Source organism: Alteraurantiacibacter aestuarii (assembly GCF_039523595.1).
In the GTDB taxonomy this organism is placed as follows: Bacteria; Pseudomonadota; Alphaproteobacteria; order Sphingomonadales; family Sphingomonadaceae; genus Alteraurantiacibacter; species Alteraurantiacibacter aestuarii.
This window is the reverse complement of sequence record NZ_BAAAFP010000002.1, coordinates 1,067,010-1,294,135: the sequence shown is the minus strand read 5'-3', so window position 1 is coordinate 1,294,135 and position 227,126 is coordinate 1,067,010. Positions and strand designations below refer to the sequence as shown.

The 227,126-nt window shown below is 62.2% G+C and carries 214 protein-coding genes, 6 tRNA genes and 1 pseudogene (2 of these 221 cut by a window edge); 111 read left to right on the top strand and 110 right to left on the bottom strand.

The window, feature by feature from the left end; translation table 11 throughout:
* The 5 genes from ABDZ98_RS09835 to ABDZ98_RS09815 all read left to right on the top strand — a co-directional run.
* A protein-coding gene (locus ABDZ98_RS09835) for a hypothetical protein (RefSeq protein WP_343807070.1) crosses the window boundary here: on the top strand, positions 1-7 show its 3' end. The gene continues 500 nt to the left of window position 1, outside the view; the window shows 7 of its 507 coding nt (coding positions 501-507); the start codon falls outside the window, past its left edge; its stop codon occupies positions 5-7.
* A gap of 6 nt (positions 8-13) precedes the next feature.
* On the top strand, positions 14-484 hold the full coding sequence (locus tag ABDZ98_RS09830; protein ID WP_343807067.1) for a phage holin family protein: 471 nt from the start codon (positions 14-16) through the stop codon (positions 482-484).
* A gap of 2 nt (positions 485-486) precedes the next feature.
* Complete coding sequence (locus ABDZ98_RS09825) at positions 487-873, top strand: hypothetical protein (protein ID WP_343807065.1); 387 nt, start codon at positions 487-489, stop codon at positions 871-873.
* Positions 870-1,376, top strand: a complete 507-nt coding sequence (locus ABDZ98_RS09820) for a hypothetical protein (RefSeq protein WP_343807062.1) — start codon at positions 870-872, stop codon at positions 1,374-1,376. The genes ABDZ98_RS09825 and ABDZ98_RS09820 overlap by 4 nt, the downstream gene beginning before the upstream one ends.
* 100 nt (positions 1,377-1,476) lie before the next feature.
* On the top strand, positions 1,477-1,704 hold the full coding sequence (locus tag ABDZ98_RS09815) for a DUF4170 domain-containing protein (RefSeq protein ID WP_343807058.1): 228 nt from the start codon (positions 1,477-1,479) through the stop codon (positions 1,702-1,704).
* A gap of 83 nt (positions 1,705-1,787) precedes the next feature.
* On the opposite strand, the gene ABDZ98_RS09810 is transcribed toward ABDZ98_RS09815, so the two are convergent.
* The 9 genes from ABDZ98_RS09810 to carA all read right to left on the bottom strand — a co-directional run bounded on the left by ABDZ98_RS09810 (position 1,788) and on the right by carA (position 12,920).
* Positions 1,788-2,807, bottom strand: a complete 1,020-nt coding sequence (locus ABDZ98_RS09810; protein WP_343807055.1) for an ABC transporter ATP-binding protein — start codon at positions 2,805-2,807, stop codon at positions 1,788-1,790.
* Positions 2,804-3,850 carry an ABC transporter ATP-binding protein gene (locus tag ABDZ98_RS09805; protein WP_343807052.1) on the bottom strand — a complete coding sequence of 349 codons (1,047 nt, stop codon included), beginning with the start codon at positions 3,848-3,850 and terminating at the stop codon, positions 2,804-2,806. Before ABDZ98_RS09805 ends, ABDZ98_RS09810 begins: the two co-directional genes overlap by 4 nt.
* A gap of 5 nt (positions 3,851-3,855) precedes the next feature.
* On the bottom strand, positions 3,856-4,764 hold the full coding sequence (locus ABDZ98_RS09800; RefSeq protein ID WP_343807049.1) for an ABC transporter permease: 909 nt from the start codon (positions 4,762-4,764) through the stop codon (positions 3,856-3,858).
* Positions 4,757-5,674 (bottom strand): ABC transporter permease, encoded by a 918-nt coding sequence (locus ABDZ98_RS09795; RefSeq protein ID WP_343807046.1) that lies wholly within the window; start codon positions 5,672-5,674, stop codon positions 4,757-4,759. Before ABDZ98_RS09795 ends, ABDZ98_RS09800 begins: the two co-directional genes overlap by 8 nt.
* Before the next feature lie 36 nt (positions 5,675-5,710).
* The gene (locus tag ABDZ98_RS09790) at positions 5,711-7,342 is read right to left on the bottom strand and encodes a peptide ABC transporter substrate-binding protein (RefSeq protein WP_343807043.1); all 1,632 of its coding nucleotides are present in this window, start codon (positions 7,340-7,342) and stop codon (positions 5,711-5,713) included.
* Positions 7,343-7,478: 136 nt separating this feature from the next.
* Entirely contained in the window at positions 7,479-7,946 is a 468-nt protein-coding gene (greA, locus tag ABDZ98_RS09785) for a transcription elongation factor GreA (protein ID WP_343808927.1), read from the bottom strand.
* A 99-nt stretch (positions 7,947-8,045) separates the two neighbouring features.
* Complete coding sequence (gene carB / locus ABDZ98_RS09780; protein WP_343807040.1) at positions 8,046-11,372, bottom strand: carbamoyl-phosphate synthase large subunit; 3,327 nt, start codon at positions 11,370-11,372, stop codon at positions 8,046-8,048.
* Entirely contained in the window at positions 11,356-11,673 is a 318-nt protein-coding gene (locus tag ABDZ98_RS09775) for a hypothetical protein (RefSeq protein ID WP_343807037.1), read from the bottom strand. Before ABDZ98_RS09775 ends, carB begins: the two co-directional genes overlap by 17 nt.
* A 65-nt stretch (positions 11,674-11,738) precedes the next feature.
* Positions 11,739-12,920, bottom strand: coding sequence for a glutamine-hydrolyzing carbamoyl-phosphate synthase small subunit (carA, locus tag ABDZ98_RS09770; RefSeq protein ID WP_343807034.1), 1,182 nt, complete (start codon positions 12,918-12,920; stop codon positions 11,739-11,741).
* Positions 12,921-13,074: 154 nt separating this feature from the next.
* On the opposite strand from carA, the gene ABDZ98_RS09765 reads away from it, so the two are divergent.
* Positions 13,075-13,527 (top strand): GatB/YqeY domain-containing protein, encoded by a 453-nt coding sequence (locus tag ABDZ98_RS09765; protein WP_343807031.1) that lies wholly within the window; start codon positions 13,075-13,077, stop codon positions 13,525-13,527.
* Between the two features lie 11 nt (positions 13,528-13,538).
* On the opposite strand, the gene ABDZ98_RS09760 is transcribed toward ABDZ98_RS09765, so the two are convergent.
* Together ABDZ98_RS09760 and ABDZ98_RS09755 are read right to left on the bottom strand one after the other, a co-directional pair.
* On the bottom strand, positions 13,539-13,961 hold the full coding sequence (locus ABDZ98_RS09760; protein ID WP_343807028.1) for a response regulator: 423 nt from the start codon (positions 13,959-13,961) through the stop codon (positions 13,539-13,541).
* Positions 13,946-16,216, bottom strand: coding sequence for an ATP-binding protein (locus ABDZ98_RS09755; RefSeq protein WP_343807025.1), 2,271 nt, complete (start codon positions 16,214-16,216; stop codon positions 13,946-13,948). Before ABDZ98_RS09755 ends, ABDZ98_RS09760 begins: the two co-directional genes overlap by 16 nt.
* 293 nt (positions 16,217-16,509) lie before the next feature.
* On the opposite strand from ABDZ98_RS09755, the gene dnaG reads away from it, so the two are divergent.
* The 17 genes from dnaG to rpsD all read left to right on the top strand — a co-directional run bounded on the left by dnaG (position 16,510) and on the right by rpsD (position 36,363).
* Complete coding sequence (dnaG, locus tag ABDZ98_RS09750; protein WP_343807023.1) at positions 16,510-18,453, top strand: DNA primase; 1,944 nt, start codon at positions 16,510-16,512, stop codon at positions 18,451-18,453.
* Positions 18,443-20,479 (top strand): RNA polymerase sigma factor RpoD, encoded by a 2,037-nt coding sequence (gene rpoD, locus ABDZ98_RS09745; protein WP_343807020.1) that lies wholly within the window; start codon positions 18,443-18,445, stop codon positions 20,477-20,479. The genes dnaG and rpoD overlap by 11 nt, the downstream gene beginning before the upstream one ends.
* Before the next feature lie 37 nt (positions 20,480-20,516).
* Entirely contained in the window at positions 20,517-22,160 is a 1,644-nt protein-coding gene (locus ABDZ98_RS09740) for a GMC family oxidoreductase (RefSeq protein ID WP_343807016.1), read from the top strand.
* Between the two features lie 175 nt (positions 22,161-22,335).
* The gene (locus ABDZ98_RS09735) at positions 22,336-23,208 is read left to right on the top strand and encodes a radical SAM protein (RefSeq protein ID WP_343807013.1); all 873 of its coding nucleotides are present in this window, start codon (positions 22,336-22,338) and stop codon (positions 23,206-23,208) included.
* Positions 23,192-23,890, top strand: a complete 699-nt coding sequence (locus tag ABDZ98_RS09730) for an iron-containing redox enzyme family protein (protein ID WP_343807010.1) — start codon at positions 23,192-23,194, stop codon at positions 23,888-23,890. The genes ABDZ98_RS09735 and ABDZ98_RS09730 overlap by 17 nt, the downstream gene beginning before the upstream one ends.
* A 22-nt stretch (positions 23,891-23,912) precedes the next feature.
* Complete coding sequence (locus ABDZ98_RS09725; protein ID WP_343807007.1) at positions 23,913-25,391, top strand: MBOAT family O-acyltransferase; 1,479 nt, start codon at positions 23,913-23,915, stop codon at positions 25,389-25,391.
* Positions 25,378-26,406: a hypothetical protein gene (locus ABDZ98_RS09720; RefSeq protein WP_343807004.1), complete on the top strand. Its 1,029-nt coding sequence runs from the start codon at positions 25,378-25,380 to the stop codon at positions 26,404-26,406. The genes ABDZ98_RS09725 and ABDZ98_RS09720 overlap by 14 nt, the downstream gene beginning before the upstream one ends.
* 91 nt (positions 26,407-26,497) lie before the next feature.
* A complete protein-coding gene (locus ABDZ98_RS09715; protein WP_343807001.1) occupies positions 26,498-27,727 on the top strand; it encodes an MFS transporter in 1,230 nt (409 codons plus the stop codon).
* 93 nt (positions 27,728-27,820) lie between these two features.
* Positions 27,821-29,740 carry an outer membrane protein assembly factor BamB family protein gene (locus tag ABDZ98_RS09710; RefSeq protein WP_343806998.1) on the top strand — a complete coding sequence of 640 codons (1,920 nt, stop codon included), beginning with the start codon at positions 27,821-27,823 and terminating at the stop codon, positions 29,738-29,740.
* 213 nt (positions 29,741-29,953) lie between these two features.
* Complete coding sequence (locus ABDZ98_RS09705) at positions 29,954-31,813, top strand: DEAD/DEAH box helicase (RefSeq protein ID WP_343808925.1); 1,860 nt, start codon at positions 29,954-29,956, stop codon at positions 31,811-31,813.
* A 114-nt stretch (positions 31,814-31,927) separates the two neighbouring features.
* Positions 31,928-32,389 carry a ribose 5-phosphate isomerase B gene (gene rpiB / locus ABDZ98_RS09700; RefSeq protein ID WP_343806995.1) on the top strand — a complete coding sequence of 154 codons (462 nt, stop codon included), beginning with the start codon at positions 31,928-31,930 and terminating at the stop codon, positions 32,387-32,389.
* Positions 32,389-33,696 carry a serine hydroxymethyltransferase gene (glyA, locus tag ABDZ98_RS09695; RefSeq protein WP_343806992.1) on the top strand — a complete coding sequence of 436 codons (1,308 nt, stop codon included), beginning with the start codon at positions 32,389-32,391 and terminating at the stop codon, positions 33,694-33,696. Before rpiB ends, glyA begins: the two co-directional genes overlap by 1 nt.
* 5 nt (positions 33,697-33,701) lie before the next feature.
* Positions 33,702-33,926, top strand: coding sequence for a hypothetical protein (locus ABDZ98_RS09690; protein WP_343806989.1), 225 nt, complete (start codon positions 33,702-33,704; stop codon positions 33,924-33,926).
* Between the two features lie 3 nt (positions 33,927-33,929).
* A complete protein-coding gene (gene nrdR, locus ABDZ98_RS09685) occupies positions 33,930-34,391 on the top strand; it encodes a transcriptional regulator NrdR (protein WP_343806987.1) in 462 nt (153 codons plus the stop codon).
* On the top strand, positions 34,375-35,097 hold the full coding sequence (locus ABDZ98_RS09680) for an RNA methyltransferase (RefSeq protein WP_343806984.1): 723 nt from the start codon (positions 34,375-34,377) through the stop codon (positions 35,095-35,097). The genes nrdR and ABDZ98_RS09680 overlap by 17 nt, the downstream gene beginning before the upstream one ends.
* 57 nt (positions 35,098-35,154) lie before the next feature.
* Positions 35,155-35,505 (top strand): hypothetical protein, encoded by a 351-nt coding sequence (locus ABDZ98_RS09675; protein WP_343806981.1) that lies wholly within the window; start codon positions 35,155-35,157, stop codon positions 35,503-35,505.
* 243 nt (positions 35,506-35,748) lie between these two features.
* Complete coding sequence (rpsD, locus tag ABDZ98_RS09670; RefSeq protein ID WP_343806978.1) at positions 35,749-36,363, top strand: 30S ribosomal protein S4; 615 nt, start codon at positions 35,749-35,751, stop codon at positions 36,361-36,363.
* A gap of 72 nt (positions 36,364-36,435) precedes the next feature.
* Here the strand turns inward: rpsD and ABDZ98_RS09665 are convergent, their stop codons facing one another.
* A complete protein-coding gene (locus ABDZ98_RS09665) occupies positions 36,436-37,431 on the bottom strand; it encodes a Rieske 2Fe-2S domain-containing protein (protein WP_343806975.1) in 996 nt (331 codons plus the stop codon).
* 197 nt (positions 37,432-37,628) lie between these two features.
* Here ABDZ98_RS09665 and ABDZ98_RS09660 point away from each other — a divergent pair, with 197 nt between their 5' ends.
* On the top strand, positions 37,629-39,599 hold the full coding sequence (locus ABDZ98_RS09660) for an outer membrane protein assembly factor BamB family protein (protein WP_343806972.1): 1,971 nt from the start codon (positions 37,629-37,631) through the stop codon (positions 39,597-39,599).
* A 9-nt stretch (positions 39,600-39,608) separates the two neighbouring features.
* On the opposite strand, the gene ABDZ98_RS09655 is transcribed toward ABDZ98_RS09660, so the two are convergent.
* The 6 genes from ABDZ98_RS09655 to ABDZ98_RS09630 all read right to left on the bottom strand — a co-directional run bounded on the left by ABDZ98_RS09655 (position 39,609) and on the right by ABDZ98_RS09630 (position 46,587).
* The gene (locus tag ABDZ98_RS09655) at positions 39,609-40,592 is read right to left on the bottom strand and encodes a c-type cytochrome (RefSeq protein ID WP_343806969.1); all 984 of its coding nucleotides are present in this window, start codon (positions 40,590-40,592) and stop codon (positions 39,609-39,611) included.
* A gap of 114 nt (positions 40,593-40,706) precedes the next feature.
* Positions 40,707-42,662, bottom strand: coding sequence for an alpha/beta hydrolase family protein (locus tag ABDZ98_RS09650; protein ID WP_343806966.1), 1,956 nt, complete (start codon positions 42,660-42,662; stop codon positions 40,707-40,709).
* Positions 42,663-42,765: 103 nt separating this feature from the next.
* On the bottom strand, positions 42,766-43,905 hold the full coding sequence (gene tgt / locus ABDZ98_RS09645) for a tRNA guanosine(34) transglycosylase Tgt (protein WP_343806963.1): 1,140 nt from the start codon (positions 43,903-43,905) through the stop codon (positions 42,766-42,768).
* Positions 43,895-44,845 (bottom strand): DUF481 domain-containing protein, encoded by a 951-nt coding sequence (locus ABDZ98_RS09640; RefSeq protein WP_343806960.1) that lies wholly within the window; start codon positions 44,843-44,845, stop codon positions 43,895-43,897. Before ABDZ98_RS09640 ends, tgt begins: the two co-directional genes overlap by 11 nt.
* Before the next feature lie 18 nt (positions 44,846-44,863).
* A complete protein-coding gene (locus ABDZ98_RS09635) occupies positions 44,864-45,640 on the bottom strand; it encodes an ABC transporter permease (RefSeq protein WP_343806957.1) in 777 nt (258 codons plus the stop codon).
* Positions 45,637-46,587, bottom strand: coding sequence for an ABC transporter ATP-binding protein (locus tag ABDZ98_RS09630; RefSeq protein ID WP_343806954.1), 951 nt, complete (start codon positions 46,585-46,587; stop codon positions 45,637-45,639). Before ABDZ98_RS09630 ends, ABDZ98_RS09635 begins: the two co-directional genes overlap by 4 nt.
* 96 nt (positions 46,588-46,683) lie before the next feature.
* Here ABDZ98_RS09630 and ABDZ98_RS09625 point away from each other — a divergent pair, with 96 nt between their 5' ends.
* Positions 46,684-47,805, top strand: coding sequence for a hypothetical protein (locus ABDZ98_RS09625; protein WP_343806951.1), 1,122 nt, complete (start codon positions 46,684-46,686; stop codon positions 47,803-47,805).
* Here the strand turns inward: ABDZ98_RS09625 and queA are convergent, their stop codons facing one another.
* From queA to ABDZ98_RS09600, 5 genes are all read right to left on the bottom strand, one after another.
* Complete coding sequence (gene queA / locus ABDZ98_RS09620; RefSeq protein WP_343806948.1) at positions 47,806-48,834, bottom strand: tRNA preQ1(34) S-adenosylmethionine ribosyltransferase-isomerase QueA; 1,029 nt, start codon at positions 48,832-48,834, stop codon at positions 47,806-47,808.
* 44 nt (positions 48,835-48,878) lie between these two features.
* A complete protein-coding gene (locus tag ABDZ98_RS09615) occupies positions 48,879-49,568 on the bottom strand; it encodes a peptidylprolyl isomerase (protein WP_425543035.1) in 690 nt (229 codons plus the stop codon).
* Between the two features lie 107 nt (positions 49,569-49,675).
* Positions 49,676-50,188 (bottom strand): pantetheine-phosphate adenylyltransferase, encoded by a 513-nt coding sequence (coaD, locus tag ABDZ98_RS09610; RefSeq protein WP_343806945.1) that lies wholly within the window; start codon positions 50,186-50,188, stop codon positions 49,676-49,678.
* Positions 50,189-50,198: 10 nt separating this feature from the next.
* The gene (locus ABDZ98_RS09605) at positions 50,199-51,104 is read right to left on the bottom strand and encodes a polyprenyl synthetase family protein (protein WP_343806942.1); all 906 of its coding nucleotides are present in this window, start codon (positions 51,102-51,104) and stop codon (positions 50,199-50,201) included.
* Positions 51,105-51,109: 5 nt separating this feature from the next.
* The gene (locus tag ABDZ98_RS09600) at positions 51,110-51,358 is read right to left on the bottom strand and encodes an exodeoxyribonuclease VII small subunit (RefSeq protein ID WP_343806939.1); all 249 of its coding nucleotides are present in this window, start codon (positions 51,356-51,358) and stop codon (positions 51,110-51,112) included.
* 84 nt (positions 51,359-51,442) lie between these two features.
* On the opposite strand from ABDZ98_RS09600, the gene purL reads away from it, so the two are divergent.
* On the top strand, positions 51,443-53,689 hold the full coding sequence (purL, locus tag ABDZ98_RS09595) for a phosphoribosylformylglycinamidine synthase subunit PurL (RefSeq protein WP_343806936.1): 2,247 nt from the start codon (positions 51,443-51,445) through the stop codon (positions 53,687-53,689).
* A gap of 149 nt (positions 53,690-53,838) precedes the next feature.
* On the opposite strand, the gene serB is transcribed toward purL, so the two are convergent.
* Positions 53,839-54,717, bottom strand: a complete 879-nt coding sequence (gene serB / locus ABDZ98_RS09590) for a phosphoserine phosphatase SerB (protein ID WP_343806933.1) — start codon at positions 54,715-54,717, stop codon at positions 53,839-53,841.
* Between serB and miaA the strand changes: the two genes are divergently transcribed.
* The 6 genes from miaA (at position 54,710) to leuA (ending at position 61,935) form a co-directional block, all read left to right on the top strand.
* Positions 54,710-55,657: a tRNA (adenosine(37)-N6)-dimethylallyltransferase MiaA gene (gene miaA / locus ABDZ98_RS09585; RefSeq protein WP_343806930.1), complete on the top strand. Its 948-nt coding sequence runs from the start codon at positions 54,710-54,712 to the stop codon at positions 55,655-55,657. The two genes, serB and miaA, sit on opposite strands and share 8 nt — an antisense overlap.
* 135 nt (positions 55,658-55,792) lie before the next feature.
* On the top strand, positions 55,793-57,535 hold the full coding sequence (gene ilvB / locus ABDZ98_RS09580) for a biosynthetic-type acetolactate synthase large subunit (protein ID WP_343806927.1): 1,743 nt from the start codon (positions 55,793-55,795) through the stop codon (positions 57,533-57,535).
* Positions 57,535-58,050 (top strand): acetolactate synthase small subunit, encoded by a 516-nt coding sequence (gene ilvN / locus ABDZ98_RS09575; RefSeq protein WP_343806923.1) that lies wholly within the window; start codon positions 57,535-57,537, stop codon positions 58,048-58,050. Before ilvB ends, ilvN begins: the two co-directional genes overlap by 1 nt.
* Before the next feature lie 153 nt (positions 58,051-58,203).
* Complete coding sequence (ilvC, locus tag ABDZ98_RS09570; RefSeq protein ID WP_343806920.1) at positions 58,204-59,223, top strand: ketol-acid reductoisomerase; 1,020 nt, start codon at positions 58,204-58,206, stop codon at positions 59,221-59,223.
* Between the two features lie 88 nt (positions 59,224-59,311).
* Entirely contained in the window at positions 59,312-59,965 is a 654-nt protein-coding gene (locus ABDZ98_RS09565; protein WP_343806917.1) for a YceI family protein, read from the top strand.
* A gap of 284 nt (positions 59,966-60,249) precedes the next feature.
* Positions 60,250-61,935, top strand: a complete 1,686-nt coding sequence (gene leuA / locus ABDZ98_RS09560; protein ID WP_343806914.1) for a 2-isopropylmalate synthase — start codon at positions 60,250-60,252, stop codon at positions 61,933-61,935.
* Positions 61,936-62,024: 89 nt separating this feature from the next.
* Here the strand turns inward: leuA and ABDZ98_RS09555 are convergent, their stop codons facing one another.
* The gene (locus tag ABDZ98_RS09555) at positions 62,025-62,531 is read right to left on the bottom strand and encodes an AHH domain-containing protein (protein WP_343808921.1); all 507 of its coding nucleotides are present in this window, start codon (positions 62,529-62,531) and stop codon (positions 62,025-62,027) included.
* Between the two features lie 56 nt (positions 62,532-62,587).
* Positions 62,588-63,259: a hypothetical protein gene (locus ABDZ98_RS09550; protein WP_343806911.1), complete on the bottom strand. Its 672-nt coding sequence runs from the start codon at positions 63,257-63,259 to the stop codon at positions 62,588-62,590.
* Positions 63,260-63,558: 299 nt separating this feature from the next.
* On the opposite strand from ABDZ98_RS09550, the gene recJ reads away from it, so the two are divergent.
* The 12 genes from recJ (at position 63,559) to ABDZ98_RS09490 (ending at position 74,905) form a co-directional block, all read left to right on the top strand.
* Complete coding sequence (recJ, locus tag ABDZ98_RS09545) at positions 63,559-65,340, top strand: single-stranded-DNA-specific exonuclease RecJ (protein ID WP_343806908.1); 1,782 nt, start codon at positions 63,559-63,561, stop codon at positions 65,338-65,340.
* Positions 65,341-65,420: 80 nt separating this feature from the next.
* Positions 65,421-65,495: transfer RNA gene (locus tag ABDZ98_RS09540), tRNA-Glu, on the top strand.
* Between the two features lie 52 nt (positions 65,496-65,547).
* Positions 65,548-65,622: transfer RNA gene (locus ABDZ98_RS09535), tRNA-Glu, on the top strand.
* A 74-nt stretch (positions 65,623-65,696) separates the two neighbouring features.
* Entirely contained in the window at positions 65,697-66,878 is a 1,182-nt protein-coding gene (locus ABDZ98_RS09530) for a sensor histidine kinase (RefSeq protein ID WP_343806905.1), read from the top strand.
* Between the two features lie 133 nt (positions 66,879-67,011).
* Positions 67,012-68,376 carry a porin gene (locus ABDZ98_RS09525; RefSeq protein ID WP_343806902.1) on the top strand — a complete coding sequence of 455 codons (1,365 nt, stop codon included), beginning with the start codon at positions 67,012-67,014 and terminating at the stop codon, positions 68,374-68,376.
* 158 nt (positions 68,377-68,534) lie between these two features.
* On the top strand, positions 68,535-69,581 hold the full coding sequence (locus tag ABDZ98_RS09520) for a substrate-binding domain-containing protein (RefSeq protein ID WP_343806899.1): 1,047 nt from the start codon (positions 68,535-68,537) through the stop codon (positions 69,579-69,581).
* 18 nt (positions 69,582-69,599) lie between these two features.
* Positions 69,600-70,985 (top strand): phosphate ABC transporter permease subunit PstC, encoded by a 1,386-nt coding sequence (pstC, locus tag ABDZ98_RS09515; protein ID WP_343806896.1) that lies wholly within the window; start codon positions 69,600-69,602, stop codon positions 70,983-70,985.
* Positions 70,978-72,222 (top strand): phosphate ABC transporter permease PstA, encoded by a 1,245-nt coding sequence (gene pstA / locus ABDZ98_RS09510; RefSeq protein ID WP_343806892.1) that lies wholly within the window; start codon positions 70,978-70,980, stop codon positions 72,220-72,222. The genes pstC and pstA overlap by 8 nt, the downstream gene beginning before the upstream one ends.
* Entirely contained in the window at positions 72,219-73,025 is an 807-nt protein-coding gene (gene pstB / locus ABDZ98_RS09505; protein WP_425543034.1) for a phosphate ABC transporter ATP-binding protein PstB, read from the top strand. The genes pstA and pstB overlap by 4 nt, the downstream gene beginning before the upstream one ends.
* Positions 73,025-73,693 (top strand): phosphate signaling complex protein PhoU, encoded by a 669-nt coding sequence (gene phoU, locus ABDZ98_RS09500; RefSeq protein ID WP_343806889.1) that lies wholly within the window; start codon positions 73,025-73,027, stop codon positions 73,691-73,693. The genes pstB and phoU overlap by 1 nt, the downstream gene beginning before the upstream one ends.
* 92 nt (positions 73,694-73,785) lie before the next feature.
* Positions 73,786-74,475: a phosphate regulon transcriptional regulator PhoB gene (phoB, locus tag ABDZ98_RS09495; RefSeq protein ID WP_343806886.1), complete on the top strand. Its 690-nt coding sequence runs from the start codon at positions 73,786-73,788 to the stop codon at positions 74,473-74,475.
* A 181-nt stretch (positions 74,476-74,656) separates the two neighbouring features.
* Positions 74,657-74,905, top strand: coding sequence for a hypothetical protein (locus ABDZ98_RS09490; RefSeq protein ID WP_343806883.1), 249 nt, complete (start codon positions 74,657-74,659; stop codon positions 74,903-74,905).
* A 111-nt stretch (positions 74,906-75,016) separates the two neighbouring features.
* Here the strand turns inward: ABDZ98_RS09490 and ABDZ98_RS09485 are convergent, their stop codons facing one another.
* From ABDZ98_RS09485 to ABDZ98_RS09475, 3 genes are read right to left on the bottom strand one after another with little or no spacing between them, the layout of a single operon-like run.
* Positions 75,017-78,571: an error-prone DNA polymerase gene (locus ABDZ98_RS09485; protein ID WP_343806880.1), complete on the bottom strand. Its 3,555-nt coding sequence runs from the start codon at positions 78,569-78,571 to the stop codon at positions 75,017-75,019.
* Between the two features lies 1 nt (position 78,572).
* The gene (locus ABDZ98_RS09480; RefSeq protein WP_343806876.1) at positions 78,573-80,171 is read right to left on the bottom strand and encodes a DUF6504 family protein; all 1,599 of its coding nucleotides are present in this window, start codon (positions 80,169-80,171) and stop codon (positions 78,573-78,575) included.
* Positions 80,062-80,817 (bottom strand): hypothetical protein, encoded by a 756-nt coding sequence (locus tag ABDZ98_RS09475; RefSeq protein WP_343806873.1) that lies wholly within the window; start codon positions 80,815-80,817, stop codon positions 80,062-80,064. Before ABDZ98_RS09475 ends, ABDZ98_RS09480 begins: the two co-directional genes overlap by 110 nt.
* Before the next feature lie 135 nt (positions 80,818-80,952).
* Here ABDZ98_RS09475 and ABDZ98_RS09470 point away from each other — a divergent pair, with 135 nt between their 5' ends.
* A complete protein-coding gene (locus tag ABDZ98_RS09470) occupies positions 80,953-81,435 on the top strand; it encodes a pyridoxamine 5'-phosphate oxidase family protein (RefSeq protein WP_343806870.1) in 483 nt (160 codons plus the stop codon).
* Positions 81,436-81,495: 60 nt separating this feature from the next.
* Here the strand turns inward: ABDZ98_RS09470 and ABDZ98_RS09465 are convergent, their stop codons facing one another.
* Positions 81,496-82,929: a sodium-dependent transporter gene (locus tag ABDZ98_RS09465; protein ID WP_343806867.1), complete on the bottom strand. Its 1,434-nt coding sequence runs from the start codon at positions 82,927-82,929 to the stop codon at positions 81,496-81,498.
* 155 nt (positions 82,930-83,084) lie between these two features.
* On the opposite strand from ABDZ98_RS09465, the gene panB reads away from it, so the two are divergent.
* Positions 83,085-83,954: a 3-methyl-2-oxobutanoate hydroxymethyltransferase gene (panB, locus tag ABDZ98_RS09460; protein ID WP_343806865.1), complete on the top strand. Its 870-nt coding sequence runs from the start codon at positions 83,085-83,087 to the stop codon at positions 83,952-83,954.
* A 66-nt stretch (positions 83,955-84,020) separates the two neighbouring features.
* Positions 84,021-85,094, top strand: a complete 1,074-nt coding sequence (locus ABDZ98_RS09455) for a DUF475 domain-containing protein (RefSeq protein WP_343806863.1) — start codon at positions 84,021-84,023, stop codon at positions 85,092-85,094.
* Here ABDZ98_RS09455 and ABDZ98_RS09450 read toward each other — a convergent pair.
* From ABDZ98_RS09450 to ABDZ98_RS09430, 5 genes are read right to left on the bottom strand one after another with little or no spacing between them, the layout of a single operon-like run.
* Positions 85,072-86,043: a bile acid:sodium symporter gene (locus ABDZ98_RS09450; protein WP_343806860.1), complete on the bottom strand. Its 972-nt coding sequence runs from the start codon at positions 86,041-86,043 to the stop codon at positions 85,072-85,074. The genes ABDZ98_RS09455 and ABDZ98_RS09450 overlap by 23 nt on opposite strands.
* Before the next feature lie 42 nt (positions 86,044-86,085).
* Entirely contained in the window at positions 86,086-87,807 is a 1,722-nt protein-coding gene (locus tag ABDZ98_RS09445; RefSeq protein ID WP_343806857.1) for a tetratricopeptide repeat protein, read from the bottom strand.
* A gap of 28 nt (positions 87,808-87,835) precedes the next feature.
* Entirely contained in the window at positions 87,836-89,200 is a 1,365-nt protein-coding gene (prsR, locus tag ABDZ98_RS09440; RefSeq protein WP_343806854.1) for a PEP-CTERM-box response regulator transcription factor, read from the bottom strand.
* Positions 89,193-91,319, bottom strand: coding sequence for an XrtA/PEP-CTERM system histidine kinase PrsK (gene prsK, locus ABDZ98_RS09435; protein WP_343806851.1), 2,127 nt, complete (start codon positions 91,317-91,319; stop codon positions 89,193-89,195). The genes prsR and prsK overlap by 8 nt, the downstream gene beginning before the upstream one ends.
* Complete coding sequence (locus ABDZ98_RS09430) at positions 91,319-92,704, bottom strand: TIGR03013 family XrtA/PEP-CTERM system glycosyltransferase (protein WP_343806848.1); 1,386 nt, start codon at positions 92,702-92,704, stop codon at positions 91,319-91,321. The genes prsK and ABDZ98_RS09430 overlap by 1 nt, the downstream gene beginning before the upstream one ends.
* Before the next feature lie 222 nt (positions 92,705-92,926).
* Between ABDZ98_RS09430 and ABDZ98_RS09425 the strand changes: the two genes are divergently transcribed.
* On the top strand, positions 92,927-93,448 hold the full coding sequence (locus ABDZ98_RS09425) for a hypothetical protein (RefSeq protein WP_343806845.1): 522 nt from the start codon (positions 92,927-92,929) through the stop codon (positions 93,446-93,448).
* 60 nt (positions 93,449-93,508) lie between these two features.
* On the opposite strand, the gene ABDZ98_RS09420 is transcribed toward ABDZ98_RS09425, so the two are convergent.
* The 4 genes from ABDZ98_RS09420 to efp all read right to left on the bottom strand — a co-directional run bounded on the left by ABDZ98_RS09420 (position 93,509) and on the right by efp (position 96,903).
* Entirely contained in the window at positions 93,509-95,305 is a 1,797-nt protein-coding gene (locus tag ABDZ98_RS09420) for an SLC13 family permease (RefSeq protein ID WP_343806842.1), read from the bottom strand.
* A 59-nt stretch (positions 95,306-95,364) separates the two neighbouring features.
* Positions 95,365-95,449 (bottom strand) — tRNA-Leu (locus ABDZ98_RS09415).
* A gap of 62 nt (positions 95,450-95,511) precedes the next feature.
* Positions 95,512-96,333, bottom strand: coding sequence for an inositol monophosphatase family protein (locus ABDZ98_RS09410; protein WP_343806839.1), 822 nt, complete (start codon positions 96,331-96,333; stop codon positions 95,512-95,514).
* A 6-nt stretch (positions 96,334-96,339) separates the two neighbouring features.
* Entirely contained in the window at positions 96,340-96,903 is a 564-nt protein-coding gene (gene efp, locus ABDZ98_RS09405; RefSeq protein WP_343806836.1) for an elongation factor P, read from the bottom strand.
* Positions 96,904-97,052: 149 nt separating this feature from the next.
* Here efp and ABDZ98_RS09400 point away from each other — a divergent pair, with 149 nt between their 5' ends.
* A complete protein-coding gene (locus ABDZ98_RS09400) occupies positions 97,053-97,418 on the top strand; it encodes an elongation factor P (RefSeq protein ID WP_343806833.1) in 366 nt (121 codons plus the stop codon).
* On the opposite strand, the gene thiE is transcribed toward ABDZ98_RS09400, so the two are convergent.
* On the bottom strand, positions 97,415-98,035 hold the full coding sequence (gene thiE, locus ABDZ98_RS09395) for a thiamine phosphate synthase (protein ID WP_343806830.1): 621 nt from the start codon (positions 98,033-98,035) through the stop codon (positions 97,415-97,417). The two genes, ABDZ98_RS09400 and thiE, sit on opposite strands and share 4 nt — an antisense overlap.
* Before the next feature lie 104 nt (positions 98,036-98,139).
* Between thiE and ABDZ98_RS09390 the strand changes: the two genes are divergently transcribed.
* On the top strand, positions 98,140-98,547 hold the full coding sequence (locus ABDZ98_RS09390) for a hypothetical protein (protein WP_343806827.1): 408 nt from the start codon (positions 98,140-98,142) through the stop codon (positions 98,545-98,547).
* A 6-nt stretch (positions 98,548-98,553) separates the two neighbouring features.
* Here ABDZ98_RS09390 and ABDZ98_RS09385 read toward each other — a convergent pair whose 3' ends face one another.
* From ABDZ98_RS09385 to tkt, 3 genes are read right to left on the bottom strand one after another with little or no spacing between them, the layout of a single operon-like run.
* Complete coding sequence (locus ABDZ98_RS09385; protein WP_343806824.1) at positions 98,554-99,753, bottom strand: phosphoglycerate kinase; 1,200 nt, start codon at positions 99,751-99,753, stop codon at positions 98,554-98,556.
* Positions 99,754-99,763: 10 nt separating this feature from the next.
* Positions 99,764-100,771 carry a type I glyceraldehyde-3-phosphate dehydrogenase gene (gap, locus tag ABDZ98_RS09380; protein ID WP_343806821.1) on the bottom strand — a complete coding sequence of 336 codons (1,008 nt, stop codon included), beginning with the start codon at positions 100,769-100,771 and terminating at the stop codon, positions 99,764-99,766.
* A gap of 16 nt (positions 100,772-100,787) precedes the next feature.
* Entirely contained in the window at positions 100,788-102,791 is a 2,004-nt protein-coding gene (gene tkt, locus ABDZ98_RS09375) for a transketolase (RefSeq protein WP_343806818.1), read from the bottom strand.
* A 187-nt stretch (positions 102,792-102,978) separates the two neighbouring features.
* Between tkt and ABDZ98_RS09370 the strand changes: the two genes are divergently transcribed.
* The 4 genes from ABDZ98_RS09370 (at position 102,979) to ABDZ98_RS09355 (ending at position 104,494) form a co-directional block, all read left to right on the top strand.
* Positions 102,979-103,170 carry a hypothetical protein gene (locus ABDZ98_RS09370; RefSeq protein WP_343806815.1) on the top strand — a complete coding sequence of 64 codons (192 nt, stop codon included), beginning with the start codon at positions 102,979-102,981 and terminating at the stop codon, positions 103,168-103,170.
* Between the two features lie 10 nt (positions 103,171-103,180).
* Complete coding sequence (gene zapA / locus ABDZ98_RS09365; RefSeq protein ID WP_343806812.1) at positions 103,181-103,489, top strand: cell division protein ZapA; 309 nt, start codon at positions 103,181-103,183, stop codon at positions 103,487-103,489.
* Positions 103,490-103,694: 205 nt separating this feature from the next.
* A complete protein-coding gene (locus ABDZ98_RS09360) occupies positions 103,695-104,282 on the top strand; it encodes a 5-formyltetrahydrofolate cyclo-ligase (protein ID WP_343806809.1) in 588 nt (195 codons plus the stop codon).
* Positions 104,282-104,494: a DUF2842 domain-containing protein gene (locus ABDZ98_RS09355; protein ID WP_343806806.1), complete on the top strand. Its 213-nt coding sequence runs from the start codon at positions 104,282-104,284 to the stop codon at positions 104,492-104,494. Before ABDZ98_RS09360 ends, ABDZ98_RS09355 begins: the two co-directional genes overlap by 1 nt.
* A 54-nt stretch (positions 104,495-104,548) precedes the next feature.
* Here the strand turns inward: ABDZ98_RS09355 and ABDZ98_RS09350 are convergent.
* A tRNA-Asp gene (locus ABDZ98_RS09350) sits at positions 104,549-104,625 on the bottom strand.
* 157 nt (positions 104,626-104,782) lie between these two features.
* Here ABDZ98_RS09350 and ABDZ98_RS09345 point away from each other — a divergent pair.
* Positions 104,783-105,361 (top strand): hypothetical protein, encoded by a 579-nt coding sequence (locus tag ABDZ98_RS09345; RefSeq protein ID WP_343806803.1) that lies wholly within the window; start codon positions 104,783-104,785, stop codon positions 105,359-105,361.
* On the opposite strand, the gene ABDZ98_RS09340 is transcribed toward ABDZ98_RS09345, so the two are convergent.
* The 4 genes from ABDZ98_RS09340 to thyA form a co-directional block, all read right to left on the bottom strand.
* Complete coding sequence (locus tag ABDZ98_RS09340) at positions 105,318-106,628, bottom strand: dihydrolipoamide acetyltransferase family protein (protein WP_343806800.1); 1,311 nt, start codon at positions 106,626-106,628, stop codon at positions 105,318-105,320. The genes ABDZ98_RS09345 and ABDZ98_RS09340 overlap by 44 nt on opposite strands.
* 4 nt (positions 106,629-106,632) lie before the next feature.
* Positions 106,633-107,685, bottom strand: a complete 1,053-nt coding sequence (locus ABDZ98_RS09335) for an alpha-ketoacid dehydrogenase subunit beta (RefSeq protein WP_343806797.1) — start codon at positions 107,683-107,685, stop codon at positions 106,633-106,635.
* Positions 107,686-107,690: 5 nt separating this feature from the next.
* A complete protein-coding gene (locus tag ABDZ98_RS09330) occupies positions 107,691-108,974 on the bottom strand; it encodes a 3-methyl-2-oxobutanoate dehydrogenase (2-methylpropanoyl-transferring) subunit alpha (protein ID WP_343806795.1) in 1,284 nt (427 codons plus the stop codon).
* A 91-nt stretch (positions 108,975-109,065) separates the two neighbouring features.
* On the bottom strand, positions 109,066-110,022 hold the full coding sequence (thyA, locus tag ABDZ98_RS09325) for a thymidylate synthase (protein ID WP_343806792.1): 957 nt from the start codon (positions 110,020-110,022) through the stop codon (positions 109,066-109,068).
* Between the two features lie 180 nt (positions 110,023-110,202).
* Between thyA and ABDZ98_RS09320 the strand changes: the two genes are divergently transcribed.
* The 10 genes from ABDZ98_RS09320 to ABDZ98_RS09275 all read left to right on the top strand — a co-directional run bounded on the left by ABDZ98_RS09320 (position 110,203) and on the right by ABDZ98_RS09275 (position 120,893).
* Positions 110,203-111,555: a hypothetical protein gene (locus tag ABDZ98_RS09320; protein WP_343806789.1), complete on the top strand. Its 1,353-nt coding sequence runs from the start codon at positions 110,203-110,205 to the stop codon at positions 111,553-111,555.
* Complete coding sequence (locus tag ABDZ98_RS09315; RefSeq protein WP_343806786.1) at positions 111,552-112,901, top strand: lipopolysaccharide biosynthesis protein; 1,350 nt, start codon at positions 111,552-111,554, stop codon at positions 112,899-112,901. The genes ABDZ98_RS09320 and ABDZ98_RS09315 overlap by 4 nt, the downstream gene beginning before the upstream one ends.
* A complete protein-coding gene (locus ABDZ98_RS09310) occupies positions 112,901-114,178 on the top strand; it encodes a glycosyltransferase family 4 protein (RefSeq protein ID WP_343806783.1) in 1,278 nt (425 codons plus the stop codon). Before ABDZ98_RS09315 ends, ABDZ98_RS09310 begins: the two co-directional genes overlap by 1 nt.
* Before the next feature lie 2 nt (positions 114,179-114,180).
* The gene (locus ABDZ98_RS09305) at positions 114,181-115,296 is read left to right on the top strand and encodes a glycosyltransferase family 4 protein (RefSeq protein WP_343806780.1); all 1,116 of its coding nucleotides are present in this window, start codon (positions 114,181-114,183) and stop codon (positions 115,294-115,296) included.
* A complete protein-coding gene (locus ABDZ98_RS09300; RefSeq protein WP_343806777.1) occupies positions 115,293-116,381 on the top strand; it encodes a glycosyltransferase family protein in 1,089 nt (362 codons plus the stop codon). Before ABDZ98_RS09305 ends, ABDZ98_RS09300 begins: the two co-directional genes overlap by 4 nt.
* 87 nt (positions 116,382-116,468) lie before the next feature.
* Positions 116,469-117,071 (top strand): class I SAM-dependent methyltransferase, encoded by a 603-nt coding sequence (locus tag ABDZ98_RS09295; RefSeq protein WP_343806774.1) that lies wholly within the window; start codon positions 116,469-116,471, stop codon positions 117,069-117,071.
* Between the two features lie 40 nt (positions 117,072-117,111).
* A complete protein-coding gene (locus ABDZ98_RS09290) occupies positions 117,112-118,329 on the top strand; it encodes a glycosyltransferase (RefSeq protein ID WP_343806771.1) in 1,218 nt (405 codons plus the stop codon).
* On the top strand, positions 118,319-119,512 hold the full coding sequence (locus ABDZ98_RS09285) for a glycosyltransferase (RefSeq protein WP_343806768.1): 1,194 nt from the start codon (positions 118,319-118,321) through the stop codon (positions 119,510-119,512). Before ABDZ98_RS09290 ends, ABDZ98_RS09285 begins: the two co-directional genes overlap by 11 nt.
* Positions 119,509-120,057 (top strand): LbetaH domain-containing protein, encoded by a 549-nt coding sequence (locus ABDZ98_RS09280; protein ID WP_343806765.1) that lies wholly within the window; start codon positions 119,509-119,511, stop codon positions 120,055-120,057. Before ABDZ98_RS09285 ends, ABDZ98_RS09280 begins: the two co-directional genes overlap by 4 nt.
* Positions 120,054-120,893: a glycosyltransferase family 2 protein gene (locus tag ABDZ98_RS09275; protein WP_343806762.1), complete on the top strand. Its 840-nt coding sequence runs from the start codon at positions 120,054-120,056 to the stop codon at positions 120,891-120,893. Before ABDZ98_RS09280 ends, ABDZ98_RS09275 begins: the two co-directional genes overlap by 4 nt.
* On the opposite strand, the gene ABDZ98_RS09270 is transcribed toward ABDZ98_RS09275, so the two are convergent.
* The 5 genes from ABDZ98_RS09270 to ABDZ98_RS09250 all read right to left on the bottom strand — a co-directional run bounded on the left by ABDZ98_RS09270 (position 120,862) and on the right by ABDZ98_RS09250 (position 127,430).
* Positions 120,862-122,142 carry a glycosyltransferase family 4 protein gene (locus ABDZ98_RS09270; RefSeq protein ID WP_343806759.1) on the bottom strand — a complete coding sequence of 427 codons (1,281 nt, stop codon included), beginning with the start codon at positions 122,140-122,142 and terminating at the stop codon, positions 120,862-120,864. The genes ABDZ98_RS09275 and ABDZ98_RS09270 overlap by 32 nt on opposite strands.
* Before the next feature lies 1 nt (position 122,143).
* Positions 122,144-123,283 carry a hypothetical protein gene (locus ABDZ98_RS09265; protein ID WP_343806756.1) on the bottom strand — a complete coding sequence of 380 codons (1,140 nt, stop codon included), beginning with the start codon at positions 123,281-123,283 and terminating at the stop codon, positions 122,144-122,146.
* Positions 123,280-125,469: a GumC family protein gene (locus ABDZ98_RS09260; RefSeq protein ID WP_343806753.1), complete on the bottom strand. Its 2,190-nt coding sequence runs from the start codon at positions 125,467-125,469 to the stop codon at positions 123,280-123,282. Before ABDZ98_RS09260 ends, ABDZ98_RS09265 begins: the two co-directional genes overlap by 4 nt.
* Before the next feature lie 4 nt (positions 125,470-125,473).
* Positions 125,474-126,103 (bottom strand): polysaccharide biosynthesis/export family protein, encoded by a 630-nt coding sequence (locus ABDZ98_RS09255; RefSeq protein WP_343806750.1) that lies wholly within the window; start codon positions 126,101-126,103, stop codon positions 125,474-125,476.
* 184 nt (positions 126,104-126,287) lie between these two features.
* On the bottom strand, positions 126,288-127,430 hold the full coding sequence (locus ABDZ98_RS09250) for an O-antigen ligase family protein (RefSeq protein WP_343806748.1): 1,143 nt from the start codon (positions 127,428-127,430) through the stop codon (positions 126,288-126,290).
* 570 nt (positions 127,431-128,000) lie between these two features.
* On the opposite strand from ABDZ98_RS09250, the gene ABDZ98_RS09245 reads away from it, so the two are divergent.
* A tRNA-Pro gene (locus tag ABDZ98_RS09245) sits at positions 128,001-128,077 on the top strand.
* 34 nt (positions 128,078-128,111) lie between these two features.
* On the opposite strand, the gene ABDZ98_RS09240 is transcribed toward ABDZ98_RS09245, so the two are convergent.
* A complete protein-coding gene (locus ABDZ98_RS09240; RefSeq protein ID WP_343806745.1) occupies positions 128,112-129,296 on the bottom strand; it encodes a sugar transferase in 1,185 nt (394 codons plus the stop codon).
* 396 nt (positions 129,297-129,692) lie between these two features.
* On the opposite strand from ABDZ98_RS09240, the gene purF reads away from it, so the two are divergent.
* The 3 genes from purF to ABDZ98_RS09225 all read left to right on the top strand — a co-directional run bounded on the left by purF (position 129,693) and on the right by ABDZ98_RS09225 (position 132,332).
* Entirely contained in the window at positions 129,693-131,168 is a 1,476-nt protein-coding gene (gene purF / locus ABDZ98_RS09235; protein ID WP_343806742.1) for an amidophosphoribosyltransferase, read from the top strand.
* Complete coding sequence (locus tag ABDZ98_RS09230; protein WP_343806739.1) at positions 131,168-131,887, top strand: SDR family NAD(P)-dependent oxidoreductase; 720 nt, start codon at positions 131,168-131,170, stop codon at positions 131,885-131,887. Before purF ends, ABDZ98_RS09230 begins: the two co-directional genes overlap by 1 nt.
* A gap of 97 nt (positions 131,888-131,984) precedes the next feature.
* Positions 131,985-132,332 (top strand): PilZ domain-containing protein, encoded by a 348-nt coding sequence (locus ABDZ98_RS09225; protein WP_343806736.1) that lies wholly within the window; start codon positions 131,985-131,987, stop codon positions 132,330-132,332.
* A 6-nt stretch (positions 132,333-132,338) separates the two neighbouring features.
* Here ABDZ98_RS09225 and ABDZ98_RS09220 read toward each other — a convergent pair whose 3' ends face one another.
* The 7 genes from ABDZ98_RS09220 to ABDZ98_RS09190 all read right to left on the bottom strand — a co-directional run bounded on the left by ABDZ98_RS09220 (position 132,339) and on the right by ABDZ98_RS09190 (position 140,615).
* Complete coding sequence (locus ABDZ98_RS09220) at positions 132,339-133,568, bottom strand: class I SAM-dependent methyltransferase (protein ID WP_343806733.1); 1,230 nt, start codon at positions 133,566-133,568, stop codon at positions 132,339-132,341.
* Positions 133,569-133,615: 47 nt separating this feature from the next.
* Positions 133,616-134,998 (bottom strand): cryptochrome/photolyase family protein, encoded by a 1,383-nt coding sequence (locus ABDZ98_RS09215; RefSeq protein ID WP_343806730.1) that lies wholly within the window; start codon positions 134,996-134,998, stop codon positions 133,616-133,618.
* Between the two features lie 90 nt (positions 134,999-135,088).
* Positions 135,089-136,069 carry a metal-dependent hydrolase gene (locus ABDZ98_RS09210; protein ID WP_343806728.1) on the bottom strand — a complete coding sequence of 327 codons (981 nt, stop codon included), beginning with the start codon at positions 136,067-136,069 and terminating at the stop codon, positions 135,089-135,091.
* Between the two features lie 9 nt (positions 136,070-136,078).
* A complete protein-coding gene (locus ABDZ98_RS09205; protein WP_343806725.1) occupies positions 136,079-136,615 on the bottom strand; it encodes a hypothetical protein in 537 nt (178 codons plus the stop codon).
* A 4-nt stretch (positions 136,616-136,619) separates the two neighbouring features.
* Positions 136,620-137,576 carry a UDP-glucuronic acid decarboxylase family protein gene (locus ABDZ98_RS09200; RefSeq protein WP_343806722.1) on the bottom strand — a complete coding sequence of 319 codons (957 nt, stop codon included), beginning with the start codon at positions 137,574-137,576 and terminating at the stop codon, positions 136,620-136,622.
* Between the two features lie 88 nt (positions 137,577-137,664).
* The gene (locus tag ABDZ98_RS09195) at positions 137,665-138,711 is read right to left on the bottom strand and encodes a 2-oxoacid:ferredoxin oxidoreductase subunit beta (RefSeq protein ID WP_343806719.1); all 1,047 of its coding nucleotides are present in this window, start codon (positions 138,709-138,711) and stop codon (positions 137,665-137,667) included.
* A 5-nt stretch (positions 138,712-138,716) separates the two neighbouring features.
* The gene (locus ABDZ98_RS09190; RefSeq protein ID WP_343808917.1) at positions 138,717-140,615 is read right to left on the bottom strand and encodes a 2-oxoacid:acceptor oxidoreductase subunit alpha; all 1,899 of its coding nucleotides are present in this window, start codon (positions 140,613-140,615) and stop codon (positions 138,717-138,719) included.
* A 152-nt stretch (positions 140,616-140,767) separates the two neighbouring features.
* Here ABDZ98_RS09190 and ABDZ98_RS09185 point away from each other — a divergent pair, with 152 nt between their 5' ends.
* On the top strand, positions 140,768-141,250 hold the full coding sequence (locus tag ABDZ98_RS09185; protein WP_425543033.1) for an RNA pyrophosphohydrolase: 483 nt from the start codon (positions 140,768-140,770) through the stop codon (positions 141,248-141,250).
* Positions 141,251-141,253: 3 nt separating this feature from the next.
* On the opposite strand, the gene ABDZ98_RS09180 is transcribed toward ABDZ98_RS09185, so the two are convergent.
* From ABDZ98_RS09180 to guaB, 4 genes are all read right to left on the bottom strand, one after another.
* Complete coding sequence (locus ABDZ98_RS09180; RefSeq protein ID WP_343806713.1) at positions 141,254-141,442, bottom strand: hypothetical protein; 189 nt, start codon at positions 141,440-141,442, stop codon at positions 141,254-141,256.
* A gap of 77 nt (positions 141,443-141,519) precedes the next feature.
* Positions 141,520-142,023 (bottom strand): tetratricopeptide repeat protein, encoded by a 504-nt coding sequence (locus ABDZ98_RS09175; RefSeq protein WP_343806710.1) that lies wholly within the window; start codon positions 142,021-142,023, stop codon positions 141,520-141,522.
* 62 nt (positions 142,024-142,085) lie between these two features.
* The gene (locus tag ABDZ98_RS09170; protein WP_343806707.1) at positions 142,086-143,264 is read right to left on the bottom strand and encodes an RsmB/NOP family class I SAM-dependent RNA methyltransferase; all 1,179 of its coding nucleotides are present in this window, start codon (positions 143,262-143,264) and stop codon (positions 142,086-142,088) included.
* Positions 143,265-143,267: 3 nt separating this feature from the next.
* Positions 143,268-144,719 (bottom strand): IMP dehydrogenase, encoded by a 1,452-nt coding sequence (gene guaB / locus ABDZ98_RS09165; RefSeq protein WP_343806703.1) that lies wholly within the window; start codon positions 144,717-144,719, stop codon positions 143,268-143,270.
* Positions 144,720-144,945: 226 nt separating this feature from the next.
* Here guaB and ABDZ98_RS09160 point away from each other — a divergent pair, with 226 nt between their 5' ends.
* On the top strand, positions 144,946-145,287 hold the full coding sequence (locus tag ABDZ98_RS09160; RefSeq protein WP_343806700.1) for a hypothetical protein: 342 nt from the start codon (positions 144,946-144,948) through the stop codon (positions 145,285-145,287).
* A 32-nt stretch (positions 145,288-145,319) separates the two neighbouring features.
* Here the strand turns inward: ABDZ98_RS09160 and ABDZ98_RS09155 are convergent, their stop codons facing one another.
* Positions 145,320-146,075, bottom strand: coding sequence for a 3-hydroxybutyrate dehydrogenase (locus ABDZ98_RS09155; RefSeq protein ID WP_343806697.1), 756 nt, complete (start codon positions 146,073-146,075; stop codon positions 145,320-145,322).
* Positions 146,076-146,172: 97 nt separating this feature from the next.
* On the opposite strand from ABDZ98_RS09155, the gene ypfJ reads away from it, so the two are divergent.
* Both ypfJ and ABDZ98_RS09145 read left to right on the top strand, forming a co-directional pair.
* Entirely contained in the window at positions 146,173-147,048 is an 876-nt protein-coding gene (gene ypfJ / locus ABDZ98_RS09150) for a KPN_02809 family neutral zinc metallopeptidase (RefSeq protein WP_343806694.1), read from the top strand.
* A 31-nt stretch (positions 147,049-147,079) separates the two neighbouring features.
* Positions 147,080-147,652 carry a hypothetical protein gene (locus ABDZ98_RS09145; protein ID WP_343806691.1) on the top strand — a complete coding sequence of 191 codons (573 nt, stop codon included), beginning with the start codon at positions 147,080-147,082 and terminating at the stop codon, positions 147,650-147,652.
* 85 nt (positions 147,653-147,737) lie between these two features.
* On the opposite strand, the gene ABDZ98_RS09140 is transcribed toward ABDZ98_RS09145, so the two are convergent.
* On the bottom strand, positions 147,738-149,408 hold the full coding sequence (locus tag ABDZ98_RS09140; RefSeq protein ID WP_343806688.1) for a M56 family metallopeptidase: 1,671 nt from the start codon (positions 149,406-149,408) through the stop codon (positions 147,738-147,740).
* Entirely contained in the window at positions 149,405-149,809 is a 405-nt protein-coding gene (locus ABDZ98_RS09135) for a BlaI/MecI/CopY family transcriptional regulator (protein WP_343806685.1), read from the bottom strand. Before ABDZ98_RS09135 ends, ABDZ98_RS09140 begins: the two co-directional genes overlap by 4 nt.
* Before the next feature lie 180 nt (positions 149,810-149,989).
* On the opposite strand from ABDZ98_RS09135, the gene ABDZ98_RS09130 reads away from it, so the two are divergent.
* The 4 genes from ABDZ98_RS09130 (at position 149,990) to ABDZ98_RS09115 (ending at position 155,569) form a co-directional block, all read left to right on the top strand.
* Positions 149,990-150,511, top strand: coding sequence for a sigma-70 family RNA polymerase sigma factor (locus ABDZ98_RS09130; RefSeq protein WP_343806682.1), 522 nt, complete (start codon positions 149,990-149,992; stop codon positions 150,509-150,511).
* Positions 150,508-151,134, top strand: coding sequence for an NrsF family protein (locus ABDZ98_RS09125; RefSeq protein WP_343806679.1), 627 nt, complete (start codon positions 150,508-150,510; stop codon positions 151,132-151,134). The genes ABDZ98_RS09130 and ABDZ98_RS09125 overlap by 4 nt, the downstream gene beginning before the upstream one ends.
* 30 nt (positions 151,135-151,164) lie before the next feature.
* Entirely contained in the window at positions 151,165-152,340 is a 1,176-nt protein-coding gene (locus ABDZ98_RS09120) for an alpha-hydroxy acid oxidase (RefSeq protein WP_343806676.1), read from the top strand.
* Positions 152,341-152,839: 499 nt separating this feature from the next.
* Entirely contained in the window at positions 152,840-155,569 is a 2,730-nt protein-coding gene (locus ABDZ98_RS09115) for a G8 domain-containing protein (protein ID WP_343806673.1), read from the top strand.
* 2 nt (positions 155,570-155,571) lie between these two features.
* Here ABDZ98_RS09115 and ABDZ98_RS09110 read toward each other — a convergent pair.
* The 3 genes and pseudogenes from ABDZ98_RS09110 to creD form a co-directional block, all read right to left on the bottom strand.
* A pseudogene (locus tag ABDZ98_RS09110) lies at positions 155,572-155,670 on the bottom strand (integrase); the annotation flags it as partial.
* Between the two features lie 24 nt (positions 155,671-155,694).
* Positions 155,695-157,134 (bottom strand): serine hydrolase domain-containing protein, encoded by a 1,440-nt coding sequence (locus ABDZ98_RS09105; RefSeq protein WP_202385914.1) that lies wholly within the window; start codon positions 157,132-157,134, stop codon positions 155,695-155,697.
* A gap of 154 nt (positions 157,135-157,288) precedes the next feature.
* On the bottom strand, positions 157,289-158,707 hold the full coding sequence (gene creD, locus ABDZ98_RS09100; RefSeq protein ID WP_160589592.1) for a cell envelope integrity protein CreD: 1,419 nt from the start codon (positions 158,705-158,707) through the stop codon (positions 157,289-157,291).
* A 114-nt stretch (positions 158,708-158,821) separates the two neighbouring features.
* Between creD and ABDZ98_RS09095 the strand changes: the two genes are divergently transcribed.
* Complete coding sequence (locus ABDZ98_RS09095) at positions 158,822-159,466, top strand: peptidylprolyl isomerase (RefSeq protein WP_160589593.1); 645 nt, start codon at positions 158,822-158,824, stop codon at positions 159,464-159,466.
* On the opposite strand, the gene ABDZ98_RS09090 is transcribed toward ABDZ98_RS09095, so the two are convergent.
* Together ABDZ98_RS09090 and ABDZ98_RS09085 are read right to left on the bottom strand one after the other, a co-directional pair.
* A complete protein-coding gene (locus tag ABDZ98_RS09090; RefSeq protein WP_160589594.1) occupies positions 159,463-159,777 on the bottom strand; it encodes a TehB-like domain-containing protein in 315 nt (104 codons plus the stop codon). The two genes, ABDZ98_RS09095 and ABDZ98_RS09090, sit on opposite strands and share 4 nt — an antisense overlap.
* Positions 159,770-160,258: a group III truncated hemoglobin gene (locus tag ABDZ98_RS09085; protein ID WP_160589595.1), complete on the bottom strand. Its 489-nt coding sequence runs from the start codon at positions 160,256-160,258 to the stop codon at positions 159,770-159,772. The genes ABDZ98_RS09090 and ABDZ98_RS09085 overlap by 8 nt, the downstream gene beginning before the upstream one ends.
* Positions 160,259-160,338: 80 nt before the next feature.
* Here ABDZ98_RS09085 and ABDZ98_RS09080 point away from each other — a divergent pair, with 80 nt between their 5' ends.
* Positions 160,339-160,764, top strand: a complete 426-nt coding sequence (locus ABDZ98_RS09080) for an RrF2 family transcriptional regulator (RefSeq protein ID WP_160589596.1) — start codon at positions 160,339-160,341, stop codon at positions 160,762-160,764.
* Between the two features lie 24 nt (positions 160,765-160,788).
* Here ABDZ98_RS09080 and sdhA read toward each other — a convergent pair whose 3' ends face one another.
* Genes sdhA through sdhC form a run of 3 tightly spaced genes read right to left on the bottom strand, consistent with a single transcriptional unit; the run spans position 160,789 to position 163,400 of the window.
* Positions 160,789-162,612: a succinate dehydrogenase flavoprotein subunit gene (gene sdhA / locus ABDZ98_RS09075; protein WP_160589597.1), complete on the bottom strand. Its 1,824-nt coding sequence runs from the start codon at positions 162,610-162,612 to the stop codon at positions 160,789-160,791.
* Complete coding sequence (gene sdhD, locus ABDZ98_RS09070) at positions 162,612-162,998, bottom strand: succinate dehydrogenase, hydrophobic membrane anchor protein (RefSeq protein WP_160589598.1); 387 nt, start codon at positions 162,996-162,998, stop codon at positions 162,612-162,614. The genes sdhA and sdhD overlap by 1 nt, the downstream gene beginning before the upstream one ends.
* A gap of 21 nt (positions 162,999-163,019) precedes the next feature.
* A complete protein-coding gene (sdhC, locus tag ABDZ98_RS09065) occupies positions 163,020-163,400 on the bottom strand; it encodes a succinate dehydrogenase, cytochrome b556 subunit (protein WP_237437352.1) in 381 nt (126 codons plus the stop codon).
* Between the two features lie 143 nt (positions 163,401-163,543).
* On the opposite strand from sdhC, the gene ABDZ98_RS09060 reads away from it, so the two are divergent.
* The 5 genes from ABDZ98_RS09060 to ABDZ98_RS09040 are packed head-to-tail and all read left to right on the top strand — an operon-like array spanning position 163,544 to position 168,056.
* Positions 163,544-164,254 carry an SDR family NAD(P)-dependent oxidoreductase gene (locus ABDZ98_RS09060; protein ID WP_160589600.1) on the top strand — a complete coding sequence of 237 codons (711 nt, stop codon included), beginning with the start codon at positions 163,544-163,546 and terminating at the stop codon, positions 164,252-164,254.
* Positions 164,244-165,158, top strand: coding sequence for a subclass B3 metallo-beta-lactamase (gene bla, locus ABDZ98_RS09055; RefSeq protein ID WP_160589601.1), 915 nt, complete (start codon positions 164,244-164,246; stop codon positions 165,156-165,158). Before ABDZ98_RS09060 ends, bla begins: the two co-directional genes overlap by 11 nt.
* A complete protein-coding gene (locus ABDZ98_RS09050) occupies positions 165,155-166,060 on the top strand; it encodes a 50S ribosomal protein L11 methyltransferase (protein WP_160589602.1) in 906 nt (301 codons plus the stop codon). Before bla ends, ABDZ98_RS09050 begins: the two co-directional genes overlap by 4 nt.
* Positions 166,033-166,749 (top strand): DUF2459 domain-containing protein, encoded by a 717-nt coding sequence (locus ABDZ98_RS09045; RefSeq protein WP_237437353.1) that lies wholly within the window; start codon positions 166,033-166,035, stop codon positions 166,747-166,749. Before ABDZ98_RS09050 ends, ABDZ98_RS09045 begins: the two co-directional genes overlap by 28 nt.
* Positions 166,722-168,056 carry a glucuronyl esterase domain-containing protein gene (locus ABDZ98_RS09040; RefSeq protein ID WP_160589603.1) on the top strand — a complete coding sequence of 445 codons (1,335 nt, stop codon included), beginning with the start codon at positions 166,722-166,724 and terminating at the stop codon, positions 168,054-168,056. Before ABDZ98_RS09045 ends, ABDZ98_RS09040 begins: the two co-directional genes overlap by 28 nt.
* A 12-nt stretch (positions 168,057-168,068) precedes the next feature.
* Here ABDZ98_RS09040 and ABDZ98_RS09035 read toward each other — a convergent pair whose 3' ends face one another.
* The 5 genes from ABDZ98_RS09035 to ABDZ98_RS09015 form a co-directional block, all read right to left on the bottom strand.
* Positions 168,069-169,073: a copper resistance protein B gene (locus ABDZ98_RS09035; RefSeq protein WP_160589604.1), complete on the bottom strand. Its 1,005-nt coding sequence runs from the start codon at positions 169,071-169,073 to the stop codon at positions 168,069-168,071.
* Entirely contained in the window at positions 169,070-170,782 is a 1,713-nt protein-coding gene (locus ABDZ98_RS09030) for a copper resistance system multicopper oxidase (RefSeq protein WP_419866755.1), read from the bottom strand. The genes ABDZ98_RS09035 and ABDZ98_RS09030 overlap by 4 nt, the downstream gene beginning before the upstream one ends.
* Before the next feature lie 106 nt (positions 170,783-170,888).
* Positions 170,889-173,015 carry a TonB-dependent receptor domain-containing protein gene (locus tag ABDZ98_RS09025; protein ID WP_160590194.1) on the bottom strand — a complete coding sequence of 709 codons (2,127 nt, stop codon included), beginning with the start codon at positions 173,013-173,015 and terminating at the stop codon, positions 170,889-170,891.
* A gap of 82 nt (positions 173,016-173,097) precedes the next feature.
* Positions 173,098-173,481: a DUF2946 family protein gene (locus ABDZ98_RS09020; protein WP_160589606.1), complete on the bottom strand. Its 384-nt coding sequence runs from the start codon at positions 173,479-173,481 to the stop codon at positions 173,098-173,100.
* Positions 173,481-174,863, bottom strand: coding sequence for an MFS transporter (locus tag ABDZ98_RS09015; RefSeq protein ID WP_160589607.1), 1,383 nt, complete (start codon positions 174,861-174,863; stop codon positions 173,481-173,483). The genes ABDZ98_RS09020 and ABDZ98_RS09015 overlap by 1 nt, the downstream gene beginning before the upstream one ends.
* Positions 174,864-174,948: 85 nt before the next feature.
* Between ABDZ98_RS09015 and ABDZ98_RS09010 the strand changes: the two genes are divergently transcribed.
* The 3 genes from ABDZ98_RS09010 to ABDZ98_RS09000 all read left to right on the top strand — a co-directional run bounded on the left by ABDZ98_RS09010 (position 174,949) and on the right by ABDZ98_RS09000 (position 175,934).
* Positions 174,949-175,197: a hypothetical protein gene (locus tag ABDZ98_RS09010; RefSeq protein WP_343806651.1), complete on the top strand. Its 249-nt coding sequence runs from the start codon at positions 174,949-174,951 to the stop codon at positions 175,195-175,197.
* Positions 175,198-175,284: 87 nt separating this feature from the next.
* Positions 175,285-175,734 (top strand): hypothetical protein, encoded by a 450-nt coding sequence (locus ABDZ98_RS09005; protein ID WP_160589609.1) that lies wholly within the window; start codon positions 175,285-175,287, stop codon positions 175,732-175,734.
* Complete coding sequence (locus tag ABDZ98_RS09000; protein WP_160589610.1) at positions 175,731-175,934, top strand: helix-turn-helix domain-containing protein; 204 nt, start codon at positions 175,731-175,733, stop codon at positions 175,932-175,934. Before ABDZ98_RS09005 ends, ABDZ98_RS09000 begins: the two co-directional genes overlap by 4 nt.
* A gap of 13 nt (positions 175,935-175,947) precedes the next feature.
* Here ABDZ98_RS09000 and ligA read toward each other — a convergent pair whose 3' ends face one another.
* Positions 175,948-178,005 (bottom strand): NAD-dependent DNA ligase LigA, encoded by a 2,058-nt coding sequence (gene ligA, locus ABDZ98_RS08995; RefSeq protein ID WP_160589611.1) that lies wholly within the window; start codon positions 178,003-178,005, stop codon positions 175,948-175,950.
* 37 nt (positions 178,006-178,042) lie between these two features.
* On the opposite strand from ligA, the gene ABDZ98_RS08990 reads away from it, so the two are divergent.
* Entirely contained in the window at positions 178,043-178,558 is a 516-nt protein-coding gene (locus ABDZ98_RS08990) for a DUF2165 family protein (RefSeq protein ID WP_343806647.1), read from the top strand.
* Here ABDZ98_RS08990 and ABDZ98_RS08985 read toward each other — a convergent pair.
* On the bottom strand, positions 178,555-179,061 hold the full coding sequence (locus ABDZ98_RS08985; RefSeq protein WP_160589613.1) for a hypothetical protein: 507 nt from the start codon (positions 179,059-179,061) through the stop codon (positions 178,555-178,557). The two genes, ABDZ98_RS08990 and ABDZ98_RS08985, sit on opposite strands and share 4 nt — an antisense overlap.
* Positions 179,061-180,737 carry a DNA repair protein RecN gene (gene recN, locus ABDZ98_RS08980; RefSeq protein WP_160589614.1) on the bottom strand — a complete coding sequence of 559 codons (1,677 nt, stop codon included), beginning with the start codon at positions 180,735-180,737 and terminating at the stop codon, positions 179,061-179,063. Before recN ends, ABDZ98_RS08985 begins: the two co-directional genes overlap by 1 nt.
* 147 nt (positions 180,738-180,884) lie before the next feature.
* Here recN and ABDZ98_RS08975 point away from each other — a divergent pair, with 147 nt between their 5' ends.
* Positions 180,885-181,214, top strand: coding sequence for a PilZ domain-containing protein (locus ABDZ98_RS08975; RefSeq protein ID WP_160589615.1), 330 nt, complete (start codon positions 180,885-180,887; stop codon positions 181,212-181,214).
* 22 nt (positions 181,215-181,236) lie between these two features.
* Here ABDZ98_RS08975 and ABDZ98_RS08970 read toward each other — a convergent pair whose 3' ends face one another.
* On the bottom strand, positions 181,237-182,031 hold the full coding sequence (locus ABDZ98_RS08970) for an outer membrane protein assembly factor BamD (protein WP_160589616.1): 795 nt from the start codon (positions 182,029-182,031) through the stop codon (positions 181,237-181,239).
* 194 nt (positions 182,032-182,225) lie between these two features.
* Here ABDZ98_RS08970 and ABDZ98_RS08965 point away from each other — a divergent pair, with 194 nt between their 5' ends.
* Positions 182,226-183,554: an MFS transporter gene (locus ABDZ98_RS08965; protein WP_160589617.1), complete on the top strand. Its 1,329-nt coding sequence runs from the start codon at positions 182,226-182,228 to the stop codon at positions 183,552-183,554.
* 62 nt (positions 183,555-183,616) lie between these two features.
* Here ABDZ98_RS08965 and ABDZ98_RS08960 read toward each other — a convergent pair whose 3' ends face one another.
* Positions 183,617-184,525 carry a CmcJ/NvfI family oxidoreductase gene (locus ABDZ98_RS08960; RefSeq protein WP_160589618.1) on the bottom strand — a complete coding sequence of 303 codons (909 nt, stop codon included), beginning with the start codon at positions 184,523-184,525 and terminating at the stop codon, positions 183,617-183,619.
* Between the two features lie 159 nt (positions 184,526-184,684).
* On the opposite strand from ABDZ98_RS08960, the gene ABDZ98_RS08955 reads away from it, so the two are divergent.
* The 4 genes from ABDZ98_RS08955 (at position 184,685) to ABDZ98_RS08940 (ending at position 188,792) form a co-directional block, all read left to right on the top strand.
* A complete protein-coding gene (locus ABDZ98_RS08955) occupies positions 184,685-185,662 on the top strand; it encodes a methyltransferase (RefSeq protein ID WP_160589619.1) in 978 nt (325 codons plus the stop codon).
* 178 nt (positions 185,663-185,840) lie between these two features.
* On the top strand, positions 185,841-186,053 hold the full coding sequence (locus ABDZ98_RS08950; protein ID WP_160589620.1) for a Flp family type IVb pilin: 213 nt from the start codon (positions 185,841-185,843) through the stop codon (positions 186,051-186,053).
* 210 nt (positions 186,054-186,263) lie between these two features.
* Positions 186,264-186,449, top strand: a complete 186-nt coding sequence (locus ABDZ98_RS08945; RefSeq protein WP_237437355.1) for a Flp family type IVb pilin — start codon at positions 186,264-186,266, stop codon at positions 186,447-186,449.
* A 264-nt stretch (positions 186,450-186,713) separates the two neighbouring features.
* On the top strand, positions 186,714-188,792 hold the full coding sequence (locus ABDZ98_RS08940) for a hypothetical protein (protein ID WP_160589621.1): 2,079 nt from the start codon (positions 186,714-186,716) through the stop codon (positions 188,790-188,792).
* A gap of 55 nt (positions 188,793-188,847) precedes the next feature.
* Here the strand turns inward: ABDZ98_RS08940 and ABDZ98_RS08935 are convergent, their stop codons facing one another.
* The 6 genes from ABDZ98_RS08935 to ABDZ98_RS08910 form a co-directional block, all read right to left on the bottom strand.
* Positions 188,848-189,504, bottom strand: a complete 657-nt coding sequence (locus ABDZ98_RS08935; RefSeq protein WP_160589622.1) for a hypothetical protein — start codon at positions 189,502-189,504, stop codon at positions 188,848-188,850.
* Between the two features lie 317 nt (positions 189,505-189,821).
* Positions 189,822-190,715, bottom strand: coding sequence for an HNH endonuclease (locus tag ABDZ98_RS08930; RefSeq protein WP_160589623.1), 894 nt, complete (start codon positions 190,713-190,715; stop codon positions 189,822-189,824).
* Between the two features lie 66 nt (positions 190,716-190,781).
* Positions 190,782-191,093 (bottom strand): DUF6481 family protein, encoded by a 312-nt coding sequence (locus tag ABDZ98_RS08925; protein WP_160589624.1) that lies wholly within the window; start codon positions 191,091-191,093, stop codon positions 190,782-190,784.
* Positions 191,094-191,168: 75 nt separating this feature from the next.
* Positions 191,169-192,989, bottom strand: coding sequence for a translation elongation factor 4 (gene lepA, locus ABDZ98_RS08920; protein WP_160589625.1), 1,821 nt, complete (start codon positions 192,987-192,989; stop codon positions 191,169-191,171).
* A 61-nt stretch (positions 192,990-193,050) separates the two neighbouring features.
* The gene (locus ABDZ98_RS08915) at positions 193,051-195,237 is read right to left on the bottom strand and encodes an EAL domain-containing protein (RefSeq protein ID WP_343806634.1); all 2,187 of its coding nucleotides are present in this window, start codon (positions 195,235-195,237) and stop codon (positions 193,051-193,053) included.
* A gap of 130 nt (positions 195,238-195,367) precedes the next feature.
* The gene (locus tag ABDZ98_RS08910; RefSeq protein ID WP_337190140.1) at positions 195,368-198,139 is read right to left on the bottom strand and encodes an EAL domain-containing protein; all 2,772 of its coding nucleotides are present in this window, start codon (positions 198,137-198,139) and stop codon (positions 195,368-195,370) included.
* A gap of 213 nt (positions 198,140-198,352) precedes the next feature.
* On the opposite strand from ABDZ98_RS08910, the gene ABDZ98_RS08905 reads away from it, so the two are divergent.
* Entirely contained in the window at positions 198,353-199,669 is a 1,317-nt protein-coding gene (locus ABDZ98_RS08905; protein ID WP_160590200.1) for an FAD-dependent oxidoreductase, read from the top strand.
* A gap of 22 nt (positions 199,670-199,691) precedes the next feature.
* On the opposite strand, the gene ABDZ98_RS08900 is transcribed toward ABDZ98_RS08905, so the two are convergent.
* Both ABDZ98_RS08900 and dnaN read right to left on the bottom strand, forming a co-directional pair.
* Positions 199,692-200,072, bottom strand: a complete 381-nt coding sequence (locus ABDZ98_RS08900) for a hypothetical protein (protein WP_160589627.1) — start codon at positions 200,070-200,072, stop codon at positions 199,692-199,694.
* Entirely contained in the window at positions 200,072-201,199 is a 1,128-nt protein-coding gene (dnaN, locus tag ABDZ98_RS08895; protein ID WP_160589628.1) for a DNA polymerase III subunit beta, read from the bottom strand. Before dnaN ends, ABDZ98_RS08900 begins: the two co-directional genes overlap by 1 nt.
* Positions 201,200-201,444: 245 nt before the next feature.
* Between dnaN and ABDZ98_RS08890 the strand changes: the two genes are divergently transcribed.
* From ABDZ98_RS08890 to arsH, 3 genes are read left to right on the top strand one after another with little or no spacing between them, the layout of a single operon-like run.
* On the top strand, positions 201,445-201,789 hold the full coding sequence (locus ABDZ98_RS08890) for an ArsR/SmtB family transcription factor (protein ID WP_160589629.1): 345 nt from the start codon (positions 201,445-201,447) through the stop codon (positions 201,787-201,789).
* The gene (gene arsC / locus ABDZ98_RS08885) at positions 201,786-202,190 is read left to right on the top strand and encodes an arsenate reductase (glutaredoxin) (RefSeq protein ID WP_160589630.1); all 405 of its coding nucleotides are present in this window, start codon (positions 201,786-201,788) and stop codon (positions 202,188-202,190) included. The genes ABDZ98_RS08890 and arsC overlap by 4 nt, the downstream gene beginning before the upstream one ends.
* 8 nt (positions 202,191-202,198) lie before the next feature.
* The gene (arsH, locus tag ABDZ98_RS08880; RefSeq protein WP_419866756.1) at positions 202,199-202,903 is read left to right on the top strand and encodes an arsenical resistance protein ArsH; all 705 of its coding nucleotides are present in this window, start codon (positions 202,199-202,201) and stop codon (positions 202,901-202,903) included.
* On the opposite strand, the gene fabG is transcribed toward arsH, so the two are convergent.
* From fabG to ABDZ98_RS08865, 3 genes are read right to left on the bottom strand one after another with little or no spacing between them, the layout of a single operon-like run.
* The gene (fabG, locus tag ABDZ98_RS08875; protein ID WP_160589632.1) at positions 202,900-203,661 is read right to left on the bottom strand and encodes a 3-oxoacyl-[acyl-carrier-protein] reductase; all 762 of its coding nucleotides are present in this window, start codon (positions 203,659-203,661) and stop codon (positions 202,900-202,902) included. The two genes, arsH and fabG, sit on opposite strands and share 4 nt — an antisense overlap.
* A 16-nt stretch (positions 203,662-203,677) precedes the next feature.
* Positions 203,678-204,613 carry an ACP S-malonyltransferase gene (fabD, locus tag ABDZ98_RS08870; RefSeq protein ID WP_160589633.1) on the bottom strand — a complete coding sequence of 312 codons (936 nt, stop codon included), beginning with the start codon at positions 204,611-204,613 and terminating at the stop codon, positions 203,678-203,680.
* 43 nt (positions 204,614-204,656) lie between these two features.
* Positions 204,657-205,469, bottom strand: a complete 813-nt coding sequence (locus tag ABDZ98_RS08865; protein WP_160589634.1) for an LD-carboxypeptidase — start codon at positions 205,467-205,469, stop codon at positions 204,657-204,659.
* 57 nt (positions 205,470-205,526) lie between these two features.
* Here ABDZ98_RS08865 and ABDZ98_RS08860 point away from each other — a divergent pair, with 57 nt between their 5' ends.
* From ABDZ98_RS08860 to ABDZ98_RS08850, 3 genes are all read left to right on the top strand, one after another.
* The gene (locus tag ABDZ98_RS08860) at positions 205,527-206,951 is read left to right on the top strand and encodes a glutamate ligase domain-containing protein (RefSeq protein WP_160589635.1); all 1,425 of its coding nucleotides are present in this window, start codon (positions 205,527-205,529) and stop codon (positions 206,949-206,951) included.
* 74 nt (positions 206,952-207,025) lie between these two features.
* Complete coding sequence (locus tag ABDZ98_RS08855) at positions 207,026-207,349, top strand: hypothetical protein (protein ID WP_160589636.1); 324 nt, start codon at positions 207,026-207,028, stop codon at positions 207,347-207,349.
* Between the two features lie 80 nt (positions 207,350-207,429).
* A complete protein-coding gene (locus tag ABDZ98_RS08850; RefSeq protein ID WP_160589637.1) occupies positions 207,430-207,729 on the top strand; it encodes a hypothetical protein in 300 nt (99 codons plus the stop codon).
* Between the two features lie 10 nt (positions 207,730-207,739).
* On the opposite strand, the gene ABDZ98_RS08845 is transcribed toward ABDZ98_RS08850, so the two are convergent.
* Both ABDZ98_RS08845 and ABDZ98_RS08840 read right to left on the bottom strand, forming a co-directional pair.
* On the bottom strand, positions 207,740-208,678 hold the full coding sequence (locus tag ABDZ98_RS08845) for a DUF808 domain-containing protein (protein ID WP_160589638.1): 939 nt from the start codon (positions 208,676-208,678) through the stop codon (positions 207,740-207,742).
* Positions 208,679-208,791: 113 nt separating this feature from the next.
* Positions 208,792-209,319, bottom strand: coding sequence for a DUF3237 family protein (locus ABDZ98_RS08840; RefSeq protein ID WP_160589639.1), 528 nt, complete (start codon positions 209,317-209,319; stop codon positions 208,792-208,794).
* A gap of 201 nt (positions 209,320-209,520) precedes the next feature.
* Here ABDZ98_RS08840 and rpsF point away from each other — a divergent pair, with 201 nt between their 5' ends.
* Genes rpsF through rplI form a run of 3 tightly spaced genes read left to right on the top strand, consistent with a single transcriptional unit; the run spans position 209,521 to position 210,756 of the window.
* A complete protein-coding gene (rpsF, locus tag ABDZ98_RS08835; protein ID WP_160589640.1) occupies positions 209,521-209,886 on the top strand; it encodes a 30S ribosomal protein S6 in 366 nt (121 codons plus the stop codon).
* Entirely contained in the window at positions 209,886-210,110 is a 225-nt protein-coding gene (gene rpsR / locus ABDZ98_RS08830) for a 30S ribosomal protein S18 (RefSeq protein ID WP_160589641.1), read from the top strand. Before rpsF ends, rpsR begins: the two co-directional genes overlap by 1 nt.
* A 13-nt stretch (positions 210,111-210,123) precedes the next feature.
* Positions 210,124-210,756 carry a 50S ribosomal protein L9 gene (gene rplI / locus ABDZ98_RS08825; RefSeq protein WP_160589642.1) on the top strand — a complete coding sequence of 211 codons (633 nt, stop codon included), beginning with the start codon at positions 210,124-210,126 and terminating at the stop codon, positions 210,754-210,756.
* 88 nt (positions 210,757-210,844) lie between these two features.
* On the opposite strand, the gene ABDZ98_RS08820 is transcribed toward rplI, so the two are convergent.
* Positions 210,845-211,825 (bottom strand): Vgb family protein, encoded by a 981-nt coding sequence (locus ABDZ98_RS08820; RefSeq protein WP_237437356.1) that lies wholly within the window; start codon positions 211,823-211,825, stop codon positions 210,845-210,847.
* A 125-nt stretch (positions 211,826-211,950) separates the two neighbouring features.
* Positions 211,951-212,718 carry an alpha/beta fold hydrolase gene (locus ABDZ98_RS08815; protein ID WP_160589643.1) on the bottom strand — a complete coding sequence of 256 codons (768 nt, stop codon included), beginning with the start codon at positions 212,716-212,718 and terminating at the stop codon, positions 211,951-211,953.
* An 83-nt stretch (positions 212,719-212,801) separates the two neighbouring features.
* On the opposite strand from ABDZ98_RS08815, the gene ABDZ98_RS08810 reads away from it, so the two are divergent.
* A complete protein-coding gene (locus ABDZ98_RS08810; protein WP_160589644.1) occupies positions 212,802-213,872 on the top strand; it encodes an HlyD family secretion protein in 1,071 nt (356 codons plus the stop codon).
* Between the two features lie 2 nt (positions 213,873-213,874).
* Positions 213,875-215,452 (top strand): MDR family MFS transporter, encoded by a 1,578-nt coding sequence (locus ABDZ98_RS08805; protein WP_160589645.1) that lies wholly within the window; start codon positions 213,875-213,877, stop codon positions 215,450-215,452.
* Between the two features lie 48 nt (positions 215,453-215,500).
* On the opposite strand, the gene ABDZ98_RS08800 is transcribed toward ABDZ98_RS08805, so the two are convergent.
* The 8 genes from ABDZ98_RS08800 to ABDZ98_RS08765 form a co-directional block, all read right to left on the bottom strand.
* On the bottom strand, positions 215,501-216,526 hold the full coding sequence (locus ABDZ98_RS08800; RefSeq protein WP_160589646.1) for an aspartate-semialdehyde dehydrogenase: 1,026 nt from the start codon (positions 216,524-216,526) through the stop codon (positions 215,501-215,503).
* A 267-nt stretch (positions 216,527-216,793) separates the two neighbouring features.
* Complete coding sequence (gene rplS / locus ABDZ98_RS08795; RefSeq protein ID WP_160589647.1) at positions 216,794-217,165, bottom strand: 50S ribosomal protein L19; 372 nt, start codon at positions 217,163-217,165, stop codon at positions 216,794-216,796.
* A 4-nt stretch (positions 217,166-217,169) separates the two neighbouring features.
* Positions 217,170-217,907, bottom strand: a complete 738-nt coding sequence (trmD, locus tag ABDZ98_RS08790; RefSeq protein WP_160589648.1) for a tRNA (guanosine(37)-N1)-methyltransferase TrmD — start codon at positions 217,905-217,907, stop codon at positions 217,170-217,172.
* Complete coding sequence (rimM, locus tag ABDZ98_RS08785; protein WP_160589649.1) at positions 217,904-218,410, bottom strand: ribosome maturation factor RimM; 507 nt, start codon at positions 218,408-218,410, stop codon at positions 217,904-217,906. The genes trmD and rimM overlap by 4 nt, the downstream gene beginning before the upstream one ends.
* 6 nt (positions 218,411-218,416) lie before the next feature.
* A complete protein-coding gene (rpsP, locus tag ABDZ98_RS08780; RefSeq protein WP_160589650.1) occupies positions 218,417-218,953 on the bottom strand; it encodes a 30S ribosomal protein S16 in 537 nt (178 codons plus the stop codon).
* A 33-nt stretch (positions 218,954-218,986) separates the two neighbouring features.
* Positions 218,987-220,459 (bottom strand): signal recognition particle protein, encoded by a 1,473-nt coding sequence (ffh, locus tag ABDZ98_RS08775; protein WP_160589651.1) that lies wholly within the window; start codon positions 220,457-220,459, stop codon positions 218,987-218,989.
* A gap of 110 nt (positions 220,460-220,569) precedes the next feature.
* Positions 220,570-220,645 (bottom strand) — tRNA-Ala (locus ABDZ98_RS08770).
* A 349-nt stretch (positions 220,646-220,994) separates the two neighbouring features.
* Complete coding sequence (locus ABDZ98_RS08765) at positions 220,995-221,318, bottom strand: TIGR02300 family protein (RefSeq protein WP_160589652.1); 324 nt, start codon at positions 221,316-221,318, stop codon at positions 220,995-220,997.
* A gap of 188 nt (positions 221,319-221,506) precedes the next feature.
* Here ABDZ98_RS08765 and aroA point away from each other — a divergent pair, with 188 nt between their 5' ends.
* The 3 genes from aroA to ABDZ98_RS08750 are packed head-to-tail and all read left to right on the top strand — an operon-like array spanning position 221,507 to position 223,751.
* Positions 221,507-222,862, top strand: coding sequence for a 3-phosphoshikimate 1-carboxyvinyltransferase (gene aroA / locus ABDZ98_RS08760; RefSeq protein WP_160589653.1), 1,356 nt, complete (start codon positions 221,507-221,509; stop codon positions 222,860-222,862).
* Positions 222,859-223,119: a CBU_0592 family membrane protein gene (locus ABDZ98_RS08755; RefSeq protein WP_160589654.1), complete on the top strand. Its 261-nt coding sequence runs from the start codon at positions 222,859-222,861 to the stop codon at positions 223,117-223,119. Before aroA ends, ABDZ98_RS08755 begins: the two co-directional genes overlap by 4 nt.
* On the top strand, positions 223,116-223,751 hold the full coding sequence (locus ABDZ98_RS08750; protein WP_160589655.1) for a (d)CMP kinase: 636 nt from the start codon (positions 223,116-223,118) through the stop codon (positions 223,749-223,751). The genes ABDZ98_RS08755 and ABDZ98_RS08750 overlap by 4 nt, the downstream gene beginning before the upstream one ends.
* Before the next feature lie 25 nt (positions 223,752-223,776).
* On the opposite strand, the gene ABDZ98_RS08745 is transcribed toward ABDZ98_RS08750, so the two are convergent.
* Positions 223,777-224,769: an acyltransferase family protein gene (locus tag ABDZ98_RS08745; protein WP_343806605.1), complete on the bottom strand. Its 993-nt coding sequence runs from the start codon at positions 224,767-224,769 to the stop codon at positions 223,777-223,779.
* 275 nt (positions 224,770-225,044) lie between these two features.
* Here ABDZ98_RS08745 and ABDZ98_RS08740 point away from each other — a divergent pair, with 275 nt between their 5' ends.
* Positions 225,045-225,710 (top strand): peroxiredoxin, encoded by a 666-nt coding sequence (locus tag ABDZ98_RS08740; protein ID WP_160589657.1) that lies wholly within the window; start codon positions 225,045-225,047, stop codon positions 225,708-225,710.
* Positions 225,711-226,113: 403 nt separating this feature from the next.
* Positions 226,114-227,126: the 5' portion of a 30S ribosomal protein S1 gene (gene rpsA / locus ABDZ98_RS08735; RefSeq protein WP_160589658.1), read on the top strand. Its footprint extends 694 nt past the window's final position; 1,013 of the gene's 1,707 nt are visible here — the first part of the coding sequence; its start codon is at positions 226,114-226,116; the stop codon falls past the right edge of the window.

The following is a 227,126-nucleotide window of genomic DNA, read 5'->3' as shown; positions in this document are numbered from 1 at the left end:
CAGGTAAGCAGTCTTGACCCCCGCCAGGGAGGATGGGCCCGCTATCCTGCCCGATAGCGGCGAGTTAACGCTGCCCGATCCGCCGGAGGACCACGCCCCGCAGGATAACTCCTCGGGTGCGCCTTCCGGCGGGGCGCGTTCAATAATCGACGATGTCGCAGACCTGGTGCTCGACGCCAGGACCTATCTCGATGCCGAGCTTTCCTATCAGAAAACCCGCGCGAGCTTTGTTGGCGACAGGGTGAAGCGGACGATAGGATATGTCCTTATTGCCGCGATACTTGGGCTGGTGGCACTGATCGGTCTGGTAATGGGCCTGATCATCGCGCTGACCCCGCTGATAACCGCATGGGGCGCAACCGCCGTGGTAATCGGCATCATGACCGTGATCATTTTCATCCTGTTGCGCGGCGCAGGCAGCGCCTGGGGAGAGATGATGGACGCGGTCAACGAAGGCAGAAGCGAAGAAAACGGGGATAGCTGACCATGGCCGATCTGAAGCAGCGCCTGGCACAGGACCGGGCCAATCGCGATGCCGCGCGCACACTCGTTACCCATGATGTCGATTTCCTGAAGGATGGCGTGCGCGAAAAGGGCTTTGGCCTGCGCATGCTGGATTTTGGCCGGGACAATGCCCGCATCGCCACCGATGGCGCAAGGGACCTGGCCCAGAACAACCGCGGCATCGTTGCAGGCGGCCTCGCCCTCGCTTTGGCAGGCGTGGCCGCGTGGATTTATCGCAAGCCGATCATGGAAGCGGGCCGTTCGCTGCTGGCGGACATGCAGGCCGAGACGGAAAAACTGCTCGGGGAACCCGATGAATCGGCAAACATTGCCAATACAGACACAAATTTTGATGGAGCCCCCAAATGACCGAGACCAAGGACGCCAAGCGCCAGGAAATCAAGGAGCGGATTGAAGCCGCTCAGGCCCGCAATGAAGAGCGCGGCGGCAACAACCTGATGGAACGCGTCAGCGAAAAGGCCGTCGAGGCGAAGGACGGCTTCACCTCCTTTGCCAAGGAACACCCGGTGGCAACCGTTGCTGGCGGCCTCGCCATAGGTGTGCTGATCAGCGCCATGTTCAAGAACTCTCCCACCCGCCGTGCCGGCCGCGCCGCCGGAGCCAAGGCCGCCGGCCTTGCCGCACTGGGCAGCGAAATCGCCGTGGCATTGGCACAGCAGGTGATGGAAGCCTCTGCCGAAGCAAAGCAGGCGGGTGCCGAAAGGCTGGAAGACCTGAGTGACAGTCTTGGTGACACGGCCCGCCGGGTGAAGCGTGAAGCAAGCTACCGTGCAGGCGGGGCGAGCGATACAGCCCGCGCAACCGCTCGCGACGTAGGCAAGACGCTTGCCCGCACAATCCGCCGCCGCTGATCGGTCGCCGTTGATCAGCCGCATTCTTCGCACTTGCAGCAAGCGCCCGTTCGCGTAAGTAGCCACTGAAACCGGATTACGAAAACGAAAGGGTCACATCATGGAAAAACAGCTCCTCCATCTGGTCATGGGCGGACGGGTCACTGACCCGCGCAGCACCGAATTCCAGGATTTGAAGGATATCCATGTGGTCGGCTTCTACGCCAGCTATGCCGAGGCCGAAGAAGCCTGGCGCGGCTGGGCACAGCGCACGGTGGACGATGCGGAGATGAAGTACGTCATCGTCCATCTCCACCGCCTGCTGGAACCCGACCTTCCCGGCGAGTGATCGCGCGGCTAAAAATCTGAAATAACGGCAAGCGGCGGGATTATCCCGCCGTTTGTTTTATGCTGCCGGTCTGTAGGTCCGGTCTATGCTGCGGTTGAAACGCAGAACGGACAGTTGGACGCGAAATGGCCGGGTGTGATCTCCGCCAGAACCGGTTCCTCGGTCTTCATCCGCTCATCATGTTCAACCGGGCTGCGTGGCCAGAAGTTGCAGCCGCTTGGCGGGTTGAGCGGAGACGGCTGGTCACCCTTGAGGATGATCCGGTGACGCGAGCGCTCGGCCTTGGGGTCAGGCACGGGAATCGCGCTCATCAGCGCCTTGGTATAGATGTGCAGCGGGTGATCGACGATCTCTTCCGCATCGCCCAGTTCGATGATCCGTCCCAGATACATCACCGCAATCCTGTCAGCGATATAGCGCACGACCGAAAGATCGTGCGAGATGAAGATCATCGTCAGATCCATCTCACGCGTCAGCCGCTTGAGCAGGTTGAGGATCTGCGACTGGATCGAAACGTCGAGCGCGGACACCGGCTCATCCGCGATGATCAGCTTGGGTTCGGGCGCCAGGGCACGGGCAATGGCCACTCGCTGGCGCTGACCGCCGGAAAATTCGTGCGGATAGCGCTTCATCTGCACCGGGTTGAGGCCAACGGTGCGCAGCAGTTCAGCCACGCGTTCACGCAAGGCCTCCCCCTTCGCATCAGGATGGCGGGTCCGGATCGCCTCGGACAGCGTATCCATCACCGTCATGCGCGGATTGAGCGAGGCGTAGGGATCCTGAAAGATCATCTGGAAGTTGATGCGCACTTCGCGCAGGTCATTATCCGACAGCGCGCTGAGTTCCTGCCCTTCCAGCCATATCCGGCCTGATGTCGGACGGATCAGCTGCATGATCGTGCGGCTGAGCGTGGATTTGCCGCAGCCGGATTCGCCCACCAGTCCCAGAATTTCTCCCTTGCGGACCTTCAGTGAAACGCCATCGACCGCCTTGACCACGCCCTTGCTTTCGCGCGTGAAAAAATTGCGACCAAGATCGAAATGCGTGTGCACATCGTCCAGGACGAGGAAGTCTTCGGGCAAATAGGATGCAGGATCGCTCACGCGGCCCCTCCTGATTCTGGCCTGATGTCGTCCACAATGTCTCCTGCAGCCAGCACGCTTTCAATCGGCCCGCTGGAATCGCACAGGCGGCAATCGGCGTAGCAATGGCCGCTTTCCAGCTCCACCAGTCCCGGCCGGTCACCCGAAGGGCTGGCCAGCTTGGGATAGGGGCAGCGCGGATAGAAAGCGCATCCGTCGATCTGCTTGCCAAGGTCTGGCGGAAGTCCGGGGATGGTATAAAGCTGCTCACCCTTCACCTGCAGCGATGGGATCGTCTTCTGCAAGGCGCGCATGTACGGATGGCGCGGGGTGTAGAACACCTGCTCCGCCGTGCCGCTTTCCATCACCCTGCCCGCGTACATCACGATCACCTTGTCACAGGTGCCGGCCACCACGCCCAGATCATGGGTGACCAGGATCACGGCGGTGCCCATCTTTTCCTGCCGCTGCTTGATGATATCGAGGATCTGCGCCTGCACCGTCACGTCCAGCGCGGTGGTCGGCTCATCCGCGATCAGCAGGTCAGGCTCTGTAATCAGGGCCATGGCGATCATCACGCGCTGGCGCATGCCGCCGGAAAATTCGTGCGGATAGGATTTTACCCGCTTGGAGGCTTCGGGAATGCCCACTTCCTCCAGCGCAGCGGTGGCCCGCTTCAGGGCCTCGCGATCGTCCACATCATGATGCGTCTGCAAGGCTTCCATCAACTGCGTGGAAATGCGCAGATACGGATTGAGCGAAGTCATCGGGTCCTGGAAGATCATGCTGATCCGGTTGCCGCGAATCTTGCGAAGGCTCTCCTTGCCCATCTGCAGCAGGTCTTGCCCGTCGAACATGGCAGTGCCGCGTTCGATCCTGCCGGGAGGCTCCGGAATCAGCCGCATCAGCGAATAGCAGGTGACCGACTTGCCCGATCCGGATTCGCCGACAATGCCCAGCGTCTCACCGCGATCGACGGAGAAGCTCACCCCGTCGACGGCGCGCACCACGGCATCGCGCGTATGGAAATAGGTGGTCAGGTCTTTGACGTCGAGCAGTGCCATCGGTCTCAGTCCTTCGCGCTCTTGGGGTCGAGCGCATCGCGCAGTCCGTCACCCAGGAAATTGAGGCAGAACAGCGTCAGCGCGAAAAAGAACGCCGGGAAGATCAGCAGCCACGGGAAGATTTCCATGTTCTGCTGTCCTTCGTTGATCAGCACGCCCCAGCTGGCGTTTGGCGGTTGCACACCCAGCCCCAGAAAGCTGAGGAAGGCTTCGAGCAGCATCACCGAAGGCACGGTGAGCGTGGAGATCACGATCACCGGACCCAGCACGTTGGGGATCAGGTGGCGCAGGATAATGCGCTTGTGGCTGTAGCCCAGCGACACCGCCGCCTCGACGAATTCCTGCTTCTTCAGGCCGATCACGCCGGAACGCACGATGCGCGCCATCGTCAGCCATTCCACGCAGCCAATGGCCACGAACATCAGCCACATGGAGCGGCCAAAGGCGACCATCAGCAGAATCACGAAAATGGTGAAAGGCAGCGCGTAGAGCAGATCGACAAAGCGCATCATGCCGGCATCGGTCTTGCCGCCCAGATAGCCTGCGGTGGCGCCGTAGATCACTCCGATCAGCAGCGAAACGGTGGTTGCCACGAGGCCCACCAGCAGCGAAATGCGGCCGCCTTCCATGACCCGGACCATCATGTCACGGCCCAGCGTGTCCGTGCCCATCCAGTGCTCGAATGACGGGGGATTGGCGCCTGCGAACAGGTCCTGCGTCTGGCTGTCGTAAGGAGAGAACCACGGGCCGGCCACGCAGAACACGCAGATCGCGATGAACAGGAACAGGCTGCCCAGGGCCAGCCTGTTCTTGCGCAGGCGCGCCCAGGCATCGCTCCACAGGGAGGAACCTTCCTCCAGATGCGCGTCGGCGATGTCTGCCGCCGTGATGGCGGTCGGCGATGGATTATTCATATTTCAGCCGTGGGTTGAGAGCGACCTGGGCGATGTCGACCAGCAGGTTCATCACCACGATCAGCGAGGCGAACAATGTCGTCAGCCCCAGAATCAGGAAATCGTCACGGTTCAGCGCCCCGCGCACGAACCACTGGCCAAGCCCGGGGACCTGGAAGATCGTTTCCACCACGAAGGAGCCGGAGATAATGCCTGCCAGTGCCGGGCCGAGGAAGGTGATGGCCGGGATCAGCCCGCCCTTGAGGCAGTGCTTCCAGATGATGGTGGTTTCCGGCACGCCCTTGGCGCGCGCCGTGCGTACCCAATCCTGATTGAGCATTTCCAGCATGCCGCCGCGCGTCAGCCGCGCAAAATAGGCAGCATAGACCAGCCCCAGCGTCAGCGATGGCAGCACCCAGAATTCAGGGCCGAACCAGCCAGCCACGGGCAGCCAGCGCAGCAATATGCCAAATACCAGCGCCAGCAGCGGCCCCATCACGAAGGTGGGCAGGCAGATGCCCGCCATGGCCGCCGACATCGGTACGTAATCGAGCCAGGTGTTGCGCTTCACCGCGGCGAGGATTCCGGCGGGAATGCCCAGCACGAGCGCCATCACCAGTGACATGGAACCAAGCAGCAGCGAAACCGGGAAGGATTCGCTGATGATATCCGTCACCGTGCGATTGGCATAGACCGCACTGGGGCCAAATTCCCCGTGCAGGACGTTGGTAAGCGAGGTCCAGAAGCGCTCCAGCACCGGCTTGTCATAGCCGTAGAAGGCTTCGATCTGGGCGAGGATCTCCGGCCGGATCGCACGTTCCGAACTGAACGGACTGCCCGGCGTCGCCGCCACCAGAAAGAACGTCACCGCATAAATGGCGAGCAGGACGAATATGCCCTGCAGCAGCCTGAGTCCGATAAATTTCAGCACGTAACAGTCATCCTGCGCACACCCTTCGACGGATCATCAGTTAGTTGCAAGAGAAACATGCTTGAAGGGATGGTCATCCAGCAATTTCGGGTCCCAGCCACGCACACGCGGGTCTTTCAGATATACTCTGGTGTACCAGTAGATCGGGATGATCGGCATTTCGTCCAGCAGCACCCCTTCTGCCTGATGCAGCAGATCGAGCCGTTGCTGATCACTGCCGGCCACACGGGCCCGAGCGATCAGCGCGTCATATTGCGCATTGCTCCAGCCAGTATCGTTGTTGCCATTGCCCGATGTGAAGATGTCCAGGAAGGACACTGGCGACACGTAATCGCCGATCCAGCCAGCGCGCGAAATGTCGTAATCCAGGCTGGACTGGCTATCGAGATAGACCTTCCATTCCTGATTATAGATGCCGACATCGATCCCCAGATTGTCTTTCCACATGGCCTGCATGGCCTGGGCAATCTTGCGATGCGATTCGCTGGTGTTGATGAGGATTTCCGCCATCGGGAAGCCGCGCCCGCCTGGATAGCCGGCTTCGGCCAGCAGCCTGCGCCCTTCTTCGGGATCATACTGCACGGTTTCGAACGCCGCATATCCCGGAATGCCCGATGGGGTGAAGCCGGTGGCAGGCGCCTGCCCGCCCTGCGTAACGCGGTCAACCAGCAGTTGCTTGTCAAACGAGATCGCCAGCGCGCGCCGGACCCGCGGATCATCGAATGGCGGACGGGTTACGTTGATGCGGTAGAAATAGGCCCCGAGATAGGGCTGGATCATCATTTGATCGGGCATTTCCTCCAGGAACAGGGGGATCTTGTCCGATGAGACCGTGTTGGTCAGATGCAGCCGCGCATTGCGGTACATCGATTCTTCCGTGCTGACATTGTCGATCGGGAAGAAGTGAATTTCATTCAGCTTTACCGTGTCTGCGTCCCAGTAATCCGGATTGCGCTCGACCTCGATTATCTGGTTGGTGACCCAGCTCTTGAGCTTGAACGGCCCGTTGCCGACGTAATTCTCCAGCGTTGACCAGCCACTCTGGCGATCGAGCATGCCACCATGCTCCTCAACCGCGCGCGGATTGACCGGGTAGAAGCTGGTGTGGGTCAACATGCCAAGGAATTGCGGGGTCGGCCCTTCGAGCGTCACCTGGAACGTGTGATCGTCGATCGCCTTTGCGCCAACCTGCTCAAAATCGGTGATTTCACCCCGGTGGAATGCCCCACCGTTCTTGAGGACGTACATCATCTCGGCATATTCGGAGCCCAGCGAGGGGCTGAGGATTCGCTGCCAGGAATAGACGAAGTCACTGGCCTTCACATCATCGCCATTGGTCCATTTCGCATCACGCAGATGGAAGGTCCAGACGGTGAAGTCCGCGTTGCTTTCCCAGCTTTCCGCCATTCCCGGATCGACGGCGGAACTGTCTGACTGGGTCGGCGTGACCAGGCCTTCCAGCAGTGTCCGGACAATGGTGCCTTCGGGCACGCCGGTAATCAGATGCGGATCGAGCCCCTTGGGCTCAGACCCGTTGCCGATCAGCAAGATGCCCTGCTCGGCAGCAATATCCGTGGCGCGCTCTCCCCCGCCGCATGCCGTCAGCAGGCCAGCGACAAGGGTAAGGCAGAAAAGGCGAAGAGATTTTGTAAGGGGGGTTTTCGTCATTGTCAGATCATGGTCAAAATACGTGCCCATAACAATGGGCAAATTTTTCATGCCCACACCACGCTCCCCAAAGCACGGATGCAGACTGCTGCAATTCAGGCCTGCACAAGGGGTTACCCTCGCGCAGAGCCGGCGATCAGATGAATTCGATCTTCTCGACCAGATAGAAGCGTTCGCCCGAGGGGACGGTCACTTCAACCTCATCACCCACAGACTTGCCGATCAGCGCACGGCCGAGCGGTGAATCATAGGAAATGCGGCCTTTCTTGGCGTCGCTCTCCGCCTGCCCCACAATCTGGTAGCGGCACGGCTTGTCATCTTCATCCAGCACGGTGACGGTAGCGCCAAAGACGATGCGATCGCCCGATAGCGTTGTGGGATCGATGATCTGCGCGCGCGAAACACGGTCCTCGATCTCGGAAATCTGTGCTTCGACCTGGCCCTGACGCTCCTTGGCGGCGTGATATTCGGCATTTTCCGAAAGATCGCCATGCGCGCGCGCTTCCTCGATCGCGTCAACGATCAGCGGGCGCTCCTTGCGTAAAGCCTTGAGGTCGGCGGTCAGCATTTCATAGCCTTCCGCCAGCATCGGCACTTTTTCCATCATCTTCCCTGTCTTCTCAGGCAAACCCGTCAAAACTGCTCTGTTCGCCCACATCAGGGCGACACGAACAGTCCTAAATGTCGGGAAAGCGCGTTTTGATTAAAGGCTATAATAGTCCTGCAACGACCTGACTTCAAGATCAGCCGCTTTTACGGACAATATCGCCAGCGCAGTCGCCATGGAAGCCGCTGCCGTGGTGTAATACGGAACCTTGTTTTGCAGGGCCGATGCACGGATGGACTGGCTGTCCTTGTGGCTTTGCCAACCCTCCGTCGTGTTGAAGATCAGGGCAATTTCGCCATCGATGATCTTGTCCACGATATGCGGGCGACCTTCGGCAACCTTGTTCACCCGCTCCACCGCAACGCCGGCATCCTCCAGGTACTTCTGCGTGCCGCCCGTGGCCACAACCGTAAAGCCGCGCGCCACCAGATCGCGCACTGCGCCCAGTATCTGCGGCTTGTCGCTGTCCTTTACAGAAACGAACAGCGTGCCGCTTTCTGGCAGCCTGGTGCCTTCGGCGATCTGTGACTTGGTGAAGGCCGTGGCAAAATCACGATCAATTCCCATCACTTCGCCGGTAGACTTCATTTCCGGTGTCAACACCGGGTCCGATCCGGGGAAGCGGGCGAAGGGGAACACCGCCTCCTTCACCGCCATATAGGGGAAGCTGCGCTTGAACGGCGGGAAGGTGGACAGCATCTCGCCCGCCATCACCCGCGCTGCGATCTTGGCAACCGGCTGGCCGATAGCCTTGGCAACGAATGGCACGGTGCGGCTGGCGCGCGGGTTGACCTCGATCAGGTAGACTTCGCCATCCTTGACCGCGAACTGCACGTTCATCAGACCGCGCACGCCCAGCGCCATCGCCAGCGCCTGAGCCTGACGCTCCATCTCGTCGACGATTTCCTGCGGCAGGCTGTAGGGCGGCAGAGTGCAGGCACTGTCGCCTGAATGGACACCCGCTTCCTCGATATGCTGCATGACTGCGGCAACCACCACCTGCTCGCCGTCGCAGATCGCATCGACATCACATTCAATCGCATCGCGCAGATACTGATCGACCAGCACGGGGCTGTCCCCCGACACATTCACCGCCGTGGCGATGTAATTGTCCAGCTGCGCTTCGCTGTCGACGATCTCCATCGCGCGGCCGCCCAGCACGTAGGACGGGCGCAGCAACACCGGATAGCCGATGCGCGCGGCCACTGCGGCGGCCTCGTCACGGCTCTTGGCAATGCCGTTTTCGGGCTGCTTGAGGTCCAGCCTGTCGACCAGCTTGGCAAAGCGTTCGCGGTCTTCGGCCAGATCGATGGCGTCGGGGCTGGTGCCCAGGATGGGAATGCCAGCCTCTTCCAGCGCTCCCGCCAGCTTGAGCGGTGTCTGCCCGCCGAACTGCACGATCACGCCCAGCAAATCACCCTTCGACATTTCCACGCGCAGGATTTCCAGCACGTCCTCTGCCGTCAGCGGTTCAAAATACAGGCGGTCCGAGGTGTCATAATCGGTGGAGACCGTTTCCGGGTTGCAGTTGACCATGATGGTTTCAAACCCGGCCTCGGCCAGGGCGAAGCAGGCATGGACGCAGCAATAATCGAATTCGATGCCCTGCCCGATGCGGTTTGGTCCGCCGCCCAGGATCACTACCTTGCGACGGTCCGTGGGATTGGATTCGCATTCCGCCACGCCGAAGCTGGGCGCTTCATATGTTGAATACATGTAAGGCGTGATCGCCTCGAACTCGGCCGCGCAGCTGTCGATCCGCTTGAACACGGGGAACACACCCAGGCGGTGGCGCAGTTCGCGCACTTCGTCTTCGGACGTGGCCCCGGCCATCGCGCGCAAGGCATCGTGCAGCAGGCCGGAACGCTTGGCCTGCGTTTCCGCCAGACCGCCCGCCACACCCACGGATCGCACAGCCAGCGTGGCCAGCCGCTTGTCCGAAAAGCCCATCGCCTTCAGTCGGCGCAGGCCCGCCGCATCGCCGGGCAGCCCGTCATGGCTGATGGCGTGTTCTTCGCGGATGATCTCTTCGATATGACGCAGGAACCAGGGATCGTAATGGGTGATCGCCTGCACTTCCTCCACGCTGAAGCCTTCGCGGAACGCCTGCCCCACTTTCAGCAGCCGGTCGGGCGTGGCGCGGGAGAGTTCAGCGGTGATCTCGTCACGCGTCTTGCCTTCCAGCTCAACCACGCGGTTGAAGCCGTCCAGACCGGTTTCCAGGCCGCGCAATGCCTTTTGCAGGCTTTCCTTGAAGCTGCGGCCAATGGCCATAACCTCGCCCACCGATTTCATCGATGTGGACAGGTCATCCTTCGCGCCCTTGAACTTTTCGAAGGCGAAGCGCGGGATCTTGGTGACGACGTAATCGATGGTCGGTTCAAAACTGGCGGGCGTGGCGCCGGTGATCTCATTGGTGATCTCGTCCAGCGTATAGCCCACCGCCAGCTTGGCGGCGACGCGGGCGATGGGAAAGCCGGTGGCCTTGGACGCCAGCGCGGATGATCGCGACACGCGCGGGTTCATCTCGATCACGATCAGGCGGCCATCCCTGGGATTGACCGCGAACTGCACGTTCGACCCGCCCGTCTCCACGCCAATCTCGCGCAGGCACGCGATGCTGGCGTTGCGCATGATCTGGTATTCCTTGTCGGTCAGCGTCAGCGCCGGGGCGACAGTGATCGAATCGCCGGTGTGCACGCCCATCGGATCGACGTTCTCGATCGAACAGATGATGATGCAATTGTCGTGCTTGTCGCGCACGACCTCCATCTCATATTCCTTCCAGCCCAGCAGCGATTCCTCGATCAGAACCTCCGTGGTGGGGCTGGCATCGAGGCCGGAGCGCACGATGGCCTCAAATTCGGACTTGTTATAGGCAATGCCGCCGCCGGTGCCGCCCATGGTGAAGCTGGGGCGGATGATCGATGGCAGGCCGGTGCGTTCGAGCACTTCATACGCCTCGTCCACCGTGTGCGCGGTGCCGCTGCGGGCGCTTTCAAGGCCGATCTTGTCCATCGCATCGCGGAACCGCATGCGGTTTTCGGCCTTGTCGATCACATCGGCCTTGGCACCGATCATCTCAACGCCGTATTTCTCCAGCGTGCCATCGGCATCCAGCGCCAGCGCGCAGTTGAGCGCGGTCTGTCCGCCCATTGTGGGCAGCAGCGCATCGGGCCGCTCCTTGGCGATAATCTTGGCGACGATATCGGGAGTGATCGGTTCGATATAAGTCGCGTCCGCCATGTCCGGATCGGTCATGATCGTGGCGGGGTTGCTGTTCACCAGAATGACCCGGTAGCCCTCCTCGCGCAGAGCCTTGATCGCCTGCGTTCCGGAATAGTCAAACTCGCACGCCTGCCCGATGATGATGGGGCCAGCGCCGATGACGAGGATGGAGGAGATGTCAGTACGTTTGGGCATTTGTCGCCTTACGGAAAATGATGTTTGTCTGAATCGAGTCTTGGCTCGCAGCGGCTACAATGCAGTCAATTGCTTCTGCGTTCTCGGGAATGATCGCAATTTCCATTGTCGGACTGTGGTCTTCGTAAAGGAACGTCGTCTCGAAGAATTTTGCGCCACACATGCGGGCAAGTTCCCCGGTAACGTTTGCGATCATATCTTCGTCACGAATTTCTTCACCTGCACCACGCAATACGAAAGGCTCTGTCAACTCGAGAAAAGGAAGGGTCGGAGTTGGCTCGCGCGGGGCAAGAAACATCATCGAAATCACGGTCGCAAGAAGTGAAGTTCCAGCTCCAAGAGCAAACCAGATGAGACGGGTCCGCCTCACCCCAACATCCCCACGAACTTCTCGAACAGATAGAAGCTGTCCTGCGGCCCCGGTGATGCCTCCGGGTGATATTGCACCCCGAACGCCTTCTTGCCCGTGATCGCGATCCCGCAATTGCTGCCGTCGAACAGCGATACATGCGTCTGCTCCACGCCTGCGGGCAGAGTGTCACCATCGACCGCAAAACCGTGGTTCATGCTGGTGATCTCCACCAGTCCCTCGGTCTCGCCCCAATGGCCGCCCACGCGCTGAACCGGGTGGTTGGCGCCGCGGTGGCCCTGGTGCATCTTGGTGGTCTTGGCGCCTGCCGCAATGGCGAGCATCTGGTGGCCCAGGCAAATGCCGAAGATCGGCATATCCATATCCAGCAGCGCCCTGATCACCGGCACGGCATATTCGCCCGTTGCGGCGGGATCGCCGGGGCCGTTGGACAGGAACACGCCGTCGGGCTTGTGCGCCAGAATTTCTTCCACGGTTGCCTTCGCAGGAAGCACGGTCACGCGCGCACCGGCCTTCACCAGATTGCGGAAGATATTGTCTTTGGAGCCATAGTCTATCGCCACCACATGCGGCTTGCTGTCGCGTGCAGAGCGGCCATAGCCCTTGCCCAGCGTCCAGCTGCCGCCTTCCCAATCCTGCTGCTTCTCGCGTGAAACGCGCTGTGCCAGGTCCATGCCTTCCAGACCCGGCCATTCCTGCGCGCGCTGGACCAGCGCCTCCAGGTCAAACTTGCCATCGGGCGCATGGGCGATCACCGCATTGGGCGCGCCGGTCATGCGGATGCGGCGGGTGAGCGCGCGCGTATCCACGCCGGACAGGCCGATCTTGCCGTGTTTCACCAGCCAGTCGCCAAATTCGCTGGTGGAGCGGAAGTTGGAGGAGTGCGTCACTTCCTCGCGCACGATGCAGCCAACCGCGCCTTCGACGGCGCTTTCCACGTCTTCGTCATTGGTCCCGACATTGCCGATATGGGGGAAGGTGAAGGTGACGATCTGCGCCGCATAGGAGGGATCGGTCATCACCTCCTGATAGCCGGTCATCGCGGTGTTGAAGCACACTTCACCCACCGCACTGCCGGTGGCGCCGAAGCCTTTTCCCCACACCACAGTCCCATCGGCCAATACCAATACCCCCGTCGCGTCTTTAGGTTGCGCAGACGAAGAGGCGGAAAAGGCCATGATTGGCTCCCGTGATAAATAGACCGGCGATGTTGCTAAGATGTGGCGGCTAGAGACCGCACGGGGCCTCGTCAAGGCGCGTTTCGCACAATGTTTGACTAAGACGCGCGTTTCCCTATCCCAGCCGCAAAACATCCACAGGAAAGTGCCCGAAATGCTCCGCGAGACCATTCAGAAAGAAACGATTGCCGCGATGAAGGGCGGCGACAAGCCGCGCACCGCCGCGCTCAGGCTGATCCAGGCCAAGATCAAGGACCGCGATATCGAGCTGCGCACCGGCAAGGCCCCGGAAAATGACGACGATCTGGTGATCGACGTGTTGCAGAAGATGGCCAAGCAGCGCCGCGAATCGATTCAGATGTACGAAGAAGGCGGCCGCCAGGAACTGGCCGAACAGGAAAAGGGCGAGCTGGCGGTGATCGAGGCGTTCCTGCCCACGCAAATGTCCGCGGAAGAGACCAGCGTCGCAATTGAGCAGGTGAAGGCCGATCTGGGCGCTGACAGCCTGAAGGACATGGGCCGCGTGATGGCGGAACTCAAAACCCGCCACGGCGCGTTGCTGGATATGTCGAAGGCCAGCGGGTTGGTGAAGGCGAGCCTTTCCTGATCCGCACCGCCTCAGCCCGCCGGCTGATTACCCGCGAGCTGCGTGCAATGCGTAGCGGCGGCCCACAAGTCCTGCAGCTTGTCTGACAATGCCCGCGGATCGAATGGCTTGGAAATCACTCCGCAGGCGCCGGCCTTGAGGTAGGATTCGCATTCATGGGTCTGCACCTTTGCGCTCATGAACACGGCGGGCGTGTGGGCGATGTCGGGCATTGCGCGCAGCCTGCGCAAAGTTTCCATCCCATCCATGTTCGGCATCATGACATCGAGCAGGATCAGATCCGGGCTGAACTGCGACACAGCTTCCAGGGCCTCTGGTCCTGAACTGCAATGCAGCACGGTCAGATCGGCGAAGTCTTCCATCGTCATGATCGCCAGCTCTGCGATCAGGCTGTCATCCTCCACATAGAGGACTTTTTTCAGGCCGCCTGACATTCGGGCTCTCCTTCTTCAAAGGGCGCCGCTTTTTCCAGTGGCGCCGCGCAAACCGGCAGGGTGATGATGAATGTTGCCCCCTCGCCCTCCACGCTTTCAAAATGGATGGTGCCATTGAACGCCTGGATGATCGACTGGGTGATGTTGAGGCCGAGGCCGGACCCGCCCTTGGTCCGGGTTGCCGAACTGTCGGCCTGGGCAAAGCGCTGGAAAATCTTTTCGCGGAACGCCGCCGGAATGCCCGGACCTTCATCGGTCACCGCAATTCTGACCGTGCCATCGCCAAGCATCGACAAATCGATGTTGACCGATTTTCCCGGTGGCGAGAATTTGGCTGCGTTGGACAACAGATTGACCAGCGCCTGATTGAAGCGCGACGAATCGATCCGGCAATACTGCTCGGCAAAACCGATATGCAGATTGAACTCGATGTTATTGATTTCGGCCAGGCTGTTGTGCCGATCCACAATCGAGCGGACGAGCGGGCCGATGTTACATTCATCCAGATAGAAATCCATCTTGCCGGCGGCGATCTTCTCCAGATCGAGGATGTCGTTCACCAGCCGTCCCAGCCGCTCGCAGCCGAGCAGCGAGATGTTGACGAGGTGTTCGGACTTGTCGTCGAGCTTGCCCGCCAACCGGCGTTGCAGGATGCCCAGCGAAGCGCGGATGGATGTCAGCGGTGTTCGCAGTTCATGGTTCACCGTGGAGACAAATTCAGTCTGCATCACTTCCATGCGCTTGCGTTCGGTAATGTCGCGGATGATCCAGGTGAACATGTAAGACCCGTCACTTAGATCGACCCGGCTTACAGACAGTTCCATGGGAAACAGCGTGCCGTCCTTGCGCCGCGCCTGAAGCTCGCGCGTGATCCCCTCTTCGTCCCGCTCGCCAGCGCTGCGATCGCTCTGCTGGTCGTCATCTTCAGCCTCGGCAATCGCGAGAGGCATCAGGAGGCTGATATTGCGCCCGATGACTTCCTCCGGGCCATAACCGAATATGCGTTCGGAAGCGGGATTATAGGCCAGCACCGTGCCGCAATCATCAAGCGAAATGATCGCATCGACCACATTGTCGATCACCGCATTGACGCGCGCATCGTGTTCATTGCGGGAGTCGATCAGTTCCTGGAAAGCATTCGCCAGCTTGCCCACTTCATCCGTGCGCGCCCTGGCCAGGCTGAGCTTGCCCCCGCCATGCATGGCCAGTTGGATCGTGCGGGTCATATCCGTCAGCGGCTTCATCATCCTCGTCGCCAGATATACGGTAATGCAAAGTATGGCGATTATCAGCAGACCAGACAGCAGGAGGCCTTCCGTCAAGGATTTGCGGGCCGTGGCGTAAAGCTCGTCAAAAGGCACTCTGACTGTCACCACATTATGGGCATCGTCCAGACTGCGCTTGATCGGAACCCGAACGGAATAGGCCATTGATGTCGCATTGGTGGTGACCCATTCATCCTGATAAAGGTCTGATGGCCGTATCAGCAAACCGCCAAGAGCGTGCTCTTTCCCGGTGTGAAAATAGAACGGGGATACTGTGCCATCGGCATGGCGAATCATGTAGTCCCCCGCCTCATTGGTGACGACGATTTCCCGGTCGACCCTCAGTTCCTGAAAATAGCTGGTCAGCATTGCGCGGTAATCGGCGTTGATCACGATCATGCCGTAGAGAGACCCGCCGTCAGAAAAGACCGGCACGACAACGCGGATCGTGGGCACCAGCTGGTCATCGATCCTGCCAAACTCCCGGTTGAAGCTGACCGCGGAGAAATAGACCTCATCGCGCGCCAATGTGCGCGCCCGCTGGAAATATTGTTCCTGGCCCTTTTGTTGCAGATCCTGCAGCGGGACCGGTGCAATGCCGTCCTGTGTCCGGTTGACCCGGGTCAGTTCCCGCCCGCCATCGGCCAGACCGATAAAGCGGATCTGGGTGTAGTTGGGACGCTCCACCATGATGGACGTGAAGATTCGCTCCAGCCGCGAGCGCCATTGCCGGGTTGTGGAATCCTCGTTCGGATCGATGCCGCCGTTGCGCCTGCTTCTGATGATGCCCTCTATCGGCGGCGTCCTTGAGATAACGAAAGCGTCATTCTCAAGCTCGTCATAGGCGCCTTTGAATTGCTGCGCGATCAGGCGGGTTTCATGCGCCACATTGCCCTCGGCGAACTCGCTCACCAGGCTCTCCGTGCGGACTGAAGCGGCAGCGCCAATGATAATGGCGGTGATCAGGGATATGCTGCAGGCAAGAAGCATGATCTTGTTCCGCAAGCCGTGCTCGCGAAACTTCTGGCGCCTGGACTGCGCATTGATCAGCATCCGCATGGCAAAGTTATCCTGTGTTCATCCGTTTTGCCCGTGGTGAAGTTCGTTAATTTCCGGCCCGATTATGTTTACACCTTTGGCCACTAACCCAAGGGCAAGGCCGCCATGCGTAGTTCCCCTGAGCAGCGGGAGCAGGGTTGGCGGCGCTGGTCCGGCCTTCGCCATGCACAGACTGACTGACGCTGCACCTTGAACATCGCGCGATGGCCGCGCATTGATCGGATATGGCGCTTTCACCGCAATGGCTGGACGAACTGAGGTCTCGCGTCACGCTTTCCAGCGTGATCATGCGCACGACCAAGCTTCAGCGCGCAGGGCGCGAATGGAAGGCGTGCTGCCCGTTCCACGATGAGAAATCGCCCAGCTTCACGGTCAATGACCAGAAGGGCTTTTACCACTGCTTTGGCTGCCAGGCGCATGGCGACATCATCAGCTGGATGACCGACCAGCGCGGCCTGTCGTTCATGGATGCGGTCAAGGAACTGGCGGCCGAAGCGGGCATGGAAGTCCCCCGCCCCGATCCGCGAGAGGCTGAGCGGGCACAGGTGCGCGCGGGGCTGCATGATGTGATGCAGGCCGCGCAGGACTGGTTCGTGGCGCAGCTGCGCAGCCCGGCAGGGGCGTCGGCGCGCGAATATCTGCAACGGCGGGGTTTCAGCGACTACACCATCGATCGCTTCGGCTTCGGCTTTGCGCCCGATGACAGGATGGCGCTGAAACAGGCGTTATCCCGGTTTGAGGAGGGGATGCTGATCGAATGCGGCATGCTGATCGCTGTCGAAGACAAGCAACCCTACAGCCGCTTTCGCGGACGGCTGATGCTGCCGATACAGGATGCGCGCGAGCGAGTGATCGCCTTTGGCGGGCGGATACTGGAGGACCGTGCCAGTGAATCTGGTGCAAGCGCGCCCAAATATCTCAATTCGCCCGACACGCCGTTGTTCGACAAGGGCCGCACGCTATACAACATCCACCGCGCTGCGGCCGCCAGCCGCAAGACCGGCAGGCTGATCGCGGTTGAAGGCTATATGGACGTGATCGCGCTGGCCGCCGCCGGATTCGAGGATGCGGTGGCACCGATGGGCACCGCGCTCACCGAGACTCAAATCGAGCTTGCGTGGCGCATGGTGGACAAGCCGGTGCTGTGTTTCGATGGCGACAGCGCCGGGCAGCGTGCGGCGATGAAGGCGATAGAGCGCGCCCTCCCATTGCTGCGCCCGGGTCATTCGCTGCAGATCGTGCAATTGCCCGGCGGGCTCGATCCCGATGACCTGATCAGGCGCAGCGGGCCTGCGGCGATGGAAAAGCTGCTGGCACAGCCCAAGGCAATGCTGGAGCTGATCTGGGAGCATGAGCGCGATGCCCAGCCACTCTCCTCACCAGAGGACAAGGCGGGCCTGAAGGAGCGCTTGATGGCCCACGTCGATGCGATCCAGCACCCGGACATACGCTCGCTCTATCGGCGCGATCTGCTCGATCTGTATTCAGCCTTCGCCTTTCCCAGGCGCGAATTTCAACGCGGCGCCCAGCGCGCACCCTGGAAGCGCGGCAAAAGGGACCAGATGCAGCGGGAACCGGCCACTCCGCAGATGACCGACCGGCTCCGTCGCGGTGCAAACGGGGTGTTTCGGGACACTCTGGCGCAGGCCGTTCTGGCCGGACTGGCGCGCTATCCGGACCAGGTGGACACGCATGCAGAGCAGTTGATGCGGCTGGCCACAGCCATTCCAGAAGCCGCTCCGGCGGTCGATTATCTGCTGCAACATGCAGAAAGACATAATGACGGACTTGAAGACGGTGAAAATTCGCCCATATTCAAGGCGGGCATCCTGCCGCCGCCGCCGGATAAAAACCGTTTCTCCTTCCTGATGGAAGGCTGTGATCCGGACGACGCGAGGGAGGACCTGGCTGAGGCTATCGCCCTTCTGGTTGAAAGGCCAGAGTTGGAGGCAGCTATTGTCGCGGCTACCGCTCGCTTCGACACCGACCCGGAGGCAGCTTTCGCCGAGCAGCAGAGGCTGCGCAAACGAAAGCTGGAAATCGAGTCGCGTCTGGGGCAAATGGCACGCAAACGCGCTGCTTCGGCAGCACCGGAACAGAATTCAGCCGAAAGCGTGACCAGCGCTCACGGCGAACAGGAAACGGATAGAGACCTTCATGGCGACTGATGCCAAGACCAAACAAAGTGAAGATGCACCCCTGATCGACCTCAATGAGGCATCGATCAAGAAGCTCATCGCAAAGGCCAAGCGCAAGGGCTACATCACTTATGATGAGCTGAACGATGCGCTGCCCCAGGGTGAGATGTCATCGGACCAGATCGAGGATATCCAGTCGGCCATTTCCGAAATGGGTGTGCAGATCGTCGAGAATGACGAAGATGCGCAGGATGAAGACGGTGACGGTCCCGAAGAAATTGCGCCGACCGGTTCCGACGACGACGCCGATTCCGAAGAGAACAAGAACGTCCCCGAAAAGAAGAAGCCCACCAACACCGGGGAGCGTACCGATGATCCGGTGCGCATGTACCTGCGTGAAATGGGCGCGGTCGAACTGCTCAGCCGCGAGGGCGAGATTGCCATCGCCAAGCGGATCGAAGCGGGACGCGACACCATGATCATGGGCCTGTGCGAAAGCCCGATCACCTTCCACGCCATCATCATGTGGTCCGAAGCCCTCAACAATGAGGAAATGCAGCTGCGCGAGATCCTCGATCTCGATGCCATGCTGTCAAAGGAGCCTCCCGTCGAAAAGATGGAGGAAGGCAGCGAAGATGACGACGACGGCGAAATCTCGGAAGAGACCGCCGGCCCCTCCATCCGCGATGATGACGAGGATGACGACGACGACGACAGCGAAGATGAAGATGGTGAGGAAGGCGAAGGCCGCTCCACCCGTGATCGCGATGACGATGACGAGGAAGACAACACCATGTCGCTGGCGCAGATGGAAGCGGCGCTCAAGCCAGACGCGCTGGAACGTTTCGCCCGCATCACCGACCTGTTCAAGAAGTTCGAGAAGCTTCAGGGCGAGCGCGTGGATGTTCTGGGCCGCGGCGAGGAATTCCCCGCTGCCAAGGAAAACCGGTACGAAAAGCTTCGCGAGGAGCTGACCGCCGAAGTCGAAAGCGTGCAGTTCCACGCCACCAAGATCGAATATCTGGTGGACAATCTCTATGCCTTCAACCGCCGCCTCACCGCGCTGGGCGGGCAGATGCTGCGCCTGGCCGAACGGCACAAGGTGAAGCGCAAGGACTTCCTCGACAATTACGTTGGCCAGGAACTGGATGACGGCTGGATGCAGACCATGTCCAAGAAGGACAAGAAATGGGCTGCCTTCGCCGAGAAGGAAGCCGAAGCGGTAGAACGCATCCGCGCCGAAATCGCCGACATTGCCGCCAACACCGGCATGAGCCTGAACGAATTCCGCCGCATCGTGAACATGGTGCAGAAAGGTGAGCGCGAGGCGCGCATCGCCAAGAAGGAAATGGTCGAGGCGAACCTTCGTCTGGTGATCTCCATCGCCAAGAAATACACCAATCGCGGCCTGCAATTCCTGGATCTGATCCAGGAAGGCAACATTGGCCTGATGAAGGCGGTCGACAAGTTCGAATACCGCCGCGGTTACAAGTTCAGCACTTACGCCACGTGGTGGATCAGGCAGGCGATCACCCGCTCCATTGCCGATCAGGCGCGCACCATCCGCATTCCGGTGCACATGATCGAAACGATCAACAAGCTGGTGCGCACCAGCCGCCAGTTCCTGCACGAGCAGGGCCGCGAACCCACTCCGGAGGAAATGGCCGAGCGCCTTTCCATGCCGCTGGAAAAGGTTCGCAAGGTGATGAAGATCGCCAAGGAGCCGATCTCCCTCGAAACGCCGATCGGCGATGAGGAAGATTCGCATCTGGGCGATTTCATCGAGGACAAGAACGCCGTCATCCCGGTGGACGCTGCCATTCAGGCCAATCTGAAGGAAACCGTCACCCGCGTGCTCGCCAGCCTTACTCCGCGTGAGGAACGTGTGCTGCGGATGCGCTTTGGCATCGGCATGAACACCGATCACACGCTGGAGGAAGTCGGCCAGCAGTTCAGCGTGACGCGCGAACGCATCCGCCAGATCGAGGCCAAGGCGCTGAGGAAACTCAAGCACCCCAGCCGCAGCCGCAAGATGCGCAGCTTCCTCGACCAATAACAGCTGAAAGGCCCCGCTCCGGCGGGGCTTTTCTTTGGTGGACGCGCCTGCCGCAAGCGGGCAGATTGCCATGATGGGAGCGGGTTTCGATTATATCGTTATCGGCGCAGGTTCGTCCGGCGCCGTCGTTGCATCGCGATTGAGCGAGGACCCGGCCTGCCGGGTGCTGCTGCTGGAGGCAGGCCCGCCCAACCGCCATCCGCTGCAATTGATGCCGCTCGCCTTCCCGCGCGTGGCGCTGGGCAAGATCGGCACGTGGCAATTCGAATCAGAACCCGAACCGGCACTGGGCGGCAGGCGTCTGGGCATACCGCGCGGGCGCACGCTGGGCGGCACCTCCTCCATCAACGCCATGATCGCGGTGCGCGGCAACCGCCGCGATTACGACGACTGGGCGGCGCAAGGTCTGGAAGGATGGAGCTTTGACGAGGTCCTGCCCTATTTCCGCAAGCTGGAAAGCCATTGGCGCGGGGCGAGTGAATGGCACGGCGGCAGCGGCCCCGTCGGCATTAGCCGGATGGAGGGGCCGGACCTGTTGTGGGACGCGCATCTGGCTGCCGCGCAGGCTGCCGGAATAGCTTATTGTGACGATCCCAACAGCGCCGAACAGGACGGCATCAGCCGGATGGAATCGACCGTTGCCGGCGGACGGCGCTCCAGCAGCGCGCGCGCCTATCTGAAACCCGCGCTGGGTCGCCCCAACCTGACCGTGGTCACCAATGCGCTCGTCACCCGCATCGTGCTCAAGGGCGGCCGGGCGACCGGGGTGGACTATGTTCAGGGCGGACGCGACCAGCACGCCCAGGCCTCGGGCGAAATCATCCTGTCGGCAGGCGCCTATGGCTCACCCCATCTGCTGATGCTTTCGGGAATTGGCGATGCTGGCGAATTGCAACAGTCCGGCGTGTCACCGCTGCATGACCTGCCCGGCGTTGGCCGCGATCTGGCCGATCACCCGGTCATCATCAACGAATATGAGCTGATCGGCGATGAAGGCCTTACCCGTCACCTGCGGCTGGACCGCGCGGCGATTGCGGCGGCGCGCTGGTTTGCCAATGGCGGCGGTCCCTTCGGGATGACCGGCACGCTGGCCAATATCTTCACCCGGTCGAGCGAGAGCATTGACCGTCCCGATATCCAGATGATGTGCCTGCCGATGAGCGGCGATGCGCGGCTGTGGATGCCGGGGCTTCAGCGCAGGCCGGTCTCCCACCTGTCCGTGCGCACGGGATACCTGCCGCTCAAGTCGCGCGGATGGGTGAAGCTGCGATCATCCGATCCGCGCGATGCCCCGCGCATCTTCCTCAACATGTTTGCCGAGCCCGGTGACATGGATGGCATGGTCAGATCGATGCACATCACCAGAAATGTCTATGCGCAGCAGCCGCTGGCCAGCTTGATCCGGCGTGAGAATCTTCCGGGGGCCGATTGTCGCACCGATGCCCAGATTGCCGATTTCATTCGTCAGAACGCCACCCACCGCGCCCATCCCGCAGGATCGTGCCGGATGGGCGTTGATGAGCATGCCGTGGTCGACAATCAGCTGCGCGTGCGCGGCATAGACGGGCTGCGCATTGCCGATGCATCGATCATGCCATCGCTTCCACGCGGCAACCCCAATCTGGCTTGCATGATGATAGGTGAAAAGGCTGCCGACCTTGTCCGTCAGGCCACGAAATAGCTGGTAGCCAGCCACTGACCCAGGGCCATGCGTCCCATGCCCTGCCAAAGCCATGAAAAACATGAATATGGCATAGACAGAAGCGGCCCTTTTGCATCACACCCTAAAATGATAGGTCTTGGTCTAGCAAGCTTGGAGGGTTAGGTTTTTGGTTAATCATGCGACAGTTCAGACGGTGGAAGAACAGCCAGCGCCAGACATCAGTCTTCTCGCGGAAAGATATAATCCGCTGGAACAGCGGTTCAGGCCGGAAGATTCGCCTTTTACCACGCTGTTCGCGGACATCACCCATCGCTGCAACATGGCCTGCCGCAACTGCTATATCCCGGTGCGCGACTTGCCCGATCTGCCGGTGGACTGGCTGTATGATATCCTTGCCCGCCTGCCGCACCGCACCCGCATCCGCCTGGTCGGGGCAGAGCCGACTATGCGCGAAGACCTCCCGGAGATCATCGCAAAAGTGCGCGAAATGGGACACCTGCCGGTGGTGCTGTCAAACGGCCTCAAGCTGGGCCGCGCCAGCTATGTCGCCAGGCTGAAGGAAGCCGGCCTTGGCACGTGTTACCTGTCACTCAACGGCGGGCTGCGTGATGATCTTTATCTGGAAATTGATGAGCTGGCCTGCGCCGATCGCAAGCTGAAGGCGCTCGACAATCTGCTCGCCGCGAGAATCCACGTGACCACCGGCACAATCATCGTCCCCGGCGTGAATGACGCGCATTTGCCCGAGTTCCTCGAATTCCTGGTCGCCAAAGGCGTGCGCGACATCCACCTGCGCTCGGTCGGTGAAGTGGGCAATTACATGCAGGGCAAGTCCTTGCGGCTCGACGCTCTGGAAGAGATATTCCGAGCCTCTCTGCCCGCCAGCCTTCCCCAGCCCGAACTGATCGGTGAATATGGCTCGAGCCGCGATTTCAGGGCAGGCCGCGTAAGTATCCAGCTGACCGAGTGGCCTGAACTCGGCAGCCTCGAACGCGGGCGCATCACGCCCGATGGCTGGCTGGAACCGATGTTTGAAAGCATTGTGGCAAATGCTGGCCACTACTGAGCAGCGCCCGCTGGAGCGGGAAGAATTCCGCCAGGCAATGGTGGATGCGATTAACGCCATGCGTGCGGAAGACTCGCGCTTTTACCGGCTGCTCAAATCGGGCCGTTGCCCCAAGGCCATCATCCGCCAATACGCCGAAGCAACAGTGCATTCGGCCGAACGGTTCTGCGCCTTCGTCTCGCAACTGGCGCAGCAGGCACCCGATCCGGTTTCACGCCTGAACCTGATTGAGAACCTGCTGGAGGAAGAAGGCGTCTCGCTGGTGACCAGCGGACTTCTGCACCGGCCCGAAACCGCTCACCCTGCCCTTGCCCGCCGGTTTGCCCGTGCGGTGGGTGCCAATGAAAACCCGCAAGTTGCCAGGCACGCCGTCGCCGAAGGGTGGAAAATGCTGGAGAATGGCGAGTGGGTGGAAGCTGTCGCGCATCTGCTGGTGGGTCAGGAGCTGCATTTTGCTGATGCGGCGCCGGCCATTGCAGAGGCACTGGAAGCTGCCGGTATCGCCAGGCATGACGTGGCATTCTTCTGGGTTCACAAGACAGCCGATCGCGAACACGGGGAACAGGCGCTCGACATCGTCTTGCGCCATGCGACCACCCGCGACCAGCAGGAGCGCTGCATTGCCGAAGCCCGCCGGGGAGCCGAGGCGTGGATGGAGGCCCATGGCGGCCGGGTGAATTGATCGGTTCAGACCGGGCGCAGCTGTGAATTTTGCCAGCGCCCCTTTCCTGCTGATATTCCTGCCGCTGGTGCTGGTGGTATTCCATGCCATCAGGGGAGAGCGTGCAGGCGAATGGCGGATGGCCTTCCTGACGCTGGCATCGGCGCTATTCTACGTCAGTTCGGGCTGGCAGAATGCGCTCGTGCTCGGCTCCTCCATCGCGGTCAATTTTGGCTGTGCGAAAATGATGATGGCGGCCAACGAAGGCCATGTGAAACGGCGCAAGGCGATCATGTGGCTGGCGGTGATCTTCAATGTCGGCCTGCTGCTGACTTTCAAGCTGACGATCCTTGCCGCCGATTCTCCCGATGGTTTCAATGCTGCGGAAGATGTGCTGCTGCCGCTGGCGCTGTCTTTCGTCACTTTTCAGCAGATCGGTTTCATCACCTCGGTCCAGAAGCGGACGATCACGCAGATCACGCTGCGGCGCTATCTGTTCTTCGTGCTGTTTTTCCCGCAGCTGGTGCTGGGGCCAATCATCCGTTTCGAGGATGTGAAGCAGCAACTCGACGATGGCGCACTGGTGCATGTCGATCCGCGCTGGGTGGCAACCGGACTGGCGATTTTCAGCCTGGCGCTGTTCAAGAAGCTGGCCCTGGCCGATCCGCTGGGGCGCGCGGCCACAAGGGTCTTCGACGCCACGCTCACCGGGCCGGTTCCGCTGGGCGATGCATGGTTTGCGATCACCACTTTTCAGTTCCAGCTATTCTTCGATTTCACCGCCTATGCGGAAATGGCCATCGGGCTGGCGATGATGCACGGCATGCGTGTGCCGCTGAACTTTGACCGTCCACTCTTCGCCCGTGACCGGGCAGACCTGTGGCGGCGCTGGCACATCAGCTTTACCACCTTCATGCGCGGCAATGTGTTCCTGCCGCTGGTCAGGCGCTGGAAGTGGCCCGTCTGGGCGGCGCTGGCGATGACCGGCATATTGTCCGGCCTGTGGCACGGTCTGGGCGCGACGTTCGTCATCTGGGGGCTGTTGCAGACCGCGATCCTGCTGTGGCTGCATGCGCGCGCGACAAGCAGGAGGGCATCGGGCCGCAGGCCGCTGCCAATACCATTGGCCATTGCCCTGACTTTCCTGACCACCTGCCTGATAGGGGCACTGTTCCGCGCTCCCGACATCATCGCTGCGCAGCACATCTACACCAGCTTGCTGGGCGCGGGTGGATGGCATGGCGGCCAGTCACTTGTCACTCTGAGCCAGCTTGCCATGGCCATAATGGCCGCGCTGTTGATCTGGGCCGCGCCGGACTTTGGCCAGCTGTTCCGCAACCATTGGCAATATACGGAATTGCGCCCCACTGCGGCCAAACCACCACGTCATTGGATCGAGGGCGTTCTGCCCTTCCGGCTTAACCGGGCGTGGGGCGTTATCTGCGCGCTGGCGGTGGTAATCGCACTGACACTGCTGGCCCGGCAGGTAGGCGCGACGAGGTTCGTCTATGTCCAGTTCTAACGCCAGTCCCAACCCGCGCGGCTTTCTGGCTGCATTTGCCTGCACGCTGGCGCTGCTGGGAGCCGCTCTGGTTGCCGCGCTGGTTATCGTCGATCCGCTGGGCGCGGGTCATGGCAATGCGCTGTGTCCAGCCGGGGCGAAATCCAGATTGCCGGACTACTTCAAATTCATCATCCCGCAGACTCAGAACGCGCAATCGGCCATCCTTGGCACCTCACGGGTCCATTTCGGCTTCGATAGTGCGCTGCTGGAAGAAACTGGCGGGACCGGTACGGTAAACTTGGGCGTTTCAGCCGCCCTCAATGCCGATTTCGATGTGCTGGCAGAGGAGATGCTTGCCGTCGGTCCTGCGCCATCGCTCTTTGTCGGCACCGATTTCAACCTTACTCACCAGGAACGGGGCGAAGAACCGCCGGGACGCAATGAACGCGCAAGCGGCAATGTCTTGTCCCGCTTGCGCGCATATTATTTCAACCGCGGAGCAATGATCCAGCTGCCGAAGTCCATTCCCGATTGCACGGCAAGAAACCATGCCGACGGCTCGCCCATTCTGTTCGATTCAGAAACCCCGTTCAGCCTGGCGCGGATACCCCGCGATTCAGAGATACTGGTCGAACGATTTCGCGCGGTGGATTCGCAGAGACTCGCCAATCAGCGTCTGGCTCAGCTCCAGGCGCAGCTTCGATCCTGGAAGGCGCGTGGGGCAAATGTGGTGATTTTTGCCGCGCCTTACAGTGATGATTTTCGGGCTGTGGTGGAGGATGCAGGCATGACCGATGCGTTCGAAGCCTATCATCGCGCCCTCGCCCGGATTTCCGCGCAAGAGGGCGTACCGTTCCTCGATTTCCACGGACCCCGGCAATTTGCCGCGCTGGACATGCAGCCGTGCCCCGGCGGCGGAATCCAGTGCCATTATTACGACCTGACGCATTACGACCGCAGCGTAGCGCAGGCGATGGCACCTTTTCTGCGCCGGGCAATGGACCGCACCGTTCGCAGTCAGGAGCACAACTGAAGGCACATTTTATTCGTGCAGCACATTTTCCAAAAACTGATACGCTGGGCCACCGCGCAAAGACGCGGGGCACCCACGGGGGAGACGGGGGATGGCATCAACAGACGCTGAACAGGGCGGGACCACACCTGCCTATCAGACCATGATGGTCGTGCTGCTGGGCGTGAACATGGGCGTGGTGTTCCTCGACAGGAACGCCTTTGGCCTGCTCGCCCCGATGATCCAGCCGGAGTTCAATCTCACCAACACGCAGATCGGGATGATCACCGGCGTGCTGGCGGTGACATGGGCTTTTTCCAGCTACGGCCTGACACGGCTGGCAGACATCACCGGGCGCACCAAGGCGCTGCTGATCTTCGGCACGGTGATCTTCTCCATCGCCTCCATCAGTTCAGGCATGGCCATCGGCTTTCTGACCCTGCTGGCGGCAAGAGCGCTGATGGGCATAGCAGAGGGCGGATTGCCGCCGCTCAGCACGCATATCGTTACCACCGAAGTCGCTCCGGAACGGCGCGGTCTGGCCATTGGCACGCTCTCGACGCTGGGCATCAATGCCATTCCGCTGCTGGGGCCGCTGGTGATCGTGGGCATTGGCACGGTGTACGGATGGCGCGAAGCCTTCTGGATTGCCGGCATTCCGGGGCTGATCATGGCCGCGCTGATCTGGTTCCTGGTCCGCAATCCTCCGCGCGAGACATTCAAGGATGCCCCGGTTGGCGGTATCCGGCCCTTGCTGCGAACGTACAATATTCGCATCTCCATGGTGCTGGCCACGCTCAACATGGCCTTTTTCGCGTCACTGCTGGGCTTCTTCCCGCTCTATCTCGTCAACGTGCACGGCTTCAGCAATGCCATGATGGGCGTGGTGCTGACGGTGATCGGGGGTGCCTCGGTATTCTATGGTTTCGTGGTCCCCATGCTGTCTGACAAATACGGGCGCAAGGCGGCGCTGATGGGCAGCTATGCCATCGCCGTAACGGGGCTTCCGCTGATGATCTTCAGCGGCGGATCGATGCCGATGCTTTTTGCAGGCGGTATGCTGGCGGTGGCGGGTGCGGCCGGGTCCGGCATATTGATCATGAATGTGATCCCGGGAGAATCCGCACCCCCCAACCTCAGGGCAACGGCGATGGGCTTTAATGCCGCAGTGGGAGAAATGCTGGGCGCAGGCGCGATGCCGGTGGTGATCGGCATGGTGGCGGACCGGTTCGGCCTTTCAACCCTGCCGTGGATACTGGCAGTGCTGGCCGCCGCGATCTGCGCGGTCACGCTGGCCTTGCAAGAAACCGCGCCCAGGCTGGTTGCGGCCCGGTCGGCCTGAGCGGTCTAGCTGACCGGTCCATTCCGCCAGCCGATTGACAAGACCACGCAAAACCCGCCACTCCCTTGCCCAACAGGGGACGGGGACGCGCAAATGATTCAGCTGACAAACACAGGCAATCGCGCAGGTGCGGTCCGGCTTGCGCTGGCAGGCGCGGCACTGATGCTGCTGACTGGCTGTGCAACGCCGCAGGCAGAACAGCCTTTGCAGGGCGAAGCTGCCGCACCCGACCCGCTCAATCCTCAGCTGCGCGCAGCCGGAACCGCCGTTTATCAGGCATCATGCGCCGCCTGCCATGATGGCGGTCTGGGCCATGCGCCCAATCGCTCCGCACTGGCGCTGCTCAGCCCGGAGGATATTCTCCAATCGCTCACCAGCGGCGTGATGCAGGAACAGGGCTCCACACTTTCCACCGAAGAGAAGATGGCGGTGGCGCAGGTCGTCGCCAACCGTCCGCTGGGCAATGTTCAGACGGCGAATGACGTACTGATGTGTTCGGGCGAGGCAGCGCGCTTTGACTGGTCCGCCCCGCCGGTATTCCAAGGCTGGGGCCTTGATGCCGGCAATGCGCATTTCATCGACACGCAAACCGCCGGGCTTGGCCGCAAGGATGTGGCGCGCTTGCGGCTGAAGTGGGCCTTCGCCTTTCCCGGCGCCATCGATGCAAGATCGCAGCCCGCACTGGCTGGCGGTTCGATCTTCGTCGGCGGGGCAAACGGCACATTCTATGCGCTGGACGAGGATACCGGCTGCGCCCGCTGGAGCTTTGAGGCTGCATCGGGCGTGCGCACGGGCGCGGTTGTCAGCAGCTGGGAGGCAGGCGACGATCAGGCCACTCCGCTGGTCTATTTCGGAGACAACACCGGCAATCTTTACGCCGTGGAAGCGGCCACCGGCACGCCCGTGTGGCAACGCCGCGCCGATGCGCACCCGCAAACCCTGCTGACCGGCACGCCAGCGCTGCATGGTGATACGCTCTACGTGCCCGTTTCATCGGGAGAGGAAGGCCCGGCAGCGCTGCCCACCTATGAATGCTGCACTTTCCGCGGATCGCTGCTGGCGGTGAACAGCCGCACAGGAGAGGATCGCTGGCGGCAATATATGGTCGATGAGCCTGTGCCGCAGGGCGAGAACAGCGAAGGCACCATCCGGCGCGGCCCGTCGGGCGTGGCGATCTGGTCCGCGCCGCTGATCGATGCCGAACGCGGGCTGGTCTATGTGGCCACGGGTGACAATTACTCGCAGCCCGCCACCGATCTGAGCGATGCGATCGTGGCGATGGACATGACCAGCGGCACCATCCGCTGGTCCAGTCAGGTGACGCAGGGCGATAGCTGGAACGTCGCCTGCTGGGCGGGCGCTTCGGGGCCCAATTGTCCTGAAGATGCCGGACCGGATTTCGATTTCGGTTCCGCTCCGGTGATAGCCGAGGGATCGGACGGGAAGACCTATCTGCTGGCAGGCCAGAAATCGGGCATCGCCTATGCGTTCGATCCCGATACCGGCGAGCAGCTGTGGCAGAACCAGGTTGGCCGCGGCGGGGAACTGGGCGGAATCCACTTCGGCATCGCCGCTGGCAACGGGCGGCTATATGTCCCTGTCAGCGATCTTGAAAACGGCGCGGTCTATGATGAGCCGGGCCGCCCCGGTCTCTATGCCATTGATATCGCCAGCGGTGACTTGCTGTGGAGCGCGCCCGCCCCCAACCCGTGCGGGGACAAGCAATTCTGCCAGCCCGCCTATTCATCGGCGATCACCGTCACGCCTGAACTGGTTGTGGCAGGCAACACCGACGGCCATTTGCGCATTCTGGATACCCGCAGCGGAGCGCTTCTGTGGGACATGGATACAGACATTCCCTTCCTCACCGTGAATGGCACCATGGGGCATGGCGGATCGATGAGCGGCGGCACGGCGCCAATCGTGCGCAATGGCACGATCATCGTGAATTCGGGCTATGCCTTCCTGGGCAAGCTGCCTGGTAATGTGCTGCTGGTATTCGAAGCGGAATAGGTCTGCGAGGGGTCAGACTGCGATCACCGCAAGCGGCCATTGCATGAATAACCTGTCTTTATGTGAATAAAGCGCCTATGGGGCCAATCGCGCTTCATTCCCGCCCCACCCATTCGCTTGTCTGAAATCGACATACAGGCAGGGACGGACGCAGCCACCCATCTTCCCCAGCCACCGGTCGCGATTGCCGACGGCATGTCTTTTGTGAGCGCAATGTCCTTTCCCAATCTCTCGCCCCATCTTGCCGATACGATCACCGAACGCGGCTATACAGAGCTGACCCCGGTGCAGGCCGCCGTGCTTGAACCCGATGCCCTTGGCCGCGACCTGCTCGTTTCCGCACAGACCGGCTCTGGCAAGACCGTCGCCTTTGGCCTGGCCATGGCAGAGCAGATGATTGGTGGCTCCGGCTTTGTGGAACCGTCCGACGGTCCGCTCGCCCTGATTATCGCCCCCACGCGTGAACTGGCACTACAGGTCAGCCGTGAGCTGAGCTGGCTTTATGCCAAGGCCGGCGCACGCATCGCCACCTGTGTTGGCGGCATGGATGCCTCCAAGGAACGCCGCAATCTGGCGCGCGGAGTGCAGATCGTTGTCGGCACTCCGGGCCGCCTGCGCGATCACCTGGAACGCGGCGCCTTGCAGCTTGCCAATTTGAAAGTGGCCGTGCTCGATGAAGCCGACGAGATGCTCGACATGGGCTTTCGTGATGAGCTGGAAGGCATTCTGGACGCAACGCCAGATGACCGCCGCACCATGCTGTTTTCGGCCACATTGCCCAACCAGATCGTCAACCTCGCCAAGCGCTACCAGAAGGATGCCAAGCGCATCTCTACGGTGGGCGATGATCGCGGGCACGGCGATATCACCTATCAGGCAGTGACCGTCTCCCCTTCGGAAATCGAGAACGCGGTGGTCAACCTGCTGCGCTATCATGAAGCGGATACGGCCATGCTGTTTTGCGCCACGCGCGACAATGTCCGCCATTTGCATGCCACATTGCAGGAACGCGGCTTTGCCGTGGTGGCACTTTCGGGCGAGCACACGCAGACGGAGCGCAACCAGGCGATGCAGGCGCTGCGCGATCGCCGCGCACGCGTATGCGTGGCCACCGATGTCGCCTCTCGCGGGATCGACCTGCCCAGCCTGAGCCTTGTCGTTCATGTCGAAATTCCGCGCGATGCAGAGACCCTGCAGCACCGTTCGGGCCGTACCGGACGCGCCGGCAAGAAGGGCACGGCGGTCATCATGGTCCCCTACCCGCGCCGTCGCCGGGTCGAATCGATGCTGCGCGGCGCCAAGATCCAGGCCGACTGGATTGAAGCACCGACCGCCAAGATGATCCGCGCTCAGGATCACGAGCGTCTGCTCGCCGCCCTGCTGGCTCCGGTCGAATTCGACGAGGAAGACCACAAGCTGGCCGAACGCCTGATGGCCGAACGCACCCCTCAGGATATCGCCGCAGCGCTGGTACACGCGCATCGCGCCCTGATGCCGCAGCCCGAAGAGCTGGTGGAAAACACGCCCGAGGCGCGCGACGCTGCGCAGAAGGAGCGCCATCGTCCCGGGTTCGAGGACGTGGCATGGTTCCGCATGGACATTGGCCGTTCGCGCAACGCCGAAGCGCGCTGGCTGCTGCCGCTGATCTGTCGCCGCGGCCATATCACCCGCAATGAGATCGGCGCGATTCGCATCGGTCCCGATGAGACCTATTTCCAGATCCCCACCGCCATCGCCGCCAAGTTCTACGATGCGGTGGAACGTACCGCTGCTGCGGAAATGGTCGCCGGGGAAGAGACGATTGCGATCCTGAAATCGGACAGCGGCCCGCGCGAAGTGGCGCGCACCAATCGCCGCCATGGCCGCAAGGACAATTCGGGCGGGAATGATTTCGATCCCAACAAGCCGCGCGTGTTCCGCAAGGGCAGCCCGCACAAGAGTGGCGGCCAGGGTGGTGGCAAGCCCGGATTCAAGAGCGCTTCGGGCGGCAAGTTCCAGGATGGTGGCAAGCCCAAGTTCAAGCCGAAGAACAAGGGCAAGCCCAAGTTCGCCGCCAAGAAGCACCGCGACTAGGGCACGCCTTTCACTCCCGCAACTGGTGCAACAGCGCCACTTGTGGGGGACAAAGCCCTTTTGCGGTAGCATGCGCGGCTTCCAGTCACTATGTGGCCAGCCATGAAGCCAAAGATGAAAGTAGCCATCGCATCGGACCATGCGGCTTTCGACCTGAAGGTCGATCTGGCACAGCTGCTGCGCGACTGGGGGCATGAGGTTATCGACCTTGGCCCGCACAGCGCGGACCGCGTGGATTATCCCGATTTCGGATACCGGATTGCCGAGGCGATTGCCGCCGGTGAGGCGGAACGCGGCGTGGCGCTGTGCGGATCGGGCATCGGCATTTCCATCGCGGTCAATCGGCATCCGGCGGCGCGCTGCGCCCTGGTCAATGATCCATATTCCGCTGCGCTCGCGCGGGAGCATAATGACGCCAATGTCATCGCCATGGGGGCAAGGTTGATCGGGCCGGATATGGCGCGCACCTGTCTCCAGACATTTCTTGTCGCCGAGTTTGCCGGTGGCCGCCATGAAGGGCGCGTTGCCAAGCTTACCCAGCCCCTGATTTCTTCGAACACGCAGGACCTCGCCTGATGAGCACCAACCCCGCCCCGCACAATGCCCTGACCCGCTTCTGGCAGGATGATCTGGCCGATGCCGATCCTGAAGTCGCCGCCATCATCGGCCGCGAACTTGGCCGCCAGCGCGACCGGATCGAACTGATCGCCAGCGAGAACATCGCCAGTCCCGCAGTGTTGCAGGCCACCGGCAGCGTGTTCACCAACAAATATGCCGAGGGCTATCCGGGCAAGCGCTATTACGGCGGCTGCGATTATGCCGATGAGGTGGAAACGCTGGCGATAGAGCGCGCCAAGCAGCTGTTCGGTGCCAATTTCGCCAATGTGCAGCCCAATTCCGGCAGCCAGATGAACCAGGCGGTGTTTCTCGCCCTGCTCAATCCCGGTGACACATTCATGGGCCTCGATCTCGCATCGGGCGGGCATCTGACGCATGGCTCACCGGTCAATATGAGCGGCAAGTGGTTCAACGCCGTGCCTTATGGCGTGCGCCGCGAAGACAGCCTGATCGACATGGACGAGGTGCGCAGGCTTGCCCATGAGCACAAGCCCAAGCTGATCATCTCCGGCGCAACAGCCTATCCGCGCACCTGGGACTTTGCCGCCTTCCGCGAAATCGCCGATGAAGTGGGCGCTTACCTGCTGGCCGACATGTCGCATTTCAGCGGCCTGGTGGCAGGCGGCGCGCATCCCAATCCCTTCCCCCATGCGCATATCGTCACCAGCACCACGCACAAAAGCCTGCGCGGTCCGCGTTCGGGCATCATCATGTGGAATGACGAAGCGTTGACCAAGCCTATCAACATGGCGGTGTTCCCCGGCATGCAGGGCGGCCCGCTGGTGCATGTCATCGCCGCCAAGGCCGTGGCCTTCGGTGAGGCGCTGCGCCCTGAATTCAAGGCCTATGCCGCCTCCATCGTGGAAAATGCCAAGGCGCTGGCCTCCAGCCTGGAGGAAAGCGGCCTCAACATCGTGTCGGGCGGCACGGATAACCATCTGATGCTGGTTGACCTCACACCCAAGGACGTGACCGGCAAGGCAGCGGAAAAGGGCCTCGATCGCGCGTTCCTGACCTGCAACAAGAACGGCATTCCCTTCGATACCAGATCGCCCTTCGTCACATCGGGCGTGCGTCTGGGCACACCTGCGGGAACCACGCGCGGCTTTGGCCCGGCGGAATTCCGCAAGATTGGCGCGATGATCGCCGATGTCGTGGACGGCATGAGCCGCAATGGCGACGAAGGCGACGCGCAGGTTGAAGAGCGCATTCGCCGCCAGGTGGCGGAATTGTGCGAGGCTTTCCCCGTCTATCCTGGGAGGTAACTGCTATGACCGGTCCCGAAGAACCACGCAGGGGCGAAGATATCGTCGAGGATGCAAGGGCAGAAATTGCCGCAATGGCCAAGGAAGGCCTGCGCCATCCCTCGACCAAACCGGTTTTGACAGGCGCTGCCGCCGGTGCGGTTGCCGGCGCGCTGCTGCCTGTGGTCAGCCTGCCGCTTGGCCTGATCATCGGTGCCGGCTTCATGTTCTACAAGCGCCTGCGCCCCTGACCCATGCGCTGCCCGTTTTGCGCCCATGATGACAGCCAGGTAAAGGATTCCCGGCCGACCGAGGACAACACCTCGATCCGCCGCCGTCGCCAGTGTGAAAGCTGCGGCGCGCGCTTCACCACCTTCGAACGTGTGCAGTTGCGCGATATTTTCGTGATCAAGACCGATGGCAAGCGGCAGAGCTTCGACCGCGCCAAGATCGAACAATCGGTCAGTCTGGCCTGTCGCAAGCGCGGGATAGATCAGGAACGCATCGACCAGCTCGTCTCCGGCATCCAGCGGCAGGTAGAAACCGCCGGTGAAAGCGAAGTGCCTTCCGCGCGCATCGGAGAGATGGTGATGGACGGCCTGCGCCAGATCGATTCGGTCGCCTATATCCGCTTCGCCAGCGTCTATCGCGATTTCAGCGAAGCCAAGGATTTTGAGGATTTTGCCAGCCAGGTTCGTGATGTCGGCGCAGAATAGAGCGCCGGTTATCGTCCTTGTCCGCCCGCAACTGGGTGAGAATATCGGCAAGGCGGCCCGCGCCATGCTCAATTTCGGACTGACGGAGTTGCGGCTGGTCACGCCGCGCGATGGCTGGCCCAATCCTTCCGCAGGTCCCGCAGCCGCCGGTGCCGACCAGGTGCTGGAACAGGCGCAGGTCTTCGCAACCACCGCAGATGCCGTTGCCGATTGTTCGCATGTCTATGCCACCACCGTGCGCAAGCGCGGGGTGACCAAGCCGGTCGTCACGCCCGATCAGGCCGCGCGGGAGATCGCCACCCAGGACGGGCGCAGCGCGATCCTGTTCGGGGCCGAAAGATCGGGGCTTGATTCAGAGGACGTGGCGCTCGCCCGGTCGATCCTGACAGTGCCGATCAATCCGCAATTCTCGTCCCTCAATCTGGCGCAGGCGGTGATCCTGTGCGCCTATGAATGGTCAAAGCACTGCGATCTGGCCATGCCGACCACCGAGGAAATTCTCCCGCCTGCGCCGCAGGAGGAACTTGAGGGCCTGATCGTCCATCTCGATACCATGCTGGATGCAAAGGGATATTACCGCCCGGCCGTGCGTGCCGAAGTGTCCCGCAAGACGCTGCGCACCTTGCTGACCAAGCCAGGCTGGAACCACCTCGAAGTGCGCACCCTGCGCGGCGTGCTGAGCTATCTCGCCCGCAAGGAGCGCTAAAACCCTTTCCAAACCCGTATGCTTTTGGCTACCCTGCCCGCAATTGGAGGAGAGACCATGAACAAGCTTCTTTTGAGCGCCAGCCTTGGCCTGATCTGCATCGGGTCGGCGGCGATGGCCCAGAGTGACCGCGACGATCGCGGCGACCAGCGGGACCAGGCAGCAACACAGTCACAAGCCAATGCCCAGCAGCAGGCTGAGGAAGAAGCCGAAGTTGATCCGCGCCAGGCCGAAGTGGTCTGCCGCTCCACCCCGGTTCTGGGATCGCGCACCCGCGTCAACCGCGTGTGCATGACGCGCGCCGAATGGGCCGATGCCAGCCGCCGCACCGGTGAAGGCGTTGCCGATATGCAGCGCAATGCCGCTGGCGGCCTGCAGTGCGGCAATGATCCCGCGGGCGGCTGCTGATTACGCGCCGATAACAAGCGCCGGGAACAGGCGCTATCCAGGCGACCCCGACGCAAAACTTGACAGCCTGTGCGCCCAGCGTCATAGGCCCGCCTTCACTTCGACGGTCCGCCCTTTGCGGCGTGCTTTCGATTGGTCCCGCATCCCGGTGAAGCGGTGGCCGCGTTACGGAAATCTGCCGTAACGGTGCGATGCCGGGTTTGAAGGCGGGCACAAGGCCCGTCCAGCAGATTGGAAAGACCTATGACGAAGCGCACAAGCGCCAAGCACAAACTCGACCGCCGGATGGGTGAAAACATCTGGGGTCGTCCGAATTCCCCGGTTAACAAGCGTTCGTACGGCCCCGGCCAGCACGGTCAGCGCCGCAAGAGCAAGATCTCTGACTTCGGCCTGCAGCTGCGCGCCAAGCAGAAGCTGAAGGGCTATTACGGTGACGTAACCGAGAAGCAGTTCCGCCGCACCTACAAGGAAGCGGCTGCCATGAAGGGCGATACCGGCCAGAACCTGATTGGTCTGCTGGAACGCCGCCTGGACATGATCGTCTATCGCGCCAAGTTCGCTCCGACCGTGTTTTCCGCGCGTCAGATCGTTTCGCACGGTCACATCCGCGTGAACGGCGTAAAGTGCAACATTGCCAGCCGCCGCGTCGACGTTGGCGATGTGATCTCGCTGGGTGACAAGGCCAAGGAAATGGCTCTGGTTATCGAAGCGCAGAGCCTGCCTGAGCGTGAAATTCCCGATTATGTCGTGCCCGATGGCACCGACAAGGTGACTTACAACCGCGTTCCCACGCTGGATGAAGTTCCCTATCCGGTGACGATGGAACCGAACCTGGTTGTCGAGTTCTACTCGCGCTGATCGGTTAGACCATTACAAGGAAATCTGGGCGGTCCTGCGGGGCCGCCCTTTTTCTTTGTGCGCCCCCTGCCGTCAGGGCGTGGCGCTGCTGCCCTTGATCTGATCGAAGTAGATCTTGCGGAAAGCCAGCGTGGGCATATCCGTGCGCACGGATTTCTCCTTCGAAGCTGGTGGAATCTCGGCGGGAGAGGACGATTCGAGGATCTGCTGATCCTCGCCTGCAATCTTGCGGGTGGAAAAACGGAACAGCGGGTCGAGCAAGGACCACCGCGCGAAATTGCGCATGGTCACGATAATCAGCGAAGTGTGCCCGCTTTGCTGCGGCAGGCAGATCGCCAGCATGCGGAATATCCGGCCCGGGGGATCGATGAACAGCTCCATCGCATTGGGATAACGATAGTCCAGCCGCCCCTTGCTTTCCTTACCCTCCACATGATTGCCGATGCGCGCGCCATATTCTTCCACCGACCAGGTCAGGTCCATCCGCTGATGCCTCAGCGTGCGCATCCCCCGGCCAATGGTGGCCTTGTGCACAAATGGCAGGTGCGGCGTATCCAGCATGTTTTCCATCGCCCGCGTCCAATGCGCCGCCCATGGGAAGGCCTGCGCCGAAAGCACGATCCCCGGTAGCGACAGCGTTTCACTGGGCACAGGCTCACTCTCGGGCGCGAAGCCGGTGTAGATCCAGATCAATCCGCCCACCTCGCGGATGGGAACGGGCTGCGCGTGCAGCTGGTCCAGCTTGGCATCGGGGTTCCACGGCACTCCGCGATTGGCTCCGCTGCCATCGAAGCGCCAGCCGTGGAACGGGCATTCCACTATCCCGTCACACAGCGTGCCGAGCGAAAGCGCCACTCCCCTGTGCGGACAGCGATCGATCAGCGCTGCCGGCTGGTTATCGGCGCCGCGAAACATCACGATCCTCTCCCCGCCCACAACAATGGGATGCAGCTTGCGCGGCTTGAGATCGGCCGCGATGCCGACAATGGTCCACAGATTGGCGAAGTCCTCGAACACCGGATTGCTCTCCCGCTTATATGCGGCACTTGTCCTATGCGCGCTCGCCATGCGCAAGGCCGGAAAAAGGCGGTAGGCACGGCAAAATTCCGCACGCAGGACGGGCCCAGCCATTTCCCATATTGACCGTATCAAACACGCGCCTAGGCTGAATTTCAGTCAGGCTGGATGGCCACGCAATGTGCGCATCCGCCAGGGATAAATCTGCCAGCGTGCTGCGGCACCTGCGCCACCGGGGGATAGGAATAATGAACACCGCGCCACAAGGTAACTGCAAGCCCAACCGTTCGCACCGCGCCGGCCTGCTGGCAGCATGTGCAATGGCGCTGGCCGTTTCCACTTTCAGCACACAGGTCAATGCGCAGGCCAATGCGCAGGCTGCACCCACCTCTGCCACCGCCGTGCCGGCAGGCGATTATGATTTCGTTGGCTGGGACGCTTATCTCGGCGGTCTGGACAGCTCGCAATATTCCTCGCTCGACCAGATCAACAAGGGCAATGTGGCGCAGCTGGAAGTCGCCTGGAGCTATGCCGCAGGCGAAGGGACCGCGCCGCAGTTCAACCCGGTAATCGCCAATGGCCGGATGTATGTGCAGGCCGCAGATGGCCGCATCGCGGCGCTGAACCCGGCCACCGGCGCGGAATTGTGGAAGAGCGCGACGACCGGCCGCATCAGTGCTCGCGGCATCAATTACTGGCAGAGCAGCGATGGCAGCGATCGCCGGCTGGTGTTCCTGAATGACGGGCTGCTGCGCGCCATCAATGCCGATACCGGCGAATATATCCCCGGCTTCAGCGTGGACCTGCGCGATGCCCTGCCTGAAGGCCACGCCGAAACGCCAAATCCGCTGATGACCAACAACCCGGGTCGCATCTTCGAAGATACCATCATCGTCTCGCTTCCGGCGGGATCGGGCTATGCCTCGCACCCTGCCGATATCCAGGCCTATGATATCCGCACCGGCGCGCTGAAATGGGTGTTCAACGTGGTGCCGCGCGTAGGCCAGTTCGGGTCCGACACGTGGCCGGAGGAGGACCGCGAGCTGTTTGGCGGCGTCCACAACTGGTCTGAATCCACCATCGATCCCGAACTGGGCATCGCCTTCATACCCACCGGCACGGCGCGTTCCGATTTCTACGGCGGCAACCGTCCGGGTGACAATCTGTTCGGCAACAGCCTGCTGGCGCTGGACGTGCGCACGGGCGAACGGCTGTGGCATTTTCAGACGGTCCACCATGACCTGTGGGACTTCGACCTTCCCAATGCGCCCAAGCTGATGACCATCACCAGGGATGGTGAGCAAATTCCGGTGGTGATCCAGGCGGCCAAGCACGGCTTCGTGTTCGTGTTCAACCGCCTGACGGGAGAGCCGGTCTGGCCGATCGAGGAACGCGCTGTACCGGCATCGGACGTGCCGGGCGAACATGCCTCCCCCACGCAGCCCTTCCCCACCTGGCCGCAGCCTTTCGCCCGGCAGGATTTCACCGTGGACGACATCAATCCCTATATTCCGGCTGAAGATCAGGCGGCGCTGCGCGAAAACATGACCAATGTCTGGCGCAATGAGGGGCTGTTCACACCCCCCAGCCTGCGGGGATCGATCTCCCTGCCGGGCCATAATGGCGGTGTGAACTGGGGCAATAGCGCGGTCGATCCGGTCAACCAGCGCTTCTTCGTGGTCAGCCGCGAGATACCCGTTCTCAACCAGCTGATCCCCAACAGCCGGGCAGAAGCGGCGGCGGCCATGCCCAATGGCGGACCGGACGTGCAGCCTTACGGCGCGGGCTATAACTTCCTGATGCAGAGCAACGGGATGGTGGCAATCAAGCCGCCGTTCTCCTTCCTCACCGCCTATGACATGAATACCGGCAACATCCTCTACCGCATTCCCAATGGCGAAAGCGCGGCTCTTCTGGCGCAGGGGATCACCGGCACCGGATCACAGGCACCGCGCGGCGGGCCTGTGGCAACGGGCGGCGGCCTGCTGTTCGTGGGTACGGCGGGAGACCGGATGTTCCGCGCCCGCGATGCCGCCACGGGTGAAGTGCTGTGGGAATACCAGCTTGATGCCGCGACCGAGGGTGTGCCCGCTGTCTATCAAGTGGATGGACGCGAATATGTGACCATTCCCGTGGGCGGAGATGGCCTGTTCGCGCAGCAGGGCAATCCGGAGCCGGGACCCAACCGCTACCTCACCTTCGCCCTGCCCGCACGCTGAGAATTTGACCTATGGGGCGACGGATACCACTCCGTCGCCCAGCAGGTCTCCGCGGATGACCTGACCGTAATAATCGCCCGATGCGTGGTGGCGCTGGCGGGTATCCTCAATGGTGGTGCCGGTCTGGCGCGGGTCACGCGGGCGCTCCTGCGCGTCAACATAGGCTGCCACATCCCAGGCATCCTGATCGCTCAGGCTCATGCCTGAACCGAACGGCATGTTGGCCTTTATGAAACCGGCAGCATTGGCAATGCGGGACATGCCCGCGCCCCAGTTATACGAATGATCGCCCCATAACGGCGGAAAGTCATACGTGCCGTCATCCCGGCGCTGGCCCAGCCCGTCTTCACCGTGACAGACGGAGCATTGCTCCTGATAGACCAGCTCTCCGCGATCGGGATCATAGGCATTGGCCGGCGGGTCGAGCGTGAGGAAGCCCCTGCCCTCCATTTCCACGCCAACAGGTGCACCGGTCGCCAGCCAGGCGAAATAGGATTCAAGGTCGCGGTAGATATCATGGCCAGCGGGCGGTGGCATACCGGCAGGAGAGGCAGAAGCGTTCATCGAATAGACGAAACAGCCCATGATCCGGTCTTCCATCGTGTTGATCCGGTCATTCTTTGCCCGATAGGCGGGATACATGCCCCAAGCCGCCCACATCGGCGAGGAGTTGGCCTGCCTGCCGCCATCGAGGTGGCAATTGCTGCATTGCAGGCCGCTGCCGACAAATTGCGCGGCATAGGTCTGCGTCTGGGTGAAATATTGCTCACCCCGGCGTATCGAATCTCCCATCGGTCCTTCGGGAATGGAATCGGCAGCAGGCGGGGTAAAGCCGGCGGCCGAGGGAGGCGCAGCGGCGGGCTGCGCAGGTCCGCGCTGGTCTGCAGCATGCATCATGCCCACCGCGACCCACACGATGACAATGACGGCGAGCGTGCCCAGCATGGCGGCTACCGACAATATTGCCCTGCGATCAGAGTTCGGTTCAGTCATCCTGCACACCTTTCCATCTGCCTTTCTAACAGATTTGAACCGGGCGGTGTTTGCGGACGATCAAAGCAGTTGAACAGCGCCAGGGCCGATAACCGCGCAAGGACCTGGGCCTTTTCAGCGAGTGCCGCCAGCTCCCAGATTTTCCTCCAGGAAGGACCCCGCCGCTGCCAGCATCCGTGCCCTCGCGCCCGAATCGCGAATGGAATGGTCGAGGTCCGGAAAGCTCACGAACGTCACGGACTTGCCCGCATCCTCCAGCGCGTCCTGCATGATCTCGGAATGCCTGTACGGCACGTTCTCGTCATATTCGGCATGCACCAGCAGCACCGGAGCCTGAATCCGATCCGCATTGCGCGCCGGTGATGCTTCCTGAATCAGCGAACCCCCGCCCAGAAAATCCGAGACTGCGGGATAATTGACGAAATCACGCGCATCGTCGCGCAGCACGCCCAGATCGGTGACCGGGGCAATGGCGACGATGGCCGCAAACAGATCAGGCTCCGTCGTGCCCAGTTGCAGCGCGGCATAGCCGCCATAGGACCAGCCCACCACCGCAAGCTGGTCCGAATTGGCAATCCCCTCGCTCACCATCCAGCGCGCGGCATCGGCCACATCGCCCATCGCCGTGCGCCAGGACTGGAAGCCGTTTTCCATCTCCCACGCGCTGCCATAGCCGGTTGAACCGCGATAATTGGGCTGCAACACGGCATAGCCCTGCTGCGCAAAATATTGCGCCAGCCAGTCAAACCCCCACACATCGCGCGAAGAAGGCCCGCCGTGCGGCATGACGATTGCAGGCAGACCCTTGCCGTCAGAGCCGGGCGGCAAGGTCAGATATCCGGGAATCTCCACCCCGTCTCTCGCCGCAAAGCGTACGGAGCGCACAGAGGATAACGGGAGGCCTTCCAGTTCGCGGCGCAGAGGCAGGATCTCATCCATCTGGTTGGTGTTGCGATCCAGCAGATAGATAACGCCGGGATCGACATCGCTGTGCGCCAGAACCAGCAGGCGGCGCTCATCCTCGCTGGCATCGATGATCTCCACCAGCGGAGAGCCCGGCAAGGCCTGCGTCAAATCCTGCGACAATTGCCGCAGATCCTCGTCAAAATATTCGAACTGGCGCCTGTCAGTGGCGAATGTGGCGCCAACCACGCGGCGCTGGCGGCCAATCGTCACCACATTATCGATATCATAGCCTTCCTGCGCCAGCAGGCGGGTGGTCTGGCCCGATCCATCCAGCCGGATGGAATAAAGCGCCCTGTAGCCATCCTCCTCGCCCAGCGCATAGGCAATCTCGCGGCCGGTATCGACGCCGATGATGTCGAGTTCATTCAGGTCCCGCTGAGGGGCCAGCGTCCGCCAGTTGGAGCTGCCAACGGGCATGTAGGAGAATTCCAAATCATCATCGCGCATGTAGCCGTCCGCACGGCGCGCCCTTGTGGCCATCACGCGGATGTCACCGTTCTCATCGGTCAGATATCCGGCGGAAACCTCTCGCGGGCGCATCACCTGCGTCGATCGCAGCGTTTCCAGATCAATCTCGTTCACCGTTGCGCCGCTGTCCCCGCTGTAAACCCGCGTGCCGCCCCAGCGCGTGCCGGTGACCTGCTGGACCAGAATGGCATTGTCCTTGCCCTCTATGTCCAGAGACAGGATGCCACCGCCATATTGGGCAGGGCCATAGGTGCGGCTGTCCCTGCCATCCCCCATTTCGCGCACGCCGCTGCCATCGGCCGACACCACCAGCAGGCGGCTGTAGCCGATGAACATATCGCCGAACTTGCTGGTGCCGCGAAAATTGCACAGCAGATATTGCTCATTCGCCCAGTCGCAATTGGTGAGGAAACCGTTGGGGTTGGAATCGACGGCAATCGGGCGCTGCACGCCGCCAGGGCGCAGGTCGATCAGATAGACCATTTCCTCCAGCGGGCCGCCGGGCATGATAAAGGCAATCTGCTGCCCGGATGGCGAGAGGCTGATATCGAGGATGGTGCCGCGCGATCCGAAACGTTCGGCCAGGCTGGCTTCCTGCGCGGCCACCGGCGCAGGCAAAGCTGCCAGTGCAGCCAATCCTGCAATAGCTGTAAATACCGCGAACCTGATGCCAGTTTTCATCCTTACCCCTCCTCCAACCATTAAAAAGGTCGCGAAGAAAGGTCATGGAGTCAAGGCTCTAGGTCTGTTTTAGGTAGTCTTGCCGAAATTGCGAGGCAAAGGCGGCAAATCTACTTTCAGCAATTGCATCGCGCATGGCCTGCATCAGTTGCTGGTAGAAGGAAAGATTGTGTTCGGTCACCAGCATTGCGCCCAAAATCTCGCCCGACTTCACCAGATGATTTAGATAGGCCCGCGAATAGGAGGTGCAGGTGGGGCACGGACATCTTTCATCCAGCGGGCCGGTATCCTCCGCATGGACCGCATTGCGCAGATTGACCGCGCCGGACCAGGTGAAGGCCTGTCCGTTGCGGCCGGAGCGTGTGGGCAGAACGCAGTCGAACATGTCCACACCGCGCTCCACCGCGCCCACAAGGTCATCGGGCTTGCCCACACCCATCAGGTAACGCGGCGCATCATGGGGCAGCATGGCAGGCGCATAATCCAGCGTGGCGAACATCGCCTCCTGCCCCTCGCCCACGGCCAGCCCGCCAATGGCATAACCATCAAAGCCGATTTCGGTGAGTGCCTGCGCGCTGTGCTGGCGCAAATCCTTGTCCAGCGCGCCTTGCTGGATGCCGAACAGCGCCGATCTTTCCGCATGTTCGCGCCCGCTGTCAAAACCATCGCGGCTACGCTTTGCCCAGCGCATGGAAAGCTCCATGCTGGCGGCGATTTCATCACGCGGGCGATCGGCGCGCGGGCATTCGTCAAACGCCATCACGATGTCCGATCCCAGCAGGCGCTGGATTTCCATCGACCGTTCGGGGCTGAGCATGTGGCGCGACCCGTCGAGGTGGCTCTTGAATTCCACCCCGGTCTCGGTCAGCTTCCTCAGGTCAGACAGGCTCATCACCTGATAGCCGCCGCTGTCTGTCAGGATAGGGCGCTTCCAGTTCATGAACTTGTGCAGGCCGCCCAGCCTTGCCACCCGCTCTGCCCCCGGGCGCAGCATCAGGTGATAGGTGTTGCCAAGGATGATGTCCGCACCCAGCGCGCGCACGCTTTCGGGCTTCATCGCCTTGACCGTGGCGGCGGTGCCCACGGGCATGAAGGCAGGCGTGCGGATCGTGCCGCGGCGCATGGCGATTTCACCCGTGCGCGCGGCCCCGTCCGTGGCCTTTATGGTGAAGGCGAAGCGGGGTTTTTCAGAAGCCATAGATCAACGTGAAACGGGTGAGCGTATCGGTGGAGACGGCACCGGCGGGCGGATTGCTGTCATATTCCACCGTGTAGGACAGGCGCGCGGTCAGCGATTCACTGATCCCCGCTTCAAGGCCGGTCACGAAATTGAGGCTGGTGTTCTTGGAATCGATGATCGCCAGCGCGCTGCCGCCTGCTTCGGCCACGGCGTTGACGTCCTGCGTCAGCGTGAGCCGATCCGCGATGGTCCAGCCAAAATCGATGCCCGCAAGTGCAGCCAGCGTGTTCTCGCTCGCCCCGGTGATGAGCTGCGTGCGGCGGAAGGCAGGTCCGGCCTTGATCGCCAGCTTCAACGAACCATTATCCACCACCTGATAGCCAAGCCCGCCAGAGGCGACATAGCGCGCCGAATATCCCTGAAACCGGTCCCGCTCAAACTGCGCGAGGCCGAACAGGAACATGTCATCGCCAATCTGATATTGCGGCTCATAGGCAAGCAGCAGCTGTTCGCGCGAGGTCTGGCCATTGTTGCGCCGGTAATCGACCGCGGCGCGCAGCTTGTGCGTCCAGTCCAGCCCCTCACGCTCGAGGTCGAGCTTGGCGGTCAGGCCCACGCTGCTGGTATTGCCGGAGGACTGGAATCCACCGATCTGGCCCTCGCCGCTCCAGTTATCGAGCAGGCTTGCCTCGCGGATGGCCACCTCCTCCGCCTGCGCCTGTGCTGCGGCCAGTTCGCGCTGCCCGGCGCGGAAGTCCGCCAGCATTGCATCGATCTCGGCTCCGTCACCGGGATTGGTGCTGCGCGCGACGCCCGCCACCGCATCGATCGTTGCAGTATCGCCGGTGGCAATCGCGGCCTCGATCATGGCGCGGACCGGCTGTGGCAGTTCTGCATGGGCAGGCGTTGCAGCCAGCGCCGCCACGCCCAGCGGGAACAGGAAAGTGCGTGTCTTCATGCCGGCCCAGCTAGCGGCTCATTCGCGCAACCGCCACCCTGTCTTGAAGATGTAGGCGATAATGGCGATGCAGATGGCCAGAAAGCCAAGGGTGAAACCAAAGGACACGGCAATCGGAAAGTCGCTCTCGCCCAGGAAGGTCCAGCGCAGGCCATTGACCAGATAGACGATGGGATTGACCATCGTCACCGTCTTCCACGGCTCCGGCAGAACGCTGACGGGATAGAAGGTGCCGCCAAGGAATGTCAGCGGCGTGAGGATCAGCAGCGGCACGATCTGGAGCTTTTCAAACCCGTCCGCCCATATGCCAAGGATAAAGCCGAACAGCGAGAAGCTGGCCGCCACCAGCATAATGTACCCCAGCGCCAGGATCGGGTGGGCAATCGAATAATCGACAATCAGCGCCGCGGTTACCAGAATGATCGCGGCCAGGATCAGCGATTTGGCAACAGCCGCGCCGACAAAGCCGATCAGCGTTTCGGCCACGCCAACGGGCGCAGACAGCAGCTCGTAAATCGCGCCGGTGAACTTGGGCATGTAAATGCCGAAACTGGCATTGCTGGTGCTTTCCGAAAGCAGCGTGAGCATCAGCAGGCCGGGCACGATGAAGGCGCCGTAATTGCTCGCCCCCAGTCCCGGCATGCGGTCCGCCATCGCCGCCCCGAATACTACCAGGTAAAGCGAAGTGGTGATCACCGGGGAGAGGATCGAGCCGAAGATGGTGCGGAAGGCGCGCATCAGCTCGTTCTTGAAAATGGCGAATGCGCCGCGAAGGTTCAGGCCGGTAAAACTCATGATGCCAGCTCCTTCTCGCCGTTTTCGACAAGGCCGACGAAGATATCCTCCAGCGTCGATTCGGTCGTTTCCATACCGGTAAAGCCGATGTTGTTGCGGGTGAGGTCCTGCGCCAGCTGTGCCACTTCACGCTTGCCCTTGCCGGTGCCGTCACCGCCGCGATAGACCAGCCTGCTGCCGCCATCCTCCAGCGTTACCGGGTACACGCAGATGCAGTCGGGCACGGCGCTCAGCGGCGCTTCCAGCGTGAAATGCGCTTCGGTGCGGCCAAGGCGGCCCATGATCGCGGTCTTGTCATCGGTCAGCAGGATCTTGCCCTTGTTGATCACCCCCACGCGGTCGGCCATTTCCTCGGCCTCCTCGATATAATGGGTGGTCAGGATGATGGTGGTGCCGCGTTCGCGCAGCTCGCCGATCTGGCGCCACATGTCGCGGCGCAGTTCCACGTCCACGCCCGCCGTCGGCTCATCCAGGAACAGCAGTTCGGGATCATGCGCCAGCGCCTTGGCGATCATCACCCGGCGCTTCATTCCGCCAGACAGCTTGCGGATAGGCTCATCGCGCTTGTCCCACAGGCTGAGCGATCGGAGCACTTCCTCGATCCGCGCTTCATCGGGCGCACAGCCGAACATGCCGCGCGAATAGCGGACCTGGCGGATCACCTTGTCGAACATGTCGAAGCTGAGTTCCTGCGGCACCAGCCCGATCTTGCGGCGCACTTCGCGCCAGTGGCGGCTCACATCCTTGCCGAATGCCTCAATCGTGCCGCCGGTGGGGTTCACCAGCCCGCAGACAGCCCCGATCAGCGTGGTCTTGCCCGCGCCATTTGGCCCCAGCAGCGCGAAAATCTCTCCGCGCCGGATATGCAGATCCACCCCGCCCAGAGCGGTGGGACCGTTCTTGTAGGTCTTTTCAAGGCCGCGAATATCGAGAATGGTGTCGGTCATCGGGCTTAGATGGCAGATCGCAACTCATATGCAAGCTGCCTTGAGGTCCATCCCTGAAAGCCTAAGGTACAGCGCAGGGCAAGCGGGGGAAATTCGATGATATTGAGAAAACTGGGCGCGATCGCCATGGCGGCCGCCATTCTGGCTCCGATGCCTGCGGGCGCCTACAAGATCGGCTCCACCGTACCAACGCAATCCTTTGACGACCTGCACGAAACGATGACGCGCCTCGCGCTCGAATGCTTCGACGCAGCCGAGGGCGGCGCCATTGATTGCCGCGCCCTGCTGGGCCGCATCGCAACCGACTCGCAGCGACGCCGCGGCAGCCCCGCCGACGGCCTGAGCTATGCCACACGCTGGCCCGACGATCCCAGCCGAATGCTCGATAATGACCGCACGCTGCCCAAGTTCGGCGTGTTGCTGGCGCGCAAGTGCAGTCCCTACACGGGCGAAGGCCAGCGCATCAATACAGCAGGCCTGCTGTGCTCATCGCATTTCGGACGGCTCAGCTTCCTGCACGCCATGCGCAATCCGGGTGAGGAGCAAAGCTTCGACGAGGTGCGCGAACTGATGCTGGCAGGCGCGCTGTTCGCCTTTGACACGGCGACGGACAAGGATTTTCGCGAGGGCGACTTCTGCGATACGGTGCAGAAGCTTGGCAATGCGCAATTGCAGGACGCGCTGACTTTCTCGGCCGATACGTTCTGCCACCGCCGACGCAAACATGTCCTCTTTGTCATTCCCGATGGCTGGTACGAAGCGTGGAAGGTGCAGACGTTTTTCGCACTCGAATGCGGCAACTCGCTGCGTTCGCTGACATGCAACGAACTGGGCGGCGATGTTGCACAGGCGGCGGCGACCGGGGCGATCCTGCACATGATCCAGGACAGCTTTTCACAGGCCCATGTCTATCGCAGCGACACCGATGTCGATGGCCAGGGGGCGCTGCCTGTGGGCCCCTATATCCCGCGCATCACCTGCGAAATTCCCCGTGCGGTCTATGATTACGAGGCCCAGACCGCAGCAGGGGCCGACATTCATGACGCAGCCGACCACGATCCCATGCATATCGACGCTTCCTGCACCGATCAGGACCGCAAGGTGGACGATCCGCTGACCGCAAGCGCCAGGGTCATCGCCTTCATCCGCAGTCCACAACCCGACCGTGCGGCTTTTGAACGCTATCTGCGTTCGCAATACTTCCCGCAGGAGGGCTGATTACGGCAGCAGCAGGCTGGAATCGCCATAGCTGTAGAAGCGGTATTCGCTGGCGATGGCGTGGGCGTAGGCGGTCTGCATCGTCTCCAGCCCCATCAATGCGCTGACCAGCATGAACAATGTGGACTTGGGCAGGTGAAAATTGGTCATCAGTCCGTCAACCGCGCGGAATTTGTAGCCCGGGGTGATGAAGATGGCGGTGTCGCCTTCGAACGGGTGGATCACGCCCGCTTCATCGGCAGCGCTTTCCAGCAGGCGCAGCGCGGTGGTTCCCGCAGCGATGATCCGCCCGCCCGCAGCGCGCGCTGCATTGAGCGCTGCGGCGGTTTCGGCATCGATGCGGCCCCATTCGGCGTGCATGGCGTGCTCGGTGGTGTCATCCGCCTTCACCGGCAGGAAAGTGCCCGCCCCCACATGCAGGGTCAGCGTCTTGCGGATCACGCCCGCCTTATCCAGCGCTTCCAGCAATTCGGGCGTGAAGTGGAGCGATCCGGTGGGTGCTGCCACTGCGCCATCCTTGCGGGCGAACACCGTCTGGTAATCGGCCTTGTCATCATCATCGAGCTCGCGCTTGCTGGCGATATAGGGGGGCAGCGGCATGCGCCCCGCCCGCTCCAGCAGCACTTCAACCGGCTCATCGCCCTCAAACATCAACGTAAAGCTGCCGTCTTCATGGCGCTGTTCGGCAATGGCGGTGACATCGGCGCCAAATTCCACCCGGTCACACGGTTTCAGCCGCTTGGCATTGCGGATGAAGGCCTGCCAGCGCCGCAGGTCCATGCGCTTGTGCAGCGTGGCACCAATGCGCGCCTCGCCGCGCCTGCCTTCCAGCTGGGCGGGGATCACACGGGTATCGTTGAACACCAGCACATCGCCGGGAGCCAGCAGGCCGGGCAGATCGCGCACTACGCAATCCCGGAATGGTCCCTGCCCCTGCACCACCAGCATGCGAGCGGAATCGCGCGGACGCACCGGACGCAAGGCTATGCGTTCAGGGGGAAGATCGAAATCAAACAGGTCAACGCGCATGGCATGCCCCTAGCCCCGCCGGAGTGCGGCGTGAATGGCTGCGCTCAGTCGCTCTGCGAATTGTTCAGCATGTCCAGCGTGATCACCTGCTGCTGTTGCTGCGGACGCGCTTCCTGCGGCATCAGCTGCGGAAGGCCGTCAGAGGCAATGCTCGCCTGCAATATGCGCGTGGGATTGGCAGGCGGTTCACCCCGGGCAATCGCATCGACACCGGCCATACCGGAAATCACGCGGCCGAAATTGGTGTAGTTGCGATCGAGCGAGAAGCGCGGATAGAACACGATGAAGAACTGGCTGTTGGCGCTGTCCTCATCCTGCGCGCGGGCCATGGAAACGGTGCCGCGCACATGGGGCAGCATGTTGAATTCTTCCTCAAGGTCGGGAAGCGTGGAGCCGCCCTGCCCGGTGCCGGTGGGATCACCGGTCTGCGCCATGAAGCCATCCACCACGCGGTGGAAGAGGATGCCATTGTAAAAGCCATCGCGCGCCAGCGTCTTGATCCGCTCAACATGGTTGGGCGCCCATTCGGGAACCAGGCGGATGGCCACGCGCGTGCCGTTCGACAGATCGAGATAGAGGATATTGTCGAGATCCTCCGTCAGGTTGAAGTTGACGCTGATCGGCATCCTTGCGGCGACGGCCTCACCTTCGGGCGCGGCATCCTGCGCCGCAGCGGGCATGGCCAGGGCGAAGCTGGCGATCAGGGCGCAGAATATGGCTGAAATCTTGTTCATAGTGTCTATCGGATCGTCCTGAATATAATCTGGCAACAGCCCCTAGGCGTTGCGCGCTGACAGTTCAATGAACACGCCCACATATCGTGGTGGAGCTGTCCATGCTCCTAAAGATCGCCCTTGCGACCAATTTCATTCACCCGCGCTTCCATCCGGCGGCAAACGTCCGGGCTGACAAAGCGAGCGACATCGCCGCCATAGAGCGCGATTTCCTTCACCAGCTTGGAGGCGATGGGCTGCAGCGAGATATCCGCCATCAGGAAGACCGTCTCGATCCCGGCGTTCAGTTGCTGGTTCATGCCCGCCATCTGGAACTCATATTCGAAATCCGCGACCGCGCGCAGGCCGCGCACGATCAGGCTGGCGCCCTTGCGTTCGGCAAAGCCCATCAGCAGCGCATCGAAGCCGACGATCTCCACGTTGGTGATGCCCAGCCGCGCCACTTCGGATGCGGCCATGTCCATCCGCTCTTCGGGTGAGAACATCGGGTTCTTGGAAGGATTGGTGGTGACCCCCACGATCAGAGTGTCCACCAGCTTGGCCCCGCGCCGCATGATATCGGCATGGCCCAGGGTGAACGGATCGAACGTGCCGGGATAAAGGCCGATGCGCTTGCTCATGTACTGGTCTTCACCCTTCCCGCTCAACGATAAAGCGCGCAAGATCGCGCAGCAGGTCTGCTTCCTTGCCGTGACTGACAAGGTGGCCATTGGCCTGATCGGCCAGTGCGCGGGCCTGTTCACGGGCCTTGTCTGCCCCCATCAGCGATACGAAAGTGGCCTTGCCCTGCCCTTCATCCTTGCGCAGCGCCTTGCCGGCCTTTTCCTCGTCACCTTCATGATCGAGCAGGTCGTCGGCAATCTGGAAAGCCAGGCCAATATCGCGGGCATAGGCGCGCAGATGGGCGCGCGCCTCTTCGGGCACCTTGCCCAGGATTGCGCCCATTTCCACCGATGCCGCCAGCAGAGCGCCGGTCTTGAGCTGTTGCAGGCGCGTAACGCCGTGCAGATCGAACTGTTCGTGATCGGCGGCCATGTCCATCACCTGACCGCCGGCCATGCCATTGTGGCCGCTGGCGCTGGCCAGTGCCGCCACCAGCTCTGCCCGGATGAACGGATCGGCGCTGATTTCCTGCGCGGTGAGAAGTTCAAACGCCAGCGCGTGCAGCGAATCGCCCGCCAGCACGGCAATCGCCTCGTCATAGGCCTTGTGCAAAGTGGGCTTGCCGTGGCGCATGTCGTCATCGTCCATGCACGGCAGATCATCGTGGATCAGCGAATAGACATGGATCGCCTCTATCGCGCAGCCTGCGCGGACTGCTGCCTGGCGCGATGCGCCATACATTTCCGCCACCGTCACCAGCAGGAATGGCCGCACGCGCTTGCCCCCGCCGATGGCGGCATAGCGCATCGCCTCTACCAGCGGAGCGCGGGCATCGCCGGGAACGGGCAGGATGGCATCGAAAGCATCGTCTATCTCGCGCTGAACGCGCTGCAGGCCGCGGCCCAGCACATCATCTGCAAGTACCAGCCCCACCGCCGTCAATCCGCGTCGAACGGCACGGTAGAGGCAGGCTTGCCGTCCGGCCCCGCCACGATCTTTTCGATTCGCGCCTGCGCCGCATCAAGCCGCGCCTGACAATGGCGGCGCAAGGCCTCCCCGCGTTCGTAAAGCGCAATCGATTCGTCCAGCGGCACTTCGCCGCTCTCCAGCTTGCGCACCACGTCTTCCAGCGCGCGCAAGGCGTCTTCGAAGCTCAATTCGTCGATTTTGGCAGGCTTTTGGTCCATGCGGCACGGTTTGACGGGGACAGTGGCCTTGGTCAAGCACGGTAGGGCTGGCGATGCGGATCGTCCCCCGCTAAGGGCGCAGACATGCCAAAGAACACTGATGAAATCACTCCCGAAGTCGTTGAGGCGCACGGCCTGAGCAAAGACGAGTTTGGGATAATCGTAAAACGGCTGAACCGGCCGCCCAATCTGGTGGAATTGGGCATCTTCTCGGTCATGTGGTCGGAGCATTGCTCGTACAAGAGTTCGCGCTTTCACCTCAAGAAGCTGCCGACGCAGGCACCCTGGGTGATCTGCGGCCCCGGTGAGAATGCCGGCGTGATCGATATCGGCGACAACCAGGCCTGCATCTTCAAGATGGAGAGCCACAACCACCCCAGTTACATTGAGCCTTATCAGGGCGCAGCCACCGGCGTTGGCGGCATTTTGCGCGACGTGTTCACCATGGGCGCACGGCCTGTGGCCAACCTCAATGCGCTGCGTTTCGGCAATCCCGACCACCCCAAGATGAAGCATCTGGTGCAAGGCGTGGTCGCGGGCATTGGCGGATATGGCAATTGCGTGGGCGTGCCCACTGTCGGCGGCGAGACCAATTTCCACCCGGCCTATGACGGCAATATCCTGGTCAATGCGATGACCGTGGGCGTGGCCGATCAGGACAAGATCTTCTATTCCGCCGCCACCGGCGTGGGCAATCCGATCGTCTATGTCGGCAGCAAGACCGGGCGCGACGGCATTCACGGGGCCACCATGGCCAGCGCCGATTTCGGCGAAGATGCCGAAGCCAAGCGCCCCACCGTGCAGGTGGGCGATCCGTTTACCGAAAAGCTGCTGATCGAAGCCTGTCTGGAACTGATGGCCACCGATGCCATTGTCGCCATTCAGGATATGGGCGCTGCGGGCCTGACCTCCAGTTCGGTTGAAATGGCCACCAATGGCGAGACGGGTATCCGCCTCGACATGAACATGGTGCCCTGCCGCGAGGAGGGCATGACGCCCTATGAAATGATGCTGAGCGAAAGCCAGGAGCGCATGCTGATGGTGCTCAAGCCGGGCAAGGAAGCCATGGCTGAAGCCATCTTCAAGAAGTGGGAGCTGGATTTCGCCATCATCGGCGAAGTAACGGACACGCGCCACATGGTGCTGGAATTCGATGGCGAAGTGGTGTGCGATATCCCGCTCGGCCCGCTCGCCGCCGATGCGCCGGAATATGAGCGGCCCTATATTTCTCAGGCGGAATACAAGGCCTGGGCCGGTATCAAGCCGATGACCGACGTGGCCGAAAGCGCTGACATCGGTGCGGACCTGCTGGCGCTGATGGCCAGCCCCGATCTTGCCAGCCGCAAGTGGATTTCCGAGCAATATGACAGCCAGGTGATGGGTGACACGTTGCAGACCGGCGGCGATGCGGCGGTTGTGCGGCTTCACGGCACCGGCAAGGCGCTGGCGATCAGCACCGATTGCACGCCGCGCTATTGCTATGCCGATCCCTATGAAGGCGGCAAGCAGGCGATTGCCGAGGCTTATCGCAACATCTGCGCCGTGGGCGGCAAGCCCCTCGCCGTCACCAATTGCCTCAACTTCGCCAATCCGCAGCGGCCCGAAATCATGGCGCAATTCGTCGGCTGTCTGGAAGGCATGGGCCAGGCCTGCCGCGTGCTCGATTTCCCGATCGTGAGCGGCAATGTCTCGCTTTATAATGAAAGCAAGGCGACCGGCGGCGGATCAGCCATCCTGCCGACACCCGCAATCGGCGGCGTGGGCCTGCTGGAAGATTACACCAAACAGGCGACCATCGGCTTCAAGGCTGCGGGAGAGGCGATTTACCTGATCGGCTCCGAACCGTGGGCTACCCCGCACCACCAGCGCGGCCATCTGGGCCAGTCGCTGTGGCTGCGGGAAATCCACGGCCGCGAAGAAGGCCTGCCCCCACATGTCGACCTGACGCTGGAGAAGAAATCGGGCGAATTCGTGCGCGAACTGATCGCAGCCGGCCTTGTCAGCGCGGTGCATGATGTGTCCGACGGCGGCATGGCCGTTGCGCTTGCCGAAATGGCATTGGCAGGCGGCATGGGTGCCGATGTCTCCGGTCATGAGCAATATTCGCAGGCCGCATGGTGGTTTGGCGAAGACCAGGGCCGCTATCTGATCACCGTGCCCGACGTGGACGCCTTCCAGAGGCAGCTCGCCAAGGGCACCGAGAATGAAGACACCGCCGCATCAGGCGTGCGCAGGATCGGCGTAGTCGGCGGGGACAGCCTGTTCGGCGTGACGCTGGCCGACATGCGCGAAGCCCACGCCAGCTTCTTCCGCGACTGGATGGAGGTCTGAGGCCGGGAGTTTCTAAGATTGGATGGAGGCGGCCGCGATCGCGGCTATTGTTCGTGGATGGCGAGGTGCATCATCCGTTGTTTTTATCGCCAAGAAGACGGTTAGCCACCACTAATCGAACCGCATCCACCTCTTAACCCGCCACAAGCTCACACCCATTCTGTCTGCGGAATATCGAGCAGCTTGAGCAGCGCGGTCAGGTCTCCGCGGTCGATCCAGCCGTTGGCGGCCTCGCGCGCTTTGGGCTTGGCGTAATAGGCCACGCCATAGGTTGCCGCCTGCAGCATGGGGATATCATTGGCCCCGTCGCCCGCCGCGATGCTGACGGCGTTTTCGCCCAGCTTTGCCAGTTCTTCCTCCAGCACCTGCTTCTTCGCGCCGCTGCCGCAGACTGCGCCCACGAGGCCGCCGGTCATCTTGCCGCCGGCCACTTCCAGACGGTTGCCCATCACCCGCTCAAAGCCGATCTGATCGGCCACGTCGTCGGCAAAATGGTGGAATCCGCCGGTGACCAGCACGGTGCGGCAACCGCGTGACTTGAGCGTTTCCACCAGCACGCGCGCGCCGGGATTGAGGCGGATGCGTTCCTCCAGGCAGCGCTGGATCGCGCCCTCTTCCAGCCCGGCAAGCAGGCCGACGCGTTCGCGCAGCGCGCTTTCGAAATCGAGCTCGCCCTGCATGGCGCGTTCTGTGATGGCGGCGATCTTGTCCTTGATGCCGGCGTAATCGGCCAGCTCATCGATGCATTCCTGCCCGATCATGGTCGAATCCATGTCCGACACGAACACGTGCGGCAGGCGAATGGGCTCCCGCGCAATGATCGCATCGCTGGGCGCGAAATGCTCGTCGATCACACGGCGCAGCGTGGCCGCATCATCGCCGGGCAGTTCCAGCTCCAGCACATCACCGCAGAAATCGAGCAATTGCGCCTCTGCCAGCGGCAGGCCAGCAGCAGACAAAGCGGCTGTGGCGGCATCGAGACGTGTTTCAAGCGTGGCGGGGTCTGCTATCAGACGGGCAATGAGCAAAGGGAAAACTCCTGACAAACCAGTGGTCGCGCTAATTGCAGGGCCGACCGCCAGCGGCAAGAGCGATCTGGCGGTGAGGCTGGCTTTGGCCTTGCGAGAGGCCGGAAAAGACGCGGTCGTGATCAATGCGGACAGCGCGCAGGTCTATGCCGATCTGGCGATTGTCAGCGCCCGGCCCACAGACGCGGAAATGCGCGGCGTGCCGCACCGCCTGTTCGGCGTATGGAGCGGTGAGGAAGGCTGCTCGGCGGCCAAGTGGGCGGCACAGGCGCGGCGCGAGATTGCCGAGGCCCACGCCGCAGGGATCGTTCCGATCCTGGTTGGCGGGACCGGCCTTTATATCCGCACCTTGCTGGACGGGATTTCTCCCATGCCCGAGATCGATCCGGCAGTGCGGGAAGCCGTGCGCGCCCTGCCCGTGGACCAGGCCTATGCCGCATTGCAGGCAGAGGACGCACCGCGCGCCGCCATGCTGGCCCCGGCAGACAGCCAGCGCATCGCCCGCGCGCTGGAAGTGGTCCGCTCCACCGGCAGGCCGCTGGCGAGCTGGCAACAACAGCGGATCGGCGGGATCGGAGATGCCATCGAACTGGTGCCGCTGGTGCTGCTGCCTGACCGTGAAGCCCTGTATGCCCGCTGCGATGCGCGCTTTGCCGCCATGCTGGAAAGCGGCGCGCTGGAGGAAGTGGCGGCACTACTGGCCAGACATATCGATCCGGCGATGCCCGTCATGCGCGCCATCGGCGTGCCCGACATTACCGCCTATCTTCGCGGTGAATGCCCGCTGGATGAAGCGATCGCCAGAGGCCAGCAGGCGACACGAAATTACGCCAAACGCCAGCTGACATGGCTGCGCCACCAGCTGCCGCAAGAATGGCCGCGCACCGCGCCAGAAAATGTCGAATTACGGTCACAGTTTGAAATATTATTCTCCAAATAGGGGTTGACAAGACATTTCCTGTCGCATACTTGCCCCTCCATATCGAGTTTTCCAGTTGGGGAGGAGCGGCCCGGCGCGAGCAATCGCGCCGGGTCATTCAATTCTGAACCGGACGATTTCAGGAAGGATGGAATTGTGACTGAGGAACGCAGCGGCGCTGCGATATTGTGCGAGACACTGGTGCGCCAGGGCGTCGAATTCGTGTTCGGCTATCCCGGCGGAGCGGTGCTGCCCATTTATGATGAGCTGTTCACGGACCAGCGCATCCGCCACATTCTGGTGCGGCACGAAGCCGGCGCTGCCCATGCGGCGGAAGGCTATGCCCGCTCCACCGGCAAGCCCGGCGTGGTGCTCGTCACCTCCGGCCCCGGCGCGACCAATGCCATCACCGGCATTGCCGATGCCTTCATGGATTCGATCCCGATGGTGGTCATCACCGGACAGGTCGCCACCAATCTGATCGGCACCGATGCCTTTCAGGAAGCCGATACCGTTGGCCTGACGCGCCACTGCACCAAGCACAACTATCTGGTGAAGGACCCGTCGGAACTGGCCGCCACGATCGAGGAAGCGTTCGAAATCGCCACCACCGGCAGGCCCGGCCCGGTGGTGATCGACATTCCCAAGAATGTGCAGGTCGCCACCGCCCCGCTCGGCGAAGGTGCCGTGCAGCGTCACAAGCGCTACAACCCGCGCACCGTTGCCGCGGCGGATGAGATTGCCGAGGCTATCGATCTGATCGCCAATGCCCAGCGGCCGATTTTCTACACCGGCGGCGGGGTGATCAATTCCGGCCCGCGCGCGTCTGAACTGCTGCGCCAGTTGCAGCAGCTGACCGGTGCACCGCTCACCTCCACGCTGATGGGCCTTGGCGCCTTCCCCCATGACCACGCCGATTGGCTGGGCATGCTGGGCATGCACGGCACGCTGGAAGCCAATATGGCGATGAACCAGTGCGACGTGATGGTGTGTATCGGCGCGCGTTTTGATGACCGGGTGACCGGCCGCCTTGATGCGTTCTCTCCCGATTCCACCAAGATCCACATCGATATCGACCGCGCCTCCATCAACAAGGTGGTGCCGGTCGATCTGGGCATTGTCGGCGATTGCGCCACCGTGCTGGAACAGCTGATAGAGGCATGGGGCAAGCGCAAGCCGCAGGACATTTCCGAATGGAAGGCGCGCATCACCGGCTGGCGGGCTCGCAACAGCCTGGATTATCCGGCGAGCGAGAGCTCCATCATGCCGCAACTTGCGGTGGAACGCCTGTTCGCGCTGACAAAAGACGTGGACCCGATCATCACCACCGAAGTGGGCCAGCACCAGATGTGGGCGGCACAGTACTTCGGCTTCACGGGGCCGAACAAGTGGCTCACCAGCGGCGGACTTGGTACGATGGGCTATGGCCTGCCGGCTGCCATCGGCGCGCAACTGGGCAATCCGGATTCGCTGGTGATCGACATTGCCGGTGAGGCATCGATCCAGATGAACATTCAGGAACTGGGCACCGCCAGCCAGTTCCGCCTGCCGGTGAAGGTGTTCATCCTCAACAATGAATATATGGGCATGGTCCGCCAGTGGCAGGAACTGACCTATGAAAGCCGCTATTCGAACTCCTATTCGGACAGCCTGCCCGATTTCGTCGCGCTGGCCGAGGCCTATGGCTGGAAAGGCATACGCATCACGCAGGAAAGCGAGCTGGACGCAGGCATCAAGGCGATGATGGAGCATGACGGGCCGGTGATGGTCGATTGCATGGTGTCCAAGGACGCCAACTGCTTCCCGATGATCCCGTCGGGCGCGGCCCATACAGAAATGCTCCTCTACGGCGATCAGGTTGCCGGTACGATGGAAGACGAAGCAAAGGCTCTGGTGTGATGAAGATCCAGCATCGCGAATCCGAACGTCACGTTCTGACGATCACCGTCGACAATGAGGCGGGTATTCTGGCCAAGATCGCCGGACTGTTCACCGCGCGCGGCTATAATATCGACAGCCTGACGGTGGCCGATATTTCGGAAGATCACGCACTCAGCCGCATCACCATCGTCACCAACGGTCCGCCGCATGTGATCGACCAGATCGAGGCGCAGCTGGAACGGCTGGTGCCCGTGCACCGCGTTGTCGACCTGACGCAGGCGGGCCCGCATGTTGAGCGCGAACTGGCGCTGATCAAGGTATCCGGCCGCGGCGAAGACCGGGTGGAGGCCTTGCGCCTTGCCGATGTGTTCCGCGCCAGCGTGGTCGACACCACCACCTCCAGCTTCATTTTCGAACTGACCGGAACGCCGGACAAGATCGACAGCTTCATCGCCCTGATGCGGGAACTGGGGCTGGTCGAAGTGGGCCGCACCGGCATCGTGGGCATGATGCGCGGGGCCGAAGCGGCCTGAGGGATGGCCTGAGGGACAGATTGAGCGGCGGCGGCTTGACGCAGCCAAAGGAATTTTTCGTAGCCCCGGACGCCATCGGGGCGTAACGGCACCACCACACAGATAGAGAAAGAGAGCCACGCAACGCTGTTTGCCGGCTGCATGAGGGAAAAGATGAAAGTTTATTACGACGCTGATTGCGACCTGAACCTGATCACTGACAAGAACATCGCCGTGCTCGGCTATGGTTCGCAGGGCCATGCCCATGCGCAGAACCTGCGCGACAGCGGCGTGAAGAATGTCGCCATCGCCCTGCGCCCCGGTTCGGGCAGCGCGAAGAAGGCCGAAGGCGCAGGCTTCAAGGTCCTGTCCAACAAGGATGCCGCCGCATGGGCCGATATCCTGATGATCCTCGCTCCTGACGAGCATCAGGCCGCGATCTGGGCCGACGATATCAAGGGCAACATGAAGCCGGGTGCCGCGCTCGCCTTCGCCCACGGCCTGAACATTCACTTCGGCCTGATCGAAGTGCCCGGCGATATTGACGTGATCATGATCGCCCCCAAGGGCCCCGGCCACACGGTGCGCGGCGAATATCAGAAGGGCGGCGGCGTGCCCTGCCTGATCGCGGTCCACCAGGATGCCAGCGGCAATGCGCACGACATCTCGCTGGCCTATGCCAGCGGCGTTGGCGGTGGCCGTTCGGGCATTATCGAGACCAATTTCAAGGAAGAATGCGAAACCGATCTGTTCGGTGAGCAGGCCGTGCTGTGCGGTGGCATCACCCATCTGATCCAGGCCGGTTTCGAAACGCTGGTAGAAGCCGGTTACGCCCCGGAAATGGCTTATTTCGAGTGCCTGCATGAAACCAAGCTGATCGTCGATCTGCTGTATGAAGGCGGCATCGCCAACATGCGTTATTCGATCTCCAACACCGCCGAATATGGTGACATCACCACCGGCCCGCGCATCATCACCGCCGACACCAAGGCCGAGATGAAGCGCGTCCTGGCAGACATCACCAGCGGTCGTTTCGTGAAGAACTTCGTGCTCGACAACCGCGCCGGCCAGCCTGAGCTGAAGGCCGCCCGCAAGGCTGCCGAAGCGCATCCGATCGAAAAGACCGGTGCCCAGCTGCGCGCAATGATGCCGTGGATCGGCGCCAACAAGCTGGTGGATCAGGAAAAGAACTAATAGGGCCGGTACAAGCTAATCCCAGTGGACTTTGTCAAATAGGCGCGCCACATTGCGCACCTGACAATTCCACTGGGAGACCTTTACCATGCGTAAGACAGTTCTTGCCCTCGCCTGCACCGCAGGCATTGCAGCCGTATCCTTCGGTGCCCTGCATGCCCAGGGCGGCCCGCCCCAGCTTCCCGGCGCAATGGACGCAAGCCGCGTCGAAGCCGGCAGCTACAAGACCGATCCCGGCCACTCGCTGGTCGGCTGGCGCGTCAACCACTTCGGTTTCACCGATTATTTCGGCATTTTCGGCAATGTAGCCGGCACGCTGGAACTGGACCCGGCCAATATTGGCGCGTCCAAGGTTGATGTGACCATTCCGATCGCTTCTGTCACCACCGCCAGCGCCGGGCTGACCGATCACCTGCTGCGCGCTGCCGGTGAAGGCGCGGCTGCTCCCGATTTCTTCGGCCCGGCCCCGGCTCCCGCACATTTCGTATCGACGATGGTTCACTCCACCGGTGACCACACTGCGCACATCACTGGCGATCTGACCATGAACGGCGTCACCAAGCCGGTGACGGTTCAGGCGCAGTTCGTGGGCGCAGGTGCCAATCCCTTCAGCCAGGCAAAGACCATCGGCTTTGAAGGCACCACCACCATCAAGCGTTCGGACTGGGGCCTTGCCGGCTTCATCCCGCTGGTGGGTGACGAGGTTGAGCTCGACATCACGATTGCTTTCGAAAAGCAGTAATCACAAACCATCTCAGGCGAATTTTCGCCACACAGGAGCGTGCGATCCCACCGGGTCGCGCGCTCCTTTTGTTTGCGGCACTAGACATTTGGTAACCACGACCGCATATGATGAGGCATGACCTGTCGTGGGCTCCTATCGCTGCTTCGACTTACACGCCCTTAGGCGTGCCCCCGCCCCTGCGCGCAATGCAGGTGCACACCGCCTAAGGGCTTTTCAAATCCACAGTTGAAAAAATACGCCGCCCCTTGCCGCGCGGCGCATAAGCGATAAGGCCTTTTTCCATGCCCATGCTCAAAGATCCGAGCCGAAAATATTCGCCATTCCCGCAGGTCAATCTGCCTGACCGGCAATGGCCCTCGCGCACAATAACCGCGCCGCCGCGCTGGCTTTCCACCGATCTGCGCGATGGCAACCAGTCGATCATCGATCCGATGGATGCGGTGAAGAAGAACCGTTTCTTCGACCTGCTGCTGGAAGTGGGCGTGAAGGAGATTGAGGTCGGCTTCCCCGCTGCGGGCGCGACCGAGTTCGATTTCATTTCCGGCCTCGTCAAATCCGGCCGCATCCCGGACGATGTCACCGTTCAGGTGCTGACGCAGGCCCGCGCGGACCTGATCGCGCGCAGCTTTGAAAGCCTGGAGGGCGCAAAGCAGGCCATCGTCCACCTGTATAATGCGGTCAGCCCGGCATGGCGCGAAATCGTCTTCAAGATGAGCCAGGATGAAGTGCGCGAAATCGCCATCACCGGCGCCAAGCTGCTGCGTGACGAGGCCGCCAAGCGCCCCGATACCGACTGGCAGTTTGAATATTCGCCCGAGACATTCTCGACTGCGGAGCTGGATTTCAGCATCTCTGTCTGCGAAGCGGTGATGGACGTGCTGCGGCCCACGCCGGAGCGTCCGCTGATCCTCAACCTGCCCGCCACGGTGGAGGCAGCGACGCCCAACATCTACGCCGACCAGATCGAGTATTTCTGCCGCAATTTGCCGAACCGCGAAGCCGCGATCATCAGCCTGCACACGCATAATGATCGCGGAACAGGCGTGGCCGCGGCGGAGTTGGGCCTGATGGCAGGCGCGGACCGGGTTGAAGGCTGCCTGTTCGGCAATGGCGAGCGGACGGGCAATTGCTGCCTGGTGACCATCGCCATGAACATGTACACGCAGGGCATTAATCCGGGGCTGGATTTCAGCGATATCGACAAGGTCATCGAGACGGTCGAATATTGCAACCAGCTGCCGGTCCATCCGCGCCATCCCTATGGCGGCGAGCTGGTCTTCACCGCCTTTTCCGGCAGCCACCAGGATGCCATCAAGAAAGGCTTCGAAGCGCAGGCCATGCGCAATGACGAGCATTGGCGCGTGCCTTACCTGCCGATCGATCCGGCCGATCTGGGGCGCAATTACGAAGCCGTCATCCGGGTCAATTCGCAGAGCGGAAAGGGCGGCTTCGCCTGGGTTCTGGAACAGGACCAGGGCCTGAAACTGCCCAAGAAGCTGCAGGCGGACTTCTCCAGGCATGTGCAGAAGATGGCCGATGAACTGGGCCGGGAGCTGAACGCCGCCGATATCTGGCAGTGTTTCCGCGAAGCCTATTTCGTCAAGGTGGAAAAGCGCCGCTTCCGCCTGATCGACTATGAAGAATCCAAGGCTGGCGACGGTGCGCGCATCTTCACCGGTACGATCGAGGTCGATGGCGTGAAACAGCGTGTTTCAGGGCGCGGCAAAGGCCTGCTCTCCACCGTTCTGACCACCATGAAGGACAGCTTCGATCTCGACTTCGAAGTGCTCGACTATGTCGAACATGCACTGGGATCGGGCGTTGATGCCAAGGCCGCAGCCTATATCGAATGCGCCCTGCCCGATGGCCGTTCCGGCTGGGGCGTGGGCATAGACGATGACGTGGCAACCGCCAGCGTACGCGCAATCCTGAGTGCCGCAAACGGGGCCTACGCCAGCTCCAGATAAGGCCTTTTTGCCAGGCCCACAGTCAAGCCTGTGTTTCGCGGCGTGTGGCACCAGCCGCGCCGCGAAACACAGACTGGCAGGTGGTGGGCCTAGGCCGGAGCGGAGGGGACTTCGGTCTCCTCCCACAAGGCCTCGGCCATTGCGTCCAGCGCGCTGAAGTCGATGCCCTGGCCCACCGGGTCTTTGCTGTTCAGCGTCAACCTGTGACGCCGCGGGGCGAGCAGGCGCCGGCGCAATGCACTCTGCAACAGGCCGAGCCTCATGATGGCCTGACCGGCCGCCAGATCTGACGAAAAGGCGCGCGCCTTTGCCCAGCCCGCCTCGATCTGGTGGATGCGTTCCGCCACCACTTCATTGTAGGCCCGGTGCGGTCCCCGGTGCAGGGGCATGCCCAACCGTAAAGATGTCAGTTCGATAGCTGGCAGCAGCAATCCGTTGCGGCGAAAATCATCAAAACCTATGCGGTCCTGGCCCAGAACACCGAACAATTTCTTGAATTTGCCTTGCGACAGCAACTGTTTGGGCAGCAGGTGATGGCGCTGCATTCCGGGCTGATAGCCAGCTTGCCCCGGTCGGTTAACCGACCGGAACGGCATTTTCAGGCGAATACCTGCCCTCTTGCCCGTGACCTTTTGGTCTGCGCGCAAGGATTCTATCGCGAACCTCTCCACACGTTCACAATGCCTTGTTCGTGAACAGGCTCAAGCACTAATGTTTCACCGCTTGGTCCGGTTAGTGACATGGTTTGTTCAATGCGGCCGTTCTCCACCAGCCAGTGTATTAACCGCAATGCCACTTTTGCGCCTTGCGGCTTGTCGCTTGCCAGTTCGCGATCAAGGCGCAGTTCCTGACCGGTAAATAATGTCAGCCCCTCACTGATCATGGCCCCATCGGGTTGCGGAACCAGTGCTGTCAGGCCGAAACCGGGAAAGGGGCCGCCACTGATCCAGCGCATGACCGATTCGTGGAAATAGGCAGGTTCACAGGTCGTCCGCGCGGCATTCCAGACAATCGCCTTGAGACCCGGCAGGCCTGACATCTGGGCGGCCAGCCACGCCAGACACCGTATGACAGGGATCATCACACCGCCGCTGGTCAGATGCGGCCCCGGCCTGATCGACAGGGCTTCCAGGTCGCTGTTGTCAAAATCGCTCTCAAAGCCGAATTTGTGGCCCTGACGGTTGAAATCATGCGGTGTGCCAGGTGCAAGGCCCGAAAGATCGAATGTCAGACCATTGGCCAGAAGCTCGATCCACTTGAAATCGCCCTTGCCCATCTCCTCGTCTATGCTGACGGTGAACTTCTCCTCGCGCCTCGAGAGCAACGATACAGCACGCGCATCCGGACGTGCTCCCGCTTCAAATAACAGGGAGACCGCATAATCAAGACGATGATCATCCAGGCGTTGCGCGAAGGTTATAGTGCCTAATCCCTTTGCCGCAGTCTAACAGTGTCACCGAGGAACAGTGACCTCATTGAGCCTTAAGGTCGAGTCCTACAAGAAGCGACGGGTTCAAAATGAACGCTTCAGTTCGGCACGTTTCAAAATGCCACGATTAACCGCCTGTCGAAAGGAGGTGATGCCTGCTTCCCCCCCATCGCGCGATTGGCTAATCAATTCCCATGCAAAAAACCGCAGCCGTTTTAGGTATCGAACGTTCGATCTCGGGCAAGTCCTGGCATTGGCTTGGTGGAAATATGGAGCTGACGATAGACCATATCGGGCTTGATCACGATATAATCAGTCAATTGCTGATGGCACGCGGCGTTGCGCGTGATGATCTGGACCGGCACCGCGATCCCAATCTGCGCGGATTCCTGCCTGATCCATCCGAATTTCGGGACATGGACCGCGCGGCCCAGAGGATTGCCGAGGCGATCATCGCCCGTGAATCAACCACGATTTACGGCGATTATGACGTTGATGGCGCGACCAGTTCCGCCCTGTTGATCCGTTTGATGCGCATGCTTGGCCATGATGCGGATCACTATATCCCGGACAGGTTGCTTGAAGGTTACGGCCCATCGGGAGAGGCGCTGGTCAAGATCGGGCGCGCAGGGTCCAGCCTGATCGTCACCGTCGATTGCGGGGCCATGGCGCATGAAGCGCTGGCCAGCGCCCACGATGCCGGGATCGATGTGATCGTGGTGGATCACCACAAATGCTCTCCAGAGCTTCCGCGCACATACGCGCTGGTCAATCCCAACCGGCTTGATGAAAACGACCTTGCCGCATCGCATGGCCATTTGGCCGCCGTCGGCGTTGCCTTCCTGCTGGCGGTGGCAATCGTGAGAACATTGCGAGAGCGCGGCTTCTTTGCGGACCGGGCCGAGCCGGACCTGTTCTCGCTGCTCGATCTGGTGGCGCTGGGCACGGTTGCCGATGTCGCGGCCATTCGCGGGCTCAACCGGGCATTTGTGGCGCAAGGCCTCAAGGTCATGGCTCACCGCCGCAATATCGGCATGGCAGCGCTGATCGACGCATCGCGCCTGACCCGATCCCCCAGTTGCAGCGATTGCGGCTTTGCCCTTGGCCCGCGCATCAACGCCGGTGGCCGGGTGGGTGAGGCGACGCTGGGCGTGCGGCTGCTGACCACCAATGATCCGGAGGAAGCACGCGTCATTGCCGAGCAATTGTCTGTCCTGAACGAGGAACGCCGCGGGATCGAAGCCGCCGTGCAGGAGGCGGCGGAGGAACAGCTGGCATCGCAGCACAACCGCGCCGTGCACCTGATTGCCGGCAAAGGCTGGCACCCGGGCGTGATTGGCATCGTTGCCGGGCGGATCAAGGAAAAGACCGGCAAGCCCTCCATCGTCATCGCGCTGGATGAGGAGAATGGTCAGGGCAAGGGATCGGGCCGCTCGATCAGCGGCGTGGATCTGGGCGCGGCGATCATTGGCGCGCGCGAATCGGGCCTGCTGGTGGCGGGCGGCGGACATGCGATGGCCGCTGGACTGACCATCGAGGCCGACCAGCTGGACGCTTTTGGCGACTGGCTGGATGAACGGCTGGCCGGTGCGGTGGCCAAGGCGACGGCATCGCGGTCATTGCTGCTCGACCTGTCGATCGCGCCGCGCGGGCTGACACCCGATCTTGTCGAAACGCTCGATATGGCCGGGCCGTTCGGCGTTGGCTGGCCCGGACCGCGCGTGGCGGTTGGCCCGGTGCGGCTGGTCAAGGCCGATATCGTGGGCACCGATCATGTCCGGCTGATCGCTTCGGGCGATGATGGCGGCTCTTTCAAGGCGATCGCTTTCCGCGCGGCAGAGAGCGAGCTGGGCCAGTCCCTGCTGCACGGTGCAAGGGGGCGCAAGCTGTGGCTGGCCGGCCGCGCGAAGATTGACGATTGGGGCGCGCGGCCCGCTGCAGAGCTGCATCTGGAAGACGCCGCATGGGCTGATTGAAGCGTTTGACCGCATTCCGGCTCAAGCAGGGCTTGACCATGTCGCGTCACCCCCCTAAGTGCGCCGCTCGCACCGCTCACGGCCCCTTCGTCTAGCGGTTAGGACGCGGCCCTTTCACGGCTGAAACACGGGTTCGATTCCCGTAGGGGTCACCAGCGGTGCGGATTTTCGCAAATGATCCGGAAAGACATTTGCCCGGCCCTTACCGGCCCCTTCGTCTAGCGGTTAGGACGCGGCCCTCTCACGGCTGAAACACGAGTTCGATTCTCGTAGGGGTCACCAGGTTGTCCAATCATCACAAGTTGCTCCTTTCGCGCTAGCCCCGTGCCCTGCGAGCGGTTAAGGCACTGCTCGTCATGGAGGGGCGCTCAATACCAACAGCCGGACTGGCCATTGCCCTGATTACAGGCGTCGTCCTGCTGTTTGCGCAGATTGACCTGATGATCGTGATCGCCATCGTGCTGGTCTGGTGCGCATCCTTCTGGCTGGCCACGCCGCCACCCAGCGATGCCCCCGCCGCCCCAACCGAAGGCGTGCAGCTGACCCGTTCGGGCATGCGCGACCTGATCGAACATTCCGGCCTCCCCGTATTGATGCTGGACAGCAACCGCATCATCGAAGCCAATGCCGCTGCCAGGGAAGCCATTGGCGCGCATATCGTGGGCCAGGACGCGCGCGTGGCCTTTCGCCATCCGGTGGCGGTGGACCTGCTTGGCAGGCCCGGCGGGGGCAGCGTGAATGTGCAGGGATTGACCGGCCCGCGCAGCAATTGGCAGATGACGCGCCAGCCGATCGACGGGCGTTATTGCCTGATAGAACTGATCAACCGCACCTCCGAAGCCGATGTCAGCCGCGCGCATACCGATTTCGTGGCCAATGCCAGCCATGAACTGCGCACGCCGCTGGCCTCCATCATCGGCTATATGGAAACGCTCGCCGATGAAGGTGAGGCCATGCCGCCCAAGCAGGTGGCAAAGTTCTACGCCACCGTGCTGCGCGAGGCGCGCCGGTTGCAGACGCTGGTGGACGATCTGATGTCGCTTTCGCGGGTGGAAGCGGAAAAGCACGACCAGCCGCGTGAACGAATCGATTTTGGCAGTATCATCCGGCTGGCGGCGGGCGATGGCGCCGGGCCGGACCGGCAGGACCGGCTCGAACTGGTCATGCCCGATGACCCCATGATGATCCGCGGAGACCAGAAGCAGCTTGAACAGCTGGTGCGCAATCTGGTCGACAATGCGCTGAAATACGGCAGTCCGCAGGAAAATGTGACCGTCACCCTCTCTCAGGGAGAGCGGGCCATGGCGGTGCTGACCGTGCAGGATCGCGGCGAAGGGATTGCACCCGAACATCTGCCGCATCTGACCAGGCGATTCTATCGCACCGATCCCAGTCGCAGCAGGGCGGCAGGCGGAACGGGCCTGGGCCTGGCCATCGTCAAACATATTGTCGAACGCCATCGCGGAAGACTCGATATCAGCAGCAGGCAGGGACAGGGCACGGTCGTCACTGTGCGTATTCCACTGCTCGAAGACTGATATTTCCCCTGCGAATTCAACAAACGTGGCAGTTTGATGAACTGTTCTGTGGATAGTGTCACAAAACTGTAAACACATGGTCATACCGGGGCCACGCACATGTCACATATTGGACTGAAATGGAGTCCCGGCCTTGATTAAGAAATACGCCCTCCCCCTGCTCGCCAGCACTTTCCTCATCGCGCCTGCCGCTCACGCACAGGATAGCGAGATTGAAAGCCTGCGCGCCCAGGTTTCCGCCATGCAGGCGCAGATTCAGGAACTGTCACAGCGACTGGACCAGTATCAGCATGCCGCCCCCACTGCGCCGCAAGCGCCAGCCGTTGCCGCCACGCCCGCAAGCGCGCCGGTTGCAGCACCTGCGCCTGCCGCGAATGACGGCATCGAAATCAGCTTTGCCGGCGCCCCTGAAATCGAAGGCGCAGGAGGCTGGAGCTTCAAGCCGTTTGGCCGGATCATGGTGGATACCGGTTTCACCAGCCTGCCCGCCGGACTGGCCGCCAGCGACGGCTTTGGCAGCGAAATTCGCCGTGCACGCCTTGGCATGTCGGGCGATATCCCCGGCGGCTTTGGCTATAAGTTCGAAGTGGATTTCGCCGGCAATTCCGCCGAGCTGACCGATGCCATCATTACCTATGAGGATGGCGGGCTGGAACTGACCGCCGGCCAGCACAACAACTTCCAGGGTCTGGAAGAACTGACCAGCAGCCGCTTCTCCTCCTTCATTGAGCGGGCCGCCTTTACCGATGCCTTCGGTTTCGAGCGCCGCCTTGGCCTTTCCGCCCAATACAAGACCGGCGACCTGCTGCTGCAGGGCGGTGTGTTCTCGGACAATATTGACGATCTGCCGGGCAAGAACTGGAGCCTGGATGGCCGTGCGGTCTATTCTCCCAAGCTGGGCGATACCCAGCTGCATCTGGGCGGATCGCTGCATCTGGCACAGCTCGAATCGGGCAATACCGTGCGCTATCGCCAGCGCCCGCTTGTGCATTTCACCTCCGAAAGGCTGATCAATACCGGCAATCTGGCCGCTGACAGCGAATTTGGTGCCGGGCTTGAAGCGGCGGTAATCGCAGGGCCTTTCCATGCCGCAGGCGAGGCCTACTGGCAGAATGTCGACAGGCCGGCCGGCATGACCGATCCGACTTTCTTCGGCGGCTATGCCGAGGTCGGATACTACCTCACCGGCGGTGACAGCCGCGGTTACAAGGGCAGCAAGTTCGACCGCACCCGCCCGAATTCACCGATTGATGAAGGCGGCATCGGCGCGATCGAGGTGAACCTGCGCTACGATTATCTCGACCTTGCCGACGGGACGATCATCGGCGGGCAGCAGAACGGCTATCTCGCATCGCTGATCTGGGTGCCCACCGATTACACCAGGCTTTCGTTCAACTACGGCCACCTTGAGTATGATGACGCGGTCATCGCCCTGCCGTCCGGCAGCCGATCGTACAGCGCAGATGTTGCCGGTGTGCGGGCCCAGGTCGATTTCTGATCCTGAAATCTGATCCTGAAATTTGACCCCCAAATTTGACCCCGGGATTTCGACCTGACAGAGCAAATGACGTATGTGACAACCACATGTCAAAAATCTGTCGTCGTTCCGTAATACAGCACATCTAACGCCACTTTGAATGTGAAATGGAACCCATGATGAAAATGAAATTGCATATCGCCGCCCTCACCCTTAGCGCACTGGCCCTGGCCGCCTGTGGCAGCCAGTCCGGCTCCACCAGCACGCGTGACAGCCTGCGCATTGTCGGCTCGTCCACCGTCTATCCCTTTGCCAAGGTGGTGTCGGAAACCTTCTCGCGCTCTTTCCCGGAATATGGTTCGCCAGTGCTCGAATCGACCGGAACGGGTGGCGGCATGAACCTGTTCTGCCAGGGCGTCGGCCCCGATTCGCCCGACATGGTCAATGCATCGCGCCGCATGAAGGCCAGCGAATTTGCCGAATGTCAGGCCAATGGCGTTGAGAACATCACCGAGCTTCAGGTCGGCCTGGACGGGATCGCCTTTGCTTCGGCACAGGGCGGCATCGACATGAACCTGACCCCGGAAATCGTCTACCGCGCGCTGGCTGCCAACCCTTATGGTGAAGCGCAGACGGCCGTGAACTGGAACGATGTCGATCCCTCGCTCCCCGATCTTCCGATCCTGGTCTATGGTCCTCCGTCAACCTCCGGCACGCGTGACGCGCTGAAGGAACTGATCCTCGAAGCGGGCTGCAAGGCCGACCCGGCGATGGAAGCCATCAAGGACGAGGACAAGGACCGCTATGACCAGATCTGCACCGAAGTGCGTTCTGACGGCGCCTATGTCGATCAGGGTGAGCAGGACAATCTGATCGTCCAGAAGATCGGCGGCAACCCCAACTCGATCGGCGTGTTCGGTTATTCCTATCTGGAAGAAAATGCCGACCGCGTTCACGGTCTGCGGATGAACGGTGTCGAACCGACATATGCCAATATCTCGACCTTCGTGTATCCCGGCGCCCGTCCGCTGTTCGTCTATGTGAAGAATGATCACATCGGCGCCATTCCCGGAATCGAGGAATTTCTTGGCGTATGGGCGGAAAGTTGGGGAGTGGGCGGTCCGCTCGCCTCTGTCGGACTTGTCGCAAATCCTGATGACGTTATGGCGCGCATGAACGCAGCAATCACCGAACTTCCCGTGCTAACCGCCGCGGACTTCGAATAAGGTCAGAATGACTCGATAATGTCACCAGCTATTCCGCTTCTCCTGGCCATCGGGCTTGGGCTTGCCGGATGGCTGGTGGCCCGTTCGCGTGCATGGGCTTTCAGGCGGGCTGCTCCCAAGGGGCGGCTCGCTTCCCTGCCCAACTACCACGGCTGGTATGCGGCGCTGTGGATCTCCGTGCCGATGCTGATCTTCCTGGCGGTGTGGGATTCGATCTCCGCCAATCTGGTGATCCAGCATGTGATGGCCAGTCCGGCTGCGGATCAGCTGCCCGCCTTCGGTATGCAGCGTGACACCATACTTGGTGAAGCGCACGCCTTCGCCACCGGTCAGACAGACCGTGTGTTCACCGACGAGGCGCGTGCGCTGGTGGAACCCTTCAAGGAAGGGATTGCCCGTTACAACCTGATCGGCCTGCTGGTTTCGCTGCTGCTGGCCTTTGCCGGCGCGGCCTGGGCATTCCTGCGCCTGAAGCCCGATTTTGCCGCCCGCACCCGCGTTGAACGCGCGGTCCTGCTGGTGCTGCTGCTGGCATCGCTGGTCGCCATTCTCACCACGCTGGGTATTTTCATAACGCTGGTGTTCGAGACGTTCCGCTTTTTCGGCATGGTCTCTCCGGTGGATTTCCTGTTCGGCACCCATTGGGGCCCGGACCCGATGAGCTCCGCCGACAGTCCCGACGGCAGCCGCTATGGCGCGATCCCGCTGTTCTGGGGCACGATCTTCATCGGCGCGATCATTGCCATGATCGTGGCCATCCCGCTGGGATTGATGAGCGCCATCTACCTCACCCAATATGCCGATCCCCGCGTGCGCAGCTGGCTCAAGCCCGCGCTGGAGATTCTCGCCGGTGTTCCCACCGTGGTCTATGGCTATTTCGCCGCGCTGACGGTGGCCCCGGCCATTCGCGATGTGGCCATGTCTGTCGGCATCACCAATGCATCCAGCGAAAGTGCGCTGGCCGCCGGCCTGGTGATGGGAGTGATGATCATTCCCTTCGTCTCCTCAATGGCCGACGATTCGATCGCCGCCGTGCCGCAGGCCATGCGCGATGGTTCGCTGGCGATGGGCGCGACCACCAATGAAACGATCCGCCGCGTGCTGGTGCCCGCCGCCCTGCCCGGCATCGTGGCCGGCATCATGCTCGCCGTCAGCCGCGCCATTGGTGAAACCATGATCGTGGTGATGGCAGCAGGCGCTGCGGCCAATCTCACCGCCAATCCGCTGGAGGCGATGACCACGGTCACTTTCCAGATCGTGGCCATGCTGACGGGTGAAGGCAGTTTCGACCATCCCGCGACGCTCAGCGCATTTGCGCTCGGCTTCGTGCTGTTCATGGTCACCTTGCTGCTCAATTTCATCGCCCTGCGCGTGGTGAAGAGGTTCCGCGAAGCCTATGAGTGATGTTGCCCCCACCAGGACCCCGGCTTTCGAGGTGCGGATGAAACAGCGCTACGCGGCGGAGAAGCGTTTCAAGCTGGCTGGCCTTTCCGCGGTGCTGTTCTCCGTGGCGGTGCTGTTCTTCCTGCTGGTCACCATGCTGATGAACGGCATAGGCGGTTTCCAGCGCACCGTGATGGACGTGCAGGTGGATTTTGCGCAGTCCGCGCTCAGCATCTCACCCGGCCTGGCTGAAGCCGATGCCTTGCGCTCGCTCCAGACGCAGGGCCTGCCCGAAGTCGTCCAGTATGCCGCCGAGCAATCGCTGGGCGCGCAGGGGGCAGCGCATGTAAACAGCGAAGCCTGGCGCGATGTGGCGAGCGCATTGCTCGCCGACCCGTCATTGCTGACAACGCAGGTGGAATTTGCCCTGCCCACCAGTGAGGACATGGCGTCTGCCTATGCCGGTGACGGACAGGCGGATCTTCAGCCTCTGGCCCGCGAGCTGGCCGATCGCGGCGTGCTGCACGATTCGTTCGATACCGGCTTCCTGGCCCGGTCCGATGCCACCGATCCGCAACTTGCGGGTGTTTGGGGGGCGCTGAAGGGTTCGATCCTGACCATGATCGTCACCTTGCTGCTGGCATTCCCGGTGGGCGTGATGGCAGCGCTTTATCTTGAGGAATATGCCCCGCGCAATCGCTGGACGGACCTGATCGAGGTCTCGATCAACAATCTGGCAGCGGTCCCATCGATCATCTTTGGCCTGCTGGGTCTGGCGGTGTTCCTGTGGCTGTTCCCCAGCTACCGCTCTGCGCCGCTGATCGGCGGGATGACGCTGGCACTGATGACCATGCCGGTAATCGTGATTTCGGGCCGCAATGCGATCAAGGCGGTTCCGCCTTCGATCCGTGACGGCGCGCTGGCCATCGGTGCCTCCCCGGTGCAGGTGGTGTTCCACCACGTGCTGCCGCTGGCGCTGCCCGGTATCCTGACAGGCACCATCATCGGCATGGCGCGCGCGCTGGGTGAAACCGCGCCGCTGCTGCTGATCGGGATGCGCGCCTTCGTGGCCACGCCGCCATCGGGTTTTACCGACAACGCCACTGTCCTGCCGATGCAGATATTCCTGTGGTCTGATGAAATTGATCGCGGTTTCGTTGAACGCACCAGCGCGGCGATTATCGTGCTATTGATCTTCCTCCTGCTGATGAATGGCCTGGCCATCTATCTGCGCAACCGTTTCGAGAAAAAATGGTGACCAATAAAAGCGACCCCGCCAGCCTCCAGTCCACCGACAATCCGGCGGATGCGAAGATCCGTGCGCGCAACGTATCGGTCTTCTACGGAGACAAGATGGCGATCGACGACGTCTCCATCGACATCCATACCGAACATGTGACTGCCTTCATCGGCCCGTCGGGTTGCGGCAAGTCCACCTTCCTGCGCTCGCTCAATCGCATGAATGACACGATCCCTTCGGCCCGCGTCGAAGGTGTGATCGAACTGGATGGAGAGGATATCTACCATTCAGGCATGGACGTGGTGCAGCTGCGCGCGCGCGTGGGCATGGTGTTCCAGAAGCCCAATCCGTTCCCCAAGTCGATCTTCGAGAACATCGCCTATGGGCCCCGGATCCACGGCCTGGCCCAGTCCAAGGCGGACCTTGAGGCGATTGTGGAAAAGAGCCTGCGCCGCGCCGGCCTGTGGGAAGAGGCGAAGGACCGGCTGGAGGATTCAGGAACGGCCCTGTCCGGCGGTCAGCAGCAGCGCCTTTGTATCGCCCGCGCCATTGCCGTGGACCCCGAAGTCATCCTGATGGATGAGCCGTGCAGCGCACTCGATCCGATCGCCACGGCCAAGATCGAGGAACTGATTGACGAATTGCGGGGCCGCTATGCCATCGTGATCGTTACCCATTCGATGCAGCAGGCCGCGCGTGTGTCCCAGAGGACGGCCTTTTTCCACCTTGGTGATCTGGTCGAGTATGGACACACATCGGACATTTTCACTAATCCGCGGGAGCGACGCACCCAGGATTATATCACAGGTCGGTACGGGTAATGGCAGAACATACAGTCAAGGCATTCGATGAAGACATCACCCGCCTGCGCGGCCTGATTGCCGAAATGGGCGGCCTGGCCGAACTGGCCATCCATGAGGCGCTGGAAGCCATCGTCACCGGCGATGAGGAACTGGCGCTCAAGGTGGTGGAGCGTGACGTCAAGCTCGATGCGCTGGAATATGAAGTGGATGCCATGGCCGTGCGCATGCTGGCCCTGCGCGCACCGATGGCTGACGATCTGCGAGAGATCATCGCCGCGCTGAAGATCGCCGGCGTGATTGAACGGATCGGCGATTATTCCAAGAACATCGCCAAGCGCACCGGCCGCATCGAAGGACGCGCCCGGTTCGAACCGCTAACCCTGCTGCCCGCCATGGGCGAAGTGGCGGCGGAAATGGTGCATGACGTGCTGACCGCCTATGCCGCGCGCGATCCCATCGTGGCGCGCGAGGTGATCGCCCGCGATGAGAAGGTCGATGCCTTCTATGACAGTATTTTCCGCAATCTTGTCAGCTACATGGTTGAAAATCCGGCCACCATCAGCAGCGCCGCGCAATTGCTGTTCGTGGCGCGGAATATTGAACGGATTGGCGACCACGCCACCAATGTGGCCGAGATGGTACATTTTGCAGCAGTCGGATCTTATCCCAGCGATATTGACCGCTGAAACATAACTGTCACTTGTCTGACATATTGGGGTCACCAGCCCCCAGGCCGATTCGTTGCGCCCCAGGGGGCTGATAAACGGAGGTCAGGAATATGTCCGCGCCCAAGCTGCTGCTCGTCGAAGACGATCTCGCCCTTGCGGAATTGCTCGAATACCGCTTTGAAAGCGAGGGCTATGACGTGCGCGTCACCGCCGATGGTGAGGAAGCCATGGTGCTCGCCCTGGAAGAGGCGCCCGATCTGGTTATCCTCGACTGGATGGTGGAGGGCATCAGCGGCATCGAAGTGTGCCGCCGCCTGCGCCGCGAAAAGACCACTGCGCATGTCCCGATCATCATGCTGACCGCGCGTGAGGGAGAAGATGACCGGGTGCGCGGCCTGGAAACGGGCGCCGATGACTATGTCACCAAACCGTTCAGCCCGCGCGAACTGCTCGCCCGCGTGGCCGCCGTCCTGCGCCGCGTGCGCCCGGCACTGGCCGGAGAGACGATCGAGGCGGGAGACATCAAGCTCGATCCGGTGGCGCACCGGGTGGAGCGGCGTGGCCGGCAGTTGCAGATCGGCCCGACCGAATACCGGCTGATCAAGTTCTTCATGGAGCATCCGCGACGGGTGTTTTCGCGCAGCCAGCTGCTTGATGCAGTGTGGGGTACGGGAAGCGAAATTGAAGAACGCACGGTTGATGTGCATATTCGCCGCCTGCGCAAGGCCATAGCGGTGGAAAATGTCCGCGACCCCATTCGCACGGTGCGTTCCGCCGGTTATGCGCTGGAACCGGTGTGATTTTGCCAATCGGCGAGATTTTCCACCATATTCATGGTGTTGGTTTTTTGCCGCAGTGCCCGAAGATAGTGAACGACAAGGCAGATTATGCATTTTTGGGGACGGTTGGAACTTGACGTGCCTTTGTGCATTGCACTAGACGCAAGACAACGAAATTCTTTATTAGAGTGAGTGAGGTAGGATGTTGAAGAAAATTATCGCATGCAGTGTCGCCGGTGGCCTAGCTTTTTCTTCGGTTGTTGCATCTGCTGCTCCGATCGCGTTTGCAGGACCTAACCGTACTGCTTCATCGGTTTCGACCGCTGAAGAAACGGGTGGCGGTTCAGACATGCTTGTTGCGCTGATCGCGTTGCTCGCAGGTATCGGCATCATCGTCGTGATCGAAAGCGGCGAAGGTGGCAGCGTTCCGGATCTTCCTGCCAGCCCGTAACAGGCAGTTGCCTACAGAATTTTAAAAACCCTCGCTTCGGCGGGGGTTTTTTATTGCCTGCGGTGCCTCACCCGTCCGGGGCGCTTTCCCCATTGATGCCGTCAGATGCCGTCAGTGGAAGTCACGCGATTTGGGAATGATCCGCACATTGCGCGGATGACCATGCGTATTGGGCGCCAGCTCATCAATCAGGTCTCGCGGGCGAATCGCCTGCTGCTGCTCCGGTACAGTTTCGTGCCCGGATTTCCGGCCAACCTCACGCAGACCGTTCTTCCCCGCCACCGGATTGTTGCAGATATCGGCGCGCGCGATCGGAGGTTGCAGCAAGTCATCCGACAGGCGGTGCAGATCCTGCGTGGCATCATGCAGGTGATGGGCGATGACGTGGATGACCTCGTCATCATATTCCACCCGCCCGCGCACCTCCATCAGCCGCGATCCCATCACCACCTTGCGCTGCTTCTCCATCAGGTCCGGCCAGATGACGAGGTTGATGACGCCGGTCTCATCCTCCAGCGTGATGAAGCACACACCCTTGGCGCTGCCGGGCCGCTGGCGAATCAGCACCACGCCGGCCACCTGCACCATGCTGCGCAGCTTGCGCTCCCGCAGATCACAGGCGCGCACAAAGCCGCGTTCCCCCAGCGATGCCCGCAGGAAGGCCATCGGGTGCGCCTTCAGGCTCAGCCGGGTGGTCTGGTAATCGGCCACCACCTCTTCCGACAAAGGCATGTGCGGCAGCACCGCCCTGCCCTTTTCCGCCCCCTCGCCGCGCGTCTGCGCATGGCGGAACAGCGGCAGGTCCGGCCCGCCCACCAGGCTGCGCGCATCCCACAAGGCCTCGCGCCGGGTGAGGCTGATCGAGCCGAAGCAATCGGCGCTGGCAAGCCGCTCTATATGCGCCGGAGAAAGCCGCGCCCGGTCACGCAGATCGCCGACATCGCGAAAAGCCCCGCCCGCCTGCCGCGCGGCCACCAATTGCGCGGCGACATGTTCATGCAGCCCATCCACCTGCCGCAGGCCAAGCCGCAGGGCGATGTGGCGGTCCTGCCGTCCTGTGTCAGCCGCACACCCGGCACCGGCACCTTCCAGAGTGCAATCCCACTCGCTGTGGTTCACATCTGCCGCCAGCACCTCCACCCCGTGCTCGCGCGCATCGCGCACGATCTGTGCGGGGGCATAAAACCCCATCGGCTGAGAGTTGAGCAACGCGCAGGCAAAGGCGCCGGGGAAGTGGCATTTCAGCCAGCTGGAGACATAGACCAGATGGGCAAAGCTGGCGGCGTGGCTTTCGGGGAAGCCATATTCGCCAAAGCCGCGGATCTGGTTGAAGCAGCGCTGGGCGAAATCGCGGTCGTAACCGCGCGTCACCATGCGCTCGACCATCATGTCCTGCAATTCATCCACCCGACCGCGGCTGCGGAAGGTGGCCATGGCCTTGCGCAGGCGGTTCGCCTCCGCACCGGAGAATTTGGCGGCATCGAGCGCGATCTTCATCGCCTGCTCCTGAAAGATCGGTACGCCCAGTGTCCGCGCCAGAATCGATGAAAGCTCATCGGGCGGGCCGTGCCCGGGGCCTGGAGCGGGAATCTGCACCTTCTCCTCTCCCCGGCGGCGCTTGAGATAGGGATGCACCATGTCGCCCTGAATCGGGCCGGGCCGGACAATCGCCACCTGGATCACCAGATCATAGAATTCACGCGGGCGCAGGCGCGGCAGCATGTTCATCTGCGCGCGGCTTTCCACTTGGAACACGCCCAGCGAATCGCCCTTGCGCAACATGGCATAGGTCTCCGGATCCTCCCGCGGCACGCTGGCCAGCGTCAGCCGGCGATCATGGTGATCCTCCAGCAAGTCGAGGCACTTGCGGATGCAGGTGAGCATGCCCAGCGCCAGCACATCCACTTTCAGAATGCCCAGCGCCTCAATATCGTCCTTGTCCCATTCGATGAAGCTCCTGTCCGGCATAGCGCCATTGCCGATCGGCACCGTTTGCGTCAGGGCGCTCTGGGTGAGGATGAAACCACCGACATGCTGGGACAAATGCCGTGGCATACCAATCATTTGTTCGGTCAGTTTCAGAACGCGGCGCAAATGCGGATCGGACAGGTCCATGCCGCTTTCGGTCACGTGTTTCTCGCCAATCTCCTTGCCCCAACCGCCCCACACGGTGCGCGACAGGGCGGCGGTGACATCGGCGGAAAGTCCCATCGCCTTGCCCACATCGCGGATTGCCATGCGCGGGCGATAATGGATGACGGTGGCGCACAGGCCGGCGCGATGGCGGCCATATTTGCTGTAGATATGCTGGATCACCTCCTCGCGCCGCTCATGCTCGAAATCGACATCGATATCGGGCGGTTCCTTGCGATCTTCAGAGATAAAGCGGTCGAACAGCAGCGCATGCCGGGCCGGATCGACGCTGGTGATCTCCAGACAATAGCACACCGCAGAATTGGCCGCGCTGCCGCGCCCCTGGCACAGGATCGGCGGCTGCTGCGCGCGCGCGAAATCGACAATATCCTTGATGGTGAGGAAATAGCGGGCCAGGTCCAGCTTGCCGATCAACGCCAGTTCTCGTTCAAGTGTTTCCTTCACAGATTCCGGTAAACCATTGGTATAGCGTGCTTTTGCTCCCTCCCACGTCTGCTGCATCAGATATTGCTGCGGACTCATGTCATCCGGATAAATCTCCTCGGGATATTCATAGCGCAGCTCATCCAGGCTGAACTGGCAGGCATCGGCCACCGTCCGTGCGGCGGTGATCGCATGCGGCCAGCGGGCAAACAGCTTCAGCATCTCCTCAGGGCTTTTCAGGTGACGTTCTGCATTGGCGTGGAGCAGGTGTCCCGCCGCCGCCACCGTGGTCTTGTGGCGGATCGCCGTCATCACGTCCTGCAGGGGCCGCCGTTCGGGCGCGTGGTAATGCACATCATTGGTGGCCAGGATTGACAGGCCATTGGCCCGCGCCAGCGCATCGAGCCGCTCAATCCGGGCGATATCGTCCCCGCGATAGAGGTATGATGCCGCCATATGGCGCATGGTGGGAAGCTTGCGGGCCAGATGCGGCAATATCCCGGTCAGACTGGCGGTCATCTCCCGCTCTGGCGCACAGTCATCCGTATCGGCCGTATCGCCCGCAGGAAAGCGGATGACGTTGTCCTCCACCGCAATGGTGAAGCGCTGCTCCAGATCATCGGGCGGGATCAGCACGAGCTGCACATCTGCGGCATGATCGGCCAGCATCGCCAGGCTGATGTCGCAGGCGCCCTTGTCCTGCCATTCGCCGTCCAGCTTGCGCATCTGCCCGGCCGAAAGCAGGCTGCACAAGCGGCCATAGCTCGCCCGGTCACGCGGATAGGCGAGGAAGGACAGACCTTCCACCATTTCTATCCTGCATCCGATAAGTGGCTTTATCTTAAGAGTATTTGCCTCCACATGCACCCGCACCACGCCGGCCATGCTGTTGGCATCGGCAATGCCCAGCGCATCATAGCCCAGCGACCTTGCGCGCATCACCAGATCCACCGCATCGGACGATCCGCGCAGGAAGGTGAAACAGCTCGCCACCCCCAGCTCCACAAAGGGCGCACGCGGCGGCGGCGCGATCTGCGCAGGGTCGATCTCGATATGGCGCTTGTCAGGCGTAAGCGGAGCGTCGGGCATATCAGGCGAAAAAGCCCTGCAGGAACCAGTCGGGCATGCCGCCGCGCCCGTCATCTGCCAGGCCGGCGCGGTAGATCCAGTAGCGGCGGCCCTGCTCGTCCTCGATCCGGTAATAGTCGCGCAGGCGAGCAGAGCCCTTCTCCCGCCACCATTCGGGCGCGATCCGTTCAGGCCCTTCCACGCGCGTCACCTCATGCACGCCGCCGCGCCAGCGGAACCGCCGGGGATAGCCATCAGGGCTGGCGTAAAGCACGGAAATCTTCTCCGCCATTCCCAGTATTTTCAATGGTCTGGAATGGAAAGCCAACTCCTCTTGCGAAGATGGCTGCGGGTCCAGCGGAGCCTGCCAGCCCTGCGCCCGTTCGGGAATATGGCTGCCCTTTGGCACCGGGCGGCGCACCGCCTGTTCGCCTAGCCTCACCACCAGCCTGTCAATACAGGCAGCCAGCGAAGTGCCATGCTGCTGCGCTGCTGCATCGAGATCGGCCTGCGCAAGGTCCAGCGGCTCTGACCAGGCGGCGCGCAGCCGCACCATCTCTATCCCGAAGCCCGCCTCCACATCATCGAGCCGGGCAGCGAACAGGCGGCAGATATGCGCGGCCTCGCGCGTGGCGGCGGCCAGTTCCAGCTTGCGAACCGCCACCTCGCCATCAACCCGCCACAGCCCCAGCTCGAGGCGGCGCGCGCCCTCCCCCCGCGCTTCGAGAGCGCGGACCATGTCGGCGGCAAGGTCTGCCACCACCTGGTCCAGCAAGGGACGGTGGCGGATCGGTTCCAGCAGGCGGCGCTGCACCAGTGGCGTTTCCACCGCCACCACCGGCAGCAAGGGTTCCGGCACGCGGCCGAGCAGCTGGTCCATTCGCACCAGCGGATTGGCAGCGGGTGAGCGGCGATTGCGAAAACGTCGCTGCACCGCATCGCGTCCCAACTCTGCCAGATCGCCGAGCCGCTTGAGGCCAAGCCGCCGCAGCACCAGCAACACGTCCGCATCCAGCCGCAATGCCGCCACCGGCAGGGTGGAGAGCCGCGCCGCGCCATCCTCATCGGCTGCCAGTATCGTGCCTTGCGGGCCGCCATAATGCGCCAGCGCCCATGCCGCCCCGGCAGTGGGGGCAATGGCCGCGCGCACGGCAAGCCTTTGCGCCGCAAAGCGCGCCAGCACATCGTCCAGCAGCCTGCGCTCCCCGCCGAACAGATGGGCCACGGCGGTCACATCCACCAGCAGGCCGTCCGGTGCGTCCAGCGCGGACCACGGACCCCAGCGCTGCGCCCAGATGGCCAGCCGTTCGAGGAAAGCCAGATCGCCCGCCGGATCGCTGGGCACGGCCTGCAATTGCGGACACAAGGTGCGCGCATCGGCCAGCATCATGCCCGGCGCGGCACCTGCCGCCAGCCCGGCATCATTGGCGGCATCGATGCGCGGACCATGCGCGGTTTCGGTAATCAGCGCGGTCGGCAGGGCATCTGCCCCCTCGCCGCCCTGACATGCTTCAGAGTGCCGCCAGCGATCCAGCGCCAGCCGCGCCAGCCAGATCGCCATGATCCGGCGAGCGGGTTTGACCGGGGTCCGGATGTTCGGCGGCGAGTGACGTCCCGTCATCGCGCAATATCCATTGAGAGGGAGGATGGGCACGGGCGCGGAACAATTGCGCATGCCAGCTGGGCACGCCGGGTGCATCGCCATTCCAGCGCGGAGGCGCGGAGGCGGCCGAGCGGACCTGCCAGCGCATCCGTGCTGAGCTGAGATCGCGCGCGGCATCATGGCGGATCAGGAACAGCGGCACGCCATGCTTTTCCGCCGCCAGGCTGAGACGGCGCGAGGCGGTGAGCCCCAGCGCCCGCGGATTGCCCGCAATCTCTCCGATCACGAAGGCCAGGTCACGGCAGCGCATCCCCTCCTCCAGCGCGAAAAGCGTATCCTGCGCGCCGCGTGCGGCAACATGGATCACACGGTGGCGAAGCTGGGCCGGAAGGCCGGGGCGATAGGGATATCCGCTGCGCTTGCGCGATGCCTCGTCCTGCACCCACAGCACGGGTTTTTCCTCCAGCGCGGGCGAAGCGCAGGCGCGCATATCGTCCAGCGCCAGCGCCAGGGCGCAGGCCACCCCGCCCGCCTCATCACCAGAGGCGAAAATCTCGCTATGCAGCGCGCGGTGCCCCATCCGCGCCAGGCCGGGGCGCCAACGCGGTGCGCATTCCCCCAGCGAGACCAGCTGGGCAGCTTTGGGCAAGGCAGACATGTCCATCGAATCGACTCCAATGTTCTATTTATGTTCTCATTGGATGAGCTTGGCAATGCCTCGTCCCGCTTATCGCACGGCTTGTGGAAACTGCGGAACATCCTCCCCGCCTGCCACGTTCAAAGCGCAAAGGAGACAAAAATGAGCAACATCACAGACCTCAAGCCAGACCTTAAGAACACCTTCTGGCAGGCACTGGCGGACAGCCCGTTCCTGTTCCTGCAACTGGACAGCGATCCGCACACAGCGGTGCCGATGACCGCGCAGCTGGACAAGGATGCCAACGGCACGATCTGGTTTTTCACCGCGAAGGATCACACGCTGGCCAGGGGCGGCAGGGCCACCGCCACATTCTCGGGCAAGGACAACCAGATCTTCGCCCGCTTCACCGGCATACTGACGCCGGAAACAAGCCGCGAAAGGCTGGACAAGCAATGGTCCAGAGTGGTCGAGGCATGGTTCCCCGGCGGCAAGGATGATCCCAGGCTGCTGATGCTGCGGATGGATCTGGGCAAGGCCGAGATCTGGAACAGCGACCTTGGCTTTATCGACAATGCCAAGATGCTGATGGGCTTCGACATGCGCGAGGAAGCGCGCGAAGAACACACCGAAACAATGCTCTGATTGAGCACATCTGTTGAAAGGAGTCGCTGCCCCTGAGCAAGGGCGGCGGCTCTTTTGGGGTCAGGCGAGCAGGGAAGGCACCAGGCCGAACAGCAGGATCAGGAACACCATTACCGGGGCGAGCCAGGCCACCAGCGCATGCCAGATCAGGAACATGCCCCTCGACATGTCCAGCTCTGCCTCCACCAGCCGCCGACTGGCGCGCCAGCCCGTGAATATGGCAACACCAAGCCCGGCCAGCGGCAGGCCGATCTTGCCGGTGATATCGTCAATCGAATCGAGAATATCGGCATCGGCGAAAGTCGGCCAGAACCACAACGGGCGGACATCGGACAGTACGTTATAGCCCAGCGCGCAGGCCACACCGATCAGGAAGGCGGCCAGCGCCACCAGCGATGCAGCCAGCCTGCGGCCAATGCGGAAGCGGCGGATTACAAAGGCGACCGGCGCCTCCAGCAGGGCGATCGAGCTGGACAGGGCGGCAAAGAAGATCAGGATGAAGAAGGCAAACCCCACCAGCGCGCCCGCAGGCATCTGCTGGAACGCCACCGGTAATGTCTGGAAGATCAGGCCCGGACCGCCCGCGGGATCGAGCCCGGCGCTGAACACGATCGGGAAGATCATCAGTCCGGCCATTATCGCCACGCCGGTATCGACTGCGGCGATCATCACCGCCGTGGGGCCGAGCCGCACGTGCCGGGGGACATAGGAGCCATAGGTGATCAGGATCGCACCACCCACGCTGAGCGAGAAGCAGGCCTGCCCCAGCGCATCATTGATGACAGCGGGGCTGAGCTTGGAGAAATCCGGCGTGAACAGGAAGGACATGGCCGCGCCGAAATCGCCGGTAAAGGCACTGTATATGGTGATCAGGATCAGCAGGCCGAAAAACCCCGGCATCATCCACTTGGCCGCACGCTCGATCCCGCCGGTCACACCCACGGCAACAATCGCCAGCGTCAACCCCATGAAGATCGCGTGCTGCAGGATCAGCTGGAACGGATTGGCGAACAGCTCGCCCATCATGCCGGTCACCTGATCCTGCGACATGCCGGTGAACGCGCCTGCCAGCGGATTGCCTGCCATCAGCGAGCCAAGGAAATCAGCCGCCGACAGCCAGACGTAATACAGCACCCAGCCGGCCACGACCGAATAGAAGGACAGGATCAGGAAGATCGTGACAAGGCCGATCCCGCCAAAGATCGACCATGATTTGCTGCGCCCGGACAGTTCGGCAACTTCGGCAATCGAACCCACAGAATCTGCATTGTGGCCACCAGCCCTGCCGATCAGCGTCTCTGCCAGCAGCAGCGGCAGGCCGATCAGCGCGACGCACAGTACATAGATCAGCACAAAGGCTCCGCCGCCGCTCTCTCCGGCCAGCGTTGGAAAGCGCCAGATATTGCCAAGGCCGACCGCAGCACCCACCGCAGCGAGCAAAAAGGCCGTGCGGGAGGACCATTGTTCGCCAACGCCCTGACTGCCTGCCGCCATGTTTGCACTCCCCTGCTTGCCGATAGTCTGTTCTGCCCCAAGACTTGTCCCGAAGCCTTACCCCAGGACTTTCCCCGAAGCCCTGTTGTGCAAGGAAACGCCGCTTGCGTCGAGTGTGCTTTGCGCCTCGTCCCCAAACCGCTAGGAGGGTGTCCATGTCCACGACCTTCAACCTCGATACATCGACCAGCCGCGCCAATCCCACGCCGCAGCCCATGCGCAGGCTGACCGTGCCCGCCATTCGCGACCGCAAGCAGGATGGGGTGACGGCAGAGCCAATCGTGATGCTGACGGCCTATACCGCCCGTCAGGCGCAGCTGCTGGACGCGCACTGCGACATGCTGCTGGTGGGCGATTCGCTGGGACAGGTGATCTACGGCCTGCCCTCCACCATTCCGGTGACGCTGGAGATGATGGCCAACCATGCCGCTGCGGTGGTGCGCGGCAGCTATCACTCGGTGGTGGTGGTGGACATGCCCTTCGGCTCCTACGAAACCTCGCCGCAGGACGCCTTCGACAGCGCGGCGTTCCTGCTCAAGGAAAGCGGCGCGGCGGCGGTGAAGCTGGAAGGCGGCGAAGCCATGGCCGAAACGGTCGAATTCCTGGTCAAGCGCGGCATTCCGGTGATGGGCCATGTCGGCCTGACCCCGCAGGCGGTAAACGTGCTGGGCGGATATAACGCGCGCGGACGCAGTGATGCGGAGGCGGAGAAGATCGTCGGCGATGCCGTGGCCCTGTGCGAAGCGGGCGCCTTTGCCATTGTGGTGGAAGGCGTGGTCGAACCCATCGCCATTGCCGCCACGCAGGAAACCGATTGCCCGATCATCGGCATTGGCGCTTCTGCGCAGTGCGACGGGCAGGTGCTGGTTACCGAAGACATGCTGGGCATGTTCGAACGCGTGCCCCGCTTCGTGAAGCGATATGCCGATATTGCGGATACGATTGCCGGTGCGGCGGAAACCTATTCTGCCGAAGTGCGTTCCCGTAACTTCCCCGGCGAAGAGCAGACTTACCAACCCAAGTAACTACGCTTGCACCAGACAGACCGCTGTCTTAGCGGGCTCATCAAGCAATACAGGATAGGCCACGGCATGGACACGCTGCTGCGTTTCTACAAATTCTCGCTCATATTCACCGTCATCTGCCTTGGCCTTGGCGCCTGGTATGGCTGGTCCAGTACGGGCAACCTTGCCGGCACTGCCTCCATCCTTTGGATCATCATCGTCCTCTCGGTGCTGGAGATATCGCTCAGCTTCGATAATGCCGTGGTCAATGCCTCGGTGCTGAAGGACATGGACGAGGTCTGGCAAAAGCGTTTTCTGACATGGGGCATTGCCTTCGCCGTATTCGGCATGCGCATTGTCTTCCCGCTGGCCATCGTTGCCATTGCAGCGAGTATCAGCCCTTGGGAAGCCGTCGACCTGTCACTCAACAATCCGCAGGAATATGAGCGACTGGTTTCCAGCGCCCATGTCGGTATCGCCGGATTTGGCGGTGCCTTTCTGGCCATGGTCGGCCTGAAATTCTTCTTCGATGCAGAAAAGGACATTCACTGGATCGAAGCGGTTGAGGAATTCCTTTCCAAGTTCTCGGCCCTGCCGGCAGCCGAAATTGCCCTGCTGCTACTCTCCTTGTGGGGCATTTCAACGCTGCTCGATCCGGCAGATGCGCACACGTTCCTTGTTGCAGGCATCCTTGGCCTGGTCACTTTCATCGCGGTGGAAGGTATCAGCCATATGCTGGAAATGAAGGAAGAAGCCGCTCGCATGAAGGGCGCAGTCGTTCGCAGCGGACTTGGTGGGTTTCTCTACCTCAATATCCTGGACGCCAGCTTCAGCTTCGATGGCGTGATCGGTGCTTTTGCCCTGTCAAACAACATGGTAGTGATTGCCTTGGGCCTTTCCATCGGCGCGATGTTCGTGCGTTCGATGACCATTCATCTGGTCAAGAAGGGCACGCTGGCACAATATCGCTATCTTGAGCATGGTGCCTTCTGGGCTATCATCGTGCTGGGTGCGATCATGTTGCTAAGCGCGAAATTCCACATCCCCGAAACCATTACCGGCCTGATTGGCGCGGCCCTGATCGGCCTCTCGCTCTTGTGGTCCATTCGCCATCAGAAGCGTGTAGCCAATGGCCAGATCAAGGACCCGGCTGCGGATTGAGCCTGTTCGCCAGCGGTGCGGACAGCATCAGTTGCAGCAGGTGATAGACCAGCACCGGCAGCAATAGCAGCCCGGCCACTGCGGGCGGGAACAGCACGCTGGCCAGCGGCGCACCCAGCGCGATGCTCTTTTGCGCCCCGGCAAACAGGAAGGCGATCCGGTCGCCCCGGTCCAGCCGCAGCATTCCGCCGCACAGCCACGCGCCGCCAAAGCCGATTGCCAGAAACACGGCCACCAGGCCCAGCAGGGCGGCCCAAGCCAATGCGTCAACGCGCGTCCACAGGCCTTGCTCAACCGCGCCGGAGAAGGCGACATAGACGGCAATGGCGATGGCCGTACGATCCGCCCAGCTGACGAGCACCCTGTTCGATCGCACCCATCCCCCGGCCCAGCCCTGCGCCAGCTGGCCGATCACGAACGGCAGCAGCAGGATCGTCGCGATCCGCTCCAGCCCGCCGATATCGATGCCCACCGCCTCTGTCCCGGCGAGCAGCGCCAGCAGCGGCGCGGTGATGAACACGCCCAGCACATTAAGCACCGCCGCCGCGACGACGGAGGCCGCCACATTCCCTCCGGCGAGCGAGGAATAGGCCGTGGCCGATTGCACGGTGGATGGCAGGATTCCCAGGAACAGCAGGCCCAGTGCTACCTGAGCTGGCAGGACGGCGCTGCCGATCTGCCACAGCATCCAGCCCGCCGCACCCATAGCCAGAAAGCACCAGGCGACCAGCGGCAGCAGGAAGCGGGCGTTGCGAAGGCCCGCCAGCACGTCCCCGCGCGGCAGGCGCAGGCCATTGAGCAGGAACAGCAGGAAGATCGCCCCGTCGGAAACGATGCGGGCAATCGCCCTGCCATCGCCCGTGACGGGCACAATCGTTGCCAGAAATATGGTGATCAGCAACAGGCGCACCAGCGGATCGATACCGCCAAGAATTCGAGTCCAGCCCATATCGCCGCCCTGCCGCGCAGCGCGCCGCCTGTCCAGTGGGCTTTAGGGGTTGGCCTTGTCCATCAGCACCTGCGCAATCCGTTCCTGCCCGGCGCGCATATCATAGACCCGCGCCAGAGCCGCCGCGACCCGCCGGTTGCCCCGTTGAAGGCGGTGCGCGGCCTGCGCGTGCAATTGCGCCTGCGCCTGATCGCCGACAACCAGCTCCAGCTCCGCCAGATCGGACAGCAGCAGCGGGTCGAGCGATCCGGGCGCGGACGCGGCGGCATGGCGCAGCAGCAGTGCCGCACGCGCCGGATTGGCGGCATCGCGCTGCATCGTACCCAGCAGGGCAGCGGCCGCGCTGTCACGGGGATTTTGCGCCAGATATCCGGCCAGCACACGGCGAGCCTGAATGTGCTCACCCTGTTGCACCAGCGCCGCCACCATGCGCTGCACCAGTGGCCAGTTGTTGCGCACCTGCGCCGCATGGCGATAGCGGACCAGAGCCGTGCCCGGATCACCGGCGAGCAGGCTCACATCGCCCGACAGCAGCCCCAGATCAATCGAGCCGGGGAACCTCTCCAGCAGCGCTGCGGATGCCTGTTGCGCCTCGGCCATGCGGCCTTCATCAATCGACTGGCGGATGCGTATCACCGGATTGGCGCCATCGCGCGCACGCCCCGATGGGTCGCGCTCCAGATAGGTCGGCCGGGGCGCCAGCGAAGGCCGAACCATGCGCGCGGCGCGATCGAGATAGACCGCCGCCTGGTCCCGCTGGCCCAGCTGTTCATGCGCGCGGGCAATCAGCGTGAGGAGGTAGTTGGATGCATCGGGCCTGTCCGCCCGCGCCGCCAGCATGGCGATGACTTCGTTCGCCTCGCCATTGGCCAGCAAGGCGCGGGCGAACATTAGCCGTGCGGTATCGTTGACGGGCTGCAGGCGCACCAGCTGGTCAAAATTCTCCGCCGCCAGCGCGTAATTGCCCGATCTGTATTCGAGGATGGCAGTCAGCATGATTGCCGCCGGCACCATCTGCTGCTCCGGCGCAAGGTGCCACATCAGGCTGCGCGCCAGATCATTCTGACCGGCCCGCGCCGCCAGCACCGCCTGCATGAAGAAGGCATTGGAATCGCGGCCATCGATTTCGAGCATCTTGCGGGCAACACGCAGCATTTCGCCGTGCTGCCCTGCATCGCCCAGCGTTGCGGCATATTGGCCGAGCAGGCCCATGTCCTCAGGCGCGATCTGCAAGGCATCATGAAACAGCGGCAGGGCTGCGTTCAAACCCTGCCCATCGCGCACCAGAAGAGCGAAAAACTCCAGCGCGCGCGGTTCCTGCCGGTCGAGCCGCACTGCCCTGCGCGCCGCCTCAAGGGCGCCGTGATGCTCGCCCGCGAGATAGCGCATGCGTCCGATATCGACCCATACAAGGGCGTCAGCCGGGCCGGATTGCAGCAGGCGGTCGAAGGCCTGCGCGGCGGCCGGCAGGTCACCCTGTGCCAGTTCCAGCCGCGCCAGCGCATGCAGGCCGCGCTTGCGAGTGCGCGCGTCGAAATCGGCATCCTCCAGCCAGTCGCGCGCGTCATAGAGCTGGCCCTGAAGCAGTTCGCCCTCACCGATATAGGCCGCCACCTGATCGCGGCTGGCACCTTCTTCCAGCGCGCGCCTGCCGGCCATTTCGGCACCAAGCCCATCGCCTTTTTCTATCGCGGCTTCGGCTTCGGCAATGGCATCCTGCCCCGGCGCGGCAGCAATTGCCCCACCGCCCAGCGCCAGCAACACCGCCGCAAGAACGGCAAGGATTCTGCTGTCAGGTCTGCAAGTCATACTGCTTGAGCAGATCATACAGCGTCGGGCGGCTGATCCCCAGCATCTTGGCGGTGCTGGAGATATTGCCCTCGCTGCGAGCCAGCGCATGACGAATGACCTTGCGGTCGGATTTCTCGCGCGCGCTTTTCAGGTTCAGCACCTGCGCGGCCTGTTCCTCTTCATCGGCCATATCCAGATCGCCCGCGCTCACCAGCTTGGCATCGGACATTATGACCGCGCGCTTGACGCGGTTTTCCAGCTCCCTGACATTGCCCGGCCACGGCCAGCCATCGATGGCCGCCAGCGCATCGGGCGCAAAGCCGGTGACCTGCGGGTTCATTTCGGCGGCAAAGCGCTTGAGGAATACCTTGGCCAGCAAGGTGGCATCGCCGGGACGTTCCGCCAGCGAGGGGATTTTCACCACCACTTCGGCCAGTCGGTAGAACAGGTCCTCACGAAAGGTCCCTTCGCCGATCATCTTTTCCAGATCCTGGTGCGTGGCGCAGACAATACGCGTATCGACCGCGATATTCTGCCGTCCGCCGATCCGTTCAATTGTGCGTTCCTGCAAAAAGCGCAGCAGTTTGACCTGCAATGGCAGCGGAATATCGCCCACTTCGTCCAGGAAGAGCGTGCCGCCACTGGCCTGTTCGATCTTGCCCTCGGTGGTTTTCACCGCACCGGTGAAGGCGCCCTTTTCATGCCCGAACAACTCGCTTTCCAGCAGGTTTTCCGGAATTGCCGCGCAGTTGATGGCCACAAAGCTTCCGTCGCGGCGGTTGCTGGCATCGTGCAGGCCGCGCGCCAGCAATTCCTTGCCCGTGCCGCTGGCGCCCAGCAGCATGACGGAGACATTGGTGTTGGCCACGCGCTCGATTGTCCGCGCCACCTTCACCATTTCCGGGGCCGAGGTAATCATCCGGCCGAGCACCTTGTTGCCCTCACCCGCCTTCTGCGCCAGCGCGCGGTTCTCGGCCTCGATCTGGTGCAGGTTGAATGCCCGCCGCACGATCAGGCCAAGCTGTTCGATATCAACGGGCTTCTGGTAGAAATCATAAGCCCCGCGCTCGATAGCGTTCAGGGCGCTTTCGCGCGCGCCGTGGCCGGAAGCCACGATCACCTTGGTATCGGGCTTGAGCGCCATGATCTCGTCCAGCACGGCAAAGCCTTCGGTGGTGCCATCGGGATCTGGTGGCAGGCCAAGGTCGAGCGTGACGACGCCGGGTTCTTCCGCGCGCAAGGCCGCAATGGCGCTTTCGCGGTCACCGACGATCACGACATCGAAATCGTCATAGGCCCATTTGAGCTGAGCCTGCAGGCCTTCGTCATCCTCGACTATCAGCAGTTTCGGCTTGAAATCAGCCATTTGCTCTCTCCACATCACTATTCTGTTCACTACGCGGGAGCGACTGCATCATCCCGCTTGTCCGGGCGAGCGGGAAGCGCAGCAGGAAGCGCGTGCCCATGCCTTCGCGCGATTCCACATCCAGACGCCCGCCCATGGCGCGAACCAGCTCGCGCGCTTCAAATGCCCCGATGCCGAAGCCGCCCTGCTTGGACGAATGGAACGGCTTGAACAGCTTGGTGCGAACGAACTCAGGGCTCATCCCGCAGCCCGAATCGACCACTTCGACAATCACATTGGTGCCGTCCTGCCTCAGGTCCAGGAACACCGGAGTGCCCGCGTTGCTGGCTTCGATCGCATTATGCACCAGATGGACCAGCGCCTGTTCCAGCGCCTCTGCATCGCCCATCACATGGCAGGCGCTGCGTTCAACGGCGACCAGCTCATGCTTGCCCTTATATTGCCCGACCACGCGCTGAATCACCTGGTTGAGGTCGATCTGCACATTCGCGCCGCCACCTTGCCCGCCATAACGGCCAAGACGTGCCAGCAGCGCCTGAAGCTTGTCGGTGGAATTGCGCAGGGTGAGCAGCATGTCGGCCCGGAATTCAGGCTTTTCGGCATGTTTTTCGGCATTGCGGGCAAGCAGGGAAAGCTGGCTCGCCAGGTTCTTGATGTCATGCATGACAAAGGCGATGCGGCGGTTGAACTCGTCAAATCGCTGCGCCTCGCCCAGCGCATCCTGGCTGGACTGCTCGGCCAGATAGCTCGCCAGCTGGCGACCGATCACCCGCAGAAGATCAAAATCCTCCCAATCCAGCATGCGCGCCGCCGGCGCCCGTGAAAGGACGACAATGCCCACCAGCCGCTCAAAATGCAGCAAGGGCACAAGTGCCCATGCCTCCTGATCGTCCAGCAGCCATTGCGGAGAGGCCGCAGCGGGAATGCCCTGTGCGCGCCCGCTGCGAAGATCGTCCAGATCGAGGATGAACTGGCTCTCTTCGAAAAAGCGCACGCCGTCGGCTTCCATCGCCAGTGCGGGCACGGCGATATCCGGCCACTGCCAGCGTGCATCCACCGCCATGCCGCCATCTTCGCGCGGCGTCAGCAGCAGGCCGCACGGACTGTCCGTCACGTCGGCCACGGCCTGCACCGCACGTTCCCGCAGCGGCGCGGACTGCGAACCGGCGCGGCCAATCGTGTCGGTAAATCGCAGCCATTCGGCGCGGTAGTCATAGCGATGCTGGAACAGGTGTTTGGCGATGGTCACGCGCAGCAGGCTGCGCATCTTGCGAGACGGCAGCAGGGTCAGCGCAATCGCACTGGCCAGGACCACGAAGCCGATTTGCAGGAAGCGTCCGAAATCGCTGCCAGCATAGGCCAGTCCCTGCGCGATCATCACCATGATGACCAGATAGGACCCGATAATCAGCAGGGAGAAGGACCGGAAGGCAAAGCTGCGCGAAGGCTGGAAGCGCATTTCACGCTCGCTGCGCATGGTTCCGAACGCCAGCAAGCCCACCGCCACCACCAGCGCCAGCGTGCGCAGTTCGAACAGCACTTCAGGCGTATCGGCGCTCAGATATGCAATCGTGTAGAGGTTGAGATCATACAGCCACAAGGTGGCCATCGCCGCAGCGGCCCAGCGCAGGTTCTGCCGGGCAGCCGGTGATGCTCCGGCGTAAAGATTGTGAACCAGCACCAGCGCGCCGGTGCAGAACAGCAGGCGGAACATGATGGCGAAAGGCAGGATCAGCTCCTGCGCTTCGGGTTCGCCGGAATAGTGCAGGCGCGCCGCCGTCAGCGCGATTTGCAGCAATTCCACAAAGGCGAGCGCAGCGGCCACAGGTCGTACCGGGCCAACGCTCTTGTCCCGCTCATCCGTAGCGAACAGGCTGTAGAGCATTCCAAGCCACGCCAGATAGCTGAAGCTGACGAGGAATTGCCCCAGTTCGCTTTCGGGTCCCGGACCGCTGGTGGCAATTGCCCAGACTGCGCTGAAGCCCAGCGCCAGGCTGGCGCAGATGATCGGCGGCTGCGAGGAATTGCGCTGCGATGCCAGCCACAAGGCCAGCACAATCGCGCCGCAGGCCGCAGCCACATGCAGCACATAAACAGAGATGGACCACAGCGCACCCATCAGCGCGCACCGTCTGACCACAGGATCACGCGCAGAGTCTGCAGCAGGATCAGCAGATCCAGGAACGGGGTGTAGTTCTTGGCGTAATAGAGATCATATTCGAGCTTGTGGCGCGAATCCTCGATCGATGCGCCATAGGGGTAGTTGATCTGTGCCCAGCCGGTAATGCCCGGCTTCACCATGTGCCGTTCGGCATAATATGGCAGCTTTTCTTCCAGATCGTTGACGAATTGCGGCACTTCGGGCCGCGGTCCGACAAAGCTCATCTGGCCTTTCAGGACAGTCCACACCTGCGGCAGTTCATCGATGCGCAGCTTGCGGATCAGCCCACCCACGCGGGTGATGCGCGGATCGCTTTTCTGCGCCCACTGCGCCCCGTCCTTTTCCGCATCGGTGCGCATGGAACGCAATTTCACCATGGTGAATTTCTGGCCGTATAGCCCCACGCGCGTCTGGCGGAAGAATGCAGGTCCCTTGCTGTCGAGCTTCACCAGCAGCGCGAACAGCAGGATGACCGGCAGGCTGACAACCAGCAGGGCGCAGCTCGCCAATATGTCGAACAGGCGCTTGGCCGCGCTGGAGATGACCCGGCCTGACGAGAACCCGTCCGAGAATATCAGCCAGCTCGGATTGAGCGTGTCGAGATCGACGCGGCCAGTCTCCCGCTCCAGAAAGCTGGAGAAGTCGTTCACATGCACGCCCAGCGTCTTGATCCGCAGCAGGTCCTTGAGCGGCAGCGAATTGCGCCGCTCTTCCAGCGCCAGCACCACTTCGCTTGCCCCAAGATCGGCCACATGGCGCGAAAGGTCATCGACCGCGGAACGCCGAATGGCTTCCTCAACGCTGATATTGCCTTCGCCCATCGCCACGTAACCAACGATGGTGAAGCCGCTTTCAGGCCGCTGCGACAATAGCTTGAGGCGCAAGGCACGCGGTCCCGCCCCCAGCACCATCAGCCGCCGACGGAATGCGGACGCGCCAAGGATGCCGCCCACGATCAGGCGGTTGAGCATCAGGAAAAGAATTGAGAGCCCCATCGCGTACAGCAGGATGGAGCGCCAGTACGTCTGCCCCGGTAGCAGAAAATCGAGGAAAGCCAGGCCAAGGATGGCCAGGCTCTCTGCAACCAGAAGTCGCGCGCCGGCATAGCGCAGCGACCGCAATGCCTCCGCGCCGAATACGCCCACCGCAATCATCGCCGTCAGCGTGACCGCCGAAATCAGGCCTATCGTTGGCAGACGGGCCGAAAACAGACCTGGCTCCATCCCGATCTGCGATGCACGAAATGTCCACGCCAGATTATTCGCCGCAATAAGCAGGATGAAATCAATCAGGCCAAGCAGCAGAACTGCATGGGGAACATAATGTTTGAATAGACGAATCATCGCTCCAGCCGATCTGTTCTGCCGCCTCAAGCGGCGAACGAGACTGCGAATAGAAGAGAGAGGTGAAATGTCGGTAAATTTTACACATTAAATCGAACCACGGTCACCGCGCTCCGGTTCTGCCTCGAAAGCTGGTGTTAACCACAGCTGGCAGCGCGATGGTTAATCTCTGTTCGCTATGCCGCAAGTCCTATGGCCCAGCTCAGCATGCCTCCCATTCCGATGAAGATATATCGGCATTTCGCGATCACGACGGTCTTGCTGACTGCCGCGCTGGCGATGTTTGCCAATGGCGAAAACAAGGAGCTGGAAGACCAGGAGGTTCAGACCACGCAGCCTGCCGCGCAACCGGCACAACCATCGCGGGAGACAGCTCCCGCTTCTGCACCTGCCGCCCCCGATAGCGGGCAGCCGGCCTATGGCGAGGCGCGGCTCAGAACCCGGACAATCGTGAACGGCACCTTCGATGACTCGCGCTATCAGGAATTCGATTCCACCTATGGCAAACCCACGGGCATGCGATCGGGCACCGGCACGAATTCGGCGTATGATCCATATGCGCAGACCGCATCCTATGGATATTCAAAGGCCTATCTGGATTCGCTGTCTCCCGAAGAGCGTGAATTGCTGATGGAGCAGATGCGCGCCGCCAGTGACGTTTCTCCGGAAGAGAGGGAGCGCCAGGCAGCAAGTCTTACCGCTGCATCGCGCCGCCGAAGCGGAACGGCGACCACATACGATTGAAGTGATGCGCCAAGTCGGAATGAAACCGGCTGAGCCTTGCCCTGCAAGCAGGGCCTTGCGCTACATCTGGTAAGTCATCGCCAGCAATATGCTGAGCGTGGTGACCATGATCAGGACCAGCGGCACGCCAGTGCGCAAGTAATCAGCAAAGCGGTAATTGCCCTCAGCCATGATCAGCATGTTGGTCTGATAGGCGATTGGCGTTGCGTAACACAGATTGCACCCGAACAGCACGGCAAGGATCAGCGGCTCTTCTGGCAGGCCGAGCGTGGACGCGATGTTGAAGGCAATCGGCGTGCCCACCGTGGCTGCCGTGGCGTTGGATGCAAAGTTGGTCAGCAAGGTCACGAACAGCATGATCGCGGCCAGCACCCCTGCGGGCGGCAGGAATTGCAGGCCCAGAGAGAGCAGTACCCCCAGCCACTCCGCCGCACCGCTATCGAGGATGATGCGGCCGATGGCGATGCTGGCGGCCACCAGCACGATGACCTTGGCAGACAGCGCCCTGCCCACCCGGTCAAACTTCACGCAGCCGGTCAGGAACATCAGGATCGCACCGCCCAGCGCCGCAATGGCAATCGGGAACAGGCCCATGGAAGCCGTGAAGATGGAGCCGAACATGATGCCCGCGGCCAGCAGCGCCTTGGACCGGCGCGGCATGACCTTGCCACCTTCCAGCTGCAACAGGCTGTCACCCGCGGCAAAATCCTGGATCCCTTCGGGCAGGCCCATCACCAGCAGCACATCGCCTTCTGCAAGCCGGATTTCCTTGCCGTGATCGGCCGGCCGGTTGTGCATGAAGCGTTCGGGCTTGTGGATGCCCAGTACCGCCACGCCATAATTGTCCGCGATACCCGAAGTGGCGAGCGTGCGGCCAATGATGCGCGAATCGGCGGTGACCACCATCTCCACCACCTGAATATCTTCCTTGTCGGAAGCCGAATGGCGGCGGATGCGGTCCAGCACCCAGGCAGGCGCCACCTGACCCTTGAGGATGCGGTTGGCATCTTCCAGCGCATCATGCGTACCCGATATCAGCAGTCGATTGCCAGCCGAGAACACCCCTTCGGGTCGCTCCTCAAAGCGGAAGTCCTTGGGCAGCCGCTCCATCACCTCGTCAAAATGCTTGCCCACCAGTTCACTGTCGGGCGGCACGCGCATGCGGGTGTAGAACCGGCGCACGGCCTGAATTTCGTCCGGGCTGTTGTCCGGCAACAGGCGCGGCATGACCAGCCACAGATAGGGCAAGGCGACCACGGCAGCCGCCAGCACGATGGGCGTAAAATGGAACACCGACATTTGCGGCATGCCCAGATCGCTGGCGATGCCGACCACCAGCAGGTTGGTGGACGTGCCGATGGTTGTCGCCATGCCGCCGATCAGCACTGCGGCGTTGAGCGGAATCAGCGTCTTGGATGCCGGCATCGCGCCGCGCTGCGCCAGCGCCACGAAGATCGGCAACAGCAGAACCAGCACAGGCGTATCGTTGACGATCATCGACAGGACCATCGCCAGCAGAAGCGATACCAGCAGGCCAACCTGAAGGTTGAACTTCCACACCTGCTCCAGCAGGCGAGCTGCCGGTTCCAGCGCACCTGTCACCACCAGTCCCCGGCCCATGATCATCAGCGCGCAGATCGTGATCAGCGCGTAATGACCAAAGCCCCCGAAGGCGAGCGTCAGGCCATCTGTGCGGGTGGTGTGCGGCAGCGGATAGAAATACAGCCCCACCGCGATCAGGGCGATGGTCAGCAGCGATACGATCTCTGTCGAAAGTTTGCCGCGCGCAAAGCCGATGAACATGCCCAACGTCAACACCATTGCGGCAATGGCGTGAAAGGACGGGACTTCGATCATGCGGTGATTTTCATGTTGCGAAGATCATAATTGGGCGGTTCCTGACCACGCCTGGCGCGTGGTACCCCTGGCCGGACTCGAACCGGCACTTCGTGAGAAACTCGATTTTGAGTCGAGCGCGTCTACCAATTCCGCCACAGGGGCTCCTGTCATGCCTCGCGATTAGCTATCTGCGCGCGAAGGTTCAAGGAAATGCGCGATTTTCTTTAGCGCTTCAACGCCTCCGCAACGAGCTTGTGCAGGCGCGAATGGATCGGATCGCTGCCGGCAATGACCTGCGCATCACAGATCGGCTGGGAGCGGCCGCGATAATCGGTCACGAAGCCGCCCGCCTCACGCACCAGCAGGCAGCCAGCGGCGGTATCCCAAGCGGACAAATCGCTTTCCCAGAATCCATCATACCGGCCCGCAGCCACCCAGGCCAGATCGAGCGCGGCAGAGCCATAGCGGCGGATACCGGCAACCTGCGGGCCAACTGCGGCATAGATCTTCATCCATTCGCCAAAATCGCCATGCGCCTGATACGGCATGCCGGTGGCGATCAGCGCTTCGGACATCTGCCGACGGCCCGATACGCGCAGGCGGCCATCGTGCAGCCATGCACCGCGGGTCTTTTCCGCCCAGAAGCTCTCATCGGTGATCGGCTGGTAGACCAGTCCCGAAGTCACCTCACCCCATCCGCCGCCGCCCAGCTTGGGTTCCTGCACGGCGATGGAAATGGCGAAATGCGGCAGGCCATGCAGGAAGTTGCTGGTCCCATCGAGCGGATCGACGATCCAGCGCGGCTTGTCCGGATCGCCTTCGATGATGCCCGCTTCTTCCAGCACAAAGCCCCAGTCGGGGCGTGCCTGTAGCAGCTCATCATAGATGATGCGTTCAGCGGCCTGATCCGCCTTGGAAACGAAATCGGAAGGTCCCTTGCGGCTGACCTGAAGATGCTCGACTTCGCCGAAATCACGCCGCAGACGGCCACCCGCCTTGCGAGCGGCCTTTTCCATAACGCGAATAATACCAGATAGAACTGCCATGTCGGATCAGCTCACCTTGCCGACATAGGACTGCGCATAGACGTCCACGATGATGCGCGTTCCGGCACCGATATGCGGCGGCACCATCACGCGCACGCCATTTTCCAGGATCGCGGGCTTGAAGCTGGATGAAGCGGTCTGCCCCTTCACCACCGCATCTGCCTCCACGATCAGCGCCTCTACCTGCTCGGGAAGGGCCACGCTGATGGGCTTTTCTTCCCACAGTTCCAGCGTCACCGTCATCCCGTCCTGCAGGAAGGGACGGGCATCACCCAGCAGGTCTGTCGGCAGGTTGATCTGTTCGAACGTGTCACCATCCATGAACACCAGGAATTCGCCGTCCTCATACAGGAACTGGAAATCCTTGGTATCAAGGCGTACCTTTTCCACCGTGTCGGCGCTGCGGAAGCGCACGTTGGTTTTGCGGCCATCCTGCAGGTTCTTCATCTCGACCTGCATGTAGGCGCCGCCCTTGCCGGGCTGGGTGTGCTGAATCTTGGCGACCTTCCAGATGCCGCCTTCATATTCGATGATGTTGCCGGGACGAATGTCCACGCCGCTGATTTTCATGAAACCTGGCCTTCGCAAAGGTTGGATTGGAGATTGCGCGCGCCCTAGCCCCTCCCTGCCTGCGGGGCAAGGTGAAGCATACTTCGTGCCTGTTTGCATCATTCGCATCATTCATGGCGTTGCAAGCCCAAGGTGCTATGGACCCCGGCATGAATAGGTTTGCCATCCCTGCACTGGCGGCGCTGATGATCGCCGTTCCCGCCGCCATCCCGGCCCCTGCCCTTGCGCAAGGCCAGATCGGCACGATCGAGCGCGGCAATTATGTCTGCGAATTACCGGGCGATGCTGCGGGCGATGTGGGTATCGAACAGCCGGAAGAGAACTTCCGCATCGCCAGCGCCTCACGCTATGTCGTGCCCGAAGGATCGGGCACTTATCTGCGGCGCGGCAACAAGCTCAACTTCACCAGCGGTCCGCGCAACGGCAACAGCTATGCGGTGATTTCCGATGGCTTCCTGCGCAAGATGGAAAATGGCGAGCCGGGGCGGCTGCGCTGCGTCCGCCGCTCTCGCTAGCCGCTGGCGTTCAGAACCTCTGCAAAGGCGCGAACAGCCGCCACTTCATCGCCATCCCACACCGCTCCCGATACGGCGAGGAAGTCCGCGCCCGCATCGATCAGCGGCTGGCAATTGTCAGGCGTGATCCCGCCAATGGCAACGCAGGGAATTTCGAACAGTTTTGACCACCACTCGATGATCTCAGGTTCAGGCCGGTGATCGCTGGATTTAGTCTGGCTGGGGAAGAATGCCCCGAAAGCGACATAGTCCGCCCCGGCATCGCCTGCGTCCATGGCCAGGTGGCGACTGGCATGAGATGTCACGCCGATCTGCGCATCACGGCCCAGGATTTCGCGTGCTTCCTGCGGTGATCCGTCCTGCTGGCCCAGATGCACACCATCGGCCTTGATCCGCTTGGCCAGCGCCACGTCATCATTGACGATGAAGGCAACGTCGCGTTCCGCGCAGATGGCCTGCAACGGCTCCGCCAGGCGGGCTGCTTCGTGCTGGTCCAGCCCTTTCACGCGGAACTGGAAAGCGGCGACGGGCGCAGCATCCAGCGCGCGGGCGAGCCGTTCAGGGAAGTTCCCGCCCACGTCGAGCGGTGAAATGAGATAGAGCTGACAATCAGACATGGCAGCGCCTTTAGCCCGAAGTTTGCTGTGCGCCAATGTGCTGGTTGGGGAATTGCCCGCGTGCGTTCAGCGGAACGAAATGACCAATGGGGTTTTTGCGCAATATGAGAACGATTTACGCAAGCCTTTTCCCGCTGTTGCTGCTGGGCGCATGCGCCACCATCGCCGATGCGCCGATTGTGGATGGCGGCCCGGTCCAGCCCGAAGGCAGCATCGTGGCAATTGGCGAGCCGGTGGCGCTGGGTGAACTTGTCCTCACACCCATGCGGGTTACGCAGGATTCACGCTGCCCCATCAACGCCCGCTGCGTATGGGCGGGGGAAATCACGGTGGAGACGCGGATCGACGGTGCCGGATGGCGCGAAACCCTGCCTCTAACTCTGGGTGAAGCGCAGACCGTGCGCGGCCATGCGATTTCGCTGGTTTCGGCAGAGCCTGGCCAGATGGCCGGAAGCGATCCGGTCAGGCCCGGCGAATACCGTTTTGCCTTTGAAATGTCCGCGTCGGACTGACGCCGGTCAGGCCATCAACGCAGCAACGCCGGGCAAGGTCTTGCCTTCCATCCATTCCAGGAATGCCCCGCCAGCAGTCGAGACGTAGGTGAAATCATCCGCCACGCCCGCATGGTTGAGCGCGGCGACCGTGTCACCCCCTCCCGCCACGGATACCAACGATCCCTCCTTGGTCAGAGCCGCCGCCGTGCGCGCCAGCGCCACGGTCGCAGTATCGAAAGGCGGCGTTTCGAACGCCCCCAGTGGGCCGTTCCACACCAGCGTGCGGCAGGTCTTGAGCACGTCCGCCAGCGCTTCCACGGCCTGCGGTCCAACGTCGAGGATCATCTCGTCCGCGGCCACTTCATGCACATTGCAGATGCGCAGGCTGGCGGGATTGGCAGCAAATTCAGTCGCCACCGCCACATCATAGGGCAAATGGACCGTACAGCCCGATGCATCGGCTGCATCCATGATCGCTTCAACCTTCGATGTCAGCTCATGCTCGCACAGCGATTTGCCGACATCGACCCCGCGCGCGGCGAGGAACGTGTTGGCCATGCCGCCGCCGATGATCAGGTGCTGGACCTTGCCGACAAGGTGCTCCAGCACCGCCAGCTTGGTGGAAACCTTCGCCCCGCCGACCACTGCGGCCACCGGTGTCTGCGGCTTGCCCAGCGCGGCATCGAGCGCTTCAAGCTCCTTCTGCATGGACCGGCCCGCATAGGCCGGGAGCAGATGCGCCAGCGCTTCCGTGCTGGCATGCGCGCGGTGCGCGGCGGAGAAGGCATCATTGACGTAGAAATCGGCATTGGCGGCAATGGCGCGGGCAAATTCCACGTCATTGGATTCCTCTCCAGGCCAGAAGCGCGTGTTCTCCAGCATGCCGATATCGCCGGGGCGCAGGATATCGATGGCCTGCGCGCGCACTGGCCCCGCGATTTCGGGAATGAACATGATCTCGCGGTCCAGCACGCCTTCGACAGCGCCCTGCACCCAGCTGAGCGACATGGTGGAGTTGCGCTGCCCCTTGGGGCGGCCGAAATGGGCGAGCAGCAGGACCTTGGCCCCCTTGTCCGCCAGCTCCAGAATGGTTGGCGCCACAGCCCGCGCGCGGGTCAGGTCGGTTGCCAGACCATCGGCCATGGGCAGGTTAAGGTCGACGCGAACCAGCGCAACCTTGCCCTGTACATCACCCAGATCGTCGAGAGTCTTGAAGTCAGCCATCATGCCCTCCTCAGAGCAGGCCGGCCATCACTCCGGCAGTGTCGATCATGCGGTTGGAGAAACCCCATTCGTTATCATACCACGATACCACACGGGCCAGCTTGCCTTCCATGACCGAAGTTTCAAGACTGTCGATGGTGGAACTGGCGGGATAGTGGTTGAAGTCCGACGATACCAAAGGCTGGTCGGTATAGTCGAGTACGCCCTTCATCGGACCTTCGGCAGCCGCCTTCAGCGCGGCGTTGAGTTCTTCCTTGCTGGTATCGCGGCCCGGCACGAACACCAGATCCACCAGGCTGACATTGGGCGTGGGAACGCGAACGGACGAGCCATCCAGCTTGCCTGCCAGTTCGGGCAGCACCAAGCCCACAGCACGCGCCGCACCGGTGGTGGTGGGGATCATGTTCTGCGCCCCGCCGCGCGCCCGGCGCATGTCGGAATGCATCTGGTCCAGCATCCGCTGGTCATTGGTGTAGGAATGGATGGTGGTCATGAAACCACGCTCAATCCCCACCAGATCGTTCAGGATCTTGGCAACCGGCGACAGGCAGTTGGTGGTGCAGCTGGCGTTGGAGACGATCACATCGTCTGCCGTCAGGATCTGGTGGTTCACGCCATATACGATGGTGGCCGATACGCCGCCCGCCGGGGCAGAGATCAGCACGCGCTTGGCGCCGGCATCCAGATGCGGCTTGGCGGCATCGTGCGACTGGAAGAAGCCCGTGCATTCCAGCACGATATCCACGCCCATTGCGGCATGCGGCAAATCACCCGGATTGCGCTCTGACGTCACGGCAATGGCCTTGCCGTTGACGATCAGGTTCTTGCCATCGGTGGTGACAGTGCCGGGAAAGCGGCCGTGGGTGGAGTCATAAGCAAACAGCAGTGCGTTGGCCTTGGCATCGGCGAGATCGTTGATCGCCACCAGCTCCAGGTCATGATCGCTGCGCTCCAGGATGGCCCGTGCAACAAGACGTCCGATACGTCCGAACCCGTTGATCGCTACTTTGGTCGCCATGGACTTCTTGCTCCTGTCAGTTTCCGAGTTTCTCGAGGATTTGCGGTACGATCTTCTCTGCCGAGAAGCCGAAATGGTCAAACAGCACTTCAGCAGGTGCCGATGCGCCGAAGCGGTCGAGGCCGATGTTCAGCCCGCCATTGCCGGTATAGCGCTCCCAGCCCTGCGTTACGCCGGCCTCAATCGAAACGCGCAGCACATCGCTGTCACTGCCCAGAATATCGTTGCGGTAGTCTTCGATCTGCTGCTGGAACAATTCCATGCAGGGAACCGAGACAACATCTGCGCCGATGCCCTGTTCTTCCAGCTTTGCCGCCGTATCGAGCGCCACGGCCACTTCCGATCCGGTTGCCATCAGCACCACGCTGCGCGGGCCGGAGGCTTCCTTCAGGCGGTAAGCGCCCTTGGCACAGCGATTGGACGATGCCGTCCAGTTCTCATCCCCATCGCCGCGCACCGGCGGAAGGTTCTGGCGAGACAGCGCCAGTACCGATGGCGTGGCAGGTGTGGCCAGTGCCAGCGCCCAGCATTCAGCCGTCTCGATCGCATCGGCCGGGCGATAGACATTGAGGTTGGGAATCAGTCGCAGGCTCATCACCTGCTCCACCGGCTGGTGGGTCGGACCGTCTTCACCAAGGCCGATCGAATCATGCGTCATCACATAGACAACACCGGTTTTCTGCAACGCGGACAGGCGAATGGCATTGCGAGCATAGTCGCTGAAGATCAGGAACGTGCCGCCATAAGGCACCACGCCGCCATGCAGCGACATGCCGTTCATGGCACTGGCCATGCCGAATTCGCGAATGCCGTAATAAAGATAGCGGCCTGAATAATCGTCCGCCGTGAACGGTCCGGTCGATCCGGTCTTGGTGTTGTTCGATCCGGTGAGGTCGGCAGAACCGCCCATCAGCTGCGGCAATGTGGCCGTCAGCGGGCCAAGCGCCATTTCCGATGCCTTGCGGCTGGCGACCTTCGGCGGGTCCTTGGCGAGCCCGGCGATATGGTCTTCGAGCGCAGGGGCCGCGCGGTCGGCGATGCTCTTGAAGCGGTCGGCAAAATCGGCCTTGCGGTCGCTGGCGTTCAGGCGGGCCTGCCAGGCAGAGTTCGCCTGTGCACCGCGGGCACCCAGCGCGCGCCAGTCTGCCATGATATCATCGGGCACCACGAAGGGTTCGTATTCCCAGCCCAGTTCCACACGCGCGGCGGCAATCTCGTCCGCGCCCAGCGGTGATCCATGTACGCCCGACGTGCCCTGCTTGTTGGGCGCGCCCTTGCCGATAATCGTGTGGCAGGCGACGAGCGAGGGACGCGGATCGGCCACGGCTTCATCCAGAGCGCGGCGGATATCGGCCGGATCATGGCCATCACACTCAACAACATGCCAGTTGGTGGCGCGGTAGCGGGCGGGCACATCCTCGCTGGAGGACAGCGACACGGCGCCGTCGATGGTGATCTTGTTGTCGTCCCAAAGCACAATCAGATTGCCCAGCTTGAGATGCCCGGCAAGACCGATAGCTTCGTGGTTGAGGCCTTCCATCAGGCAGCCATCGCCAGCAACAACCCAGGTCTTGTGGTCAACGATGTCGTCACCGAATTCGGCATTCAGGTGACGCTCGGCAATTGCCATGCCCACGCCCATGGCCAGGCCCTGACCCAGCGGACCGGTGGTGCATTCCACGCCATCAAGCAGGAAATTCTCCGGATGGCCGGCGCACGGGCTGCCCAGCTGGCGGAAATTGCGGATGTCATCCATCGTCGGCCGGGCATAGCCCGTCAGGTGCAGCAGCGCGTAAAGCAGCATGGAGCCATGGCCGGCGGACAGCACGAACCGGTCACGGTCGGGCCAGTGCGGATCGGCAGGATCGAAAGCCAGATAATCGGACCACAGCACGGTTGCCACATCGGCCATGCCCATCGGCATGCCGGGATGGCCGATATTGGCGGCCTGCACCGCATCCATGGAAAGCGCCCGGATGGCATTGGCCATCGGTTGGAAGCTGGAGGCGTCTTGGCTCATGGGATCTTCTCCGCTCAGGGTATTTCGGGTCACGATTCGATTGCGCGCTCATTGGGGAGCCTCGCCTCCCTCGTCAAGCGCAGCGCGGGATCGGTGGCCATTGCAGAATGTGACATGGCGAGGCTTATTCACAACTTCGCATGCCAAGGCTTTGCCGCAATTGCAGGATTCAGCTAGATGATGTGACATGGAGGAGGAACGGATCGCAAGGGCACTTGCCCGGATCGAAGCAGCGGCCAATCGCATTGAAGCCGCGGCATCCCGTCCCATCGCGCCCCCTGCCGATCCCGAACTCGTCAACCGTCATGCCAGCCTTCGCCGTGAAGCCTGGGCTGCTCTGGCCGAACTCGACGGCCTGATAGAAACGCTGGAAGCATGAGCGCCCGGTCATGAGCAATGTCACAGTCGAAATAGCCGGACGCCGCTACACCATCGCCTGCGCGCAGGGTGAGGAAGCGCATATCGAGATGCTGGGCAGGACGATCAGCACCAAGCTGGCCGCCGTTCCATCTATCACCGCGCAATCCGAACCGCGCACATTGCTGTTTGCCGCGCTGCTGCTGGCAGATGAATTGCATGAGGCGCAAAAGCCACAAACGGCGGATTCCGGCGCGAAAATGGCCGAACCTCTCGAAAACATGGCAGAAAAGCTCGAAACCCTGGCAACGCGACTTGAGCAGGGGCAGACGAGCGCCTAAATAGGGGCTGGCGGGACTGCCCGGTACGAGCCGTTTGGAACATCCCTGAGGCTATAAGCAATCCATGGGAGCTGTCCCTGTTCCGGTCCACGGGTTCGTCCTGGGGGCCATTACATACGGCGCCCACCTGACGTCGAGGCGTCGGGCGATTTCCCGGAAAACGACCCATGGTGGTTCCGCCACTCACCACAGGGAGGAGCCAGAGGTGACCGACAATATTGCCGCGCGCAAAGCCGCTCTGCGCAAGGAATTGCGCCAGAAGCGCCGCGAGCATGCTGCGGCGCTCCCGAAACAGGTCAGCGCGCTGGTGTTCAATCGCCCTCCCGGACCGGTTCTGGAACTGGTGCCCGAAGGCGCCACCATCGGCCTCTATCGCGCCGATGCGGGTGAGGCCCCGGCCTTTGCCTATACCAAATTCTTTTTCGAACGCGGGCACCCCATTGCCCTCCCCCGGATCACCACGCTGAAGAACCCGATGGTCTTTCACGCGCATTCCGATCCCTATGAGGAAAGTGACCTGGAGGACGGGCCGATGGGCCTGCACCAGCCTTCGGGCGATTTGCCCGAAGTGATTCCCGATGTGCTGTTCATGCCGCTGGTGGGGTTCACCACGTCGGGTGAGCGGCTTGGCCAGGGTGGTGGATTCTACGATCGCTGGCTGGCAGCACACCCGGCAACGACGGCCATCGGCATGGCTTGGGATATCCAGCAGGTCGACGACTTGCCGATAGAGGACCACGACATGCCGCTGAGCGCCATCATCACCCCCACACGCATTCTGGGGCCGTTCTGATGCGCGACAAGCCCACTCTGCGCATTCCGCTGGGAATCCTCGGCCTGATCGCTGGGCTGGCCGTCTATGCGCTTGGTGTGATGTGGCTGAGCCAGTGGATCGAGCAGCTGCACATCCTGTTGCAGACAGTTGTCTATCTGGTGCTGGGCGTGATCTGGCTGCTGCCGCTGAAGCGGTTCCTGATCTGGATGGAAACCGGCCGCCGGGGCTGATTATCTTTCAACCATCGTTTTTCAGCGAATAATCAGCCAAGAAAAAGTCCCAAGTGGCGCGAGTGACGAGACTTGAACTCGCGACCTCCGGCGTGACAGGCCGGCGCTCTAACCAACTGAGCTACACCCGCGTATAAGGCGTTGCACCGCTTGGGAAGCGCGCCTCTAGGGCAGGTGCGATAGGCTGTCAACCGGCCTGCGACACCACCCGGCAAAACCCTTGATTTCCCAAGCCGAAACAGGCGCTCTACAGTGCATTTTCGCGATGCCGTGGGAGAGAATCGGATCATGATAGTCGTGATTGGCGCAATCATAATTCTGGGGGGCCTGTTCCTGTCCATCTGGCGGGGGCGATTGCCGCGATTCTACTGGCTGCTGTTCGCGGTGGGCGCTGCCATCGGCATGGTGTGGGAACTGGGCTTCACCTTTTCGCACATGGGCTATCCGATTCTCCCCGGCGGAGCGCCTGCGCCCGGCATTCCCGACATTACCGACCTGCCCCTTTATGCCATCCTGCCACTGCTGCTGATCGTCAGCATATGGGACGCAGGCCTGTTTCTGGTGGGGCTGGTGATCGCGCGCACATGGCTGGGTCCGCAAATCGAGCGCCGGTTCAGCTGGGCAGCCCTGCTGGTCATGCTGATCTGGGGCCAGGTGCAGAGCCTGGTGATCGAGATCTACGCGATTGAGACCGGCATGTGGGCCTATGCCCCCTCCCCGCTCAATCCCACGCTGTTCGGCTGGGAAGAGGCGCAGATCGGCTTCCTGCCGCAATTCGTGTGGCTGCTGGGATATTGCGCCTTCTACGCTGCGCTACTGAAGCTCAGCCCGCCAGAATCCGCGCCGGAGCCTCCAGCAAGCGCTTGATCTGCTGCACAAAGGCTGCCGCATCATAGCCATCGACCACGCGGTGATCGCAGGAGATCGACAGGTTCATCAGCTTGCGCTTGGCCAGCCGCTCCCCGCCCATGTCGTCTGGCACGAATGCCGGTCGCTCGACAATGCGATTGGGCGCGATGATCGCCACTTCGGGGCGATTGATCACCGGGGTGGAGGCAATCCCGCCCAGCGGGCCGAGCGATGTGATGGTGAAGGTGGAGCCGGAAAGTTCATTCGGCCTGGCCTTGCCCGTTCGCGCCGCTTCGGAAAGGCGCAGGATTTCTGCGGCCAGTTGCCACAGGTTGAGCGCCTGCGCATCGCGAATCACCGGGACCATCAGCCCGCCATCGGTCATGGTCGCCAATCCCATGTGCACACTGCCGTGACGGGTGATGATGTTGGCTTCATCATCATAGCGCGCGTTGATCATCGGAAATTGCGGCACGGTGCGGCAAATCGCGGCGATCAGCAGCGGCAGCAGGGTCAGCCTGGGCCGATCGCCGCCAGCTTCGTTCACACCTGCATTCAGGTCTGCACGCAGCTTTTCAAGATCGGTGACATCGCATTCCTCGACATAGGTGAAATGCGGGATCGCGCGCTTGGACGCGGCCATGTTCTCGGCAATACGGCGGCGCAGGCCCACCACCTTGATCTGCTCGTCCCCGCGCGCGGTTCCGACAGGAGCGTAGCCGGCGCTGGCGCCATAGGAGATGAAAGCATCAAGATCGGCATGGCGGATGCGCCCCTCTGCCTGCGGATGCACATCGGCCAGATCAATGCCCATTTCCTTCGCCCGCGCCCGCACGGCGGGAGAGGCAAGGACCTTGCTGCCGGGCCTGGGAGCGACAGGCGATGGCGGTGACGGCGCTGGGGCAGATGGCGGCGGCGGTGGTGGTGGTGGTGGTGACACGGCGGGTGCAGGCTCAGGCTCGGGCTCAGGCTCAGGCTCTGGCTCTGGGCGCGGTGGCACGGCAGGTGCGCCCTGCTGTGGGGTCGCCGCTTCAGCCACATCGCCTTCAACTTCCAGCACCACCAGCGCAGAGCCAATGGCAATCACCTCGCCAACCTCGCCGCCAACTTCGAGCACCTTGCCCGCCACCGGGCTTTCCATCTCGACCGTGGCCTTGTCTGTCATGAGGTCGGCAAGGCGGCCATCTTCCTCGACCATGTCGCCCGGCTTTACGTGCCAGGCAACGATCTCGGCCTCGGCAATGCCCTCGCCTATGTCGGGCAGGTGGAATGTGTAACGCGCCATGTCCTCAGCCCTCCAGCAACCGGTCAATCGCCTCGCCAATGCGGACGGGGCCCGGAAAATAGGCCCATTCCAGACTGTGCGGATAGGGCGTGTCGAAACCGGTCACACGCTCGACCGGGGCTTCAAGGTGATAGAAGCAGCGCTCTGTCACCAGCGCAGACAGTTCCGCGCCAAAGCCGGACGTGCGCGTCGCTTCATGCGCGATCAGGCAACGACCGGTCTTCTCCACAGACTTTTCCACAGCCTCGATATCGAGCGGCACTAACGTGCGCAGATCGATGATCTCGGCATCAACGCCCTTCTCCCGGCACACGCCTTCGGCCACATGGACCATCGTGCCATAGGCCAGGATCGTCAGGGCATTGCCTGATCGCACCGTGCGCGCAGAACCCAGCGGGATCGAATAATACCCTACCTGAACCATCGCATCGGGGTGATCCTTCCAGCTCTTGGCCGGGCGATCGTAATAGCCATCGAATGGGCCGTTATAGATGCGCTTGGGCTCGAAGAAGATGACCGGGTCATTGTCTTCGATAGCGGAAATCAGCAGGCCCTTGGCGTCGTGCGGTGTGCTGGGAACCACGGTCTTGAGGCCCGAGACATGGGTGAAAAGCGCTTCGGGACTCTGGCTGTGGGTCTGCCCGCCGAATATCCCGCCGCCAAAGGGCGTGCGCACCGTCATGGGCGCGATATATTCCGCCGCCGAGCGATAGCGCAGCCGCGCCGCCTCGCTCACCAGCTGGTCAAGCCCGGGGTAGATATAGTCCGCAAACTGGATTTCCGGCACTGGGCGCAGGCCATAGGCGCCCATGCCCACGGCCACGCCGATGATGCCGCATTCGCTGATCGGCGTATCGAAAACGCGGGTCTTGCCGTGCTTTTCCTGCAGGCCCGCCGTGCAGCGGAACACGCCGCCGAAATAGCCGATATCCTCGCCCAGCAGGATCACGTCCGGATCGCGCTCGAGCATGATGTCGAGTGCGTCGTTGATCGCCTCGATCATGGTCATGGACCGGGCTGGCGCATCGGCCAGGCTGATGGGATCGTCGCTGGTCATGGCGCTCACTTCTCCGGCCATTTGATCTGGCGTTCGCGGATGGCCTGCACGCTCTGTTCCTCCAGATGCCAGGGCAGTTCCTCGAACACGTCTTCGAACATGGTGTGAAAGGGATGATGCAGGCCGTGGCCAAGAATGCCGTTCTTCTCGGCTTCCTTGGTGGCATCGCGCACCTGTTCGGCCAGTTGCCTGTCCATCTCGGCGTGCTGGTCTTCGGACCATTCGCCAATCGCGACGAGGTGATCCTTCAACCGCGAAATCGGCCCGCCCAGCGGCCATTCCTCGGCCTCTTCGGCAGAGCGATAGACGGACGGATCGTCGGAGGTGGAGTGTCCTTCCGCGCGGTAGGTGAAGAACTCGATCAGCGTGGGGCCATTGTTGGACCGGGCGCGGTCTGCCGCCCAGCGCTCCGCCGCGTAAACCGCCAGCGCATCATTGCCGTCCACCCTCAGGCCGGCGATGCCATAGCCGATGGCGCGCGCGGCAAAGGTGGTGCGCTCTGCCCCGGCAAAACCGGAAAAGCTGGAGATGGCCCACTGGTTGTTGACCACGTTGAACACCACCGGCGCATTATAGACTGCGGCAAAGGTGAGCGCGGAGTGGAAGTCCCCTTCCGCGGTGGACCCTTCGCCCACCCAGGCGGCGGCAATCTTCGAATCGCCCTTGATCGCGCTGGCCATGGCAAAGCCGGTCGCCTGCGGCAGCTGGGTGGCCAGATTGCCGGAAATGCTGAAGAAATTGACCGATCTGGCCGAATAGAGGATCGGCAGCTGGCGGCCTTTCAGCTTGTCTGCGCGGTTGGAGAATATCTGGTTGATCATCTCCACCAGCGGATATTCGCGCGCGATCAGGCAGCCTTGCTGGCGATAGGAGGGGAAGATCAGATCCTCGAAATCCAGCGCGTGGGTGGCGGCGACGGAGGTCGCCTCCTCACCCGTGCATTTGAGGTAGAAGCTGGTCTTGCCCTGCCGTTGCGCACGGTACATGCGGGCATCGAACGCGCGCACCAGCGCCATTTCCCGCAATATCTGGCGCATCTTGTCTGGCGAAAGGCGCGGGTTCCACGGGCCGTGGGCCTGATTGTCATCGCCCAGAACGCGGATCAGGTCAGTGCACAGCGGATTGGTTTCGCTGGCCGGGCAGCTTTCATCCGGGCGCATCTGCTGCCCTGCCGGGGGGATCGAGAGATAGGAGAAGTCGGGCTTTTCACCGGGCCGGGCATGCGGCTGCGGGACGTGCAGCGACAGGCGGGGCCGGTTGGCACCTTCCTGTGAACGCTTATCAGCCATTTCGCTCTCCCGAAATTATGTATTATCAGCGCGACATATTATTACTCTTGTCGCGAAGGTCAAGGCGTACTGAACGGCGCACAAAAGCGCCTTAAACCGCGACAGGCGCCCTGATTACACCCTGGGGTGCATAATCGTGCACCTCAAAATCCTCGATCCGGTAATCGAACATCGAATCGGGCGTTCTGGTGATGACCAGCCGGGGGTCGCCAGCCGGCTCACGTCCCAGTTGCTCCTCCACCAGATGCTGGTGATTGAGATAGAGGTGGGTATCGCCGCCCATCCACACCAGCTCTCCCGGCTGCAGCCCAGCCTGCTGCGCGATCATTCGCGCCAGCATGGACGCGCCGAACAGGTTGAACGGCAGGCCCAGCGCCACATCGCAGCTGCGCTGATAGAGCAGGCAATTCAGCCGCGCCTCCGCGCCCTGTCCGGCCACGTGGAACTGATAGGTCTTGTGGCACGGCGGCAGCGCCATGCGGTCCAGCTCCGCAACGTTCCAGCCTTCGATGATATGGCGGCGGCTGCCGGGATTGTTGCGCAGGCTTTCCACCACCTGCGCCACCTGGTTGATGCCGGGACCGGGCTGGTACTTGCCGTCAGGTCCATATTCGAACGTCGGCCAGTCGACCCATTGCTTGCCATAGACAGGGCCAAGATCGCCCCACTGGCGGGCAAAGGCCTCGTCCGCGACAATGCGGGCCTCGAAATCTTCCTGCGAAATATCCTCTCCGCTCGCCTTGCGGTATTTGGCCAGCGGCCAGTCGCTCCAGATCGTCACCTTCTGCTGCAGCAGCGGACGGATATTGGTGTTGCCGGTAAGGAACCACAGCATCTCGCGCGCGGCGGCTTTCCAGAACACGCGCTTGGTTGTCAGCAGCGGAACGCGGCCATCTGCAAGATCGAAACGCAACTGGGTGCCGAACACCGATCTTGTGCCGATTCCGGTGCGATCGACCCGTTCGTCGCCTTCCTCCCAGATCCGGCGCATCAGGCGCAGATATTGCCATTCGGGATGAGTGGAACTGGTTTGTGGGCTGGCACTCATGACACGTGTGCTAACACCAGCCCCCCGGCGTTTCCAGCCCCACAGGCGCGCAGAAGGCATCTTTGATGGTGAAGAATTCCGGCGTGACGCGGCATAGCTGCTCATGCGGGCTTGCCTGTCATTGCGCTACAAGTCTAACAGGGCGCAATTCCAAAGGCTTCCGGGAGCCGATTTTCGTCAATGTCTGCTTCATTGTATCTTATGGTGGCCGTGTCCCTGTTCTTCGCCTTGCGCGGGATTTTGGGTCATAACCGGCTGTTTGAATTTCCGACATTGGCAGCGCTGCTTTACCTGGCATTCTTTGTGCCGCAGGCACTGGCGGCAGAGCGCAATCCGTTGCTGCGGGCCTATGACCCGTGGGCCTTGTGGTTTTACATGACCGTCGCCCTGGTGGCGATTGCCTTCGGCTTCGCAATCGGCAAGCGCGGGGCGTTTTCGCAGGCACGCGGAGTGCCGCCGCCCCCTATCGAGCGCAGGCGATTGGAGATTGGCGCCGCCGCCCTCATCTTGATCGGACTGTTCGCGGTCTATCAGGTCAATTCCATGGCGGAGGCCGCCAGTGCGCGCGGCACCAGCTGGACCGGGGAAATCACCGCCTGGTTCCTGCTGCTGGAAATGCTGTTCTATGGTTTTGCCATTTCGTGGCTGGGCCTGCTGCGGGTGAAGAACAGCACGATATTGAAGGTGCTGGCGGCAATCAGCTTCATCTTCATCGTCTGGATGGTCAATTCCAACGTCAAGCGCACCATGATTGCCGAAGTGGCGATCATCCTTGCCGGTGCCTGGTTCTTCCTGAAATTCAAGCAGCCGCCAAAGGGCGTGGTGCTGATATCGTGCTTTCTGGGAACGGTCCTGCTGCATCAGGTGGGCGACGTGCGCCAGTTCGTGAACGATAAGCGCGGTTCCGTGGCCGAGGCCGTGGTGGAAGGCGTCCCGTTCAAGAATTTCCGCTATTTCAATTCGGACAGCTCGCCGGAAATCCGGCAGGCTATTGTCGATGTCTATTCGGTCAACCGATCGGGAGAGATCGATGGCCCGGCCAGCCTGTGGAACAGGTTCGTCCACCAATATGTGCCATCCTTCCTGGTGGGCAGGCAGGCGAAGAATGACCTGATGGTTGAAGTCCGCTCTTCCATGAACCGGGATTACCGCCTTGAAGCCTTCGATTTCGGCGGAGCCACCCGAACGGGATTTTCGGACAGCTACATGTCTTACGGCAGCATGGGATTCATGGTCTTTCTGGTGATCGGAATGCTGTTTGGCTGGCTTTACGGCATGTCCATAAAGGGCCGCCTGTGGGCGCAGTTCTATTATCTCCTTCTTCTGAACGATGGATTGTTGGCCCTGACTGAATCGACTGACCGCTTCTTCACCGCCCTGCCCTACACTTTCGCGCTCACGGTCCTGGTGGTCGTCCCGCGGCTGACACGTGACCTTGCGAAAAGGCGTTCGAAATGGCGGGCAAGGCGTGGGCAGGTCAGGCATTTCAGGCCTAACCAGCGCAGAAGGCCCGAACTGCCCTCTGCCGGATGACTGACAACAAGAAGGACGTTCCGGGCGGCGCGACGCGCTCGCACAGCCATTCGCTGATCGAAAGCTCGATCAGTTCGGGCGCGTTGATCCTGATAACCTTGCTGACCGGCGTGTTGCTGTCTCGCCTGCTTGGCCCGGAAGGTCGCGGCCAGTATGGCTCGGCGATCTTCTGGTCCAACTTTGCCGGCACTTTCCTCACCTTCTCCCTGTATGAAGCCGCGCTCCTGAAAATCCGCGCCCGCCGGGAGAATGGCGCGGGTTTCCTGCCATCGCTGCTGACATTGTCCGGCATGCTCAGCCTGCTGGCCATCGCCCTGGGGCCGATCCTGGTGCTGACCGGCGTGGTCAAGGTCGAGGGGATCGATTCCTGGGTGCTGCTGGTATTCCTGGTGACCAATTTCATCCTGGTGGTGGGCCAGAACGCCTTTGGCACGGTGGAACTTTCCAATCTGCGCTTCATCATGGTCAATATCGAAAGGGCCGTGACACCGTTCCTGATGATGCTGTGCATCGTGGTGCTGTTCCTGCTGGATGTGGCCGACCTGCCGCTGCTGCTGTTGCTGTTCGTGGCCTGCCGCCTGCCCAATTTCGTTCCGCGCATCTATCGCTATCGCCATCACCTGATCGGCAAGGTGGACACCGGCTTCCTGAAGGAAACCGGCAGGCTGGGCTGGCGGATGAACCTGTCCCACGCCGCGATGGGTCTGGCCGGGGAGGCCGATCGGCTGGTCATCGTTCCGCTGTGGTCGGCCCAGATGCTGGGATATTATTTCGCCGCCATGTCCACCTGCGGGGCTTCTCTGGCGATCGTGGGCCAGGCGATCGAAGTGACGCTGCTGCCCACGCTCACCGGCCTTGGGCTGGACGAAAAGCGCCGCAAGATCGAACAGATGTTCAGGTTTGCCGTAATCATGGGGCTTGGCATGGGTGTGGCGCTCTCACTGGCTGCGCCGTTCCTTGTGCCGCTGGTTTTCGGCGAGGCCTTCACCCCTGCCGTGTATTATGTGCAGGGGCTGATCTTCGCCAGCATGATCAAGCCGATCATCTCGATCCTGTCGATCTCGCACTTCTCCGAACAGAAGATGATGCCCGGCATCTATACCGCAGGGGCGTTTGTGACGGTGTTCCTGACCGGCTTCCTGATTACCGGATTTGACCACCTGCCGGAATTCTTCGTGGTGCTGGGCCTGGCCAATCTCGCCAGCCTGCTGACCAGCCTGACCCTGCTGGTGCGCGCCGGGCTGATCCGGATCGGGCAGGAGATCGTTCCCGGACCTGCCGATGTGGTGTTGCTGACCACCAGCCTGTGGCATTATGGCATGCAGATTGTGCGGAGGAAGCGCTGATGGCTGGTCCGCGCGTGCTGGTAACGCATACCGGGGCGAGGCATAATTACGTGCTGCCTGCCGCCTTTGCCGATGCCGGCATGCTGGAGGCGTTCTACACCGACATGTGCGCCGGAAGGGGTCTGGGCCGCTTCATGCAAATGGCAGCGCATCTGCCTCTGCCCAGCGGACTGGCGGCCACCGCAGCCCGGCTGGCCAACCGCCGCCCGCCCGCCAATGTCCTGCAACGCACCTTCACCGATGATCTGGGCACGCTGCGATATGAGCTGGCTGCGCGCCGCGCGCCGACGCCTTATGCCCAGCGCGAGGAATTGATCGAATACGTGCGCACCGCCGGCCAGCGCATGGCGCGCAGGGGGCTTGGCGATGCGACCCATCTCTACACCGTGTTCGGCCATGCGGGCGAGCTGGCGCGCAAGGCCAACGCGCGCGGAATTCCGGTGCTTACAGACATGATCATTGCCCTGTCCACGCGGCGGATCGTGCTGGAAGAGCATGCGGCATTCCCGCAGTGGAGCCCGCCGCCGCCAGACCAGTCTTACGAGTTGATGACCGGCTACAATCCGGACGAAGTGCTGCTGTCCACCACCGATGTGTTCGTCTGTCCATCGCCATTCGTGGCCGATGATCTGGAGCACAACTGGGATATCGACCGCAGCCGCATTCGCATCGTCCCCTATGCGCTGGGTAGCAGCTGGTTTGACGTTAAGGGCGATCCGGTGCCGGGCCGCGTGCTGTTCGCCGGATCGGCGGAATTGCGCAAGGGCATCCACTATCTGGCCTTTGCCGCACAGCTGCTGCCTGCTTCGATAGACATTCGCGTGGCTGGCGGCGTGCACGATATGGTGCTGGCCCAGCCGGAAGCGGGCGCGCTGAACTTCCTTGGCCGTGTTCCGCGGGACCTGATCCAGCAGGAATTCGCCTCTGCCGATATCTTCGTGCTGCCGACATTGGCCGAAGGGTCTGCCACGGTTGTGTATGAAGCGATGGCGGCCGGGCTGCCGGTGATCACCACCAGATCGGCAGGCTCGGTCATTCAGGACGGGGTGGACGGGATCATCATTCCCGAACGCGATCCGCAGGCGCTGGCCGACGCCATCGACAGGCTGGTGAGCGACCGCCCGCTGAGAGACGCCATGAGCCGTGCCGCGCGCGCGAATGCCCGCCATTCCAACTGGGAGCGCTATGGCGAGGAGCTGCGCCAGATCGTGCGCGAAACGCCCAGCCCAATTGCCGACCATCGCAGTTTCCGCTCCACTTCCGACAGCGGTGTGTGACGATGAGTGAGCGAATCCCCACCGGCCCTCGCCTGTTGCACCTGATTCCCGGTGACCCCTTCGGCGGAGCGCAGCGGCTGGCGATTGACCTGGCGGCAGCTCAGCGCGCACAAGGGATGGATGCGGGCCTGCTGCTGCTCAATGGCTCGGCCGATGTGGAACGGGCAGCCAGGGCTCAGGGCGTTCCGCTGCAAAGCTGCGGCACCGGACCTGCCCGCGTGCTGCGTGCCGTCGCCGCGATGCACTCAGCTGAGCTGCTGCATTTGCATATGCCGCCGCCGTGGCTTGGCCCGCTGCTTCCGCGCAAACCGGCAAAGCTGCTTCACCTGCATGTCCAGCCCGGAGAGTTGGTGGCCCCGCCCGGTATCCGGCGCAGGCTGGATAGCTGGGGGGAGCGGCAGATGATGCGCCGCGTCGACCATGTGATCGCCATCAGTGACTGGATCGCAGGTACATGGCGCGGGCTGTATGCCGATATCATGCCGCCGGTATCGGTGATCCACAACGGCACCAGCCTGCCGGCAATCGCGCCCTTCCCGGAAGGTCCCTTCACCATCGGCACGGCCTGCCGCCTGTCGCGCGTAAAGGGGATAGACGAGTTCATCACGCTGGCAGAGGCGATCCACAGGCGCGATCCCGCCATTCGCTTCCGCATCGCCGGGCATGGACCTGACAGGGCCGCGCTGGAGGCCAGGGCGCGCGCATCGGGTCTTGCCGGGCAGATGGAGTTCGCCGGGTTTGTAGAGGACATGACAGGCTTCTGGGCCGGCGTTCACCTGTCCGCCTTCACGCCCCCGTTCGAACCGTTCGGCCTGCGCCTGATAGAGCCGCTGGCGCATGGCGTGCCTGCCATTGCCTATCTCACCGGATCGGGTTCGGATGAGATTGTCGACTGCTGCCGCGGTATCGAGGCGAGGCCCTATGGCGCGGTGGAGGATCTGGCAGAGGTCGCCGTGGCGATCAGCGGGGATCGCGCCCGTCTCCAGCAAATGCGCGAAGAGGGCCGCGAGGACGTGGAGCGCAGCTTCTCCCTCCCGGTCATGGAACGGCGGGTGCGGCAGGCCTATGCCAGCGTCAGCGCCAGTGCCGCCTTGGACAATCTGGATAGCCACCCATGAGCATTCTGATGCTCGATGCCATTGCGCCCTGGCTGGAAGGGCTGGCACGCGGCCTTTCCGCGCATGTTCCGGTGGTGGCTCTGCAACATGTCAGCATCTCCGCCCAGCGCAAACTCGGCCTGCCAAGGCACAGCGTGGAAGGCGATCTGACCTATCGCACACGTGTCTTTCCGCCGGGCTTTGCCGGGACGCTGGCGCCGCTTTTCGCCCCGTTCGTCCGCTCTGGTATAGAGCGCGAAATGGCTCGTCTGGGCAAGGCAGGCGGCGCTGCACCGCATGTGATCTGCCCCTTCCCCCATGCAGAGCGCTGGACCCGGCACATTCCCGGCAATCGGCTGATCTATTACAATGTGGACGAGTACACCTTGTACAATCCCGCCATGGCAGAAGCTATCCGCGCGCAGGAGGACCGGCTGATCCGCCGCGCGGAGTTGACCATTTGCGTGGCTGTTCATCAGGCGCAGCAATTCCGGCAACGGCACCCCGATGTGGCAGAACGCATCCATCACCTGCCGCACGGTCTGGGCGAGAACTTCCTCAACCCCGCACCGCAGGACCCGCCCACGTCGGGGCTGGTGGGATATGTCGGCAATCTGGGTGACCGGGTGGACTGGGATTTCGTGGATCAGGTGGTGCAACTTGCTCCCGACCTGACTTTCGAATTCTTCGGCTCTGCAGGTGCAGAATCGGCACCATGGGCCGATCTGCGCGCACAGGTCTTCGCCCGCAGCAATGTGCGCGCGCCAGGTCCGCTGCCGCATTCAGAAGTGCCCGCAGCCTATTGGCACAGCGCAGTCAACTGGATGCCCTACGTCACAGACCATCCGTTCAACGTGGCGGCTTCCCCCACCAAGATTTTTGACAGCATGGGCAGCGGCAGGCCATTCGTCAGCACCGCCATCCCCGATGTGACGCCTTATGCTGATCGCATTCAGATCGCCCGATCGCCGCAGGAGGCCGCCGCCATGCTGCGCCAGTCAGCAGCCAGCCATGATCCCCAGACCGCCATTGCCATGCGCGATATGGCCCGCAATCACCTGTGGAGCAGTCGCGGTGAACAGCTGCTCAATCTCCTCAACCCTTGACGCTGCACGAATGGCAACGATACGGCCCCTACTTGTGCGACCCGATATTTCGCCCAAAATCAGTCTGGCTTGAAGGACTTACCAAGCATGAAGCGTTTTGATGATCACAAGCTTGACTATATCTGCTCACGCGCGGCGGGGCGCGATGTGCTCGATCTGGGCTGCGTGAACCATTATGTGGAAGACGAGCAGACCCGCTTCTGGCTGCACAAGGCGCTGCGCGAAGTGGCCGGTGATCTGGTCGGTCTCGATTACCTTCAGGACGCGGTCGATACGCTGAGCAAGCAGGGCTATAATGTCGTGCAGGGCAATGCCGAGAATTTCGATCTTGGCCGCAAGTTCGATGTGATTGTTGCCGGCGACATCGTCGAACATCTCAACAATCAGGACGGGTTTCTGAAAAGCTGCCTGAGGAACCTGAAGGATGACGGGATCATCGTCATCTCCACCCCCAACCCGTGGTTCTGGAAGCATTTCGTGCTGGCGCTGCTGCACACCGAGGTTCCCAATAATGAGGAGCATTCGGGCTGGTTCTGTCCGCGCACCTATCGCCAGCTGGCGGCGCGTTACGGGCTGGAACTGGGCGAAATCGAATTCGCATCGCGTTACTGGAAGGACCGTATCTGGCCCTTCCCGCGTGGCTGGAAGCACACCACATGGATGGCCACACTGCGGCGGGTGAAGAGCTGATCCGAGCCATTTGCAGCACCACGCGAGGATCAAAGAGCCAATGCATCTGGTTATCCTGACCCGGGAAATCGGCCATTACCATGACGCGCGCTACCGCGGCGCGGCCAGGGTGATTGACCGGGTGAGCGTGATTTCCAGCATGAACGAAGCCGGATTTGCGCAATTCCTGGCCAAAGACACCGGCTCCTACGCGATCGAGAAGCTGTTCGAGAGCCGCGCCGCTTATCACGAGGCCGTTGGCAATGGCCGCCTGCAACGGGCGATGGAAGCGGCGCTGGCGTCGCTTGCACCCGATGTGCTGGCCATCTCCGGCTGGTCCAACCCGGAAAGCATGATCGCCATGCGCTGGGGCCGCCGCAATGGCGTGCGCCTGATCATGATGTCGGAGAGCCAGTTGGACGATGCGGCGCGCAATCCCCTGCGTGAAGCCATCAAGAGGCGGGTGGTCTCACAATGCGACGCATCGCTGGTGGGTGGCCCTCCCCATGCCCGCTATATCGCGACACTGGGGATTCCCGTTGACCGGATTCACATGGGTTATAACGCGGTCGACAATGGCTATTTCGCTAGCGCCGCTGCCGATGCGCGCGGCAACGATGCCCCGTTGCGGGCGCAGTTGAGCCTGCCCGCGCGCTATATGCTGGCGTCATCGCGCTTCATCGCCAAGAAGAACCTGCCCGCACTGGTGGGCGCCTATGCGGATTGCGTAGCGGCCAGTGACGAGGCTCTGCCCGATCTCGTCATTCTGGGTGATGGCGAAACACGCAGCGAGATTGTGCAGGCCGCGCGCGAAGGCAATGTGGAAGCCCGCGTGCACCTGCCCGGCTTCCACGGCTACGGCGAATTGCCGGCATTCTATGCGCTGGCAGAGCTTTTCATCCACGTCTCCACGGTCGAACAATGGGGCCTGGTGATCAATGAGGCGATGGCATCGGCAACGCCGGTGCTGGTTTCCGATTGCTGCGGCGCCACGCGCACATTGGTGCAGGACGGTGTCAGCGGCCTGGTGACCCCGCCCACGCGCCGCGCAATGGCGCAGAACATCCAGCGCTTTTTTGCGATGGACTCGGCGCAGCGCGCGCAAATGGCGCAGGCAGGCGCAAAGGCGGTGGCCGATTGGGGCCCGGACAGGTTTGGCGCAGGAATGCGCGCGGCGATAGACAGTGCGCAGGCCGCTCCGCAACGGGGCGCGCTGCTGCCGTGGGATGCCGCGATCCTGCGGCTGATGGAAAGGACAGTTGTCGAACGTGTCGCCTGACCGACCGCTATCGATAGCGATTGTCACCGGCAGCATGTCGCGGCTGGCAGGCGGGCTGTTCGATGCCGTGCGCCGCCCCGCGCTGACTCTGGCGCAAAACGGGCACAAGGTTACGGTGCTGTCGCTGGAAGATCCCAGCAGCACGCAGGATCTGGCAGACTGGGCGCCGTGCGAGCCATTGGTGGCGCATCGCAAGGGGCCAGCGGCCATCGGCTATGCTCCTGAAATCGGCCGCGCCCTGCACAAAGGCCAGTTCGACATCGTCCATCAGCACGGCATCTGGCAGGCATTTTCGGCGCAGGTTTCCGCCTGGCGGCGGCGCACCGGTGGCCCCGTAACCATCTCGCCGCATGGCATGCTGGACCCGTGGGCGGTGGGCAATTCGGCATGGAAGAAGCGGCTGGCCGGCGCGCTGTATGAACGGGGAAACCTGGCTCATGCGCGCTGCCTGCATGCGCTCAATGCGTCAGAGGCGCAGGCGATGCGCGGCTTTGGCCTTACCAATCCGATTGCGATCATCCCCAATGGCGCGGACCTGCCCGAAGATCGGGAGACCCCGCCGCCGGACTGGTGGCCGGGCGGCAAGGTGCTGCTGTTCATCGGCCGCATCCATCCCAAGAAAGGCGTGCAGGAACTGATCGAGGCGTTCGCGCTGGCCAGCGCGGTAAATGACTGGAATCTGGTGATTGCCGGATGGGACGATGGCGGCCACGTGGACAGCTTGCGAGAAGCGGTTGCCCGCCACGGGCTGGAGGGGCGCGTCACCCTGCCCGGCCCGCTGTTCGGCGCAGACAAGGACGCTGCCCTGCGCCATGCAAGCGCCTTCATCCTGCCCTCCTATTCCGAAGGCCTGCCGATGACGGTGCTGGAGGCATGGTCCTATAGCCTGCCAGTGCTGATGACGCGCGAATGCAATCTGCCCGAAGGATTTGTGCAGGGGGCAGCCGTGGAAATCACTCCCGATCCGCCCGCGCTGGCAGCATCGCTGGTGCAGGCGCTGGCCGGTCATCAGGATGCGGCCTTGCGCGACATGGGGCAAAAGGGCCGTGCGCTGGTGGAGGCGCGCTTTTCCTGGCAGCAGATTGCGAGCGAGCATGCACAGGTCTATCGCTGGATGGCGGGGCAGGTGACGGACGCGCCCACATGCGTCCAGATGCCGCACATGAAGGGCAATAAAACGTGATCGACGTTGCGGGCAACCGGCAGGCACAGAAATACCCTCTGCGCATTCAGGCGGCGCGCGCAGCATGGGCTGTGTGCAGGCCGCTGTTCGCCCTCAGCCCGCGCCCCTTGTGGGGCTGGCGCCGGTTCCTGCTGCGCCTGTTTGGCGCCACAGTGGGCCGCGAGGTGCATATCTATCCCAGCGCGCGCGTTTTCATGCCGTGGAACCTGGCTATCGGAGATGAGAGCGCCGTGGGTGAGCGGGTCTATCTGTATAATCTTGGCCCGCTGACAATCGGCAGGCAGGTGACCATCTCGCATCAGGCGCATCTGTGCGGCGGCACGCATGACTATCGGCAGGCAGGCTTTCCGCTGGTCAAGACGCCCAACGCCATTGGCGATTCTGCATGGATCTGCGCCGATGCCTTTGTCGGCCCCGGCGTGACCGTGGGCGCGCGCGCGATTGTCGGGGCCCGCTGCGTGGCCATGCAGGACGTGGCGCAGGATGCCATTGTCTCGGGCAATCCGGCGCAGGTGATCGGCCAGCGGCCGGAGATTTTCGCGTGAGCGGCACCTTCCCTGAAGCACTGCCCGCTACCGTGGTCATTCCGGTGCGCAATGAGGAGCGCAACCTGCCGCAATGCCTCGCCGCGCTGGGCCGCTTTGCCCATGTGATGGTGGTGGACAGTGCCAGCACGGACCGGACGGGAGAGATTGCCGCCGAAAATGGCGCGCAGCTGATCCAGTTCGAATGGGACGGGAAATTCCCCAAGAAGCGCAACTGGGTGCTCCAGACCTGCCAGTTCTCCTCCCCCTTCGTGCTGTTCCTCGATGCCGATGAGGTTGTCAGCCCGGCATTTTGTGACGAGCTGGCGCAGGCGCTGGCCGATACGCAGCACGTCGGCTTCTGGCTCAATTACACCAATTACTTCGCCGGCAGGCAGCTGAAGCACGGCGTGCCGCAACGCAAGCTGGCGCTGATGCGGGTGGGTGCCGGTTTCTATGAGCGGATCGAAGAGGACGCCTGGAGCAAGCTCGACATGGAAGTGCATGAGCATCCTGTGCTGGATGGGACTATCGGGGAGATTACCGCACCCATCGACCACCGCGATTTTCGCGGGATCGACAAATTCCTCGAACGCCATATCGATTATGCCAAATGGGAAGCTGCGCGTTATGGCGCGCTGCAGGCAGAGGGGCTGGACAGCGCCACCCATTTGACCAGGCGGCAGGCGTTCAAATATCGCAACCTTGGCAAGTGGTGGTACCCGGCCTTCTACTTCACCTTCGCCTATATCCTGCGCGGCGGGATCTGGGATGGGCGCGCAGGGCTGCTCTATGCCTTCTACAAGGCGTGGTATTTCACCACAATCAAGGCGCTGATTGCTGAAGCGAAGCGATAAGCGCGCTCCACTGGTCGATCCGGCCAGAGCGCCGCAGATGGCTTTCCAGATATGACCTGCCGTTGAGGCCCATCCGGCGGCGCATGTCCGGATCGGCAGCAAGGCTTGCCAGGTAATCCGCCAGTTTCTCCTCCTCACCCGGAATGAAGGACGCACCGCATTCGGCCTCGGCCAGAATGCGCGCCACTTCGGCCTTTGCATCGCCGATGAAGATGATCGGCCGGCCCACCGCCAGTGCGCCATACAGCTTGCTGGGGACGATCAGTCCCTCCAGCCGGGGCTGGAGCGATATCCAGTGAACATCGGGGACGGAAAGACTGTCTGCCAGCCTGTCCATCGGTTGATACGGGCGAAAGGCGATCAGGTGGTCGGGCAGGCTGCGGGCAGCGCGGCGCAGGTCATCCTGCCGGGCTCCGCCGCCAATATACAGATAGCGCAATCCCTCCTCACCGCGGGCATGCAGCAATTGCATGGCGGCAATCTTGGTCTCAATCTCATGCGCGCGGCCCAGATTGCCCGAATAACCGATGACGCAGTGATCGGCGGTATAGTCCCACTCCCGGCGCAGCTGGTTGGATTGCGGATCGACCGGCCTGATCGCCTGCTCCGCCGCCCAGTTCTGGATCACCGTCACCCGCTGCCCGGCAACGCCATTGGCGACAAGATAGGCGCGCATGTTCTCGCCAATCGTCACGCTGGTGCTGGCACGGTGCCATGATGCATTGCGCAGGTGCCGCAACATCCGGTCAAACAGCCCGTTTTCGCGCAGATAGCCAAGGCGGCTGGCGGTTTCCGGGAAGATGTCCTGCACCCAGTGGACGCAACGCGCGCCTTTCAGCCGGGCGACAAAGCTGCAGATGGTGCCGATCAGCGGCGGATCGGTCAGCGCGACAACCACATCCCCGCGCCGCACGCAGCGCAGCAGATGGAACAATGCGCCAAGGTAGAAGAGCAGGAAGTTGACCGCCCGCACCGCCAGCGATTTGCTGTTGCGGGCGATGGCGGGAACGCGGTGAACCACCACGCCTTGAACCGGATCTGCCCGCGCGCCATCGTGCCCGGCATATTGCGCATTGCTGGTGACCAGATGATGCGCGGCCCCGCCTTGCGCGGCCAGATCGCGGACAAGGTCCGTGAGCATGATGGAGGTGGCGGATTCGTCCGGGTGGAAAAAGCGGTTGACCCAGATCACCCGTCCCTTGCCGGCTTTGGGCGATCCGGCAGTCTTGGCCGGATTCGAACCAGACACCTTAATTGCCAGCCTGGAACTGCATATCCGCAACATCGACACGCAACGGGTCACGGCGATCCCACGCAGCACCGGTAAGGATCAGCCAGTAATATTTGCAGCCGCCGGTGACAGTCCATCCTGCTGCATTGTCCAGCGTTTGGGGTGATCCCACCGGAGTATCGTCTTGCGCGCATTGAAGGCTGGCGCTGAGGTTTTCAGCCTCACTCACCGGCGCAATACTGGCAGAGAAGCTGTAGCGGCCAGGTGCCAGTTCCAGCAGTTGCCGCCCCAGTTCGCCGCTCATTTCATTCTGCACATAGACTTCAAAGCGGCCCGCTTCGCGCGATGTCATGGACAGATCGCCGCTCGCCTTCAACTGCCAGCCAAAAGGCGCAAACGCATCATCCGCAACATAGCCCAGCGTGCCCTGCGGCTCTCCCGTCACTTCGCGCCAGAAGGCAAAGGCGGGTTCATACAGCCGCTGCCTGACCAGTCCGGCAAGCAGGATGGCATCGCTGCGCTCACTGGTTCCGAAATCCACCTGTTGACGCAGATCGAACATGGCCCGGACCAGCCGTGCATCGTCGGGACCCGACAACCAGAATGCCTCCGCCCACACCGGGCGGGCCTCCAGCGCTTCACGGATAAGCGCGGTGGCCTCCGGATCGGCAAGCGAAGCAATCAGCGGTGACACGAATTCCCCGCTCAGCGGAGGATAGAGCGATGCGAGCCGATCGATGATCCTGAAGGTCGCCTCAAAATCCCCCGCAAGGGCCGCTTGCTGCAATTGCAGCGCACCAATATTACGGTTGCGCTTGTCCAGGGCATAGGCCCCGTCGAGAATAGCCGCCATCGCCTGCGGATTGCGCTGATCGCTTTCGTGCACGGCAAGGACGAACAGGGCATCGGCCGCCAGCGGCTCCCGCGCGAAGGCATTGCGCGCCAATGCCACGCCGCGTTTGCGCAGTGACATGGAAACAGTGCCGCCCTGCCCCTGTTCAATTCTGACCGCGCCAAGCGACAACTCGGCAAGATTATAGCCGTTCCAGCTGAACATGGGCGACAGCGGATTCTTGGCATTGGCCATCCCCTGCATCAGCAGGACCGGCGCTGCCAGCAAGGCAATTGCGGATAGCGCGTACCGGACGAACCGGTTCACGCAGTTGCCTCTTCTTCGCGTTCGGACTTACCGTCCGGACCGTAGCCATAGCCATAGCCATAGCCGTAGCCATAACCGTAGCTGGCGTTGCGGTCATCCAGCTTGGTCACCACGGCGCCGAGCAAGCTGGCATGGGCCTGTTCAAGTCGCATGATGGCGCTTTCGACATAGCGCCACTTGCCCTCATTCGCCTCGATCACGATCAGCACGCCGGACAATGCTGCGGCAATGAGCGGAGCATCGGCCAGACCAAGGACCGGCGGCCCGTCAACCACTACGTGGTCATAGGCAGCCTCGACTTCGTCCAGCAGCTTCTGGAAGCGGCCATTGGCCAGCAATTCCGCGACCGCAAAGGCCTTGCGGCCCGGACCCATGACGTCAAAACCTTCCAGCGGATCGGGCGAGACGATCATCGACTTCCAGTCATCATTGCCCTGCAGATACTGGCTGACACCAAGATTGGCGTCAGAGGTGATGTATTTGGACATGCCAGAATGACGCAAATCGCCATCGATCAGCAGCACGCGCTTGCCCTGGCGTGCGATCAGATAGGCCAGCGCAACCGCGCTCAGGCTCTTGCCCTCGCCCGGGCGTGAGGATGTGACCATGATCGATCGCGGCAGGACGCCGCCATTGCGGAAGGCAAGCGTCGACGTGAGACTGAAATAGCTCTCGTACAGTTCCGAATAGGACCGCGTGATATCCAGCACATGATCCTTGGCCGGGGTACGCGGAATGCCTGCGAGAAGCGGCAGGCCCAGCCGGTCCTGAACTTCACGAGGATCGCGCAGGCTCTGGTTAAGCTGTTCGTAGATGAACAGGACCAGCGCAGCCATGAGCACGCCGATGGCCAGCGAGACCAGCAGGTTCTCCATCAGATTGGGTTCAAAGGGAACCGACGGAACGCGTGCCTCATCCACGATCTGGACGTTGCTTTCGCCCACCCCAGCAACGCCGATTTCACGGTAACGCTGCAGCAAGCCGGAATACAGCTCGCGATTGGTATCCACCTCGCGCTGCAGGATATTGTACTGGACGCTGTCCTGGCGCTGCGTGATGAACTCATCGCGCAGCTCGCCAACGCGGGCACGCAGCCGGTTTTCACGGCCCAGAGCTTCCTGATAGGCGGCATTCACACTGTCACGCGAACGGCCCAGCTCATCCTGGATCTCTGCATCGATCTGGTCGACCTGTGCCCTGGCCGCCTGGACTGGCGGATAGGATTCACCAAAGCGGGAAAGCAATTCGGCCAGTTCGGCCGTCAGCGCGGCACGGCTTTGACGCAGCGCTGCAACTGACGGTGACGTGTTATTGGCCGTGTTGTTGCCCACCGCCAACGCAGCTTCAGCGGCAATGCGCTCAGCCGTGGCAATCGCCAGCGTGGAATTGAGAGCCTGCAAATCCGTGGCCACCAGCGTCTGTGCAGCCGTGCCTTCGCTATCCTCATTGCCAAGCGATGCGCCAACGGTCAGCAGGCCGCGGTTGGAGGCATAGGCAATCAGTTCCTTTTCGGCATCTTCCAGCCGCTGGCGGGTCTGCGCCAGACGTTCCTCAAGGAACTGGCGCGCCTCAATCGTGGCGCCGAAGCGTCGATCCAGATTGGCGCCGATAAATTCACGCGCCCAGACATTCGCCAGACGTGCCGCCACTTGCGGACTGGGGCTGGTAAACTCGATGTCCACCAGAGAGCTCTGATCGACCGGGGCAATGTTGAGATTGCTCAACAACACCGGGGCCAGCGCGGCCTCTGCATTCGCATCGGCTGGCAGCTCGATCCCGAACGCGTCGAGGAATTCCTCGTCCTGGCCCAGGTTAAGCTCACGCACTACGCGCGCGGCCAGTGATTCGGTCTGCAGCAATTCATACTGCGTCGGCAGGTAAAGCCGATCGCTCTTGCGATCTTCTATGCGCACGCCTTCGACATTGGTCACATTGTCTTCAAGCTGGCTGATCTCGATCCGCGTCGACGCCCGGAACCTTTCCTGGGCGAGAAGCGATGCCACCAGGCCGATAATCAGCGCAGACGCGATGATCGCGGCGATGAGCAGCTTGTTGTTGCGCGCGACCTGCACGTATTGCTCGATAATCGAGACGCCGCCGCCAGCATCGACCAGCTCGTCATAGCCGTTATCGCCCAGACCTGGCCCGGGTGTCGGACGTCGAAGATTGGAATCAGTGCCGTTCATGCGATTAATTCACCAATACGCGTTCAAGTAAGATCAGCGGGCTGGAGAGGAGCGTGGAATAGCTCAGCAGTTCCGCCAGGAGACGTCGATTGGGCGAATCCCCCACCATGATCACATCATGGGCGTAAATCTCCGGATCGGGGTAATTGCCGCGCTGGATGGCCTTCATGTCATAGACACCAATGTAGCGCTGGCCGTCCACTTCGCGGAAAACCAGCACATCATCCATCTGAGAGAATTCGGTGGTGCCGCCGCCAATGGCCACCGCCTGCATCAGCGTGACAGGCTGGATGATGGCATATTGCCCCGGCGCGCGCACCTGGCCACCAACGGTGAACAGCTGCCCTTCGCGTCCCGAGTATTCAATGGTGACATCAGGCTGGCGAACATACGAATCGCTCAGCCGGGTCTCAATCTCATAGCCGATTTCGGCCAGCGAGCGGCCATTGGCCTGCACCGCGCCGATCAGCGGAAAATCGAAGAAGCCGCCAGAGCCCACGCGCACTTCACGGGTCAGTTCGGGCACGCCGAAGACCGAAATAGCGAGCACATCGAGCGGCCGGGCGACATCGCCCTGCCCGCCGGACGAATAGTCGCTCGCGCCCGGAGCGGGCAGCGCACTGAGTTCTGCCACAGCAATTGCCGGGTCCATTGCAACGGGACCAGGCGCCCTGCATGCAGAAAGCGAAGCGATTGCGGCAAATGCCAGTATTCCAAGGCGAATTGTGTTCAGCACTTGTCCCGTCCTAGTCTTCCAGCATTTCAATAAAAGCCCCACGCTCACTTCCATTAGACATCTTGGCCCATAGTGCAATTGCCTATCCTTTCATGCCATTAGCTATCGGCTTGAATATCATTGCCAAAGCCGCTGCCCCCAGCAGCATCAAGGAAGGCGTACGCAAAGGATAGTCGATCAGACTGCCCAGCGCGAAGATCCCGACCGTAAGAATACCCAGCCAGGCATTGCTGACCATTTCCGCCTGCCCGCTTTGATTGCGGGCAATGCGGATGACCTGCCTGACGATGAGGAACAACGCCACTACCAGCAAAGCGATAGCAGGCAAGCCCCCCTCGATCGGCCATTGCAGCCAGTCATTATGGGCGTTGTTGAGATAGCGCGGAGTGAGAAGTGATTCGGGCTCCACCGTGCGGAAGGCCTGCTCAAACGCGCCGAATCCAACGCCAAAGGGCTGGAATTCGCGCAACATGTCCAGAACATAGGGCAAGGAACGCAGGCGCTGGTCTTCAGCCGCGTCATGCGCGATCAGCCGTTCTATCGCCGGGCTGCGGCCCATCGCGGCGAACAGGCCGATCAGCGCCAGCGATGCTGCGCCCACGGCCATCCCGAACAGCAGGCGGACGCCCCCATTCTCGCCCCGCGCGCTGGCTGCGCGCCATTGCAATATCGCGCGAACACCAAAGATCAGGCCAACCAGCCCCAGTCCGGCAAGGCCGGTGCGCGATGCATTCACCAGCAGGGCGGCAAAGATAGTCAACGCGATGACCGCTGCGACCAGATCCGCCGGCGTATATTGCTTGCGAGAGACCTGTTCGAGGCGGATCACGCAGAACAGCAGTGCCACGCTGAGGAAAAGCGCATTGTGATTGCGGTTGGAAAACAGGCCGACCGCGCTGTCCGCATTGGTGATTTCGTAAAGATAGAGCCCGGTCGCTCCCGGCAGAATGATCTGGGCCACGCTGAACAGCGCGCTGCCAAGACCGGCCACCATGAACACCCACGGCAGCCGCCGCCAGCCACTGTCATCAAGCAAGGCCAGGACCATGAGACCTGCCACCGGAACCACAAGCGAAGCCAGCGAATTGGCCGTTTTCATCGGCGAGAAGGTGAGCGGGCGCCAGATATCGCCCATGCCGGTGACTTCACCCAGCGAAGCAATGACGTCACGCCCCGGCAGCGATGTCCAGATCGATGGCGGCAGGGGAATCAACTGGATGGCCATCCATGCGGCCAGTGCCACCAGGCACAATAATGGTGCTGTCACGCGCCGCAGCGTAATATCCGTCTGAAAGAACAGGGCGAGTGCCAGGACCAGGGCGGAAACCGCCCGCAGCGCGCCAACGCTGGATATGTCAGCGCGCGATCCGCCCCCGGTCAGGAAGACGAATGCCGCGAAAATGGCGAACAGCCAGAAGGCCCTGTCCGCATTCAGTTCAAACCAACGGCTTTTCCGGCGGCGAATTGTAACGTCCCCTCACCCAATCTGATCCCCACGGCGGCAGACAGCTTTTGCCTGTGTTCTCAACAGGTCCCACGTCGCCGCGCGCAAGACATCTCGGTAGGCCCAATGGGCTGTGCAGGCAATGCCCATTGGGGCGCTTATCCCTGTCCATGCCCTGTTTATGCCATGCAACTGGCACCGTTCCGGAAGCAATTTGCCGCCGTATCCCGTCAGGAATTTGGCCACATGCAGGCCACGGGCGAAAAGCCGCGAATCCTTCCTTGCATGTATGAATCTTGCTCTCTATAGGCTCGCGCCTGCCTCCGGACCGCCTAACGGCGCGTATCGGGTCGGGGAGTAGCTCAGCCTGGTAGAGCACTGTCTTCGGGAGGCAGGGGCCGGAGGTTCGAATCCTCTCTCCCCGACCATTTTCCTGCGCGATGAAACACGGCGGACGCGGCGTCACCTGGCGCCGTGGAAGCTCACCATCACGGCCACTGTGCGCAACGCGATCAACAGGTCGAGCCAGCCCGAGACATTCTTGATGTAGTAGAAGTCATACTGCAGCTTCACATAGACGTCGTCGAGCTCTGTCACATGGCCCTGATTGACCTGCGCCCAGCCGGTGATGCCCGGCCGCACGACATGGCGATATTCATAGAAATCGAGATGTTCATCGTACCAGCGTGACAGCGCCAGAGCTTCCGGGCGCGGTCCGATCAGGCTCATTTCCCCGCGCACCACATTGATCAGCTGCGGCAATTCATCGAGCCGCGCCTTGCGCAGGAAGCGGCCCACCGGGGTGACACGGGTATCGTTTTCCAGTGTCTTCTGGCTCTCCAGATCGTCATCGTCATGATCGCGTTGAGCCATCGTACGGAACTTCAGCGTTTCGAACTGGCGACCGCGATAGCCCACGCGCAGATGGCGATAGAAGGCCGGGCCATGGGATGTCATGCGGATGACCAGTGCGATCACCGCCATCGGTATTGCCAGGATGACAAGCGCGACAAGTGCAACGACAAAATCAATCGCGCGCTTGAGCAGCAGGTAACTGAGCGAAGGAACCAGCGCCCCGAAGGAATTTTCCGAAAGCGCCTCTATCTGGACCCTGCCGGTCAGCGATTCCCGAACCTGCTTCACATTATAGACGGGCACGCCATTGATCACCGCATGAGCCAGACCGCGCTCCCATTCAGAGGACAGTTCCTGACGCAGGTCGGCCACCACAGCGCCATCTGCGCAAAACACCAGATCGCCCGGTTTGCGCAGCACTTCGGTGTTGAGGAAAGTCAGTTCCTTCATCAGTTCCAGCGTGCGATCTCCTGGCACAAGGTAGATCTTGCGGCCCGATGTCGGTCGCTGCATCGCGCTGATGAAATACATGAACATCACGCCCGAACCGATGCCGGCGAGCAGGACGTAATTGTTGTAACCAAGCCGGAAGCCAAGCAACGCGGCGGCCAAGCATAGCACCGGCACGATGTAGGATGGCAGGATGAAAGCGAAGCGCCTTGTGCCCGGCGTGCGCCTGAATTCGCGATAGGTCAGCGCTGCGGCCACGTTCACAAGGAACGATCCGCCGATGGAATAGGCCATGCCCGGATCGCCAAAAGGTTCGGGATGGATCGCGACGGCAATTGCCACCTGAATGGCGAGTACGAAAATTGTAAGAAGCGGGAGGGCAAAGGTAAATCGTTCCAGCAATGCCCGATGTCCAAGAGGCGAGCTGGACGCAAGAGGGTGCGATTGAACGGCATCATTCGTCGCCTCAGCCACTTCGGAATTCAGTATATTCACTTATTTACTGCGCCTCCAGGCACCCTCCCTAGCCCCAGACTAAGCGCCCGCCAACACACATAGTTCCGATATCGGATCAATTGCGATGCCATATCTGTGTCCCGCCTACGCCCAGTCTATCCCCGGTCCATGCACGATTCGAAACAAATCGGTCGCAATTCCTCAGACGCACCTTGTCATTAGGGGCCACGGTTGCCATTGGGAACCTCGCCCGTCCACCTTGCGAGTAGCAGCGCCTAGCGCATGACAAATTTCACGCATCCCTTTTTCGATCTCGATGGTGACAAGCTGCGTGAAGAATGCGGCATTTTTGGCGTCATTGGCGGCTCAGAAGCCGCAGCCACCTGCGCGCTCGGGCTGCATGCCTTGCAGCACCGCGGGCAGGAAGCCGTGGGTATCACCAGCTTTGACGGCAGCGAGTTCTTCACCCGCCGCGGCCTTGGCCATGTGGCGGACAACTTCTCGTCCGAAGAAACCATCGGTGAACTGCCGGGCACAATGGCCGCCGGTCACGTGCGCTATTCCACCACCGGCGGTGCCGGCCTGCGCAACGTGCAGCCGCTATACGCCGATCTGGCAAGCGGCGGTTTTGCAGTGGCGCATAACGGCAATATTTCCAACGCGCGCAAGCTGCGGCAGGGACTGGTCGAGAATGGAGCAATTTTCCAGTCGACCTCCGATACTGAAGTCATAATCCATCTGGTCGCCACCAGCCGTTACCCTACCATGCTGGACAAGCTGGTGGACGCGCTTCGGCTTGTGGAAGGCGCCTATGCGCTGATCGTGATGACACCGCGCGGCATGTCCGCCTGCCGCGATCCGCTGGGCATTCGCCCGCTGGTGATGGGCAAGCTGGGTGACGCCACCGTCTTTGCCAGTGAAACCGTGGCGCTGGATGTGGTTGGCGCCGATTTCGTGCGCCAGGTCGAGCCGGGCGAGTTCGTGGAAGTGGATTTTGACGGCACGATCCGCAGCCACCGTCCCTTCGGTGACATTCCCGCGCGCCCGTGCATCTTCGAACATGTCTATTTCAGCCGCCCCGATTCGATCTTCAATGAACGGTCGGTCTACGAATCGCGCAAGAATATCGGTATCGAGCTGGCCAAGGAGTCTCCGGTAGAGGCGGACCTGGTGGTGCCTGTGCCGGACAGCGGCGTGCCTGCGGCCATCGGCTATTCCCAGCAATCGGGCATTCCTTTCGAACTGGGCATTATTCGCAGCCATTACGTTGGCCGCACCTTCATCCAGCCTTCCGATGGCGCGCGCCATGCCAGTGTGAAGCGCAAGCACAATGCCAACCGCCTGCTGGTGGAAGGCAAGAAGATCGTGCTGATCGACGATTCGATCGTGCGCGGGACCACCAGCCTCAAGATCGTGCAGATGATGCGCGATGCCGGCGCGAAGGAAGTGCATTTCCGCGTAGCCAGCCCGCCAACCGGCCACGGCTGCTACTACGGCGTGGACACGCCAGAACGATCGAAACTGCTGGCCGGCCGGATGGATCTGGCCGCCATGCGCACCTTCATTCAGGCAGACAGCCTGGCGTTCGTATCGATTGACGGCCTGTACCGGGCAGTTGGTCTGGCGGATCGCAACAACAGCCGCCCGCAATATTGCGACGCTTGCTTCACCGGCGACTATCCCACTCCGCTGACAGACCTGCTGGCGCTGAAGGAAGAGGATGCACAGTTGAACCTGCCAGTGGGCGAGGACAACTGATGAGCGACAAACCCCTGGCAGGACGAATCGCGCTGGTTACCGGTGCAAGCCGGGGCATTGGCGCGGCCACAGCCAAGGCGCTGGCCGCCGCGGGTGCCCATGTCGTGATCACCGGGCGCAAGGTCAAAGACCTGGAGGGTGTGGAGGATGCGATCCATGCAGTGGGCGGCACGTCCACCATCGCCCCGCTCGACCTGACCGAAAGCGATTCGATCGGCCGCCTGGCGGCAGCCATTGCGGAGCGGTGGGACAGGCTGGACATATTGGTCATCTCGGCGGCCATGCTGCCCGTGCTGACCCCGGTCACCCAGATCGAGCCCAAGCAGTTCAATCAGGCGCTGACGCTCAACGTTCTGGCGACGCAGGCGCTGCTCGCCGCGTTTGATCCGCTGCTCAAACGTAGCAAACACGGTCGTATCATCGGCCTGACCAGCTCTGTGGGAGAGGCACCGCGTGCCTTCTGGGGTGCTTACGGCGCGACGAAGGCAGCGTTTGACAACCTCCTGCTCAGCCACGGCCAGGAAGTGGAGCGCATCTCGCAAACGCGCGTTGCCATCGTCGATCCGGGTGCCACGCGCACGACCATGCGCGCCCGCGCCTATCCCGGTGAAGATCCGCAAACGGTCAAGCCGCCCGAGGATGTGGCCGATCGCATCGTCGCCCTGCTGGAAAATGACTTTTCCAACCTCCACCGCGAAAGAGTGGAAATATCCGCTTAACCAAGCTCGGTAAGGCGTGGGCAAACATTGGAGCACATTTTGTGCCCAGCAAGGCCAACATGGCCAAGGCCCCACATCTGAAAAGCGAGACAGCGCGATGGAACTCAGGAATGCCGAGGGACGCTATGATGTTGCGGCGCAGGAAGATCGCTGCGCGCCGCGTACCAGGATTGTTATTCCCGCGCAGTTGCGGGCCTCGGGCAATCGCGCATTCCAGACGGTGGTGAATGACCTGTCACTGTCGGGTTTTTCGGCAACTGCGGTCACGCGCATGCACCCCGGCTCGGTCTGCTGGCTGACGCTGCCCGGCCTCGAATCATTGCAGGCTGAAGTGGTGTGGTGGGAAAATGGCCTGTGTGGGTGCGCTTTTTCCAGCCTGATCAGCCCGATCGTGCATGACAATATCCTCACCCGTTATCGCGGTGATGGAGTGTATCGCCGATAGGATGGCCTAGGCTTCGGCCTTGACCAGCGTCACCTGGCTGACGGTAATGCCACCGCCGCGAAATCCGCCTTCGCAATATTGCAGGTAATAGCGCCACAGGTCGCAGAAGCGCTGGTCGAAATCGTCCGGAAGACGGCCATCAGCCTCGGCCTTGTCAAAATTCTCGCGCCACGTCTTCAGCGTCTCCGCATAGTCGGGGCCGAAGTCCTCCTGATCGCTCCAGACAAGGCCGCGTTCCTGCGCCAGGCGGCGAAATTCGCTGGCCCGGATCAGCAGCCCACCGGGGAAGATATAGGCCTGGATAAAGTCGGCATTGCGAGCATAGCCTTCGAACAGTTCCTCCTGCATCGCGATATACTGGATCGCGGCGCGTCCACCCGGCTTCAGGTTGCGGGCGATGCAATCCATGAAGGCGGGCCAGTATTCGCGGCCCAGCGCCTCCACCATCTCCACGCTGACGATGGCGTCGAACTGGCCTGCGGTGTCGCGGTAATCCTGCTTGCGGAAGTCAATCCCGGCAAAGCGGGCGCGCGCCCATTCCAGCTGTTCATCGGACAGGCTGATGGCGGTTACCGCACTGCCCCGGTCAGCGAAGAAACCGGCCAGCGCTCCCCAGCCGCAACCGATTTCCAGCAGGCTTTCGGGCGTGCCGACACGCTCTGCCAGCCTTTGCCACTTGCGCCTTTGCGCCGCTTCCAGACCGCCGGATGAGAAGTCATAGGCGCTGGAATAGCTCATCGTGGGATCGAGCCATGCGCCGTAGAAATCATTGCCCAGATCGTAATGCAGGTGGATGTTGCGCTCTGCCCGCTGCCGGGTGTTCTTGTTGAGCGCATGAAAGCCGCGTGCAGCCCATCGCCACGGACCCTTGGCCCGGCCAATCTCTCCCAGGCTTTCGCCATTGGTGGCAAACAGGGCGAACAGGGGCATGGGATCGGGACTGGTCCATTCGCCCGCTTCCCACGCCTGATACCAGCCGGACGATCCGCCCGTGGCCAGCCGCAGCAGGCCGCGCCAGTCCTTCAGGTGAATATGCCCTTCAAACCCGGGTGCGCGGCCGCCCAGCAGGCGCTTTGAGCCATCGGGCAATGTGGCATGAATGGAACCCGTTTCCAGCCCGGCGTCGACCCGGTCCACCAGAGTGTGCAGTCCCGGCGCGAGCAGGCGCGCGAACAGGCCCGGCTTCGCGCCAAAGCGCTGACCGGCATCGAGCAGTTCTGCACCCCGCGTTGCCATGGCTGCATTTATGCCAAGGCAGCCCGCGCGCGACAAGTGCGGCCCGATCAGCCCTTCATGGCGCGGTACGCTTCCAGAGCGCGCTCGCGCCCTTCCCGGTGCCCGATAATCCTGTCCGGGTAATCGTCAGGGCGAAACATGTCCGATGGATCGTGAATTTCGCCGTCCGGCAGCCCGGCCAGTTCAGGCACATATTCCCGGATATATTCGCCCGCGTCGAATTTCTCGCTCTGGCTGAGCGGAGCCATGATGCGCACGAACATGTTCGAATCGACACCAGTGCCGCTTACCCACTGCCAGTTGGTGCCGTTGCTGGCATAATCGGCATCCACCAGCGTGTCCCAGAACCAGTGTTCGCCATGCCGCCAGTCGATCAGCAAATGCTTCACCAGGAAGCTGGCGGCGATCATCCGCACGCGGTTGTGCATCCACCCGGTGCGCCACAACTGCCGCATTCCGGCATCGACAATGGGATAGCCGGTGCGGCCCTGCTGCCATGCCACAAGGTCAACTTGGGCCGCAGGATCGCTTTCGGGATCGCGCCAGAAGGCGTCATCGTAACCGGCGCGGTAAGGCTCCTCACCGTAGCCGGGAAATGGCAGCAGCAGGTTCTGCGCATAGTCGCGCCACACCAGCTCCGCCTTGAAGAAGCGTGCGCCATCGCTGCGATGCCGGGCGATCTTGTGCCACAACTGCCGCGCGCTCACCTCGCCGAAATGGAGGTGGGGAGACATCTTGCTCGACCCGTCGAGCGAGGGCTTTTCGCGGTCCTCCCGGTAGTCCCCGATCACCTCGATGAAATCATCGAATCGGTCGAGGGCGGCTGACGACCCCGCCTGCCAGAAATCGCGCATGCCCCCTGCCCAGTCCGGATTCGTCGGCAACAGGCCCCAGTCCTGCAGAGCGTCCGATGCGGGCCAGATGTCCGGCGATGCAAGGGCGGGTTCCGGCAATATGTCAAAGTCGTCCACGCTGGCGAACAGCGCATTCTTGAACGGCGTGAAGATCTTGTAGGGTGTGCCGGCTCCGGTGGTCACGGTGCCGGGTGGCAGCAGGTAATTCCCGTCATGCAGGCACAGGTCCACCTTGCTGGCGAGCCGTTCCTCCGCATCGCGCCACCACGGTTCGTAATGGCGCAGTGCATGGATGGTTGTAGCGCCAGTCTCGCGCGCCAGCCTGCACAGTTGCTCCACGCAATCGCCGCGAAGAAGCACCAGCTGCGAGTGGTGCCGCGCAAGGTCGCGCTCCAGGCTTTCCAGCGCCTGATGCAGATACCAGCGCGATGCACCGCCCATTCGGCGCGCACCGGGTGTCTCATCGTCGAGAACATAGACGGGGATCACCGGCCCGTGCTGCGCGGCGCAGGCAAAGGCATGCTGGTCAGCCAGCCTCAGGTCCCGGCGCAGCCAGACGATTTGCGGTTCGGTCAACTCTATTCCCCTGTTTCAGATGGTGAACATTGGGGCCTGATTGTCGCTTGCGAAAGCTGGACTTTCGTCCGGCCAGCCGCTCTTGCCTGCCTAACGTCCGGCGGGTTCACCCAGCTGTGTGGGCGGCAATTGCGCTGGCGGGTCCTGCGGCTCGCAAATTTCGGCCGGCAGTTCGACAGCAAACCGGTCCCCGCCCATCGGCGAGGCATAGCGCGCATCGCGCAGCATATATCGCCCGTCCCCGTCCACCTGCACAAAGGGTGTGCGCGACCAGAACAGGAAGGGCGCAGCCTGCGGCACGGCGGCGGCGATGTCCGGCTTGTCCGCATTGGTCAGGTCGAAATCGCCGAGCCTGCTGCCATTGACCAGCCAATGCCCGTCGCCATTGCCGGTGATCATGTCCCGCTGCCAGAATGCCAGCGGCACCGGGCTGGCAATATTGATCCGGTGGTATGGCCCCTCACCCGCAGAGCGCGTTTCCGCGGCCCAGGTGATGCCCGCGTTCACACCGATATAGGCCAGCGTGATGCTGAGCGCGATGCGCGCAGGCCGCATCCATTCACCGCCGCGCTTTTCCCGGCGCAGCGAAAACCATGTGGCGAGGCCCAGCACCAGCCAGATCCACACATCCACGATGAACAGCACGTCGCCATAGAACCAGCGGCTGGAAAACGGCTCCAGCAGGCGGATGCCATAGACATTCATCCAGTCGAGCGCGGGATGGCTGAGGCAGCCGATCAGGCTGAGCAGGTAAAGCCATTTGAAGCTGACCGGCAGGCGGGCTTCGGGCCGCTTGCCAAGCCCCAAAAAGCCAGACCGCGCCTGCCATTTGTCCCAGCCATACAGAATGCCCGCCAGCACCAGCGGCAGCAGCAGCATGGCGGGCGGCCCGTGGGTAATGCCGCGCCTGACCGCCAGATGCTCGACCCCGTCCAGCCACAGCAGGCAGCTGGCATCGATATCGGGAATATTCGCACCGATGATCAGCGCGGGCATGGCCAGGCCGGTCTTCTTCTTCAGACCGCACTGGCCAAGGATTGCGCCTGTCAGGGAATGGGTGAGATTATCCACGGCGTTACATCATCCCAGATCAAAGCAGGTCCGGCCAGCATGATCGGATAGCATTTCAGGCAGATCGAGACGATCACCATAATGCGCGATAACCTCATCTGGAAAACAGGCGCGGTCCCCGCTCTGGCCTTCATACCATTGAACATAGATGTAATTCTGGGCCGTCGGCTCAATCACGGCCAGATAGCGACCGTTCGGGATACGCCGCCAGGCATGGCCACCGATCATCCGGAAACGGATATAGCGCCCATCGACATCGCGGGTCGTCGCTGCATGCACTCGCGGATCGGTGCGGGAAAAATCCTGCGAAATCGCCCGTTCGAGACCGCCCTTCTGGACCAGGATCGAGGCGCCCAGGCAGATCACATCCTCACCCTGATCGGGAGGACAGTAATAGCCATTGGGCTCGCCATCGAGAGGCCATATCTCGATCACTACAGCATAGACATCACTCTCCGCCTGATCCTGCGCCTGTGCCGCAGAAGCGGCCAAAAGGGCGGACAGCAGCACGGAGGACAGCCAGACCATCCTGCCCGCGCCGGTCATGGCTTCAGTCGATCTCTTTCAGGAGCTGTTCGAAATAGGCGATGGTGTGGGTCAGCCCCTCGCGCAGCTTCACCTTCGGCTCCCAATCGAGATATTTCTTTGCCTTAGAAATATCAGGCTGGCGCTGCTTGGGATCATCCGCCGGCAAGGGCTGGAAGGTCAGCTTCGAGCTGGTGCCGGTGAGGTCGATCACATTCTGGGCCAGCTCCAGCATGGTGAATTCCACCGGATTGCCCAGGTTGATCGGGCCGGTAACCTCTGCAGGCGTATCCATCAGGCGGATAAAGCCTTCGACCAGATCATCGCGGTAACAGAAGCTGCGCGTCTGCTGACCCTCGCCATAAATGGTGATCGGATCGCCCCTGAGAGCCTGGACGATGAAGTTGGACACCACGCGGCCATCGGCAGGGTGCATGCGCGGGCCATAGGTGTTGAAGATGCGCGCCACCTTGATCTGCAACTGGTGCTGGCGGTAGTAATCGAAAAACAGCGTTTCGGCGCAGCGCTTGCCCTCATCATAGCAGGAGCGGATGCCGATGGGGTTCACATTGCCCCAATATTCCTCCGTCTGAGGATGAACCGTGGGATCGCCGTAGACTTCCGAGGTGGAAGCCTGGAAAATCTTGGCGCCGGTACGCTTGGCCAGCCCCAGCATGTTGATGGCGCCGTGAACAGACGTCTTGGTCGTCTGCACCGGATCATGCTGATAATGCACAGGCGATGCCGGACAGGCGAGATTGTAGATCTCGTCCACTTCCACAAACAGGGAGAACGTCACGTCATGGCGCAAGATTTCAAAACGATCACTGTCGAGCAGATGCGCAACGTTGGAGCGGCGACCGGTGTAGTAATTATCGACGCACAGCACATCATGGCCGGCATCAACCAGACGCTCGCACAAATGACTGCCGAGAAATCCTGCACCGCCCGTTACCAGCACGCGCTTGCTCACTATCGACATGAAATCCCCTTGCTTCCAGGCTGGCGGCCTCTCCCAATTGCGGGCCGTGACAATGCTTTAGGAGCCAGTTGAGCCCGATGGCAAGGCCTCAGACAGGGTCTTGCGCAGTCCCACTTACTGTCCAGGTCTGACCCTTGGCGAGCAACTTGGCCAGGCTCGCCTCCTTGCCTTCGGAAGCGCGGCGCTTTTCATCCATCACCGCCGCCTCATATGTGGGAGCCGGATCATCATAGATCACGCCCATCGGCATGGGGAACGCGCCAAAGGGCAGCTCCACCAGCATATGCGCCAGGGTGCGGTTCTTCGCATTGTGAACCAGCACGCCCGCAGCCTGCCAGTCGTCATCGGCCACATCGACTACTTCCAGAGCAAAGCTCTGCGGGTTGAGGCGCAGGCCCTTGATGCCGCCGGTCTTCTCGCTGCCGAACAGCATGGGTTCGCCGTCTTCCAGCCACAGCTGGCGATCATCGGCACCCTTGGGCGCGGCAAAGGCGTCGAACACATCCTTGTTGTAAACGATGCAGTTCTGGAAAATCTCGATGAAGGCCGCACCCTGATGGGCATGGGCGGCGATCAGCACTTCGGGCAGCTTCTTCGACACATCGAAGCCGCGGGCCACGAAACGCGCACCCGATCCCAGCGCAAAGGCACACGGATTGGCGGGGCGATCAACCGATCCCAGCGGCGTGGAGGGTGAGCGCGTATCCACCCGGCTGGTGGGCGATGCCTGGCCCTTGGTCAGGCCGTAAATCTCGTTATTGAACAGCATGATCTGCATGTTCACATTGCGCCGCAGCACATGCATCAGGTGGTTGCCGCCAATGGACAGGCCATCGCCGTCACCCGTCACCAGCCACACGTCGAGGTCCGGATTGGCCAGCTTCACACCGGTCGCCACAGCCGGAGCGCGGCCGTGGATGGTGTGGAAGCCATAGGTCTCCATGTAATAGGGGAACCGGCTCGAGCAGCCGATGCCGGAAATGAACACCGTGTTGGACGGATCGGCGCCAAGCTGCGGCAACGTACGCTGCACCGCCTTGAGGATCGCATAATCGCCGCAACCGGGGCACCAGCGGACTTCCTGATCGGTTTCCCAATCCTTCAGCGTGGTTTCGACTTTTGTCATCTGGGTCATTGCGATTACTCCGCCCCACTCGAATCTAGCGCCAGTTCGATCGCGGCTTCAAGCTCGGCGATCTTGAACGGCTGGCCGCTGGTCTTGGTATAGGGCTGTGCGTCCACCAGCAGCTGGTCACGCAGCACGGTCTTGAACTGGCCGGTGTTCATTTCGGGCACCAGCACCTTGTCATACTTGCGCAGCAGATCGCCCGAATTGGCGGGCAGCGGCCAGATATGGCGGAAGTGGATGTGGCTGACGTCCAGACCGCGATTGCGGCAATTGTCCACCGCGCGGCGGATCGGACCGAATGTGGAGCCCCAGCCGACCACGGCCAGCTTGCCGCCTGCGTCATCGCCATCCGGCCCCAGCGTCACACCCTGATCGGGCACGTCGATATTGTCGATCTTGGCCTTGCGGATATCGGTCATCGCCTGATGATTGGCGGGATCGTAATCGATATTACCGGTGTCCACCTGCTTTTCGATACCGCCGATACGGTGCATCAGCCCGGGCGTGCCGGGCTTGATCCACGGGCGCTTGCCCTTGGCATCGCGCTTGTAGGGCAGCAGCGTGTCACCATTGTTCTTTTCGGTCAGGAACTCGACATTGAACGGCTTGAAGGTCGCCGGATCGGGCACTTTCCAAGGCTCTGCCGCATTGGCGATATAGCCATCTGTCAGCAACATCACCGGGGTCATGTATTCCACCGCAATCCGGCATGCCTCAATCGCGCATTCGAACACGTCACCGGGAGAGGATGCGGCAATCACCGGGATCGGCGCATCGCCGTTGCGGCCATAGACGGCCTGATACAGATCGCTCTGCTCGGTCTTGGTCGGCAGGCCGGTCGAGGGTCCACCACGCTGTGAATTGACGATCACCAGCGGCAGTTCGGTCATCACCGCCAGACCCATTGCCTCACCCTTGAGCGCAATACCGGGGCCGGAGGAGGAGGTAACGCCCAGCTGGCCAGCATAGCTGGCGCCAATCGCCGAACAGATCGCGGCAATCTCGTCTTCGGCCTGGAACGTGGTGACGCCAAATTCCTTCAGCCGCGCCAGATGGTGCAGGATCGCCGATGCAGGCGTGATCGGATAGCCGCCAAAGAACATCTGCAGGTTTGCCAGTTGCGCACCAGCCACAAGGCCGAGCGATACCGCTTCTGCGCCAGTAATGGTGCGGTAAAGGCCTGCTTCGCTCTCAACCGGCCCGACAGTCACCTGCTTCAGCGGACCGGAAAGCTCCGCCGTCTCGCCATAGGCATGGCCGGCGTTGAGCGCGGCAATATTGGCATCGGCAATGTCCGGCCGGGATTTGAACTTGGCCTTCAGCCAATCGATAATCGGCTGGCGGTCACGGTCGAACATCCACAGCGCCAGACCCAGCGTCCACATGTTCTTGGATCGCAGCGCTTCCTTGTTGCCAAGGCCGAACGGCTTGACCGCTTCAATCGTCAGCGCGGAAATATCGAAGGCGAGCACGTCCCACCGGGCCAGGCTGCCGTCATCGAGCGGGCTGACATCGTATTTCGCCTTGTCGAGATTGCGCTTTGAGAACTCGCCGGTGTCGATGATGATCAGGCCGCCGGGCTTGAGTGCATCGAGATTGGTCTTCAACGCAGCCGGGTTCATCGCCACCAGCACATCGGGCGCATCGCCTGCGGTGCTGATCTCTCTGGAGCCAAAATTGATCTGGAATGCCGAGACACCGAACAGCGTGCCCTGCGGCGCGCGGATCTCTGCCGGGAAATCCGGGAAAGTTGCCAGATCGTTGCCCGCCAGCGCGGTGGACAGCGTAAACTGCCCGCCGGTCAGCTGCATGCCATCGCCGCTATCGCCGGCAAAGCGCACCACCACACTATCGGGTGCGGACCCATTCTTGGTCTTCAGGGCCGGTGTATCGGCCGTCTGCGTCACCATCATCAGTTCCTGTATGCGCCCGTGGCGCGTATCCATAGCCTATATGGGATGGCGACCTAGGGTCCCGCCCAGCATCGGGCAATCAAGATTTTCTGTCCCTGTCGCAATGCCTATGTGGAATTGGTCCACGTCTTTGACTAGGGGGCATGGTCATGAACACACCTGATCCTGAACAATACCGCCCATGCGTGGGCACCATGATGGTCAATACCGATGGCCATGTCTTCGTTGGCAAACGCATAGACAATCAGGAAGGCGACTGGTGGCAAATGCCGCAGGGCGGTGTCGATCCGGGTGAGGATATGGACAAGGCCATGCTGCGCGAACTGGGTGAGGAAACGGGTGTGAAGGCAAAGCACCTGGAAATCGTCGGCACGCTGGATGAAGAGCTGTTCTATGACCTGCCGGACAATCTGCGGGGCAAGCTGTGGGGCGGAAGGTATCGCGGTCAACGGCAGACCTGGTATCTGGTGCGCTTCACCGGCAAGGACAAGCACATCGATCTGGACGCCCACAAGCATCCCGAATTCTGCGACTTCAAATGGGTGGAGCCCGAGCTTCTGCCGGACCTGATCGTGCCCTTCAAACGGGATATCTATGAAGCGGTCGTGGCAGGTTTTCGCGAGCGGATCTGACGATCAGATTGCGCGGACGGGCGTGCCGGAAATGGTCATTTTTGCCCATTTCTTCCCGTCCGGACAGGTGCCCGCTTCGCGCTGGACTTCGTCCCCCTGCTGCACCTCATAGCGCCACTTGCGCTCCGTGCCACACATGCTGCCCGCCTCGTCCCGCCAGTACCACACGGGCTTGCCGTCTTCGGTTTTCATCTCGAAACTGTTTCCAGACCAGGTCGCCATCGGGGCACTCCTCAATTTTGGGTTGGGCCTCAGTTTTGGGTTGGGCCTCAGTTCTGGGTTACGCCGCTGTCTGAGCTGATCGCCTCTGCGGTGATGACGGGCTGGATCGGCCCGCGATCGATCGCGGCGGCCAGCTGAGTAGCTTCCTCGCAGCTATTACCGCACAATTCCTCCAGCCGGGTCAGGTTGCGGCGTGCGCTTTCCATCGCGCCCTTTTCGGCCAGCGCCTCTCCCTCGCCTGAAATAGCGGCGATGTTTTCCGGATCGCGCTCCTGCGCTGCACGGTAATAATGGATGGCCTTGCCTTGCAGGTTTTCACGGCGGGCCGCTTCGGCCAGGTTGAGATAGATCGGCGTATAGCCCGGATCGATGGTCAGCGCGGCTTCGAAACTGTCGATTGCGGCCTGCGTGTCACCGGCTTCCAGCTGGGCGTGCCCTTCGGCAATCAGCGCAGCAGCGCGCTGGTCTGGCTCATAATCTGCACCGATCACGGCGCTGGATGTCACAGCCGCGAGCATCGAAAGGGCGATTGCAGCGGGGGTGAAACGCATCACATACTCCTTCAGAGTGGGCAAATATTTCTGGCCGAACTGTGCCATGATGCCATTTGCTATCACGCTCTACATAGACAGGCGATGAAAAATCCATCCGTGCCGTGCTGGAACGGGGTGAGCCGGATACCGGCACCGCGTTGTTCGCCTACCGGAAGGTCGGGCGTTGCAGCGGTGAATTCCTTATGTGCAGCCAGGAATTGCTCAATCTGGCGCGAGCCTTCCTCGTCCAGCAGCGAGCATGTGACATAGATCAGCCGCCCGCCCGGCTTCACCAGTCCGGCCGCCAGCGTGATCAGCCTTTGCTGCAAGTCCGTGAGTCGTGTCAGCTCCTGATCGCTCAGCCGCCAGCGCGCTTCTGGCCCGCGGCGCCATGTCCCGGTGCCCGAACAGGGCGCATCCACCAGCACTGCATCGGCCTTGCCCTGCCACGGTGCCAGTTTCTCCATCTCACGGCCCGGATCGAGCAGCAGCGTCTCGGCGATCATCGTCCCTGCCCGCTGGGAACGCGGGGCAAGGCGCGACAGCCTGCCCCGATCGGTATCGGCAGCTATCAACGTTCCCGAATTCTGCATGTCTGCGGCAAGGGCAATGGTCTTGCCCCCGGCCCCGGCGCACAGATCGATCACAGTCTCTCCGGGCTGCGCACCCACGGCGAGGCACGCCAGCTGGCTGCCGCCATCCTGCACCTCGACAAGACCTGTCTGGTAGGCGTCCCACTGTTCCACCTGCGTGCCCGATGGCAGGCGCAGACCACCGGGCGCAGCGATCCGCTCCCCCTCCAGCGGCAGTTCCAGCGCATCGATATCGGTCTTGAGCGTGTTGACGCGCAGGTCCAGCGGCGCGCGGCCGAGCAGCGCGTCGGCCTCTTCACCGGCGATATCGGACGCTGCCAGCCGCGCTTCCAGCCATTCCGGAGCCACACCGCCGCGAGCGGGTGTTTCCCCCTCGCCAATCGCGGGCGGACCATAATTGGACCCATCGAACAATTCGGCCAGCTGGCTGTCCGTCTCCGCCAGTCGCAGCATGGCCGCGCGTCCACTACGCGGCACCGGCCCGCAGGCGCGAATGGCGCCGTACACCAGTTCACGAATGGCGCGGCGGTCCTTGGACCCGGCAAACCGATGGCCACGCGACCATTCGGCCAGCAGCCGGTCTGCCGGAGCGCCCTGCGACCTTGCAGCAGTGATGATCGAATCGAGAATCTCGATTGCGGCCTGAACCCGCGCGGCGGGGGTCATGATTTAACGTGTGGGATAATTGGGTGCCTCACGCGTGATCGAGACATCGTGCACATGGCTTTCGGAAAGGCCCGCATTGGTGATGCGGATGAATTTGCCCTTGTCCTTCAGCTCACCAATGGTGGCAGAGCCGGTGTAGCCCATCGCCGCCTTGATCCCGCCCACCAGCTGGTGAACCACATCGCGCGCCGGGCCCTTGTAAGGCACCTGGCCTTCGATCCCTTCGGGGACCAGCTTCATCTGGTCCTTGATGTCCTGCTGGAAATAACGGTCCGCACTGCCGCGCGCCATCGCGCCCACGCTGCCCATGCCGCGATAGGATTTATAGGCCCGGCCCTGATACAGGAAGGTATCGCCGGGAGCTTCCTCCGTGCCGGCCAGCAGCGATCCGATCATCACCGTGGATGCGCCCGCAGCCAGAGCCTTGGCCGCATCACCGCTGGTGCGCAGGCCGCCATCGGCGATAATCGGAACGCCGCCCGCAGCGCTTGCGGCATCCATGATCGCGGTCAGCTGCGGCACGCCGACACCGGCGACAATGCGCGTGGTGCAGATAGAGCCGGGACCAATGCCCACCTTCACCGCATCCGCGCCGGCACCGATCAGCGCCTTCGTGGCTTCCGCCGTGGCGACATTGCCTGCCACCACCTGGACTGAATTGGACAGTTTCTTCACCCGCTCGACAGCCTGCGCCACCTGCTTGTTGTGGCCATGTGCGGTATCGATGATCACCACGTCGCAGCCCGCCGCCACCAGTGCTTCGGTGCGCTCAAACCCCTTATCACCCACGGTTGTGGCAGCCGCCACGCGCAGGCGGCCCTGCGCATCCTTGGTGGCATCGGGATTGAGCACGGCCTTTTCGATGTCCTTCACCGTAATCAGGCCCACGCAGTGATATTTGTCATCCACCACCAGCAGCTTTTCGATCCGCCGCTGGTGCAGCAGGCGCTGGGCATCTTCAGAGGTAATATCCTCGCTCACCGTCGCCAGGTTCTCCCTGGTCATCAGTTCGCGCACGGGCTGCGCCGGATTGCTGGCAAAGCGCACGTCGCGGTTGGTCAGAATGCCCACCAGCTTGCCTGAAGGATCAACCACGGGAATGCCGCTGATGCGGTTCTGCGTCATCAGCAGCTGTGCATCGCCCAGCGTGGCATCGGGCGTGATGGTGATGGGATTGACCACCATCCCGCTCTCGAACCGCTTCACCCGGCGAACCGCGTCGCACTGCTCTTCAATGGAAAGATTGCGGTGGAGCACGCCGATCCCGCCCAGCTGCGCCATGATGATCGCCATGTCGGCTTCGGTCACGGTATCCATGGCCGCGGAAATGACCGGGATATTGAGCGCAATGTCGCGCGTCAGATATGTCTTGGTGCTGGCCTGAGAAGGCAGGATATCGCTTTCCGCCGGCTTCAGCAGCACGTCGTCAAAAGTAAGGCCGGTCTCGATTTCCATGGGGTGCCACCAAAGCTTGTGTGTTTCGATTCGTGGCGGCCCATGTAACCGCACTATGTGTCATTCGCTAGTGGGCCGGGCCGTTACCGCTGCTGTGGTGCACAATTGCCGCGTATTTCGCGCTCGGCGGGAGCGGTGGACACCCGATCCGGCGATGCCGGTGTGGCAATGCTGGCCGCCCCTTCTATAGGTGTGCAGCGCCAATTCAGGCAAATGAGGCAGACGCATGGCCCGCAAGCACTCCAAACGTGATCCCTATGGCGACCTTGATCGCGAGGAGGATGAGGCACCGGCCAAGGTTGAGCCCTGCTGGCTGTGCGGGCGGCCGACTGGCAAGACCATCGTCTGGCACCATCCCGTGCCCAAGAGCCGGGGCGGGCGCGAAATTGTGCCGATGCACCCGATTTGCCAGCAGACGCTGATCGTCAATTTCACCAATGCCGAATTGCAGCGTCACGGAATGGATGTGCAGGCCCTGCTGGACAATCCGGCCGTGCGCAAATTTGTCGACTGGGTGGCGAAGAAAGACCCCGATTTCAACGCAACCACGGCGAAGAAGCGCCGGTAGATGGGGCCGCTGCCCGGCCCGCCTGATTCCGTCTATTCCGCCGTCCAGCCGCCATCGATGCTCATGTTGGCACCGTTGATATTCTGCGCTGCATCGCCGCACAGGAACAGGACCATGGCAGCCACTTCCTCCACGGTGACGAATTTCTTGGTCGGCTGCTTGGCCAGCAGCACATCGCGCATCACCTGCTCACGCGTCAGGCCGCGGGCGGCCATTGTGTCAGGGATCTGGTTTTCCACCAGCGGGGTCCAGACATAGCCGGGGCTGACGCAATTGGCGGTAATGTTGTGCTCGGCAAGTTCCAGCGCCAGCACCTTGGTCAGTCCGGCAATGCCGTGCTTGGCAGCGACATAGGCGGCCTTGAACGGGCTGGCGACCAGCGAATGCGCGCTGGCAGTGTTGATGATGCGGCCCCACCCCGCGCTCTTCATGTGCGGCACGGCCAGCCGCGCGGTGTGGAACGCGGCAGACAGGTTGAGCGCGATGATCATCTCCCACTTTTCCGGCGGGAATTCGTCCACCGGGGCAACATGCTGCATGCCGGCGTTGTTGACGAGGATATCGACCGGGCCTGCATCGGCCATCAACTGCTCTGCGCCTTGCGTCGTGGTCAGGTCCGCGCCAACGTGGCTCGCGTCCATTTCAGCGCACAGGCTGGCAATCGCGTCAGCGTCACCAAAACCGTTCAGCACAACCGCAGTGCCCTCAGCATGAAGAGCGCGGGCGATGGCCAGGCCAATGCCCGATGTTGAACCGGTGATCAGGGCACGCTTGCCGGTGAGGAACATTCTCGACTCCTTGCAATAACTTGCATTAGGTTTCCCATGAGGCTGCCCTGTTGGTCCAGCCCCATTTCGCACGTGCACAATTTTTTGAGGAAGTTCCATGCGGCTCAACCCCTTCAACCCGGATACAATCAAGGTCAGGCGCGGAGGAGCAGGTGGCGGGCGCGGCGTGCGGGCTGGCGGTCTGGGGTGCGGCGGCATCGTGGTGGTTCTTATCGGCGCGCTGGTGTTTGGCGTGGACCCCGGTCAGATGATCGGCATGGTCGAAGGCACGCAGCAGAGCCTGCCCCAGCGGCAAGGCCCGGCGTCGGGCGGGGCCAGCGCCAGCGAGATCTGCAATGACAACGCCTATGCGCTGGAATCTTGCAACGCGCTGACTTCGCTGGATGAGACCTGGGCACCGCTGTTTCGCGAGGCGAATATTGCCTATGACACGCCCTCGCTCACTTTCATCCAGGGCGGAACGGTCAACACCGCCTGCGGCCAGGCAACCAGCGCCATGGGGCCGTTTTACTGTCCCGGAGACCAGACGATCAACATCGATGTCGGTTTTTATGACCAGATGGCCAGTCAGATGGGAGCCGGAGGCGATTTCGCGCGTTATTATGTCATGGCCCACGAATACGGCCACCATGTGCAGTATATGACGGGGCTGGCGGAGCAGGTGCGCAGTGCGCAGCAAGCAAATCCGCGCGAAGCCAACCAGTTGCAGGTACGCATGGAATTGCAGGCTGATTGCTATGCCGGCGTATGGGCCGGGCGCAATCGCAATCTTATCGAAGCGGGCGACCTTGAAGAAGGCATGCGGGCGGCAAATGCCATTGGCGATGATACGCTGATGCGCGGTGCCGGCCGATCGGTGAATCAGGAAAGCTTCACCCATGGTTCAAGTGCGCAGCGTATGGAATGGCTCAGAAAAGGTATACAAACCGGTGATGAAGACCAATGTGACACATTCGCTGACCTGCGCGGCTAAGCTCGCAGTCCTTGCGCTCGCCGCTTCGGGATTGACGTCGCTGCCCGCCAGCGCGCGGCAGGACGTTACCGACAACACGCCCAGCGTGCGCGACGTGGCGATGACCCCGCTGTCCGATCTCAACCTGAGCAAGGACCCCATCCCTGCCGTGCTGGTGCAGGCCCGCAGTGCCCCCTATTCCAGCTCCGGAATTACCGCTTGCGGCGATATTCGCCGCGAGGTGGCGGATCTGGACGCCGTGCTGGGAGACGATTTCGACACCTCCCCGCCAGACCGGCGCGGCTGGACCCCCACCGGTATCGCCCAGACCGTGGTCGGCATGGTGATCCCCTTCCGCGGGATCATCCGCGAGCTTTCCGGGGCCAACGCGCATGAATATGAATTTCGCGAGGCGATTGCCGCTGGCCTGATGCGGCGCGCCTATCTGAAGGGCAAGGGCCAGGAAATGGGCTGTCCCTATCCCGCCAGCCCCGCATCTGCGGAACTGGTGGCCCGGCTTGACGCTTCCTCGCAAAATTCCGCCAACGAAGCTGCCGCTGTGCCGGCAAGCGCGGATGACGGGACACAATTTGTCTCGCGTCCCGTCATCCAGGGATCCGAATGACCGGGGACCTGGTCATCCGGATCGCCGCTAACTGGAGTTATCAGGGCCGTAGTAATCAGGGCCGAAGCAATCAGGCCCGAGGCAATCAGGCGGTGTAGCCGCCGTCTTCCTCCTCGCAATCGTCGAGGTCTTCGGCGTCCTCAGCCACAGGTGCCCATATCCGGATCTGCGCCGCGGTAGTGCGAACGACCGGTGCCGGGGCCATGACCTTTGAAGGCGAGACACTGTTGCGCACCTGCACCCGCAAAACGGGTTTGGGAACGAATGACACTTCAAGGTCTTCCAGATCGTCCAGTTCGTCTTCCAGCGCATCCAGGATATTTTCCCGCTGCTCCTGCGAAAGACCGGGGTTCTGGGCAATGGCACGCTGCGCCTGGCGCAGGGCGGCGGTCTGGCAGATTATCATCATCTGCCTGCCGTTTGCTCCCTGCCGGTGGCTGACAATCTGATCGCCGTCACAGGCCATTTCGATCTGCGGCACCTTGGTCCGCGCGATCTCCAGCGAACGGCGACTTTCCTCCATCGCCCGCTGGGCACCGACCATTGCCGTCTGAATATGTGCATCCAGACCGTCCAGCTCGGCCATGCTCGCCTCAATTTCGGCGAACATGCGCTCCATTTCCTGTTCGTCGATAAATTCGCTTTCAGAGAACTCGTGGTTGTCGCCAATGCGGCGAATAATGACACGGTGCGGCTGATCCGGATCGATCGACTCAATCGAAGGCGGTGCCGGTGCAACTTGTGCCACCGGAGCCTCTGGCGCCAGAGGAGCAAGCGGCGCCACCGGCGGCACAGGCGGTAGAGGCGCATCCGGCGCTTCGTTCCGGGCATAGCTGATCGATGCGGTCAGCGGCAGGACGGCGAGCGCGGTTGTGGCGATCGCAATGATCCCCAGTTTCTTGCGACCCGAGGGTATGTCGGACATGGTGAGGCTCCTCAAACGGTGGATGATCGATTTCTCGCCCAGCACCGGACAGGCCATGGGAGCCGCCAAAGCGAGGTGCGGACCGGCGGCAAAACCGGCAATCACCTCAGCATAAGCGGCCCTTTCAGACCTTTGCTTGCCCGCAACAACGCGGGCATCGCATGCCGCTTCCTGGTCCCTTCGCATCGCGCGCCAGCCCCACCAGGCGAGAGGATTGAACCAGTGAAGAGCCAACAGCGGCTGCGCCGCAATATTGGCAACGAGATCGTATCCGCGGTGATGCGCCAGCTCGTGAGCTATCGCCAGATCGCGCGCGGAAAGGTCTGGATGAGCCATGAACTGCGGCGGCAGCGCCACCACCTTGTCACTGACCCCAAATGCCACGGGCGAGCTGACCGCCGGCGTTTCTACCAGGCGGACCTTGCCCGCCTCTCCCACCGGCCGTGCATCGGCCAGCAGGTAACGGCGCATGAGCAGATAGTCACGCGCGCGCCAGAGGAGGAATATGGCAGCCCCGCCCAGCCAGATCGGCAGCAGGAAATCGGCCAGTTCGATGCCTGCCGTATAGGCCGGTTCGATCATCTGGCTGCTGGCCACCTCGGGTGTGGCCGACAGAAGCACCACCACCGGTTCTGCCACGGCAGGCGCTTCGGGTGGCGCCATGCTGGCAGGCAGCACAATGGGAGGGAGCAGGAAGCGCAGCAGCGGCAATGCCCACAGCGCATAGGCCACCTGCGGCCCGAAATGGCGTGAAACCGGGCGCCGCAGCAGCAGAATGGCGGCAATCAGCACCCCGGTCGAGACGAGCGTATCGATGAGCCAGTCGGTCATTTGCGCATCTCCCGCAAAAGCCGCTCAATCTCGGCGATATCCTCCTCGCTCAGCGCCTCATTCTCGGCCAGCTGGGCGAACAGCGGCGCGGCGCGGCCGCCGAACAGGCGCTGCACCAGCCGCCGCGATTCGCCGCCGACATAGGCACTGCGTTCCAGCAAGGGAGTGTAGAGGAAGCGCCTGCCATCCGGCTCGGTCGCCAGTGCGCCCTTGGTCACCAGGCGGGACAGCAGGGTCTTGACGGTCGGCATGGACCAGCCCCGTTCATCGCACACGGTCTCGCACACTTCAGCGGCGGTTTGCGGAGAGCGCTTCCACAGCGCCTCCATCACCGCATATTCGGCATCGCTTATGCGATCCCCGCTTGCATCACCATCTGGAGTCCCACCACTGGCAGCCATTCCGCCCTCCCTGAACGATCACGTCTGATCTCGCTGTGATTACACTTGTAATCTGAACTCGCTGTGAATGCAAATCGCACTCTCCGTCACGGCGGGGACACATATCTTTGCGGGCGGTAGGCAGACGCATATTTATCTGTAACCATGCGGGCCCCGACAACGAAAGACACAGCAGAACACGTGAACCAAGGCGATCGCCTCGACATGCTGATGGACGCTGCCCGAGCAGGCGACGATGCGGCCTACCGGGAGTTCCTGGCCGAGGCTTCGCGACGCCTGCGATCCATGCTGGCTCGCAAGATCGGCAGCGATTCAGAGCTGGAAGACCTGGTGCAGGAGAGCCTGATTGCCTGCCATGAGAAGCGCCACACGCTCGACCCGGATCGGCCGGTTGCGCCCTGGCTCCACGCCATTGCGCGCTACAAGCTGATCGACCACTGGCGCAGGCGTGGCCGCAGCCCGCTGGTGCTGGAAGATGCCGACGGGGAAGTGGCGGAGGATGGATTTGCCGGACTGGATGTGGCTGCGCTGCTGGATCAACTGCCCGAAGCGCAGGCACAGGCGATCCGCCTGACCCATCTGGAAGGGCTGACCGGCGCGGAAGCCAGTGCGCGTGCCGGGATCGGCCTTTCCGCCATGAAGCTGCGCGTGCATCGCGGGATGCTGCGCCTGAAGGACCTGATTGCCGAGAAAGAGCAATGAAGACGACTGATGACCTGATTGCCAGCCTTGCCCGCCAGGGTGCGGCGACGATGCCATTCGCGAAACAGCGCTTTGTGTTGCCGCTGCTTGCGGTGAGCGTGCTGTGCGCCGCCGCCATGCTGGCTCTGCTGGGCGCTCCGTTCAGGCCGACGCAGCTTCACGGTATCGGGCCGATGGTGGTGAAATGGGGCTTCTCCCTGCCGCTGGTGACCGGCGCCGTGCTGGCGCTGTATGGACTGGGCCGGCCCGGACGCACGGAACGCGGTCCGCTCACCTTCGTGTGGGTGCCATTCCTTGCCGTGGCGGTGCTGCTGGCGATAGACATTGCCGACCCGTCAGGCTCCTTCCCCGGCCAGACCTGGCGCCAGTGCCTGCTGGCGATGGGCGCGATGAGCCCGCTGGCATTTGCCGGCGCCATCATCGCCGCGCGCTGGCTCGCGCCCACCCAGCTGCGCCGCGCCGGGATGGCTGCGGGCCTGTTTGGCGGCGGCGTGGCGATGAGCGCCTATGCCCCGTTCTGCCCCGAACTGGGGATGATCTACATGGCCGTTTTCTACTGCCTGCCGATCCTCGTCATGGCGGCAATCGGCTGGTTGCTCGGCCCCCGATTGCTGCGCTGGTAAGCGCGGGCGCCGCGCGCTAACACTCGCGCGATGACCAGCAAACTCACCTACCGCGTGCGCAAGCTCTCCGACTGCCAGAACATCGCCGATTTCCGCGAGCTGGCGCGCCGCCGCCTGCCCTTCCCCGTGTTCCATTACATTGATGGCGCGGCGGATGACGAGATCACCAAGGACCGCAACACCGCTGCCTTCGACGATGTCGACCTGGTGCCCGATGTGCTGGCGGGGGTGGACCAGATCGACACCTCCATCACCGTGATGGGCCGCAAGAGCGCGCTGCCGCTGATGCTGTCCCCCACCGCCCTGCAACGCCTGTTCCACTGGCAGGGGGAGCGGGCGGTGGCGGCTGTGGCGGAGAAATTCGGCCTGTGGTTTGGCATCTCCAGCCTCTCCAGCGTGAGTATCGAGGAGGTCGGGGCCAATTATTCCGGCCCCAAGATGCTGCAATACTACTATCACAAGGACAAGGGGCTGAACGCGGCGCTGGTCCAGCGCGCCAAGGCGGCCAATTTCGATGCCATCACGCTGACGGTGGACACCATCGTTTCCGGCAACCGTGAACGCTGCAAGCGCACCGGCTTCCAGACCCCGCCCCGTTTCACGCCCGCCAACGTGCTTTCCTATGCCGCCCACCCGGCCTGGGCGCTCAACTTCCTGTTCCGCGAGAAGTTCGACCTGCCCAACCTGTCCACCCATGTGGCCGCCGGGTCGAACACGTCGATTTCCATCCAGGACTATTTCAACACCATGCTCGACCCGTCGATGGACTGGAAAGCTGCCGAGCAACTGCGCGATGACTGGGGCGGCACCTTCTGCCTCAAGGGGATCATGTCCGTGGCCGATGCCAGGCGCGCGGCGGACATGGGCGTGGACGCGATCATGGTTTCCAACCACGGCGGCAGGCAGCTGGACGGGGGCCGCGCTCCGTTCGACCAGCTGGACGAGATCGTGCAGGCGGTGGGCGGCCGCTGCGAAGTAATCCTGGACGGCGGCGTGCGGCGCGGCAGCCATGTGCTCAAGGCGCTCAGCCTCGGGGCCACGGCGGTCAGCGGCGGGCGGCTGTATCTCTATGCGCTGGCCGCAGCCGGACAGCCGGGGGTCGAACGCGCCATCGGCCTGCTCGAAGCCGAGATCATCCGCGCCATGAAGCTGATGGGCGTGACCCGCGTCGATCAGCTGGGACCGGACCGGATCAGGCGGCGATAACACCGGGGCCGAACCGGCGGGTTGAAGTTTACACAAGTGACACGGTGCAAACCTGCACCAATCCCGCAAAACCCCAGCTTTCCTGCGGGATTGAGACCGATTTTGCAGTGCCGCGCGACACCGCGAAATAAAAAATCTTCTAACACAATCGCGTAATTATATTACGCGAAGGCGAATGCCAGCCTGACGATTTGAAAGAGCCAGCCAAGGCGCTAGCGCGGCAGGCGGCGTGTAGGAAAGCGGGGGGTTTGGGAGTTGGAAGGCCGGCATAATCGCTCGGCTCTCTGGACGGGAATATCTTCCATTGGATGGGAAGCTGTCGTTGCAGGCAATGCACCGCGTGGGGGTGTACGAGTTTCAGCCCCGGGCAGAAGCCGTTACGACTACTTCCGCCTTTTGCCGCCGGACCGCTTGGCAAAGAAGGTCACTCGTCTCATAATCCTCCGCAAACCAGGAATATAAGAGGGACTCGTCGTCCCCGGAGAGGGAAAATCCAGTCATGCGCAAACAGTTTCACCTGTTCCTTTACACTCGCCTCATTCCTGCCTCCGTGCTGCTCGCCATGGGTACGAGCATCGCCGCGCAGGATGGCGCGGATCACGCCAGCATGGCGATGGACGTGGCCGCCCCTTCGGCAATGACGCGGACCGTGAAGTGGTCGGACGCCTCGGCATGGCCCTCAGGCAAGGTGCCCGTGGCTGGCGAGGAAGTGACCATTCCGCGCGGTACCGAGATGATGCTCGACGTCAGCCCGCCCGAACTGCGCGGCCTGACCGTGCAGGGCAAGCTGACCTTTGTCGACGAGCGTGACCTGGCGCTGACCACCGAGTGGATCTACGTCCCCGGCGGCGAACTGCAAATCGGCACCGAGGCCAGTCCTTTCCAGCACAACGCCACCATCACGCTGACCGACAACGTCCAGGGTGAGGATATCAACACCATGGGCGATCGCGGCATCATGATGCTGCGCGGTACGCTCAACATGCACGGCAACCGCGATCACACATGGACCAAGCTGTCGAGCACGGCAGAGGCCGGTGCCACCAGCATTGAAGTGCTCGATGCGTCGGAATGGCGCGCGGGCGACGAGATCGTCCTCGCCTCGACCGACTTCAATCCGCGGCAGGCCGAGCGCCGGACAATCACCCGCGTCAGCGGCAACACGATCAGCTTCGCGGAGCCGCTCGAATACATGCACTTCGGCGAGATTACCTTCGGCGTCGACGAGCGCGGCGAAGTCGCCATGCTGACGCGCAACATCAAGGTGCAGGCGTCGGAAGACGCGGCGGAGAGCTATTTCGGCGGGCACATCATGGCGATGGCCGGATCGAAAGCCTATGTCGAAGGCGTGGAACTCAACCGCATGGGCCAGCACCTGACGCTGGCCCGCTATCCGCTGCACTTCCACGTACTGGGAGAGGGTGCCGGCCAATACATCCGCAACGCATCGATCCACGATACCTTCAACCGCTGCGTGACGGTGCACGGCACCAACAACCTGCGCGTCGAGAACAACGTGACCTTCAACACCGTGGGTCACTGCTTCTTCATGGAAGACGGGATCGAAACCGGCAACGAGTTCATCCGAAACCTGGCAATCCAGACCAAGTGTCATCCGACATTGGACTGCGTGCCCACCAACCTCGCCGCCAATGGGGAGAGAGACCCCAGGGCTGCGGATCCTGCGGCCTACAGGGAAATGAGCTTCCACAGTGGCAACACATTGCTGCCTTCGGACAACACGGTGTCGTCCTTCTGGATCACCAACCCGGACAATAGCTACATCGACAATGTGGCGGCAGGCTCCGATCAGGTCGGTTTCTGGCTGTCCATACCGCAACACCCCAATGGCGCCTTCCTGGGGACGGAAATCTCCGCCAACACCTGGCCGCGCCGCACGGCGCTGCGCGAATTCAGGGGCAACACTGCCCATTCCAACTTCGACGGGTTCCTGATCGACCGGCACATCGACCAGGACAACACGTTCGGGCTGGCCTCCATTCCGTTGCTGCCCTTGGCAGACCCCACCGATCTGGAGAGCGAAGTGAAGGAGACGCACTTCGAGAATTTGACCAGCTACAAGAACCGCAATGGCGGGCTGTGGGGCCGGGGGGATCTCTACGTCTACAGCAATGCCAGATTCGCAGACAATGCCATTGGCATGACGCAGGCCGCTGGCGACATTGGCAGCCTGCCGTTCAGTTCACGACTGGTGGACGCGCTGGTCGTGGGCGAAACCGACAATATCGGCAATCCAGCAACGCCGGAGGAAATCGCCTATGGCCGCAGCCTGCCGAAGCCTTCCATCCCGGATTTCCCCATCCGCGGGTACGAATATTATGATTACCGCGATGATGTGGTGAACACGACATTCGTGAATTTCCAGGACAACGACCAGCGAAAGACAGGCGCGCTGTCCTTCCTGCTGTTCACGAGTGCGGGGCTGAGTACCCGAAGCACCATCAGCGGCGGGGAGTTCATCAACGCCAAGCCGGTCTATTTTCCGACATACGATTCCCGCTTCGATAACGACAACCGCGGCGGCAACGCATATCGGACCCTGTCGTTTCATGACCTGGACGGATCGGTGACCGGCATCCCCGGTTCCCAGGTATTGCTCCACGATGGCGAGAACGACAGCGTCGCCACCGATGACAGCTGCGAGATCCATCCGACCTGGAACGCCGCGGTGTGCACGGGCGATATCGGACGCCTGAACCTTTCGGATGCGAGGGGCGAACTTCCCGCCGCAGTCGATCTGGAGAGCCGCACCGCCCGGTTCGCCCTGCTCTCCTCGCTCAGCCCTAATGCGCCGGACACACCCCTCGTTCAGGCCCAGCGCGCCGCCCTGTTCTCCCGCCGTCCTCCGCAGGCGCCCATCGCGCTTGTTCGCGGTGGCAGGGAATTCAAGATCAACGGCGATCAGAGCACTGTGCGCGCCGGCACCGAGATCGAGGTGAAAACCGCAAGGCCGGAAGTCACTCTCAGTCTGGCTGAAATGGACGCGGGCTCATGGGTCATGTTCGAACTGCCGGGCTTCGCCAGCGCAGCGTCCGGAACGCAGCAGGGCAGCATGGGTGCATTGCGCGCAGCGAATGAGACGTCCTGGTTCAGGGACGGGGATGCCCTGTGGGTCAAGCTGGTGGCCGAAGCTCCGGTCATGGAGGTCATTCGTCCAACGGATCTGCAAGCCAGTATAACGGTCAGCAGGGAAGGGCTCGGCGGCTGACGCAGTGCGTATTCGACATCGAGCCCGAGATAACGAACTGCATTCTCGATCTTCGTATGACCCGGAAGAATCTGGATCGCACGAATGTTACAAGTGGCTCGCTCCAGGCGGCGAAGTGTGAGGCACTAACCCGCTGCCTCTCCCGCTTCATTCCGCCCGGTGCGCGCCTTCTCGCGATAGGTCACGATGAGCCGGAAGATCGCCCAGACGGGGCCGGTAATCGCTGCGGCGACCATCGCCTGGGCAAAGTCTGGCTGGTACAGCAGCAGCGTGTCCAGCGATCCGCCGAACATGTACGGGATCAGGATCAGCAGGACAGCTGCCACCGCGAACATGGCGAAGAGAGGGAACCACAGGCTGAACAGGCCGGAGACACCCGATTTGGCCGCCAGCTTGCGGCGATTGCGCCAGGCCCAGGCGATGCTGGCAAGGAAGAACAGCGGCAGCAGCACGACCATCAGATAGGTCACCTTCGGCCACAGCCGCGCGCCCTCGCCTGCATAGTCGAAGCCCAGCGCCTTGGCGGTGATGGCGTTGCGCAGTTGCAGGTTCTCACCAAAGCCGATCCCGCCATTGGCGTTGACCAGCACGGCCACGCCCTTGCCCTGCGATGGCAGTATGGTGGCCAGCGTCTCTGTTCCCGGTACCAGGCCGCTGTGGCTCGCGGTGCCGGATTCGCCATCGATGAACCAGCCCAGCCCGTAGAATGGCGATGCCTCGCTGGCCGGGTGCAGCATTGCGGCCTTGCTGGCAGCGGTGATGATATCGTCCTCGCCATTCACCATCATGGCGAGGTAGAGCGCAAGGTCGTTTGCGCTGGCAAAGATGCCGCCTGCGGGCGCATTGATCCGCTCTGTCAGGCCCTGACGGAATGGCCGGTGGCCACCAAACCATGGCCGGTGACCCACCGCCATCTCTCCCCTGGGACCTCCATCGGCGACCGAGCTGTTGTCCATGCCGAGCGGCGCCAGAATGTGCGATTCCACGTAAGTGGCGTAATCCTCGCCGCTTGTCTGTTCGATCAGCGCGCCCAGCACCTGGTAATTGGCGTTGGAGTATTCCCACACGGTGCCGGGTTGATGGGCTGGGTTCCACTGCGCGATGCGCGCGGCATAGGCGGCCAGCTCCCCTTCGCCCGCGGCGCTATCGCCGTGCATGGCGTTGCCCTGCACCGTGGAATATCCGCTTGTGTGGCTGAGCAGCTGGCGGATCGTTATGGCTGCTGATGGCTGCCCGCGAAAAGCACCCAGATAAGTGCCCACACCGGCATCCAGATCGATCCGCCCCTGTTCGACCAGTTGCATGATCGCAAGGGCGGTGAAGCTCTTTGAAATCGACCCGATCTGGAAGGGGGTGTCGGGCGTGACCGCTTCGTCGCTGCCCGCAAGCACCGTGCCGCGCGCGCCTGAGGCGATCTCGCCATGATCGACGATGGCATAGGCAACCCCCGGCGCGCCAGACGCGGGCCATTCAGCGTCCACCAGCTGTTCCATGGGCGCGCCCGGCACGCTTGCATGCAGGCTGCCCGTCAACATCAGCGCCAGAAAGGCGAACACAAACCGCATAATTTCCCCCCCCACATCGCAAAACCTAGCACCTCGCTCGGGTTTTACAAATCGGGCGGGCTGAGGTCGCCATGGGGACCAAAGCGAAGCAATCCAGAGCAGCACGGGCCGCCCTGGATCGCTTCATCTCGCTCGCGGTGGCGAGGTGCGGGAGCTAGGCCGCTGCCACCTCGTTATCGCTCCGCCCCACGGCGGACCAGTTCACGCCTCTGGTGGCGTACATGATGCCGGCAAGGGCCACGAACAGCAGCAGTGCGCCGATCAGCAGCGAATATGTCTCCATGTTCAGCAGCACGAACAGCACGGCATACAGGCCCGCCAGCATCGCGCCGACAAAGCCCGCCCTGCGCCATGTGCCCAGCACCGCCGCGCTGTATGCGGTCAGCAGGCCGATCACGGCGCCAGCTGCGATCACGTAGGCCCAGCCGAAGCCGGTCACCTCGGCAAAGGCCAGCAGCAGCACGAAGAACAGCACCAGCCCCGCACCAGTCAGCAGATATTCCGCCGCCGCCACGCGCGCGCCGCCGACAATGTCGAACATCAGGAAGGTGGCGAAGGTGAAGCCGATGAACAGGAAGCCATATTTCACCGCGCGGTCCACCTGGCTGTACAGATCGACCGGATCGGTCAGGCCGATGGTGGCGGCAAGGCTGGTGCCGCCCTCTCCCCGCTCATCGGCTACATCGATGGGAGCCTCCCATCCTGAAGCGACGGGCGGCCCGTCATCCTGATGCGCCACCAGCGCGCGGCCCAGCGCCAGATTGGTGATGCCATCATAATTTGCGGTGAAGCCCGCATCGGTAATCTCGCGGCTATCTGGCAGGAATGATCCGCCAAAGCTGGGATGCGGCCAGCTGGAGGTTACTGTCCATTCTGTCTCCCCCCCGCGCGGAATTACGGAGAGTGACTTGCTGCCGCGAATGCCGAATTCCCATGCCACATTCAGCGGGGCGGAAGCGTCCCACGTCGTGAAGGCCGAAAAGCCCGATCCATTGGTGGCCGCAGGGCCGTTGCCCGGCTGCAACTGCTGGGCCTCCCCGTTCACGCTCACCCGCACATCGTCCTTCAGACCGCGCGGATCGGATACGCCGAACAGCAGCTCCACCTGATCCAGCAGCAGATCACCGGGTTTGACGCCGTAGCGCTCAAGATCATCGGGCATTTCGAAACGCGCGGTGCCCGACATCGCCGAGTCGTAAACCACGGTCTCGTAAATGGCGTAGCCCTTGCGGTCAGGATCGATCTGCGTGGCGATGGACTGGTGGGCGGGAGAGAAGAACAATTCGCGGCGATGACTTGTGGTGGTGGTGCGATCCTCGCCATCGATCGTCTGCGTCCGGGTGACTTCCTGCATCCACGGGACAACCAGCACTGGCCCGGTCACAGTTTGCGCCCCGCCCCATCCCGCGGCGATGGAGGCCTGCGCGGTCTGGGACTGGCTCTCCCGATCATAGACGAGACTGTAGACCATCATCAGCGGGATCATCAGGACAAGGGCGACAAGCCCCGTCAATGCCAGTTTTGCTCCGGGTGATCGTTCCGGACGGTGTTCGGGGCGGTGTTCGGGGTCCATCGGCTTACTCCCTCAAGTTGTGCGATGAACCGTTCTCTGGGCGCGACGAACTGAATTTCAGATGAACTCGCGCGCGCGTGTTGCGTGCGCGCGTAAAGCAGGCATGATCGGCCGATGACGTTGAAACGATTCGCCATTTTCGCCCCGCTGCTGGCGCTCGCCACTCCCGCTCTGGCGCAGGAGGCGGAGGGGCAGGCAACGCCCCCGCCCGCGACCACGCAGGTGGTGCTGGAAACCACCATGGGGGACATCGTCATAGCGCTGGAGACGCAGCGTGCACCGATCACCGCCGCCAATTTCCTGCGCTATGTGGAGGAGGACCGGTTTGACGGCACGGTGTTCTACCGCGCCATGCAGCTCGACTGGGGGGAGCAGCCCAACGGCCTGATCCAGGGCGGCGCGCAGAATGACTGGGACCGCATCCTGGACCCGATCGCGCATGAGCCGACCAGTGAAACCGGCGTGCTGCACACGCGCGGCGCGATCAGCATGGCGATGGGGGAGCCGGGCACCGCCAATGGCGATTTCTCCATCCTGCTGCGCGACCTGCCGCAGCTGAACGCCAACCCCGATGCCGAAGACCCCGCCAGCCGCCCCGGCTTTGCCGCCTTTGGCCATGTGGTCTCAGGCATGGACGTGGTCGAAGCGATCCACGCCGCGCCTATCGATCCCGAAAAGGGCGAAGGATGGATGCTGGGCCAGATGCTGGCCGATCCGGTGGTGATTGTGGATGCGCGGGTGGTGGGCGACAGGCCTTAATCGGTCGTGGTTTCAGGCTCAGCCATGAAGGTGATGGTCACGGAAATGTCCCCCATCAATTCAAGATGATGAGGCCGTTCAGGCGGCACCATGATGACTGCCGGGGCGACCAGATGTTCCGATGTATTGGAACCATCGTCCCAGACGAAATCCAGCTCGCCCTCGCTCAGGCAAAGGCGCGCCCATCGCCCGGGTTTCAAGCGGTGTTCCGCCAACAGGCCGCGCGGGATGGTATCGGCATTGAACGGGCCGATCTCGCGCAGGGCTTGCAGGTTTTCAGGCACCTGGGACGTTCCGAATTCGTCAGACATACGGCAGGTTCCTTCCCTTGCTGGCGCCCGCCATACCTTCACGGCGCATGGCGATTCCGGTGAGCAGACTGTCGGCGATCATGCGGGCGCGGCCTGCGAATATCTTGACCGCCTCCTCCTCAGTGCATTCTTCACGCAGAGTGGCGTAAAACAGATCGAGCCAGTGGCTGAAATGGCGCTCATCCAGAGGCGGCAATTGCTGGTGCCTGACCATCGGATTGCCCGAATATTCGGCGGTGCTGAACAGGATCGAGCGCCAGAACCTGTTCATCTGTTCAAGGTGTTTTGGCCAGTCCTGTATTTTCCCGGTGAAGATCGGACCGAGCAATTCGTCGTCGCGGATCTTGCCATAGAAAGATGCAATCACCCGGCTGACGACCTCATCCGTCAGGCCAATCCGCCCCGCGTCCTCACGCTTCTTCTGGCGAGCAAGCGCCGCGTGGGGATTGGTTTCACCGGTTCTGACAGCCTGCCTGCTCATGCGTCCAACTCGAAAAAGGTGATCTACATGCTTTAATTAAGCCACTTGCCGCTAAAAGCAATATATCATATACCTCTTTTATGCAGCTAAGCCTCCACACCGATTATGCCCTGCGCGTGTTGATGGCGCTGGCCGCAACTGGCGAACAGATGACGATTGATGATGTGGCCGGACGCTATCGCATCTCGCGCAACCATCTGGCCAAGGTCGCACAAAGCCTGCAGGGTCAGGGCCTGATAGAGACCACCCGCGGCCGCACCGGCGGAATGCGCCTCGCCCGCGACCCTGGCGATATCAACGTGGGCGCAGTGGTCCGCAAATTCGAGAGATTCGAAGGGTTTGTGGCGTGCATGGGCGGCCCGCAGGATTGCGTCATAGATGGCGCATGCGGGCTAAAATCACCGCTGGCAGGCGCGCTGCAAGCCTTCCTCACCCACCTCGACGGGTTCACCTTGGCCGATCTGGTCGGCGATCAGAAGAAAGCGCTGCTGGCGAGGATTGGCTGAGAAGATCGACCTAACAGACCGCCATCAATAAACCCGCTTCTTCGGCTTGATGTACTCTGCATCGTCGGTGAGCGTGTATTCGTGGACCGGGCGGTAATCGATCTTCACATCGCCGCCGGTGCCGCCCCAGCCGGTGAACCATGCGGCGGTGTGCTTCATCCATTCCGCATCGTTGCGATCGGGGAAATCCTCATGCGCGTGGGCGCCGCGGCTTTCCTTGCGGTTTTCGGCAGAGGACATGGTGACCACGGCCTGCGCCATCAGATTGTCCAGCTCCATCGTCTCGATCAGATCGCTGTTCCAGATCAGTGAGCGGTCGGTGACGTGGATGTCCTGCATGCGCTTGTTGGTTTCCGCCAGCTGCTTGACACCTTCGGCCATCAGCGCGCTGTCACGGAACACGGCGGCGTGCTTCTGCATGGTCTTCTGCATTTCCGCGCGGACTTCCGCCGTGGGCGAGCCACCCTTGGCAGTGCGGAAATGATCGAGCCGGCCGAGCGCGAAATCGGCGCTGTCCTTGGGCAGTTCCTCCTGAGCCGCACCCGGCTTGAGGATATCGCGCAGGCGGTGGCCGGTTGCGCGGCCAAACACCACCAGATCGATCAGCGAGTTGGAGCCGAGGCGATTGGCGCCATGCACCGAAACGCAGGCCGCCTCGCCCACGGCGAACAGGCCTGGCACCACCGTATCGGGATTGCCGTCTGCGCCAATGGTGACGACTTCGCCGTGATAATTACAGGGGATGCCGCCCATGTTGTAATGCACAGTGGGGGTCACCGGCAGTGGCTGGCGCGTCAGGTCCACGCCGGCGAAGATCTTGCCGCTTTCGGTGATGCCGGGAAGACGCTCTGCCAGCACCGCCGGATCGATATGATCGAGGTGGAGGTAGATGTGGTCCTTTTCTGGCCCGACGCCGCGTCCTTCGCGCATTTCCAGCGCCATGGAGCGGGACACCACATCGCGCGATGCCAGGTCCTTGGCCGACGGGGCATAGCGCTCCATGAAACGCTCGCCTTCGGAATTGGTCAGATAGCCGCCCTCGCCGCGTGCGCCCTCGGTAATCAGCACGCCTGCGCCGTAAATGCCGGTGGGGTGGAACTGTACGAATTCCATGTCCTGCAGGGGCAGACCGGCGCGCAGTACCATGCCGCCGCCGTCGCCGGTGCAGGTATGGGCAGACGTGGCGGTGTAATAGCAGCGGCCATAGCCGCCCGTCGCCAGCACCACGCTTTGCGAGCGGAAGCGGTGGATCGTTCCGTCATCCATGCACATGGCGATCACGCCCACGCACGCGCCATCCTTCATGATCAGGTCGATGGCGAAATATTCGATGAAGAAGTCGGACTGGTACTTCAGGCTCTGCTGATAGAGCGCATGCAGCATGGCATGGCCGGTGCGGTCTGCCGCGGCGCAGGTGCGCTGCACGGGAGGACCCTCACCCATGTTCTGCATGTGGCCGCCAAACGGGCGCTGGTAGATCGTGCCGTTTTCATTGCGGCTGAAGGGAACGCCCGCGTGCTCCAGCTCGTAAACGGCTTCGGGCGCTTCACGCACCATATATTCGATCGCGTCCTGGTCTCCCAGCCAGTCTGACCCCTTCACGGTGTCATACATGTGCCATTGCCAGTGATCGGGCGTGTTGTTGCCCAGCGAAGCGGCAATGCCGCCCTGCGCTGCAACCGTGTGGCTGCGGGTGGGGAAGACCTTGGAGATATTGGCGGTTTTCAGCCCGGCTTCGGCGGCGCCCATGGTGGCGCGCAGGCCGGACCCGCCAGCACCCACCACCACCACATCATAGATATGGTCGATGATCTTGTAGGCGGGCTGTGTGGTGTTATCGGTAGCCATCAGGCAGCAGCTCCAAGGGCAAGGCGGACAATGGCGAACAGGCCAAATGCCGCGCCGGCAAAAGCGAACAGGTTGAGCGCGAGAACCGCGGCGAACTTGGTGCCTGCTTCATGCAGGTAATCCTCTATCAGCACCTGCAATCCCAGACGGGCATGCCAGAAGGTGCTGATCACGAACAAGGCCACCAGCGTGGCCTGCACCGGGCCGGAAATCCAGTCTGTTACCGTGGCGTAGGACAGGTCCGGCAGCAGCACGAAGGCGAACGCCAGATACAGGCCCAGCAGCAAATTACCGGCAGCGGTAAAGCGTTGCAGCAGCCAGTGATGCGCGCCGTGCTTTGCCGAGCCCAGGCCGCGTACCCGGCCAATGGAGGTTCCTTCACCCATTACGATTGCCCCTGTTGACGCTTACAGCCACATCACACCGGCCCAGAAGGCAACGGTGAGGACGATGGCGGTGCCGATCGAAACGATCGAGAAAATGCGATTGATGTCGAGTTCATAGCCTGCGCCCATATCGAGCACGAAATGGCGAATGCCCGAGCACATGTGACTGAAGAATGCCCATGAAATGCCCACCAGCACGATGATGCCGTACCAGCTCATCGCGTGATCGGTGAAAGTCGCATAAGCTTCCGGCCCGCTGGCCAGTGCGCTCAGCCACCACAGCAGGATCGGCAGCCCGACCAGCGCCATGCCATCCCCGGCAACCCGGTGGAGGATGGATACCAGCATATGCGGGCCCCATTTCCAGATCTGCAGATGCGGCGATAAAGGGCGATTGCTCATGTTCTGTCCCATAACCCTGTTTGCTTGCCCCACTTAACGAATGTTGATCGCCGTTCAAGCGGACCATCGTCCGTATTCGAGGCTGGTCATATTCCCCTTCCTGCCCTTTTCGCACCGGCAAGCCAAGGCTAAGACCAGCGGCAATGAAGAATATTCTTGTGACAGGCACCAGCCGCGGCATTGGCGCGGCAATTGCGGCGCAGCTGCGCCTACGCGGCGCGACGGTGATCGGCCATGCCACCACCGCGCATGATGATCAGACGGTGGCCGCAGATTTCGCCCAGCCCATCGCCCCGCAGATGCTGTGGCAGGAAGCGCTGGAAAAACTGGGCGGCAAGGTGGATGTGCTGGTCAACAATGCCGGCCTGTTTGCGCCCAATCCGGTGGAAGGATCGGACTTTGAATGGCTGGACCTGTGGGAAGACACGCTGCGCATCAATCTGACCGCCGCCGCGCAATTATCCCGTTTTGCGCTGCGATACTGGCGCGCCAGCGGGCGCAAGGGACGCATCGTGCATATTGCCAGCCGCGCGGGACACCGGGGCGATTCGCCCGATCACTGGCATTATGCCGCGGCCAAGGGCGGGATGCTGGCGCTGCACAAGACCATCGCCCGCGCCTATGCCAGCCAGGGTATTCTCAGCTTCGCCATCGCGCCCGGCTTTACCGATACGGCGATGGCGGGCGATTATCTGGCCAGCCGCGGCGGAGCGGGCCTGCTGGCGGATATTCCGCTGGGCCGCGTGGCTACGCCCGATGAAATCGCCAGCATCGCCACCTTCTGTGCGCTGGATGCACCTGCCAGCATGACCGGCGCGGTGATCGATGCCAATGGAGCAAGCTATGTTCGCTAGAGCCTCCCTGCTCCTGCCAGTATCGCTGCCGGTATTTCTGATTGCCTGCGCGCCCGCGCCCGGGCCTGCCCCACAGCCGCAAGTCGCGGCCGACCAGGCGCGGTGGACCCAGCAATGCGAGGACTGGGACGATTGGGACAAGCCGGGCCCGCCATTCCGCATCCACGGCAATTCCTATTACGTGGGCACCTGCGGGATCGGCGCCATCCTCGTCACCTCCGATGCCGGACACATCCTCATCGACAGCGGCACGGATGCCGGTGCGCGGGTTGTGGCGGGCAATATCCAGGCGCTGGGATTTGCGCTGGAGGACGTGAAATATATCCTCACCAGTCACGAACATTTCGATCATGTCGGCGGGATTGCCCGCCTGCAGGCGCTCACCGGTGCGCAGCTGATCACTTCCGCGCCCGCCGCCGAGGTGTTTCGTAGCGGCGAAGTGGCGCTGAACGATCCGCAATATGGCGAGATCGAAGGGCCTGCGCGGGCGCGGGTGGACCGCATCGTTGGTGGCGGAGACGTGGTCACGCTCGGCCCGCTCAGCCTGACCGCCATCGCCACGCCGGGCCACACGCATGGCGCGCTCAGCTGGCAATTGACTGCGCGCGGCGGAGCTGAGACGCGCCAGATCGTCTATGCCGACAGCCTCTCCCCCGTCAGCAACGATGATTATCGCTTCTCCGACCATCCGGAATACGTGCAGGAGTACCGCGATGGGCTTGCGCGGCTGGCGGCGATGTCCGGGCGCGACTGCGATATCTTGCTAACCCCGCATCCCTCCGCCAGTGGCATGCGTGACAAATTGCTGGCGGGTGATCTGACTGCCAGCCCGACCTGCGCCGAATACGCCGCCTCCATCACCACCCGCCTTGATGCGCGACTGGCGCAGGAAACAGAACAATGAGCTGGAAACTGACTGCCTTTGGCCCGCGCGAGATGATCGAGGCCGCGCTCGCCCGCCATGAGGAGGATGCCGACCGCGACGAGGGGATCGTCATTACCGCCTTCGAAGTCGCCCTGGACCAGCCCGAGGACTGGCGGCTCGACGTCTATCTGGAAGCCAAGCCCGGCCAGGCACAGCGCAATGCGGTGAAGGCCCTGTTCGCGGGTGAGGCACCGCGCCTCACCCTGGAAGAACTGCCCGAAACGGACTGGGTGACCGAAAGCCAGAAGGGCATCGATCCGATCCGTGCGGGGCGCTTCCATGTCCGCACGCCCGATCATGCCGCGCTGGACGAGCCCGGGGTGGTCGATTTCTGCATTCCCGCCGCGCAGGCCTTCGGCACCGGCCATCATGAGACGACTGCGGGCTGCCTCACCATGCTCGATGCGATGAAGCGGCGCGGCGTGCATGCGCGCCATATTGCCGACATTGGCACAGGCACCGGCCTGCTGGCCTTTGGGGCGATGCATCTGTGGCCCACCGCCCATGCCACGGCCAGCGACAATGATCCGCTGTGCCTGCCCGCCGTGCTCGACAATGCGGAGATGAACGCCATTCCGCTCGGCACCGCGCCGGGGCAGCTGGCGATGGTAATTGCGGACGGAATGAAGGATGATTTCCTGGTCCAGCGCGCGCCGTTTGACCTGCTGATCGCCAATATCCTGGCCGCTCCGCTGATCGAGATGGCGCCAGAATTCGCCGCCGCCGTGGCACCGCGCGGGAATATCGTTCTGGCCGGTCTGCTGGCCACGCAGGAAAGCCGCGTGCGCGCCGCCTATATGCACGCGGGCTTCCGCCTGCAGGCGCGCATCATCAATGGCGACTGGTCGATATTATGGCTGAGAAAACGCTTCGCCGGCTGAACCTTGGCGATATCGGCCGGTTGCTGCGGGCTATATTGCTGGGCGTGGTGCTCGCCGTGGCGCTGTTTCCGGTGCTGGGCTGGATCGGCAGTTCCATCCCGCGCAACGCCGGAGCGGTTGAACCTGCCGACGGGGTCGAGATCATGGTCGAGACCAACGGCACGCACACCGGCATCGTCATGCCGATCGTCACCCCCGAGGTGGACTGGCGCACAATATTCCCCAGCGCCTCCACATTGGTGAATGGCCAGCTGCCCACCCACATCGCGGTTGGCTGGGGCGAGCGCGAGATTTTCCTCAACGTGCCCACATGGGATGACCTGACAGCCGCCACCGCCGTGCGCATCGCGCTTTTCGGCGGCGATTCGATCATGCGGGTGAGCCATTATGTGCGCCCCGCCCCCGATGAGAACTATCGCCCCGTCACCATCAGCCGCGCAGCCTATGCCCGCATGGCCACACGGATAGAGCAAAGCCTGGCGCCGCCCGGCCCGGACGGATCGCGGCAGATCCTGCGCGGCACCAATCCGCGCGATGCCTATTACGATGCGCGGGGCCATTACACCCTGGCCAATTCGTGCAATAGCTGGGTGGGAGACATGCTGGCGGAAGGCGGCGTGGAAATGGGGTGGTGGACACCGTTCGCCGGGGGAGTGATGAAATGGATCGAAAAACCGCAACCGGGCTGAAGTTCGCTCTCGCCATGCTGGCCGCGCTTACCGCCCTGCCCGTATTGGCGCAGGTGACGCCTCAGGTCACAGCGGAGGATGTGCACCGCGCGGAACGGGCACAATTCGGCTTTGGCGATCTGCGCGCCGGGGCCGATGGCAATAATCCTGACGCTGCCAATGCCGCCAACAGCAATGAGATGCTGGTGGGCAATTATGTGCTGCCGCCGCTGTTTGAAAATGCCCGCCAGCAGACGCCCGCCGGATGGCCCGCGCGCCGCGCCGAACTGGCGCGCATGGTGGAGGACAACTGGGTTGGCCGTATCCCCGCCGTGGTCGATGATTTCCGCATCGAGTGGGATAAGGTTCCGGTGGTTACGGCTAGCCTGGTCCATTTGTTGAACGACAATTTCGTTGAGGATTGGACCGGCAGGATCGTTACGAGCGATGGCCGCTCAGGTCCGGTGATTTCCGCGCGTATCTATCTGGCCAAGCACAACAGACCGCGCCCGGCGATCATCAATTACACCTATGTCTGGCCCGGCGGCGTAACTCCCAATTTCGGCGGCACGCCCGCGCCCGATGCGATCCGCCAGGCGTTGGATAATGGCTGGGTCTATGTCGAATATCGCCCGCAAATGTTGCAGGCAGACAATGGCGCGCAGATGGAGCAAGGGATCATCGGCCTGGCCCGCTGGCCGCGTCAGCAATATGACTGGGGCGCGTTGCGCGCATGGGGCTGGGGCGCCAGCCAATTGCGCGAAGAGCTAAGCCGCGATCCGCGCATCAGCCCTTCCCGCATCTCGCTCACCGGTCATTCGCGCTTTGGCAAGGGCGTGCTGGTGGCCGCCGCATACGACCTCGAATTCGCCGATGCCCATGTCTCCAGTTCCGGCGCGGGAGGGGCCAAGCTGATGCGGCGCGATTTTGGCGAGCGGTGGGAGAACCTGGCCGCGAGCGGGGAATTTCACTGGTTCACGCCCAACATCATGAACTTCGCCCGCGATCCGCTCAGCGTGGATGACCTGCCGGTGGATGCGCATATGCTGATCGCCCTGCGCGCACCGCGCCCGCTGTTCATCACCAGTGGCCTTGCGGAAAAGGGCGACAGCTGGGTCGATCCCGCGGGCATGTGGACCGCCTTCATGCTGGCCCAGCCCGCGTGGGAGGTTTTCGGCGCATCGCTGCCGCCGTTCGGCATGCCGGTGCCCGAGAGCCGCGAACAGATGCCCTATCCGCTAGGCTGGTATCAGCACGGCGAAGGCCATGTGCCGTGGCCCGCCTATGACGAGTTTTACGAACATGCGGAGCGCTTCTTCGAGGATTAGACCCTCAAGGGCTCAGAACCAGGTCCTGATCCCCACCAGCACGGCGGTGGCGGACGGATCATCGCCGCCGAGCCGCGCGATATCGGCTGTCCGGCCCAGCTTGCGGGACCATTCCACGCCCACATAAGGCGCAAATTCACGGACGATTTCATAGCGCAGGCGCAGGCCCGCCGCGAACGAGGTGAACCCAGCGCCAATATCGCGCTCGGCAATATCCTGCGCGGCCAGTTCCACTTCCACGCGTGGTTGCAGGATCACTCGCTGGGTGATCTTCTGGTCATATTCCGCCTCTATCCGCGCGGTCACATCGCCGCGATCTGACAGGAATGCCGCTGCATCGAGGTGGATCATATATGGCGCAAGGCCCTGCACTCCCAGCACCGCATGGCTGCGCGTGTCCGGCTCCACATCCAACCGCGCGCCCATTTGCAGATCGAAGAACGGCGTGATGGCATGGCTCCACAGCGCCTGCACTTCGGCATCGTCCAGCGCGCCGCCAAACTCGCCCTCGCCTTCGGTCTTGATCACCAGCCGGTCCAGATCACCGCCGATAAAGCCCTGCATGTCCCACAGATAGGCATCGCCAGATCCCAGCCGCGCCTCGAATCGTTCGACCAGCAGCGATGCGGTGCGGAAGGTGCCGTTCTCGATGGCCATTTGTTCGCGCGCCGGCCGCATTGCCGCCTCGCCCCAGATGGCATCGGCGGCGTGCAGCGGCCCTTCCAGCGCGCGCGCGGGAGGCGCGCTATTGCTGGCTGGCGGCATGTCATGGCCCATCGCCGAATGGTCCATCGTGGAATGGTCCATCGTGGAATGATCCATCGTGGAATGATCCATCGTGGAATGGTCCATCGTGGAATGGTCCATGGCCGAGTGGTCCATCTCGGAATGGTCGCTGGGGGCAGGTGCCGGTTCGGCCTGATCGGGCGCAGTCTGGCTCGTGGCCGAATGATCGTGGTCCTGCGCCGCCAGCGGAGCAGCCAGCGCCAGCAGCGGAAGGGCGAGAAGATATCTCATGCCAGCGGCCTCACCGTCACCACCTGCATCATCCCTGCGTGCATGTGATACAGCAGGTGGCAGTGGAAGGCCCAGTCGCCCGGCTCGTTCGCGGTCAGGTCGAACGTCGCCTTGCTGCCGGGCTGCACGATCAGCGTGTGTTTTCTGGGCTGGTGAGTGGCATCCGCGCCATTGACCAGTTCGAAGAAATGGCCGTGCAGGTGGATCGGATGTGCCATCATCGTGTCATTCACCAGCGTCACGCGCACCCGCTCGTCAAAGCCGAAGCGGATCGGATCGTCGGTGACAGCGGTGAACTGCTGTCCGTCGAACGACCACATATAGCGTTCCATATTGCCGGTAAGGTGGATCTGCAGCGTCCGTTCCGGCGCGCGCATCGGGTTGGCGCTGGCGGCGCGCAGATCGGTATAACGCAGCACGCGGTGCGATACGGCGTCCAGCCCAAGGCCGGGATAATCCATCCGGTCCGCCGACATGGGAGCGACCATGTCCACCCCCGGCCCGGTGGCGACACTGTCTGGCAATAGCGAGAGATCGCGCATCGAATGATCCATCGATCCCTCGCCGTGATCCATGCCCGCCATCGAACCACCCGCCATCGCGCCCATACCCATGTCGGCCATCGTCAGCGTCACTGGTTCTCGCAAATCCGGCACTGGCGCCCGCGCGCCCGGCTGGCTGGTCAGCGTGGCCACGCCCATACCGGAGCGGTCCATCGCCTCTGCCACCAGCACATGCGCGCCATCTGCGGGCTGGACGATCACGTCATAGGTTTCTGCCGCGCCGATCTGGAATTCCTCCACCGCCACCGGATCGACATCCTGCCCGTCAGCGGCCACCACCAGCATTTCTGCGCCGGGAATGCGGACGTTGAAGAAGGTCATGGCGCTGCCGTTGATCACCCGCAGGCGCACCCGCTCACCGCGGCGGAACGTCAGTTCCAAATCGTCCGCCGGGCCGTGACCGTTGATGAGATAGCTGTATTCGCTGCCTGAAACGTCCAGAATATCGCGCGGGTTCATCCGCATCCGGCCCCACATCCGGCGGTCTGCCCCCGACATTTCACCGCTGGTCGCCGTCAGCATCTGGCGGTTGAAGTAATGTTCACCCACCTTCAGCTTGCGCATGATGTCATGCGGATGCATCGGCGTGAATTCGCTCAGCAGCAGCACATATTCGCGGTCATGGGCGGGGCCGTGATAATGCGCCGGCTCAATCACGATCGGGCCGTAGTGGCCGCTCTGTTCCTGCAATCCGGAATGCGAGTGCCACCAGTATGTGCCCGACTGGCGGATGGGGAACTGATAGGTGAACGTCTGCCCCGGAGCGATGCCGGGAAAGCTGACGCCCGGCACGCCATCATACTGAAACGGCAGCAGCAGGCCGTGCCAGTGGATGGAGCTGTCCTCGGCCAGATTATTGGTCACATGCAGGCGCACGTCCTGCCCTTCGCGCAGGCGGATCAGCGGGCCGGGGATCGATCCGTTGACCGCAATCGCATGGCCCTGCCGCCCGCCGGTGGCAAAATGACTGTCACCGATGGAGAGGCTTATGTCCTCCCCCGACAATTCGCCCGACCCCTTGCGAGCCGCGCCCATGCCTTGTGCCCAGCCCGCCATCGGAATGCCCGCCAGCGCGGCAAGCGACGCGGTGGAGCGGATCAATGTGCGGCGCGAAACGCGGCGGGAAATAAGGGGAGCCATGCTCATGGTCCCCTGCACCTAGGCCTTGTGCGCGGCCTTTCCAATACCGCAAACAGCCCATGCCGGGCGCAGGTTCAAATGCTGAAACTGCGCCCGGCCAGCTGCGGCAGGATCAGAAGCTCAGATTGGCCCTGACCCACACGCCGCGCCCTGCCCCCGGCAGCTTCTCACCAACCAGTACATCCGATGCACCGACGCGGTTCAGGCCCGAAAGATGCGGGCGATAGAGCTTGTCGAACAGGTTCTCGATCCCGGCATTGATGGCAATGTCAGGCGTGACCTGCATCCCGCCAAACAGGTTGAAGACCGCATAGCCGCTGCTCGGCGCTTCGCTGTTGGTGGCCGAGACATCGTGCTGGGCCGCAGCCGCCACCATCTCTGCACCGGCGGACCACCTGTCCTGCTGCCAGATCGCGGCCAGACGCAGGTTGGACGGCGGTACGCGGTAGAGATTGTCCGCGATGTCCCGGCGCTTGCCCCGCACCCAGCTGGCCGTGCCTTCCAGCGCAAAGCTGGCGGTCAGGTCAGCGCGGAAATCGAGGTCCATCCCGTACAGTTCCGCATCGACATTGCGGAACATCAGCGGCGTGGCATCGCCGTTCATGGCGGCGACCATCTCGACCGGACTATCGACCACGCCCGGCGTGGCATCGAACGGCGTGCCCTGAATGTAATTGTCGACCCGGCGATAGAAGATCGTCGGGCGCAGTGACACGGTGCCGCTGTCGATATCGACCCCGGCCTCGGCGATATAGGCTGTCTCTGGCTCAAGCGCCTGATTGCCGACGTAGATATTGCCATCGGCCAGACCATAGCTCGCCTCTGTCGGCAGCCATGCGAAGCGTTCCAGCAGGCTGGGCACGCGCTGCTTGCGCGCCAGTGTGAAACGCGGCGTGACGACTTCGCCCGGCACCCAGCCGCGCAGCACCACATCCACAGTCGTGTCAGAGGCTTCGCGGGGCGTGGCGGCAAAGGCCGCAGCCAGATTGCGCGGCCCCATCGGCACCGCGCTGCCCACACCGGGAATGCCCGCATCCTGCGTCGTGCGATCCAGCCTTGTGCCCAGTTCGAACTCCGCGTTCCCCACGCCCCCGCGAAGCTGGACAAAGCCGCCAAAGCGGTCCGCGGCAAGGTCCGCCTGCGCATCGAGGTAGAAGTCCGCATTGTTCGGATTGGTGATCTGGACGAATTTGTCGACCAGCTCAAAATCCGCGCCGATGGTGACGTTGCGGTTGTCACTGCCAAAGCGCAGGCTTGCCTCTCCCGTCGTGCTGTCCGCATCGGCAAAGGTCGCGCGCGCCATCATCGCGGACGGCGCGGGACTGCGCAGGGTCTGGTTGTCCATCAGATGACGCACGGCGACATGGCCGATCCGCAGGTTCAGGCTGACATCATCGGCCACTTCACCGCGATATCCCGCCTGCATGAAATCGGTGTTGAAATAGATGATGTCCATCGCGAAGGACGGGTTGCCGCTGGGGTCGGTTTCGCTGCGGCGATATTCGGCGAACACCTCACCCTCGCCCAGTTTGAACCCGCCGTTCACGCCATACAGATTGCGCTCGAACGCGGTGTCTGCGGCGGTTCCGCCCGGAAATTCATAGTCATCGCCTTCCTCCCGGCTGGCGATGACGCCAAGGCGCCAGTTCTGCGTGGAAATGCCGACAGTGCCGCCAAGCGCATAGCTGTTGTCCACGCTGCGATATTGCGCCGCCAGAGAGCCGGTAAGCCGGGCATCTGGTCCAGCCGAATACGGCACCTGCACCAGCTGGGCGTTGACCGCGCCCGCCAGGCTCGGGCCCTGGGAGACCGACGCGACGCCGCGCGCGATCTCGATCCGGTCCACCAGGATGGAGGGCGCATAGTGCAGCGGCGGGTCCATCGCATTGGGTCCGCCCGATGCAAAGCGCTGGCCGTTCACGCGGCCCAGCACACGCTCCCCGAACAGGCCGCGGTAGGACAGCTGGCCGGACAGTGCGCCATTGCCAATCACCGCCGCGCCGGGCGCGCGGGCGGCAACAGCCACCGCATCTGCCGGAAGGGCGATCTGGCGGGGCGCTTCAATCTGGTCCGTATCCTGATTACTGCCGGTGGCGGTGACGACGATGACATCGGTCAGAATGTCAGCATCGGCAGGCGCATTATCCTGCGCGAACAGTGGCAGGGGGGACAGGGCAACAGCGCAAAGGGCGAAAGGCGCAGCGGCTGCCGCGCACAGCAAATCGTTTCGAAAAGTCATGGTCATATCTCGTCATGAAAAAGCACAATAGACGCTGCCAGCGCCCGGTTGAGGGCGCATCGCAAATGGCAGCAGGGCAGGTTCAGACGAGTGTGGGGGGTGCCCTTGCAGGCGGCAGAATGCGCGGCGACGTGGGCGACAAGGCCCGTTCGCGCACGGCATCGTAAGGGGCCAGCGCCAGTTGCGGCAGCGGCAGGCTGACGGCATCATCCGGCGGTGTGGCGGGGGATGAGTGACCGGCAAAGGCGCAGGCCTGGCGGCCTTCATCCTGCCCATCGTCACCGGGATGGCCATCCTTCATGGGGATCACCCATGTGCCATCGGCGTTGCACAGGCTGACCTGGATACCGCCGGAGCCATCCTGCTCCAGCATATAGCCCTGCGGAACCAGCACGCGCAGCATCAGCGCCGCCACGATCAGCAGCCCCCAGGGCATCTTACGCCAGCCTTTGCCTTGCGCCTTCATTACGTGGGCGATTTAGCGCCCTCAGCCTGTTTTGCCAGCACGAATGTCAGCGCGGCGCCGATTATCGCAATGCCGGCCATGACCAGGAACGCCAAAGTTCCGTCGCCATCATTCCCCTCGCGAATGCGGCCCAGCATGTCTGGTCCGACAAAGCCGCCCAGTTGTGAAAGCGCGTTGATCCAGGCAATCCCGCCTGCCGCCGCCACGCCGGAAAGGAAGGCGGTGGGAATGGTCCAGAACACCGCCAGCCACGCCATCGCCCCCGATGCCACCAGCGTGAGCGCAAGGATCGAAACGACGACCGATCCGCCGCCGAATGCCAGCATCAGCAGGCCGATCATTGATACCAGCAGCGACGCGGTGGCATGCCAGCGGCGCTCTCCCGTGCGGTCCGAATTGCGCGCCACGATCACCATCGCCACCGCGGCAATTGACCAGGGGATGGCGCTGACCAGCCCCACTTTCAGGAAGTTGGCGCGGTCTATGCCGATCTCCTGCACCAGCGTGGGCATCCAGAAGTTGAGCGCATTGTTGATGATACCGCGCGAGAAATCCGCCAGCGCCAGCGCCCAGATGCGCCAGTCGAGGAAGATGGCGGAGAAGTCATGGCGCATACCCACGGCGTGCTTGCGCACTTCATCCGCGGCAAGCTGGCTCTCCACCAGGTCGCGTTCCTGATCGGCCAGCCAGGCGGCATCGCGCGGGCCGTTGGGCAGGACTTTCAGCACCGCAAGGCCCAGCAGCACGGCGGGAATGCCCTCTATCAGGAACAGCCACTGCCACCCGCGCAGGTTTCCCATGCCATCGGCAAATTGCAGGATCAGCCCGGATATGGGGGAGCCGACCGCGCTCGCCATCGGGATCGCGATCAGGAACAGCGCCACCACATGCGCACGCCGCGCAGCGGGGAACCAGAAGGTGAGGTAGAGGATCACGCCGGGAAAGAAGCCCGCCTCGGCAATGCCAAGGGTGAAGCGCAGCAGGTAGAAGGTGAACTCTGCATCGCTGGTGCCGAACCAGGCGGAGATTCCGCCCCAGCCGACAGAGCCGGTGAACATGAAACAGACAGACAGCAGCCCCCATGTCACCATGATCCGCGCGATCCACGCCCGTGCGCCGACCTTGGACAGGATCAGGTTGCTGGGCAGTTCGAACAGGAAATAACCGATAAAGAATATGCCCGCGCCAAAGCCATATACGGCATCGGACAGCGCCAGATCGCTGGCCATCTGCAATTTGGCAAAGCCGACATTCACCCGGTCCAGAATGGCAAGGAAATAGCCCGCGAACAGGATCGGCAGCAGTTTGAGCGCGATCTTGCGATAGGTGGCGTCTTCAAAGCCTGCACCTTCAACGCTGCTGTGCTGCCGTGTGCTGTCCATCAATCCCCCTGCAATTCCCCTGTGACGGCTCTAGCACGGGTGCATGCGCGCTTGGAATGCCGGAAACGGCCCCCACCTGACAGGGATGGAATGGCTGCTCGCAATTCTGGTTCTCGGCACTCTGCTGGCGCTGTTGCCACGCCTGTTGCGCGCCAGTCGCAAGGCCCAAGGCAAGTCCCGGCGCAAGGGCACTGCGGGCGGCATCATGATGGGCATGGGCCTCGCCTTCATGACCATTTTCGACCCCGGAAAGTCCGATTCGGTTGAGGAAATCCAGCGCCGCAAGGATCTGGGCGATGACGATCAGGGTGAGAGCGGCGCGGGCAAGGACTAGCGCCTCCAGCGTATAAGATTTGACAAGCTAGCTTTTCATTGCGACAAGTGTGCTTGGCAAATTGATTCGCATGAAGGGCGCAGTCACATGGCAAGCAAGATTACAAAAAAGGGCGCGGCGGTGGATATTGCGTTCCTCGCCTCGATGATCGGTTTCGTCGCGGTGATGATCAACCAGCGGGCATTCACGCCGGGCGTTCACAGCGTCCTGCTGATCGCTCTGGTGGCAGTCGCTCTCGCGCTCAACATCAGCCGCGAAGCGCGCAAGGAAAAGCAGCTGGATGAGCTGGAACTCGCCAGCGCCAGTTTCGGCGCCCGCTGGGCGGTGACGGTGCTGGGCATTGTCATGATGCTACTGCTGTTCGTCACCCCGATGCAAAGCGCTGTCGCGCATCTCGCCAATGCCGTGGAGAACGGCAGCGGCGTCGCCATGGTCCGCCCCAGCAAGACCTTCCTGATGGGACTGTGCACGGCAATGGTCATCCAGCTGGGCGCCAAATCCGCGCTTGCCTCTATCTGGAAGTGGACCAAACGGTGAAGAACTCCATCCGCCTGCTGCGCGCAGAAAAAGGCTGGAGCCAGGCCGAACTGGCCGATCAGGTGGGCGTGTCGCGCAATTCGGTCAATTCGATAGAGAACGGCAAGTTCGACCCGTCCCTGCCGCTGGCGTTCCGCATCGCCCATGCCTTCGGGCTGACGGTGGAGGAGGTTTTCGACAAGGAGGACGCCTTCACCTGACCGGCGCGCCGCCCTACCCCGCCGCCGCCACGATGGCCGCCCAGCCTGCCTCGTCAATCACCTCTATCCCAAGCTCGGCAGCCTTCTTCAGCTTGCTGCCCGCACCGGGGCCAGCCACCACCAGATCGGTCTTGGCGCTGACGGTCCCGGCGGCCTTGGCACCCAGCCTTTCTGCCTGCGCCTTGGCCTCGTCGCGGCTCATCGTTTCCAGCTTGCCGGTGAACACCACCGTCTTGCCGGAGACGGGGCTGTCGAGAGTTTCAACTTCATAGCGCGGCACGTCCAGCTCGCTCAGCAGGTCTTCCCACACGGCGACATTGTGCTCCTCGTGGAAGAAGTCCCCCAGCGCCTCCACCACCACCGGACCCACGCCATCGATGGAGGACAGCGCGGCGGCCGCATCCTCATCGCCCGCGCGGGCTTTTTCGGCAGCGTCCCGCAGAGCGGGCAGCTCGTGAAAATTCTTCATCAGGTCGCGCGCGGTCACCGCCCCCACATGGCGAATGCCCAGTCCGAACAGCAGCCGCGCGGCATCGGGGCGGCGCTTGGCCTCGATACTGGCGAGCAGGTTCTCGACCGACTTTTCCTGCCACCCGTCCAGCGCCAGGATCTCTGCCTCACGATCGCGCAGGGCAAAGATATCCGCGGGGCTTTTGAGCCAGCCGAGCGCGAAGAACTGGTCGATGGTCTTGTCGCCCAGCCCGTCAATGTCGAGCGCAACGCGGCTGACGAAATGCTTTAGCCGTTCGGTGCGCTGTGCCGGGCAGATCAGGCCAGCGGTGCAGCGCACATCGACCTCGCCCTCCTCGGCCACCGCCTCGCTGCCGCATTCGGGACAGTGATCGGGAAAGTGGAACGGCGGACGGTCGGCATCGCGGGTGAGATTATCGACCACCTGCGGGATCACATCGCCCGCCCGCTGCACAACAACCCGGTCACCCGGCCGCACACCCAGCCGGGCGATCTCGTCCCGGTTATGCAGGGTGACATTGGTGACGGTGACGCCGCCCACCAGCACCGGAGCAAGCCTGCCAACCGGTGTCAATTTGCCTGTACGGCCAACCTGGATGTCGATTGCCAGCAGCGTGGTTTCCGCGCGCTCTGCCGGGAATTTGTGCGCCATCGCCCAGCGCGGGGCCTTGGCCACAAAGCCCAGCCGCTTCTGCCAGTCGAGCCGGTTGACCTTGTAGACCACACCGTCGATCTCGTAATCCAGAGCGTCGCGGCGCTGATGAATGCTGCGGTATTGCTGCAGCATTTCTTCCACCGAATGGCACAGGACCAGATCGGGAGAGATGGGCATGCCCCATTCGGCCATGCGCTGCATCACCGCCATCTGCGTGTCGCCGGGCAGTTCGCTCGCCGCGCCCCAGCCATGCGCCCAGAAGCGCAGGTTGCGCCTTGCCGTGACGCTGGCATCCTTCTGCCGCAGCGATCCCGCCGCAGCATTGCGCGGATTGGCAAAGAGCTTGTCGCCTGCCTCTGCCTGGCTGGCATTAAGTGCGGTAAAGTCCTGTTTCGACATGTAAACTTCGCCGCGCACTTCAAACACATCGGGCACATTGCCGCGCAGCATTTGCGGGATATCGGCGATATGCGCGACATTGCCGGTGACGTTTTCACCCACCTGCCCATCGCCGCGCGTGGCGGCCAGAACCAGTGCGCCTTTCTCGTAACGCAGCGAACAGGACAGGCCGTCAATCTTGTCCTCCGCAGTCATCACCACAGGCTCATCCTCGGCCAGAGCGAGGAAGCGCCGGACGCGGGCGACGAAGTCCATCACCTCCTCATCGGAGAAGGCGTTGTCGAGGCTCATCATGCGGACTTCATGCTGCACCTTGGACAGCGGCGAGGCGGCGATTTCAAAGCCCACCACCTTGCTGGGCGAATCCTCGCGGATCAGCTGCGGGAACTGCGCCTCCAGCTCCGCATTGCGGCGCACCAGCGCATCGAATTCCGGATCCGAAATCTCCGGATCGTCCTTGGCGTGATAGAGCCTGTTGTGATGCGCAATCTGCTTCGCCAGCCGCATCAGCTCATTGGCAGCTTCGGCTTCTGTGATGTCGGCCATGCACTTTTCCTGCGCGATTTTATGATCCGCGCAAATCATGGTAATTTGCGCTGGAGGGGGAATTAGCATGATCGACCGCAGCTTGAAGGCTCTGTTTTCGCTTATCGCCGGATTGATGGCCCTGGCATACCTGGTCCACAACCTTGCCAATATCGGCCCGGCCTATGAATTCTTCGTCTATATAACCAGCCATTCCGACCAGGAGGCTTATCCGGTAACGCTGCTGCCGGTACCGCCATCGCCGCTGATCGTCCTGGCCATGGCGCTGGTCTTCGCGCTGGAGCTGGCTGCGGGTGTCATGCTGGTCTGGGGTGCATGGAAGCTGTGGTCTGCGCGCGGAGCCGATTCAACGGGTTTCGAAAGCGCCAAGCGATTTGCCAAGATCGGTCATGGTTGTGCCATCGCCAACTGGTGGGGGCTGTTCCAGGTCATCGCCATCGCCGGATATCAGGCGTGGCAGATGCCGGCCGGTGCAGGTCCCGATCACGGCAGCTGGGTCTATGGTGCGATCAACATGCTGGCGCTGATCTACCTGGCGCAAAAGGACGACTAGCTCTCACCAATCAACCGCGGATCACGGGTGAAGGTCCAGCCACCATCCGCAAACGCCATCGTGTACTGGACGCTCATCGAATTGGTCTGGCCGGCGACATAGCCGCCAAAGCCGCTGCAATGGTCAGCGTCGGGGCAGGAGAAGCTGTGGATGGTGAACACCATCGCCGGTCCGCCCGTTTCGCTGTCCTGCCACACGCCATCGATAGACGCGCAGCGCGCAAACGGAGCCAGCGCCTCATAGCGCGTCATCAGCGCCAGTTCCGCCTCAGGCGCCAGCGCCACTTCGGAGCGCCCGTCATGCGTGCTGGCGCAGATCGTGGGACGCAGCGGCACATCGCTGGCGAAATAATTGCCGAGAATATGATCCATCAGCGCCAGCTGGGGCTGCGAGCGGTCCGCGGCGAGCGAGGGCAGGCCATTGTCCGGCGTTGGCACCGGATCTTCCGGAACGGCACACGATGCCAGAAGCAGCACCGCGCCTGTGGTCAGCAACCTGTTCATCACACACCCTCCAGCAATCTGTCCGCCTGCGCGCGGGCTTCATCGGTAATCTCTGCGCCCGATAGCATGCGCGCAATCTCTTCCTTGCGGCCCAGCGCATCGAGCAGGACGACCGAGGTCTTTGTTACCGTGCCTTCGGACGATTTGGCGATCAGATAATGCGTGCCGCCGCGCGCGGCGACCTGCGGGCTGTGCGTGACCGCCAGCAATTGCCCGCCGCCATCCACGCCGCCGGCCAGCCGCGCCAGCCGCTCGCCAATGGCGCTGGCAACCGCCCCGCCCACGCCGCGATCAATCTCGTCGAATATCACCGTGGCCGCCCCGCCCTGCTCCGCCAGCGCCACTTTCAGCGCCAGGATGAAGCGTGACAGCTCGCCGCCCGAAGCGATCTTGTTGAGAGGGGCGAAATCGGCGCCGGGGTTTGTGGCAATGAGGAATTCCACGCTGTCCATGCCGTGCGCGCCCCACTTCTCCTCTTCCAGCTGGGTCACGGCGGTGCGGAAGCGCGCGGCATCCAGCTTGAGCGGAGCCAGCTCGCCCGCCACCGCCTCATCCAGCTGCATGGCCGCAGACACCCGCGTGGCGTGCAGCGCTTCGGCCTGTGCGATGTAATTCTGCCGCGCCGTTTCGGCGGCTTTTTCCAGCTTGGCGAGATCGGCCTCGCCATTCTCAATGGCATCGAGCCGGGCGCGCAGGTCGATCATGGTGGCGGGCAGGTCATCGACCTGGCAGCCATGCTTGCGGGCCAGCGCGCGCAGTTCGAACAGGCGCGTCTCTATCCGGTCCAGTTCGGCGGGATCGTGCTGCATCGCCTCGGCAGCGGCCTGCAACGACTGCTCCGCCTCGCTTGCCTCGATCACGGCACGGTCAAGGCTGTCGAGCGCCTGCTTCAGCAGCGCGTGTTCGGGGGCGATCCGGTCCAGCCGCCGGGCGGCGCTGCGCATCTGGGCGAGCGCTGAATCCGACCCGTCCCAGAACAAACGCAGCTCTTCCAGATCGCCGGACAGCTTCTCCCCCTTCTGCATATCGGCGCGGGCATTGGCGAGAGTGGTTTCCTCGCCCTCCTGCGGTTCGATCGCGGTCAGTTCCGCCAGATGGGCCAGCAGCAGGTCCCGGTCCGCCAGCGCCTGGGCAATGTCCGCGCGGGCCTGCGTCAGAAGGCCATCAGCGCTGCGCCATGCGGCATGGGCGGCGGCCACGCCCGCCACGTCATCCCCGGCGTAGCGATCGAGCAAGGCGCGGTGGCCGCGCGGATTGACGAGGCCGCGGTCATCATGCTGGCCGTGCAGTTCCACCAGCGCAGGTGCCAGGCTTCGCAGCAGGGCAATGCCCACGCCCTGATCGTTGACGAAGGCCTTGGACCCGCCATCGGCCTTCAGGCTGCGGCGGATGATCAGCGGCTCACCCGGCTCCAGCTCAACCTCCGCCTCGTCAAGCGCATCGCGCACGGGTGCAGGCAGGGCGGCAAATTCGAAAGTGGCGGTAACGCTGGCCTTGTCCGTTCCGGCGCGCACCAGCGCATTGTCGGCGCGATTACCCAGCACCAGACCCAGCGCATCGAGCAGAATGGATTTGCCCGCGCCGGTTTCGCCCGTGAGCACGCCCAACCCCGGCCCGAAAGACAGGTCAAGCGCCTCGATCAGGACGATATTTCGGATCGCAAGCGAGGTCAGCATGGCTGGTTGCAGTCAATAAGGCGCACATGGCCAAATCGCAATGACCGCCGCCATCGTGACGGTGGATGCTCCAGAGAATCTTAACCAATAGCTGGCTCAATCAGGCATCGGCCCCGGTGCGGCCAGCAGAGGGGATTCGCGCAAACCATGTCTGTCCTGACGATCAGAGCACATAAGCGCTATGCCCTGCGCCTGCCGGTGGAAGTGGTCATACCTGGACGCAAGCCCGCACGCGGCCTGCTGATCGAACTGTCGCAGCAAGGTGCGCGGATCAGCAATCTGGGGCGCCGCACATATCAGCCGGGCGACGAAGTGACGGTGATGACATCGTGCGGAAAGGAACTACCCGGAACCATCCGCTGGGCGCATGATGGACTGGCGGGAATCATGCTGGCGCGGTCGATGCACCTGCCCGAACTGACGCAATTGCTGGAAGCCAACCGGATTGCGGTGAGCGAAACCTGTTACGGCACCTGAACAGCGCCGCACTGGTCGGCTATCAGCCGCCCAGGCCGACTTCCGGTCCGTGCTTCTCGATCAGTTCGAAGGCCTTTTCATACCATTCGTTGCCCGGATAGTTGGCCCCCAGCACGGCGGCATAGCGCTGTGCTTCCTCGGGGATACCCAGCGCCAGGCTGGTTTCCGTGAGGCGATACAGCGCCTCAGGCGTGTGGCTGGTGGTCTGGTAGGTTTCCACCACCTTTTCAAAGTGCAGTTGCGCTGCCAGCCATTGGCCGGTGCGTTCGTAGAAGCGGCCAACTTCCATTTCCTTGCCCGCAAGGTGATCGTTCACCAGATCGATCTTCAGCCGCGCATCGGCGGCATAATCGCTGCGCGGATAGCGGCGGACCACTTCGTTCAGCGCGCGCAGGGCCTGACGGGTAATCGCCTGATCGCGCTCCACATCGCTGATCTGTTCGTAATAGGAAATGCCGATCAGGTAATAGGCATAGGGCGCATCGCGGTTACCCGGGTGGATCGACAGGAAGCGCGTGGCTGACTGGATCGCCTGATTGTAACTGCGGCCGGCATAATAAGCGAACGCGCTCATCAACTGGGCACGGCGCGCCCAGGGTGAATAGGGATGCTGGCGCTCCACCTCGTCAAACAGCGCGGCGGCGACACGCAGGTCCCCGCGGTCCAGCCGGCCCTTTGCCGCCGAGTAGAGCGATTCCACGTCGCGCGCGACATAAGCCGTCTCACGCGGGCCAGAGCCGCCGCCCATGCCGGAGCAAGCCGAAAGAGCCAGCGCCACGGCGGCCAGCGATACTGTCTTGGTGTAAGAATGCCTCATGACAAGCGCCTATAGCCAGCGCTTTACTGAACGCCAAGTGAAGTCAGTCATGTGGATCGCGGATAAAATCCGCCGCGGGCACTTTTGGGCCGTGTCACATCTGGACTCTGCCTCAAACCAATCCATACTCGCGGCTTGCAGACCACCGTCAGGTGGCGCGTCCTTGGGGGAGGACATTCTATGTGTACGGGGCGATGAGCACGGGAACTGGCCGCAAGGGACTCGTCCTGTCAGAAAACCGCCTGTTGCGGCTGTTTACCTTCTTCTTTTTCTATTTCGGCCAGGGACTGCCGGTGGGCCTGACCATCGTCGCCATTCCTGCCTGGGTGGCGGCAAATGGCGGATCCAGCGCCAATGTCGCCACGCTGGTTGGCGTTGCCTATCTGCCGTGGAGCTGGAAGTTCGCCGTTGCCGCGCTGATGGACCGCTATTCCTACCTGCCCATGGGGCGCAGGCGCGGATGGCTGATATTTGCCCAATTGCTGATGTCCGGCGGATTTGTCGGCGCCGCCGTGCTGGCTCCCGGCCCGCAAGACATCGATGCGCTGATCATGGTCACATTCCTGGTGATGGCCGGCGCGGCCACGCAGGATGTGGCGGTGGACGGGCTGGCCGTGGACCTGCTGCCCGAGGAGGAACAGGGTACTGCCAGCTCCTTCATGTTTGGCGGTCAATTCATCGGGCGTGCGCTGGCTGCGGTATCCAGCGGCATCGGGCTGGTCACGCTGGGTCCGGCAATCACCTTCCTGCTGTTCATCCCGGTGCTGCTCGCCCCAACCCTCTATGCCGTGATGATCCGCGAGCATCCGGGCGAAAAGCGCTTTCCGTGGAGCGAGGGGCAGGCCTCCGCCGCCACACTGGCCGTGCAGACCAGCAAATGGCTGGGATGGGATGGACTGATCTGGGTGACGCTCAAATCGCTGCTGCGCGGCGCCAGCCTGTGGTTCGTGATCAGCCAGAGCCTGCTGCGCGTTGCCGAGGGCATGCTGATCCCGATGTGGCCGCTGCTGGCCGTGACATTCCTGGCGATGAGTACCGAGTATTACACCTCGATGGTGTCCACACTGGAGCTGATCTGCGCCATTATCGCTCTGGGTCTGGGCAGCGCGCTGACGCTGAAGCTGGGTGCGCGCTGGTCTGTTGTGCTGGTGTGCGCGCTCAATATCGGCCTGGTGTTGGTCCTGATGACGGCGCAGCCTGTATGGGCACAACGGCCGTTCTTCATCGCCCTGACCGCATGCTGGGCGCTGCTGACGATCCTTTCCAGCATCACGACCAACCCGCTGCGCATGCAATTGTCCGACAAGCGCGCGTCGGCCACGCAGTTCACCATCTACAATTCGATCGCCAACTTCCCGGTGGCGATCGGCGCGTGGACCTTCGCCTGGCTGGGCGGCATTGAAGACCATGTGCGCACGCTGACAGGTGCGGCGGTGATCTTCACGCTGGCAGCAATCAGCTTCGCCCTGCTGCGCATGCCAAGGCCGTCACCGCCCCCGGAAGTGCAGCCCATGCCGGCCTGAACGGGTTGCTCCAGAAGCTTTTGGCCAGAAGCTATTGGCCAGAAGCTTTCAGATCCGCCGATCTACTCCCAGAAGGCCACGCTGCGGCATTCGATGCTTTCGCGAATATGCGGGTTCACCGCGCTGCTGTCGATGAAGGCGGAGTGCGGGCAACGCCAGGTGCGGTCATGATCGCTGTCATGGAATTTGAACAGCAGCACGTCATCGGCCTGCATCCCTTGAAAATACCACCAGCGGTGGCCGTGATGATAGGAGAAGATCGTCGCGGCGAGGATGTCCTCCTCACCCTCAATCGGCTTGACCAGATCATCGCCGGTGGGGAATTCATCGACAATGAACAGCGTGTTGCTCTTCTCTTCCCCGCCAAAGCTGGTGCGCCCGTCGCACACCGCCAGCGGCACGTCCTGCGGCGGAGGCGAAAAGGTGCGCCAGTAGCTGGTGACCAGAAAGCGCTTGAAGCCGGGGCCATCGGGGAAATGCTGCTTGTAGGTCGCCTCTGCCATGCGCCGCGCGGTGTTGGTATTGGTATCGACATGCGCCTCACCCGCAGGTGGCTGGATGCCGCCCTGATGCTGATAATTCTGCGCCTTCTGCTTTGCCCTGGCTGAAAGATCGGCGCTGGTGCGGATCATCCAGCCGCGCGCCACGCATTTGTCGGCACCGGTCAGGCGCATCACATCGCATTCGACCTCCTTTTCATACAGCGCATCGACCATCGCCTTGTCATGAAAATCGGTGACGGCAGACGGGCATTTGGTAATCATGAAGCCATGCGTATCGAGATCGAAATGGTCACGGATCGGCATGCCGTCACGGATGGTGATCTCATGGTCCGAATAGGTGCCGGTGTTGATCTCCGCCCCCTGGCTGACATAGCGGCGGGTGACGAAATCGCCCTCATCGACATAACGCATCATGGCGCGAACCTGGCGTGCATTATCCTCGATATTGTCCAATGCTGCGGTGGCCATCGGGCCTCTCCCCATCTGTTTTGTAACGTTCGTTAGGAATATGCCATGAGGCACTGGCGAACTGCAAGCTTGCGCACTAACCTCCATCACTGAAAACAATGAGGGAGGGATTCGATGGGGCCTTTGCCACCAAGCGCGGATGACCGTGCAATCTGGGATATGTGGGAATCACAGTTTCGTCTGCCAGTGGCGACCGTGGCCGATGAAGTGGGGACGTTTCGCGCATTGGGCAATACCCCCATGAACACTGCCGATCTCGCTGCCGAACTGAAGGTGGACGAGCGTGCGCTTGGCATCCATCTGGGCGCGCTGGCCGCGTGCGATCTGGTGGAAAAGCGCGACGGCAAATGGGCTGCCACGCCCGCTGCCCGCACCTGGCTCCATCCCGACGCGGTCGGATACTGGGGCGGTTTCCTGTTCCGCTTTCGCGAAACCAACCCGCTCCACGCACAATTGCTGGAGACCCTGAAGACCGGCAAGCGTCCCGTGGGCAACGTCTCTGGCGGGCCGGAATGGGAACGCGGAACGATGAGCCAGGAAGTGGCTGAGCGGATCGCCATCTTCATGCACGCCCATTCAATGGCTCCGGCGCGCGGTGCGGCATCGCAGCAGCTGTTCGCCGAGCTGGACAGCCTGATGGATGTTGGCTGCGGATCGGGTGTCTACGGGATCGAGATCGCCAAGGCCAATCCACGGATCAAGGTGACGCTGCTCGATCTCAAGGAAATGTGCGCCGAGGCGCATAAATTCGTGGAGGAAGCCGGCCTTACCGGGCGTGTTTCCACCGCCGGTGTGAACATGTTCGAGCAGGAATGGCCGACCGGACACAGTGCGCACTTCTTTGCCAACGTGTTCCACGACTGGTCGGAAGAGACCAATCGCCTGCTCGCCAAGAAGAGCTTTGACGCGCTGCCATCGGGCGGAAAAATCCTGCTTTCCGAAGTGCTTATGGATGATGACGGGGCCGGTCCCTGGCAAGCCGCCGCGTTCAGCCTGATGATGCTGGTGGGCACGCTGGGCAAGCAATATTCGCTGCCCGAATTCCGCGCCATCCTGGAAAGCGCGGGCTTCACCAATGTGCAGGCCACCCGCACCGGCGGCGGCTATTACTCGCTGGTCAGCGCGGTCAAGCCCTGAGAGGCCTCGCAATGGCCCTGCACTGGCCCCGCACTGTTTCCTGCGCTGAGCTGCTGCCTCTGACATGCTGCCTCTAGGGGTTCACCCCTAGGGGCGCATCAGCCATATCTGGAAGCCCCGTCCCCTATGGCTTCTCACGCGGCAGACCATTCTGTCGCCGGGACCAGGGGAAACAGACATGCAATGCAGCAAGAACCGGCATTTGCTGGCCGATCAGGCTGGCGCGACCTCCATCGAATATGCGCTGATCGCAGCGCTGATCGCGGTTGCGCTGGCAGGCACATTTTCCTCGCTTGGCGGCGAAGTGACCACCCATTACCAGAACATAGAGACGTCCATCGACGAGGCCGTCAATGAGACCGAGGCGGAGCCTGCCCCTTCGCCCACTTGAGCCTGCGCCATGGCCTGCCCATGACCTCGCACGCGCGCCTGACGGTCCCCGCCACGGATGTGCCACACATATTGGCACGGGCTTGCCGGACATAGCTAATTTCACCTTAAGGCCAACTGGTAGCACCGCCGTAACCGCATCTGGCGCACACATGGTAACTGCACCGGCTCTGTTTCGAAGACCCGAGTCGGTGCGGAGACATGGGGAAACATGATGTTCAACACTCTGGCCGCGCTATGCGCAAATACGGACGGCACGACAGGTATCGAATATGGCCTGATCGCCTCGCTTATCGCCATGACAGTCGTCGGCGGGATATCCTCGCTGGGAACCGAAGTGGGCGGCTTCTACGAAGCCATGCAGACCGGGCTGCACGATTCCAACGAAACGCCTTGAGCCAAGCGCCTGATTGGCGCTTTCCTGATTGGGCGGCAGCGCACCATGCGGACAGCCCCAACCTTGACAAAAATCAATGCCTCCACGGTCCAAGTGTGGCCCACTGCTTCCATCAGGTGTCATACCAGACGGGCCTGGTGAGGAGGTGCCATGACGCTGCGGTTTTCCAGGTACACAGCTGCCGCAATCAGCATGGCCATAGCCGGAGCAGCGAGCGGGGTATCGGCTCAGCAACTGGAGACCCGGCCGACACTGCGGCCCGTCTTGCGCCCTGAACTTCAGATCGAGGCGCCAGCGACCCAGATTGTTCCGCCAGCAGATGTGGAAAGCTATGACGATCCGGAATCGGTCACACTGAAGGCCGGTACAACAGGCGATCTGATCAGGTCGCTCGAAATCAGGCGATCCTTCTCGGTCGAGGAGCTGCGGCGCAATCCGGAAATCCAGATCGGCCCGGTGCGGGCGAATATGCGCCCCGTGCTGCAAAATCCCGATGCGCCGGTAAATCTGGCCAGCCGCCTCAGGCAGCGCAGCGCACTGGTGACGGATGTGCATGACAGCATGGACGTCATGGAAGCCAGCGGTGGCCTGATCATCCGCCAGTTCCTGACCTATCGGATGCTGCCGCGCTCCTGCTCCGACAGCCGCAACAGGCAAGAACTGGCGCGCGCAGGGGCATCCTGCTTCACGCGCATGAGCGAGCAGGAACGCACAGCCGCCCGCGCCAATCCGGCCAGCGCGCGCTATGTTTCCGGGACAACTATCCCGCTCGGGAACAGGACGCTTGGGGCAAGACGGGAGGCCGAAGCCGCGGAGATCGCCACCGATATGGCCAGCCTGCGCGCCATGCTGCGCGACCCGGCGCAGCGGGCCACGATTGAGCGCGAGATCGGCGCGGAAGATGCAGCGCGCTATGCCAGGCTCACCGATGAGGAGCTGGAGGCCGAACTCGTCAACACTGCCGTGATCCAACTTGAAGAGACCATGTTTGTGCCGTCTGCCGAACAGATGAGACCGATCTTCCTGCAACGGCCAGGTTTCACCATCGCCACTCCCGGCGTGGCCGCGCGCGATTTCTTCCTGCCGCAGCCGATCGAGGTCGTCGACGCCGAACATGCCATTCCCGACCGCATCTTCCTCACCGGATTCACCGTCAATCGCTCGCACGAATGGCGCAAGCGCGTGTCGGTCACGATCAACTGGTGCGTGGTCAGTTGCAAGAAGACCTATTACGTCGAAATGAATGCCGGCTTCGATTACGGCTTTGGCCTGCGCCTGCCGATCGAGGTTGGCGGCACCTACAGCTACAATCGCACCGGCAATAACGAGCAGGCGCATTTCACCGCCACGATCGCGCCGGTAAACGGCTCCGCTGCCGATTTCAGCTCAACCGCCCTGCCCGCCGACCAACTGTTCAACGGTCAGGAACTGGTCGCCGAAGTGGGTGCCAGGGCGGGCTTTGGCTACAAGGTTCCGGCGATGGGAACCGGCTCGGTCGGTTTTTCGGTGACGCATGATTTCACAGATGGCCTGCCCTCGCCCTTCACCAACGGCCAGTTCGCGCCCCCGGCACCCGGTCAGGCCTCACCGCCATCGGCCGAGCAGGTGTTCCGCAACATAGACCTGATCGGAGGACGCGCCAATTTCTGGTTCGTGGGCGCCAGGATCCATCCCTCCGTCAAGCTGGGGCTGACTTCGGACCGGCTGGAGATGCTGCTGACCGATAATCTGGCAGGAACGCAAATGCACATCACCCGGCCCGGACAGCGCTTCGATCTGGCGGTCGATCCGATCAGCCATGCCAGCAGCTTCACCATCGCCGAACCGACCTATAATCTGGGCTTCACGCTCACCCCCGGCATCACCGTCAACGCCTTTGTCGACGTCAAGGCGTGGAGCAAGGACTGGGACTGGGACATCTGGTTCCCGCAGCTGAGCCTGACCTTGCCGCCGGGCGGGCACGATTTTGGCTGCCATGCCGAAACGATCTGTTCGCGCAGCTATAATTACTCGCCCGACGTCCAGCAGGAAGAGGCTGCGCAAGCCTCGCTCCCCAGCGATCCGTTGCAGGCGATGATCGTCCAGTGGCAGCGCGAATTCCTGGCCGAATGGCAGCCCAGGTGCCCCTATCAGGAGGTGAAATTCTGCGAGGTTGCGGTAAACTGGGTCTCGCAGAAATACGGCTATCGCATGACCGAGGCCATTCCCGAGGCCTTTGGCCAGGACGTGATCAACCTCGACATGCTGAACGCGCCCGAGGCCCGCTCAATGTTCGAATCGCTCAAGCATCAGGCCCGGCAGGAAGCCATCGCGATCATCGAGGACAGTGAGGAAATCAGGTAGGAGCCGCAGGAATTGCAGGCGCTCCTGACCACGCAGAACCAGCGGCGCTACGGCGTCACTGCGGCTGGCAATATTCGATCTGGCCGCTTTCGCACAACGCCACGCGGCGGCGCCAGTCGGCCATGGCGTTTTCATGGGCGATACGCGCGTCTTCGATCGCCCGCTGGCGGTCACGCTCCATTTGCTCAAGTTCGCGAATCCGCAGGTCCCTGGCTTCCACCGCAGTCTCGTAATCGCGCTGCTCGATCTCGTGACGGCGGCGTTCGACGGCATTGAGCTCGACAATGGCGGCAGCATAGAGGGACATCTGGGCATTGGCCGCGCAGGCTTCGAGTATTTCATCGCGGTTGCGGGCAGGTTCACCCGGCGCCACCGGCTGGAGCATCACCGCGTGGGTGCGCCGCTCGCATTCCAGAATCCGCTCGGTCAGGGCGCTCTCGTAGTCGATGCCCTTGTCTTTCAGCAGCGCCTTCATTCTTTCCATGTCCTGCGACACGTCGAAGGCGAAAGCGCGGCGATAGGCCTCGCAATCCTCGCTCATGACGATGTCGGCCGCATCACTGTCGCGCCCGTCCGTCTCGGCCAGCACCGCCGTGGCCGCGCGGCACTGCTCATGAGTATAGGGCCCGGCCTGCTGCGCCGCCGCCGGACTTGCGCCGATCGCAAGGGCAAACGAGGCGGTGATCACGGGGAATGCGAGTGCGGCTTTCATGGTAACTCACTCCATCTCTGGGACAGCGAAGAGACCACCATTGCCGGCAAATGTGACGAGCGCATTGTTTCTGGTCAATCCGGCCGGCGCAACCGGACCGGCATGGACCTGCCGTGGGACCGCAAGGTGGAAGAGGATGAGGGCTGGCAATGGATCGACCCCGACAAGGAGCGCGACGAATGACCAGCAAAGATCGCGAGAACCGGCCGAGGCCGGACGCGATCAGGGTATGCCGGGGGTTACTGGAGTTGAGGGATTGGACGCCAAAGGTCTGCCACGCAAGCGAATCCGGAGCGCGTCGAATCTAGGCTGTTCAGCTAGCCTTTGAAGCAATACTCTCGATGCCATTGGAGAAATGTCGGATGCGGACGCGAAGCCATGCGCTCTGGCGTAAGAGCCTTTCCAGTCTTGTTGAGAATGGCCTCCACACTACTTCGATCATTCACTTGCCGAGAGATGAGAATATCCAGATCGTCGGATAGACCAATCAATCCACGATCAAACATCCAATGGACTGTGCCTGACAAGGCAATGCCATTTTGGATGCTATCGGGGCCTTTGTGCTCGACTGGTCGGATATGCGCGGCTTCGGTCTCTGCCCGCCCTCCTCCATTAATGAGCTTCCAACCCGTCATGGCGCACTTGCTATCGTAAGCGGCTAGGACTGCCCGCCGAAAGAGGCGGTCGCGTTTTTTTCGTGAGAGCAGCGTCTGAACAATCGGCCTCTCGATCTCGAAAGACGTTTGCACTTCCCGAACGCGGTTCTCATCCTCCCCATGGTCAATTCTAGGGAGAATGTCCTCATCATCTGGCAAGCCAGCCTCGACGATGCGGGCAAAGTCGGTACCAGATAGTGGCCGCACCGCAGATTGAGCGCGACCTGAAAGAGCGCCCGCATCGTTGAGCAGACCTCGCTCTATCGGTCCTTCTGGTCCGCTGAATGGAACCCTATTTGCGAAGTCAATGTAAGTACCGGGTTCGATTAGCGCGAGATACATACCCCGATTGGTGGGGTCCGGAATAATCTTCTCGACCTTCGCGGCAGCGAAGTAGCCCCTGGAATTCGGGACTTTTGTCGGTTCAAGATAGACTATCCAATTGCCAATGCTCGGCTCAGCACGACCCAGATATTGCGGAGGGAATTGATAGCGCTCAGCCGGACTGTCGTTGTAAATTGAATCTGCTCGATGGATGAACACGCCGAACGACATTTTCTTAGACTCCACCCCTCACCCATCCGCAAGGCAGCGATTAACGCCGCCTGCGGATTGCTCACATCACCGTTTGCGCTTCTTCCTCGCCGCATAGCGGGCGTCGCGGGCGGCTTTCAGTTCTTCCTCGGTTGGTTCTGGCACCTTGGCTGCGTTCGCGGCGGCGATCTTGTCGGCTTTGGCCTGCTCGATCGCGGCCTTGCGGGCGCGGCTCTTTTCGGCGGCGGCGGCTTCGCGGGCGAGCCTTGCTGCCTTGCGCTGGGCCAGGACCTCAGGATCCACGGGCGGCTTGTCGGCGAGCTTTTTCAGCGCCTTTTCGCGTGCCTTCTGGGCCAGAGCAGTGCGCTCCTCGAAACCGGGTTCTTTGTATGCAGCCATGATTAATTGCGTTCTTTTCTGGTTAGCCGGGGTTGGACCGGCCGGAAATTCAGGCGTGACCGGGCAGGCGTTCGCCTACTCCTCGCCCATCCGCAGGGCTGCGATAAACGCCTCCTGCGGGATGCTGACATTGCCATATTCGCGCATCTTGGCTTTGCCCTTCTTCTGCTTTTCGAGCAGCTTTTTCTTGCGGCTGATATCGCCGCCATAACATTTGGCGGTAACGTCCTTGCGCATGGCGGCAATGGTTTCGCGGGCGATGACCTTGCCACCTATAGCAGCCTGCACGGGAATTTTGAACAGGTGACGGGGAATGAGGTCCTTCAGCCGCTCGCACATGTGGCGGCCGCGTGCCTCGGCCACGCCGCGATGGACGATCATCGACAGCGCGTCCACCGGATCGCCGTTGACCAGAATGCTCATCTTCACCAGGTCGCCCTCACGCAGGCCGATCTGTTCGTAATCGAAGCTGGCATAGCCGCGGCTGATCGATTTCAGGCGGTCGTAGAAGTCGAACACCACTTCGTTGAGCGGCAGTTCATAGCTTACCTGCGCGCGCCCGCCGACATAGGTCAGATCGGTCTGGATGCCGCGCCGGTCCTGGCACAGCTTGAGGATCGATCCGAGATATTCGTCGGGCGTGTAGATGGTGGCCTTGATCCACGGCTCCTCGATCTTCTCGATCCGGCTGGGATCGGGGTAATCGGCGGGATTGTGGAGCATGATCTCCTCCGCCGGATCGGTTTTGGAGGCGCGCAGCTGGATGCGGTAGAACACCGATGGCGCGGTGGTGATCAGGTCCAGATCATATTCGCGGGTCAGGCGTTCCTGGATGATCTCCAGATGCAGCAGCCCCAGGAAGCCGCAGCGAAAGCCAAAGCCCAGCGCGGCGCTGGTTTCCATCTCGAAAGTGAAGCTGGCATCGTTGAGGCGCAGGCGCGAGATGCTTTCGCGCAGCTTCTCGAAATCGGCGGCATCGACCGGGAACAGCCCGCAGAACACCACCGGCTGCACTTCCTTGTAGCCGGGCAAGGCCTCGCTCGCACCGTTCTTCACCGTGGTGATGGTGTCACCCACGCGCGCCTGCTCGACTTCCTTGATCTGCGCGGTGATGATGCCGATTTCGCCCGGCCCCAGTTCCGGCAATAGTTCCAGCTTGGGGCGCATGCAGCCCACGCGGTCCACCAGATGGTTGGTGCCGCCCTGCATGAAGGTGATGTTCAGCCCCTTGGTGATCACGCCCTGCATCACCCGCACCAGGATGACGACGCCGAGATACTGGTCATACCAGCTATCGACCAGCATGGCCTTGAGCGGAGCGTTGCGATCACCCTTGGGCGGAGGAATCTTGGCCACGATGGCTTCGAGCACATCCTTGATCCCGATGCCCGATTTGGCGCTGGTGAGCACGGCATCGCTGGCATCGATGCCGATGATGTCCTCAATCTCCGCGCGCACCTTCTCCGGCTCTGCGGCGGGCAGATCGATCTTGTTGATGACGGGCACGATCTCATGGTCGTGTTCGATCGACTGATAGACGTTGGCAAGCGTCTGCGCTTCCACGCCCTGCGCCGCGTCCACCACCAGCAGCGCGCCTTCGCACGCGGCCAGGGAGCGGCTCACCTCATAGGCGAAATCGACGTGGCCGGGCGTGTCCATGAGGTTGAGCTCATAGGTCCTGCCGTCCTTGGCGGTGTAGTTCAGGCGCACGGTCTGCGCCTTGATGGTGATCCCGCGCTCGCGCTCAATATCCATATTGTCGAGCACCTGCTCGCTCATCTCACGCTCCGTCAGGCCGCCGGTCTCCTGAATCAGGCGATCGGCCAGCGTGCTCTTGCCGTGGTCAATATGGGCGATGATGCTGAAGTTACGGATCAGCGACATATCTGTAGACATGCGCCGCCTCTAGCCGCCCTTCTCCCCCGTGTCAGCAGTCAGACGCAAGCAACGCGCCTTTTTATGCTGCGCGGCTCGATGCGGATGACACATCCACCTGCATGAAACGCCGTGCGCGGGCGGGCGCGGGGCTTACCGGGGCGGTGCTGTCTGCGCTCAGCGATGCCAGCGGCATGCCCGCTGCGGCCAGCTGATAGGGCGATACGCGGTGGCGCGTGCACAGGCCATTGGCCCCGTCGCTGATCAGCGGTGTTTCAAACTGCACGCCCTGTGTGGCATCCTGCGAACGCCGCACCATTGCCACGGCCAGCTGGCCGCCGCCCAGGTCCAGCACCAGATCGGTGCCGATGGGAACATCCAGCAGCCCTTCGATCATCGCACCGGTGCGCGACAGATTGCGCAGCACGGCATCATAGCGGTGATCCTCATGGATCACACCAATGCGCCGATACAGCGTGCGCCGGTCTGACCGGTGCTTTGCCGGACCGACCGGCTCGTAGATGAAATCACCCGATGCGAGCTTTTCCATCACCACGTCCTGGCAGACCGGGCGGGAGAAGATGAAGCCCTGGATCTGCGTGGCGCCAAGTCCCAGCAGCAACCGCAGCTCGTCCATCGCCTCCACGCCCTCTGCCGTGGTCTGCATGTCCAGCGCGTGGGCCAGGCTGATGATGGCAGTAATGATGGCGGCGTTGGGATTGCCTTCCTCGCAGCACCCGCGCACGAAATTCTGATCGATCTTGATCTTCTCGAACGGGGCGCGGCGCAGATAGGCGAGCGAGGAATAGCCGGTGCCGAAATCATCCAGCGAGAGGCGCACGCCCATTTTGGTCAGCTTGGCGAAGATGGCGTCGACCATGGAGCTTTCCCCCATGAACACGCCTTCGGTAATCTCCAGCTCCAGCCGGTTGGCGCGCAGGCCGGTTTCGTCCAGGATCGTGGCCACCAGCGATGGCAGGCCGCCGGCAAAGAACTGCTGGGCCGAGATATTCACCGAAACGCGGATGTCGCCCGGCCACTGCATTGCATCCGTGCACGCCCGGCGCAGCGACCATTCGCTGATCCGGCTGATCAGGTTGATCTCTTCGGCCACGGTGATGAAGGTGCCGGGGCCGATAGCCCCCAGTTCCGGATGATCCCAGCGCATCAGCGCTTCGAATGCGATAACCTTGTGATCCGTGCTGCGGACGATCGGCTGGTAGTGCATCGTCAGTTCATCATTGACGATGGCGTCGGCCAGTTCCTCACCGATCTCGCGCTGACGGCGGGCATCATTGGCCAGGTCGCTGGAATAAAAGCGGTATTGCCCGCGCCCTCCGGCCTTGGAGGCATAGAGCGCAAGGTCGGCGCTCTTGACCAGTTCCTGCCGGTTCAGCCCGTCATACGGAGCAATGGCGATGCCGATTGACGCGCCGATGGTGGCCCGGTCACCGTTCAGCGAATAAGGCTGGGAAACCATCTGGATGATTTTCTTGCACAGTTCACCCAGCTTCCCGCGATCATCCACATCGGGCACGATGATCTGGAATTCATCGCCGCCCAGCCTGCCGATCTCCGCAGGTGCGACAACAATGCGCTGCAACCGCTGCGCGACCTGCCGCAGCAATTCATCACCGGCCGGGTGGCCAAGCGTGTCATTGACCTTCTTGAACTTGTCCAGATCCATCATCAGCAAGGCGCAGGACCGTTTGGCGACGCGATAGGATGCGAGGATGGAATCGAGCCGCTTTTCCATGCGGTGACGATTGGCCAGACTTGTCAGCGTATCGTATTGCGCCAGCTGCGATTCACTGCGCTGGCGGACAAATTCGGATGAAATGTCCTTTGCGCTGCCACGAAAACCGATGAATCTTTCCGCCTCGTCGTAATGCGGCCGCCCGGTGATGCTCCACCATTGCGCGTCATCCTCGCCTCTCAGCCGCACTACAAGATCGCGGAATCTGGTGCGCGATCCGAGGAAGAAGCTTAGCGGTCTCTCACCCTCCTTGTCGCTGCTTTCATCGAAAGTCTCGATCAGCTCGGCAAGCGACTGGCCGACAACCTGCTTGCCGTCGCCAAATTTCTTGGCCGCGGAGTTGGAGAGATAGGTGAGCCGGTTCTCCGCATCGGTGGCCCAGAACCAGCCGATCTCGTTCTCTTCGAAGGCATCAAGCATGGCCAGCCGTGCGGCCTGGTCGATCTGAACCTGAGGGGATTTTTCACGCACAGCTGCGGAGTTGGCGGAGCTGCCACCCACTTTCCGCAACATGTTTCGTACAACCATTTCCCGTCGAACCCCCCAAGGCACTGCCAACGGGGAAAGACCCCGACTGATGGGGATCAAGTGTAAAGGATCAGAGTTACCAAATCCTTAATTCGTCACTTCGGCGGCGATTGCGCTAGCTGGCCTTCTTGAGTTCACCGTTAACCACGGGCTGTGGAGAAGCCCCCAGAACTGCCAGAATACGGCCCGCGGCATCGCGCTGCAGCGGGTTTGCAAACTCCACGCCCATCTTGTTCTCCTCGCACCAGCGCGATGTGCAGGCGACGTAATAATCCTGTGAAATCTGGAGCTTGAACACCGTTCCATCGGGCACATTCCACAGGCCTTCAATCAAGGCGCCAGTGGTCGAGATATTGCGGATGGTGCCGTTATACAGCGTATCGCAATGGTCCAGAACAACCCGGCGCAGCATGGACTGTCGCGGCGCACGGGCCGAACGCGGACCATTGGCAATTGCCGCAAGACCCGATTCCAGCCGCTCCAGCGCCGCCTCGGCATTGAGCGGACGCTCATAAATATAGCCCTGCACGTGGCTGCAACCATGCATGCGCACCAGTTCCAGCTCGTCCAGCGTCTCCACCCCTTCGGCGGTGGTTTCCATACCCAGCGCATGGGCCAGGCTGGTAATGGAAGCGATGATGGCGCCGTTGCGGCTGCCTTCCTGCGTGGCCCCGCGCACAAAGCTCTGGTCAATCTTGATCTTGTCGAATGGCGCTTTCTTGAGATAGCCGAGCGAGGAATAGCCCGTGCCGAAATCATCCAGCGCCAGACGCACGCCGATCTGCTTGAGCGCGGCGAACATCGCATCGGTGCCCTCATCGTCGGACAGAAACACGCTTTCAGTGATTTCCAGCTCCAGCCGATCGGCACAAACGCCGGCCTGAGCCAGCGCGCTGGTAACCACGCCCGGCAGATTGGGACTGGAGAATTGCAGCGGTGAAACATTGACGGCGACCCGCACATCTTCCGGCATCTTTGCCATGTCATGGCATGCGGTGCGCAGCGCCCATTCGCCCAGTTGTGCAATCAGCCCGGTGTCCTCGGCAGTCTGGATGAAGCGGGACGGAGGAATCCAGCCCTTGACCGGATGATGCCAGCGCAACAGCGCCTCGAACCCGGCAATCTTCTCCGTCGCGGTGCAGATGACCGGCTGATAATAGACCTGCAGGTCACCCTTGGCGATGGCATCGCGCAGATCCTCTTCCATCTGCGCGCGGGCCTCGGCCTCGGCATGCAGGTCCTCGGCATAGAAGTGATAGCGGCCACGGCCCGCATCCTTGGCGGCATAGAGCGCAAGATCGCCATTGCGGATCAGGTCGTCGCTCGTCTCACCGTCTTCGGGGGCAAGCGCAATGCCGATGGAAACGCCGATCACCACCCGCTGGCCATCAATGGCATAGGGCTGCGAAAGCGCGTGAATGATCTCGCGCGCCAGATCGGCCAGTATCTCGCGCTGGTTGCGGCCCGGCACGATGACCTTGAATTCATCGCCGCCCAGACGCCCGACCTGGCCCATCTTGCCAACTGCCCGCTCCAGCCGCTTGGCGACCTGCTTGAGCAGGGCATCGCCGGCCGGGTGGCCCATCGTGTCATTCACCTGCTTGAAGCGATCCAGATCCAGCAGCAGCACGGCGCATTCGCGATTGGCGACCTGCTGGGAGGTGAGGATCTTTTCCAGCGCCTGGGTAATCTGGAAGCGATTGGCGAGGCCGGTCAGCGAATCGAACTTGGCCAGCCGCGAAGCCTCTTCCTGGCTGCGCCTGCGCTCTGTCAGATCGGTTCCGGAACCGCGAAAGCCGACAAAATTGTTGAAGCTGTCATAGATCGGCCGACCGCTGACAGACCACCACAGTTCCTCCCTCCCATTGGCCGCGCGTACCGGCAGTTCCTTGAAGGCCGACCGGGCGGATAGATGGAACATCAAGGTTCGCTGGCTCTCATCACCCGATACGTCGAGGTTGAACAGCTGCACCAGCGGCTGACCGATGAGGTTTTCGGAATTCAGGCCCAGCGATTCAGCGACCGGTCCCGAAACATAGGTGAGCAGAGAGCGGCGATCGGTTTCCCAGAACCAGCCCTGCCTTGTGCCTTCATAATCGGACAGAATGTCTCGCGCCCGCGTCTGCGCGCGTTCCTGCGCGGCGCGCAATTGCTGTTCACTCGATTGTTCGGCCAGCTGTTCGCGGTTCACAAAAATGGCAAGAACGGCTGCGGCCAGCAGCGCGGCAATGCCTGCCAGCGAGAAGCCGGAAATAATCGCCGAGCTCCAGATGGAAAATTGCGCGGCAAGGATCATGCCCGGCTGGCGGCGCAGATAGGCCGCGGCAATCGCCCCAACGCCAAGAAGACCGGCGCCCGCAACATCCCAGGGAAGATTCCCCTGCACTGCCCATTGGGTCATGCCAAAGCCGAACAGCAGCAAGGGGGTGATAACCACGGCGAAAGTGCATGCTATCCGGCCAAACTGCGAAGCGTGGCCGGCAAAGCGGTGCGCGCGCCCGACCAGCGAGGCAATGGCGACGGCGGCCAGCAGGGTGATGGTGGTGACGACGCCCGGTCGCTCTCCGACAGTGACCATTCCCACGCCAACCGCCATCATCAGCGTCAGGACCAGATAGGGCCAGCGGTGAGGAAACAATTCCTCGAAATTCGGCTGCGGCGCGGTCACCACCAATGCGCGCTCTGGCTGCACGTCACGGCGGGTGGTCATGCGCCTGTCAGGCGCCATTGCGGGTTTGCCGGCATTACCGGGATAGGCGGGACCGGGATAGGTAGAGGTAGAGGTAGAGGTAGAGGTAGAGGCTGGATGGGGCGCCAGCGCCTTTGAAATCGCCTTGATCTGCGGGGCAGAACCGGGAGGTTGCGCACGCACGGGGGCATCGCTCACGGATGATATATCCCGTGCGCCGCGTATGCGCTGCAATTGTTTCGCCCCAACCATGCCGGATGCATTGCAGCAGTTGGCTTTGAAAAAGAGTTAACCGGCAGGTGAGAAACGGTCGCCTGCCTGAAGGTAATTCCTCGCCTTCGCGGGCACTTGAGTGGCCGCGCTTTCGAGTTACTATCGCCCCACCTGCCAGTTGAGGGGGTATTGATGGCCATTCGTCACATCGCGATTATCGGTTCGGGGCCAGCAGGCTATTATACGGCGGAAGCTGCGCAGAAGGCCTTTGGTGACGATTTACGGGTCGATATTTTCGATTTAATGCCAGTACCTTACGGGTTAATCCGTACCGGCGTCGCGCCCGATCACCAGTCCATCAAGGGCGTATCCCGGCGCTATGAGAAAGTCGCGCTGACCGACAATGTCCGCTTTGCCGGCAATGTCATGCTGGGCCGCGACGTCTCTCTGGATGAGCTGCGCGGGCTTTATGACGCAGTTGTTCTGGCCACGGGCGCGCCAAAAGACCGTGAATTGGGGATAAGTGGGCAGGATCTTGGCAATGTGTTCGGCAGTGCCGCCTTTGTCGGCTGGTACAATGGCCACCCGCAATTCACCGATCTGAACCCCGATCTTTCGGGCAAGACTGCGGTGGTGATCGGCATGGGCAATGTCGCGCTCGACGTGGCGCGCATCCTGGCCAAGACCCGCTGCGAATTTGCCGGCAGCGATATTGTTTCGCACGCGCTCGAAGCGATCTGCGCCTCGAAGCTGGAGCGGATCGTGATCCTTGGCCGGCGCGGGCCGCACCAGATCATGATGACGCCAAAGGAACTGGGCGAACTGGGCCACCTGGAACGCGCCTGCCCGCATGTGTCGCCCGGCGACCTGCCCGATGAGGCGGAGGATGCGCTGCTGGAGCCGGGGTTGCGCAAGAGCGTCACCATCTTGCGCCAGTTTGCCGCCATCCCGGAACATATCCGCGCCGAAAAACCCATCGCCATCGAGTTCGCCTTCTTCGCCCAGCCCGTGGAACTGCACGGCGACGGCAAGGTGCAGGAAATCGTCGTCGAACAGACCGCGCTAGTGCGCGGGCGGGCGCAGGGAACGGGCCAGAGGGGCACGATCAAGGCGGACATGGTCGTGTCCTGCATCGGCTATCGCACCGTGCCCATCGCGGGCGTGCCGTTTGATGAGCGCGCGGGCCATTTCGCCAATGACGAAGGGCGCATCCTGCCGGGCATATATTGCGTTGGCTGGGCGCGGCGCGGACCGTCGGGCACGATCGGCACCAACCGCCCCGATGGCTATTCCATCATTGACCGGATTACCGAGGATATGGCCAGCGGCGCGCTGGGCAGCGCCGACAAGAAAGGCCGCGAAGGCTTTGATCTGCTGGCCAGGGAGCGCGGGCTGGACGTGGTCACTTTCCGCGACTGGAAGAAGATCGAGGAAGCCGAGGAAAAGCTCGCCCGCGAAGGCGCCCCGCGTGAAAAATTCGTCGATGTGGCGGCGATGATCAGGGCGAAGGATTAAGCCGAGATCGAGGCTTCCGGCGCTATTTCGCGTCTTGCGCCGTCTCGCTGCCGAACTGGCTCAACCACTCGCCCCACGCGCTCATGCGTGTGCCGAAGCCTTGCATGTGGGCACCGCAAATCTGTGAAAAATCCGCAAACCGGGTTTCGACTGCGGCAATCGACTCTTCATCTTCAAGGTCACCGATACCCTGTCCGGTTGTGCCTTCGTAATAGCCGACGAAATAATTGACCGCGTAGATGAATGCCTGCCGCGTTTCCTCGTCTTCGAATTGCGTGCTGAACATCGATGCCCAGACGGCACATTGCTTGGCCTCGATCGGGTCAAGAGCCACGTCCTGCGCCATCGCCGCCCCCGGCAGCATTGCCAGTGCAGCGCCCGCGAATGCCAGCTTGCGCATCATCACACGCGCATCGGCATAAGAACGTAGAGCGCCGGGCTGTTTTCATCCTTGCGGATCAGCGTGGGCGCTCCGGCGTCGGCGAGGTGGAGTTCCACCACATCGCTGTCGATCTGGTTGAGGATGTCCTTGAGGTAATTGGCGTTGAAGCCGATTTCCATCGGCTCGGACTTGTAATCGGCGGGCACTTCTTCAGCCGCATTGCCGTTGTCCGGGCTGGTGACGGACAGGGTGACCTTGTCCGTTTCCAGCCCCATCTTCACCGCGCGGGTCTTTTCCGTGGCGATGGTGGCCACACGGTCGACACCGGCGAAAAATGCCTTGGGATCGACGCGCAGCAGCTTGTCATTGCCGGTGGGAATAACGCGGCTGTAATCGGGGAAAGTGCCGTCGATCAGCTTGCTGGTGAGGACAACGCCGCCCTCCCCGCCCAGCGTGAAGCGGATCTTGGAGGCGGACAGGTCCACCAGCACATTGCCGTCCTGCGCCTCTTCCAGCAGCTTGCGCAATTCGGCCACGGCTTTGCGCGGCACGATCACGTCGGGCATCCCCTCTGCGCCTTCGGGGCGATCGATGGTGAAGCGCGCCAGGCGGTGGCCATCGGTAGCGGCAGCCTTCAGCACCGGCTTGTCATCTTCGGCGACATGCAGGAAAATGCCGTTGAGGTAATAGCGCGTTTCCTCGGTCGAGATGGCAAAGCGCGTGCGGTCGATCAGTTCGGCCAGCAGGCTGGCGGGAATTTCGAAACTGGTCGGCAGGTCGCCTTCCACGATTACCGGAAAATCATCGCGCGGCAGAGTGGGCAACTGGAAGCGTGCGCGTCCGGCCTTCACCACCATGCGGTTTTCCGCCGTTTCCAGACTGACCTGCGATCCATCGGGCAGCTTGCGGGCAATGTCGAACAGCAGGTGGGCCGAAACGGTGATCGATCCGGCATCTTCCACCGATGCGGCATCGAGGCTTTCGATGACCTGCAGGTCGAGATCGGTCGCCATGATCTTTACCGTACCGTCTGACGACGCTTCGATCAGCACGTTGGACAGGATCGGGATCGTGTTGCGCCGTTCCACCACGGATTGCACGTGGGACAAACAGCGCAGCAACTTCGCGCGTTCGATGGTGGCCTTCATTGCGTACTAACCCCTATTCGCGCGCTGGCTGTCCGGAGGGGACCGGAATCGCCCAAAAGCGCCGGAAATGATGCGGACAGTCTTAACGGGGGAGCCAAAGGGGGCAAGGATTGAACGACGTTAAGGCTGATTCCTTGGGGATAAAAGCGTGTTTCTGGTTTCGGTCGCACGCGCAATTGCCCTCAGGCGCGCACGCGAAAAGAACAGGATTGACCGCTCTCCCATATATCAAGTATTCATGATATATGGATTCGATAAACCCGACCGCCATGTTTGCCGCGCTCAGCCAGGAAACCCGGCTGCAGGTGTTTCGGCGATTGATAAAGGCTGGGCCGAAGGGCCTGCTGTCAGGTGAAATCGGCGAGCAGATGGGCGTGCGGCAGAATACCATGTCTGCCAATCTGGCGATCCTGCTGAATGCCGGACTGATCAGGAATGAGCGGCAAGGCAGATCGGTCCGCTACTTTGCGAATATTCCGGCCATATCCGATCTGCTGCGCTTCCTGCTGGAGGATTGCTGCGGCGGTGACAGCGCCCTGTGCAATCCGCTGGTGGCCAGCCTTGCATCCGTATCCGAGGACCAACGATGAGCATTGTAATCTACCACAACCCGGACTGCGGCACATCGCGCAACGTGCTGGAGATTATCCGCCAGTCGGGCGCAGAACCCACGGTGATCGAATATCTCAAGACGGGATGGACGCGCGCGCAATTGCTGGGCCTGTTTGCCGCTGCCGACCTGACTGCCAGGGAGGCGCTGCGCACAAGCAAATCGCCTGCGCAGGAGCTGGGACTGCTGGATCCGGAAGTGGATGAGGACACCTTCCTTGAGGCGATGGTGGAGCATCCGGTTCTGGTCAATCGCCCGATTGTGTGCAGCCCTGCAGGCGTGGCCCTGTGCCGTCCATCCGAAACGGTTTTTGCCTTGTTGGGGACGCCTTCGGGGACAGAATTCACCAAGGAAGATGGCGAGGCAATCACGGCGCCATGACGCATGACATGCCAAATATCGATGCTGACAGTCTGCACCCTATCGATGCTGCACGTCTGACACTGGCGGGGGAGCCCGATCATGCTCCGCGCATATTGATGCTGTATGGCTCCATGCGGGAACGGTCATTTTCCCGGCTGCTGACGCAGGAGGCGGCGCGTGTGCTGCGCAATTTCGGGGCACAGGTGCGCATATTCGATCCCGCCGGGCTGCCTCTGGTGGATGACGCATCCGAGAACCATCACAAGGTGCAGGAATTGCGCGAATTGTCCCTGTGGTCAGAGGCGCAGGTCTGGTGTTCGCCTGAACGTCACGGTGCGATGACGGGGCTTATGAAAACCCAGATTGACTGGTTGCCGCTGGCCCCCATTGGCGGCTTTCGCCCCACACAGGGCCGCACCCTTGCGCTGATGCAGGTGTGCGGCGGATCCCAGAGCTTCAACACACTCAACCAGATGCGCATTCTGGGCCGGTGGATGCGGATGATTGTCATTCCCAACCAGTCCTCGGTTGCCAAGGCCTTCCTTGAATTCGATGACGATGACCGGATGAAGCCATCGCCCTATTACAACCGCATGGTGGACGTGATGGAAGAACTGATGAAGTTCACCCTGCTGACGCGTGGCCGCGCGGATTACCTGACCGATCGCTATTCCGAACGGGTGGAAAGCGCCGAGGCTGTTTCGGCAAGGGTCAACCAGGCTTCAGCCTAGCTGATCATCGCCATGCCGCCGTTCACGTGCAACGTCTGGCCGGTGATGTAGCCTGCTTCCTTGCTGGCCAGGAAGGCCACGGCGCTGCCGATATCCTCGCCCTCGCCCATGCGTCCCATCGGGATGCGGGCGTTGAGCGCTTCCTTGACGGTATCGGGCAGGACGTCGGTCATCGGCGTGCGGATGAAGCCGGGAGCCACGCAATTGGCGGTGATGCCGCGGCTGGCCACTTCCTGCGCAAAGCTCTTGGTCATGCCGGTGATGCCGGCCTTGGCGGCGGCGTAGTTCATCTGGCCCGGATTGCCGGTGGCGCCCACCACGCTGGTGATGGTGATGACGCGGCCGAAGCGGGCCTTCATCATCGGGCGGGCGGCGGCGCGCATCAGGCGGAAGGTGCTTTCCAGGTTGAGCGAGATCACCTGGTCCCACTCCTCATCCTTCATCCGCATGGCGAGGTTGTCGCGCGTGATGCCGGCGTTGTTGACGAGGATATCGAGACTGCCCAGCGTATCGATCGCGGCGGGGATCAGTTCCTCCACCTGCACCTTGTTCGAAAGGTCGCAGGTGATCTCCACATGATCGCCCTGATCGTGCTCAAACTGATCGTTCAGCTCCTCGCGAAAGGCGCGCAGCTTGCTGCCGTTGGAGCCTGACAGCGCGATGCGCGCGCCCTGCGCGGCAAGAGCGCGGGCAATGGCCGAACCGATCCCGCCACTGGCGCCGGTTACAAGGGCATTCATTCCGGTAAGGTCGAACATCGTCAAATCTCCGCGATCAAATGTCTTTGGCCAGTGCTTCGATGTCTTCCATCGAAATCAGGCTGGTCTGCGTGCTGTCGGGCAGAATCTTGCGCACCATCGGGCCAACCACCTTGCCGCCCACTTCCACGAAATGGGTGATGCCCGCATCGCCCATCGCCATGATGCTTTCGCGCCAGCGTACGCGGCCGGTCACCTGCCTGACCAGCAGGTCCAGCTCGGTTGCCGGATCGCTGGTGAGCGTGGCGGTAAAGTTGGAATAGACCGGCAGCAGCATTGGCGCGGGCGGCGTGGCGGCCAGCGCCTGCGCCATCGCATCCGCCGCAGGCTGCATCAGCGAGCAATGGAAGGGCGCCGATACCGGCAGCGGCACGGCGCGCTTGCAGCCAAACTCCCTGGCCATTTCCACCGCGCGCTCAATCGCGCCGGTGTGGCCGGACAGCACGACCTGCCCCGGGTCATTGTCATTGGCGACTTCGCACACTTCGCCCTGCGCAGCGGCTTCTGCCAGCGCGGTGGCTTTCTCCAGATCGGCACCGAGCAGGGCGCACATGCTGCCCACACCCACCGGCACGGCGGCCTGCATCGCCTGTCCGCGCAGCTTGAGCAGGCGGGCGGTATCGGCGAGGCTGAACGCACCCACGGCGGCCAGCGCGCTATATTCGCCCAGCGAGTGACCGGCGACGGCTTCGCCCTTCTGCGCCAGCTTCACGCCGAATTCGTGCTCCATCACACGGGCAATGGCGATGGAATGGGCCATGATGGCGGGCTGCGCGTTCTCGGTCAGCGTCAGCTGGTCTTCGGGTCCATTCTTCATGATGGCGAAAAGCTTTTGCGAAAGCGCATCATCCACTTCCTGGAACACTTCGCGCGCAGCGGCGCTGGCTTCAGCCAGTTGTGTGCCCATGCCCACTTTCTGGCTGCCCTGTCCGGGAAATAAAAATGCGATCATGTGAAGCTCCTCTGTGGCGCGCCGGATATTGCGGGCTGTGCGATCAGGCAAGGCCGAAGGGGACAATCCTGTTGGCAGCATCGTGGCCGATGTCGGCGCGGCCAAGATAGGCGATGCCGGCCTTTTCGCACCAATATTGCGCAATCTGCTCCTCATCAAAGCCGAACGGGCGATCATTTTCGGGCACCTCGGACACGCGCCCCAGCCTGATCCCGGCAATGCCGCGCAGGTGCTGGGTGACGTGGAAGAACAGGCGGTCAACGGCATACAGATGCTCGGCCACTTCCTCCACAAGCACCACGTGGCCGGTCAGGTCGGGCATGAAATCGGTGCCCACCAGCATTGCCAGCGACATCAGGTTGAAGGCGGCCACCGGCTGGTCATCGATGTCCGGCTCCAGCCCCGAATCCTCGCCCGACAGGTAATCCAGCACGCGGCGCACCGCATCTGCGCCGCCCGCCCGGCGGATATCGCCTGCCAGCGGACCATGCACCGGCCTGCCGATTCCATGCTTGTACAATGCACCCAGAATCGTGCCGCAGTCCGAATAGCCAAGGAATGTCTTGTCATCCGCGCAATCGGCCAGCCCCGCCAGCGCATCGCCGACGATGCGGTTGGAGCCATATCCACCCATCGCGAACCACACCGCATCGGTGCCCGGATCGTTGGCACAATCTAGGAAACCGGCCAGCCGCACGCCGTCGTCCCCGGCGAAATGTCCCGATTCTTCAAAGCACTGCGGATGGAAGTGCAGCTCCGCGCCGGGATACTCGCGCCGGGCCAGGTCCAGCACGGCGTCTGCGCGCTCTCGCAAGATCGGTTTTCCCGGACAGCAAAGGGCAATTCGAAGTGTCATGAGGCCTTTCCTAACATCCGCTTCACAAAGCGCCACTCCCCGAATAGGTGAGGGGCAATGAACAGCTTCGCCTCTATCCCGCTCCTGTCCCGACCGTTCTTCTTCTGCGGCATCGGAGGATCGGGAATGCTGCCGCTGGCGATGATCGTCAAAGGCCTGGGCTGCGATGTGGCCGGCTCCGATCGCAGTTACGATCAGGGGCGCACGCCGGAGAAGTTCGCCTGGCTGGCACAACAGGGGGTGGAGCTGTTTGCGCAGGATGGCAGCGGCATCACTTCCCCGCAGCAGGTTCTGGTGGCCTCTGCCGCGATTGAAGACACCGTGCCCGAAGTGGCACGCGCGCAGATGCTGGGCTGCGAACGGCTGACCCGGGCAGAACTGCTGTCCCGCCTGTTCAACGCCGCCCCGCTGTCGCTGGCGGTGGGCGGCACCAGCGGCAAGAGCACGGTCACCGGCATGCTGGGCTGGATCCTGTACCAGGCGGGCACTGATCCCACGATCATGAACGGGGCGGTGATGAAGAACTTCATCTCCCCCACCAACCCGTTTGCCAGCGCGCGTATCGGCCACGGCAAGGCGTTTGTAAGCGAAGTGGATGAAAGCGACGGATCGATCGCGCTTTACCGCCCTTCCATCGCGGTGCTGCTCAATGTCAGCCTCGACCACAAGAGCATCGAGGAACTGCGCATGCTGTTCGGCAATTTCGTCAAGGTTGCGGGCAAGGCGGCAGTCAATTTCGACAATGACGAGGCGCGTTTCCTTTCGGAAAAGGCCAGTGATGTGATCTCGTTCGGCATCAGGCATCCGCAGGCCATGATCGGGGTGGAGCCGGGCACGATTATCGAGGATGCCGACGGCATAGCCGCGCTGGTGGTGGACCGGCGCACCGATGTTGGCCATTCGCTGCGCCTGCCCATGCCCGGCATGCACAACCTTTCCAACGCGCTGGCGGCGATTGCCGGGGCGGTTGCGGCAGGGGTGGAAGTGCACGATGCGGCAATGGCGCTGAGCACTTTCAAGGGCCTTGCGCGCCGTTTCGATGTGGTTGGCACCAGTGCGCGCGGCGTGACGGTGATCGACGATTTCGGCCACAACCCGGAGAAGTGCCGCGCCACGCTGAGGACGCTCAAGCGCCACAATGGCCGCGTGATCGCTTTCTTCCAGCCGCATGGTTACGGCCCGTTGCGGCAGATGGGCCATGAACTGGCGCATACTTTCGCCGCCGAGCTGGGCGATGATGACATCACCATCATGTGCGATCCGGTCTATTTCGGCGGCACTGTGGATCGCAGCCAGGGGACCGAGCGGATCGTGCAGATGATCATCGATGCCGGCGGCTATGCGGAACATATTGCCGAGCGCGCGGACTGTGCCGCCAGGATCGCGGCAATCGCCCGCCCGGGGGACCGCGTGGTGGTGATGGGCGCGCGCGACGATACGTTGAGCGAATTTGCCAGAGAACTCCTTGATTCGATGGATTAACCATTGATCGGCGTCAAAGCGCCCTGCCCCGCCGCCACATACACTGACCCGGTTCGGCAAACGGGAGACATGGCATGGCACTGACAAACCAATCGATGGTCGGCAACTGGGTTACGCATGGCAATCAGGAAGGCTGGAGCTACCCCGCATCAGGCCAGTGGAAAGGCAATCTGGTGGTTTCCGCAGGCGGCACCACCACCATGCGCTTCACCGATGGCAATATTGCGCCCACGCGCAGCGGGAACTGGAGCCTGAACGGCAACAAATTCTCCATCATCGATACCGAAGGCACGCGCTGGATGGCCACCGTCGCGCCCAATGGCAGCACGATGAGCGGGCCGTATGATTCCGGGCCTCCGGGTGCGGGTGATGGGTCCTGGGGCGCGCGCAAGCTCTGAGCCGCAGCGGGCGGCAAGACTTTTGCAACGACTTTGCGCCTATCCCTACCCTCACGGGACGCAGGAAGGGGCACAAGGACTTGATCAAGAATTATCGCCCGGGCGGTATCGGCATGATCCAGGCGGAACCTGGCACGTATCTGGTGCACGCCTATTTTGATGACAACCAGGTCGATCTGGTGAAGGCCAATGTGGTTGGCTGGCAGATCGGGTCCGAACGGATTTTGACCCCGCTGGTGATCGATCCGCGCGCCGCGATGGACGAGACATGGTTCGTGATCCATCCCGATGGCCGCGTGGAATGCAACGATGGCCGCTGCTGGAATGACGTGGACAGCTGGATCGTGGAAGAACGCCGCCTGCGCCGGGATGCCGCCTGACGCCGGAACTCTAGTGCGCGCCGATCCGCAACACCTTGTGCAGCAGGAAAACGATCACCGCGCCCAGCACCAGCCCGAAAATGGCTGACAGCCCGGCATAGGTCGCCCAGCCCAGAATGCCGCCCAGCGGACCTGTGACCACTTCCACGCTATGCTGCATATCATGGGCGAAATGCGCCGGCAGCGTCACGCCGACCTGCTCCAGTCCGTGCAGCACAATGCCGCCGCCCACCCACAGCATCGCAATCGTGCCTATGAACGCCAGTGCGGTGAGCAATTTGGGCATGGCATTGACGAGGCCGCGCCCGATCGACTGGACAATTGCCGATGGCTTCCTGGCCAGATGCAGGCCGACATCATCCATCTTCACGATCAGCGCCACTGCGCCATAAACCACCAGCGTGATGCCAATGCCCACCACCGCCAGCACGCCGGCACGGGTGATCAGGCTCTCATCGGCCACTTCGCTCAGCGTAATGGCCATGATTTCGGCCGACAGGATCAGATCGGTGCGGATGGCGCCTGAAACGCGCTGCTTTTCGAACTCCACCACATCGTCGATATCGTCCTCAAGTGTCTCGCCGTGTTTTTCCGCGCCCAGCTTCTCCAGTACCTTTTCCGCGCCTTCATATGACAGGTAGCAGCCGCCCATCATCAGGATCGGAATGATCGCCTGCGGCAGGAAATAGCTCAGCAGCAGGGCACCGGGCAGCAGGATCAGCAATTTGTTGATCAGGCTGCCGCGGGTGATCTTCCAGATGATCGGCAGTTCACGATCAGGGGTGAAGCCGGTGACATAATTGGGGGTTACCGCCGCATCGTCCACCACCACGCCAGCGGCCTTGGTCCCCGCCTTGCCCGCGGCCACGCCGATATCGTCCATCGAAGCGGCGGCCGCGCGGGCGATGATCGCGACGTCATCAAGAAGAGCTACGATGCCACTTGGCATGGGGATTCCTTGCTATTGCGTTGTGGGCGCTGTGTGCGTTGTGCCGGAACTGCTGGCGAGGGGAGCGGGCGTACCCAGCCTATCGCGCAAGACAAGTCAATTGGCGCGCCGGATCAATTTGCCCGATAGACCACGATCCTGACCGCAGGCCCGTCTGCTCCCGTCGCCAGGCCCAGCGTGCCGATATAGCCGCCCTGCCCCAGATACTGGTATTTCCCCAGAGGCGCCTCGAACACCGGGCTGGTCCGCACCGGCACTGGTCCGTCTTCTCCCGGCGGGCAGATGGTCCCGGTGTTGACCACGTTGATCACCACGCCATCATCTGTGCGCAGGAAATAATCGGCCACCACATCGGTGCAGCCATCGGCGCGGTCGAGCTGCCAGTCCCAGCCCATCGGCAGGATCTCTCCGCGTATGTCCGGCCCTTCGAATGTGCCGCCGGTGATGGGGATGATCCGCCGTGTGCCGCGCGCGGTTTCCCCCACTTCCACGACCTGGCCCAGCGTGACGGTGGATTCGTAGAGCAGTTCCAGGCCCGGATCGGGAGCATCCTGCGCTGCGGCCCCTGTCGCTGTCGCTGTCGCTGTCGCTGACGCTGCGCAAAGGCAAAGCGCCGCTGCCCTTATGTACTTGCCGAACATGTATTTCCTCCTCAAGACCGTGGCGCGCACGCTAGCGGTGCTTGCATTGCTGCGCAATTTGTCTATGAGCGCCGCTTCCACAGGGCCGACGGGCCTTGTGGAAACCACTCTTACGGGTGGAAATCTCAAAGAAAGCCGGAGGGGCCCCGCGATCCGCGCGGACAAGCCAGCGATCGGCATGGTAGTGAAAGGAAGCGCAAGATGGCTCTGTACGAGCATGTCTTTCTCGCGCGTCAGGATCTGAGCCAGGCTCAGGTTGACGCGCTTGCCGCAGCCGCCACGGAAATCGTGGAGGCCAATGCAGGCAAGGTCACCAAGACCGAAACATGGGGTCTGAAAAGCCTCGCATACAAGATCGACCGCAACCGCAAGGCGCATTTCGTGATGCTCAATATTGAGGGTCCCGGAAGCCTGGTGGCTGAGCTCGAACGCCAGAACCGCATCAATGAAGATATCATCCGCTGGCTGACTATCGCCGTGGATGAGGAGGAGGAAGGCCCCTCCGTCATGATGCGCAAGAACGACCGCGACCGGAAGCGTCGCTCTGACCGTGAGGAGCGTAACTGATGGCTCGTCCGTTTTTCCGTCGCCGCAAGTCCTGCCCGTTCGCGGCCAAGGATGCCCCCAAGATCGATTACAAGGATGTGCGCCTGCTTCAGGGTTTCATGTCCGAGCGTGGCAAGATCGTTCCCAGCCGCATCACTGCCGTTTCCGGCAAGAAGCAGCGCGAACTGGCCAAGGCGATCAAGCGCGCCCGTCACCTGGGCCTGCTGCCCTACATCGTGAAGTAAGGAGGACTATACCATGGAAATCATCCTCCTCGAACGTATCGAGAAGCTCGGCACCATCGGCGACGTCGTCTCCGTGCGTGACGGCTATGCCCGCAACTTCCTGCTTCCGCAGAAGAAGGCCCTGCGCGCCAACGAAGCCAACAAACAGGTTTTCGAAGCGAACCGTGGCCGTCTGGAAGCCGAAAATGCGGAACGCCGCACCCATGCCGAAGCGGCTGGTGAAAAGGTCGCTGGCGAAGAGATCATCCTGATCCGCGCCTCGTCCAATTCGGGCCAGCTGTACGGTTCGGTCAACGTGCGTGACGTTGCTGCCGGTCTGGTCGAAAAGGGCCATGACATCGACAAGAAGCAGGTCATCATGGGCGCTCCGATCAAGACGCTGGGCATGTTCGACGTGACCATCGCCCTGCACCCGGAAGTCCACGTCACCGTGAAGGCCAATGTGGCCCGTTCGGAAGACGAGGCTGCGCTGCAGAGCCAGGGCATCGACGTCATCTCGCAGATGAACGAAGATGAGCGCGGCGAGGCCGAAGGCTTCACCGAAGAACTCGATCCCGATCGCGAACTGGGCGAACTGCCCACTTCGGAAGACGAAGACGCTGCTGCCGAAGGCGAAGCAGAGGCTGGCGAAGAGGAACTGGGCTGAGCCCACCCTCCGCTTGCACACAAGCAATGAAAAAGGGCGCTATCCTTCGGGATGGCGCCCTTTTTCGTGGCACAAGTCCTTGTCGCGGTCAGTCGATCACCGCCAGCCCGTCTCCGCCGGTGCCGGTGGGCAGGCGGCGCAGCACTTTTCCGCTGGCAAAATCGATCTCGGCAATCGTGTCACGGGCGGTTTCGGCGGCATAGATGCGCTCGCCATCGCTGGACACCACCAGCGTCACCTGCACCGCCTCTTCCTTGCCCGAAACGAGGATCGTGCGTGAAACAGTGGCGCTTGCCTCATCAATCACGCTCAGATCGCCATCGCCAAAATTGCTGGTGACCATGCTGTCAGTGCCGGGACCGGCATCGCCCGGCACAGCGGCAAGGCGGATCGGCACTGCGCCGGTCAATACCTGCGCCGTCACCTCCAGCGTGTCGGGATTGAGGCGATAAACCTTGTCATCCATGTTGGAGCCGACCCACAGATCCTCTCCATCGCTGGACAGGGCGACCGCCTCGGTCTCTCCGCCCAGCTCCCGGCGGGCGGTTTCCTCCCCGGTTTCAAGGTCATAGCGGATCACGCTGCCGTCAGCGACAACCGTGCCCCAGGCGACTTTCCCGGCCTCGTCCACCGCCACCATATGGGGGCCGGAGCCGCCCTTGCCAATTTCCTCAACTTCGGGACGGGCCGACAGCGGACGGTGGATCACGAACAATGATCCGCGCCCTTCGGCGGTGGCCACCAGCATGCCGTTTGCATGCCAGACAACCGCATGCGGGCGGGCACCGGCACCCAGATCAATATGCGCCACCCGCTGCAGATCGCTGGTGTTGTATATCTCCAGAGAACTGCCCCCGTAGCAGGCGAGCGCAACATGCGCGCCGTCTGGTGAGACCGAAAGTTCGTGCGGATTGCGACAGGTGGGAACGTCAGCCGTTTCCCGTCCGCTGGCCAGATCGATGCGCGAAAGGCTGTTGCCGCGCTTGTTGGCAACGAAAAGAGTGCCGGTGACGTCACCTGACGAGGCGGCAGGCCCGCCGCCAGCTTCAAGCACCGAACAACCGGCCAACAGGCCCAGACAGACAATTGATGCCGCAATCCTCACTGGCTTCCTCTCACCTGGAGAAGGTCCCACGCGATCTGCGCTAGCTTAACCTCACTCAGTTCACCCATCGGGTTTCGACAGAATGCTTCCTAATCCGACAGAGAACGCACGATTGCGCGGCCAAGTTCCGGTTTTGTGACGCTTCCCATGTGATCGCCGGGTATTTTGACCAGAACGGCATCGGGTAAAGCCGCCGCCAGTGCATCGGGTGAACCGTTGTCGCGGTCATCCTCTCCGCACACAACCAGCGTGGGCATGGTGATGGATGCAAGATCGGCGCGTTCCATGTCCTGCACCGATTGCAGCAGCAGGCGCGCGGCCACGCGGTCAATCTTCATTGTCTTCATGAACTGCACGGCAAAGAACGCCGGATCGCCGCTGCGCACCGTGTCAAAACGGTCGATCGCATCGATGAAGAAGGTGGAGCGTGCGTGCCAGTTGTCGAGGCTTTCCAGCCCCATGCCCGCCAGCACCAGCCGCCGCGGGCGCAGGCCCGCAATCACGCTGCCCGCCGCGGTGCGTCCGCCCAGCGAGAAGCCGGCCAGGTCATATTCCGCCAGCCCCAGCGCTGCGACGAGGGCCTGCACATCGCGCACCAGCACATCGGGCGGATAGGCTGCGGCATCTTGCGGCGCGGCGCTGGCCCCATGCGCGCGCAGATCGGGCATGATCGCGGAAAATCCGGCATCGGCCAGCATTTGTGCATGGCCGAACCTGATCCAGTTCATCTGCGCGCTGGAGAACAGGCCGTGGAGCAGCAGCACCGGGCGTCCCTCCCCGGTGTCCGGGTCCAGCCGGTGGACGGCGAGCGCGGTCCCGTCAAAACTCTCTATCTGGCTGGTGGCAATGTGTGACACGCAATTCCTTCTCGTTTCGGTTGTTAAGTGAAACCAATATGCATATGTAGCCCACCACACTGACAATAGGCCGGAAACACGCAATGGCGGAAGCTGATCCGCAAATTTCCCAGGAAAATGCCGACGTGCAAGCCGCCGCGCCCCAAAAGCGCTCGATCAGGCCGCTGCGCATTGCCCTGATGCTGGCGCTGCCGCTGGCGATTCTGGTCGCGGGCGTGTTCTACTGGCTGGGCCTGCAGGGCAAGGTCACCACGGACAACGCCTATGTGAAGCAGGACATGGTCGCCGTCAGCAGCGAAGTGGGCGGCAAGATCGTGGACGTGCTGGCGCATGAAGGCGATATGGTGGGCGCGGGCGACGTGCTGTTCCGCATCGATTCCGAGCCATACCAGCTGCAGATCGCGCAGGCCGATGCCGCCATTGCCACGGCGCAGGCCAATGTCACCGCGATGGAGAACGATACCGACCTGACCGGCGTGGACATTGCCGCCGCGCGGGAGGATATCGCCTTTGCCCGCAGCAAGCTGGAGCGCCAGCAGGCACTGTGGGAGCGCGGCTTTACCACGCGCGCCGATTACGATGCGGCCACTCATGCGGTGGCGCAGGCAGAAGAAGCGATGCGCCAGGCGCAGGCACGCCAGACAGAGGCTCGCGCCCGGCTTGCCCGCGGGGCAGCTGTTCCCGGCACCGACCCGCGCATTGCCGCCGCGCAGGCGCAGCGCGCCAGTGCAGAGCTGAACATGCGCCGGACCGAGGTGCATGCACCGTTCGCCGGTCGCGTGGCGCAGGCAGACCGCCTGCAGGCCGGCCAGCAGGTGCTGCCCAACCTGCCGGTGCTGACGCTGATTTCAGAAGACAGCACTTACGTGGAGGCGAATTTCAAGGAAACCGACCTTGCGCAAATGGCTCCCGGCCAGCGCGCGGAGGTACGTTTCGATGCCTATCCCGATCTGGTTCTGCGCGGGCACGTGGCCTCCATCGGCGCGGGCACGGGCTCGGAATTTTCCGTCCTTCCGGCACAGAATGCGTCCGGCAACTGGGTAAAGGTGACGCAGCGCGTACCGGTCCGCATCGCGCTGGATGAAGCCAGCCCGCGCGCGCTGATCGCGGGCCTTTCCACCCATGTGACGATCTACACCGAAGAAGGCGAGTAAGCTTGGCCAGCGCGGCGCAGGGCCGACCGGGCGCAGGCAAGCCGGGTGCGGCAGGAGGAGCAGCGCCGCCCGCAGACATCGCCCAGCTGCCGGTGCGCAATCACATATTGCTGATCATCGGAGTGATGACGGCATCGCTGCTGCAAGTGCTCGATATCACCATCGCCAATGTGGCGATCCCGCACATGCAGAGCACGCTGGGCGCCTCCCCCGATACCATCAGCTGGGTGCTGACCAGCTATATCATCGCCAGCGCCGTTGCCATGCCGATCACCGGCTGGCTGGCCGACCGGGTGGGATCGCGGCGGCTGTTCCTGATTTCGGTGACGCTGTTCGTGCTCGCTTCCATGCTGTGCGGGATGGCGCAGAACCTTGAGGAGATGGTGCTGTTCCGCGCTTTGCAGGGCGTGGGCGGGGCCTTCATCGCTCCGCTCAGCCAAAGCTCGCTGCTCGATACCACCCGCCCCAGTCGCCAGCCGCAGATCATCGCGCTGTGGGGCATGGGGGTGATGATCGGCCCGATCCTTGGGCCGGTACTCGGCGGCTATCTGACCGAGACGATGAGCTGGCGCTGGGTATTCTTCGTCAACGTGCCGGTGGGCATGGTGTGCATCGCCATTCTGCTGTCCGAACTGCCCAGCCGGCCCATCCGGCGGCGGCGTTTCGACCTGTTCGGCTTTTCCATGATCGGTCTGGCACTGGCCTCGCTGCAATTGCTGCTGGACCGGGGCAATGTGGTCGACTGGTTCACCTCAATGGAGAGCTGGATCTATACCGGCCTGACCATTTCCGCCGCATGGGTGGCGGTGATCCACCTGTCCACCGCCAGCAATCCGCTGTTCGAGCGGCGGCTGTTTGCGGATGTGAATTTCGTCATCGCGCTGGTGTTCATGGTGGTGGTGGGCGTGGTGATGTTCGCCACCATGGCGCTGCTGCCGCCGATGTTGCAGCAATTGTTCGGCTATGACGTGATCGATACCGGGCTGGTGCTGATGCCGCGCGGCGTGGGCGTGCTGGTATCGATGCAATTGTCCGGCCTGCTGATGAAGCGCGGGGTGGATGCGCGCTGGCTGGTGGCGCTGGGCTTCCTGACAGGCGCATGGTCGCTGCATGAGATGGCCGCGTGGTCGCTGGAGGCGGACCGCATGCATTTCATCATAACCGGACTGGTACAGGGACTGGGCATCGGGCTGGTGTTCATCCCGCTCAACGCCACGGCCTTTTCCACCCTGCCCCCGCATCTGCGCACCGATGGATCGAGCCTGCTCAACCTGATGCGCTCGGTCGGCTCATCAATCGGCATTTCGGTGGTGATGACCTTGCTGGCGCGCGGCATTCAGCGCAACCATGAACAACTGGCCGCCCACGTCACACCGCAGTTGTCGACCGCGCTCGATCTGTCCTCGCTCGACCGTTTCCAGCAATATGGCCAGGCGGCGCTGAGCGTGGCGGATATGGAAGTCACCAGGCAGGCGGCGATGATCGCCTATCTCAATGATTTCGAGATGATGAAATGGCTCAGCCTGGCCGCCGTGCCGCTGGTGCTGCTGATGCGCAAATCGCCGCGATACGGGCGCTGACCCGCCCTCCCCGCCAGTTGCGGCGGGAAGAGCGGTCAGTTGCGCCGCTCAGCCCTTCTTCAGGTGCCTGCGGCCCAGCAATTCGGCGATCTGCACGGCGTTGAGCGCGGCGCCCTTGCGCAGATTGTCGGACACGCACCACAGGGCGATACCGTTCTCCACGGTCGGGTCTTCGCGCACGCGGCTGATGTAGGTGGCGCCATCGCCGACGCATTCCACCGGGGTGATGTAGCCCCCGTCTTCGCGCTTATCGACCAGCATCAGGCCGGGTGCCTCGCGCAGGATATCCTGTGCCTGCTCGGCAGTGATTTCCTTCTCGAATTCGATGGTGATCGATTCGGAATGGCCGACAAACACCGGCACGCGCACGCAGGTGGCCTGAACCTTGATCCTGGGATCGAGGATCTTCTTGGTTTCCACCACCATCTTCCATTCTTCCTTGGTCGATCCATCGTCCAGGAAAACATCGATGTGCGGAATCACGTTGAAGGCGATCGGCTTGGTGAACTTGCTCGGCTCAATCTTGTCACCCACGAAGATGGCACGGCTCTGTTCGAAAAGCTCGTCCATGCCCGCCTTGCCCGCGCCGGAGACCGACTGATAGGTGGACACGACCACGCGCTTGATCGTGGCGAAATCATGCAGCGGCTTGAGCGCCACCACCATCTGCGCGGTGGAGCAGTTGGGATTGGCGATGATGTTGCGCTTCTTGTAGCCGTCAATCGCGTCCGGGTTCACTTCCGGCACGATCAGCGGCACATCGGGGTCCATGCGGTAGAGCGAGCTGTTATCGATCACCACGCAGCCCGCAGCCGCCGCCTTGGGGGCATATTCCTTGGCCGGGCCGGAGCCGGCGGCAAACAGGGCAATATCCCACCCTGCCCAGTCAAAATGTTCGATGTTGCGGCACTTGAGCATCTTGCCGGTATCACCCAGCTCAACTTCCGTCCCATGGCTGCGCGGGCTGGCCACGGCCGCCACTTCGTCCATCGGGAATTCGCGCTCGGCCAGAATTGCGAGCATTTCACGCCCGACATTCCCCGTCGCTCCAACCACTGCCACACGATAACCCACACGCGTTCTCCGTCCTGGTTCAAGGTGCGGGCAGCAACAGCGGCCTGACACCTATGGTCTTGTTAATTCCCCGTTTTCTTTAAAACTTCCACGGGCCTTAATGCTTGTTAGCTAATAGATATCTCGCAGGCCGATACAGACACCCTGGTCCCTGTTCTAAGTCCCTGGGCCTGCACAGGATCGATACTCGAGACACAAGAAAGGGGCGGCTCCGCTAGCGCGGAACCGCCCCTTTTTCTATTCCGCTTGTCGCAGCGAAATGGGCGATTACTGGCTAACGTTCTCGCGACGCTCTGCAATACGTGCACGTTTGCCGGTACGGCCGCGCAGGTAATAGAGCTTGGCACGCCGCACAATACCACGGCGTACCACGGTAATGCTTTCAATGTTCGGCGAGTACAGGGGGAACACGCGTTCCACGCCTTCACCAAAGCTCATCTTGCGGACGGTGAAATTGCTGTTGATGCTGCGGTTCGACCGAGCGATCACAACGCCTTCGAAATTCTGTACACGGGTACGCTGTCCTTCGACAACACGCACACCGACACGCACGGTATCACCGGCGCGGAATTCGGGGATGGTCTTCCCCTCGCTAAGTGCTCCGATGGCTTCTGCCTCGAGCTCCTGAATCAGACCCATGGTCTCAATCCTCATTATCGCGCTGCGCACCAGAGGCAGGCTGGTCCCGAACATCATTATGACGTTCCCAAAGGTCCGGCCTGCGTGATCGTGTGTCTTCTTCGGCCCTGTGCTTTCGCCAGGCCGAAATCTTCGCATGATCCCCCGATCGCAGCACTTCAGGGATCGTGCGCCCTTCCCATTCAACGGGCCGGGTATATTGCGGATATTCCAGAAGCCCCGTTTCGAAGCTCTCGTCCATGCCGCTTGAAGGCGCGCCCATTACGCCGGGAAGCAGGCGAATGCAAGCATCTAATATGGCCAGAGCGGCAGGTTCTCCGCCCGACAGAACGATATCGGCGAGCGATACTTCCTCCACCGCCCTGCCCTCGAAAATGCGCTCGTCAAATCCCTCGAACCGTCCGCACAAAATGGTCACGCCGGGACCTTGGGCAAGCTGGCGGATGCGGGCCTGGGTGATCGGCTTGCCGCGCGGGGTCATCACCAGCACCGGACAGGCCGGATGGCGGGCCACGGCATGGTCTATGACCGCGCCCAGCACATCAGCCTTCAGCACCATGCCTGCGCCGCCGCCAGCGGGTGTATCATCCACCGTACGGTGCTTGTCGGTGGCAAAATCGCGGATCTGCACCGTATCGAGCGACCAGCGCTGTTCCTCCAGCGCGCGGCCGGCCAGCGAAATACCCAACGGCCCGGGAAACATCTCCGGATACAGCGTGAGGACGGTGGCGGCGAAGGTCATTCGTCGACGTAGTCCGCGCTGATCACCAGACGCTCGTCATTCCATTGAGGAACGGCAACGGGGTTCATCGGGACCATGAAGCGCTTGCCTTTGGCACCGTCTTGCGCGGGGCGCTCAATCTCGATCACGTCGCCCGCGCCAAAATTCTGCACATCGACGACCTTGCCCAGCGCTTCTCCGGTGTCGGAGACGGCGGCGAGGCCGATCAGGTCCATGTGGTAATATTCGCCCTCCTCCAGCGGAGGCAGGGCAGAGCGCGGCACGCTGAGCGTGGTTCCGCGCAGGGCTTCGGCGCCGTTGCGATCGGTGACCTGTTCCAGGCGGGCAATCGCGCCGCCCTTCTTGTCATCGCGCAGATTGGTGATGGTCAGCGCGCCATCATTGAAAACTGTATGCTGTTTGAGCGCGGACAGCCCGTCTCCAAACAGCTTCAGGCGGACTTCGCCCGTCACGCCATGCGCGCCGCTGATGGCGGCAAGGGTGACGGGCTTATCGCGTGCCAAGGGGGATTAATCCTCGGACTTGTCTTCGTCAGCAGGCTTTTCGTCCGCTGCCGGTGCTTCGTCAGCAGCAGGTGCTTCCTCGGCGGGAGTTTCCTCGGCGGGTGCTTCCTCGGCGGGTGCTTCTTCAGCCGGAGCTTCTTCAGGAGCGGGAGCAGCGGCAGCAGCCTTGGCTTCTTCTTCGGCGGCCTTGGCAGCTTCTTCGGCTTCGGCAGCCTTGGTGGCCTTCTCTTCAGCGCGGGCCTTGGCGTTTTCGCCCGGCTCACCCTTCACGGGGTTGTTGCGTGCTTCACGTTCACGAATGCCGGCAACATCGAGGAAGCGCGCCACGCGGTCGCTCGGCTGGGCGCCAACGCTCAACCAGTAACGGATGCGGTCTTCGTTCAGCTTCACACGCTCGGGATCGTCCTTGGCCAGCAGCGGGTTGTAGGTGCCGATCTGCTCCAGATATTTGCCATCGCGAGCACGGCGGCTGTCAGCAGCCACGATGCGGTAATAGGGGCGCTTCTTGGCGCCGCCACGCGAAAGACGAAGAGAAATTGCCATTTAGTATAACCTTTCGAAATTAAATCTTTGAAATCACTTTTTATTCAGGAAATTCTGTAAGTCAGGTGGGAGGCCGCCTGCACCGCCGCCCGGCAGGCCGGGAAGCCCGCCGCCGCCCATTCCGCCTGGGCCACCGGGACCGCCGCCGCCGCCAGCGCCGAACATTGCTGCCAGGCCCTTCATGCCGCCCATCTTGCGCAGCTGCTTCATGGCGCGGCCCATTTCCTGGTGCATCTTGAGCAGCTTGTTCACTTCCTGCACCGACGTGCCGGACCCGGCCGCCACGCGCTTCTTGCGCTTGGCATTCATCAGTTCGGGGCGCTTGCGTTCCTTGGGCGTCATCGAACCGATGATCGCATCCATGTGCACCAGCACCTTGTCGTCCACGCCGCTGCTGGCCATTGCCGCCTTGGCCTTCTTCATGCCGGGCATCATGCCCGCCAGCATGCCAAGGCCGCCCATCTTCTGCATTTGCGCAAGCTGGCTGCGAAGGTCGTTCATATCGAACTGCCCCTTCATCATCCGCTCGGCCAGCTTCTCGGCGTCTTCCTTGTTGACGACCTCTGCGGCCTTTTCGACCAGCGAGACGACATCGCCCATGCCAAGGATGCGGTCGGCCACGCGTGAGGGGTGGAAGCGTTCGATCGCGTCCAGCTTCTCACCCGTACCGGCGAACTTGATCGGCTTGCCGGTGACTGCGCGCATCGAAAGCGCCGCGCCGCCGCGGGCATCGCCATCCATGCGGGTCAGCATCACGCCGGTCAGCGGCACTTCATCGCTGAAGCTCTGCGCCACGTTGACCGCGTCCTGCCCGGTCAGCGCATCGACCACCAGCAGCACTTCTGCGGGGGTGGAGACGCTGGCGACAGCCTTCATTTCCGCCATCAGCGCTTCATCGACATGCAGGCGGCCTGCGGTATCGAGAAGCAGCACGTCGACGTTCTGCAATCTGGCGGCTTCCAGCGCGCGGCGGGCGATATCGACCGGCTGCTGGCCTTCGATGATAGGCAGAGTGGCCACGCCAACCTGCTCACCCAGAACCTTGAGCTGTTCCTGCGCCGCGGGACGGTTGACGTCGAGCGAAGCCATCATCGGCTTCTTGCCGCTCTTGTCCTTCAGCAGCTTGGCAATCTTGGCGGTGCTGGTGGTCTTGCCCGAACCCTGCAGGCCGACCATCATGATCACCGCCGGAGGGCGCACATCCAGATTGAGCGGCACTGCATCGCCCGAATCAGCCTCATCCCCGCCAAGCATGGCGACCAGCTCGTCATTGACGATCTTGACGACCTGCTGGCCGGGCTTGACCGATTTGAGCACCGATGCACCCACGGCCTTTTCGGTAACGCGGGCAATGAAATCGCGCGCAACGCTGAGCGCCACGTCCGCTTCGAGGAGCGCCACGCGCACTTCGCGCATGGCATCGCGCACATCCTGCTCGCTGAGCGCACCGCGCCCGCGCAGACGATCGAAAACGCTGTTCAGATTATCAGAAAGCGTATCGAACATGTGCCTCGTGTCACTCCTTTGCGCTGTCCTTGCGGACAGCAAATGCGAAAAACGCCGGCGGACGAAACCTCGTCAGCCAGCGTGGGACTTTCACCCAGTTGTCAGTTGAATGGTGGAGCCTAGCGGGATCGAACCGCTGACCTCAACACTGCCAGTGTTGCGCTCTCCCAGCTGAGCTAAGGCCCCGTACCATTCATATTGCGGTGCTTGTAACACAAGACACCACCCTTGCGGGAGGGGCCATTTATTGGCCTTGCCCCTGCGGTGCAAGTCTTTTGTTTGCCTCATTCGCCGGCAGCGGCATTCACCGCCTTGGCTATCCTCGCAAAAGCTCGGGCGGCCGCTTGGCCTTGCGGTCCGCTGACAGCGGAACCGACCGTTCAAGACCGGCCAGTCAGTCCCCGAGTTCCTGGTCGCACCAATACTCCTGGACGCGGAAGCCAGAGCGCGAACGCGCGTCGGGCATTAGCCCGGCAGCCAAGCGCGCGGATGCGCGCGCCCGGCGCCTGAGGTGAAGCAAACAAATATCGTTAAATCAGCTATCGCTGTCGTCATCGTCCTTCTTGGCGGGTGCAACGCCCAGATCGTCGTCACCGCCCAGGTCGACATCGTTGTCCGGCGAATCATCGTCGTCGTCGATATCTTCCAGATCGTCATCGGCGAGATCCGTATCGGGAGCCTCGTCCTCTTTCTTCTTCTCTTCCTCGAAGGGAATCGGCTGCTTGGACTTGAGCACGGGCTCCGGCGTCCACACGTTGCCGCAATCGATGCAGGTGACCGGATCTTCCTGACCCAGATCGTAAAAGCGTTCACCGCATTTGGGGCAGGTGCGCTTAGAGCCCCATTCTGGCTTGACCATATTGATGTCCTCGTATTGCCCGCCCTTTGGCGGACAGAATAAATCTGGTGACTTGATGGATGCCGCCCATCCCCGATTCAAGTGGGCAAATCAAGGGGCCAGCGTCAAGAGCGCGCGCGCCTTGCCATAGGGCCATGCCGCTGTCAAAAGCCCGCGCACTTTAATACCTCTCCTGCTGGAGCCTTCGCTTGTCCGCTTCTCCCGATACTTCACCCCAGCCGCGCCGCTTCATACCGGCGGGTCCGCTGACCGGCAGCATCCGTGTTCCGGGTGACAAGTCGATCAGCCACCGATCGCTGATGCTGGGCGCGCTGGCGGTGGGGGAAACCCGCGTGACCGGCCTGTTGGAGGGTGAGGACGTGCTCGCCACCGCGGCAGCCATGCGCGCCATGGGCGCCACCATCACGCGCGAGCAAGACGGCACGTGGAGCATTTTCGGCGTGGGCGTGGGCGGGTTGCTGCAACCTGCCGAGCCGCTCGACATGGGCAATAGCGGCACCTCCACCCGGCTGCTGATGGGTCTCGTGGCCAGCCACGCGATCACCGCGACTTTCGTGGGCGATGCGAGCCTTTCCAGGCGGCCGATGGGCCGGGTGATCGATCCGCTATCGCTGATCGGCGCGGAATTCGAAGCGTCGGAGGGCGGCACATTGCCCCTCACCCTGCGCGGGATCAGCCCCGCCGTTCCGATCACCTATCGCCTGCCCGTTGCCAGCGCTCAGGTAAAAAGCGCGGTCCTGCTCGCAGGTCTCAATACTGCCGGGATCACCACGGTGATCGAACCTGTCCCCACGCGTGACCATTCCGAACGCATGCTGCGCGGTTTCGGCGCGGAGCTGACGGTTGAGGAAGTGGACGGTGCCGACGGGCCAGAGCGCATCATCACGCTGACAGGCGAAGCAGAGCTCAAGCCGCAGACGATCGAGGTTCCGGGCGACCCGTCCTCTGCCGCCTTCTTCGTTGTCGCTGCACTGCTCGTGCCCGGCAGCGATCTGCTGGTAGAGAATGTCGGCCTCAATCCCACGCGCGCGGGGCTGTTCGAAGTGCTGCGGCAGATGGGCGGCAGCATTGAGGAAGTGAACGCGCGCGAAGTGGGCGGAGAGCCGGTGGCAGACCTGCGCGTGCGCCATTCGCAGCTGACCGGCATCGAAGTGGACCCGGCCATCGCGCCCGCCATGATCGATGAATTCCCGATATTGTTCGTCGCCGCCGCGCTGGCCAAGGGCACCACCACCACCAGCGGCCTGGACGAATTGCGGGTGAAGGAAAGCGACCGCCTGACCGCGATGGCGCAGGCGCTGACCGGCGCAGGCGCCAGCGTGGAGGAGCGCGAGGACGGGCTGGTCATCCACGGCACCGGCGGCGCGCGCCTGCGCGGCAGCGCCAACAGCCGCGCCAGGACTCACCTCGATCATCGCATTGCCATGTCCATGGCGGTGGCAGGCCTTGCCAGCGATGACGGCGTGCTGGTGGACGACGTGCGTCCGATCGCCACCAGCTTCCCCAACTTCATCGCCCTGATGGAAGGTGCCGCAGCGGGATGATCGATCCCGATCTCGCCAATTACATCGGCTTTGTCGGCATGGCCTGCATCCTTGCCGCCTATGCCTATCAAACCGCCAATAATCGCCCCAACCCGTTCATCCAGCATGGTGCAAACCTGATCGGTGCGGTGTTGCTGGTGATATCGCTGACGGTGCACCATAATGCGCCCAGCATGGTGCTGGAGGCCTGCTGGGTGGTGATTGCGGTCTTTGGGCTGGTGCGCGCGTGGCAGGCGCGCGGGAAGGTGAAAGCATGATCATCGCCGTCGATGGGCCAACCGCCTCTGGCAAGGGCACGATTGCCAAGGCGCTGGCTCGGCATTTCCGCCTGCCACATCTCGATACCGGGCTGCTCTACCGCGCGGTAGGTTATCAGGTGTCGCTCTATAATGGCGATCCCGATGATCCTGCGGATGCTCTGGCGGCGACCAATTTTCCCGATGAACTGCTCGGCCATCCTGACTTGCGCAGCGAGGCCACCGGCGGGCTGGCCAGCCGCGTCTCGGTGCACCCCGCTGTGCGGCAGGCGCTGTTTGAGCGCCAGCGCAGCTTTGCCACGCAGAGCGCGGGCGCGGTGCTGGACGGGCGCGATATCGGCACGGTGATTGCGCCCGATGCCGATGTGAAGCTGTTCGTCACCGCCAGCGTGGAGGCGCGCGCGCATCGTCGCTGGATGGAGATGACGCGGCGCGGAGAAAGCCACACTCTGGCCCAGATCGAGGACGACCTGCGCCGCCGTGATGAGCGCGACACCGCGCGCAAGGATGCCCCGCTGGTGGCCGCGCCCGATGCGATCATGCTGGACACGTCAGACATGGACAAGGATGCCGCAATTGCCGCTGCGCTGGCGATCGTCAATGATCTGACCGGGCAGACGCCCTGCCCCTGAGAACTGCGCCCGAAAGAGACCCCGCTCAGGTGGCGGCGGGCTGCGGGGCGCGCAGCCGCAACCCTTCCAGCACCAGCCTGCGCCAACGCGGATCCACCGCCATGCCCAGCACTGCGGCAATGATCAGGCTGGCGGCGAGCGTCGGCATCCAGCCCAGTTCCAGCCGGGCAATGCCGAATTGGACCGGGTAATGGATCGCATAGAGCGGGAAGGAATAGGCGCCCAGCCACAGCGCCAGCCTGCCCCTGTCCAGTGACAGCGCCGCCAGCAGCACCAGCGGATGGACCAGCAGCACGAATGCCACTTCCACCGCGGTGGGAAGTCCGGCGGGAATCAGCACCAGCGCCAGTGCGTAGGCGGCCAGCGCCGGCCACACCAGGCGCGCCGGAAGCCACAGCCGGTCCCCATTGATACGGTAGAGCAGCACGCCAAGAGTGTAGGACATCATCACCCGCGGAATGCCGAACCAGAACATCTCGCCATAGCCGACGTCGAGCCGCGCCTCACCCGTCCCAAGTGCCAGCACTATCGCACATGCGGCAACGATGGCGGCAAGCATCGGCTGTGACAGGCGGCGCAGCAGGGCGGCGTGGATGGCATTGGCGACCAGTTCGAAGAAGATCGACCAGGCGGGCGGATTCAACAGGATCGTGCCGCCGATCACCGGCAGGATCGCCAGCCCGGTGGCCAGAGCCATCACCATTCCGGTCCAGTCTCCATCGCCGATCACGCCCGAAACCGAAAGATAGAACGCACCCACCAGCACGCCGCAGGCAACAGGTGGCCACAGCCGCACATAGCGCTGCACGGCAAAGGTCGCGGTCGCAGGCATCCGCTGTTCGTAAGTGCGCGTCAGCACAAAGCCGGAAAGCAGGAAGAACAGGTCCACCGCCAGATAGGCAACGCCGAACATCTCGTCCGCAGCGGCGGGAAAGGGCGCGACATTGTTCACATGATACGCCGCGACGATCAGCGCCGCGATGCCCCGGATGGCTTCAAGTCCGTAAATTCGCCCCATCAGCCCGACACTAGCCAACAGGGGTTACATTTGCGTCAATGCGGTTGGCTCCAGTGAGATTCACCGCACGTCTGCCAAGCGCCATCATATATCAATAGTTGCAATTGAATTCGGCAATTTCGGCAATGCCCAGATCGATATCCGCCTCCTTACAGGCGTATGCGGATTTCTCGTTGAATGTGATCGGAAAGTTTCAATTACATTCTATCGGTAAATGATTATGTATTGCTCAGCCACTTCGGCTTCACATAATTTGACATTATGAGGTAAACACGATGACCGAGATCGCTTCCCCGCCCGTCACCCACGGCCCGCGTTTGAACGAGCCCGCGCCGGATTTCACCGCCAAGACCACCGAAGGCACCAAGAGCCTTGCCGATTACCGCGGCAAGTGGCTGATCCTGTTTTCGCATCCGGCTGACTTCACCCCGGTGTGCACCACGGAATTCATTGGCTTTGCCCGCCATGCCGATGAATTTGCCGCGATGAATGCCGAACTGCTCGGCCTGTCGATCGATTCCAATTACGCCCATATCGCCTGGCTGCGCAGTATCGAGCAGAACTTCGGCGTGCGAATACCCTTCCCGATTATCGAGGATATCTCGATGAATGTGGCCAGCGCCTATGGCATGGTCCACCCCGGCGCATCGGACACGCAGGCAGTGCGCTCCACCTTCTTCATCGATCCGCACGGGATCCTGCGCGCAATGGTGCATTATCCCATGTCGAACGGCCGCTCGATCCCGGAATTCGTGCGCCTGCTCACGGCGATGCAGACCAGCGACGAGCACAAGATCGCCACGCCGGAGAACTGGCAGCCGGGCGAAGACGTGATCGTCCCGCCCCCGCAGACCGCCACCGCCGCGCGTGATCGCGAGAGTGAAAGCGATGGCGAAGGCTACAAATATACCGACTGGTATTTCAGCAAGAAGAGCCTCTGATCCCCCCTCCCATCCATGGAGGCTCTTTGACGAAGGCCCGGCCCTGCGAGCAGGTGCCGGGCCTTTTCATGCCGGAGCGCTTCCCGGGACTCATCCAGAGGCAGCGCGTTTCGCTTGCTTTTCGAACCGTTTTCGCCTAGCTGCGCCCCGTTCGATGGACAGGAACATGTCTGCGGCACGCTAACCTTGCATGGTCGGCATTCCACCGGGGCGCAACGTCGCCTTTTGCCATGCCTGTTTGCTGCTGCTGAGATGCCCTGTTCAAGGAACGCCTGTGCGGCATGCGGCCACACGGGCAGATCGGCCCCTTTTGGCCCGCCAAGGCAATTCCGCCAAGGTGGAGAAAAGACCCCGGAAAACAACCCGGTGGCCGGAATACAACTGAAACAGGAAACTGTCTTTTATGGCATCTACAGCCAATCCGACCCGCGATGATTTCGCGGCAATGCTCGACGAACAGCTCGGCGGCGCCGATGGCGGCTTTGAAGGCCGCGTGGTCAAGGGCACCGTTACCGCAATTGAAAACGGCATGGCCGTTGTCGACGTAGGCCTCAAGAGCGAAGGCCGCGTCTCCCTCAAGGAATTCTCGCGTGGCGATGACGACCACGGCCTGACCGTCGGCAGCGAAGTTGAAGTCTTCGTTGACCGCGTCGAAAATGCCGATGGCGAAGCCATGCTCAGCCGTGACCGCGCCCGCCGCGAAGCTGCCTGGGACAAGCTGGAAAGCGAATTTGGCGAAGGCAAGCGCGTCGAAGGCCGTATCTTCGGCCGCGTGAAGGGCGGCTTCACTGTCGACCTCGACGGCGCCGTGGCCTTCCTGCCCGGCAGCCAGGTCGATATCCGCCCCGTGCGCGATGTTACCCCGCTGATGGAAATGCCGCAGCCGTTCCAGATCCTGAAGATGGATCGCCGCCGCGGCAATATCGTGGTATCACGCCGCGCCGTGCTGGAAGAGACCCGCGCCGAACAGCGCAGCGAGCTGATCGAAGGCCTGGCAGAAGGCCAGGTTACCGAAGGCGTGGTCAAGAACATCACCGATTACGGTGCGTTCGTGGACCTGGGCGGTATCGACGGCCTGCTGCATGTCACCGACATGAGCTACAAGCGCGTCAACCACCCCAGCGAAGTGATCGAGATCGGCCAGACCGTGAAGGTCCAGATCATCCGCATCAATGCCGATACGCAGCGCATCTCGCTGGGCATGAAGCAGCTGGAAAGCGATCCGTGGGAAGGCGTCGCCGCCAAGTACCCGATTGGCATGAAGGTCAGCGGCAACGTCACCAACATCACTGAATATGGCGCATTCGTGGAACTGGAAGCGGGCATCGAAGGCCTGGTCCATGTTTCCGAAATGAGCTGGACCAAGAAGAACGTCCACCCCGGCAAGATCGTCTCCACCTCGCAGGAAGTGGAAGT

Excerpts from the sequence above, each read along its gene's own strand:
- ABDZ98_RS09470 (WP_343806870.1), top strand. The coding sequence starts at position 80,953 with ATGAGCAACATCACAGACCTCAAGCCAGACCTTAAGAACACCTTCTGG.
- rpsR (WP_160589641.1), top strand. The coding sequence starts at position 209,886 with ATGGCTCGTCCGTTTTTCCGTCGCCGCAAGTCCTGCCCGTTCGCGGCC.
- ABDZ98_RS08810 (WP_160589644.1), top strand. The coding sequence starts at position 212,802 with ATGGCGGAAGCTGATCCGCAAATTTCCCAGGAAAATGCCGACGTGCAA.
- coaD (WP_343806945.1), bottom strand. The coding sequence starts at position 50,188 with ATGAGCAAGCGCATCGGCCTTTATCCCGGCACGTTCGATCCGTTCACC.
- ABDZ98_RS09230 (WP_343806739.1), top strand. The coding sequence starts at position 131,168 with ATGAGCGACAAACCCCTGGCAGGACGAATCGCGCTGGTTACCGGTGCA.
- ABDZ98_RS08935 (WP_160589622.1), bottom strand. The coding sequence starts at position 189,504 with ATGAAAGCCGCACTCGCATTCCCCGTGATCACCGCCTCGTTTGCCCTT.
- ABDZ98_RS08765 (WP_160589652.1), bottom strand. The coding sequence starts at position 221,318 with ATGGTCAAGCCAGAATGGGGCTCTAAGCGCACCTGCCCCAAATGCGGT.
- ABDZ98_RS09710 (WP_343806998.1), top strand. The coding sequence starts at position 27,821 with ATGATTCAGCTGACAAACACAGGCAATCGCGCAGGTGCGGTCCGGCTT.
- ABDZ98_RS09260 (WP_343806753.1), bottom strand. The coding sequence starts at position 125,469 with ATGAACGGCACTGATTCCAATCTTCGACGTCCGACACCCGGGCCAGGT.
- ABDZ98_RS08750 (WP_160589655.1), top strand. The coding sequence starts at position 223,116 with ATGATCATCGCCGTCGATGGGCCAACCGCCTCTGGCAAGGGCACGATT.
- ABDZ98_RS09185 (WP_425543033.1), top strand. The coding sequence starts at position 140,768 with ATGAACACACCTGATCCTGAACAATACCGCCCATGCGTGGGCACCATG.
- ABDZ98_RS09175 (WP_343806710.1), bottom strand. The coding sequence starts at position 142,023 with ATGCGTTTCACCCCCGCTGCAATCGCCCTTTCGATGCTCGCGGCTGTG.
- ABDZ98_RS09660 (WP_343806972.1), top strand. The coding sequence starts at position 37,629 with ATGAACACCGCGCCACAAGGTAACTGCAAGCCCAACCGTTCGCACCGC.
- rpiB (WP_343806995.1), top strand. The coding sequence starts at position 31,928 with ATGAAAGTAGCCATCGCATCGGACCATGCGGCTTTCGACCTGAAGGTC.
- gap (WP_343806821.1), bottom strand. The coding sequence starts at position 100,771 with ATGGCGACCAAAGTAGCGATCAACGGGTTCGGACGTATCGGACGTCTT.
- ABDZ98_RS09425 (WP_343806845.1), top strand. The coding sequence starts at position 92,927 with ATGAAGATATATCGGCATTTCGCGATCACGACGGTCTTGCTGACTGCC.
- rplI (WP_160589642.1), top strand. The coding sequence starts at position 210,124 with ATGGAAATCATCCTCCTCGAACGTATCGAGAAGCTCGGCACCATCGGC.
- creD (WP_160589592.1), bottom strand. The coding sequence starts at position 158,707 with ATGGACCCCGAACACCGCCCCGAACACCGTCCGGAACGATCACCCGGA.
- guaB (WP_343806703.1), bottom strand. The coding sequence starts at position 144,719 with ATGGAAATCGAGACCGGCCTTACTTTTGACGACGTGCTGCTGAAGCCG.
- ABDZ98_RS09655 (WP_343806969.1), bottom strand. The coding sequence starts at position 40,592 with ATGACTGAACCGAACTCTGATCGCAGGGCAATATTGTCGGTAGCCGCC.
- ABDZ98_RS08900 (WP_160589627.1), bottom strand. The coding sequence starts at position 200,072 with ATGATGCGCAAGCTGGCATTCGCGGGCGCTGCACTGGCAATGCTGCCG.
- tgt (WP_343806963.1), bottom strand. The coding sequence starts at position 43,905 with ATGGCTTCTGAAAAACCCCGCTTCGCCTTCACCATAAAGGCCACGGAC.
- ABDZ98_RS09195 (WP_343806719.1), bottom strand. The coding sequence starts at position 138,711 with ATGACCCAGATGACAAAAGTCGAAACCACGCTGAAGGATTGGGAAACC.
- ABDZ98_RS09220 (WP_343806733.1), bottom strand. The coding sequence starts at position 133,568 with ATGGCAACGCGGGGTGCAGAACTGCTCGATGCCGGTCAGCGCTTTGGC.
- ABDZ98_RS09155 (WP_343806697.1), bottom strand. The coding sequence starts at position 146,075 with ATGTTCCTCACCGGCAAGCGTGCCCTGATCACCGGTTCAACATCGGGC.
- ABDZ98_RS09490 (WP_343806883.1), top strand. The coding sequence starts at position 74,657 with ATGTTGAAGAAAATTATCGCATGCAGTGTCGCCGGTGGCCTAGCTTTT.
- carB (WP_343807040.1), bottom strand. The coding sequence starts at position 11,372 with ATGCCCAAACGTACTGACATCTCCTCCATCCTCGTCATCGGCGCTGGC.
- ABDZ98_RS08740 (WP_160589657.1), top strand. The coding sequence starts at position 225,045 with ATGACCGAGATCGCTTCCCCGCCCGTCACCCACGGCCCGCGTTTGAAC.
- purL (WP_343806936.1), top strand. The coding sequence starts at position 51,443 with ATGCCAAAGAACACTGATGAAATCACTCCCGAAGTCGTTGAGGCGCAC.
- ABDZ98_RS09080 (WP_160589596.1), top strand. The coding sequence starts at position 160,339 with ATGCAGCTAAGCCTCCACACCGATTATGCCCTGCGCGTGTTGATGGCG.
- ABDZ98_RS09705 (WP_343808925.1), top strand. The coding sequence starts at position 29,954 with ATGTCCTTTCCCAATCTCTCGCCCCATCTTGCCGATACGATCACCGAA.
- ypfJ (WP_343806694.1), top strand. The coding sequence starts at position 146,173 with ATGCGGCTCAACCCCTTCAACCCGGATACAATCAAGGTCAGGCGCGGA.
- ABDZ98_RS09040 (WP_160589603.1), top strand. The coding sequence starts at position 166,722 with ATGGATCGAAAAACCGCAACCGGGCTGAAGTTCGCTCTCGCCATGCTG.
- rplS (WP_160589647.1), bottom strand. The coding sequence starts at position 217,165 with ATGGGTCTGATTCAGGAGCTCGAGGCAGAAGCCATCGGAGCACTTAGC.
- carA (WP_343807034.1), bottom strand. The coding sequence starts at position 12,920 with ATGGCCTTTTCCGCCTCTTCGTCTGCGCAACCTAAAGACGCGACGGGG.
- ABDZ98_RS09520 (WP_343806899.1), top strand. The coding sequence starts at position 68,535 with ATGAAAATGAAATTGCATATCGCCGCCCTCACCCTTAGCGCACTGGCC.
- efp (WP_343806836.1), bottom strand. The coding sequence starts at position 96,903 with ATGAAAATCAGCGGCGTGGACATTCGTCCCGGCAACATCATCGAATAT.
- thyA (WP_343806792.1), bottom strand. The coding sequence starts at position 110,022 with ATGAGTGCCAGCCCACAAACCAGTTCCACTCATCCCGAATGGCAATAT.
- nrdR (WP_343806987.1), top strand. The coding sequence starts at position 33,930 with ATGCGCTGCCCGTTTTGCGCCCATGATGACAGCCAGGTAAAGGATTCC.
- ABDZ98_RS09565 (WP_343806917.1), top strand. The coding sequence starts at position 59,312 with ATGCGTAAGACAGTTCTTGCCCTCGCCTGCACCGCAGGCATTGCAGCC.
- ABDZ98_RS09015 (WP_160589607.1), bottom strand. The coding sequence starts at position 174,863 with ATGGACAGCACACGGCAGCACAGCAGCGTTGAAGGTGCAGGCTTTGAA.
- ABDZ98_RS08845 (WP_160589638.1), bottom strand. The coding sequence starts at position 208,678 with ATGCCAAGTGGCATCGTAGCTCTTCTTGATGACGTCGCGATCATCGCC.
- ABDZ98_RS09480 (WP_343806876.1), bottom strand. The coding sequence starts at position 80,171 with ATGACGGGACGTCACTCGCCGCCGAACATCCGGACCCCGGTCAAACCC.
- sdhA (WP_160589597.1), bottom strand. The coding sequence starts at position 162,612 with ATGGCTACCGATAACACCACACAGCCCGCCTACAAGATCATCGACCAT.
- ABDZ98_RS09125 (WP_343806679.1), top strand. The coding sequence starts at position 150,508 with ATGAAGACGACTGATGACCTGATTGCCAGCCTTGCCCGCCAGGGTGCG.
- ABDZ98_RS09180 (WP_343806713.1), bottom strand. The coding sequence starts at position 141,442 with ATGAAAACCGAAGACGGCAAGCCCGTGTGGTACTGGCGGGACGAGGCG.
- ligA (WP_160589611.1), bottom strand. The coding sequence starts at position 178,005 with ATGGCCGACATCACAGAAGCCGAAGCTGCCAATGAGCTGATGCGGCTG.
- recN (WP_160589614.1), bottom strand. The coding sequence starts at position 180,737 with ATGCTGACCTCGCTTGCGATCCGAAATATCGTCCTGATCGAGGCGCTT.
- ABDZ98_RS08915 (WP_343806634.1), bottom strand. The coding sequence starts at position 195,237 with ATGTTGCGGAAAGTGGGTGGCAGCTCCGCCAACTCCGCAGCTGTGCGT.
- phoB (WP_343806886.1), top strand. The coding sequence starts at position 73,786 with ATGTCCGCGCCCAAGCTGCTGCTCGTCGAAGACGATCTCGCCCTTGCG.
- ABDZ98_RS09755 (WP_343807025.1), bottom strand. The coding sequence starts at position 16,216 with ATGCTTCTTGCCTGCAGCATATCCCTGATCACCGCCATTATCATTGGC.
- ABDZ98_RS09640 (WP_343806960.1), bottom strand. The coding sequence starts at position 44,845 with ATGAAGACACGCACTTTCCTGTTCCCGCTGGGCGTGGCGGCGCTGGCT.
- ABDZ98_RS09320 (WP_343806789.1), top strand. The coding sequence starts at position 110,203 with ATGTCTGCTTCATTGTATCTTATGGTGGCCGTGTCCCTGTTCTTCGCC.
- ABDZ98_RS09355 (WP_343806806.1), top strand. The coding sequence starts at position 104,282 with ATGCGCGACAAGCCCACTCTGCGCATTCCGCTGGGAATCCTCGGCCTG.
- ABDZ98_RS09035 (WP_160589604.1), bottom strand. The coding sequence starts at position 169,073 with ATGAGATATCTTCTCGCCCTTCCGCTGCTGGCGCTGGCTGCTCCGCTG.
- lepA (WP_160589625.1), bottom strand. The coding sequence starts at position 192,989 with ATGTCTACAGATATGTCGCTGATCCGTAACTTCAGCATCATCGCCCAT.
- ABDZ98_RS09335 (WP_343806797.1), bottom strand. The coding sequence starts at position 107,685 with ATGACCAGCGACGATCCCATCAGCCTGGCCGATGCGCCAGCCCGGTCC.
- ABDZ98_RS09310 (WP_343806783.1), top strand. The coding sequence starts at position 112,901 with ATGGCTGGTCCGCGCGTGCTGGTAACGCATACCGGGGCGAGGCATAAT.
- ABDZ98_RS08755 (WP_160589654.1), top strand. The coding sequence starts at position 222,859 with ATGATCGATCCCGATCTCGCCAATTACATCGGCTTTGTCGGCATGGCC.
- ABDZ98_RS08860 (WP_160589635.1), top strand. The coding sequence starts at position 205,527 with ATGAACAGCTTCGCCTCTATCCCGCTCCTGTCCCGACCGTTCTTCTTC.
- fabD (WP_160589633.1), bottom strand. The coding sequence starts at position 204,613 with ATGATCGCATTTTTATTTCCCGGACAGGGCAGCCAGAAAGTGGGCATG.
- ABDZ98_RS09400 (WP_343806833.1), top strand. The coding sequence starts at position 97,053 with ATGAATAGGTTTGCCATCCCTGCACTGGCGGCGCTGATGATCGCCGTT.
- ABDZ98_RS09315 (WP_343806786.1), top strand. The coding sequence starts at position 111,552 with ATGACTGACAACAAGAAGGACGTTCCGGGCGGCGCGACGCGCTCGCAC.
- ABDZ98_RS09120 (WP_343806676.1), top strand. The coding sequence starts at position 151,165 with ATGACCAGCAAACTCACCTACCGCGTGCGCAAGCTCTCCGACTGCCAG.
- ABDZ98_RS09825 (WP_343807065.1), top strand. The coding sequence starts at position 487 with ATGGCCGATCTGAAGCAGCGCCTGGCACAGGACCGGGCCAATCGCGAT.
- trmD (WP_160589648.1), bottom strand. The coding sequence starts at position 217,907 with ATGACCTTCGCCGCCACCGTCCTCACGCTGTATCCGGAGATGTTTCCC.
- ABDZ98_RS09555 (WP_343808921.1), bottom strand. The coding sequence starts at position 62,531 with ATGCCGTTCCGGTCGGTTAACCGACCGGGGCAAGCTGGCTATCAGCCC.
- ABDZ98_RS09665 (WP_343806975.1), bottom strand. The coding sequence starts at position 37,431 with ATGGCGAGCGCGCATAGGACAAGTGCCGCATATAAGCGGGAGAGCAAT.
- ABDZ98_RS09430 (WP_343806848.1), bottom strand. The coding sequence starts at position 92,704 with ATGATTCGTCTATTCAAACATTATGTTCCCCATGCAGTTCTGCTGCTT.
- ABDZ98_RS08965 (WP_160589617.1), top strand. The coding sequence starts at position 182,226 with ATGAGCACGGGAACTGGCCGCAAGGGACTCGTCCTGTCAGAAAACCGC.
- fabG (WP_160589632.1), bottom strand. The coding sequence starts at position 203,661 with ATGTTCGACCTTACCGGAATGAATGCCCTTGTAACCGGCGCCAGTGGC.
- ABDZ98_RS09295 (WP_343806774.1), top strand. The coding sequence starts at position 116,469 with ATGAAGCGTTTTGATGATCACAAGCTTGACTATATCTGCTCACGCGCG.
- ABDZ98_RS08925 (WP_160589624.1), bottom strand. The coding sequence starts at position 191,093 with ATGGCTGCATACAAAGAACCCGGTTTCGAGGAGCGCACTGCTCTGGCC.
- prsK (WP_343806851.1), bottom strand. The coding sequence starts at position 91,319 with ATGGGTGCGCTGTGGTCCATCTCTGTTTATGTGCTGCATGTGGCTGCG.
- pstA (WP_343806892.1), top strand. The coding sequence starts at position 70,978 with ATGAGTGATGTTGCCCCCACCAGGACCCCGGCTTTCGAGGTGCGGATG.
- ABDZ98_RS08930 (WP_160589623.1), bottom strand. The coding sequence starts at position 190,715 with ATGTCGTTCGGCGTGTTCATCCATCGAGCAGATTCAATTTACAACGAC.
- ABDZ98_RS09095 (WP_160589593.1), top strand. The coding sequence starts at position 158,822 with ATGACGTTGAAACGATTCGCCATTTTCGCCCCGCTGCTGGCGCTCGCC.
- ABDZ98_RS09465 (WP_343806867.1), bottom strand. The coding sequence starts at position 82,929 with ATGGCGGCAGGCAGTCAGGGCGTTGGCGAACAATGGTCCTCCCGCACG.
- glyA (WP_343806992.1), top strand. The coding sequence starts at position 32,389 with ATGAGCACCAACCCCGCCCCGCACAATGCCCTGACCCGCTTCTGGCAG.
- sdhD (WP_160589598.1), bottom strand. The coding sequence starts at position 162,998 with ATGGGTGAAGGAACCTCCATTGGCCGGGTACGCGGCCTGGGCTCGGCA.
- panB (WP_343806865.1), top strand. The coding sequence starts at position 83,085 with ATGTCCACGACCTTCAACCTCGATACATCGACCAGCCGCGCCAATCCC.
- ilvN (WP_343806923.1), top strand. The coding sequence starts at position 57,535 with ATGAAGATCCAGCATCGCGAATCCGAACGTCACGTTCTGACGATCACC.
- queA (WP_343806948.1), bottom strand. The coding sequence starts at position 48,834 with ATGCGCGTTGACCTGTTTGATTTCGATCTTCCCCCTGAACGCATAGCC.
- ABDZ98_RS09300 (WP_343806777.1), top strand. The coding sequence starts at position 115,293 with ATGAGCATTCTGATGCTCGATGCCATTGCGCCCTGGCTGGAAGGGCTG.
- ABDZ98_RS09010 (WP_343806651.1), top strand. The coding sequence starts at position 174,949 with ATGGAATGGCTGCTCGCAATTCTGGTTCTCGGCACTCTGCTGGCGCTG.
- ABDZ98_RS09530 (WP_343806905.1), top strand. The coding sequence starts at position 65,697 with ATGGAGGGGCGCTCAATACCAACAGCCGGACTGGCCATTGCCCTGATT.
- ABDZ98_RS09020 (WP_160589606.1), bottom strand. The coding sequence starts at position 173,481 with ATGAAGGCGCAAGGCAAAGGCTGGCGTAAGATGCCCTGGGGGCTGCTG.
- ABDZ98_RS09720 (WP_343807004.1), top strand. The coding sequence starts at position 25,378 with ATGTCCAGTTCTAACGCCAGTCCCAACCCGCGCGGCTTTCTGGCTGCA.
- ABDZ98_RS09625 (WP_343806951.1), top strand. The coding sequence starts at position 46,684 with ATGATATTGAGAAAACTGGGCGCGATCGCCATGGCGGCCGCCATTCTG.
- recJ (WP_343806908.1), top strand. The coding sequence starts at position 63,559 with ATGCAAAAAACCGCAGCCGTTTTAGGTATCGAACGTTCGATCTCGGGC.
- ABDZ98_RS09450 (WP_343806860.1), bottom strand. The coding sequence starts at position 86,043 with ATGGGCTGGACTCGAATTCTTGGCGGTATCGATCCGCTGGTGCGCCTG.
- ABDZ98_RS09105 (WP_202385914.1), bottom strand. The coding sequence starts at position 157,134 with ATGCGGTTTGTGTTCGCCTTTCTGGCGCTGATGTTGACGGGCAGCCTG.
- dnaG (WP_343807023.1), top strand. The coding sequence starts at position 16,510 with ATGGCGCTTTCACCGCAATGGCTGGACGAACTGAGGTCTCGCGTCACG.
- rpsP (WP_160589650.1), bottom strand. The coding sequence starts at position 218,953 with ATGGCAATTTCTCTTCGTCTTTCGCGTGGCGGCGCCAAGAAGCGCCCC.
- ABDZ98_RS09200 (WP_343806722.1), bottom strand. The coding sequence starts at position 137,576 with ATGTCGATAGTGAGCAAGCGCGTGCTGGTAACGGGCGGTGCAGGATTT.
- ABDZ98_RS09140 (WP_343806688.1), bottom strand. The coding sequence starts at position 149,408 with ATGACCGACTGGCTCATCGATACGCTCGTCTCGACCGGGGTGCTGATT.
- purF (WP_343806742.1), top strand. The coding sequence starts at position 129,693 with ATGACAAATTTCACGCATCCCTTTTTCGATCTCGATGGTGACAAGCTG.
- ABDZ98_RS09805 (WP_343807052.1), bottom strand. The coding sequence starts at position 3,850 with ATGGCACTGCTCGACGTCAAAGACCTGACCACCTATTTCCATACGCGC.
- ABDZ98_RS09085 (WP_160589595.1), bottom strand. The coding sequence starts at position 160,258 with ATGAGCAGGCAGGCTGTCAGAACCGGTGAAACCAATCCCCACGCGGCG.
- ABDZ98_RS09455 (WP_343806863.1), top strand. The coding sequence starts at position 84,021 with ATGGACACGCTGCTGCGTTTCTACAAATTCTCGCTCATATTCACCGTC.
- zapA (WP_343806812.1), top strand. The coding sequence starts at position 103,181 with ATGAGCAATGTCACAGTCGAAATAGCCGGACGCCGCTACACCATCGCC.
- ABDZ98_RS09005 (WP_160589609.1), top strand. The coding sequence starts at position 175,285 with ATGGCAAGCAAGATTACAAAAAAGGGCGCGGCGGTGGATATTGCGTTC.
- ABDZ98_RS09760 (WP_343807028.1), bottom strand. The coding sequence starts at position 13,961 with ATGTCAGGCGGCCTGAAAAAAGTCCTCTATGTGGAGGATGACAGCCTG.
- ABDZ98_RS09290 (WP_343806771.1), top strand. The coding sequence starts at position 117,112 with ATGCATCTGGTTATCCTGACCCGGGAAATCGGCCATTACCATGACGCG.
- ABDZ98_RS09690 (WP_343806989.1), top strand. The coding sequence starts at position 33,702 with ATGACCGGTCCCGAAGAACCACGCAGGGGCGAAGATATCGTCGAGGAT.
- rpoD (WP_343807020.1), top strand. The coding sequence starts at position 18,443 with ATGGCGACTGATGCCAAGACCAAACAAAGTGAAGATGCACCCCTGATC.
- ABDZ98_RS08745 (WP_343806605.1), bottom strand. The coding sequence starts at position 224,769 with ATGGGGCGAATTTACGGACTTGAAGCCATCCGGGGCATCGCGGCGCTG.
- ABDZ98_RS09045 (WP_237437353.1), top strand. The coding sequence starts at position 166,033 with ATGGCTGAGAAAACGCTTCGCCGGCTGAACCTTGGCGATATCGGCCGG.
- ABDZ98_RS09730 (WP_343807010.1), top strand. The coding sequence starts at position 23,192 with ATGCTGGCCACTACTGAGCAGCGCCCGCTGGAGCGGGAAGAATTCCGC.
- ABDZ98_RS08945 (WP_237437355.1), top strand. The coding sequence starts at position 186,264 with ATGATGTTCAACACTCTGGCCGCGCTATGCGCAAATACGGACGGCACG.
- ABDZ98_RS09370 (WP_343806815.1), top strand. The coding sequence starts at position 102,979 with ATGGAGGAGGAACGGATCGCAAGGGCACTTGCCCGGATCGAAGCAGCG.
- ABDZ98_RS09225 (WP_343806736.1), top strand. The coding sequence starts at position 131,985 with ATGGAACTCAGGAATGCCGAGGGACGCTATGATGTTGCGGCGCAGGAA.
- ABDZ98_RS09815 (WP_343807058.1), top strand. The coding sequence starts at position 1,477 with ATGGAAAAACAGCTCCTCCATCTGGTCATGGGCGGACGGGTCACTGAC.
- arsH (WP_419866756.1), top strand. The coding sequence starts at position 202,199 with ATGCCAAATATCGATGCTGACAGTCTGCACCCTATCGATGCTGCACGT.
- ABDZ98_RS09205 (WP_343806725.1), bottom strand. The coding sequence starts at position 136,615 with ATGACCGGCGCGGGCAGGATGGTCTGGCTGTCCTCCGTGCTGCTGTCC.
- tkt (WP_343806818.1), bottom strand. The coding sequence starts at position 102,791 with ATGAGCCAAGACGCCTCCAGCTTCCAACCGATGGCCAATGCCATCCGG.
- ABDZ98_RS09800 (WP_343807049.1), bottom strand. The coding sequence starts at position 4,764 with ATGAATAATCCATCGCCGACCGCCATCACGGCGGCAGACATCGCCGAC.
- ABDZ98_RS08950 (WP_160589620.1), top strand. The coding sequence starts at position 185,841 with ATGCAATGCAGCAAGAACCGGCATTTGCTGGCCGATCAGGCTGGCGCG.
- thiE (WP_343806830.1), bottom strand. The coding sequence starts at position 98,035 with ATGTCTGATTGTCAGCTCTATCTCATTTCACCGCTCGACGTGGGCGGG.
- ABDZ98_RS08990 (WP_343806647.1), top strand. The coding sequence starts at position 178,043 with ATGGTAATTTGCGCTGGAGGGGGAATTAGCATGATCGACCGCAGCTTG.
- ffh (WP_160589651.1), bottom strand. The coding sequence starts at position 220,459 with ATGTTCGATACGCTTTCTGATAATCTGAACAGCGTTTTCGATCGTCTG.
- ABDZ98_RS09765 (WP_343807031.1), top strand. The coding sequence starts at position 13,075 with ATGCTCCGCGAGACCATTCAGAAAGAAACGATTGCCGCGATGAAGGGC.
- ABDZ98_RS09250 (WP_343806748.1), bottom strand. The coding sequence starts at position 127,430 with ATGGCCATCCAGTTGATTCCCCTGCCGCCATCGATCTGGACATCGCTG.
- greA (WP_343808927.1), bottom strand. The coding sequence starts at position 7,946 with ATGGAAAAAGTGCCGATGCTGGCGGAAGGCTATGAAATGCTGACCGCC.
- ABDZ98_RS09675 (WP_343806981.1), top strand. The coding sequence starts at position 35,155 with ATGAACAAGCTTCTTTTGAGCGCCAGCCTTGGCCTGATCTGCATCGGG.
- ABDZ98_RS09615 (WP_425543035.1), bottom strand. The coding sequence starts at position 49,568 with ATGAACAAGATTTCAGCCATATTCTGCGCCCTGATCGCCAGCTTCGCC.
- ABDZ98_RS09635 (WP_343806957.1), bottom strand. The coding sequence starts at position 45,640 with ATGAGTTTTACCGGCCTGAACCTTCGCGGCGCATTCGCCATTTTCAAG.
- phoU (WP_343806889.1), top strand. The coding sequence starts at position 73,025 with ATGGCAGAACATACAGTCAAGGCATTCGATGAAGACATCACCCGCCTG.
- ABDZ98_RS08865 (WP_160589634.1), bottom strand. The coding sequence starts at position 205,469 with ATGACACTTCGAATTGCCCTTTGCTGTCCGGGAAAACCGATCTTGCGA.
- rpsD (WP_343806978.1), top strand. The coding sequence starts at position 35,749 with ATGACGAAGCGCACAAGCGCCAAGCACAAACTCGACCGCCGGATGGGT.
- pstC (WP_343806896.1), top strand. The coding sequence starts at position 69,600 with ATGTCACCAGCTATTCCGCTTCTCCTGGCCATCGGGCTTGGGCTTGCC.
- ABDZ98_RS08960 (WP_160589618.1), bottom strand. The coding sequence starts at position 184,525 with ATGGCCACCGCAGCATTGGACAATATCGAGGATAATGCACGCCAGGTT.
- ABDZ98_RS09820 (WP_343807062.1), top strand. The coding sequence starts at position 870 with ATGACCGAGACCAAGGACGCCAAGCGCCAGGAAATCAAGGAGCGGATT.
- arsC (WP_160589630.1), top strand. The coding sequence starts at position 201,786 with ATGAGCATTGTAATCTACCACAACCCGGACTGCGGCACATCGCGCAAC.
- ABDZ98_RS09715 (WP_343807001.1), top strand. The coding sequence starts at position 26,498 with ATGGCATCAACAGACGCTGAACAGGGCGGGACCACACCTGCCTATCAG.
- ABDZ98_RS09420 (WP_343806842.1), bottom strand. The coding sequence starts at position 95,305 with ATGATCGAAGTCCCGTCCTTTCACGCCATTGCCGCAATGGTGTTGACG.
- ABDZ98_RS08970 (WP_160589616.1), bottom strand. The coding sequence starts at position 182,031 with ATGAGGCATTCTTACACCAAGACAGTATCGCTGGCCGCCGTGGCGCTG.
- ABDZ98_RS08855 (WP_160589636.1), top strand. The coding sequence starts at position 207,026 with ATGGCACTGACAAACCAATCGATGGTCGGCAACTGGGTTACGCATGGC.
- ABDZ98_RS09135 (WP_343806685.1), bottom strand. The coding sequence starts at position 149,809 with ATGGCTGCCAGTGGTGGGACTCCAGATGGTGATGCAAGCGGGGATCGC.
- ABDZ98_RS08890 (WP_160589629.1), top strand. The coding sequence starts at position 201,445 with ATGGATTCGATAAACCCGACCGCCATGTTTGCCGCGCTCAGCCAGGAA.
- prsR (WP_343806854.1), bottom strand. The coding sequence starts at position 89,200 with ATGGCTGATTTCAAGCCGAAACTGCTGATAGTCGAGGATGACGAAGGC.
- leuA (WP_343806914.1), top strand. The coding sequence starts at position 60,250 with ATGCCCATGCTCAAAGATCCGAGCCGAAAATATTCGCCATTCCCGCAG.
- miaA (WP_343806930.1), top strand. The coding sequence starts at position 54,710 with ATGAGCAAAGGGAAAACTCCTGACAAACCAGTGGTCGCGCTAATTGCA.
- ABDZ98_RS09050 (WP_160589602.1), top strand. The coding sequence starts at position 165,155 with ATGAGCTGGAAACTGACTGCCTTTGGCCCGCGCGAGATGATCGAGGCC.
- ABDZ98_RS09030 (WP_419866755.1), bottom strand. The coding sequence starts at position 170,782 with ATGAGCATGGCTCCCCTTATTTCCCGCCGCGTTTCGCGCCGCACATTG.
- ABDZ98_RS09345 (WP_343806803.1), top strand. The coding sequence starts at position 104,783 with ATGATAGTCGTGATTGGCGCAATCATAATTCTGGGGGGCCTGTTCCTG.
- ABDZ98_RS09090 (WP_160589594.1), bottom strand. The coding sequence starts at position 159,777 with ATGTCTGACGAATTCGGAACGTCCCAGGTGCCTGAAAACCTGCAAGCC.
- ABDZ98_RS09410 (WP_343806839.1), bottom strand. The coding sequence starts at position 96,333 with ATGGCAGTTCTATCTGGTATTATTCGCGTTATGGAAAAGGCCGCTCGC.
- ABDZ98_RS09170 (WP_343806707.1), bottom strand. The coding sequence starts at position 143,264 with ATGACCCCCGCCGCGCGGGTTCAGGCCGCAATCGAGATTCTCGATTCG.
- ilvC (WP_343806920.1), top strand. The coding sequence starts at position 58,204 with ATGAAAGTTTATTACGACGCTGATTGCGACCTGAACCTGATCACTGAC.
- ABDZ98_RS08840 (WP_160589639.1), bottom strand. The coding sequence starts at position 209,319 with ATGTTCGGCAAGTACATAAGGGCAGCGGCGCTTTGCCTTTGCGCAGCG.
- ABDZ98_RS09775 (WP_343807037.1), bottom strand. The coding sequence starts at position 11,673 with ATGATGTTTCTTGCCCCGCGCGAGCCAACTCCGACCCTTCCTTTTCTC.
- rpsF (WP_160589640.1), top strand. The coding sequence starts at position 209,521 with ATGGCTCTGTACGAGCATGTCTTTCTCGCGCGTCAGGATCTGAGCCAG.
- ABDZ98_RS09630 (WP_343806954.1), bottom strand. The coding sequence starts at position 46,587 with ATGACCGACACCATTCTCGATATTCGCGGCCTTGAAAAGACCTACAAG.
- ABDZ98_RS09485 (WP_343806880.1), bottom strand. The coding sequence starts at position 78,571 with ATGCCCGACGCTCCGCTTACGCCTGACAAGCGCCATATCGAGATCGAC.
- ABDZ98_RS09475 (WP_343806873.1), bottom strand. The coding sequence starts at position 80,817 with ATGGACATGTCTGCCTTGCCCAAAGCTGCCCAGCTGGTCTCGCTGGGG.
- ABDZ98_RS09115 (WP_343806673.1), top strand. The coding sequence starts at position 152,840 with ATGCGCAAACAGTTTCACCTGTTCCTTTACACTCGCCTCATTCCTGCC.
- ABDZ98_RS09025 (WP_160590194.1), bottom strand. The coding sequence starts at position 173,015 with ATGACTTTTCGAAACGATTTGCTGTGCGCGGCAGCCGCTGCGCCTTTC.
- dnaN (WP_160589628.1), bottom strand. The coding sequence starts at position 201,199 with ATGAAGGCCACCATCGAACGCGCGAAGTTGCTGCGCTGTTTGTCCCAC.
- ABDZ98_RS08975 (WP_160589615.1), top strand. The coding sequence starts at position 180,885 with ATGTCTGTCCTGACGATCAGAGCACATAAGCGCTATGCCCTGCGCCTG.
- ABDZ98_RS09790 (WP_343807043.1), bottom strand. The coding sequence starts at position 7,342 with ATGACGAAAACCCCCCTTACAAAATCTCTTCGCCTTTTCTGCCTTACC.
- ABDZ98_RS08985 (WP_160589613.1), bottom strand. The coding sequence starts at position 179,061 with ATGAACAGGTTGCTGACCACAGGCGCGGTGCTGCTTCTGGCATCGTGT.
- ABDZ98_RS09160 (WP_343806700.1), top strand. The coding sequence starts at position 144,946 with ATGGCCCGCAAGCACTCCAAACGTGATCCCTATGGCGACCTTGATCGC.
- ABDZ98_RS09190 (WP_343808917.1), bottom strand. The coding sequence starts at position 140,615 with ATGGTGACGCAGACGGCCGATACACCGGCCCTGAAGACCAAGAATGGG.
- ABDZ98_RS08955 (WP_160589619.1), top strand. The coding sequence starts at position 184,685 with ATGTGGGAATCACAGTTTCGTCTGCCAGTGGCGACCGTGGCCGATGAA.
- ABDZ98_RS09060 (WP_160589600.1), top strand. The coding sequence starts at position 163,544 with ATGAAGAATATTCTTGTGACAGGCACCAGCCGCGGCATTGGCGCGGCA.
- ABDZ98_RS09600 (WP_343806939.1), bottom strand. The coding sequence starts at position 51,358 with ATGGACCAAAAGCCTGCCAAAATCGACGAATTGAGCTTCGAAGACGCC.
- ABDZ98_RS09390 (WP_343806827.1), top strand. The coding sequence starts at position 98,140 with ATGAGAACGATTTACGCAAGCCTTTTCCCGCTGTTGCTGCTGGGCGCA.
- ABDZ98_RS09330 (WP_343806795.1), bottom strand. The coding sequence starts at position 108,974 with ATGGCTGATAAGCGTTCACAGGAAGGTGCCAACCGGCCCCGCCTGTCG.
- ABDZ98_RS09305 (WP_343806780.1), top strand. The coding sequence starts at position 114,181 with ATGAGTGAGCGAATCCCCACCGGCCCTCGCCTGTTGCACCTGATTCCC.
- ABDZ98_RS09385 (WP_343806824.1), bottom strand. The coding sequence starts at position 99,753 with ATGGCTGACTTCAAGACTCTCGACGATCTGGGTGATGTACAGGGCAAG.
- ABDZ98_RS09680 (WP_343806984.1), top strand. The coding sequence starts at position 34,375 with ATGTCGGCGCAGAATAGAGCGCCGGTTATCGTCCTTGTCCGCCCGCAA.
- sdhC (WP_237437352.1), bottom strand. The coding sequence starts at position 163,400 with ATGAGCAATCGCCCTTTATCGCCGCATCTGCAGATCTGGAAATGGGGC.
- ABDZ98_RS09340 (WP_343806800.1), bottom strand. The coding sequence starts at position 106,628 with ATGGCGCGTTACACATTCCACCTGCCCGACATAGGCGAGGGCATTGCC.
- bla (WP_160589601.1), top strand. The coding sequence starts at position 164,244 with ATGTTCGCTAGAGCCTCCCTGCTCCTGCCAGTATCGCTGCCGGTATTT.